This is a genomic window from Streptomyces sp. NPDC051909, assembly GCF_040681095.1.
In the GTDB taxonomy this organism is placed as follows: Bacteria; Actinomycetota; Actinomycetes; order Streptomycetales; family Streptomycetaceae; genus Streptomyces.
Window position 1 is genome coordinate 113,289 of the sequence record NZ_JBFAYA010000006.1, and the last position, 226,787, is coordinate 340,075.

The 226,787-nt window shown below is 72.3% G+C and carries 198 protein-coding genes, 5 tRNA genes and 4 pseudogenes (2 of these 207 cut by a window edge); 114 read left to right on the top strand and 93 right to left on the bottom strand.

Going from position 1 to position 226,787, the window contains the following annotated elements:
* The 4 genes from AB0M18_RS11735 to AB0M18_RS11750 form a co-directional block, all read left to right on the top strand.
* A protein-coding gene (locus tag AB0M18_RS11735) for an SPFH domain-containing protein (RefSeq protein WP_365756678.1) crosses the window boundary here: on the top strand, positions 1-765 show its final stretch. Its footprint begins 1,353 nt before the window's first position; 765 of the gene's 2,118 nt are visible here — the last part of the coding sequence; its start codon lies beyond the left edge, outside the window; its stop codon occupies positions 763-765.
* 195 nt (positions 766-960) lie between these two features.
* On the top strand, positions 961-1,551 hold the full coding sequence (locus AB0M18_RS11740; protein ID WP_365756679.1) for a lytic polysaccharide monooxygenase auxiliary activity family 9 protein: 591 nt from the start codon (positions 961-963) through the stop codon (positions 1,549-1,551).
* A 282-nt stretch (positions 1,552-1,833) separates the two neighbouring features.
* On the top strand, positions 1,834-3,171 hold the full coding sequence (locus tag AB0M18_RS11745; protein WP_365756680.1) for a sensor domain-containing protein: 1,338 nt from the start codon (positions 1,834-1,836) through the stop codon (positions 3,169-3,171).
* Entirely contained in the window at positions 3,093-3,764 is a 672-nt protein-coding gene (locus tag AB0M18_RS11750) for a response regulator transcription factor (RefSeq protein ID WP_365756681.1), read from the top strand. Before AB0M18_RS11745 ends, AB0M18_RS11750 begins: the two co-directional genes overlap by 79 nt.
* Positions 3,765-3,840: 76 nt before the next feature.
* On the opposite strand, the gene AB0M18_RS11755 is transcribed toward AB0M18_RS11750, so the two are convergent.
* Together AB0M18_RS11755 and AB0M18_RS11760 are read right to left on the bottom strand one after the other, a co-directional pair.
* Positions 3,841-3,914: transfer RNA gene (locus AB0M18_RS11755), tRNA-Lys, on the bottom strand.
* A 100-nt stretch (positions 3,915-4,014) separates the two neighbouring features.
* Positions 4,015-4,773, bottom strand: a complete 759-nt coding sequence (locus AB0M18_RS11760; RefSeq protein ID WP_265862690.1) for an IclR family transcriptional regulator C-terminal domain-containing protein — start codon at positions 4,771-4,773, stop codon at positions 4,015-4,017.
* 435 nt (positions 4,774-5,208) lie between these two features.
* Here AB0M18_RS11760 and AB0M18_RS11765 point away from each other — a divergent pair, with 435 nt between their 5' ends.
* Both AB0M18_RS11765 and AB0M18_RS11770 read left to right on the top strand, forming a co-directional pair.
* Positions 5,209-6,288, top strand: a complete 1,080-nt coding sequence (locus tag AB0M18_RS11765) for an LLM class flavin-dependent oxidoreductase (RefSeq protein ID WP_365756982.1) — start codon at positions 5,209-5,211, stop codon at positions 6,286-6,288.
* Positions 6,289-6,566: 278 nt separating this feature from the next.
* On the top strand, positions 6,567-8,264 hold the full coding sequence (locus tag AB0M18_RS11770) for a glycosyl hydrolase family 18 protein (RefSeq protein WP_365756984.1): 1,698 nt from the start codon (positions 6,567-6,569) through the stop codon (positions 8,262-8,264).
* A 142-nt stretch (positions 8,265-8,406) separates the two neighbouring features.
* Here AB0M18_RS11770 and AB0M18_RS11775 read toward each other — a convergent pair whose 3' ends face one another.
* Positions 8,407-10,353 (bottom strand): EAL domain-containing protein, encoded by a 1,947-nt coding sequence (locus tag AB0M18_RS11775; RefSeq protein ID WP_365756682.1) that lies wholly within the window; start codon positions 10,351-10,353, stop codon positions 8,407-8,409.
* A 384-nt stretch (positions 10,354-10,737) separates the two neighbouring features.
* Between AB0M18_RS11775 and AB0M18_RS11780 the strand changes: the two genes are divergently transcribed.
* Positions 10,738-12,012 carry a M6 family metalloprotease domain-containing protein gene (locus tag AB0M18_RS11780; protein WP_365756986.1) on the top strand — a complete coding sequence of 425 codons (1,275 nt, stop codon included), beginning with the start codon at positions 10,738-10,740 and terminating at the stop codon, positions 12,010-12,012.
* Positions 12,013-12,073: 61 nt separating this feature from the next.
* On the opposite strand, the gene AB0M18_RS11785 is transcribed toward AB0M18_RS11780, so the two are convergent.
* The 4 genes from AB0M18_RS11785 to AB0M18_RS11800 form a co-directional block, all read right to left on the bottom strand.
* Positions 12,074-12,147, bottom strand: a tRNA-Lys gene (locus AB0M18_RS11785).
* A complete protein-coding gene (locus AB0M18_RS11790) occupies positions 12,138-12,743 on the bottom strand; it encodes a bifunctional DNA primase/polymerase (RefSeq protein ID WP_365756683.1) in 606 nt (201 codons plus the stop codon). The genes AB0M18_RS11785 and AB0M18_RS11790 overlap by 10 nt, the downstream gene beginning before the upstream one ends.
* 275 nt (positions 12,744-13,018) lie before the next feature.
* Complete coding sequence (locus tag AB0M18_RS11795; protein WP_365756684.1) at positions 13,019-13,375, bottom strand: hypothetical protein; 357 nt, start codon at positions 13,373-13,375, stop codon at positions 13,019-13,021.
* A 292-nt stretch (positions 13,376-13,667) separates the two neighbouring features.
* Positions 13,668-14,936 (bottom strand): helix-turn-helix transcriptional regulator, encoded by a 1,269-nt coding sequence (locus AB0M18_RS11800; RefSeq protein ID WP_365756685.1) that lies wholly within the window; start codon positions 14,934-14,936, stop codon positions 13,668-13,670.
* Between the two features lie 254 nt (positions 14,937-15,190).
* On the opposite strand from AB0M18_RS11800, the gene AB0M18_RS11805 reads away from it, so the two are divergent.
* Genes AB0M18_RS11805 through AB0M18_RS11820 form a run of 4 tightly spaced genes read left to right on the top strand, consistent with a single transcriptional unit; the run spans position 15,191 to position 18,408 of the window.
* On the top strand, positions 15,191-15,430 hold the full coding sequence (locus tag AB0M18_RS11805) for a hypothetical protein (protein WP_365756686.1): 240 nt from the start codon (positions 15,191-15,193) through the stop codon (positions 15,428-15,430).
* A gap of 16 nt (positions 15,431-15,446) precedes the next feature.
* On the top strand, positions 15,447-16,937 hold the full coding sequence (locus tag AB0M18_RS11810) for a pyridoxal-dependent decarboxylase (protein WP_365756687.1): 1,491 nt from the start codon (positions 15,447-15,449) through the stop codon (positions 16,935-16,937).
* Positions 16,934-17,599 (top strand): hypothetical protein, encoded by a 666-nt coding sequence (locus tag AB0M18_RS11815; RefSeq protein WP_365756688.1) that lies wholly within the window; start codon positions 16,934-16,936, stop codon positions 17,597-17,599. Before AB0M18_RS11810 ends, AB0M18_RS11815 begins: the two co-directional genes overlap by 4 nt.
* Positions 17,596-18,408 carry a phosphotransferase gene (locus AB0M18_RS11820; protein ID WP_365756689.1) on the top strand — a complete coding sequence of 271 codons (813 nt, stop codon included), beginning with the start codon at positions 17,596-17,598 and terminating at the stop codon, positions 18,406-18,408. The genes AB0M18_RS11815 and AB0M18_RS11820 overlap by 4 nt, the downstream gene beginning before the upstream one ends.
* A gap of 185 nt (positions 18,409-18,593) precedes the next feature.
* On the opposite strand, the gene AB0M18_RS11825 is transcribed toward AB0M18_RS11820, so the two are convergent.
* Genes AB0M18_RS11825 through AB0M18_RS11840 form a run of 4 tightly spaced genes read right to left on the bottom strand, consistent with a single transcriptional unit; the run spans position 18,594 to position 23,505 of the window.
* Positions 18,594-19,931: an AAA domain-containing protein gene (locus AB0M18_RS11825; protein WP_365756690.1), complete on the bottom strand. Its 1,338-nt coding sequence runs from the start codon at positions 19,929-19,931 to the stop codon at positions 18,594-18,596.
* 2 nt (positions 19,932-19,933) lie between these two features.
* A complete protein-coding gene (locus tag AB0M18_RS11830; protein WP_365756691.1) occupies positions 19,934-21,523 on the bottom strand; it encodes a hypothetical protein in 1,590 nt (529 codons plus the stop codon).
* A 37-nt stretch (positions 21,524-21,560) separates the two neighbouring features.
* A complete protein-coding gene (locus AB0M18_RS11835) occupies positions 21,561-22,712 on the bottom strand; it encodes a hypothetical protein (RefSeq protein ID WP_365756692.1) in 1,152 nt (383 codons plus the stop codon).
* Positions 22,645-23,505 (bottom strand): phosphatase PAP2 family protein, encoded by an 861-nt coding sequence (locus tag AB0M18_RS11840; protein WP_365756693.1) that lies wholly within the window; start codon positions 23,503-23,505, stop codon positions 22,645-22,647. Before AB0M18_RS11840 ends, AB0M18_RS11835 begins: the two co-directional genes overlap by 68 nt.
* Positions 23,506-23,657: 152 nt before the next feature.
* Here AB0M18_RS11840 and AB0M18_RS11845 point away from each other — a divergent pair, with 152 nt between their 5' ends.
* Positions 23,658-24,251, top strand: a complete 594-nt coding sequence (locus AB0M18_RS11845) for a histidine phosphatase family protein (protein WP_365756694.1) — start codon at positions 23,658-23,660, stop codon at positions 24,249-24,251.
* 340 nt (positions 24,252-24,591) lie between these two features.
* On the opposite strand, the gene AB0M18_RS11850 is transcribed toward AB0M18_RS11845, so the two are convergent.
* Positions 24,592-25,884, bottom strand: coding sequence for a tetratricopeptide repeat protein (locus AB0M18_RS11850; RefSeq protein ID WP_365756695.1), 1,293 nt, complete (start codon positions 25,882-25,884; stop codon positions 24,592-24,594).
* A 226-nt stretch (positions 25,885-26,110) separates the two neighbouring features.
* Between AB0M18_RS11850 and AB0M18_RS11855 the strand changes: the two genes are divergently transcribed.
* Both AB0M18_RS11855 and AB0M18_RS11860 read left to right on the top strand, forming a co-directional pair.
* Entirely contained in the window at positions 26,111-26,623 is a 513-nt protein-coding gene (locus AB0M18_RS11855; protein ID WP_365756696.1) for a hypothetical protein, read from the top strand.
* A 66-nt stretch (positions 26,624-26,689) separates the two neighbouring features.
* Positions 26,690-27,556, top strand: a complete 867-nt coding sequence (locus tag AB0M18_RS11860) for a fused MFS/spermidine synthase (protein WP_365756697.1) — start codon at positions 26,690-26,692, stop codon at positions 27,554-27,556.
* Between the two features lie 13 nt (positions 27,557-27,569).
* Here AB0M18_RS11860 and AB0M18_RS11865 read toward each other — a convergent pair whose 3' ends face one another.
* Positions 27,570-28,115: a hypothetical protein gene (locus AB0M18_RS11865; protein ID WP_365756698.1), complete on the bottom strand. Its 546-nt coding sequence runs from the start codon at positions 28,113-28,115 to the stop codon at positions 27,570-27,572.
* Positions 28,116-28,169: 54 nt separating this feature from the next.
* On the opposite strand from AB0M18_RS11865, the gene AB0M18_RS11870 reads away from it, so the two are divergent.
* The 4 genes from AB0M18_RS11870 (at position 28,170) to AB0M18_RS11885 (ending at position 33,019) form a co-directional block, all read left to right on the top strand.
* On the top strand, positions 28,170-28,871 hold the full coding sequence (locus AB0M18_RS11870) for a response regulator transcription factor (protein WP_365756699.1): 702 nt from the start codon (positions 28,170-28,172) through the stop codon (positions 28,869-28,871).
* Positions 28,868-30,253 carry a HAMP domain-containing sensor histidine kinase gene (locus AB0M18_RS11875; RefSeq protein ID WP_365756700.1) on the top strand — a complete coding sequence of 462 codons (1,386 nt, stop codon included), beginning with the start codon at positions 28,868-28,870 and terminating at the stop codon, positions 30,251-30,253. The genes AB0M18_RS11870 and AB0M18_RS11875 overlap by 4 nt, the downstream gene beginning before the upstream one ends.
* Before the next feature lie 186 nt (positions 30,254-30,439).
* Positions 30,440-31,912, top strand: coding sequence for a cellulose binding domain-containing protein (locus AB0M18_RS11880; RefSeq protein ID WP_365756701.1), 1,473 nt, complete (start codon positions 30,440-30,442; stop codon positions 31,910-31,912).
* Between the two features lie 228 nt (positions 31,913-32,140).
* On the top strand, positions 32,141-33,019 hold the full coding sequence (locus AB0M18_RS11885) for a glycosyltransferase family 2 protein (RefSeq protein ID WP_365756702.1): 879 nt from the start codon (positions 32,141-32,143) through the stop codon (positions 33,017-33,019).
* A 117-nt stretch (positions 33,020-33,136) separates the two neighbouring features.
* Here the strand turns inward: AB0M18_RS11885 and AB0M18_RS11890 are convergent.
* The 4 genes and pseudogenes from AB0M18_RS11890 to AB0M18_RS11905 form a co-directional block, all read right to left on the bottom strand.
* Positions 33,137-33,209 (bottom strand) — tRNA-His (locus AB0M18_RS11890).
* 114 nt (positions 33,210-33,323) lie between these two features.
* Positions 33,324-33,929, bottom strand: a complete 606-nt coding sequence (gene orn, locus AB0M18_RS11895) for an oligoribonuclease (protein WP_365756703.1) — start codon at positions 33,927-33,929, stop codon at positions 33,324-33,326.
* A 142-nt stretch (positions 33,930-34,071) separates the two neighbouring features.
* Positions 34,072-35,246, bottom strand: a pseudogene (locus AB0M18_RS11900) (helix-turn-helix domain-containing protein).
* Between the two features lie 307 nt (positions 35,247-35,553).
* Positions 35,554-35,781: a hypothetical protein gene (locus tag AB0M18_RS11905; protein WP_365756988.1), complete on the bottom strand. Its 228-nt coding sequence runs from the start codon at positions 35,779-35,781 to the stop codon at positions 35,554-35,556.
* Between the two features lie 517 nt (positions 35,782-36,298).
* Here AB0M18_RS11905 and AB0M18_RS11910 point away from each other — a divergent pair.
* Both AB0M18_RS11910 and AB0M18_RS11915 read left to right on the top strand, forming a co-directional pair.
* Positions 36,299-36,820 carry a universal stress protein gene (locus tag AB0M18_RS11910; RefSeq protein ID WP_024758120.1) on the top strand — a complete coding sequence of 174 codons (522 nt, stop codon included), beginning with the start codon at positions 36,299-36,301 and terminating at the stop codon, positions 36,818-36,820.
* 203 nt (positions 36,821-37,023) lie between these two features.
* The gene (locus AB0M18_RS11915) at positions 37,024-37,584 is read left to right on the top strand and encodes a GPR1/FUN34/YaaH family transporter (protein WP_365756704.1); all 561 of its coding nucleotides are present in this window, start codon (positions 37,024-37,026) and stop codon (positions 37,582-37,584) included.
* A gap of 146 nt (positions 37,585-37,730) precedes the next feature.
* Here the strand turns inward: AB0M18_RS11915 and glmS are convergent, their stop codons facing one another.
* Positions 37,731-39,548: a glutamine--fructose-6-phosphate transaminase (isomerizing) gene (gene glmS / locus AB0M18_RS11920; protein WP_365756705.1), complete on the bottom strand. Its 1,818-nt coding sequence runs from the start codon at positions 39,546-39,548 to the stop codon at positions 37,731-37,733.
* 57 nt (positions 39,549-39,605) lie between these two features.
* Positions 39,606-39,881 carry a hypothetical protein gene (locus AB0M18_RS11925; protein WP_265862652.1) on the bottom strand — a complete coding sequence of 92 codons (276 nt, stop codon included), beginning with the start codon at positions 39,879-39,881 and terminating at the stop codon, positions 39,606-39,608.
* Positions 39,882-40,058: 177 nt separating this feature from the next.
* On the opposite strand from AB0M18_RS11925, the gene AB0M18_RS11930 reads away from it, so the two are divergent.
* Both AB0M18_RS11930 and AB0M18_RS11935 read left to right on the top strand, forming a co-directional pair.
* Positions 40,059-41,672: a beta-N-acetylhexosaminidase gene (locus tag AB0M18_RS11930; protein ID WP_365756706.1), complete on the top strand. Its 1,614-nt coding sequence runs from the start codon at positions 40,059-40,061 to the stop codon at positions 41,670-41,672.
* Positions 41,673-41,737: 65 nt separating this feature from the next.
* A complete protein-coding gene (locus tag AB0M18_RS11935) occupies positions 41,738-42,661 on the top strand; it encodes a hypothetical protein (protein WP_365756708.1) in 924 nt (307 codons plus the stop codon).
* Here the strand turns inward: AB0M18_RS11935 and AB0M18_RS11940 are convergent.
* The 7 genes from AB0M18_RS11940 to AB0M18_RS11970 form a co-directional block, all read right to left on the bottom strand.
* The gene (locus tag AB0M18_RS11940) at positions 42,658-43,281 is read right to left on the bottom strand and encodes a hypothetical protein (RefSeq protein ID WP_365756710.1); all 624 of its coding nucleotides are present in this window, start codon (positions 43,279-43,281) and stop codon (positions 42,658-42,660) included. The genes AB0M18_RS11935 and AB0M18_RS11940 overlap by 4 nt on opposite strands.
* A gap of 184 nt (positions 43,282-43,465) precedes the next feature.
* Positions 43,466-45,265 (bottom strand): IucA/IucC family siderophore biosynthesis protein, encoded by a 1,800-nt coding sequence (locus AB0M18_RS11945; RefSeq protein WP_365756711.1) that lies wholly within the window; start codon positions 45,263-45,265, stop codon positions 43,466-43,468.
* A complete protein-coding gene (locus tag AB0M18_RS11950) occupies positions 45,262-45,807 on the bottom strand; it encodes a GNAT family N-acetyltransferase (protein ID WP_365756713.1) in 546 nt (181 codons plus the stop codon). Before AB0M18_RS11950 ends, AB0M18_RS11945 begins: the two co-directional genes overlap by 4 nt.
* Positions 45,804-47,087, bottom strand: coding sequence for a SidA/IucD/PvdA family monooxygenase (locus AB0M18_RS11955; RefSeq protein ID WP_365756715.1), 1,284 nt, complete (start codon positions 47,085-47,087; stop codon positions 45,804-45,806). The genes AB0M18_RS11950 and AB0M18_RS11955 overlap by 4 nt, the downstream gene beginning before the upstream one ends.
* Positions 47,074-48,513, bottom strand: a complete 1,440-nt coding sequence (locus AB0M18_RS11960; RefSeq protein WP_365756717.1) for an aspartate aminotransferase family protein — start codon at positions 48,511-48,513, stop codon at positions 47,074-47,076. Before AB0M18_RS11960 ends, AB0M18_RS11955 begins: the two co-directional genes overlap by 14 nt.
* Positions 48,514-48,634: 121 nt before the next feature.
* Complete coding sequence (locus tag AB0M18_RS11965) at positions 48,635-49,531, bottom strand: siderophore-interacting protein (RefSeq protein ID WP_365756718.1); 897 nt, start codon at positions 49,529-49,531, stop codon at positions 48,635-48,637.
* Between the two features lie 4 nt (positions 49,532-49,535).
* Positions 49,536-50,591 (bottom strand): ABC transporter substrate-binding protein, encoded by a 1,056-nt coding sequence (locus AB0M18_RS11970; protein ID WP_365756720.1) that lies wholly within the window; start codon positions 50,589-50,591, stop codon positions 49,536-49,538.
* Between the two features lie 383 nt (positions 50,592-50,974).
* On the opposite strand from AB0M18_RS11970, the gene AB0M18_RS11975 reads away from it, so the two are divergent.
* From AB0M18_RS11975 to AB0M18_RS11985, 3 genes and pseudogenes are all read left to right on the top strand, one after another.
* A complete protein-coding gene (locus AB0M18_RS11975; RefSeq protein WP_128979087.1) occupies positions 50,975-51,166 on the top strand; it encodes a hypothetical protein in 192 nt (63 codons plus the stop codon).
* Positions 51,153-51,668, top strand: a pseudogene (locus AB0M18_RS11980) (DUF6879 family protein); the annotation flags it as partial. The gene AB0M18_RS11975 and the pseudogene AB0M18_RS11980, both read left to right, overlap by 14 nt.
* 14 nt (positions 51,669-51,682) lie before the next feature.
* A complete protein-coding gene (locus AB0M18_RS11985) occupies positions 51,683-51,886 on the top strand; it encodes a hypothetical protein (RefSeq protein ID WP_365757010.1) in 204 nt (67 codons plus the stop codon).
* 7 nt (positions 51,887-51,893) lie between these two features.
* Here AB0M18_RS11985 and AB0M18_RS11990 read toward each other — a convergent pair whose 3' ends face one another.
* Both AB0M18_RS11990 and AB0M18_RS11995 read right to left on the bottom strand, forming a co-directional pair.
* On the bottom strand, positions 51,894-52,790 hold the full coding sequence (locus AB0M18_RS11990) for a hypothetical protein (RefSeq protein ID WP_365756722.1): 897 nt from the start codon (positions 52,788-52,790) through the stop codon (positions 51,894-51,896).
* Between the two features lie 142 nt (positions 52,791-52,932).
* On the bottom strand, positions 52,933-54,120 hold the full coding sequence (locus tag AB0M18_RS11995) for a helix-turn-helix transcriptional regulator (protein ID WP_365756724.1): 1,188 nt from the start codon (positions 54,118-54,120) through the stop codon (positions 52,933-52,935).
* Positions 54,121-54,281: 161 nt separating this feature from the next.
* Between AB0M18_RS11995 and AB0M18_RS12000 the strand changes: the two genes are divergently transcribed.
* Both AB0M18_RS12000 and AB0M18_RS12005 read left to right on the top strand, forming a co-directional pair.
* A complete protein-coding gene (locus AB0M18_RS12000) occupies positions 54,282-54,455 on the top strand; it encodes a hypothetical protein (RefSeq protein ID WP_365756726.1) in 174 nt (57 codons plus the stop codon).
* On the top strand, positions 54,452-54,760 hold the full coding sequence (locus AB0M18_RS12005) for a hypothetical protein (RefSeq protein ID WP_365756728.1): 309 nt from the start codon (positions 54,452-54,454) through the stop codon (positions 54,758-54,760). Before AB0M18_RS12000 ends, AB0M18_RS12005 begins: the two co-directional genes overlap by 4 nt.
* Positions 54,761-54,816: 56 nt before the next feature.
* Here the strand turns inward: AB0M18_RS12005 and AB0M18_RS12010 are convergent, their stop codons facing one another.
* Genes AB0M18_RS12010 through AB0M18_RS12025 form a run of 4 tightly spaced genes read right to left on the bottom strand, consistent with a single transcriptional unit; the run spans position 54,817 to position 60,469 of the window.
* On the bottom strand, positions 54,817-55,977 hold the full coding sequence (locus AB0M18_RS12010; protein WP_365756730.1) for an acyl-CoA dehydrogenase family protein: 1,161 nt from the start codon (positions 55,975-55,977) through the stop codon (positions 54,817-54,819).
* 2 nt (positions 55,978-55,979) lie between these two features.
* Positions 55,980-56,918, bottom strand: coding sequence for a hydroxymethylglutaryl-CoA lyase (locus tag AB0M18_RS12015; RefSeq protein ID WP_365756732.1), 939 nt, complete (start codon positions 56,916-56,918; stop codon positions 55,980-55,982).
* On the bottom strand, positions 56,915-58,846 hold the full coding sequence (locus AB0M18_RS12020; protein ID WP_365756733.1) for a biotin carboxylase N-terminal domain-containing protein: 1,932 nt from the start codon (positions 58,844-58,846) through the stop codon (positions 56,915-56,917). The genes AB0M18_RS12015 and AB0M18_RS12020 overlap by 4 nt, the downstream gene beginning before the upstream one ends.
* Positions 58,847-58,861: 15 nt before the next feature.
* A complete protein-coding gene (locus tag AB0M18_RS12025; protein WP_365756734.1) occupies positions 58,862-60,469 on the bottom strand; it encodes a carboxyl transferase domain-containing protein in 1,608 nt (535 codons plus the stop codon).
* A gap of 100 nt (positions 60,470-60,569) precedes the next feature.
* Here AB0M18_RS12025 and AB0M18_RS12030 point away from each other — a divergent pair, with 100 nt between their 5' ends.
* Together AB0M18_RS12030 and AB0M18_RS12035 are read left to right on the top strand one after the other, a co-directional pair.
* Positions 60,570-61,172 carry a TetR/AcrR family transcriptional regulator gene (locus AB0M18_RS12030; protein WP_365756736.1) on the top strand — a complete coding sequence of 201 codons (603 nt, stop codon included), beginning with the start codon at positions 60,570-60,572 and terminating at the stop codon, positions 61,170-61,172.
* Between the two features lie 123 nt (positions 61,173-61,295).
* Positions 61,296-62,081, top strand: a complete 786-nt coding sequence (locus AB0M18_RS12035; protein ID WP_365756737.1) for a phosphatase — start codon at positions 61,296-61,298, stop codon at positions 62,079-62,081.
* Positions 62,082-62,233: 152 nt separating this feature from the next.
* On the opposite strand, the gene AB0M18_RS12040 is transcribed toward AB0M18_RS12035, so the two are convergent.
* The 4 genes from AB0M18_RS12040 to AB0M18_RS12055 form a co-directional block, all read right to left on the bottom strand.
* Entirely contained in the window at positions 62,234-63,166 is a 933-nt protein-coding gene (locus AB0M18_RS12040; RefSeq protein WP_365756738.1) for a cation diffusion facilitator family transporter, read from the bottom strand.
* Between the two features lie 23 nt (positions 63,167-63,189).
* A complete protein-coding gene (locus AB0M18_RS12045) occupies positions 63,190-64,062 on the bottom strand; it encodes an acyl-CoA thioesterase II (protein WP_365756739.1) in 873 nt (290 codons plus the stop codon).
* The gene (locus tag AB0M18_RS12050; RefSeq protein ID WP_365756740.1) at positions 64,063-65,220 is read right to left on the bottom strand and encodes an acyl-CoA dehydrogenase family protein; all 1,158 of its coding nucleotides are present in this window, start codon (positions 65,218-65,220) and stop codon (positions 64,063-64,065) included.
* Between the two features lie 255 nt (positions 65,221-65,475).
* On the bottom strand, positions 65,476-66,951 hold the full coding sequence (locus AB0M18_RS12055) for a PucR family transcriptional regulator (RefSeq protein ID WP_365756741.1): 1,476 nt from the start codon (positions 66,949-66,951) through the stop codon (positions 65,476-65,478).
* A 113-nt stretch (positions 66,952-67,064) separates the two neighbouring features.
* Between AB0M18_RS12055 and speB the strand changes: the two genes are divergently transcribed.
* The 7 genes from speB (at position 67,065) to AB0M18_RS12090 (ending at position 76,945) form a co-directional block, all read left to right on the top strand.
* The gene (gene speB, locus AB0M18_RS12060) at positions 67,065-68,042 is read left to right on the top strand and encodes an agmatinase (protein WP_365756743.1); all 978 of its coding nucleotides are present in this window, start codon (positions 67,065-67,067) and stop codon (positions 68,040-68,042) included.
* A 283-nt stretch (positions 68,043-68,325) separates the two neighbouring features.
* Positions 68,326-70,008 carry a thiamine pyrophosphate-binding protein gene (locus tag AB0M18_RS12065; RefSeq protein WP_365756744.1) on the top strand — a complete coding sequence of 561 codons (1,683 nt, stop codon included), beginning with the start codon at positions 68,326-68,328 and terminating at the stop codon, positions 70,006-70,008.
* Between the two features lie 102 nt (positions 70,009-70,110).
* Complete coding sequence (locus AB0M18_RS12070; RefSeq protein ID WP_365756745.1) at positions 70,111-70,536, top strand: hypothetical protein; 426 nt, start codon at positions 70,111-70,113, stop codon at positions 70,534-70,536.
* Positions 70,537-70,681: 145 nt separating this feature from the next.
* Positions 70,682-74,452, top strand: a complete 3,771-nt coding sequence (locus AB0M18_RS12075) for an ABC transporter ATP-binding protein (protein WP_365756746.1) — start codon at positions 70,682-70,684, stop codon at positions 74,450-74,452.
* A 65-nt stretch (positions 74,453-74,517) separates the two neighbouring features.
* Positions 74,518-74,877: a hypothetical protein gene (locus tag AB0M18_RS12080; RefSeq protein WP_365756748.1), complete on the top strand. Its 360-nt coding sequence runs from the start codon at positions 74,518-74,520 to the stop codon at positions 74,875-74,877.
* Between the two features lie 130 nt (positions 74,878-75,007).
* Positions 75,008-75,412 (top strand): hypothetical protein, encoded by a 405-nt coding sequence (locus tag AB0M18_RS12085; RefSeq protein WP_365756749.1) that lies wholly within the window; start codon positions 75,008-75,010, stop codon positions 75,410-75,412.
* Positions 75,413-75,499: 87 nt separating this feature from the next.
* Entirely contained in the window at positions 75,500-76,945 is a 1,446-nt protein-coding gene (locus AB0M18_RS12090; protein WP_365756751.1) for an aminopeptidase, read from the top strand.
* A gap of 67 nt (positions 76,946-77,012) precedes the next feature.
* Here AB0M18_RS12090 and AB0M18_RS12095 read toward each other — a convergent pair whose 3' ends face one another.
* Positions 77,013-78,842, bottom strand: coding sequence for a glycoside hydrolase family 3 protein (locus AB0M18_RS12095; protein ID WP_365756752.1), 1,830 nt, complete (start codon positions 78,840-78,842; stop codon positions 77,013-77,015).
* Between the two features lie 92 nt (positions 78,843-78,934).
* Positions 78,935-79,846 (bottom strand): LysR substrate-binding domain-containing protein, encoded by a 912-nt coding sequence (locus AB0M18_RS12100; protein ID WP_365756753.1) that lies wholly within the window; start codon positions 79,844-79,846, stop codon positions 78,935-78,937.
* 149 nt (positions 79,847-79,995) lie between these two features.
* Here AB0M18_RS12100 and AB0M18_RS12105 point away from each other — a divergent pair, with 149 nt between their 5' ends.
* Positions 79,996-80,931, top strand: a complete 936-nt coding sequence (locus AB0M18_RS12105; RefSeq protein WP_365756754.1) for an EamA family transporter — start codon at positions 79,996-79,998, stop codon at positions 80,929-80,931.
* Complete coding sequence (locus tag AB0M18_RS12110; protein WP_365756755.1) at positions 80,928-81,500, top strand: AAA family ATPase; 573 nt, start codon at positions 80,928-80,930, stop codon at positions 81,498-81,500. The genes AB0M18_RS12105 and AB0M18_RS12110 overlap by 4 nt, the downstream gene beginning before the upstream one ends.
* Positions 81,501-81,506: 6 nt before the next feature.
* On the opposite strand, the gene AB0M18_RS12115 is transcribed toward AB0M18_RS12110, so the two are convergent.
* Positions 81,507-82,577: a LacI family DNA-binding transcriptional regulator gene (locus tag AB0M18_RS12115; RefSeq protein ID WP_365756756.1), complete on the bottom strand. Its 1,071-nt coding sequence runs from the start codon at positions 82,575-82,577 to the stop codon at positions 81,507-81,509.
* Positions 82,578-82,695: 118 nt separating this feature from the next.
* On the opposite strand from AB0M18_RS12115, the gene AB0M18_RS12120 reads away from it, so the two are divergent.
* The 5 genes from AB0M18_RS12120 (at position 82,696) to AB0M18_RS12140 (ending at position 89,578) form a co-directional block, all read left to right on the top strand.
* A complete protein-coding gene (locus AB0M18_RS12120) occupies positions 82,696-83,847 on the top strand; it encodes a Gfo/Idh/MocA family oxidoreductase (protein ID WP_365756757.1) in 1,152 nt (383 codons plus the stop codon).
* Entirely contained in the window at positions 83,844-84,995 is a 1,152-nt protein-coding gene (locus AB0M18_RS12125; RefSeq protein WP_365756758.1) for a dihydrodipicolinate synthase family protein, read from the top strand. The genes AB0M18_RS12120 and AB0M18_RS12125 overlap by 4 nt, the downstream gene beginning before the upstream one ends.
* Entirely contained in the window at positions 84,992-85,795 is an 804-nt protein-coding gene (locus tag AB0M18_RS12130; RefSeq protein WP_365756759.1) for a sugar phosphate isomerase/epimerase family protein, read from the top strand. The genes AB0M18_RS12125 and AB0M18_RS12130 overlap by 4 nt, the downstream gene beginning before the upstream one ends.
* A 99-nt stretch (positions 85,796-85,894) precedes the next feature.
* Entirely contained in the window at positions 85,895-88,108 is a 2,214-nt protein-coding gene (locus AB0M18_RS12135; RefSeq protein ID WP_365756990.1) for an ATP-dependent RecD-like DNA helicase, read from the top strand.
* Positions 88,109-88,288: 180 nt separating this feature from the next.
* Positions 88,289-89,578: a citrate synthase gene (locus AB0M18_RS12140; RefSeq protein WP_265862607.1), complete on the top strand. Its 1,290-nt coding sequence runs from the start codon at positions 88,289-88,291 to the stop codon at positions 89,576-89,578.
* Positions 89,579-89,969: 391 nt separating this feature from the next.
* On the opposite strand, the gene AB0M18_RS12145 is transcribed toward AB0M18_RS12140, so the two are convergent.
* The 3 genes from AB0M18_RS12145 to AB0M18_RS12155 form a co-directional block, all read right to left on the bottom strand.
* Positions 89,970-92,231 carry a heavy metal translocating P-type ATPase gene (locus tag AB0M18_RS12145; RefSeq protein ID WP_365756760.1) on the bottom strand — a complete coding sequence of 754 codons (2,262 nt, stop codon included), beginning with the start codon at positions 92,229-92,231 and terminating at the stop codon, positions 89,970-89,972.
* A 143-nt stretch (positions 92,232-92,374) separates the two neighbouring features.
* Positions 92,375-92,689: a heavy-metal-associated domain-containing protein gene (locus tag AB0M18_RS12150; protein ID WP_365756761.1), complete on the bottom strand. Its 315-nt coding sequence runs from the start codon at positions 92,687-92,689 to the stop codon at positions 92,375-92,377.
* Between the two features lie 80 nt (positions 92,690-92,769).
* Positions 92,770-93,438 (bottom strand): TetR/AcrR family transcriptional regulator, encoded by a 669-nt coding sequence (locus AB0M18_RS12155; protein ID WP_365756762.1) that lies wholly within the window; start codon positions 93,436-93,438, stop codon positions 92,770-92,772.
* A gap of 153 nt (positions 93,439-93,591) precedes the next feature.
* On the opposite strand from AB0M18_RS12155, the gene AB0M18_RS12160 reads away from it, so the two are divergent.
* Positions 93,592-95,853, top strand: coding sequence for an MMPL family transporter (locus tag AB0M18_RS12160; protein WP_365756763.1), 2,262 nt, complete (start codon positions 93,592-93,594; stop codon positions 95,851-95,853).
* A gap of 94 nt (positions 95,854-95,947) precedes the next feature.
* Here AB0M18_RS12160 and AB0M18_RS12165 read toward each other — a convergent pair whose 3' ends face one another.
* Both AB0M18_RS12165 and AB0M18_RS12170 read right to left on the bottom strand, forming a co-directional pair.
* A complete protein-coding gene (locus AB0M18_RS12165) occupies positions 95,948-96,145 on the bottom strand; it encodes a MarR family transcriptional regulator (RefSeq protein ID WP_365756765.1) in 198 nt (65 codons plus the stop codon).
* Positions 96,146-96,374: 229 nt separating this feature from the next.
* On the bottom strand, positions 96,375-97,319 hold the full coding sequence (locus AB0M18_RS12170) for a sugar phosphate isomerase/epimerase (RefSeq protein ID WP_365756766.1): 945 nt from the start codon (positions 97,317-97,319) through the stop codon (positions 96,375-96,377).
* Positions 97,320-97,469: 150 nt separating this feature from the next.
* Here AB0M18_RS12170 and iolC point away from each other — a divergent pair, with 150 nt between their 5' ends.
* From iolC to mmsA, 4 genes are all read left to right on the top strand, one after another.
* The gene (gene iolC, locus AB0M18_RS12175; protein WP_365756767.1) at positions 97,470-98,552 is read left to right on the top strand and encodes a 5-dehydro-2-deoxygluconokinase; all 1,083 of its coding nucleotides are present in this window, start codon (positions 97,470-97,472) and stop codon (positions 98,550-98,552) included.
* Positions 98,553-98,729: 177 nt separating this feature from the next.
* The gene (gene iolB / locus AB0M18_RS12180; RefSeq protein ID WP_365756768.1) at positions 98,730-99,578 is read left to right on the top strand and encodes a 5-deoxy-glucuronate isomerase; all 849 of its coding nucleotides are present in this window, start codon (positions 98,730-98,732) and stop codon (positions 99,576-99,578) included.
* Positions 99,533-101,455, top strand: a complete 1,923-nt coding sequence (gene iolD / locus AB0M18_RS12185; protein ID WP_365756769.1) for a 3D-(3,5/4)-trihydroxycyclohexane-1,2-dione acylhydrolase (decyclizing) — start codon at positions 99,533-99,535, stop codon at positions 101,453-101,455. The genes iolB and iolD overlap by 46 nt, the downstream gene beginning before the upstream one ends.
* Positions 101,456-101,477: 22 nt before the next feature.
* A complete protein-coding gene (gene mmsA / locus AB0M18_RS12190; protein WP_365756771.1) occupies positions 101,478-102,980 on the top strand; it encodes a CoA-acylating methylmalonate-semialdehyde dehydrogenase in 1,503 nt (500 codons plus the stop codon).
* A 67-nt stretch (positions 102,981-103,047) separates the two neighbouring features.
* Here the strand turns inward: mmsA and AB0M18_RS12195 are convergent, their stop codons facing one another.
* Positions 103,048-103,224 carry a hypothetical protein gene (locus tag AB0M18_RS12195; RefSeq protein WP_365756772.1) on the bottom strand — a complete coding sequence of 59 codons (177 nt, stop codon included), beginning with the start codon at positions 103,222-103,224 and terminating at the stop codon, positions 103,048-103,050.
* Between the two features lie 160 nt (positions 103,225-103,384).
* Between AB0M18_RS12195 and AB0M18_RS12200 the strand changes: the two genes are divergently transcribed.
* Positions 103,385-104,014, top strand: a complete 630-nt coding sequence (locus AB0M18_RS12200; RefSeq protein WP_365756773.1) for a DUF4291 domain-containing protein — start codon at positions 103,385-103,387, stop codon at positions 104,012-104,014.
* Here AB0M18_RS12200 and AB0M18_RS12205 read toward each other — a convergent pair.
* Positions 103,980-104,426: a GNAT family N-acetyltransferase gene (locus AB0M18_RS12205; RefSeq protein WP_365756774.1), complete on the bottom strand. Its 447-nt coding sequence runs from the start codon at positions 104,424-104,426 to the stop codon at positions 103,980-103,982. The two genes, AB0M18_RS12200 and AB0M18_RS12205, sit on opposite strands and share 35 nt — an antisense overlap.
* Before the next feature lie 121 nt (positions 104,427-104,547).
* Here AB0M18_RS12205 and AB0M18_RS12210 point away from each other — a divergent pair, with 121 nt between their 5' ends.
* Together AB0M18_RS12210 and AB0M18_RS12215 are read left to right on the top strand one after the other, a co-directional pair.
* Positions 104,548-107,238, top strand: a complete 2,691-nt coding sequence (locus AB0M18_RS12210) for an alpha/beta fold hydrolase (RefSeq protein WP_365756775.1) — start codon at positions 104,548-104,550, stop codon at positions 107,236-107,238.
* Positions 107,235-108,131, top strand: coding sequence for an ABC transporter permease (locus AB0M18_RS12215; protein WP_365756776.1), 897 nt, complete (start codon positions 107,235-107,237; stop codon positions 108,129-108,131). Before AB0M18_RS12210 ends, AB0M18_RS12215 begins: the two co-directional genes overlap by 4 nt.
* A 58-nt stretch (positions 108,132-108,189) precedes the next feature.
* Here the strand turns inward: AB0M18_RS12215 and AB0M18_RS12220 are convergent, their stop codons facing one another.
* The gene (locus tag AB0M18_RS12220) at positions 108,190-108,900 is read right to left on the bottom strand and encodes a DNA-binding response regulator (protein WP_365756777.1); all 711 of its coding nucleotides are present in this window, start codon (positions 108,898-108,900) and stop codon (positions 108,190-108,192) included.
* 234 nt (positions 108,901-109,134) lie between these two features.
* Here AB0M18_RS12220 and AB0M18_RS12225 point away from each other — a divergent pair, with 234 nt between their 5' ends.
* The 5 genes from AB0M18_RS12225 to AB0M18_RS12245 all read left to right on the top strand — a co-directional run bounded on the left by AB0M18_RS12225 (position 109,135) and on the right by AB0M18_RS12245 (position 115,756).
* Positions 109,135-110,700: a von Willebrand factor type A domain-containing protein gene (locus AB0M18_RS12225; RefSeq protein WP_365756778.1), complete on the top strand. Its 1,566-nt coding sequence runs from the start codon at positions 109,135-109,137 to the stop codon at positions 110,698-110,700.
* 25 nt (positions 110,701-110,725) lie between these two features.
* Positions 110,726-111,199, top strand: coding sequence for an anthrone oxygenase family protein (locus AB0M18_RS12230; RefSeq protein ID WP_365756780.1), 474 nt, complete (start codon positions 110,726-110,728; stop codon positions 111,197-111,199).
* Between the two features lie 336 nt (positions 111,200-111,535).
* Entirely contained in the window at positions 111,536-112,183 is a 648-nt protein-coding gene (locus AB0M18_RS12235) for a ScbR family autoregulator-binding transcription factor (protein WP_365756781.1), read from the top strand.
* 479 nt (positions 112,184-112,662) lie between these two features.
* Positions 112,663-113,553 carry an AfsR/SARP family transcriptional regulator gene (locus AB0M18_RS12240; RefSeq protein ID WP_365756782.1) on the top strand — a complete coding sequence of 297 codons (891 nt, stop codon included), beginning with the start codon at positions 112,663-112,665 and terminating at the stop codon, positions 113,551-113,553.
* A 196-nt stretch (positions 113,554-113,749) separates the two neighbouring features.
* Positions 113,750-115,756, top strand: coding sequence for a helix-turn-helix domain-containing protein (locus tag AB0M18_RS12245; protein ID WP_365756783.1), 2,007 nt, complete (start codon positions 113,750-113,752; stop codon positions 115,754-115,756).
* Positions 115,757-115,823: 67 nt separating this feature from the next.
* Here AB0M18_RS12245 and AB0M18_RS12250 read toward each other — a convergent pair whose 3' ends face one another.
* Positions 115,824-117,053 carry a transposase gene (locus AB0M18_RS12250; RefSeq protein WP_365756784.1) on the bottom strand — a complete coding sequence of 410 codons (1,230 nt, stop codon included), beginning with the start codon at positions 117,051-117,053 and terminating at the stop codon, positions 115,824-115,826.
* A gap of 398 nt (positions 117,054-117,451) precedes the next feature.
* Between AB0M18_RS12250 and crcB (AB0M18_RS12255) the strand changes: the two genes are divergently transcribed.
* The 3 genes from crcB (AB0M18_RS12255) to crcB (AB0M18_RS12265) are packed head-to-tail and all read left to right on the top strand — an operon-like array spanning position 117,452 to position 118,574.
* A complete protein-coding gene (crcB, locus tag AB0M18_RS12255) occupies positions 117,452-117,865 on the top strand; it encodes a fluoride efflux transporter CrcB (RefSeq protein WP_365756786.1) in 414 nt (137 codons plus the stop codon).
* On the top strand, positions 117,862-118,224 hold the full coding sequence (locus AB0M18_RS12260; protein ID WP_265862573.1) for a DUF190 domain-containing protein: 363 nt from the start codon (positions 117,862-117,864) through the stop codon (positions 118,222-118,224). The genes crcB (AB0M18_RS12255) and AB0M18_RS12260 overlap by 4 nt, the downstream gene beginning before the upstream one ends.
* A complete protein-coding gene (gene crcB / locus AB0M18_RS12265; protein ID WP_365756787.1) occupies positions 118,221-118,574 on the top strand; it encodes a fluoride efflux transporter CrcB in 354 nt (117 codons plus the stop codon). Before AB0M18_RS12260 ends, crcB (AB0M18_RS12265) begins: the two co-directional genes overlap by 4 nt.
* A 33-nt stretch (positions 118,575-118,607) precedes the next feature.
* Here the strand turns inward: crcB (AB0M18_RS12265) and AB0M18_RS12270 are convergent, their stop codons facing one another.
* Together AB0M18_RS12270 and AB0M18_RS12275 are read right to left on the bottom strand one after the other, a co-directional pair.
* Positions 118,608-120,059 carry a DHA2 family efflux MFS transporter permease subunit gene (locus tag AB0M18_RS12270; protein WP_365756788.1) on the bottom strand — a complete coding sequence of 484 codons (1,452 nt, stop codon included), beginning with the start codon at positions 120,057-120,059 and terminating at the stop codon, positions 118,608-118,610.
* A 13-nt stretch (positions 120,060-120,072) separates the two neighbouring features.
* On the bottom strand, positions 120,073-120,708 hold the full coding sequence (locus AB0M18_RS12275) for an NAD(P)H-dependent oxidoreductase (RefSeq protein ID WP_365756789.1): 636 nt from the start codon (positions 120,706-120,708) through the stop codon (positions 120,073-120,075).
* A gap of 128 nt (positions 120,709-120,836) precedes the next feature.
* Between AB0M18_RS12275 and AB0M18_RS12280 the strand changes: the two genes are divergently transcribed.
* Positions 120,837-121,532, top strand: coding sequence for a TetR/AcrR family transcriptional regulator C-terminal domain-containing protein (locus AB0M18_RS12280; RefSeq protein ID WP_365756791.1), 696 nt, complete (start codon positions 120,837-120,839; stop codon positions 121,530-121,532).
* On the opposite strand, the gene AB0M18_RS12285 is transcribed toward AB0M18_RS12280, so the two are convergent.
* Both AB0M18_RS12285 and AB0M18_RS12290 read right to left on the bottom strand, forming a co-directional pair.
* Complete coding sequence (locus tag AB0M18_RS12285; RefSeq protein ID WP_365756792.1) at positions 121,508-122,326, bottom strand: hypothetical protein; 819 nt, start codon at positions 122,324-122,326, stop codon at positions 121,508-121,510. The genes AB0M18_RS12280 and AB0M18_RS12285 overlap by 25 nt on opposite strands.
* An 88-nt stretch (positions 122,327-122,414) precedes the next feature.
* The gene (locus AB0M18_RS12290) at positions 122,415-123,449 is read right to left on the bottom strand and encodes a serine hydrolase domain-containing protein (protein WP_365756793.1); all 1,035 of its coding nucleotides are present in this window, start codon (positions 123,447-123,449) and stop codon (positions 122,415-122,417) included.
* Positions 123,450-123,531: 82 nt separating this feature from the next.
* On the opposite strand from AB0M18_RS12290, the gene AB0M18_RS12295 reads away from it, so the two are divergent.
* Together AB0M18_RS12295 and AB0M18_RS12300 are read left to right on the top strand one after the other, a co-directional pair.
* Positions 123,532-123,945 (top strand): metalloregulator ArsR/SmtB family transcription factor, encoded by a 414-nt coding sequence (locus tag AB0M18_RS12295; RefSeq protein ID WP_365756794.1) that lies wholly within the window; start codon positions 123,532-123,534, stop codon positions 123,943-123,945.
* Positions 123,946-124,050: 105 nt separating this feature from the next.
* Positions 124,051-125,349: an MFS transporter gene (locus AB0M18_RS12300; RefSeq protein ID WP_365756795.1), complete on the top strand. Its 1,299-nt coding sequence runs from the start codon at positions 124,051-124,053 to the stop codon at positions 125,347-125,349.
* A gap of 35 nt (positions 125,350-125,384) precedes the next feature.
* On the opposite strand, the gene AB0M18_RS12305 is transcribed toward AB0M18_RS12300, so the two are convergent.
* Positions 125,385-126,386, bottom strand: a complete 1,002-nt coding sequence (locus tag AB0M18_RS12305; protein ID WP_365756796.1) for an RNA polymerase sigma-70 factor — start codon at positions 126,384-126,386, stop codon at positions 125,385-125,387.
* Entirely contained in the window at positions 126,383-127,645 is a 1,263-nt protein-coding gene (locus tag AB0M18_RS12310; RefSeq protein ID WP_365756797.1) for an FAD-dependent oxidoreductase, read from the bottom strand. Before AB0M18_RS12310 ends, AB0M18_RS12305 begins: the two co-directional genes overlap by 4 nt.
* 120 nt (positions 127,646-127,765) lie before the next feature.
* Here AB0M18_RS12310 and AB0M18_RS12315 point away from each other — a divergent pair.
* Positions 127,766-128,362: pseudogene (locus AB0M18_RS12315) on the top strand (MBL fold metallo-hydrolase); the annotation flags it as partial.
* A gap of 10 nt (positions 128,363-128,372) precedes the next feature.
* On the opposite strand, the gene AB0M18_RS12320 reads toward AB0M18_RS12315, so the two are convergent.
* The 4 genes from AB0M18_RS12320 to AB0M18_RS12335 all read right to left on the bottom strand — a co-directional run bounded on the left by AB0M18_RS12320 (position 128,373) and on the right by AB0M18_RS12335 (position 133,640).
* Complete coding sequence (locus AB0M18_RS12320; protein ID WP_365756798.1) at positions 128,373-129,095, bottom strand: L,D-transpeptidase family protein; 723 nt, start codon at positions 129,093-129,095, stop codon at positions 128,373-128,375.
* A gap of 183 nt (positions 129,096-129,278) precedes the next feature.
* Positions 129,279-131,135 carry a choice-of-anchor A family protein gene (locus AB0M18_RS12325; RefSeq protein ID WP_365756799.1) on the bottom strand — a complete coding sequence of 619 codons (1,857 nt, stop codon included), beginning with the start codon at positions 131,133-131,135 and terminating at the stop codon, positions 129,279-129,281.
* A 155-nt stretch (positions 131,136-131,290) separates the two neighbouring features.
* On the bottom strand, positions 131,291-133,237 hold the full coding sequence (locus AB0M18_RS12330) for a hypothetical protein (protein ID WP_365756800.1): 1,947 nt from the start codon (positions 133,235-133,237) through the stop codon (positions 131,291-131,293).
* Between the two features lie 320 nt (positions 133,238-133,557).
* Positions 133,558-133,640, bottom strand: a tRNA-Arg gene (locus tag AB0M18_RS12335).
* A 330-nt stretch (positions 133,641-133,970) separates the two neighbouring features.
* Here AB0M18_RS12335 and AB0M18_RS12340 point away from each other — a divergent pair.
* Together AB0M18_RS12340 and AB0M18_RS12345 are read left to right on the top strand one after the other, a co-directional pair.
* Positions 133,971-134,183: a KTSC domain-containing protein gene (locus tag AB0M18_RS12340; RefSeq protein ID WP_365756801.1), complete on the top strand. Its 213-nt coding sequence runs from the start codon at positions 133,971-133,973 to the stop codon at positions 134,181-134,183.
* A gap of 238 nt (positions 134,184-134,421) precedes the next feature.
* Positions 134,422-136,302 (top strand): AAA family ATPase, encoded by a 1,881-nt coding sequence (locus AB0M18_RS12345; RefSeq protein WP_365756802.1) that lies wholly within the window; start codon positions 134,422-134,424, stop codon positions 136,300-136,302.
* Between the two features lie 774 nt (positions 136,303-137,076).
* Here AB0M18_RS12345 and AB0M18_RS12350 read toward each other — a convergent pair.
* The 7 genes from AB0M18_RS12350 to AB0M18_RS12380 are packed head-to-tail and all read right to left on the bottom strand — an operon-like array spanning position 137,077 to position 143,320.
* Positions 137,077-138,117, bottom strand: coding sequence for a serine hydrolase domain-containing protein (locus AB0M18_RS12350; protein ID WP_365756803.1), 1,041 nt, complete (start codon positions 138,115-138,117; stop codon positions 137,077-137,079).
* A 54-nt stretch (positions 138,118-138,171) separates the two neighbouring features.
* The gene (locus AB0M18_RS12355) at positions 138,172-139,275 is read right to left on the bottom strand and encodes a glycosyltransferase family 4 protein (protein ID WP_365756804.1); all 1,104 of its coding nucleotides are present in this window, start codon (positions 139,273-139,275) and stop codon (positions 138,172-138,174) included.
* On the bottom strand, positions 139,272-139,808 hold the full coding sequence (locus AB0M18_RS12360) for a deoxycytidine triphosphate deaminase (protein ID WP_365756805.1): 537 nt from the start codon (positions 139,806-139,808) through the stop codon (positions 139,272-139,274). Before AB0M18_RS12360 ends, AB0M18_RS12355 begins: the two co-directional genes overlap by 4 nt.
* Positions 139,805-140,344: a dCTP deaminase gene (dcd, locus tag AB0M18_RS12365; RefSeq protein WP_365756807.1), complete on the bottom strand. Its 540-nt coding sequence runs from the start codon at positions 140,342-140,344 to the stop codon at positions 139,805-139,807. The genes AB0M18_RS12360 and dcd overlap by 4 nt, the downstream gene beginning before the upstream one ends.
* Positions 140,341-141,555: a bifunctional metallophosphatase/5'-nucleotidase gene (locus tag AB0M18_RS12370; protein WP_365756808.1), complete on the bottom strand. Its 1,215-nt coding sequence runs from the start codon at positions 141,553-141,555 to the stop codon at positions 140,341-140,343. The genes dcd and AB0M18_RS12370 overlap by 4 nt, the downstream gene beginning before the upstream one ends.
* Entirely contained in the window at positions 141,552-142,871 is a 1,320-nt protein-coding gene (locus AB0M18_RS12375) for a UDP-N-acetylglucosamine 1-carboxyvinyltransferase (RefSeq protein ID WP_365756809.1), read from the bottom strand. Before AB0M18_RS12375 ends, AB0M18_RS12370 begins: the two co-directional genes overlap by 4 nt.
* Entirely contained in the window at positions 142,868-143,320 is a 453-nt protein-coding gene (locus AB0M18_RS12380) for an ATP-binding protein (protein ID WP_365756810.1), read from the bottom strand. Before AB0M18_RS12380 ends, AB0M18_RS12375 begins: the two co-directional genes overlap by 4 nt.
* A gap of 170 nt (positions 143,321-143,490) precedes the next feature.
* Between AB0M18_RS12380 and AB0M18_RS12385 the strand changes: the two genes are divergently transcribed.
* Positions 143,491-144,774 carry a helix-turn-helix transcriptional regulator gene (locus AB0M18_RS12385; RefSeq protein ID WP_365756811.1) on the top strand — a complete coding sequence of 428 codons (1,284 nt, stop codon included), beginning with the start codon at positions 143,491-143,493 and terminating at the stop codon, positions 144,772-144,774.
* Positions 144,771-145,298 carry a flavoprotein gene (locus AB0M18_RS12390; RefSeq protein ID WP_365756812.1) on the top strand — a complete coding sequence of 176 codons (528 nt, stop codon included), beginning with the start codon at positions 144,771-144,773 and terminating at the stop codon, positions 145,296-145,298. The genes AB0M18_RS12385 and AB0M18_RS12390 overlap by 4 nt, the downstream gene beginning before the upstream one ends.
* Here AB0M18_RS12390 and AB0M18_RS12395 read toward each other — a convergent pair.
* Positions 145,286-145,521 (bottom strand): annotated as a pseudogene (locus AB0M18_RS12395) (transcriptional regulator); the annotation flags it as partial. The gene AB0M18_RS12390 and the pseudogene AB0M18_RS12395 overlap by 13 nt on opposite strands.
* Positions 145,522-145,604: 83 nt before the next feature.
* Here AB0M18_RS12395 and AB0M18_RS12400 point away from each other — a divergent pair.
* Entirely contained in the window at positions 145,605-145,841 is a 237-nt protein-coding gene (locus tag AB0M18_RS12400; protein WP_365756813.1) for a hypothetical protein, read from the top strand.
* Positions 145,842-145,957: 116 nt separating this feature from the next.
* Here the strand turns inward: AB0M18_RS12400 and AB0M18_RS12405 are convergent, their stop codons facing one another.
* The 5 genes from AB0M18_RS12405 to AB0M18_RS12425 form a co-directional block, all read right to left on the bottom strand.
* Positions 145,958-147,625, bottom strand: a complete 1,668-nt coding sequence (locus AB0M18_RS12405) for a mobilization protein (RefSeq protein WP_365756815.1) — start codon at positions 147,623-147,625, stop codon at positions 145,958-145,960.
* Positions 147,625-148,071 (bottom strand): plasmid mobilization relaxosome protein MobC, encoded by a 447-nt coding sequence (gene mobC / locus AB0M18_RS12410; protein WP_365756816.1) that lies wholly within the window; start codon positions 148,069-148,071, stop codon positions 147,625-147,627. Before mobC ends, AB0M18_RS12405 begins: the two co-directional genes overlap by 1 nt.
* Positions 148,072-148,315: 244 nt before the next feature.
* The gene (locus AB0M18_RS12415; protein ID WP_365756992.1) at positions 148,316-149,110 is read right to left on the bottom strand and encodes a DUF2637 domain-containing protein; all 795 of its coding nucleotides are present in this window, start codon (positions 149,108-149,110) and stop codon (positions 148,316-148,318) included.
* 109 nt (positions 149,111-149,219) lie between these two features.
* Positions 149,220-149,852, bottom strand: coding sequence for an ATP-binding protein (locus AB0M18_RS12420; RefSeq protein WP_365756994.1), 633 nt, complete (start codon positions 149,850-149,852; stop codon positions 149,220-149,222).
* Positions 149,853-149,914: 62 nt separating this feature from the next.
* On the bottom strand, positions 149,915-150,832 hold the full coding sequence (locus AB0M18_RS12425; protein ID WP_365756996.1) for a hypothetical protein: 918 nt from the start codon (positions 150,830-150,832) through the stop codon (positions 149,915-149,917).
* 306 nt (positions 150,833-151,138) lie between these two features.
* Here AB0M18_RS12425 and AB0M18_RS12430 point away from each other — a divergent pair, with 306 nt between their 5' ends.
* The 9 genes from AB0M18_RS12430 (at position 151,139) to AB0M18_RS12470 (ending at position 161,849) form a co-directional block, all read left to right on the top strand.
* Positions 151,139-151,423 carry a helix-turn-helix transcriptional regulator gene (locus AB0M18_RS12430; protein WP_365756817.1) on the top strand — a complete coding sequence of 95 codons (285 nt, stop codon included), beginning with the start codon at positions 151,139-151,141 and terminating at the stop codon, positions 151,421-151,423.
* 110 nt (positions 151,424-151,533) lie between these two features.
* Positions 151,534-151,746, top strand: a complete 213-nt coding sequence (locus tag AB0M18_RS12435) for a helix-turn-helix domain-containing protein (RefSeq protein ID WP_365756818.1) — start codon at positions 151,534-151,536, stop codon at positions 151,744-151,746.
* Positions 151,743-153,179: a tyrosine-type recombinase/integrase gene (locus tag AB0M18_RS12440; RefSeq protein ID WP_365756819.1), complete on the top strand. Its 1,437-nt coding sequence runs from the start codon at positions 151,743-151,745 to the stop codon at positions 153,177-153,179. The genes AB0M18_RS12435 and AB0M18_RS12440 overlap by 4 nt, the downstream gene beginning before the upstream one ends.
* A 458-nt stretch (positions 153,180-153,637) precedes the next feature.
* Positions 153,638-154,525 carry a PhzF family phenazine biosynthesis isomerase gene (locus AB0M18_RS12445; RefSeq protein WP_365756821.1) on the top strand — a complete coding sequence of 296 codons (888 nt, stop codon included), beginning with the start codon at positions 153,638-153,640 and terminating at the stop codon, positions 154,523-154,525.
* 333 nt (positions 154,526-154,858) lie between these two features.
* Positions 154,859-155,758 (top strand): hypothetical protein, encoded by a 900-nt coding sequence (locus AB0M18_RS12450; RefSeq protein WP_365756822.1) that lies wholly within the window; start codon positions 154,859-154,861, stop codon positions 155,756-155,758.
* Positions 155,759-156,199: 441 nt separating this feature from the next.
* The gene (locus AB0M18_RS12455) at positions 156,200-156,919 is read left to right on the top strand and encodes a DUF317 domain-containing protein (RefSeq protein WP_365756998.1); all 720 of its coding nucleotides are present in this window, start codon (positions 156,200-156,202) and stop codon (positions 156,917-156,919) included.
* A gap of 669 nt (positions 156,920-157,588) precedes the next feature.
* Complete coding sequence (locus AB0M18_RS12460; RefSeq protein WP_365756823.1) at positions 157,589-158,494, top strand: hypothetical protein; 906 nt, start codon at positions 157,589-157,591, stop codon at positions 158,492-158,494.
* A 228-nt stretch (positions 158,495-158,722) separates the two neighbouring features.
* Positions 158,723-160,084, top strand: coding sequence for an AAA family ATPase (locus AB0M18_RS12465; protein WP_365756825.1), 1,362 nt, complete (start codon positions 158,723-158,725; stop codon positions 160,082-160,084).
* A 988-nt stretch (positions 160,085-161,072) separates the two neighbouring features.
* Complete coding sequence (locus AB0M18_RS12470) at positions 161,073-161,849, top strand: NUDIX domain-containing protein (protein ID WP_365756826.1); 777 nt, start codon at positions 161,073-161,075, stop codon at positions 161,847-161,849.
* Here the strand turns inward: AB0M18_RS12470 and AB0M18_RS12475 are convergent.
* Positions 161,833-162,966: a helix-turn-helix transcriptional regulator gene (locus tag AB0M18_RS12475; protein ID WP_365756828.1), complete on the bottom strand. Its 1,134-nt coding sequence runs from the start codon at positions 162,964-162,966 to the stop codon at positions 161,833-161,835. The two genes, AB0M18_RS12470 and AB0M18_RS12475, sit on opposite strands and share 17 nt — an antisense overlap.
* Before the next feature lie 619 nt (positions 162,967-163,585).
* Here AB0M18_RS12475 and AB0M18_RS12480 point away from each other — a divergent pair.
* From AB0M18_RS12480 to AB0M18_RS12550, 15 genes are all read left to right on the top strand, one after another.
* Complete coding sequence (locus tag AB0M18_RS12480; RefSeq protein WP_365756829.1) at positions 163,586-163,855, top strand: hypothetical protein; 270 nt, start codon at positions 163,586-163,588, stop codon at positions 163,853-163,855.
* Positions 163,855-164,109, top strand: a complete 255-nt coding sequence (locus tag AB0M18_RS12485; RefSeq protein WP_365756830.1) for a hypothetical protein — start codon at positions 163,855-163,857, stop codon at positions 164,107-164,109. The genes AB0M18_RS12480 and AB0M18_RS12485 overlap by 1 nt, the downstream gene beginning before the upstream one ends.
* Complete coding sequence (locus AB0M18_RS12490; RefSeq protein WP_365756831.1) at positions 164,106-164,348, top strand: hypothetical protein; 243 nt, start codon at positions 164,106-164,108, stop codon at positions 164,346-164,348. Before AB0M18_RS12485 ends, AB0M18_RS12490 begins: the two co-directional genes overlap by 4 nt.
* Positions 164,345-165,541, top strand: coding sequence for a hypothetical protein (locus AB0M18_RS12495; protein ID WP_365756832.1), 1,197 nt, complete (start codon positions 164,345-164,347; stop codon positions 165,539-165,541). Before AB0M18_RS12490 ends, AB0M18_RS12495 begins: the two co-directional genes overlap by 4 nt.
* A gap of 81 nt (positions 165,542-165,622) precedes the next feature.
* A complete protein-coding gene (locus AB0M18_RS12500) occupies positions 165,623-167,920 on the top strand; it encodes an FtsK/SpoIIIE domain-containing protein (protein ID WP_365756833.1) in 2,298 nt (765 codons plus the stop codon).
* A 227-nt stretch (positions 167,921-168,147) separates the two neighbouring features.
* The gene (locus AB0M18_RS12505; protein WP_365756834.1) at positions 168,148-168,756 is read left to right on the top strand and encodes a hypothetical protein; all 609 of its coding nucleotides are present in this window, start codon (positions 168,148-168,150) and stop codon (positions 168,754-168,756) included.
* Entirely contained in the window at positions 168,753-169,766 is a 1,014-nt protein-coding gene (locus AB0M18_RS12510) for a DNA cytosine methyltransferase (RefSeq protein ID WP_365756835.1), read from the top strand. Before AB0M18_RS12505 ends, AB0M18_RS12510 begins: the two co-directional genes overlap by 4 nt.
* A complete protein-coding gene (locus tag AB0M18_RS12515) occupies positions 169,757-169,945 on the top strand; it encodes a hypothetical protein (protein ID WP_365756836.1) in 189 nt (62 codons plus the stop codon). Before AB0M18_RS12510 ends, AB0M18_RS12515 begins: the two co-directional genes overlap by 10 nt.
* An 11-nt stretch (positions 169,946-169,956) precedes the next feature.
* Positions 169,957-170,235 carry a hypothetical protein gene (locus AB0M18_RS12520; RefSeq protein WP_365756838.1) on the top strand — a complete coding sequence of 93 codons (279 nt, stop codon included), beginning with the start codon at positions 169,957-169,959 and terminating at the stop codon, positions 170,233-170,235.
* Between the two features lie 16 nt (positions 170,236-170,251).
* Entirely contained in the window at positions 170,252-170,716 is a 465-nt protein-coding gene (locus AB0M18_RS12525) for a hypothetical protein (protein ID WP_365756839.1), read from the top strand.
* A gap of 86 nt (positions 170,717-170,802) precedes the next feature.
* Positions 170,803-171,696: a bifunctional DNA primase/polymerase gene (locus AB0M18_RS12530; protein ID WP_365756840.1), complete on the top strand. Its 894-nt coding sequence runs from the start codon at positions 170,803-170,805 to the stop codon at positions 171,694-171,696.
* On the top strand, positions 171,693-171,902 hold the full coding sequence (locus AB0M18_RS12535; RefSeq protein WP_365756842.1) for a hypothetical protein: 210 nt from the start codon (positions 171,693-171,695) through the stop codon (positions 171,900-171,902). The genes AB0M18_RS12530 and AB0M18_RS12535 overlap by 4 nt, the downstream gene beginning before the upstream one ends.
* Positions 171,899-173,299 (top strand): phage/plasmid primase, P4 family, encoded by a 1,401-nt coding sequence (locus tag AB0M18_RS12540; RefSeq protein ID WP_365756844.1) that lies wholly within the window; start codon positions 171,899-171,901, stop codon positions 173,297-173,299. The genes AB0M18_RS12535 and AB0M18_RS12540 overlap by 4 nt, the downstream gene beginning before the upstream one ends.
* Before the next feature lie 66 nt (positions 173,300-173,365).
* Positions 173,366-173,563: a helix-turn-helix domain-containing protein gene (locus AB0M18_RS12545; protein WP_365756846.1), complete on the top strand. Its 198-nt coding sequence runs from the start codon at positions 173,366-173,368 to the stop codon at positions 173,561-173,563.
* The gene (locus tag AB0M18_RS12550; protein WP_365756848.1) at positions 173,563-174,960 is read left to right on the top strand and encodes a tyrosine-type recombinase/integrase; all 1,398 of its coding nucleotides are present in this window, start codon (positions 173,563-173,565) and stop codon (positions 174,958-174,960) included. The genes AB0M18_RS12545 and AB0M18_RS12550 overlap by 1 nt, the downstream gene beginning before the upstream one ends.
* A 167-nt stretch (positions 174,961-175,127) precedes the next feature.
* Here AB0M18_RS12550 and AB0M18_RS12555 read toward each other — a convergent pair.
* Positions 175,128-175,200: transfer RNA gene (locus AB0M18_RS12555), tRNA-Arg, on the bottom strand.
* Positions 175,201-175,483: 283 nt separating this feature from the next.
* Here AB0M18_RS12555 and AB0M18_RS12560 point away from each other — a divergent pair.
* From AB0M18_RS12560 to AB0M18_RS12595, 8 genes are all read left to right on the top strand, one after another.
* A complete protein-coding gene (locus AB0M18_RS12560) occupies positions 175,484-177,136 on the top strand; it encodes a dynamin family protein (protein WP_365756850.1) in 1,653 nt (550 codons plus the stop codon).
* Positions 177,137-177,140: 4 nt separating this feature from the next.
* The gene (locus AB0M18_RS12565; protein ID WP_365756851.1) at positions 177,141-179,009 is read left to right on the top strand and encodes a GTPase; all 1,869 of its coding nucleotides are present in this window, start codon (positions 177,141-177,143) and stop codon (positions 179,007-179,009) included.
* A gap of 228 nt (positions 179,010-179,237) precedes the next feature.
* Positions 179,238-179,696, top strand: a complete 459-nt coding sequence (locus tag AB0M18_RS12570) for a single-stranded DNA-binding protein (protein WP_365756853.1) — start codon at positions 179,238-179,240, stop codon at positions 179,694-179,696.
* A 247-nt stretch (positions 179,697-179,943) separates the two neighbouring features.
* Positions 179,944-181,344 (top strand): Cys-Gln thioester bond-forming surface protein, encoded by a 1,401-nt coding sequence (locus AB0M18_RS12575; RefSeq protein ID WP_365756855.1) that lies wholly within the window; start codon positions 179,944-179,946, stop codon positions 181,342-181,344.
* A gap of 198 nt (positions 181,345-181,542) precedes the next feature.
* Positions 181,543-183,207: an energy-dependent translational throttle protein EttA gene (gene ettA, locus AB0M18_RS12580; protein ID WP_265862502.1), complete on the top strand. Its 1,665-nt coding sequence runs from the start codon at positions 181,543-181,545 to the stop codon at positions 183,205-183,207.
* 7 nt (positions 183,208-183,214) lie between these two features.
* Entirely contained in the window at positions 183,215-183,640 is a 426-nt protein-coding gene (locus AB0M18_RS12585; RefSeq protein WP_365756856.1) for a thioesterase family protein, read from the top strand.
* Entirely contained in the window at positions 183,637-184,308 is a 672-nt protein-coding gene (locus tag AB0M18_RS12590) for a hypothetical protein (protein WP_365756857.1), read from the top strand. The genes AB0M18_RS12585 and AB0M18_RS12590 overlap by 4 nt, the downstream gene beginning before the upstream one ends.
* Positions 184,305-184,703: a GNAT family N-acetyltransferase gene (locus tag AB0M18_RS12595; RefSeq protein ID WP_365756859.1), complete on the top strand. Its 399-nt coding sequence runs from the start codon at positions 184,305-184,307 to the stop codon at positions 184,701-184,703. The genes AB0M18_RS12590 and AB0M18_RS12595 overlap by 4 nt, the downstream gene beginning before the upstream one ends.
* A gap of 14 nt (positions 184,704-184,717) precedes the next feature.
* Here AB0M18_RS12595 and AB0M18_RS12600 read toward each other — a convergent pair whose 3' ends face one another.
* The 4 genes from AB0M18_RS12600 to AB0M18_RS12615 all read right to left on the bottom strand — a co-directional run bounded on the left by AB0M18_RS12600 (position 184,718) and on the right by AB0M18_RS12615 (position 192,585).
* Entirely contained in the window at positions 184,718-185,704 is a 987-nt protein-coding gene (locus tag AB0M18_RS12600) for an ABC transporter ATP-binding protein (protein WP_365756861.1), read from the bottom strand.
* Positions 185,701-188,496 (bottom strand): FtsX-like permease family protein, encoded by a 2,796-nt coding sequence (locus AB0M18_RS12605; RefSeq protein ID WP_365756863.1) that lies wholly within the window; start codon positions 188,494-188,496, stop codon positions 185,701-185,703. Before AB0M18_RS12605 ends, AB0M18_RS12600 begins: the two co-directional genes overlap by 4 nt.
* A 184-nt stretch (positions 188,497-188,680) precedes the next feature.
* Positions 188,681-192,019, bottom strand: a complete 3,339-nt coding sequence (locus tag AB0M18_RS12610) for an FtsX-like permease family protein (RefSeq protein WP_365756865.1) — start codon at positions 192,017-192,019, stop codon at positions 188,681-188,683.
* 161 nt (positions 192,020-192,180) lie between these two features.
* Entirely contained in the window at positions 192,181-192,585 is a 405-nt protein-coding gene (locus AB0M18_RS12615; RefSeq protein WP_265862492.1) for a globin, read from the bottom strand.
* A gap of 86 nt (positions 192,586-192,671) precedes the next feature.
* Between AB0M18_RS12615 and AB0M18_RS12620 the strand changes: the two genes are divergently transcribed.
* Entirely contained in the window at positions 192,672-193,637 is a 966-nt protein-coding gene (locus AB0M18_RS12620) for a methyltransferase domain-containing protein (RefSeq protein ID WP_365756868.1), read from the top strand.
* 174 nt (positions 193,638-193,811) lie between these two features.
* Here AB0M18_RS12620 and AB0M18_RS12625 read toward each other — a convergent pair whose 3' ends face one another.
* The 13 genes from AB0M18_RS12625 to AB0M18_RS12685 all read right to left on the bottom strand — a co-directional run bounded on the left by AB0M18_RS12625 (position 193,812) and on the right by AB0M18_RS12685 (position 211,399).
* Positions 193,812-195,098: an FHA domain-containing protein gene (locus AB0M18_RS12625; protein ID WP_365756870.1), complete on the bottom strand. Its 1,287-nt coding sequence runs from the start codon at positions 195,096-195,098 to the stop codon at positions 193,812-193,814.
* 57 nt (positions 195,099-195,155) lie between these two features.
* Positions 195,156-196,484, bottom strand: a complete 1,329-nt coding sequence (locus tag AB0M18_RS12630) for a VWA domain-containing protein (protein ID WP_365756872.1) — start codon at positions 196,482-196,484, stop codon at positions 195,156-195,158.
* Positions 196,485-196,548: 64 nt separating this feature from the next.
* The gene (locus AB0M18_RS12635) at positions 196,549-197,937 is read right to left on the bottom strand and encodes a PP2C family serine/threonine-protein phosphatase (protein ID WP_365756874.1); all 1,389 of its coding nucleotides are present in this window, start codon (positions 197,935-197,937) and stop codon (positions 196,549-196,551) included.
* A gap of 2 nt (positions 197,938-197,939) precedes the next feature.
* A complete protein-coding gene (locus tag AB0M18_RS12640; protein WP_365757000.1) occupies positions 197,940-200,354 on the bottom strand; it encodes a tetratricopeptide repeat protein in 2,415 nt (804 codons plus the stop codon).
* Between the two features lie 59 nt (positions 200,355-200,413).
* Positions 200,414-201,688 carry a hypothetical protein gene (locus AB0M18_RS12645; protein ID WP_365756876.1) on the bottom strand — a complete coding sequence of 425 codons (1,275 nt, stop codon included), beginning with the start codon at positions 201,686-201,688 and terminating at the stop codon, positions 200,414-200,416.
* Positions 201,689-201,767: 79 nt separating this feature from the next.
* Positions 201,768-202,772: a glutamate ABC transporter substrate-binding protein gene (locus AB0M18_RS12650; protein ID WP_365757002.1), complete on the bottom strand. Its 1,005-nt coding sequence runs from the start codon at positions 202,770-202,772 to the stop codon at positions 201,768-201,770.
* A 137-nt stretch (positions 202,773-202,909) separates the two neighbouring features.
* Positions 202,910-204,235 (bottom strand): hypothetical protein, encoded by a 1,326-nt coding sequence (locus AB0M18_RS12655; RefSeq protein ID WP_365757004.1) that lies wholly within the window; start codon positions 204,233-204,235, stop codon positions 202,910-202,912.
* 424 nt (positions 204,236-204,659) lie between these two features.
* Positions 204,660-205,646, bottom strand: a complete 987-nt coding sequence (locus AB0M18_RS12660; RefSeq protein ID WP_365756878.1) for a BadF/BadG/BcrA/BcrD ATPase family protein — start codon at positions 205,644-205,646, stop codon at positions 204,660-204,662.
* The gene (locus tag AB0M18_RS12665) at positions 205,637-206,902 is read right to left on the bottom strand and encodes a 6-phospho-beta-glucosidase (RefSeq protein WP_365756880.1); all 1,266 of its coding nucleotides are present in this window, start codon (positions 206,900-206,902) and stop codon (positions 205,637-205,639) included. The genes AB0M18_RS12660 and AB0M18_RS12665 overlap by 10 nt, the downstream gene beginning before the upstream one ends.
* A 10-nt stretch (positions 206,903-206,912) precedes the next feature.
* Positions 206,913-207,836 carry a carbohydrate ABC transporter permease gene (locus AB0M18_RS12670; protein ID WP_365756882.1) on the bottom strand — a complete coding sequence of 308 codons (924 nt, stop codon included), beginning with the start codon at positions 207,834-207,836 and terminating at the stop codon, positions 206,913-206,915.
* A gap of 6 nt (positions 207,837-207,842) precedes the next feature.
* Positions 207,843-208,787: a sugar ABC transporter permease gene (locus AB0M18_RS12675; protein ID WP_365757006.1), complete on the bottom strand. Its 945-nt coding sequence runs from the start codon at positions 208,785-208,787 to the stop codon at positions 207,843-207,845.
* Between the two features lie 5 nt (positions 208,788-208,792).
* On the bottom strand, positions 208,793-210,142 hold the full coding sequence (locus tag AB0M18_RS12680; RefSeq protein ID WP_365756884.1) for an ABC transporter substrate-binding protein: 1,350 nt from the start codon (positions 210,140-210,142) through the stop codon (positions 208,793-208,795).
* 42 nt (positions 210,143-210,184) lie between these two features.
* Positions 210,185-211,399, bottom strand: coding sequence for an ROK family transcriptional regulator (locus AB0M18_RS12685; RefSeq protein ID WP_365756886.1), 1,215 nt, complete (start codon positions 211,397-211,399; stop codon positions 210,185-210,187).
* Between the two features lie 311 nt (positions 211,400-211,710).
* Here AB0M18_RS12685 and AB0M18_RS12690 point away from each other — a divergent pair, with 311 nt between their 5' ends.
* From AB0M18_RS12690 to AB0M18_RS12720, 7 genes are all read left to right on the top strand, one after another.
* Positions 211,711-212,073 carry a hypothetical protein gene (locus AB0M18_RS12690; RefSeq protein WP_365756888.1) on the top strand — a complete coding sequence of 121 codons (363 nt, stop codon included), beginning with the start codon at positions 211,711-211,713 and terminating at the stop codon, positions 212,071-212,073.
* On the top strand, positions 212,061-213,458 hold the full coding sequence (locus tag AB0M18_RS12695) for a hypothetical protein (RefSeq protein WP_365756890.1): 1,398 nt from the start codon (positions 212,061-212,063) through the stop codon (positions 213,456-213,458). Before AB0M18_RS12690 ends, AB0M18_RS12695 begins: the two co-directional genes overlap by 13 nt.
* Positions 213,458-213,802: a hypothetical protein gene (locus AB0M18_RS12700; protein WP_365756892.1), complete on the top strand. Its 345-nt coding sequence runs from the start codon at positions 213,458-213,460 to the stop codon at positions 213,800-213,802. The genes AB0M18_RS12695 and AB0M18_RS12700 overlap by 1 nt, the downstream gene beginning before the upstream one ends.
* 126 nt (positions 213,803-213,928) lie before the next feature.
* Positions 213,929-215,179 (top strand): helix-turn-helix transcriptional regulator, encoded by a 1,251-nt coding sequence (locus AB0M18_RS12705; protein WP_365756894.1) that lies wholly within the window; start codon positions 213,929-213,931, stop codon positions 215,177-215,179.
* A 205-nt stretch (positions 215,180-215,384) separates the two neighbouring features.
* Positions 215,385-215,675, top strand: a complete 291-nt coding sequence (locus AB0M18_RS12710) for a hypothetical protein (RefSeq protein WP_365756896.1) — start codon at positions 215,385-215,387, stop codon at positions 215,673-215,675.
* 232 nt (positions 215,676-215,907) lie between these two features.
* Positions 215,908-216,252, top strand: a complete 345-nt coding sequence (locus AB0M18_RS12715) for a DUF6247 family protein (RefSeq protein ID WP_365756897.1) — start codon at positions 215,908-215,910, stop codon at positions 216,250-216,252.
* Positions 216,249-216,527, top strand: coding sequence for a hypothetical protein (locus tag AB0M18_RS12720; RefSeq protein WP_365756899.1), 279 nt, complete (start codon positions 216,249-216,251; stop codon positions 216,525-216,527). Before AB0M18_RS12715 ends, AB0M18_RS12720 begins: the two co-directional genes overlap by 4 nt.
* 69 nt (positions 216,528-216,596) lie before the next feature.
* Here the strand turns inward: AB0M18_RS12720 and AB0M18_RS12725 are convergent, their stop codons facing one another.
* Positions 216,597-217,703, bottom strand: a complete 1,107-nt coding sequence (locus AB0M18_RS12725) for a mechanosensitive ion channel family protein (RefSeq protein WP_365756901.1) — start codon at positions 217,701-217,703, stop codon at positions 216,597-216,599.
* 236 nt (positions 217,704-217,939) lie between these two features.
* On the opposite strand from AB0M18_RS12725, the gene AB0M18_RS12730 reads away from it, so the two are divergent.
* The gene (locus AB0M18_RS12730) at positions 217,940-218,506 is read left to right on the top strand and encodes an HNH endonuclease (protein WP_365756903.1); all 567 of its coding nucleotides are present in this window, start codon (positions 217,940-217,942) and stop codon (positions 218,504-218,506) included.
* A 64-nt stretch (positions 218,507-218,570) separates the two neighbouring features.
* On the opposite strand, the gene AB0M18_RS12735 is transcribed toward AB0M18_RS12730, so the two are convergent.
* Complete coding sequence (locus tag AB0M18_RS12735) at positions 218,571-221,681, bottom strand: beta-N-acetylglucosaminidase domain-containing protein (protein WP_365756905.1); 3,111 nt, start codon at positions 221,679-221,681, stop codon at positions 218,571-218,573.
* A gap of 232 nt (positions 221,682-221,913) precedes the next feature.
* Here AB0M18_RS12735 and AB0M18_RS12740 point away from each other — a divergent pair, with 232 nt between their 5' ends.
* From AB0M18_RS12740 to AB0M18_RS12750, 3 genes are read left to right on the top strand one after another with little or no spacing between them, the layout of a single operon-like run.
* Positions 221,914-222,108 (top strand): hypothetical protein, encoded by a 195-nt coding sequence (locus AB0M18_RS12740; RefSeq protein WP_365757008.1) that lies wholly within the window; start codon positions 221,914-221,916, stop codon positions 222,106-222,108.
* A gap of 1 nt (position 222,109) precedes the next feature.
* Complete coding sequence (gene malQ / locus AB0M18_RS12745; protein ID WP_365756907.1) at positions 222,110-224,263, top strand: 4-alpha-glucanotransferase; 2,154 nt, start codon at positions 222,110-222,112, stop codon at positions 224,261-224,263.
* A gap of 20 nt (positions 224,264-224,283) precedes the next feature.
* On the top strand, positions 224,284-224,511 hold the full coding sequence (locus AB0M18_RS12750) for a hypothetical protein (protein WP_365756909.1): 228 nt from the start codon (positions 224,284-224,286) through the stop codon (positions 224,509-224,511).
* A gap of 127 nt (positions 224,512-224,638) precedes the next feature.
* On the opposite strand, the gene AB0M18_RS12755 is transcribed toward AB0M18_RS12750, so the two are convergent.
* A complete protein-coding gene (locus AB0M18_RS12755) occupies positions 224,639-225,136 on the bottom strand; it encodes a MarR family transcriptional regulator (RefSeq protein ID WP_365756911.1) in 498 nt (165 codons plus the stop codon).
* A gap of 158 nt (positions 225,137-225,294) precedes the next feature.
* Here AB0M18_RS12755 and AB0M18_RS12760 point away from each other — a divergent pair, with 158 nt between their 5' ends.
* The gene (locus tag AB0M18_RS12760; protein ID WP_365756913.1) at positions 225,295-226,236 is read left to right on the top strand and encodes an EamA family transporter; all 942 of its coding nucleotides are present in this window, start codon (positions 225,295-225,297) and stop codon (positions 226,234-226,236) included.
* 5 nt (positions 226,237-226,241) lie between these two features.
* Positions 226,242-226,787: the 5' portion of an EamA family transporter gene (locus tag AB0M18_RS12765; protein WP_365756915.1), read on the top strand. 384 nt of this gene lie beyond the right edge of the window; 546 of the gene's 930 nt are visible here — the first part of the coding sequence; the start codon lies at positions 226,242-226,244; the stop codon falls past the right edge of the window.

Below are 226,787 nucleotides of genomic sequence, written 5' to 3' on the forward strand. Positions count from 1 at the left end.
CTGCCGGTCCGTCCGTACAACGGGATCCACCTCGGCCAGTGGGCGCTGCTCGCGCTCGGCGTCGTGTTCGCGCTGTTCTTCCTGGGCGGTCTCGGCCGCGGCCGGGTCGGTTACGCCCTCGTGCTCACCCTCTTCGGCGAGTACCGCGGCACCGTCCGCCGCACCGGCCTGCTCTGGGTGAGCCCGCTCCTCCTCCGCCGCCGGGTGGACGTGCGCCTGCGGCACTGGCGCAGTGAGCCGCTGCCCGCGGTCGACGCGAAGGGCACGGCGCTGGACGTCGTGGTCCTGGTGGTGTGGCGGATCAGGGACACCGTACGGGCGGCGCTCGGGGTGGACGGGCACGAGGAGTACCTGCGCGAGCAGGTCGAGGCCGCGATGGCGCGGGTCCTGTCGCAGCTGCCGGCGGACGCGTTCCACGAGGACGCCCCGACCCTGCGCGACGCGGAGGCGGTCGGCGAGGCGCTGACCCGGATGCTGTCGGCGGAGTGCGCGCCGGTCGGGATCGACGTCTTCTCGGCGCAGCCGACCCGGATCGAGTACGCCCCCGAGGTCGCCGCCGCGATGCAGCGCCGCCGGATCGCGGCGATCGACGCGAAGCACCGGGACAGTGTGCTCACCGCGGTCGTGGACGCGGTGGACGACGTGGTCCACCGGCTGACCTCACGTGGTCTGGTGGAGCTGGACGACTACGAGAAGAAGGCGCTGGTGAAGGACCTGACCGTGGCGTTCTACACCGGCCGCACCGCCCCTGGGGAGGGCGCCTGAACCCGTCCCGGCCACCCCGCCGTTGGTATGGACATGTTCAAGTTCCGTCCCTACCTTGGGACTTGGTCTAGACCTGAATCGTCCATCGCGACAGCGCAACCGCACCACCGCGCAACCGCACCACCGCGCAACCGCACCACCGCACGCGTGCAGCACAGCCCACAGAACACCCCCACGTTCTCCTGGAGCGACAGCATGCGCAAAAAGACAGGGGTGGCGGCCGTGGCGCTCGGCGTCGCAGCCGCCTCCCTCTTCGCGACCACCAGCGCGAGCAGCCACGGCTACACCGACTCGCCGATCAGCCGGCAGAAGCTCTGCGCCAACCGCACCGTCTCCAACTGCGGCGACATCCAGTGGGAGCCGCAGTCGGTCGAGGGGCCCAAGGGCTTCCCGTCCGGCGGGCCGGCGGACGGGACGATCTGCGCGGGCGGGAACTCCCGCTTCGCGCAGCTCGACAACCCGCGCAACGGCGCCTGGCCCACCACCAGGGTCACCGCGGGCCAGAGCTACAGCTTCCGCTGGCAGTTCACGGCGCGACACGCGACCACGGACTTCCGCTACTACATCACCAAGAACGGCTGGACCGGGAGCAAGGTCCTGACCCGGTCCGACCTCGACAGCCAGCCCTTCCTGGTCGTCCCCTACAACAACCAGCAGCCGCCGTCGACCCTCTCGCACTCCGGAACCATCCCGGCGGGCAAGACCGGTCGGCATCTGATCCTGGCGGTGTGGACGATCGCGGACACCGGGAACGCCTTCTACGCGTGCTCGGACGTCCAGTTCTAGCGCCCAGCCCTCCCCGTCGGCTCCGCGCGGGCCGCCCTGCTCACGGAGCTGATGCCGCACAGGCCGGGGTGTGAGCCGCACCTCGGCCTGTTGCTCGACAACACACCGGAGTACCCGCTCCGGCCCGGCGTGGCGGCCCCGGGCCTGTCCGGCGGAACAGGGTCGGACAGGCCCAAGGCCACCCCCTCCCCGGAGAGGCCCGAGGGGTAGGGCCAGGCCCACCTTCCGTACGCCCCTCAGACCCATGGCCCCGGGACCGCCCCCGCGCCTAGCGTGCTCGTCATGCAGTCCCGCAGCCCCCGCCCCCGCACCGTCTGGCAGGCCCTCGCCCGGCCGCTCACCCTGCTCCGTACCCCATGGCCCTGGCGGGCCGTCGGGTATCTCGCGAGCGGGGCGGCCGGCGGGGCCGCACTCCTCGGCGTGCTCCTCGTGCTCACCGGGTTCTACCTGCTCCTCGTCGGGCTTCCGCTGCTCCTCCTCGCCGGGGTCGCCGTCGGCGCCGTCGAGCGGTGGCGGCTGCGGCTCGTCGACCTCGACCCGGCGCCCGGCCCGCACCGCGTGCCCGAGGCCCCCGGGCTCGCCGCCTGGCTGCGGCTGCGGGCGCGGGAACAGGCCACCTGGCGGGAGCTCGCGTACGCCCTGCTCCACGCCACCGTCCTGTGGCCGCTCGACCTGGTCGTGCTCGCCGTCGGACTCGGCCTGCCCGCCGCCCTGACGAGCGCCCCGCTCCAGCTCGCCGCCGACGGGCACGAGGCGAAGGTCGTCAAGGCCTACCTGGTCACCTCGTACCCCCAGGCCTTCGCCGCCGCCCTCCTCGGCCTGCTGCTCCTGCCGCTCCTCCTCCACCCGCTGACCGGGTACGCTGGAGCCCGCGCCGCCCTCGCCCGCGCACTGCTCGCCCCGCGCGAGACCGAACTGCGGCAGCGGATCGGCGAGGTCACCGCATCCCGCGCCCGGCTCGCCGCCGCCTTCGAGGCCGAGCGGCGCCGGATCGAGCGCGACCTCCACGACGGCGCCCAGCAGCGGCTCGTCGCCCTCACCATGACCCTCGGCCTCGCCCGTTACGACGCGCCGCCGGGCCCGCTCGCCGACCAGCTCGCCAAGGCCCACGACGAGGCCGGCCAGGTGCTCACCGAACTGCGCGAGCTGATCCACGGCATCCACCCGCAGGTCCTCGCCGACTACGGACTCGGCGCCGCCCTCGCCGACGCCGCCGACCGCACCTCCACCCCCGTGGACTCCACCGGCCTCGACCCCGAGCTGCCCCGGCTGCCCGCGGCCGTCGAGAGCGCCGGCCACTTCGTGGCCCGCGAGGCCCTCGCCAACGTCGACCGGCACAGCGGTGCCGCCCGCGCCCGGATCACCGCCCGGTACGCCGCCGGCACCCTGCTCGTCGCCGTCGAGGACGACGGGCACGGCGGCGCCGACTCCGCCCGGGGCAGCGGGCTCACCGGGCTCGCCGACCGGCTCGCCGTCCTCGATGGCACACTGACGATCACCAGCCCGTCCGGCGGGCCGACCCTCCTCCGAGCGGAGATCCCGTGCAGCCCGCTGCCCCTGAACCCCGAGCGCTCCGGATCGTCCTCGCCGAGGACGGCGTCCTCCTCCGCGAAGGGCTGATCGGCCTCCTGGCGCGGTTCGGCCACGAGGTGGTCGCGGCGGTCGGCGACGCCGACGCCCTGCGCACCGCCGTCGCCGCGCACGACCCGGACATCGTCGTCACCGACGTACGGATGCCGCCCGGCTTCCAGGACGAGGGCCTGCGCGCCGCCGTCGCGCTGCGCGCCGGGCGCCCGGGCCTGCCGGTGCTCGTCCTCAGCCAGTACGTGCAGCGCAGTTATGCCGCCGACCTGCTCGACTCCGGCGACGGGACCGGCGTCGGCTATCTCCTCAAGGACCGGATCGGGCAGGTCGAGGAGTTCGTGGACGCGCTCGCCCGGGTCGCGGCCGGCGGCACGGTCGTCGACCCCGAGGTCGTACGACAGCTCCTTCGCCGCCACCGCGATCCCCTCCAGACGCTGACGCCGAGGGAACGGGAGGTTTTGGCCCTGGTCGCCGAGGGGCACTCCAACGGGGCGGTCGCCCGCCGTCTGGTGATCACCGAGGCGGCCGTCGGCAAGCACATCGGCAACATCCTCGCCAAGCTGGACCTGCCGCCGGCCGAGGACACCCACCGCCGGGTGCTCGCCGTCCTCGCCTATCTGAAGGCCTGAGCGGGACGCGTTCCCACGGCATCAGGCCGATGCAAAGCAGAAGGCCCCTCGCTCTCGCGAGGGGCCTTCCTGTCTGTGCGCCGCCAGGGACTCGAACCCCGGACCCGCTGATTAAGAGTCAGCTGCTCTAACCAACTGAGCTAGCGGCGCCTGCTGACAGAGAAAATACTACCTGGTCCGGAGGGGTGCTCGTGACCACCCTCCGGACGACCCCTCCGGACGACCCCCGGACGACCCTCCGGACCACCCTCTAGATGGCCAGCGAGAGCACCACCGGAGCGGCCCGCCGGTTGAGGGTGTCGGCCGCGGCGCGCAGCCGGTGCGCGTGCTCGATCGGGAGCGACAGGGCCAGGCAGCCCACGGTCGCGCCCGCGGTGAGCGGCACCGCCGCGCAGACCGTGCCCACCGCGTACTCCTGGAGGTCGAGCATGGGGACGGTCGGCGGCTGGCTGTCCAGCTTGGAGAAGAGCACCCGCTCGTTGGTGATCGTCCGGGAGGTCAGCCGGGCGATCTTGTGGCGGCTCAGGTGGTCGCGGCGCCCGTTCTGGTCGAGCTGGGTGAGCAGGCACTTGCCGACGGCGCTGGCGTGGGCGGCCGAGCGGAAGTCCACCCACTCGTTGACCTTCGGGGTGCGCGGGCCGTCGGCGAACTGGGTGATCTTCACCTCGCCGTCGATGTAGCGGCTGATGTAGACCGCGGCGCCGACGGAGTCGCGCAGCTCGGTCAGGGTCTCCTGGAGCTTGCGCTCCAGGGCCTCGCGGCGGGTGACGCCGGAGCCGAGGAGGACCAGGGAGTCCCCGATGACATAGGCGCCGTCGGAGACCTGCTCCACGTAGCCCTCGCGTCGGAGCATCAGGAGCAGGGACGAGAGGTGGGCGACGGGCAGGCCGGTCTCGCGTGCGATCTGCACGTCCGTCACGCCGCCCCCGTGGCGTGAGACCGTCTCAAGCACGCGCAGGGCGTATTGCACCGAGTGGAACGGCGCGGTGGGCTCGGGCTTCAGCGCCACGGTTTCCCCCAACCAGGTTGTGACCGCAAGCTTCCCTACCACGATAGCCGCCAAGCGCCCGTAACGGGGCGGCTGTTGGCGAGAATGATGCGCCCCACAGGCCCTCTGTGCTGGGCATCACCCCAGCGGCATATGCCACCGGCACAGCCCTGCCGGAGAGGCGGAGGTCAGGGCCGTGTGAACGGGCGTCCGCACGCCCGTTCGGTGCCCTTCCGGACGTGAAGATTTTTTCGTCCGGGGGCCGCGGAAGTCCCCGATGGACCCCCTGGACGGGCTGCCGGACGGGATTTCCCCGGTTTCCGGACCGCTTCCGGATCGCCTCAGGACCGCCTCAGGACCGCTTCCGGAACACCGGAATAAGCGGAGACCTCCTCCTGTTAGCGCCCTCGTACCCGACGTCCCCGCGCAGGAAGGCCGCCCACGGTGAGCGACGCGATTCGAGACGCGATTCGAGGAGAGGCGCGCGGCACCGCGCCCGTGCCGCTGTCCGTGCTTGACCTGGTCACGGTCGGCGAGGGGCGCACCGCGAGCCAGGCGCTCGCGACCAGTGTCGAGATCAGCAGGCTCGCCGAGCGCCGTGGCTACCACCGGCACTGGGTGGCCGAGCACCACTCCATGCCGGGCGTCGCCTCCTCCTCGCCCGCCGTGATCCTCGCCCACCTCGCCGCCCACACGAGCCGCATCCGCCTCGGCTCCGGCGGCGTGATGCTGCCGAACCACGCCCCGCTGGTGATCGCCGAGCAGTTCGGCACCCTGGAGGCGCTGGCCCCGGGCCGGGTCGACCTCGGGCTCGGCCGCGCGCCCGGCACGGACGGCGCGACCGCCGCCGCACTGCGCCGGACCCAGACCCTGGGCGAGGGCGCCGACGACTTCCCCGAGCAGCTGTCCGAGCTGACCCGGTTCCTGGACGACACCTTCCCGGACGGGCATCCGTACGCCCGGATCCACGCGGTCCCCGGCCCGGTGCAGGGCCCCAAGGGCCGGCCGCCGATCTGGCTGCTCGGCTCCTCCGGCTTCAGCGCGCGGCTCGCGGGTCTGCTCGGTCTGCCCTTCGCCTTCGCCCACCACTTCTCCGCGCGCAACACCCTCCCCGCGCTCGACCTCTACCGCGACACCTTCCGTCCCTCGGAGGTGCTCGACGCGCCGTACGCGCTGATCGGCGTGGCCGCGCTCGCCGCCGACGAGGCGAAGGAGGCGCACCGCCAGGTGCTGACCGGCGCCCTGTCGATGCTGCGGCTGCGCACCGGCCGGCCCGGTCTCGTGCCGACGCCGGAGCAGGCCGAGGCGTACGCGTTCGCGCCCGCGGAGCGGGAGTTCGTGGACGGCTGGCTGGCGAACATCGTGTACGGCACGGCGGACGAGGTCCGCGACGGCCTGGACGCGCTCCAGAAGCGCACCGGCGCCGACGAGTTGATGATCACGGCCAACGCGCACAGCGGGGAGGCGCGGCTGCGCAGCTACGAGCTGATCGCCGACGCGTACGGTCTGCCGGAGCTCGCGTCCGCGCTCGACTGAGGGGAGTTTCCCGGCTCGCTGGTTCCGCTTCGAACGGGCGGGCCGCGGAAGCCTAAGTGAACCTTAAACCGCTCGTCACACATGGTGGCGGGCGGTTGTTTTTTGTGCTGCACGTCTCTGACAAGGGCTTTCTTCCGCTAATTGGTCTAGTCCTCAATCTGGTTCAGACCATTGACGCACTGTTCATGCGGCGGATATCACTGCTCCAACTTCCGTACCGCCACCCCTTCCGGAGGCCGCACGTGCACCCCCGCAACCCCCGCAGTCCCCGCAAGCCGCTGATCGCCGCACTCCTCTGCTCGACCCTCGCCGCCGGCGCGCTCGCCGCGACCGTCGGGCTCGGCTCGGCCTCGGCCGCCGGCGCCGCCACCACGGCCGCGTCCACCGGCGGCGTCAAGATCGCGTACTACGACCAGTGGAGCGTGTACGGGAACGCCTTCTACCCCAAGCACCTCGACGAGCGGGGGATCGCGGCCAAACTGGACGTCATCAACTACTCGTTCGGGAACATCCACCCGACCGACCTCACCTGCTTCGAGGCCAACAAGGCGGCCGGCGACGACGCCAACCCCAACGCCGGTGACGGCGCGGGCGACTCGTACGCCGACTACCAGAAGTCCTTCTCGGCCGCGGACAGTGTCGACGGCGTGGCCGACAAGTGGGACCAGCCGATCGTGGGCGTCTTCAACCAGTTCAAGGAACTGAAGGCGAAGCACCCCCACCTGAAGATCAACATCTCGATCGGCGGCTGGACCTACTCCAAGTACTTCTCGGACGCGGCCAAGACGGACGCGAGCCGCAAGAAGCTGGTCGCCTCCTGCATCAAGCAGTACATCCAGGGCGACCTGCCCGTCGAGGGCGGCTACGGCGGCCCCGGCACCGCCGCCGGCGTCTTCGACGGCATCGACATCGACTGGGAGTACCCGGGCTCGCCCGACGGGCACCTCGGCAACCACTACGCCCCCGAGGACAAGCAGAACTTCACCCTCCTCCTCGCCGAGTTCCGCAAGCAGCTCGACGAGTACGGCGCCGCCCACGGCGGCAAGAAGTACCTGCTGACCGCCGCCCTGCCGGCCGGCCAGGACAAGATCGCGAACATCGAGACCGACAAGATCGGCGCCTACCTCGACTACGCGAACATCATGACGTACGACATGCACGGCGCCTGGGACGGCGACGGGCCGACGTACCACCAGTCCCCGCTCGACTCCGGCGCGAACGACCCGACCGACGTCATCAAGCCGGGCACCGAGAAGTACTCGATCGACAACGCCATCGACTCCTGGCTCGACGGCAAGCCCGCCTACGGCATCGCCGGCGGCTTCCCCGCGAACAAGCTGACCCTCGGCTACGAGTTCTACTACCGCGGCTGGAAGGGCGTCCCGGCCGGCACCACCAACGGCCTCGCGCAGACCGCCACCGGCGGCTCCAACGCCCGCCCGCTGAGCCAGGCGGCCGGCATCGCGTACTACAAGGAGCTCGGCGGCATCGTCGACAACCCGGCGGCCACCTTCTGGGACGACCAGGCCAAGTCCGCCTACTTCTACAAGGACGGCGAGTTCTTCACCGGTCTCGACCAGCGCACCATCCAGGCCCGCGCCGACTACGCCCACCAGCGCGGTCTCGCCGGCGCGATGATGTACTCGCTGCTCGGCCTGGACGCCAACGCCACGCTCTTCAACCAGATCGTGACCGCGGTCGGCTCGACCCCGACCGACCCGACGCCCACCCCGACCCAGACGACGGCGACCCCGACCCCGACGGCGACCACCACCAGCCCCACCCCGACGCCGACCCAGACCACGACCCCGCCGACCGGCTGCACCGCCCCGGCGTACGTGGCCGGCCAGGTCTACACCGGTGGCCAGACCGTGTCCCACAAGGGCCACAACTGGAAGGCCAAGTGGTGGACGCAGAACGAGGAGCCGGGCACGACCGGCGAGTGGGGCGTCTGGCAGGACCTCGGCGCCTGCTGAGACCTGAACCGCCCTCGTAACACCGCATGAGCCACTGCCCCCGCCCGGAACGTCCCTCCGGCCGGGGGCAGTTCCATGCCCGGTGTACGGATCGGGCGGGGGCATGGGTCAGGCGGGTGTACGGATCGGGCGGGTGTACGGATCAGGCGGGCTGCGGCTGTACGGGCAGGGGCGTGACCCCGATCAGCTCCGCGATGCGCTCCGGCGCGACCGGCCGCGAGTACAGCCAGCCCTGCCCGGTGTCGCAGCCGATCCGGCGCAGCCGGGCGGCCTGGCCCGAGGTCTCCACGCACTCGGCGGTGACCGTGAGCCCGAGCCGGTGCGAGAGCCCGACCAGGGCCTCGACGATCAGCTCGTCGGCCGGGTTGGCGTGCTCCTCGTCCTGGAAGCCGCGCACGAACGATCCGTCGAGCTTGAGGACGGAGACCGGCAGCCGGCTCAGATAGGCGAGGTTCGAATAGCCGGTGCCGAAGTCGTCGATCGCGATCCGCACGCCCATGTCGCTCAGTGCCTGGAGCGCCTGGAGCGGGCGGCCCGCCGAGCCCATGACGGCGGACTCGGTCAGCTCCAGCTGGAGCAGATGCGGCGCGAGCCCGGTCTCGGCGAGGATGCCGGCGACGTCGGCGACCAGGTCGGAGTCCCAGACCTGACGTACCGCCACATTGACGCTGACGAAGAGCGGCCGGTCGCCGGGGTGGTCCTTCTGCCACTGCCGGGCCTGGCGGCAGGCGGTGTGCAGCACCCAGCGGCCGAGCTCGACGATCGAGCCGTCCTCCTCGGCGATCCCGACGAACCGATTCGGCGTGAGCAGCCCGAACTGCGGGTGGTTCCAGCGCACCAGCGCCTCCACCCCGCGCACCGCCCCGTCGGCGAGGTCGACCAGCGGCTGGTACTCGAGCACGAACTCGCCGCGCTCCACGGCCGGCCGCAGGGTGGAGGAGAGCGCCTGCCGTGTCATCCGGTGCGCGTTGCGCTCGGGGTCGAAGAGCGTCCAGCGGGCCTTGCCGTCGGCCTTGGCCCAGTACAGCGTGGTGTCGGCGGCCTGCATCAGGCGCGTGGCCGTCGAGCCGTGGGCGCGCCGCTCGACCACGCCGATGGAGGCGGAGACCGAGAGCCGCTGCCCGGACAGGTCGAAGGGCTCCTGGAGCGCGGTGAGGACGGACTGCGCGAGGTCGGCCAGCTGCTCGGTGCCGGTGGAGTCCTCGACCAGGATCGCGAACTCGTCGCCGCCGAGCCGGGCCACCAGGTGCCCGCTGCTGCGGGTGTAGCCGTAGCCGTCGGCGCACGCGGTCAGCCGGCCCGCGACGGCGGCGAGCAGCCGGTCGCCGACCCGGTGCCCCAGGGTGTCGTTGACCGCCTTGAACCCGTCCAGGTCCAGGTAGCAGATGCCGATCCGCCCTGTTCTGCCATGCCCGTACGACTCGTAGGACTGGTACGTGTGGTCCGCGGGGCCCTCGTCGGGTGCCGGGCCCTCGGCGGCGGCGCTCTCCAGGGCGGCGGTGAGCCGCTCGAAGAAGAGGGTGCGGTTGGGCAGCCGGGTCACCGGGTCGTGCATCTGGAGATGGCGCAGCCGGGCCTGGAGCTCGCGCCGGTCGCTGATGTCCGCCACCGAGAGCAGCACGCGTGGGCTGTCCGGGACGGGGGCGACGGTGACCTCGGCCCACAGGGAGTGCCCGTCGGGGTGCTTGAGGCGGCGGGTGCAGCGGAGGCGGGAGCGCCGGCCGCCGAGCACCTCGCGGTAGGCGTGCCAGGTGCGCCCGTCGGCGGCGAGGTCGACGAGGTCGGCCGCGGGCTGCCGGCGCAGGGCGGCGGCGCCGGTGCCGAGGAGGGAGCCGAGCGAGTCGTTGGCGGCGAGCACGATGCCGTCCCGGTCGACCAGGGCCATCGGGAGCCGGGCGGCGCGGAAGGCGGCCCGGTAGTCGCGGAGCTCGGGATCGGCGGGACCGGCGGGATCGGCAGGATCGTCGCGGTCGCGGTCGCGGTCGCGGTCGCGGTCGCGGTCGTGGTCCGGATCGGGTGCGGGTGAGTGACTCTCTGTGAGCACCGGTTCCGCCGACGGGTGCACGGGTTCTTCGGAGGTTCCGCTCACCGCTCGCTCCCGTAGTGCGTTGCGTTCGGGCCGTACAGATGTGGTCGGAATGGTCCGCCAGGGAAAGTGTGCCGATCATAGAGGCTGGTTGGGGCGCCGTTCCAGCTTCTGGACGGGCCCCGGGCCCCGGGCGGGCTGTGAGGCTGACCACCCGGACACCCGGCAGATCGTTTCTGCGCGGGTGTGACACGGGTCGATGAGGCTCTGACCGAATGTGACTTTCCGTGAGCTGCCGTATGCCCGTGTCGTGTCGACCGGGCGCGTCCCGCTCACCCGCCGGGGCGGCGGAAAGGTGCGAAACACCACAAATCGCCACAAAGTGGTTGAGGTGTCAGCTTTCCGGAGCCGGAGGTCCACGTGAGGGGTCAGCAGCCACCCGGGCGGGTGCCCGGGCGAGGGTCCGGCCAGGCGCCCGGGGGAGCGCGCGGGGGAGCGGAACGCTCGCGCCTGCGGGCCGGCGCGGCGGCCTTCACCTCCCTCGCCGCGCTCGCCGCGACCGGTCTGGTGGCCGGCCCGGCCGTCGCCGCGCCCTCGGCGGGCCCGTGCGCCCTGCCCCGTACCGCCGCACACCACTCCCTCGGCCTCGACACCTGGAACCGGGCCTACCCCCGGCCCGTCCACTCCCTCGACGCGGTCATGATCTTCCTGTCCTTCCCGGACTCCCCGCCGCCGACCACCCCCGCCGAGCTGACCGCCGACCACTTCCCCGGCACCGCCGAGTTCTTCGAGCGCGCCTCCTACGGACGCTTCAGCCTGCGGGTCCACCCGCAGACCGGCTGGGCCCGGATGCCGCGGAAGTCCACCGCGTACGCGATACGGCGCGACTGGAGCGCCGAGCACCGCGCGGCCTATCTGCACGACGCGATCCGGGCGGCCGACGCCCAGGTGGACTTCTCCCGCTACGACATCGTCTACCTGGTCGCCGACCCGGACGCGCCCGGTGTCGACTCCGACGCCACCAAGGTGGTCAACCTGGAACACCCGCTGGAGGCCGACGACACCGAGATCAAGCGGGTCGTCACGGTCTTCGAGCGGCATCCGCCGGACCGCAACGTGCTCGCCCACGAGACCGGACACGTCTTCGACCTGCCCGACCTCTACCACCGGCCGACCGACGGCAAGGGCGACTGGGACACCCATGTGGGCGACTGGGACGTCATGGGCAGCCAGTTCGGTCTCGCGCCCGACCTCTTCGCCTGGCACAAGTGGAAGCTCGGCTGGCTCGACCGCGCCCAGGTGACCTGCGTGCGCGGCCCCGGCACCCACGTGATCGGCCTGGAACCCGTCGCCGCCGCCCCGGTGACCGGTGGCACCCTCGGCACCCGGCTCGCCGTGGTCCGCACCGGCGAGGACAGCGTCCTGGCGATCGAGGCCCGCTCGGCGACCGGCAACGACGCCGAGACCTGCACCGAGGGCGTCCTCGTCTACCGCGTCCGCAACCGCGCGGCCTCCGGCGACGGCCCCGTCGAGGTCGTGGACACCCACCCGCGCACCGACGCCTGCTGGGAGCGCTCGGTCTACCCGCCCCTCGCGGACGCCCCGCTCCGCGAGGGCGAGTCCTTCACGGTGCCGGACACCGGCGTCCGCGTGGACGTGGCCGAGCGCACCCCCTCGGGCGTCTGGACGATCCGCATCACGGGCCCGCAGCCCGTCGGCTGAGGCGCCCTCTGTCAGAGATGCGAAGAAGCCCCCCGCTTCCGCGAGGGGCTTCTTCCGTCTGTGCGCCGCCAGGGACTCGAACCCCGGACCCGCTGATTAAGAGTCAGCTGCTCTAACCAACTGAGCTAGCGGCGCCTGCTGACGTCGTAGACATTAGCATCCTGGTCGGCGGAAGCAAAAATCGATACCCGCACGTCGGCCGCCCTCACCGCCCGGACGGCGCGCACGCAGGCCCACAGCAGGACCTCGGGGCCCGGGAGCCAGGGCCTGCGGGTGTCGGGGGCGACCAGCCAGCGGGGGCCGGAGGAGTCGTGCGGGGCGAGCGGGGGGATGGTCACCGCGTCGCCGGTGCCGTGGCAGAGCGGGCGGGGAACCTCCGGGCCCCACTCTTCCCAGTCGAGCAGGGACGGTAAACGCTGGGCGGTGCCGGGGGCGGCGAAGAGGAGCATCCGGCCCCGGTGGACCGCAACCGGGCCGCTGCCCGGGCCCTCGGCCCACAGCCGGTCCAGCATCCGGCGCCCGAAGGTCGGCTCCACGTTCACGACGTCGAAGACCGTGCCGCAGGGGAGTACGGCGGGGGAGGCGGGGTGCTGTTCCCAGTGGGCGAGCGCGGGGCCCGGGCGCGAGGTGGCGGAGGCGAGCCAGGCGGCGCCGTCCTCGGTGACCCGCGCGGGCTGGTGCCGGCAGATGTCGTACAGGACCGTCGTCTCGTCGCTCAACCACGTCGTCATACGACAAGATCTACCGGGTGTGACGGAGCCGTTTCAGCGGGTTGCGTGAAACCCGGACAGGGTGGGGTGCGGAGGAGTATCTTGCGCCCCGGCATATGCCAGGGCGCTGGGCTCCGGGGGTAGACCGCGGGCGCAGTCCCGGCCGCGGCCGGGACTTGACCCGGGTCCGTGCTTCGGGCCCGGCCACGTGCTGCGGCCCGGGCCTCGGGGCCTTCCCGGCCTGGTCCCGGGACCCCGCCCCGGGCCCCGGCGCCCGCGACCGGCCCTGCCGGGCCTCAGTCCTCGGTCTCGCGCCCGCCCGTGCGGATCAGGCCCTGCCCGAACTCGATCATCTTGCGGGCGTAGTCCTCGGTCCAGGCCGCGCGCTCGGCGATGTCGGCGGGCGTCAGGCGGTCGAACCGGCGCGGGTCGGCGAGCTGGGCCGCCGCGATGGCCTGGTACTCGGTCGCCCGGTCCGTCGCCGCCCGGAAGGCGAGGGTCAGTTCCGTCGCCCGGGCGAGCAGCTCCCGCGGGTCCTCGATGGACTCCAGGTCGAAGAAGTGCTCCGGGTCGGCGGTCGCCTCGGCCGGCTCGAAGATCAGCGGCGCCGGCCGGACCCGCCGCTGCCCGCTCCGCTCCGCGGATTCCGCCATGGTCCTTCTCCTCCTCGCACGCACACGGCCCGGACACCCGGGCCGCCACTTCCCATTCTCCCGCGCCTGGCAAGAGGGCCGAAGCCCGCTGCTCACGGGGCCCAGCCGACCTTGTGCTCCGCCAGGTGGGACAGCACCGCGTGGTTCGCCTCCCACCCGTCCGGGGCTGTATTCATCTGCCGCCTCCGGCGGCGTGCCGGACTCCGTCCGGCGAGACGGCGCGCCGCACCTGGGCGCCGGCATGGCCAGGGGCGCCGGGAACGGGAACGGGGCCGGGTCGGGGCAGGGGCGGTCAGGTGCCGAGCGCGCCGAGCGCTTCCAGTACGGGCGAGTCCGGGGCCGTCCGGGCCAGGCGCCCCCTCAGGTCCTGCGCCGCGTTGAGCACCCGGGCCGACTGAACACCCTGAGCGAAGGCGACGAACTCCTCCGTCGACACGAAGGCACCGTCCAGGTCGCCCTGCCGCATCTGCACGGTGGCGAGATCGGCCAGCACCATGGCCCGGGTCCGCCGCCGGTCGATGCCATGAATGTCCAGGGACAGGTGCAGCAGTTCCTTCGCCGCTGCCTGGTCCCCCAGCCGGGAGCGAATTCTGGCCGACTCGTGTGCCCAGCGGCCGGCGCTGTAGTGGGACGCCCACGACTCGCCCGGCGCGGCGGAAGCCCGCCCGATGGCCGACTCGGAGGCGGTCAGCATCTCCCGTGCCGTCGTGGTGTCCATGTCCGCGGCAGCCGCCCGGGCGAGCGTGTTGCGGTAATAGGCGAGGGCTTTCGGATCGTCGAGCTTCTCGCCCCACCTCACACACCCCTCGGCCAGCCGGACAGCCGACGCGAGGTGGCCCAGGTCGACAGCCTGATCCGCCAGGCCGCGCAGGGCCGTGGCGGCGGCCTCGTTCTCTCCCGCCTCAGCGGCCAGCTTGAACGAGTGGACGAAGTAGCGCTGCGCCAGTCCCTCGTTTCCCTCGTCCTTGGCCATCCATCCCGCGAGATGGGCCAGTTCCGCCGTGGCCGCGAACAGCTCACGACCGACCTCTTCGGTGTATGTGCCGTCGAGCCACCGCTTCACGTCCTCGGTGAGGTAGCGGACGGTCAGGTGGCGGGCATGTCCACCACCCAGCTCGGAGGCGGCGTCTCCGAGTGTCTTGATCATGTGTCGAATGGCGCTGACCTCGCCCATCCCGACCCGTACGCCGCCGGTCGTACCCACGCGGCGAGTCACGGCGGCGGCATCGGGGATGTCCAGCGCGGACAGCCCCACGGCGGCGGAAGCCGCAAGGAATACCCGGCGCTCCACGTCATCCCTCCCGAGGCGCATGACTGACGCCACCGTATCGCTTCCGTCCGGCATCTTCTCTTGGGAAAGATCGATGCCTAACACCTGTTCGATGAACGGCAGCCATTCAGTGGGGTGACGTTTTCCGGCCTCCCAGCGGTACACCTGCTGGCGATCACAGAACCCCACGGAGCCCCAGCGGGCCGTGGACAGGGCATCCGCCAGACCTTGCTGGCTCATGCGCGGCCGCCGCGCTTCACGAGCGGTCCGGATCCGTTCTCCGATGGTCATGGGCATCCGATCCGTCGTCGCCTGGTTCGCCCCTGGCCTACATGTGGCAGACAGAGCGGCAGCTGTCAACGGAGAGTCATCTTCCGTTGACTGGGCGTCGGTTGTTTCCCCCGAAGGAGAGTGCCGTGCCCGAGTCCACCCCTCACCGTCGAGCACCTGCCGAAGACGGTGCCGGACGAGACAGGACCGATTCACCACCCGGTGCGCCGAGCCGCGCTCTGCGCCTGCGAGCGGCCGACGGCTGGGAGAGGTTCATGCGCCGTGTCGCCTCGCGACCGGGCCTGGAGAACGAGGGCCGGGTGGGGCCGGACGGCCATGAGCAGCACCCGCTGGTCGGTAGTCGAGTCCGCGACATCGCCAGCGGAGGCGAGGGCGTACTCGCGGCGGTCACGCACGAGGTGCACTCCGACGGGCGAGTGGTTCGGATCGCCCATGTCCGCCCCGCCTCCGGCGTGGAGTGGTCCACGGCCGCCGAGAACGTACAGATCCCCTGAGGCAAGGAGTCTCACCATGCCCCTGCTCCATGAGGTCGATCGCGCCGATGCGATCACACTCCTCAGCCGGCTCCTTGCAGTCGGCGTCGACTTCAAGCTGGGTGATCAGGTGACCCGCAAGCGGCTCACGCCGAGCGAGATGCGGGACCTCCTCGTCACGGATCTCCCCGAGGAGCCGGCCGGGGTCGACGCGGTCGTACGAGAACTCGTCGACACCGTCCTGCCGATGTGCAACAACGAGGCGTCACCCCGCTTTCTCGGCTTCGGTCACACGGGCGCCGATCTCGCTGCGCTCGCCGGCGGGCTCCTTGCCCTGTTCGCACAGCAGAACCTGATCAATCAGTCATTCGCCGCACCCTCGGCGACACTCACGGAGATCGCCGTCATCCGATGGCTTCGTGAGCTCATCGGCTATGACAATCCAACCGTGGCGGAGGTGACCACGGTGTGGGACGTCGGCGGTGTCACCACCTACGGCGGCACGGGCTCCAACACCACCGCCATGATGCTGGCCCGCGAGAACATCGCCCCAGGCACCCTGCACCGGGGAGTCACCGACGCGACCAAGATGCACATCGTCGTACCGGCCGGGATCGGCCATTACAGCGTCAAAAGTGCGCTGGAGTGGATCGGTTGTGGAGACCGGATCATCGAAGTGCCGACCACGGGATACCGCTTCGACCTCAGCGCCCTCGAACAGGCGCTGCGGGAAAGGCGGGGCGAGGTCATGGCCGTCGTGGCGTACGCGGGGGACAGCCGTACCCACACGGTGGAGAATCTGCGTGCGGTCCACGACGTCACCCGCGCGGTCGACCCCCGCATCTGGCTCCACGCGGATGCGTGCTGGGGACTGATGTGCGCCCTCACTCCGGTGCTCGGCTCCAAACTGGCCGGGATCGAGGACTTCGACTCCGTCACCGTCGATCCGCACAAGGTCATGGACATCCCTTACGCGATGTCCGCCCTTCTCGTCCGCGAGGCCGGGGCGCTGCGCTCGATCTCGTCCTACTCGGACCTGATCATGCAGGAGGACTTCGCGTTCGGGCAGGTCACGCCGTTCATCGGCACCAAGGAATGGTCCTCGGCGAAACTCTGGGCCATGATGCGCGCGCACGGCCGGCCGGGGCTCGCCGACATCATGCGTCGCCGCCTGATCACCACCCGTACCTTCACCGGCCTGGTCGACGACCACCCTCGCCTGCTGCGGTTGAACATTCCTGACATGACCGCCGTCGTGTTCATGTACGTGCCTGCCGATCACGATCCCGGGCGACCGGACATCGACCGGATCAACGACCTGAGCAAGCGCATCCACGCCCGCATCCTGGAGGAGGGCCGCTGGCACTTCCACCAGTTCTCGATCCTCGACGACACAGGACGCATCCGCAGGGGTGCGACTCTCCACCCGCTGCGCTTCATGGCCAACAATCAGCGGATCACCGAGAGCCATATGCGCGACGCGCTGGCCTACGTCACCGGTCTCGGGCGCGAACTGGAGCAGCGATGAGTGCCCTCTTCGCCGCGGCGGCCGCCCTGCACCCCGGCCCTGACGGGTACGCGCTTGCCTACGGCTCGCACGCCACCCGCCCGCGGCCGGAATCGGACCTCGACCTCCTGTATACCGGCAGTCGGCCGCTGCCCCACAGCGCCCTCATGGGACTGATCCACGACGTGAAGCGGCTTCATGCCGAGCACGGACTCACCGTCGACGAGGAAGTCGGATTCGCGTCGAAGCTGTACGCCACTTCAGCGGAGATCGACGCGGCGGCACGGTTGGACGGGTTCGCGGGCCTGACGGACTTCGCCGCACCCCTGGGTGATGCACAGGCCCTGAACTCTCCCTCGTTCAAACTGCGCCTCCTGCTCAACGCCCTGACCACACCCCATGTGTTCCTCGCCGGAGATGTTCGCCGCTACCGGCGGGACATCGCACGTGCAGAGCGAGGCTGTGCGCTCCTTGCGCTACGGATCGCCGGAGCGGGAGAAGACGGGCTTGCCCACGCGGTTCGCGCCCTACTGTCGTCCCCCGAGGGGCGCACCGGGAAGTCGTTCCTCGGCTACCGGCCGGGTCCACACCTCCACGGAGTGCTGCGGAGAGGCCTGGCCCATCTGGAACAAGAACGAGTGGTCGACATCGACCACGACTCGATCATCTGGAGGGCGATGTGAACGGACGCGCCTGGGACGACCTTCCACCCGCCCTGCGCCGTCGGCTTGCCGACCGGTTCGGCGCGGAGGGGAGGCCCGAACCCGTCGTCGGAGGCTTCACCCCCGGCGTACGGGTGCGCATGCCGGTCGCGGACAACCGTGCCGTGTTCGTCAAAGCCATCCCCACCGCGGATCCGCTGGCCGCCATGTACCGAGCCGAGGCGGCGATCAACAGCGGCCTTCCCGCAGGTCTCGGTCCTCGCCTGCTGGGCGTGCTGGACGGCGAGGGATGGGTGGCGCTCGCCTTCGAGTACGCAACGGGCAGGAACCCCGACCTGTCGCCCGAGTCCGCCGATCTGCCGCACGTCATGGCGGCGGTCGCTGGGCTGTCTCCGGCGTTGAGCCCCTGCCCGGCCCCGGAGGTGCCCGAGTTCGCGACCCATCCGGTCGTCGCGCTCGCGTCGGCGCATCACGAGGCCATGCGTGGTGACACGCTTCTGCACTGTGACATCCGAGCGGACAACGTCCTGATGGGCGAGAGACCCCTGCTGGTCGACTGGGCCATGGCCCACCGGGGCGCCGCATGGCTCGATGTGGCGCTGATGGTGCCGCAGCTGGTCATGGCCGGTCACACCCCGGAAGGCGCGGAGGCGTGGGCGGCTCAGGCGCCGGCCTACGCCGTCGCGCCCGAGGCTGCGGTGGCGGCCTTCGCGTCGTCCCTCACCGGCTACTGGGCGAAGCGTCTCGACGAAGGGGTTCCGGAGCTGCGCCGGTATCGACGGCGGGCCGTGGAGGCCGGTCGCGCCTGGAAGGCGTTCCGCGGAGTATGAACCTCCAGGGCGCCCCGCTCACGGCGTCCACGTCACCCGGTGCTCCGCCAGGTGGGACAGCACCGCGTGGTTCGCCTCCCAGCCGTCCGGGGCTGTATTCATCTGCCGCCTCCGGCGGCGTGCCGGACTCCGTCCGGCGAGACGGCGCGCGGCACCCACGCGCCGGCGCGGCCGGGCCGCTCCGCTCACGGCGTCCACGTCACCCGGTGCTCCGACAGGTGGGACAGGACCGCATGGTTCGCCTCCCAGCCGTCCGGGAACTTCACCGTGACGCCGAGCTGGACCGGTTCGGTCGAGGGGTGTTCGTCGAGGAGGTCGGTGACGCCGGCGCGGCAGACGACGATGCAGGCGTGGCGGTGGCGGGAGGCGAGGACGCAGAGGCGGCCGGTCTCCAGGTGGAAGGCGGTGGCGTCGGGGCGGCCGGAGAGGGGGTGGAGGACGACGGTGACGTCGTACTCGCGGCCCTGGAGGCGGTTCGCGGTGTCCACCGTCACACCCGTGACGCCGAGCTCGGCGAGGGCCGCGCGGACGGCCGCCGCCTGGTCGCGGTGGGCGGTGCCGACGGCGACCCGGTCGGCGGTCAGCGGCGCGGGGGCGGGGGAGCGCTCCGAGACCGTCGCGCCGCCGCGGTCGAGGAGGCGGCGCACGACGAGGGCGACCGCGTGGACGGCCTCCGGGTCGGTGCGCGGGGTGTGGCGGGCCGGGAGTTCGAGGAGGCCCCAGCCGGACTCGGCGGCCTCGTCGAGGACCCGGTCGGGACCGGAGCCGTCCGAGGGCACGCCGAAGGACAGGCGCCGGTCGCCGTGGTCCGTGCCGCTGCGGAAGGGCGTGTACGGGTAGAAGGCGTCCGACACCAGGGGCGCGGCCGACGCCGGGAGCCGCCAGGACACCGGGAGGCGGTGCTGCGGCAGCTCCGGGTTGTGCGCCAGGAGCGTGGAGACGGCGGACGCGGACGGGTCGTACGACAGGCCCGCCCACTGCTCCGCGCCCACCACCGAGAACGGGTCGAGCTGGCCCGGGTCGCCCACGAAGAGCGCCCGCTCGAACAGGCCCGCCACGGCGAGCAGCGCGTCCGAGCGCATCTGGTACGCCTCGTCGACGATCGCGTGCGCCCACGGCTCCACGTTCTTCACGTGCGCCCACTTCGCGGCCGTCGACACCACCACCGGCAGGCCCGCCAGGTCCCCGGCCTTGGCCGACTTCCGCACCTGCTCCAGGTCGTTCAGCGCCTTGTCGTACGGGTCGGCGTCGCTGGAGTGCAGCCGGCCGACCGCGAGCTCCGGCTGCTTCTCGGCGATCCGCAGCACCAGGTCGTCCACCTGCGCGTTGGTCTGGGCCACGATCATCAACGGGCGGCCGGCCTCGGCCAGTTCGAGCGCGGCCCGCACCACGAGCGTGGACTTGCCGGCGCCCGGCGGGGAGTCCACGACGACGCCGCGGGCGGTGCCGCGCAGCGTGTCGGCCAGGATCGCCTCCGTCGCCCGGGTCGCCTCCGCCGAGGGGTCGAAAGGCTTACGGTCCACACTCACAGGACGTCCTCCGGCGTCACGGCGTCAGGCAGTTCCAGGGCATCCGTGCGCGGTGGGCCGCCGTGGGTCCACGGGGTCTCCTCCGGGTCCGGCAGCTTCGCGCCCATCCGCTGGTCGTGCTCGAACAGCGTCCACGCGATCCGCTCGCCCTTCTCCGGCACCGTGCCCTCCGCCGGGTCCTTCGAGCGGCCCATCTTGTCCAGGAGCCGCAGCACCAGCGCGCCGTCCGGCTCGCGGCGCACGAACTCCGCCGACTGCGGCTTGCCGTCGAGCGAGCGGTACGCCTTCACGCCCTCGCCCAGATGCGGCCGGTCGTCCGTGCGGACCGTGAGCAGGGGGCGGGGCGCCGGGCGCTTCGACTCCGTCCAGGCCATCGTGACCTCGGTGACCTCCGCGACGAACGCCTCGCCCGCGAGCCGCCGCCCCGCCATCACCAGCGGGTCGTCCAGGGCCTCCTGCGCCTCCAGCTGGCCCTGCGCCTGTTCGCGCGCCGCCAGCTTCGAGGCCGCGGTCACCGCGTCGTCCCGGCGCGGCTGCGGCGGCTCGCCCGCCGCGATCCGGTCCCGCTGGCCGGTGAACGACCAGCGGTCGCGGGTCCAGCGGTCGGGCACCCTGGCGCCCTCCGGGAGCTCCCGCAGCAGGTCGAGCGCCTGCCACACCGCGTACCAGGTCGGCCTCAGCTGCGTGAGGACGAGGCGGCGGATCTCCCGCTCGGCGCGGGTGAGTTCGGCGAGCCCGTCCTCGGCCGCCCCGCCGTCCTCGGCCGCGCCGAGCGCCTGCCGGGCCCGGTCGTAGCGCTCGATCGCGGGCGCGAGCAGCTTGTTGTCGAAGGCCGGGTCGGTCGCCGGACCGGCCGGCGGACACAGCAACTGCCCCTGCGCGTCCCGCCCCAGCTCGGCGCGGAGCGCCGCCTCCGCCCCGGACTCGCCGCCAGAAGGAGTGATCCAGGCGAGCAGCGTGCCCAGGTGCTGGTCCTCCAGGGAGGACTGACCGGTCGCCCAGTGCCGGTTCAGCAGATCGGTCGCCGCGACGAGCAGCGAGGAGCCCGGCACCCGGGCCCGCTCGCCGAAGTGGGTCAGCCAGCGCCCGAGCAGCGGCACGCGTGGCGGCGCCGGGAACGGCGTCTCCGGGTCCTGCTCGGCCGTGCGCCGGAACCGCATGGACCGCCCGAGGAGGCGCACGTACTCGACGCCGGCCCGGCTCGGCACCACCAACTGCGGTGCGTCCGCGCACAGTTCGACCTCGACCTTGACCTTCTTGCCGGTCTCCGGGTCGGTCTCGGACCGCTCGGCCGCCTCGACGACCTCGGCGAAGGAGTCCACGTACGGCAGGACCTCGTCGGCCAGTTCGGCGAGGAACGCGAAGCGCTGGTCCCGGTCGCGCGGCTGCGGCACGACGAGCAGCCGCGGCTCCTCCGGGTCCGTGCCCACCAGCGCGCCGAGCGGCGCACCGGCCTCACCGGACGTCGTCAGCGGTACGAGGACGAGCGGCCGTTCGGACAGATGCCGGTGCCGGACCGTGGCCAGCGGCTGGGCGCGGCCCGCCTCCACGGCCTCCATCCGGGCCAGGGTGCCGATCAGCGACATGCGGGGGCCTCCTCGGCAGGGGCGCGCCGAAGACCGGTCAGCAGGCGCATTCGACGACCTCCGCCGGGATACGGGCCGGAGCCGCCGCCAGCGCCTCCGCGCGCAGCGCCCGCGCCCGGCGCAGCGCCGCCACCGCCGGGTCGTCCGGGTCGCCCGCCTCGCCGCGCGCCGCCGCCAGGACCGCGCCGATCGTGGTCAGGCCGCCCAGCTCGCCCCGTACCGAACGCCCGAGGGCCGCCACCACGTCCGCCGAGCGGGCCCGCTCACGGCAGTGGAAGGCCAGCTCGCAGGCGGCCAGGCACTCCGGGGCGTAGGCGTGCGGCACGCACTCGACCGCCGAGGCCAGCTCCTCCGCCGAGCACTCGGCGACATCGAAGGTGACCCCCTCCGGCAGGGTGTCCGCGATCTCCTCGATCCGGGTCAGCCGGGTCAGCTGGCGGCGGGTGACCGCCAGCTGCTTGCGCACGTCCACGGCGGAGCCGGTCGGCAGGTTGGAGAAGTCCTTGGGGCAGACGAGCAGCACCTGGTGGGCCACCGCCGCGCCCTCCGTGAGCGCCGCGACCTTCTCGAGCGCCAGCACGTACACCGCGGCCTGCCGGGCCGCCGCGCCCGCCTTCGCCGCGTCCGCCGAACCGTCGATCATCGGGAAGGACTTGATCTCCACGACCGTCCACCGCCCGTCCGGCCGGACCACCACCGCGTCCGGCTCCAGATAGACCGGCGAGCCGGCCACCTCGAGGGCCAGCATCGGATGGTCGAGCAGCGCCCAGCGGCCCGCCGCCGTCGCCTCCCGCAGTGCGAGCGCGGTCCGCGCCGCCCGGCCCTCCGGGCCGGCGGCCGTCAGCTCCGGCAGGTCCACCTCCCCCGGCTCGGCGATGCCGAGCAGACCGAGCAGCTCGCGCCCGCCGTCCGCCTTCACCTTCGCCTCGAACGCGTTGCCGCGGGCGATCGCGAACTGCGACTGGCCGAAGCCGGACGGCGCGCCCAGCTTCGCGGCCAGCGCGGTCTTGTCGACCCCCGCCCCGTCGAGGATCGCCCGCCGCCGGCAGCCGGGGTTCGCGGCCAGGGCGGCCAGCGCCCGCGCGTCCAGCGGACGCGGCACGGCGGCCGGTCCGCGCAGCTCAGCGAGCCGATGCCGGAGTGTCGTCTGCGGCGGTCGGTGCGGGCCGCCGCCCAGGGATGCGCTCACCCGCGGAAGTCTCCCATCCGTCACTGACACGCGGGTGGTTTCGCTCCGATTCGCCCCCGAAGATCCGGTCCGCCAGTCGGTCCAGGGCCCGGCGCACGGGGGGCGTGAGCAGCAGTCCGGCCCCCATCACCGCCGCCCCGGCCACCGCGTCCAGGAAGTAGTGGTTGGCGGTGCCCATGACCACGAGCACGGTCAGCAGCGGGTAGGCCGCGCCGAGCACCCTCGGCAGCGGCGTCCGCCCGTACCGCCACAGCATCACCCCGCACCACAGCGCCCAGCCGACGTGCAGGCTCGGCATCGCCGCGTACTGGTTGGTGAACGAGCCGAGACCGCGCGGCGCGCTCGCCTCCCCGCCCCACCAGCCGTACGCGCTGAACCGCGCCATCGTGTCCACGAAGCCGTGCCCGGGGTCGAGCAGCCGCGGCGGGCAGGTGGGGAGCAGCGTGAAGCCGACCAGGCCGATCAGCGTGGCGAGCATCAGCCAGGTGCGGGCGGCCAGGTAGGCGGCGGGGCGGCGGCGGTACAGCCAGATCAGGACGGCGGGCGTGACCAGGTAGTGCAGGGACGCGTACGCGAAGTCGGCGGGGACGCCGAGCGCCGGGACCGTGGTGAACAGGCGGTTCAGCGGGCGCTCCAGGTCCAGCGCCAGGGTCTCCTCGATCCGCAGGATCGCCAGTCCGTGCCCGACGGCCGTGTCCGCGTCGCCGCGGGCGAGCAGCCGCCCGCAGGAGTAGGCCGCGTACACCGCGGCGATCAGTATCGACTCCGCCCACCGGCGTGGCCTGCGTCGCATGCCCGTCCCCCCGCTCCCGTCCGTACCCCGTCCGGTCGTGGGAGGACGCGGGCCGGGGCGGGGAGGTTGCCCGGCGGGCACCGCGAATTCAGCCGGGAGACGCGTGGGCGATGATGGGAGGGCACCCGCACGTGAAGATCTGGAGAGCCTCCATGGCACCGCGCATCCTGCTCGCCCGGCACGGCCAGACCGAATGGTCGCTGCTCGGCCGGCACACCGGCAGGACCGACATCCCCCTGCTCGACGAGGGCCGGCGCGGCGCCAAGCTCCTCGGCGAGCGGCTCGCCCGCGGGCCGTGGGCCGGCCTCGACGGAGTCGAGGTGCGCACCAGCCCGCTGGTGCGGGCCCGGGAGACCTGCGACCTGGCCGGCTTCGGCGAGCGCGCCGAGGACTGGGACGCGCTGATGGAGTGGGACTACGGGGCGTACGAGGGGATGACCCCGGCCGAGATCCAGAACGTGCGGCCGGGCTGGTTCATCTGGCGCGACGGCGTGCCGGACGGCGAGACGATGGCCGAGCTGTCGGCCCGCGCCGACCGGGTCGTGGAGTGGGCCCGCTCCGCCGACCGCGACGTGCTCGTCTTCGCGCACGGGCACATCCTGCGCTCGATCGGCGCGCGCTGGCTGGGCGAGGACGTGTCCTACGCGGCCCGCATCCGCCTCGACCCGACCAGCCTGTCGGTGCTCGGCTGGGCCTACGGAGCCCCGGCGATCGAGCGCTGGAACGACACCGGGCACCTGGAGTAGGCGGGCCGGCGGCGGCCGGGTGCGGGGGCCGGGCGGCGGGCCGGTGTCTTCGGGGCGGGCCCGCCGGGCCCGCCCCGGCCCTGCGGGTCGGTGCGCGGCGTCGCGCCCGGCTGCGCGCCGGGAACCGCCCCCGGCTTTCACCCCAGGTGGCTTGCGCGCCGGGGCGCCCGCCCGGGTACGCGCCGCAGCGCCCGCTTCGTGCTGCGGCTTCGCCCGCGGCTCGGCTTGCGGCTTGGCCTGAGGCTCGGCTTGTGGCTCGGCCCGCGGCTTGGCCTGTGGCTTCGCACGCGGCTCAGCCCACGGCTCCGCCCGCGGCTCAGCCCACGGCTCCGCCCGCGGCTCAGTGCGCGGCGATGACCTTGCGCGTCTCGCCGAGCAGGCTGCGGATACGGGCCGACTCGACGCCCGCCAGGGACTCCTCCACCCGCCGCACCTCCGCCGCCGCCTCGTCGGGGCGGCCCGCGCGGGCCAGGTTCCCGGCCAGCTGGGTGCGGTAGAGGGCGAGGTTACGGGCGAAGTGCGGGTCCTGCAGGACCGTGGCGCGCTGGGCGTGCCGGGCGGCGCGCGACCAGTCGCTGAGCAGCGACCAGCACAGCGCCTCCTGCGCCTCCAGCTCCGGCTCGCCGAAGAACGACATCCACTCGGGGTCGCCCTCGCCGGGGCCCCGCCCGAAGTGGGCGTGCGCCCGGCCGAGCGCCTCCGTGCAGGCGCCGCGGTCGCCGAGTCCGGCCCAGGCCCCGGCCTCCCGGAGGGTGAGCAGCGCGAGCAGCCGGTCGGAGGCGAGCGGCGCGGCGGCCCGCAGCCCGGCCTGGGCCGCCCGTACCGCCTCGCGGTAGCGGCCCGAGTCGCGGGCCAGGAACGAGGCGTTGCAGAAGGCGTGCGCCTCGAGCGCGGCGTCGCCGGCCATCCGGGCGGTGGCCAGGGCCTCGGCGTAGTGCGAGCGGGCGTCGTCGAGGCGGCCCGAGTCGTGGGCGAGCCAGCCGACGGAGATGGCGAGTTCGCCGGCCCCGTTGTGCAGCCGGTCGGCCGTGGCGCGGCGGGTGGTGACGCCCGCGTCGAGCAGGGCGTACGCGGAGCGCAGCGGCTGGGTGGCCCGCCGGTAGAGGCCCTCGGCGCCGTGCCGGTCGTCGAGCAGCCGGATCTGGCGGACCGCCTCCTCGACGGCGCGGACCTCGGCGTCGCCGACGCGGTGGACGCCACGGGGGGCCGGGATGCCCACGGCGGCGACGCCGCCGAGTCCCAGCGAGGCGGTCGCCAGGGTGGCGGTGCCGCCGGTCATGAATGCGCGACGCAGCACGTCGCTCTCCTCATCGTTCCGGGTGGTGAAGGCGAGGGGCGGCGGTGCCCCGGCCGCCACGGCGGCCGGCCGCCGGCCGCGAACGGCCTCCCGCGCCGAGAACCCCAGGTCCGCAAGGCTCAGTCCGGGGAACATGTGCAGGAAGACCCGCTCGTACGCGTAGTTCGGGCAGCGGATCTCGCCCGCCTCGACGCGGCCGATGTAGCGGGCGTCGCATGCGACCTGCTCGCCGATCTCCCGCGCCGCCCGGCGGACGGCCGCGGCGAACTCCGCCGGCGAACGCTGTCCGCGGAGCCTGCGGAAGGCGAGATTGGGAACTGCCCGTGACAACGCCATGGCCGAGCCCTCTCCTGGTGCTGCCGGTGTTCCGGCGGGGCAAGAACGTACCTGCTGTGACCGGTCGCCCACGCTGGGTTTGGCAACAAATCGGATATCTCGCACGCGATCTGCCATGAACTGCCATCCTTTGCGGCGGCGTGCCGCCGTAGCCGTTGACGCGGAGCGGCGTTGAACCATGCGGAGAGACGGAACGTGTCTCCTCTTCGAAAACGAGGAGGGTCCCATGGTGGAAATGGTGGAAGCCGGAGCCATCGGGCCGGTCGCCTCGCAGGCGTCGACCGAGCGGCACACCCCCACGCCGGACGCGAGCGCGTCCCCCGGCGCACCCGGGTTCCCGGGCGCGCCCGTCCCGCCGGCCGAGGGCCTCGCCGCGCCCTGCGACCTGGTGACGGTGCCGGCCCGGCAGGGCCTGGAGGCCGTGGACATCCTGCGCCGCGGCGGCGCCCCGGCGGTCGGCCCGGTGCTGCACGACGGGGCCTGCGACACGCTCGGCTTCCTGGTGCCGCCGGGCACCGCGGCGGGCTGGGACATGCCGGGCAGCGCGTGTACGAGGACGGACGGGCGCGGGCTGCGGATCCCGGAGCCGCCCGAGCTCCCCGGCCCCGACGGCGCCACCCCCCGCCCCGCCGACTGGCTGCTGCCGCCCGGGGAGAGCGAGGTCACCGACCCGGCGATGCTGCGTGCGGCCCTGGGGCAGGCGGCGCGGCTGATCGAGGCGGCGGACGGCTGTCGCTGACGGGCGCGCGGGCCGCCGCGGCCCTCCGGGGCGCCGGAGGCTCCTGCCTGCACCGATAATGGGGCCGTGGCCAGGAACAGACAGCGGGAACGGGCGGCGGAGGCCGTCGCGGTCGTCGAGACCGTCGACGGCGGGCTCGCCGAGCTCATACCCGACCGCGAGCGGCCGCGCGGCTGGACGCTGCTCATCGACGGCGCCCCGCAGTCGCACGTCGACCTCGACGACCCCGCGCACCTCTCCTTCGAGTACCAGCGACGCCTCGGGCACATCGCCGACCTCGTCGCCCCGCCGAACCGGCCGGTCCAGGCCGTGCACCTCGGGGGCGGGGCCTTCACGCTCGCCCGGTACGTCGCCGCCACCCGGCCCCGCTCCACCCAGCAGATCGTGGAGCTGGACGAGCCGCTGGTGCGTCTCGTGCGGCGCGAGCTGCCGCTCGACTCGGGCGCCCGGATCCGGGTCCGCTCCACCGACGCCCGCGCCGGGCTCGGCAAGGTCCAGGACGGCTGGGCGGACCTGATCATCGCCGATGTGTTCAGCGGCGCCCGCACCCCCGCGCATCTGACCAGTACGGAGTTCCTCGCCGAGGTACGCAGGGTGCTGCGGCCCGGCGGCTTCTACGCGGCCAACCTCGCCGACGGCCCGCCGCTGGCCCATCTCCGCGGCCAGATTGCGACGGCCGCCGCCGTCTTCCCCGAGCTGGCGCTCGCCGCCGACCCGACCGTGCTGCGCGGCCGCCGCTTCGGCAACGCCGTGCTGCTCGCCTCCGACCGCGAGCTGCCGGTGGCCGAGCTGACCCGGCGGGTCGCGACCGACCCGCACCCGGGGCGGGTCGAGCACGGGCGGGCGCTCGCCGACTTCACCGGCGGCGCGGCCGCGGTGACCGACGCCAGCGCCAAGCCCTCACCCGTACCGCCGGCGTCCGTCTTCAGATAGCGCGAACAGGGCGTCAGACAGCGCGCTCGTCGATCTCCACGTGCGGCGCCGAGTCGTGCCACAGGCAGAAGACGGAGATCTCCCGCCCGTCCTTGGTGAAGGTGACCCGGATCCAGGTGGTCTGCTTCCACACCTGCATCCGCCAGCCGGACTCGGGCGTCGCGTTCACCAGTTCCGCCGAGGACGGGCCCAGGTCGAAGACGGCGCGGCCGCCGTCCGTGCCGTAACTCCTCACGTTCCCGCCCGTGTCCGCCGACGGCTTCGCGGAGGCCGGCTGCCGGGGCGCGGCCGGGGGAGTGGCCGGCGGCTTCGACGCGGTGCCGGTGCCCGGAGTGGCGGAGGGCGTCGCGGTGGGCGCCGACGGGGACGGGTTCGCGGCCGAGGTGGGCGCGCCGATCGAGGCGGCGTCCGGGCCCGAGGCGCCGGACGGGATCGGCAGCGCGCGCGGCGGGTCGTAGACGGTGCCGGCCAGCACCGTGTGCACCCCCCACCAGGAGAGCGTGACCGCCGCGCCGGTGGCGAGCGACCATGCCAGGGCGTGAACAAGACCTCTTCGCACCGGCTCATCCTGCCATCCGTCCCGCCATCACCCGAATGGCGTACGGTGCGGGCCATGGCAAGTGTGCTCGTGGTCGAGGACGACCAGTTCGTCCGTTCCGCCCTCATCCGGCATCTCACCGAGGCCTCCCACACCGTGCGGAGCGTCGGGACGGCCCTGGAGGCGTTGCGCGAGGTCGCCCATCTCCGCTTCGACGTGGTCATCCTCGACCTCGGACTGCCCGATCTCGACGGGGCCGAGGCGCTGAAGATGCTGCGCGGGATCACCGACGTGCCGGTGATCATCGCGACCGCCCGCGACGACGAGACCGAGATCGTACGGCTGCTCAACGACGGCGCCGACGACTACCTGACCAAGCCGTTCTCCGTGGAGCACCTGTCCGCGCGGATGGCCGCCGTGCTGCGTCGGGCCCGTTCCTCGGCCGGCGAGGCGCCGCCGTCGCGGGAGATCCGGGTCGGCGGGCTCGCCATCGATCCGCTGCGCCGGCAGGCCGCGCTCGACGGGGCCGCCCTTGACCTCACCCGCCGCGAGTTCGACCTCCTCGCCTTCCTCGCCGGGCGGCCCGGGGTGGTCGTCTCGCGCAAGGAGCTGCTCGCCGAGGTGTGGCAGCAGGCGTACGGGGACGACCAGACCATCGACGTACACCTGTCATGGCTGCGACGGAAACTGGGCGAGACGGCCGCCCGGCCCCGCTATCTGCATACGCTGCGCGGGGTGGGCGTGAAGCTGGAGCCGCCGGCGGAGGCCCGCCCGTGAGATGGGCGCTCGTCAAGGTGTCCCTCGCCGTCACCGTGATGGTCGTGGTCGCCTTCGCCGTACCGCTCGGGCTCGTCGTCAAGGAGATGGCCCGCGACCGGGCCTTCTCGAACGCCGAGCGGCGGGCCTCGGGCCTGGCGCCGGTGCTCGCCATCACCACCGACCGCGAGCAGCTGGAGCGGGCCGTCGCCACCACCGACGACGGCGCGGAGGGGCGGCTCGCCGTCCATCTGCCCGGGCCGCCGGGCGGAAAGGGGCAGGGCGACGCGATCGGCACCCGGCGGGCCGGCGACGAGGACCTGGCCACCACCCGGGCGCTCGGGCGGGCGACGATCGCGGAGGTGCCGGGCGGTTCTGTGCTGCTCCAGCCCACCGCGGTCAGCTCGGGGCAGGTCGCGGTCGTCGAACTCTTCGTGCCGGAGGGCGAGGTCAGCAACGGCGTCGCCACCGCGTGGCTGGTGCTCGCCGCCGTCGGCGCAGCCCTGATCGTCGGCTCCGTCGCCGTCGCCGACCGGCTCGGCCTGCGCATGGTGCAGCCCGCGCAGCGGCTCGCCCGGGCCGCGCACGAACTCGGCGAGGGGCGGCTCGGCGCGCGGGTCCGGGAGGAGGGGCCGCCGGAGCTCAAGTCCGCGGCCGTCGCCTTCAACTCGATGGCCGACCAGGTCGTCCAGCTCCTCGCCAACGAGCGCGAGCTCGCCGCCGACCTCTCCCACCGGCTGCGCACCCCGCTCACCGTGCTCCGCCTCAACGCCGCCTCGCTCGGCTCCGGTCCGGCCGCCGAGCAGACCCGGGCGGCGGTCGAGCAGCTGGAGCGCGAGGTCGACACCATCATCCGTACGGCCCGGGAGGCCAAGCCGCAGACCCAGGCCACCGCGCCGGTCGCCGGCTGCGACGCCGCCGAAGTGGTGCGCGAGCGGATGGACTTCTGGTCGGCGCTCGCGGAGGACGAGGGCCGGAAGGTACGGGTCGCGGGCGTCGACCGTCCGGTCCGCATCCCGGTCGCGCGCCCCGAACTCGTCGCCGCGCTCGACGCCCTGCTCGGCAACGTCTTCCGCCACACCCCGGAGGGCACCGCCTTCTCCGTCGACCTCCACAACGGCGACGACGCCGTCATCGTCCTGGTCTCCGACGCCGGACCCGGCATCCCCGACCCCGGCGCCGCGCTCGCCCGCGGCGCGGGCAGCGGCCGCGACGGCTCCACCGGCCTCGGCCTCGACATCGTCCGCCGCATGGCGGAGACCACCGGCGGAGACGTCCGCATCGGCCACTCCGTCCTCGGCGGCACCGAGGTCCGCATCTGGATCGCCCTCGACGCGCGCCGGGCCCAGGTCCCGGCCCGGCGCCGGGGCCGCCGGGCCGGCGCGGGGCGCAGAGGGCGCTGACGCGGGGGTCTTCACCGCGCAACCTTTTCCCCTCCCGATGCCTTCCTTAAGCGGAGCCTAAGAATCCCAACCCCGTCCCGTCATCGGGCATTTGTCCGTTTCCGAGTCGCTAGCGTGCTGCCGCACCCACCACCCCCCACACCCCCCACACCCCACACACCCCCGGCACACAGAGGCAGGCACGCGATGGGCACCAGCGCACACCGGCGCAAGGCGAGCGTCAGGACCAAGGCGATCGGCGCGGTCGTCGCCGCGGCTGTCATCGGGGGCGCGGCGTTCGCGCTCTCCGGGACCGCGCAGGCCGCGTCCGTCGGGGCCGCGTACACCAGGACGAGCTCCTGGACCGGCGGCTACACCGGGCAGTACGTGGTCACCAATGAGACCGACGCGGCGCAGTCCGACTGGACGCTGGAGTTCGACCTGCCGGAGGGGACGACCATCGGGTCGCTGTGGAACGGCGAGCACACCGTGTCCGGGCGGCACGTCACCGTGAAGCCCGCGAGCTGGAACCGGCAGCTCGCGCCCGGGCAGTCCGTCACCGTCGGCTTCGTGACCTCCGCGGCCGGGCAGGCCGGCGACCCCGCCAACTGCCTCATCAACAAGGCCAGCTGCGCCGCCGGCGGCCCCGCGCCCACCCCGACCGGCCGTCCCACGACGACCGCGCCCACCCCGAGCCCGAGCACCACCAAGACCCCGACCCCCACGCCCACGCCGACCAGGACGGCCACGCCCACCCCCACCCCCACCACCCCGCCCCCGACCACCGGCTCCGCCACGTTCGCCCCGTACGTCGACACCTCGCTCTACCCCGCGTACGACCTCCTCTCCACCGTCGACCAGACCGGCGTCAAGGAGTTCAACCTCGCCTTCATCACCTCCGGCGGCAGCTGCACCCCGCTCTGGGGCGGGGTCACCGACCTCGCGTCCGACAAGGTCGCCGCGCAGATCGGCGCGCTGCGCGCCAAGGGCGGGGACGTGCGGGTGTCGTTCGGCGGCGCCGCCGGGCACGAGCTGGCGCTCAACTGCTCGACCGTGGACGCGCTGGCCGCCGCGTACGGCAAGGTCGTCGACCAGTACAGGCTCACCAAGGTCGACTTCGACATCGAGGGCGCCGCGCTCCCCGACACCGCCGCCAACACCCGCCGCTCCCAGGCCATCGCGCGGCTCCAGAAGTCCCACCCGGGCCTGAACGTGTCCTTCACCCTGCCGGTCATGCCCGAGGGCCTGACCCAGCCGGGTGTGGACCTGATCGCCGACGCGAAGCGGAACGGCGTCCGGGTCGACGCCGTGAACATCATGGCGATGGACTACGGGCCGGCCTACAGCGGCGACATGGGCACGTACGCGATCCAGGCCGCGACCGCCACCCAGGCCCAGATCAAGGGCGTCCTCGGGCTCTCCGACGCGGCCGCCTGGAAGGCCGTCGCCGTCACCCCGATGATCGGCGTCAACGACGTCTCCTCCGAGATCTTCAAGGTCGAGGACGCCACCCAGCTCGTGGACTTCGCCAGGTCCAAGGGCATCGGCTGGCTGGCGATGTGGTCGGCCACCCGCGACAAGCAGTGCGCGTCCGGCGCCGTGAACCACGCCGACCCGACCTGCTCCTCGATCCTCCAGCAGCCGCTGGCCTTCACGAAGGCCTTCGGCGCCTACAGGTAAGACCCCCGGCCACCGAGTCCACCCCTGGCCCCCACATCGCGCGCCCCGGACGGTCCCACCCCCACCATCGTCCGGGGCGCGCCCCTGCCCGGCGGGATCCGCGTCGACCTCACGAGGCCGGTGGCGACGCCCGGACGTGCCCCGAGTGCCGTACGCGTGAACGGACGGGAACGCGGGGCCGTTAGCATCGCGGGACGCTTGATGACGGGCAACGAAACGGAGTGGGTTGTGGCGCGACCGCGTATGGGTGTGGCGGTGCTGACGATGGGCACACGCCCGAAGGAGCTGCGGGCGCTGCTCGACTCGGTGGCCCGGCAGGACGAGCCGCCCGCCCGGGTCGTCGTGATCGGCAACGGCACCGGCTCGCTCGCCGAGCTGCCGGACGGCGTGCACGGCGTGGAGCTCCCGGAGAACCGCGGGGTGTCCGGCGGCCGTAACGTCGCCATCGAGACCCTCCGCTCCTTCGGCGACGTCGACGTCGTCGTGGACCTCGACGACGACGGCCTGCTCGTCGACACCGATGTCTTCCGGCGCCTCGCCGACCTGTACGAGGCGGAGCCGGCGCTCGGCATCGTCTCCTTCCGGATCGCCGACGAGCACGGCGAGACGCAGCGCCGGCACGTGCCCCGGCTCGGCGCGAAGGACCCGATGCGCGGCGGCGAGGTGACCACGTTCCTCGGCGGCGGCCACGGACTGTCGATGCGGATGCTCGACCAGGTCGGCGGCTGGCCGGAGGACTTCTTCTTCACCCACGAGGAGACCGACCTCGCCTGGCGCGCGCTCGACGCGGGCTGGACCGTGCGGTACGCGCCGGAGCTGCTGCTCCAGCACCCCAGGACCAGCCCGGCCCGGCACGCGGTCTACTACCGGATGACGGCCCGCAACCGCGTCTGGCTGGCGAAGCGGAACCTGCCGGCCCCGCTGGTCCCGGTCTACCTGGGCGTGTGGACCCTGCTGACGATCGCCCGCACCCGCTCGCTGCCGGGTCTGCGCGCCTGGTTCGGCGGCTTCTTCGAGGGCGTCCGCCGTTCCGGCGGGGACCGCCGGCCGATGAGCTGGGCCACGGTCTGGCGGATGGGCCGTCTGGGCCGCCCGCCGGTGATCTGAGACACACCCCGCCGAACGGCCCGGCCCCGCCCTCCCCGGAGGGCGGGGCCGGACCCGTATCCGCTCCGGAAAACGGTCGAGGCCCCGGTTCTTCCGAACCGGGGCCTCGACCCTCAGGGTGAGTGACGGGACTCGAACCCGCGGCATCCTGGACCACAACCAGGTGCTCTACCAGCTGAGCTACACCCACCATGACCGGTCATTCGCCCGAGGGCTTCCCTGACCGGCCGAGAAGAAGTCTACAGGGTCTTGGGGGGTGCTCGCGCACACGTTTCTTCTCGCGCGCGAGCAGGCCCCCTGGGATCTAGTGGTCGCCGGCGATCACGTGCCGGGCCGCGATCTGCTTCGCGGTCTCCGAGTCCGGGCCGGGCTGCGGCACGAAGATCGCCTCCCGGTAGTAGCGGAGCTCGGCGATCGACTCGCGGATGTCCGCGAGCGCCCGGTGGTTGCCGTTCTTCTCCGGACTGTTGAAGTACGCCCTCGGGTACCAGCGGCGCGCCAGTTCCTTGACCGAGGAGACATCGACGATCCGGTAGTGGAGGTGCGCCTCCAGGGCCGGCATGTCGCGGGCGAGGAAGCCGCGGTCGGTGGAGACCGAGTTCCCGCACAGCGGGGCCTTGCCGGGCTCCTTCACGTGCTCGCGGATGTACGCGAGGACCTGGGCCTCGGCGTCGGCGAGGGTGGTGCCCCCGGCCAGCGCGTCGAGCAGCCCGGACTTCGTGTGCATCTCGCGCACGATGTCCGGCATGGTCTCCAGGGCCGCGTCCGGCGGGCGGATCACGATGTCCACGCCTTCGCCGAGCACGTTCAGTTCCGAGTCGGTGACCAGCGCGGCCACCTCGATGAGTGCGTCGTCCGTCAGCGAGAGCCCGGTCATCTCGCAGTCGATCCACACCATGCGATCGTTCATGCGTCCTACCTTATGGCCGAAGGAGGGCCGGGGCCGAGGAACGGCCGCGGCCACGGAATGGCCGAAGGGCCCCTCGGGTGGTGTCCCGGGAGCCCTTCGGTTTCTCGGTGCGCGTTTTGTGGCGCGCGGTTCGGGGGGCCCGTTACGGGGCGCTCCGCTGGCCCGGGAGGGCCGGGCGGCCCGGCGTGAAGGCGTCCGACGGCGGCTTGCCGGGGTCCAGGAGGTGGCCCGGACGGCGCGCGGCCGCCGGGACCTGGGCCTGGGCCGGGACCACCGCGTCGAGCAGCGCCGTACCGCCCTCGCCCTGCGGCCGCCGGGCCCGGTACGCCGCCCGGTACGCGGCCGGCGAGGAGCCCAGCTGCCGCCGGAAGTGCCCGCGCAGGGCCACCGGCGAGCGGAAGCCGCAGCGCCCGGCGACCTCGTCGACCGAGTAGTCGGAGGTCTCCAGGAGCCGCTGCGCCTGGAGCACCCGCTGGGTGATCAGCCACTGCAGCGGCGCCGAGCCGGTCAGCGAGCGGAACCGGCGGTCGAAGGTCCGCCGTGACATGTACGCGCGCGCGGCGAGGGTCTCCACGTCGAACTGCTCGTGGAGGTGCTCAAGCGCCCAGGCGACGACCTCGGCCAGCGGGTCGGCGCCGATCTCCTCGGGTAAAGACCTGTCGAGGTAGCGCTCCTGACCGCCGCTGCGCCGCGGCGGGACGACCAGCCGGCGCGCCAGGGCGCCCGCGGCCTCCGTGCCGTGGTCGGTCCGCACGATGTGCAGACACAGATCGATTCCGGCCGCCGTGCCGGCGGAGGTCAGCACGTCGCCGTCGTCGACGAAGAGCTCCCGCGGGTCCACGTGGACCGACGGATAGCGCTTGGCGAGCGTCGGCGCGTACATCCAGTGCGTGGTCGCGGGGCGGCCGTCGAGCAGCCCGGCGGCGGCGAGGACGAACGCGCCGGTGCACAGGCCGACGATGCGCGCCCCCTCCTCGTGCGCCCGGCGGAGCGCTTCGAGTGCCTCCGGGGGCGGCGGCGAGGTGATGGAACGCCAGGCCGGCACGACGACGGTGCCCGCCCGGCTGATCGCCTCCAGGCCGTAGGGCGCGGTGAGTTCGAGGCCCCCGTGGTCCGCAGCGGGCCTTCCTCGCCGGCGCACACCAGCAGCCGGTAGCGCGGCACCCCCGCGTCCTGGCGGTCGATGCCGAAAACGGAGAGCGGGATGGAGCTCTCGAAGATGGGGCCACCGCTGAACAGCAGTACCGCGACGACTTCGCGACGGCGGCGCCCGGACAGCTTCCGTGCCGCCTCCGGTGCGGCGGAGTCCTGGCTCATGACGCTAAGCCCCCCTCGGTGTTGGCGTCTCCCTGGTCATGTGGATGTGCCACGTTTCCCCTCGGTTTTGCGCGAGACCCCAGTCTTCGGTATCCATGATCGAATCTACTGCGTCCCGTGGCGCCCGAGTGACAACTTCTCCTTCCGGCACATTGTCGACATGGCAACTTGGCGCGAAGCATTCGATCGGGAAGCCCAGTACAGCGCGGTGATGCCAGCACCTATGCGGGTTGAGCGGTCTTCGGCCAAGGACTCGCCGAGCATCGGAACTTGGCCGAAAACATACGGGATCGGCTGTGCGACCCTGTCAACTCCGCGAGTGGCGCTCCGTCCGCCGCTCGGCCCGCAGCCCGCGTTCCGAGCGCCGCAGCAGCACCCGGCAGGCCGCCGTGACGGCGGCGAGACCCAGCGCGGTGCCGGCCGCGCCGCCCAGGGACGTGCCGTAGACCAGCAGGACGACCGGCACCAGGACGCAGCAGAACACCGCCCAGCGCACCACGTCGCCCCCGGCGTCCGGTCCGCCGCCGTCGGGCACGCCGGTCTTCGGTACGCGGCTCTTCGGCACACCGCCGTCCGGCGCGGCCCGGCGGCGCCCGCGCGGGCCCGGGGTCCGCTCGCGCGCCGGGGCGGCGCCGGGGGGCACGCGGACCGCGGTGACCGTCTCTGCGGAGGCGAGCGCGGCGGGGTCAAGGGGGACGTCGGTGGCCATGGGTGACGGTGCGGGCACGGGCGGGCTCCCTGCGACGGTGACGTTGACCTGTGGAAACGAGGAGCGGAACGTTCCGGTCACTGCACGAGGCGTCCGTTTGGCCCCCGTACGGACACCTGTAAGGCACATCCGGCATTGCGCTACGGCGCGGGGCTCGTGCATGCTCCCTGGGACGCCGTAACGGCGTGCGGCGGTCGCCCCTGGGCAGGGGAGGAGTGTCGCCGTACCCTTGGGGGTATGGGCTTGGGAAGATGATTCCCGGACACAGCTCCGCCGCCAACCGTTGTTCCGCTCCCCTTCCTTTCCCGTCCCCTCCCAGAGGACCTTCTTCGCCGAGACACCGATGGCCGGTCACGAATTCCCCGAACCCGCGGACCGCAAGCGCGTCGCCGACTCCACGGTCGACCCCCTCGCGGTGGAACAGCCACGCCACTCCTGCGACCCGGCCTTCCGGCACGGGGTCGTCGTCGGCTTCGACGGCTCGACCTCCAGTGAGCGCGCCCTCGCCTACGCCATCGGCATGGCCCGCCGCTCCGGCTCCGGCCTGATCATCGTGCACGTCGCCAACCGGCTCCCCACCACCGTGTGGGCCGGCTGCGAGCCGCCGGTCTTCGTCGACGTCCCCGACCACCGCACCGAGGTCCTCGGCCTGGAGCTCGCCTGCGCCGAGCACCTCTCCGAGGTGCCCTGGATCCTCGTCGAGCGCGGCGGCGACATCTGCCACGAACTGGAGGAGGTCGGCCGGGAGTACTCGGCCGACGCGATCGTGGTCGGCTCGACCCACGGCATCGTCGGGCGGATCTTCGGCTCGGTGGCCGGCCGGCTCGCGCGCCGAGCGCAGCGCCCCGTGATCGTCATCCCGTAACGCCGGTCGACACCGCCGACGCCGTCGACTCGGTCAACACCGGTCACTGCGGCAACTTCCCTTTCGGGTCCCCCGTCAACTCCCTTGATTCGGCCATAATTTCGGCCTTCCTCAGGTGAATTGTGCGGTTGTGAAGGGTACATAAGAATCACCGGAACAAAGTGACCCAAGCAGCACAACTGCACACCTGAAGGGAGCCCGCCGTGTCCAATGAAGCCGCCGCGGGAAACAGCACCTCCACCCTCGGACACCTCGCACTCGGCCTGACCCTGCTGGCCTTCGGCATCGGCTCCACCGGCGTGATAGACCACGTCGGCGCGGGCGCTGCCGCGGGCCTGGCGACCTGGGTCGGCGGAGTCGCCCTGTTCCTCGTCGGGCTGCTCGCCCTCCGCGCCGGCAACACCGGTGAGGGCACGGCCTATTCGGCGCTCGGCGCCTTCTGGTTCACCTGGGGCACCGGGGTGGGCGACGCCGGTTCGGCCGAGGCCGCCGGGCTCTTCCTGCTGCTGTGGGCGCTGCTCGCGCTCACCCTCACCGTCGCCTCGGGCGGCAGCGGCCTCTTCGGCCAGGGTGTGTACGGGCTGCTCTTCGTCGGCCTGCTCCTGATGGGCATCGGCGCCCTCGCCGACAACTCGGGTCTCGGCAAGGCGGGTGGCTGGGTCGCCGCGGTGGCCGGTCTCGCGGCCTGGTACGGCGCGACGGCGGCGGTGGCCGGCTGGCCGACCTCGCTGGCCCGCGGGTCCCGCGCGGCCGCGGCGAGCTGATCCCGCGCCCGTACCCGTACCCGTAAGAGCGCAAAATGAGCGGCCTCTGTGCACCTGGGATGCACAGAGGCCGCTCGTATGTCCGGTCGACCACCGGGGGACAGGCCCGGTGGGCGGGGGGCCGGGGGACAGGCCCGGCGGCCCCGCTACTCGACCGTGACGGACTTGGCCAGGTTGCGCGGCTTGTCGATGTCGCGGCCCATGGCGAGCGCCGTGTGGTACGCGAGGAGCTGGAGCGGGATGCCCATCAGGATGGGGTCGAGCTCGTCCTCGTTCTTCGGCACGACGATGGTGTGGTCGGCCTTCTCCTGCGGCTGGTGCGCGACCGCGAGGATGCGGCCGCTGCGGGCCTTGATCTCCTCCAGGGCGCCGCGGTTCTTCTCGAGCAGATCGTCGTCCGGGACGATGGCGACCGTCGGCAGGGCCGGCTCGATGAGGGCGAGCGGGCCGTGCTTCAGCTCGGAGGCCGGGTAGGCCTCGGCGTGGATGTAGGAGATCTCCTTCAGCTTGAGGGAGGCCTCCAGGGCGACCGGGTAGCCCCGGACGCGGCCGATGAACATCATCGACTGGGCGCCCGCGTACTCCTTGGCCAGCTTCTTGATCTCGTCCTCGGACTTGAGGATCTCCTCGATCTGGCCGGGCAGCTTGCGCAGGCCCTCGATGATCCGCTTGCCGTCGGTGACGGACAGGTCGCGGATGCGGCCGAGGTGCAGGGCGAGCAGCGCGAAGGCTACCACCGTGTTGGTGAAGCACTTGGTGGAGACGACGCAGACCTCGGGGCCGGCGTGCACGTACATGCCGCCGTCGGCCTCGCGGGCGATGGCGGAGCCGACCACGTTGACCACGCCGAGGACGCGGGCGCCCTTGCGCTTGAGCTCCTGGACGGCGGCGAGCACGTCGTAGGTCTCGCCGGACTGGGAGACCGCGATGTAGAGGGTGTCGGGGTCGACGACCGGATTGCGGTAGCGGAACTCGGAGGCCGGCTCGGCGTCGGCGGGGATGCGGGCCATGGACTCGATGAGCCCGGCGCCGATCAGGCCGGCGTGGTACGAGGTGCCGCAGCCGAGGATCTTGATCCGGCGGATGGTGCGGGCCTCGCGCGGGTCCAGGTTCAGGCCGCCCAGGTGCACGGTGGAGAAGCGGTCGTCGATCCGGCCGCGCAGCACGCGGTCGACCGCGTCGGGCTGCTCGGAGATCTCCTTGTGCATGAACGTGTCGTGGCCGCCCATGTCGAAGGAGGCGGCCTCCCACTCGACCGTCTCGGGGGTGGCCGTGGTGGAGGCGCCCGAGGTGGTGTAGGTGCGGAAGTCGTCGGCCTTGAGGGTGGCCATCTCGCCGTCGTCGAGGGTGACGACCTGGCGGGTGTGGGCGATCAGGGCGGCGACGTCGGAGGCGACGAGCATCTCCTTCTCGCCGATGCCGAGGATGACCGGGGAGCCGTTGCGGGCCACCACGATGCGGTCGTTGAAGTCGGCGTGCATCACGGCGATGCCGTAGGTGCCCTCGATGTGCTTGAGCGCCTCGCGGACCTTCTCCTCCAGGGTCTCGGCCTCGGAGCGGGCGATCAGGTGGGTGATCACCTCGGTGTCGGTCTCGGACGCGAAGACGACGCCCTCGGACTCCAGCTTGGCGCGGAGCTCGGCCGCGTTGTCGACGATGCCGTTGTGGACGACCGCGACCTTGTTCTCGGGGTCCAGGTGCGGGTGCGAGTTCACGTCGCTGGGGGCGCCGTGGGTGGCCCAGCGGGTGTGGGCGATGCCGGTGGTGCCGGTGAAGCGCTTGGGGACCTTGGCCTCCAGGTCGCGGACGCGGCCCTTGGCCTTCACCATCTTGAGGCCGGAGGCCTTCGGGCTGGTGACGACCATGCCGGCCGAGTCGTAGCCGCGGTACTCGAGGCGCGCGAGGCCTTCGAGCAGCAGCGGGGCAACATCACGCTTACCGATGTAACCGACAATTCCGCACATAAAGGTGAAACCCCTCCAGGTTGATGACAGGTGCTGCTCAGCCGCGCTTCGTCCGCCTCAGCCGTAGACGATGCGGCGCAGTTGCCGCAGAGAGAGCTCCGGCGGCGCCACCGCGCGGTGCGGCAGTTCGGCCGCGATCCGCTCGAAGATCTCGGCGTTCACCGCCCCGCCGGACTGCAGTTCGCGATGGCGGCGGCGGACGAAGTCCTCGGTCGACTCGTCGAAGTACGCGAGGACGTCGAGGATCACCCGGGCGGCCTCACCACGCTGGAGCGAGGTGCTGCGGACCAGGTGGTCGATGAGGTCGTCGTGCGACGGGCGGCGTTCGAGCACCCGTGAATACTGAGGGGTACCCCAGGGTCCTGGCAAGAATCCTGCCCGATTTCGGGCAGGAGAGGGCGAGATCACGCCGCCAGACGGGCTAATTGGTCTACACCTTGACCCTCGGCGGGGCAGACGGTACGCATGGTGACTGTTCGGATACGCAACGCCCGTCGATAGGACTCACCTGTGAGACAGCGCAGAACGTTTCCGCTCCTCCTCTCCTCCCTGCTGCTGGCCGGCGCCGCCTTCTCCGGTTCGGACGCCGCCGCCGGGCCGGCCGCCGGGCCGGCCGCCGGGCCGGCCGCCGAGCCCGACGTGCGCCCGCTCGGCGACATCGTGCCCGCGCCCGCCTCCGTCGCCCCGGGCGGGGAGCCGTACACGCTCACCAGGGCGACCTCCATCCGGGTCGTGGACGAGTCCCGCGAGATCGGCCGCTATCTCGCCGGAGTGCTCCGCCCCTCCACCGGCTATCCGCTGCCCGTCGTCGACGACCACGCGGCCCGCGGCGGCATCCTGCTGCGGATCGACCCGCGCGCCACCGCCCTCGGCGACGAGGGGTACGAGCTGCGCTCCGGCCGCGGCGGCGTCACCCTCACCGCCCGCGCGCCCGCCGGGCTGTTCCGCGGCGTGCAGACCCTGCGCCAGCAACTGCCCGCCGCCGTCGAGCGGCGCACCGTGCAGTCCGGGCCCTGGAAGATCGCCGGCGGCACCGTCACCGACACCCCGCGCTTCGCCTACCGCGGCGCCATGCTCGACGTCTCCCGGCACTTCTTCACCGTCGACCAGATCAAGCGCTACATCGACCAGCTCGCCCTCTACAAGGTCAACGCCCTGCACCTGCACCTCAGCGACGACCAGGGCTGGCGCCTGGCGATCGACTCCTGGCCCCGGCTCGCCGAGTACGGCGGCTCCACCCAGGTCGGCGGCGGCCCCGGCGGCTCCTACAGCAAGGACGACTACCGCGAGATCGTCCGCTACGCCGCCTCCCGCTACCAGGAGGTCGTGCCCGAGATCGACATGCCCGGCCACACCAACGCCGCCCTCGCCTCCTACGCCGAGCTCAACTGCGACGGCGTCGCCCCGCCGCTCTACACCGGCACGAACGTCGGCTTCAGCTCGCTGTGCGTGCCGAAGGAGCGCACGTACGACTTCGTCGAGGACGTGATCCGCGAGCTCGCCGAGCTCACCCCCGGCCGCTACCTCCACATCGGCGGCGACGAGGCGCACTCCACCAGCCACGCCGACTACACGGCCTTCATGGACCGGGTCCAGCCGGTCGTCGCGAAGTACGGCAAGACCGTCATCGGCTGGCACCAGCTGACCGGCGCCCGGCCCGCGCCCGGCGCGCTCGCCCAGTACTGGGGACTCGACCGCAGGCCGGCGGCGGAGAAGGAACAGGTCGCGGCGGCCGGCCGGGCCGGGACCCGGATCATCCTGTCGCCCGCCGACCGGGCGTACCTCGACATGAAGTACACGAAGGACACGCCGCTCGGCCTCTCCTGGGCCGGATACGTCGAGGTGGACCGCGCGTACGACTGGGACCCGGGCACGCTGCTGCCGGGCCTGCCCGAGGAGGCGGTCGCGGGCGTCGAGGCGCCGCTGTGGACGGAGACGATCTCCGAGAGCGCCCACATCGACCGGATGGCCTTCCCGCGCCTGCCCGGCATCGCCGAACTGGGCTGGTCGCCGGCGGCCACGCACGACTGGGAGGCGTACCGGCTGCGGCTCGCGCGGCAGGGGCCGCGCTTCGAGGCGCTGGGCATCGACTACTACCGGTCGCCGCAGGTGCCGTGGGTGTAGGCCGTCACTAGGCCGGGTGGCGGGCTCTGGGTGCGCGGGCGGGTGCCGGTGCGGAGACTTGCGGCATGTCCGTGCCGTCAGGGGAACCGTCCCGGCCGGCGCCCGCCCCGCCGAGGGTGTCGTACGTCGACAAGGTGGCGTACATCGTGGCGCCGGGGACCATCGTCATCGGTCTGCTCTACTACTTCGGCAGCGTCTACACCGACACCTACTACGCGGCCTTCGGCGTGCCGGCGGCCGACCTCCAGCTCTCCGTCCAGACCTATCTGGCCAAGAGTCCGAGGGCGATCTTCGGCCCGGTGTGGTTCCTGCTGATCTGCGGACTGGTCGTGGTGCTCGTGCTCGGCCGGGTCGGCCTCCTGCTCGACCGCCCCGGGAGGGAGCAACGGCGCCGCACGGTGTGCTGGGCGCTGCTCGTCGTCGGCCTCCTCATGACGCTGCTCGGACTGCCGATCTTCTTCGGATGGCGGATCCCGCTGCCCTTCCCCGACGACTGGTGGTTCACCCGGTTCGTCCCGCCCTGCCTCGTGGCCCTCGGCGCGACCCTGGCGTTCTTCGCCGTGCAGCAGCGCCTTCAGCGGATCGGCGAGGATCCGCGTCGGCGGGACGGGACCGCCGACCGGATGTGGACCGCCGGCGGCGCCCTGCTGATCGGGCTGCTCGCGATGAGCCTGTTCTTCGGCATGTCCCAGTACGTCGTCGACTCGGCGAAGAGCGAGGCCTGGGGGGTCATCGAAGGGGGGAGTCGAGCGAGCCTGCACGTGGTGGTCTACTCGCGCATCCCGATCACGCACGACGCGCACGGCATCACGTACAAGGACATGGGCGCCGACAGGGGCCCGTTCCGGCACCGGTACGTCGGATTCCGCCTGCTCGTGAAGTCCCCGTCCCGCTTCTACCTGGTCTCCCACACGGCTCGGGAGGCGGACTACCAGACGGTCGTGCTGCCCGACGACGACACGGTGCGCGTGGCGCTGACCTCGCCCTAGGGCTCCGTCTCGGTGTCGGTCTCCGTCTCGGTCGGCTCGGTCGGCAGCGGCGTGTCTGTCGGGGTCGGCTCGGTGGGGAGCGGGGTCTCCGACGGCGACACCGTCTCCGTGGGGGAGTCCTCGACCGCCTCGCCGGAGAAGGGGACGGTGAGCGTCTCCCCCTGCGAGGTCTGGACCGTCAGCGTTCCGGTGTAGGACCCCGGCTGGTACGCGGTGTGCTGGACGGTCATCTCGCACGACTCGTCGGGGGCCAGTGTGCCGGTGCAGGTACCGAGGTCCGCCGTCGTCTCGCCCGCCTCGGGGTCGTCGTCGCTCGTCTGCGGGGGCGCGAAGTTCATGGGCTCGCGCGAGGAGTTCTTGACCTTCATCTTCCCGCTCCTCGGCTCGCCCACCTTGGCGGTCGGCATACGGGCGGGCGCGGCCTGACCGCCTCCGCCCTTCCCCGGGTAGAGGGTCCCGATCGAGTCTCCGGAGTCCGGCTCGGGGCTCGGCGTCGGCGCATCCGTGGTCTCCGTCGGGACACCGTTGCCGTTCTCTCCGTTTGCCCCACAGGCGGCGGCCGTCGCGGCGAGGGCGACGACGAGGGCCGTTCCGGCGAGACCGCGGGCGATTCGAGTCATCACCCGGCCAAGCTTCCACAGGCACGGTGAGTAGTCGACGGGATCCCGGCTGTGGCACAGGGTGATCGCCTGATCGGAGGGGGCGCGAGGAGGCACGGGCGGCGGCACGGGGAGGCGTGGGCCCCGGCGGAGGACCGTAACTCCGCCGGGGCCCACGCCGGTCCCGAGGCCGGCGGGCGGACCGTCAGGCGAACCGCGCGATCGGGTTCACCAGGTCGCCGACCAGCTGCAGCGCCCCCGACGGGTCCGCCAGGTCCACCATCTGCCGGTTGTCGCGCAGCTGGAGGCGGTTGAGCGCGGACAGTGCGAAGGTCTCCGCGAACAGGTCGTACTGCGCGAAGCGGTCCGCCAGCTCCGGCCTGCCGGCCTGGTAGTCCTTCACGCAGGCGGCGACCGTGCGCCAGAAGTCGTCCTCGCCGAGGACGCCCTCCGCCGCGAGCGTCGCGCCGAGGAAGCGGAAGAAGCAGTCGAAGACGTCCGTGAACACGGACAACAGCTTCATGTCCTCCGGGACCTCGGCCCGGATCCGCTCCACGGCCGGCGGAAGCACCGCGTCCGGGTCCATGACGCAGATCTCCTCGGCGATGTCCTTGAAGACCGCCCGCGCCACCGTGCCCCTCTCGTCGAGGACCAGGATCACGTTCTCGCCGTGCGGCATGTAGACCAGGTCGTACGCGTAGAAGGAGTGGAGGACCGGTACGAGGTAGGCGTCGAGGTACTTCCGCAGCCACTCCGCCGGGGCCAGGCCCGACTCCTCGACCAGCGCGCCCGCGAAGGACGCGCCCGCGTGGTCGACGTGCAGCAGCGAGGCCATCGTCGCGAGCCGCTCGCCCTCGGCGAGCGACGGCACCGGGGACTCGCGCCACAGCGCGGCCAGCATCTTGCGGTAGGGCGAGTAGCGGTCGGTGGCCGCCTCGTACTCCAGGTGCCGGTAGCCGACCGCCGCCCGCTCGCGGATGATCGAGAAGCGGGCCGCGCGCAGGGTGTCGTCCGCCTCGACCAGACCGGCCAGCCAGTCGTTGATGGCCGGCGTGGCCTCCATGTAGGCCGCCGAGAGGCCGCGCATGAAGCCCATGTTGAGGACGGACAGGGCCGTCTTCACATAGTGCTTGGCCGGGTCGGTGGAGTTGAAGAAGGTACGGATGGACTGCTGGGCGAGATACGCGTCCTTTCCCTCGCCCAGGTACACCAGGCGCTGCTGCGCGACCTCTGCGGCGAAGGTGACCGCCATCTTGTTCCACCACTGCCAGGGGTGGACCGGGATGAGGAGGTAGTCGGCGAGGTCCAGGCCCCGCTCGGCGAGGGCCGCGGCGAAACCGTCCACGGTCGCGTCGCCGAGCTCGGCCCGGACGAAGGCCTCGTAGTCGATGCCGGCGCCGGCGGTGAAGGTGGTGCGGTCGCGGTGCGCGGCCAGCCACACCAGGTGCACCGGGCTCGCGGTCTCCGGGGCGTAGGCGCGGTACTCGTCGACGCCGAAGCCGAGCCGTCCGTTGTTGGCGACGAAGCAGGGGTGGCCCTCGGTCATCCCGGTCTCGATCGCCTGGAAGCCGGCCCGGGCCAGCTCGGCGGAGGTCACGCGCGGCTTGGTCGCCTTGTACGCGGTGCCGGCCAGGGTGGAGGAGATCTCCTCCAGGTACACCGGCAGGATCTCGTCGCTCAGGCCCAGCGCGCCGCGCAGCTCGATGACGAACTGCAGGGCGTCGAGCGGCAGTTCCTCGCTGCCGCGGTGGCGGCTGATCGACTCGGGGCAGACCTGCCAGTGGTCGAGCGCGAAGCGGCCGGCGGTGAAGCGGTACTCGGTGCGCCCGTCGTCGCTCAGCACCGCGTAGCGGCTGTCACCGAGCTCGCGCGGGTCGAGCAGCCGCTCGTGGACGAACTCGGCGAGGCCCTTGCGGATCAGGGCGCGGTTGGCGTCGGCCCAGCGCTCGGGGGTGAGGTGGGCGACGGGGCTGTCGGTGACGCGGCTGTCGGTGACGGGGTTCATACGGAGACTCCGACGGCGGTCTCGAACTGGGCGCGGGTGCAGAAGCTCAGCAGGGCGGTCTTCTCGGGCTTTTCGATCTCCCGCTCGGGCACGAAGCCGACGGCCGCGTTGAGGGCGTGCACGGCGGTGTTGCGCACGTCGGGCTCGACGACCACGCGGGCGGTGGCCGGGTCGGCGAACAGCTCGCGCATCACGGCGGTGATCACGGTGCGGGTGAAGCCGTGCACGGGGGTGTCGCCGGGCGCGACGGGCGCGACCAGGAAGTGCATGCCGACGTCGCCGGGCTCCGGCTCGTACAGGCCGACCAGTTCGGCCTTCGCGGGGTCGTAGCGCTCCATGAGGAAGGCGGGCACGCCGTCCACGCTGCCGATGAAGGCGTCGTGGTGCGGGTTCGCGGCGATCGCCATGTACTCGCGCTCGACGTCCTGGAGCCGGTGGTCCCGCATCATCCAGAAGGCGGCCTTGGGGTGGGTGACCCAGGGGTGGATCAGCTCGGCGTCCTGGAGCGGGTCGAGGGGGCGGATGCGGACATGGCGGGTCATACGGCGAACTCCTGGAACGCGATGGTCTTCTCGACGGGGTAGTACTCGGCGCCGAGCATCTCGGCGATGATGTAGGCGTTCCGGTACGGGCCCATGCCCAGGTCGGGCGAGGTGACGGAGTGGGCGTGCACGGCGCCGTTCTGGAGGAAGACCTCGCGGCCCGTGGTGTCGATCGAGTAGTTGCGGGCCACGTCGAAGCGGCCCTGGCCGTCCCACACGAGGCGGTCGCGGACCGGCTCCAGGAAGGCCGGGACGTTGTACTTGTAGCCGGTGGCGAGGACCAGGCCCTCCGTCTCGACCGTGAAGTCCTTCTCCTGCTCCTCCTGGCGGAAGCCGAGCGTGTACGTGCCCGTGGCCTCGTCGTACGCGGCGGAGTGCAGCGCGGAGTTGGTGAGCAGGCGGGTGGGGACCGGGCCGCCGAGGTTCTTCTGGTAGAGCAGGTCGAAGATGTCGTTGACCAGATCGCCGTTGATGCCCTTGAACAGGCCCTTCTGCTCGGTCTCCAGGCGGTATCGGGTCCGCTCGGGCAGAGCACGGAAGTAGTCGATGTAGTCCGGGGAGGTCATCTCCAGGGTGAGCTTGGTGTACTCCAGCGGGAAGAAGCGCGGGGAGCGGGTCACCCAGTCGAGCCGGTAGCCGTGGACGTCGATCTCGGAGAGGAGTTCGTAGTAGATCTCGGCCGCGCTCTGGCCGCTGCCGACCAGGGTGATCGACTTCTTCTTCCGGAGCTCGTCCTTGTTGGGGAGGTAGCGCGAGGTGTGGACGGGGTCGCCGCCGAGGTCCCGGCAGGGCTCGGGGACGTACGGCTGGGTGCCGGTGCCGAGGACGATGCGGCGGGCCCGGAACGTCTCGCCGGACGCGGCGGTCACCACGTACAGCTCCTCGGTCTCCTCGTACGAGACGAGGGAGACGGTGGTGGAGAAGCGGATCGAGTCGAGCTTTCCGGCGGCCCAGCGGCAGTAGTCGTTGTACTCGGCCCGCAGCGGATAGAAGTTCTCGCGGATGTAGAACGAGTACAGCCGGCCCTTCTCCTTCAGGTAGTTGAGGAAGGAGTACGGCGAGGTCGGGTCGGCGAGGGTGACCAGGTCCGACATGAACGGGGTCTGGAGGTGGGCGCCCTCCAGGAACATCCCGGAGTGCCACTCGAAGTCCGGCTTGGACTCCAGGAAGAGGCCGTTCAGCTCGGCGACGGGCTCGGTGAGGCAGGCGAGGCCGAGGTTGAACGGACCGAGACCGATGCCGATGAAGTCGTACGTCTCGGTCGAGTCAGGCGTGGACAAGGTTCTCTCCCAGGTACTGCTCGGCGTGGCCGGCTATCAGATCGAGGACGGCGGCGATGTCGGCCACGGTCGTCTCGGGGTTGAGCAAGGTGAACTTGAGGTACTGGCGGCCGTCGACCTTCGTGCCGGCGACCGCGGCCTCCCCGGAGGCGAACAGGGCCTTGCGGGCGTGCAGGTTGGCCCGGTCGACGTCCTCGGGCGAGGCGGCGTTCTCGGGGACGTAGCGCCAGACGAGGGTGGACAGCTGCGGCTCGACGACCACGTCGAAGCGCGGGTCGGCGGCGAGCAGGTCGAAGCCCTGCCGGGCCAGGTCGCAGACCTCGTCGAAGAGCCCGCCGACGCCGTCGGCACCCATGACCCGCAGGGTCAGCCACAGTTTGAGGGCGTCGAAGCGGCGGGTGGTCTGGAGGGACTTGTCGACCTGGTTGGGGATCCGCTCGGCGAGCGTGCGGCGCGGGTTGAGGTATTCGGCGTGGTAGGTGGCGTGCCGCAGCGTGGCGCCGTCGCGGACCAGCACGGCGGACGAACTCACCGGCTGGAAGAAGGACTTGTGGTAGTCGACGGTGACCGAGTCGGCGTGCTCGATGCCGTCGAGGAGGTGGCGGCGGGTCGGCGAGGCGAGCAGTCCGCAGCCATAGGCGGCGTCGACGTGCATCCAGGCGCCGTACTCGGCGGCCAGGGCGGCGATCTCCGGCAGCGGGTCGATGGAGCCGAAGTCGGTGGTGCCGGCGGTGGCGACGATCGCCATCGGGATCAGGCCCTCGGCGCGGCAGGCCTCCAGCTCGGCGGCGAGGACCACCGACTGCATGCGCTTGGTGCGGTCGACCGGGATCGGGACGACGGCGTCGCGGCCGAGGCCGAGCAGCTGGGCGGACTTCTGGACGCTGAAGTGGCTGCACTCGGAGGAGAAGAGACGCAGCTTGGAGAGGTCGGTGGTGCCGGCCTCCTCGCGGGCGAGCAGCAGCGCCTGGAGGTTGGACTGGGTGCCGCCGCTGGTGAACACGCCGTCGGCGAGCGGGCCGAGACCGATCCGGGCGGCGGTCCAGTCGATCAGCCTCCGCTCGATGAGGGTGCCGCCGGCGCTCTGGTCCCAGGTGTCGAGCGAGGAGTTGACGGCGGAGAGCACGGCCTCGCCGAGGACGGCGGGGATGACCACCGGGCAGTTGAGGTGGGCGAGGTAGCGGGGGTGGTGGAAGTAGACCGCGTCCCGCAGGTACACCTCCTCCAGCTCGTCGAGGGCGGCGGAGGCGTCACCGAGCGGCTTGTCGAGGTCGACGGCGTCGACGACCGGGGCGAGTTCGGCGGGCGTGACGCCCGTGAACGGGCCGCGCGCCGTGGCGAGTTTTCTCGCCACCCGCTCGACTCCTTCGGTGACGGAGCGTCGGTAGACGTCCGCCGTGGTGTCGTTGAGCAGGTGGGAGCGCATGTGGGGCCCTTCCGGGAGCGGACTCGGTCGGCGTCAGTAAGGTTAGCCTAACCTAATTTCGAGTACGGAAAAGCCCCCCGACTCCGATGAGTCGAGGGGCTGTCGGCGAAAGGCCGGTTCGCTACGCGTGGGCGGTGGCGTCCGTCTGGGCGTCCGCCTCCGTCTCGTCCGGGACCTCGCGCAGGGCGTCCTCGGACAGGCCCTTGCGCCAGTAGCCGACGAAGGTCACCTTCCGCCGGTCCAGGCCGCGTTCGCGTACGAAGTGACGGCGCAGCGCCTTCACCGCGCCGGACTCGCCCGCGATCCACACGTACGGGTTCTCGCCCGGCAGTTCGGCGCCCGCGACGGCCTCCACGGCGGACGGCGCGCCCTCCTCCCGTACCAGCCAGGTGATCGTCGCGTCCGCCACGGTCGCGAACTCCGTGCGGTCGCCGGAGAAGGGGACTTCGAGATAGACGTGGGCGCGGGTCTCGGCCGGCAGCCACTCCAGGATCGCGGAGGCGGCCGGCAGGGCCGTCTCGTCGCCCCAGATGATCACCGAGTCGGCGTCCTCGGGGAGTCGGAAGCGCACGCCGGTGTTGTCGGACACCGCCGGGCCGAGCACGACCACCCGGTCACCGGCCTCGGCGCGCTGCGCCCAGCGGCAGGCGGGACCGCCGTCGTCGTGCACGGCGAAGTCGATGTCGACCTCGGTGCGGTCGTCGGGCGCGATGCGCTGCTCGCGCACGGTGTACGAGCGCATCACGGCCCGCACGTCGTGCGGCATCGCCCGGTAGGCGCCCAGGATCGCGTACATGTCCGGGTCGTCGAGCGGCGGCAGCACGGGCGCGTCCTGCCCGGGGTGCGGCAGGAAGAGGGAGAGCGACTGGTCGCGGCCCCCTGCGGCGAAGCCCTTCAGGTCCTCGCCGACGAGGTCGTCGCCGGTGAAGGTGACCCGGACCATGGACGGGCCGAGCCGCCGCGTCCGGTCGACCTGGAGGGAGAAGAACTGGAACGGGGCGGTCTCGGCGTTCGTCATGGGGTCAGGCCACCTTCTTGGCGTTCTCGAGGGCCTTGGCGAGGTCCTCCAGGAGCGGGGCGCACTTGGCGTACGAGTAGATGGGCTCGGTGACGCGCGGGAACACCTGGCCGGCCTTGACGGCGGGCAGCGCGGCCCAGGTGGGCTTGGCCTTCAGGGCCTCGGGCTGCAGGGCGGAGGTGCGGTTGTCGAGCAGGATGACGTCGGCCTTGTACTTGTCGACGATCTCCCAGCTGAGCAGCTCGAACCAGCCGGTCGGGTCCAGAGCGTCCGGGACGATCAGGTCGACGCCCAGCTCCTGGAAGAAGAGGGTGTCGGTCGGGCGGGCCGGGGCGGAGACGTAGAAGGTGTCGGGGGCGCCGGAGCCGATGAGGACCTTGACGCCCTTCTTCGCCTTGGCGGCCTTGCGGACGCGCTCGGCGGCGGCCTCGAAGCGGGCCTTGTCGTCCTGGATCTTCTTCGTCTTCACGTCGGCGCCGAGCGAGGCGGCGAGGTCGACGTGGCGCTGGAGCACGGCGGGCATCGACTTCCCGGCGGCCCACAGGGCGACGCTCGGGGCGATCTTGAGGATCTTGCCCTTCTGCTCCTCCGGGACGTACCAGAGGGCGTCCTTCTCCCACATGTCCGTGATGAGGACCTCGGGCTGGAGCTTGAGGTACTCCTCGATCTTGAACTCGCCCCAGACGTTGCCGAGGACGGTGACCTTGCTGATGTCGAGGTCGCCGGCCTGCACGTCGGCCTTCTTCGTCTTGGTCTTGGGGTCCTCGACGTAGGTCGGGCCGAAGACGCCCTTCACCTCGATGCCGAAGTCCTTCAGGGCGGCGGCCGTGCCGGTGAAGGCGACGATGTTCTTCGGCGTCGCCGCCGTCCTCACCGTCTGGCCGCGGTCGTCCTTGAACTCCCAGGCGCCGGACTTGCCGGAGGCCGAGGACTCGGCGGAGCCCCCGTCCTTCGCGTCTTTCCCGCCGCACGCGGCGAGCGCGGCGCCGATCCCGAGTGCGCCGCCCGCGGCGAGCAGGCCGCGACGGGTGAGGGAGGTGGCTCGGGCGGTGCTGGGCATGGCGAAGTCGCTTTCGGTACGTGCCGGGGGTGCCGGGGGTGGCGTCCGGGCGGTCGGGGGCGGGTCGGGGACGGAACGCGAGCAGGCCGAGGAAGGTTAGCCTTACCTCATGGCGAGCAGGTTAGCCTAACCTCACTTGGATCAACAGCCCCGGGGCCGGACCGAAAGCGACGGAGGCCCGCCACCCCGGTGCGGGACCTCCACGAGACGGGTCCGGCTCTGGCCGTCGAATGCAGGAGCGGCCGAGCGTTCTGACGGAGTGACGGAGGCGGTTTCCCGTTCTCTCAACCGTGATCCCTTGACCCTTGTGCCGTGTCCTCGGGAGCATCGAACGCGACACGAAGCCGCTGGCATCAACCAGGCGGAGAGGGGAAACGAGCACCATGCAGGTGACCAAGCTGGTCAGCACGTGCGACCTCAAGGACTGTCCGACGATCTACGCGACCGACCGAGGGACGTTTCTCGTGCAGGGGGAGACCCCGACCGACCACGGACTCAGAATTCCCGCTCACGAGACCCTGGTCGAGATCCCCGCGGAGCTGCTCAAGAAGGCCATTGCCGATGGGCTCGTCTAGGACGCTCGGTGACCTCTTCGACTCGTTCGAGCGGGAGGCGTTCCGCCTGGAGACCTTGGACGACTACAGCCGGTCCGGGAACACGGACGCCTACGAGTTGTTTCGGGCGGGGGAGTCGCAACCGGACGGCTACAACGCCGACTGGGTGGCGGAGCTCCGGTCTCACACCGGCCGGGGCAAGCGTGTCTTTCGCGTTCATGTCCTGACTCGACCGCTCACGGAGTATCTGCGCTTCGAGCTGGGCTGGGGCTACCGGAAGAACATGACCGGAGGGGAGGAATTCTTCATTCTCGACGTGACAGACGCGCCGAACCCGCTGGCCGGTGTGCCTGATTTCTGGCTCTTCGACTCGGCTGACACGGCAGTGATGGAGTACGACGAGCACGGCGCCTTCAGAGGCGTGAACGTGCTGCCCACGGCTGAGGCGGAGAGATTCGTCGGGTACCGGGAAATGGCCCTCGCTCACGCTGAGCCGTTCACGGACTGGTGGGCGAAGTTCGGCGGGGGAGGTGGATCATGCTGCAGGCTCACCGAGCCTTCGTCTGCGGCGACCTCCTCGCCCGCTGGGACGAGGCCGGCTGGAAGCTGGAGCCTGGAGGGCGCCGCATCGAGTTCGAGGGCTCGTACTGCAACCGGTACGAACTGTGGACCGGGAACCTGACCGTCGAAGGCACCACGCCGGACATGGTCGCGGTCAAGCCCACGACGTACACGGTCTAGGGACAGCCTAGGATCCGCCTTGGCCGATCAGGTCAGGCACGCACAGGTCGCACACTGTCTCGTCCCCGACGGGCCTGAAGAGTCTGGTGTGGTCGTGCCCGCTGCCTTCGCATTCCCGCATCGCGGCGATCCGGGCCGAGAGCCGCGGGCCGGTGGGCGGTGGGGGCTGCGGGGGCGTCATCGGTGCGACGGGTGGGATCGCGCGGAGTAGGTACCGTACGAGCCCGCCGGGCCGGTGTACGGGCGTGCTGTCCTTGGGCAGGCCGCGCAGGAGGTGGGCCTGGACGTCGGCGGGGGTGTGTCCGGCGGCGAGCCAGGCGGCGGCGAGGCGGGCGAGTTCGTCGCGCATGCCGGGCGGGATGTGCCGGAGGTGGGGGGAGAGGAGATGGAGCGTGCCGACGAGGGCGCGGGCCTCTTCGGGGACGTTGTCCGGTTCGAGCTCCGGCTCCGGCTCGGGGGGAAGGATGGAGTTGTTCTCCCCCAGGTCTTCATCTTTTGGATGACCGTCGGTGGGCGGGGGTGTCGGCTCACCGACGGCCGGATTCACGGGACTCGGTGACGCGGCGATGGGGGCGGGCGTCCGCCCGAGCAGCTTGGCGGCCGCGCCTTCGCTCAACGGCCGGTTGGACACGAGCTGTTGTGTCACCCACCGTCCGCCGGGTCCTTGGACCCGCCGTTCGTGGACGAATCCCGCCGCCTTCAGCTGTCGCTTGGCGCGGGTGAACGCGCATGCTCCGATCCGGGCCTTTTCGGCCGTTCGGGAGAGTGACTCGCGGGCCCCGGCGGGAAGGGAAAGCTGCCAGGTCAGAAGCCGTACGGCGTCGGAACCGAGGCTCGGATGCCGGATGAGGTCGTGGGAGAACTGGGTGAAGCCGCGCGAGGGCGCGATAAAGTGCCGGTACATCACGGTGGAGGCTCATTCCACTGGTGGTGAGGCCCTCGCTGATGGTTCCAGCCATCACGGGGGCCGATTCATATGAACCGTACCGCACGTAGAGTGCTCACATGGATGCGTTGTGTGAATATGCCACTTGTGGGTGACGGGCTCAGAACTGGATCTTCGCCCGCCTGGCCAGCGTCGTGAGCCTTGGATTGCTCCGCTTGTGGAGCGATGTCAGGACGCGCAACAACTCCTGAGCCGTGGGGTGGACCCGCGCCATCTGGGGGGCCAGGGCCCATGCTTCTTCCAACTCCTCCAACGCTCCGTCCCGGTCGCCGAGGGCCAGCTTCGAGCGTGCGACGTTCATGTGCAGCGGGCTGGTCCGAGTCGCGGGAAGCGTCAGCCTTCCCGCCCTCTCCAGTGCGTGGAGATCGTCCATCGTGGCGATGGCGTTCTCGTGCCGGCCGAGGTCCGCCGAGGTTGCGACGATGTGAACGGCCGTGTCCTGGGGGCCGAAGTGGACGCCGAGACGGCTGGCGTCCTGGCCCAACTCCTCCGAGAGATCCCACGCCTTCTCGATGTGCAGGTCGGCTGTGCGACGGTCCCCGAGACGTCCGGCCAGCGTGAGCCCGCGAAGGTGCAGGACCCCAAGGGCGTACAGACGGCCAGGCCCCGCGGGGGCGTCGCGCTCCACGCGCACCAGGCCGTTGTCGACCACGGCGAGGCCGTCCTCGAAGTCCCCGTGGTTCAGGTACAGGCCCGCTTCGTCGCGGGCGGCGATGGCGGCCGTGACCGGGTCCGCCTGCTGAGCGGCCAGCTTCTGCTTCGTGGTGGCCAGGTCGGCCAGTGTCATCCAACGGTGGCGGGCCGCAAGCCAGTAGACGGTCGAATACGCCTCGGCGACCCTGGCCCAGGCGGCGGGTGTGTCGGTCGCGTGCGCGTGATTCGTGGCGGCTGACACGAGCAGCGGAAGGTTCGTCATGACGCCGCGAAGGTCGGCCCGTTCGCGCAGGGTCACCATCTCGCGAAGGCGCGTGGCCACCTCGGTCTCTGTCGTCTCGGGCTCGCGCGGGAGATCGAAGCGGCGGATCGCCCTCGTGAGTTCACGCAGCTTGCTCTCGTCGTCCCCGTGCACCGGCGCTCTGCCCAGCACCTCGTCGAGGGTGGTGCCGAGAGCGTGGGCGAGTGAGGCTCCCACACCCTGGGACAAGGCGCGCTCGCCGCGCTCGATCTTGCCGAGCAGGCTCTTCGAGATTCCGGCAGATGCGGCCAGCCGGTCCTGGCCCCATCCCCGCGCCTTCCGCAGGACGGCGACGTTGGCTCCGGGCCCGGGCACTTCGATGATCGCACTCATAGCGGCGCTTCCCGACGATCGACGTTGCGTTGGTCCCATGCTCTCAAGGCTCGAATGCCCGCGCCCTGGCGCTTGTGCGCATCTTGTGCGCTTTCGCGGCCCTCGCGGGGCGTTGACTCAAGGTGGCAGCCAGTCAGCGAAAGCACTCGGAGGGCCGACCGATGACCAACAGCCAGGAGCCGGAACGGCTTCCCGCCCCGACACTATTCGGATCGCACTGCGGGTGCGGCCTCTCCGACGGGCTCCTCGCGCGGGCCCAGCGCGGCTGGGACGCATTCCTCGCCCGTACGGGACCGCTGCCCGGCGAGGGCGAGGGCGAGGAGAGCAGGCGGTGAGCGCCCCTGCCCTCTCTTGGGTCGACATGGGCCGCGATGTCGATCTGGCACTCGCGCTCGCCGAGGTGCGGGCGACAGGGCCGGCCGCCGACGAGGTCCGCAGGCGGCTGCGCTCGTACATCGGGCAACTCGTCGGTCCGGCCGAGGCGTACGCGAAGACGCTCCTGGACGCGCGTGCCCGGGTCATCGTCGAGCAGACGGCTGTGCACGCCCGCGCGTTGCTGCGGGACCAGGACGGCGACCCGGCGGCGACGCTGAGGTTGCTGGGCAAGGCGACGTACTGCCTGATGCGTTACGGGATGTGAACGGCCCGCCGAGTCGTGCTCGGCGGGCCGCATCCGCATCAACCGTCGACCAGGCGTCAGCCGGTCAGGCCCAGTTCGCGGGCGATCAGCATGCGCTGGACCTCGCTCGTGCCCTCGCCGATCTCCAGGATCTTGGAGTCGCGCCACATGCGGGCCACCGGGTACTCGTTCATGAAGCCGTAGCCGCCGTGGATCTGGGTGGCCTCGCGGGCGTTGTCCACGGCCACCGTCGAGGAGTACAGCTTCGCCAGCGCCGCCTCCTTCTTGAAGGGCTCGCCGAGCACGAGGCGGGAGGCCGCGTCGCGCCAGCCGATGCGGGCCATGTGGGCGCGCATCTCCATGTCGGCGATCTTGAACTGGATGGCCTGGTTGTCGCCGATCGGGCGGCCGAAGGCGTGACGTTCCTTCGCGTACTTCACGGACTCGTCGACACAGCCCTGGGCGAGGCCCGTGGCGAGCGCCGAGATCGCGATCCGGCCCTCGTCGAGGATGCGGAGGAACTGCGCGTAGCCGCGGCCCTCCTCGCCGAGCAGGTTCTCCACCGGCACGCGCACGTCGTCGAAGGCGAGTTCACGGGTGTCGGAGGCGTTCCAGCCGACCTTCGAGTACGGCGCGGCGACCGTGAAGCCGGGCGTGCCCGAGGGGACGATGATCGAGGAGATCAGCGGGCGGCCGTCCGGCTTGCGGCCGGTGACCGCGGTGACCGTGACCAGACCGGTGATGTCCGTACCGGAGTTGGTGATGAAGCACTTCGAGCCGTTGATGACCCAGTGGTCGCCGTCCCGGACGGCGGTGGTGCGGGTGCCGCCCGCGTCCGAGCCCGCGCCCGGCTCGGTCAGGCCGAACGCGCCCAGCATCTCGCCGGAGCACAGCTTCGGCAGCCACTGGCGCTTCTGCTCCTCCGTACCGAAGAGGTGGAGCGGCATGGCGCCGAGCGAGACGCCCGCCTCCAGGGTGATGGCGACCGAGGAGTCGACGCGGGCCAGCTCCTCCAGGGCGATGCCGAGGGCGAGGTAGTCGCCGCCCATGCCGCCGTACTCCTCGGGGAACGGCAGGCCGAACAGGCCCATGCGGCCCATCTCGGCGACGATCTCGTACGGGAACTCGTGGCGCTCGTAGTAGTCGCCGATCTTCGGGGCGACGACGTCGTGGGCGAACGCCTCGACGGTGCGGCGGAGTTCCTCGTGCTCTTCGGAGAGCCGGTGGTCGAGGGACATGCTCAGGACTCCTTGTGGGAGAGCGCTCGGACGGTACGGGACGGGCTCGGGCGGCCCAGGTGGTCGGCCATCCACCCGCTCGTGGCGGTGAGGGCGGCCAGGTCGACCCCGGTCTCGATGCCGAGGCCGCGGAGCATCCACACCAGGTCCTCGGTGGCGAGGTTCCCGGTGGCGGACTTGGCGTACGGGCAGCCGCCGAGGCCGCCGGCGGACGCGTCGAAGACGGTGACCCCGTGTTCGAGCGCCGCGTAGGCGTTGGCGAGGGCCTGCCCGTAGGTGTCGTGGAAGTGCACGGCGATACGGGAGGTGGGCACCCCGGCCTCGTTCAGGGCCGTGAGCAGCGCCCTGACGTGGCCCGGGGTGGCGACGCCGATGGTGTCGCCGAGGCTCAGCTCGTCGCAGCCCATGTCGGCGAGCGCCTTGGTGACCCGGACGACCTGCTCGATCGGGACCGGGCCCTCCCACGGGTCGCCGAAGCACATCGAGAGGTAACCGCGGACCTTCAGGCCGGCCTCGGCGGCCCGGGTGACGACCGGCGCGAACATGGCGAGCGCCTCGTCGACCGTGCGGTTGAGGTTGGCCTTGGCGAAGGACTCGGTCGCCGAGGCGAACACGGCGACCTCGCGGGCGCCGAGCGTGAGCGCCCGGTCCAGGCCGCGCTCGTTCGGCACGAGCACCGGGAGCCGTACGGGCAGGTCCTTGACCTGCGGGAACAGCTCCTCGGCGTCGGCGAGCTGGGGCACCCACCTGGGGTGCACGAAGCTCGTCGCCTCGACGGTCGTCAGGCCCGCGGCGGCGAGGCGGCGGATGAACTCCGCCTTCACCTCGGTCGGGACGGCCGTCTTCTCGTTCTGCAGGCCGTCCCGCGGACCCACCTCGTGGATCCGCACCCGGGCCGGCAGACCCGCCGCCGGCACGCTCATGGGCAGTCCGGTGGTCATGCGTCCTCCTCGTCGCGGGGCGTCACCACGGCCAGGACCTGGTCCATGGCGACGGTCGTGCCGGGCGTGACGTCCAGCTCGGTGACGGTGCCGGCGTGCGGCGCGGAGATGACGTGCTCCATCTTCATCGCCTCCACCACCAGCAGGCTCTGCCCCGCCTCGACCTCGTCCCCGACCGCCACCTTCACGACGGTGACGGTGCCGGGCATGGGCGCGGCGAGCGTGTCGGCCCCGCCGTGCCGGGCGCCGGAGAGGGCGGCGGCGACGGGGTCGTGGTCCATGACGTGCCAGGAGTGCCCGTCGCGGCCGAGCCAGTCCCCGGCCCGCCGGAAGTGGTGGGTCACCCCGTCGACCGTCACGCTCACCGAACGGTCCGTCACCCGGGCGCCGCCGGTCGGCGCTTCGACGACGACGGGTTCGAGTCCCGGCACGCGGAACGGGAAGTCCAGGGCCTTCGGGGTACCGCCGAGGCGGAAGCCGTTCGGTACGGAGAAGGGGTCGGTCCAGCCGTCCCGGGGTGCCGGGGCGAGCTCCGCGAGCCGTACCGCCGCGGCCGCCGCGTACACCTCCTCCGGAACCTCGGACGCCACCAGCGACTCCGCGTCCCGCTCCACCAGGCCCGTGTCCAGGTCGCCGCTGACGACGTCCGGGTGGGCGAGGAGGCTCCGCAGGAAGCCCGCGTTCGTCGGGACGCCCAGGGTGACCGTGTCGGCGAGGGCCGCGCGGAGCTTGCGCAGGGCGCTCGGGCGGTCCTTGGCGTGGACGATGACCTTCGACAGCATCGGGTCGTAGAGGGAGGACACCTCGGTGCCCTCGCTCAGGCCCGAGTCCGTGCGGACGCCGGCACCCCGCGGCTCGTTCAGGGCGAGGACGGTGCCGCCGGACGGCAGGAAGCCGCGCGCGGGGTCCTCGGCGCAGATACGGGCCTCGATGGCCCAGCCGTCGAGCCGGACGTCGTCCTGCCCGAAGTCCAGCGGCTCGCCCGCCGCGACCCGGAGCTGCCACTCCACCAGGTCCAGGCCCGTGATGAGCTCGGTCACCGGGTGCTCGACCTGGAGCCGGGTGTTCATCTCCATGAAGTAGTACGCGGAAGGGTCGCCGCCCGGCACGATGAACTCGACCGTGCCCGCGCCGACATAGCCGCAGGACCGGGCCGCCTCCACCGCCGCCGCGCCCATCGACGCCCGGATCTCCGGGGTGAGGAGGACCGAGGGCGCCTCCTCGATGATCTTCTGGTGGCGGCGCTGGAGCGAGCACTCGCGCTCGCCCAGGTGCACCACGTTCCCGTGGGCGTCCGCGAGGACCTGGATCTCGATGTGCCGGGGGCGGTCGATCCACCGCTCCACGAGCAGCGTGTCGTCGCCGAACGAGGACCGGGCCTCGCGCCGCGCCGCCGCGATCTCGTCGGTGAGGACGGCCAGGTCGCGGACGAGCCGCATGCCCTTGCCGCCACCGCCCGCGCTCGGCTTGAGCAGCACCGGCGCGCCCAGTTCGTGCGCCGCGGCCTCGATCTCGGGGTCGGCGGCGCCGGGGACGACCGGGACGCCGGCCGCCTTCACGGTGTCCTTGGCGCGGATCTTGTCACCCATCAGCGAGATCGCCTCGGCCGGGGGACCGATGAAGGCGAGCCCCGCCTCCGCGCAGGCGCGGGCGAAGGCCGCGTTCTCCGCGAGGAAGCCGTAGCCGGGGTGGACGGCCTGCGCGCCGGTGCGGGCGGCCGCGTCGAGCAGGGCGGGGACCGAGAGGTACGACTCCGAGGCCGGCGCGGGCCCGATCCGTACCGCCGTGTCCGCCTCCCGTACGTGCCGGGCGTCGGCGTCCGCGTCGCTGTAGACGGCGACCGACCGCACGCCGAGCTCCCGCAGGGTGCGGATGACGCGCACGGCGATCTCGCCCCGGTTGGCGACGAGCACTGTGTCGAACAGCATGTTGCCGAAGTCCCCTTACATCCGGAAGACGCCGAACTGGGGGTCACCCAGGGGCGCGTTGGCACAGGCGGTCAGGGCGAGACCGAGCACCTGCCGGGTCTCCAGCGGGTCGATGACGCCGTCGTCCCAGAGGCGGGCGGTGGCGTAGTAGGCGTTGCCCTGGGTCTCGTACTGGGCGCGGATCGGCTCCTTGAAGGCCGTCTCCTCCTCGGCGCTCCACGCGTCGCCGAGCTGGTCGCGCTTGACCGTGGCGAGCACGGACGCGGCCTGCTCGCCGCCCATGACCGAGATCTTGGCGTTGGGCCACATCCACAGGAAGCGGGGGGAGTAGGCCCGGCCGCACATCGAGTAGTTGCCCGCGCCGTACGAACCGCCGACGACGACCGTCAGCTTCGGCACCCGCGTGGTGGCCACGGCGGTCACCATCTTGGCGCCGTGCTTGGCGATGCCGCCGTGCTCGTAGGCCTTGCCGACCATGAAGCCGGTGATGTTCTGCAGGAACAGCAGCGGGATGCCGCGCTGGTCGCACAGCTCGATGAAGTGCGCGCCCTTCTGGGCGGACTCGGCGAACAGGATGCCGTTGTTGGCGACGATGCCGACCGGGTGCCCGTGGATCCGGGCGAAGCCGGTGACCAGCGTCTGCCCGTACTCGGACTTGAACTCCTGGAAGCGGGAGGCGTCCACGATCCGCGCGATGACCTCGCGCACGTCGTACGGGGTGCGGGAGTCCACCGGCACCGCCCCGTAGAGCCCCATGGGGTCGACCTTCGGCTCCTCGGCCGGCTCGACCTTCCAGGGGAGCGGGCCGCGCTCGGGGAGGGTGGCGACGATGTTGCGGACGATGCGCAGCGCGTGGGCGTCGTCCTCGGCGAGGTGGTCGGTGACGCCGGAGATCCGCGAGTGGACCTCGCCGCCGCCCAGCTCCTCGGCCGTGACGACCTCGCCGGTCGCGGCCTTCACCAGCGGCGGGCCGCCGAGGAAGATCGTGCCCTGGTCGCGCACGATCACGGCCTCGTCGCTCATCGCCGGGACGTACGCGCCGCCGGCCGTGCAGGAGCCCATGACCGCCGCGATCTGCGGGATGCCGGCGCCGGACATCCGGGCCTGGTTGAAGAAGATCCGGCCGAAGTGCTCACGGTCCGGGAAGACCTCGTCCTGCATCGGCAGGAAGGCGCCGCCGGAGTCCACCAGGTAGAGACAGGGGAGACGATTCTCCAGCGCCACCTCCTGGGCGCGGAGGTGCTTCTTGACCGTCATCGGGTAGTACGTGCCGCCCTTGACGGTCGCGTCGTTGGCGACGATCACGCACTCGCGGCCCGAGACCCGGCCGATGCCGGCGATGACGCCGGCGGCGGGGGCCTGGTCGCCGTACATCCCGTTGGCCGCGAGCGGGGCCAGCTCCAGGAAGGGCGAGCCCGGGTCCAGGAGGGTGTCCACACGGTCGCGCGGCAGCAGCTTGCCGCGCGCGGTGTGCCGGGCGCGGGCCTTCTCGCCGCCGCCGAGCGCCGCCTCGGCGAGCTTGCCGCGCAGGGTCGCGGCCAGCTCGTGATGGGCCGCCTCGTTGGCCTGCCAGGCCGGCGAGGCGGGATCCGCCGCACTCGTCAGCACAGGTGCCTGCTGCATCCGTCGAGCTCCCTTGCTCGGTCGGTCCACTCGGTTAATGAGCGTTAACGTATGTCGCCAAGGTTAACGACCGCTAACCCTGCTGTCTAGAATCGAATCCATGACCACCACCCCGACCCCGACCGGCCGGACCGACGCCCCGACGCGACGCGAGCAGATCCTCAAGGAGGCCGCCCGCCTCTTCGCCGAGCGCGGCTTCCACGGGGTGGGCGTGGACGAGATAGGAGCCGCGGTCGGCATCAGCGGTCCCGGGCTCTACCGTCACTTCCCCGGCAAGGACGCGATGCTCGCCGAGCTGCTCGTCGGCATCAGCGAGCGGCTGCTCGACGGCGGCCGGCTGCGGGTCGCCGAGTCCGACGGCGACCCGCGCGCCGTCCTCCGCTCCCTCATCGACGGCCACATCGACTTCGCCCTCGACGACCGCCCGCTGATCACCCTCCACGACCGCGAGCTCGACCGCCTCAAGGACGAGGACCGCAAGCGGGTCCGCCAGCTCCAGCGCCAGTACGTGGAGCTGTGGGTCGCCGTCGTCCGCGACCTGTACCCGGGGGCGGGCGAGTACGAGGTCCGCGCCGCCGTCCACGCCGTCTTCGGCCTCCTCAACTCCACCCCCCACCTGGGCGCTCCCCTGGGCCGAGAGGCGATGGAACGCCTGCTGCGGGAACTGGCGCACGGGGCGTTCGGGGCGCTTGGCCGCGGCTGAGCGCGGCTGGGCGCGGCTGGGCGCGGCGGAACCCGGGCCTCCGGCCCGTGGGTCCCGCCACGGTCCCCGAACAGGGCGTGGGCGACGCCCCGGCGGGGTGGTGCGACCGGCAGAATGGGGGCCATGCCGATACTCAGCCGCGCCGCCCTCGTCGAGCACCTCGTCCGGACCCGTATCGCCGGGGACGTCGCCACCCCGCGCGACAACAACCTCAGCCACTACCGGAAGCTCGCCAACGGCGACCGCCACTACTGGTTCGGTCTGGAGTTCGGCGACCGGTGGACGGACGAGCAGGACGTGCTCGCCGTGATGGCCGAGCGGTGCGGCGTCGTCGACGACCCGGCGCACCGCGCCGGGCAGGACACCATCGACCCCGAGCTGACCGTGGCGGCGCTCGACCGGATGGCGGCGCGGCTCGCCAAGGCCGCCGCCGCGAAGGAGCGGGTGCTCTTCGCGACCGGTCACCCCGGCTCGCTGATCGACGCGCACAGCCGGATCGCCGCCGCCCTGCGGGCCCGTGGCTGCGACATCGTGCGGATCCCCGGCGGGCTGACCGCCGACGAGGGGTACGTGGTGCAGTTCGCCGACGTCGCCGTCTTCGAGCGGGGCGCCAGCCTGTGGCACACCCACTCCCCGGAGCCCATGAACGCGATCCTGGACGGCCTGGAGGCGCTCGGCGAGCCCGCGCCCGACCTGGTCGTCGCGGACCACGGCTGGGCGGGCCGCGCGGCCCAGCGCGGACTGGAGTCCATGGGCTACGCCGACTGCAACGACCCGGCGCTCTTCCTCGCCGAGGCCGAGGGGACCATGCAGGTCACCATCCCGCTCGACGACCACGTCGCGGACCCGCGCTTCTACGAGCCGATGACGGCGTACGTGCTCGACACGGCGGGCCTGACGACGGCCTGACGGCCGGGACGCCGGGAGGGGCGCCGCGCCGTGGTGAGGTCCGTGGTGCGGCCGGTGGTCCGGCCCGTCATGCGGCCGGTGGTCCGGCCGGCGGTGCGGCCCGTCATGCGGCCGCGGGGCCGGGCCGTGGTGCGGCCCCCTTCCCGCCGCGCTCAACCGCGGCCCGGCGTCGGGTCCAGATACACCCGGCGGATCGACGGGTAGCGGGCCCGCAGCCGCCGCTCGGCGTCCTCGCAGGCCAGCTCGACCTGCTCGGCCGAGGCCACGTCGCGGAAGTCGACCTTCGCGGCGACCAGGACCTCCTCCGGGCCCTGGATCAGCGTCGTCAGGTCCAGGACGGAGACCACGTGGTCCACCGCGAGCAGCTCCTCGCGCACCGCGTCCCGCATCCGCGGCGGCAGCGCCCGGCCCACGAGCAGCTCGGCGTTGGAGCGGCCCAGGACCCAGGCCACGTACACGAGCAGACAGCCGATGAGGATCGACGCGACGCCGTCCCAGACGCCGGAGCCGGTGATCTGTCCGCCGAGCAGGCCGCCGGCCGCGAGCATCAGGCCCGCGAGGGCGGCGGAGTCCTCCATGACCACGGCCTTGACGGTCGTGTCAGGGGTGAGCCGCAGATAGCGGGAGAAGGGCGCCGCCGCGCGCTCGGCCTCCGCGCTGACCTGCCGGATCGCGGTCCGCAGCGAGAAGCCCTCCAGGACGGCGGCGATGCCGAGCACGATGTACGAGACGAGCGGGTCGCCCGGCTCCTCGCCCTGCACGAGCGTGTGGATGCCGTCGTAGAAGGAGAAGACGGCGCCGCCCACGAAGGTCGCGACCGCCGCGAGCAGCGCCCATACATAGCGCTCGCCCGCGTGTCCGAGCGGATGGTCCTCGTCGGCCGGCCGGCTGCCCCGCCGGAGCGCGGTGAGCAGCATGCCCTCGGTCACGGTGTCGGCCACCGAGTGGGCCGCCTCGGAGAGCATCGCGCTCGAACCGCTGATGACCCCCGCGACGGCCTTGGCGGCGGCGATCCCGAGGTTCGCCACCGCCGCCACGATCACTGTCGAGGTGCTTTCCCCGGCATTTTCACCGTTTTCCGACATGAGTCGGACGGTATGTCCGGTCGTCAGCGCGGAACGCGAACGACACCCTCCTGGATGACGGAGATCGCGAGCCGCCCGTCCTGCGTGTAGATCCGGGCCTGGCCCAGACCGCGCCCGCCGGACGCCGTCGGCGACTCCTGGTCGTAGAGCAGCCACTCGTCGGCCCGGAAGGGCCGGTGGAACCACATCGCGTGGTCGAGCGAGGCGCCCACGACGTCGCCGACCGCCCAGCCGCCGCGCCCGTGCGCGAGCAGGATCGAGTCGAGCAGCGTCATGTCGGAGACGTACGTGGCGAGCACGACGTGCAGCAGCGGGTCGTCGGCCAGCTTGCCGTTGGTGCGGAACCACACCTGCGAGCGCGGCTCGCGCGGCTGCCCGACCGAACCCCACGGGGGCACGTCGGCATAGCGCAGGTCGACCGCGGCGCGGGCCTCGATCAGCCGGTCCGCGACCTCGCGGGGGAGGTGGCGGGGCAGCATCTCGGCCGGGGTCGGCAGCGACTCCGGGTCCGGTGCGGCCGGCATGTCGTACTGGTGGTCCAGGCCCTCCTCGTACGTCTGGAAGGACGCCGAGAGGTGGAAGATCGGCTGCCCGTGCTGGACGGCCACCACCCGCCGGGTGGTGAAGGAACGCCCGTCACGGATCCGGTCGACGCTGTAGACGATCGGCGCGCCCGGGTCGCCGGGGCGCAGGAAGTACGCGTGGAGCGAGTGCGCGAGGCGGTCCTCCGGGACCGTCCGGCCCGCCGCCACCAGCGCCTGGGCGGCCACCTGGCCGCCGAAGACGCGGGGGACGAGCGCGGACCGGGACTCGCCGCGGAAGATGTCCCGCTCGATCCGCTCCAGGTCGAGCAGATCGAGCAGGGCATCCAGTGCCGTGGGTGTTGCCTCGGGCACTTACAGACCCATCGACTTGGCGATGATCGACTTCATGATCTCGCTGGTGCCGCCGTAGATGCGGTTGACGCGGTTGTCGGCGTACAGGCGGGCGATCGGGTACTCGTTCATGTAGCCGTAGCCGCCGTGCAGCTGGAGGCAGCGGTCGATCACGCGGTGCGCGACCTCGGTGCAGAAGAGCTTGGCGGAGGCGGCTTCGGCCGGGGTCAGCTCGCCCGCGTCCAGGGCCTCCAGGGCGCGGTCGGCGACGGCCTCGGCCGCGTCCACCTCGGCCTGGCAGGCGGCCAGTTCGAACTTGGTGTTCTGGAAGTGCGCGACCGGCTTGCCGAAGACCGTACGGTCGGTGACGTACTGCTGCGCGAAGCGGACGGCGGCCTTGGCCTGCGCGTACGCACCGAAGGCGATGCCCCAGCGCTCGGAGGCGAGGTTGTGGCCGAGGTAGTAGAAGCCCTTGCCCTCCTCGCCGAGCAGGTCCTCGACCGGCACCTTGACGTCGACGAACGCGAGCTCGGCGGTGTCGGAGGTGCGCAGGCCCAGCTTGTCCAGCTTGCGGCCGATGGAGTAGCCCTCGGACTTGGTGTCCACGGCGAAGAGGGAGATGCCGAAGCGGCGGTCCTCGGCCGACGGGGCGGAGGTGCGGGCGCAGACGATCACGCGGTCGGCGTGGACGCCACCCGTGATGAAGGTCTTGGCGCCGTTGAGGACGTAGTGGGTGCCGTCCTCGGAGAGCTTGGCGGTGGTCTTCATGCCCGCGACGTCGGAGCCGGTGCCCGGCTCGGTCATCGCGAGGGCCCACATCTCCTCGCCGGAGACGAACTTCGGCAGGTAGCGCTTCTTCTGCTCGTCGGAGGCGAGCATCTTGATGTACGGCAGGGCGAGCAGCACGTGCACGCCGGAGCCGCCGAACTGCACGCCGGCGCGGGCGGTCTCCTCGTAGAGGACGGCCTCGAACTTGTGGGTGTCCAGGCCGGCGCCGCCGAACTCCTCGGGCACGTTGATGCCGAAGATGCCCAGCTCGCCGAGCTTGTGGTAGAAGTCGCGCGGCGCCTGGCCGGCGGCGAACCACTCGTCGTAGACGGGGACGACCTCGGCCTCGATGAAGGCCCGGATGGTCTCCCGGAACGCCTCGTGGTCCTCGTTGAATACGGTACGGCGCACGAGCCGCCTCCTTCGGGTCCTGTCCTGGTCTGTCCGGCGTCTGTCCGGCACGCAGCGCTTGTCTAAGCGCTTGCTCAGTCCAAGTTACCCGTGGGTTATTGAAAGTGTCCAGAGTTCTGGACTGTGATCCAGCGCCGACCGGTGGAGTCGTACGCGTGGGTCTCCCGCGCCTCCTTCCCGGTCCCGGCCCGGCTCCATTGGTGCGGAACGGCCGCCCGCCTTCCGTACGACGACGAAGACCGCCGTCGACAAGCTCTACCGACCCTGACCCTGACCTTGACCCTGGGCCTCGGCCTGAGCGCTGCCGAGCGCGAACCACAGCTCCATCCGTACGTCCGGGTCGTCCAGGTCGCGGTCGAGCAGGGCCGCGATCCGGGCGATCCGCTGGCGGACGGTGTTGCGGTGGATGTCCATGGCCACCGCCGTACGGTCCCAACTGCCGTGCAGGGAGAGCCAGGTGCGCAGGGTCTCGGCCTGCGGCCCGGTGAGCGGGGCGAGCAGCACGCGCGCGTACGTGGCGGCCTCGGCCGGGTCCACGAGCCCGGCCAGGCCGTTCGTGCGGTGCCGGACCAGGGGCGTACGGGTCGCCTCGGCGCGGCGCAGGGCGCGGGCCGCCTGGGCGTCGGCGGCGGCGAGGGCGGCCGGTTCGGCGGGGGCGCTGACGCCGAGGGTCCAGCCGGGCTGGACGGTGACGGCGCCGGAGCCGGGGAGCAGCAGGCGTACCGTCGCGCCCGGGTCCACCAGGTCCGTGCCGAGCGCCGTCGCGAGCGCCGCCGCCGCGAACGGCGTGCCGTCGCCGCCGCGCGCGTGCACCACCGTCCACGGGCCGGGGGAGAGGGACGCCGCCGCCTCCGCCACCGGCGCGCCGAGCAGCAGCCGTACCAGCGCCGTGTCCCGGGCGGTCACGTCGGCGGTCCGGTGCGGTGCGGTCAGCAGCGAGAGCAGGACGACGGCGACCCCGGCGACGGTGTGGTCGCCGGGCGCGCGCCCTTCGGTCGCGATCCCGAGGGTCATGCCGTCGCCGCCGCCGAGCGCGTACGCGGCGAGCCGCAGACCGCCGCCGTCCCCGCTCGCCGACGCCGGGCCGCCCGGGCGGGGACCGACCACGCCCGCGAGGTCGGCGAGGGCCCGCGCCGCCTCCGGCGGGATCTCGCGGCCGGCCGCCGCCGACTCCGTACCGCCGTCCGGTCCTGGGCCGAACAGCACGGCGCGCCCGCCGAGCCGGGAGGCGAGCGCGCCGAGGACGGCCGGCACCGGGGCCGGGCGGGCGGCGGCGGTCGCCAGGGACTGCTGGGCCTCGCTCACCCGGCGCAGCTCGTGCAGCCGGGCCTCCGCCATCAGCCGCCACAGCGCCCGGGCCACCGCCGTGAACGGCGTCTCGGGCGGCACCTCGATCAGCGGAAGACCGAGGCGTTCGCAGGCGTCGACGAGCGCGGCCGGCACCGTGTCGTACACCGGCGTGACGCCGAACCCGAGCGCCGCCGCGCCCGCCTCGACCACCCGCTCCACGAACCGCGCCGGGTCGGTGAGCTGCACGCCCGCCGTGAGCAGCAGCTCGCCGCCGAGCAGATACGGGTAGGGGTCGGCCATCTCCGAGGCGTGCACCCAGTGCAGCGGTACGTCCCCGGGTCCGGCGAGCAGCCGGAGCCCGAGGTCCCGCCGGGCGAGCAGCGCGGCGAGCGGGACGGGGGAGGTGGGGGGCGCGGGCTCCGGCGCGGCGGGCGTGGTCATGGATCCTTCGTACACCACGCGGCCGTACTGTGGAGGAAACGCACACTTCTCCGCCGCTGTCCGGACACCTACTGTCGAGTCGCCGGACCGATACATCCCAGGAGGACCCGCCCATGAGCAGCAGCGACCAGAACACCCCGCGCGGCCCGATCGACTCGTCCCGCATCCCGCGGTACGCCGGTCCCGCGACGTTCGCCCGGCTGCCGCGGCTGGACGAGGTCGGCACCGCCGACGTCGCCGTGGTCGGCATCCCCTTCGACAGCGGCGTCTCCTACCGCCCCGGCGCCCGTTTCGGCGGCAACGCCATCCGCGAGGCCTCCCGCCTGCTCCGCCCGTACAACCCGGCGCAGGACGCCTCCCCGTTCGCCCTCGCCCAGGTCGCCGACGCCGGTGACATCGCGGCCAACCCGTTCAACATCAACGAGGCCGTCGAGACCATCGAGGCCGCCGCCGACGACCTGCTCGCCACCGGCGCCCGCATGATGACCCTGGGCGGCGACCACACCGTGGCCCTGCCGCTGCTGCGTTCCGTCGCCAAGAAGCACGGCCCGGTCGCCCTGCTCCACTTCGACGCGCACCTCGACACCTGGGACACGTACTTCGGTGCCGAGTACACCCACGGCACGCCGTTCCGCCGTGCCGTCGAGGAGGGCATCCTCGACACCTCCGCCCTCTCGCACGTCGGCACCCGCGGCCCGCTCTACGGCAAGCAGGACCTCACCGACGACGAGAAGATGGGCTTCGGCATCGTCACCTCCGCGGACATCTACCGCCGCGGCGCCGACGAGGTCGCCGACCAGCTGCGCCAGCGCATCGGCGACCGCCCGCTCTACATCTCCATCGACATCGACTGCCTCGACCCGGCCCACGCCCCCGGCACCGGCACCCCCGAGGCCGGCGGCATGACGTCCCGCGAGCTCCTGGAGATCCTGCGCGGCCTGTCCTCCTGCAACCTGGTCTCGGCCGACGTGGTGGAGGTCGCCCCGGCCTACGACCACGCCGAGATCACGGCGGTGGCCGCCTCGCACACGGCGTACGAGCTGACGACGATCATGTCGCGCCAGATCGCGGCGAGCCGCACGGCGCAGTAGCGGTCCGGCCTTCGGCCGACACCCGCCCTGGGACGGGAGCGGGGGACGTGCAGGGGGTCGTGTCCGGGACGTAGAGCGTGATTTGTGGCGCGGAGACAGGGCGTCCGGCTCTCTTGTCACCCGACCGCGCCGTAAATCATGCAGTCCCGGACGCGGCCACCGGAACGGCCCCCGCGCACCCACCCACGACGCTCGGCCCCCGGTCGCGCGGGCCAACCCGCCGGGGGCAGACTCGCGTACCGGGCCGCGAACGACCCGTACGCCACACCGCCAGGGGGAACCCATGACCCACGACCACGACCTGGTCCTGCGCCCGACGCCCGCGCAGACGGCCGCCGCCCTCAACCCGCCCGCCGGGCGGATCGGCGGGGACCTGGTCGTCGAGAGCCTCAGCGGCCTCGGCGCCACGACGGTCTTCGGGCTTCCCGGCCAGCACGCGCTCGGCATGTTCGACGCGCTGCGCCGCTCCGACCTGCGGTACGTCGGACTCCGGGTCGAGAACAACGCGGGCTTCGCCGCCGACGCGTACGGCCGGATCACCGGCGAGGCGGCGCCGCTGCTGCTCTCCACCGGCCCCGGCGCGCTGATGTCGCTCGCCGCGCTCCAGGAGGCGGCGGCCGCCTCCGCGCCCGTGCTCGCGATCGGCAGCCAGATCCCGGTCGCGGGGCTCGGCGGCGGGCGGCACGGCTACCTCCACGAGCTGCGCGACCAGCAGGCCTCCTTCCGGGACGTCGTGAAGTCCGTGCACACCGTGCGGACCCAGTCGCAGATCCCGTCCGCGATCGCCGCCGCCTGGCAGTCCGCGCTCACCGCCCCGCACGGGCCGGTGTGGGTGGAGATCCCGCAGGACGTGCTGCTCGCGGAGACGACGCTGCCGGTGGTCACGGCCATGGACGCGACGCCCGACGAGCTCGCGCCGCGGCCCGAGCTGACGGCCGTCGCCGCGCACCTGCTCGCGAACGCCGAGCGCCCGGTGATCGTCGCGGGCGGCGGGGTGGTCCGCTCGGACGCCTCCGGCAAGCTGCGGGCGCTCGCCGAGCGGATCGCGGCGCCGGTCGTGACGACCTTCGGCGGCAAGGGCGCGTTCCCGTGGGAGCACCCGCTGTCTCTGCAGTCCTGGCTGGAGGACCGGCACACCACGGACTTCCTGGAGGACGCGGACGTGCTCCTCGTGGTCGGCTCCGGCCTCGGCGAGCTGTCCTCGAACTACCACACCTTCGCTCCGCGCGGCCGGGTGATCCAGATCGAGGCCGACGCGGGCAAACTGGAGTCCAACCACCCGGCGCTCGGCATCCACGCGGACGCGCGCCTCGCGCTGCAGGCGATCCTGGAGACGGTGGCGGTACGGGAGGACTCAGCGGCCCCGGAGCGGGTCGCCGCCGTCCTCGCGAAGGTCCGCGACCGGCTCGCCGCGCAGGACCTGGACCTGGAGCGGCGGGTCGTGGCGGCGGTCCGCGAGGCCCTCCCCTCCCGGGCGCCGAGCTTCTGGGACATGACGATCCTGGCGTACTGGGCGTGGTCCGCCTTCGACGCGCGCCACCCGAACACCATGCACTCCGCCCAGGGCGCCGGCGGCCTCGGCTACGCCTTCCCCGCCGCGCTCGGCGCCGCCGTGGCCGACCCCACCCGCCCGGTGCTCGCCGTCTCCGGCGACGGCGGCGCGATGTACTCGATCGCCGAGCTGGCGACGGCGAAGCAGTACGGCCTGGACGTCACCTGGCTGATCGTCGACGACGGCGGCTACGGCATCCTGCGCGAGTACATGACGGACGCCTTCGGCGCGGCCACCGCGACCGAACTCACCCGCCCCGACTTCGTCGCGCTCGCCGAGTCCTTCGGCGTCCCGGCCGCCCTGACGTCCCCGGACACCCTCGCGGCGGACCTCGCCGCGGCGCTGAAGACCCCGGGTCCGTCGGTGGTGGTCCTTCCGGCGCTGCTGCGGATGTTCGAGCCGACGCATCTCTGACGCCGCCGGGCGCGCCCAGGAGGCATATTCTGAAGGCACTGCGGATAGCGGCGCACTCCGTGGGAGCAATGACGCTCGTTCTCCCCGATGAGGTGAGGCCTCATGCTTCGTCGTTCCTCCTTCCTGCTGCCCGCCGGGGTGGCGATCGCCATCGTGGGCTTCCTCGCCCCGTCCGCCGAGGCCGGTAGCGCGCACTTCGTCGGCACGCCGACGGCCAGCGCGTCCGGTGACACCCTGACCGTGAAGGGCAAAGAGGCCGGCCTCGGCAACCTGACGCAGATCAACGTCCTGGTCACCGCCGACGCCCAGTGCGTCAACAAGGGCGGCAACGAGCCGTCGGCCGACAACAAGGACTCCTTCGGCTCCGACGTGGACGTGCCGGTCCAGAACGGGAAGGCCAACTTCACCGTCGTACTGACCGCCGACCTCCAGCCCGACTGCACCAAGTCCATGAAGCTGGTGTGGAGCAACGTCACGATCACCGACACCACCAACGACCTCACCGTGACGCTGCCCGGCACCTTCTAGTCCCCCATCCCCTCCCCGGTCCGAGGTCCTACGACCCCGGACCGGTCCGCGTCCGCCCTTGGGCCCGGGATTGTTGCCGCGGGATGAAATCCCACCTCAGCCGCGTTGGCCCTTCCGGTAGAGCAGGACGGACGGGAGGCGCCACGTGGCGGCGGTGGGGCAGAAGCAGACGGGGGAGCGGGGCCCGGGCTGGGCCCGCAGGCTCTGGGGATACGCCTGGCGGTACAAGGCGGACGTGGTGCTCGCGCTGGGCTCCTCGCTCGCCGGCATGGCCGTGCTCGCGCTCGTCCCGCTGATCACCAAGGTGATCATCGACGACGTCATCGGGGACAAGACCGGGTCCCTCGGCCTGTGGACCGGGCTGCTGCTCGCCTCCGCCGTCCTCGTCTACGTCCTCACCTACATCCGCCGCTATTACGGCGGCCGGCTCGCCCTCGACGTCCAGCACGACCTGCGCACCGAGATGTACGGGACGATCACCCGGCTCGACGGGAAGCGGCAGGACGAGCTGTCCACCGGACAGGTCGTCGGGCGTGCCACCAGCGACCTCCAGTTGATCCAGGGCCTGCTCTTCATGCTCCCGATGACCATCGGGAACGTGCTCCTGTTCCTCATCTCGCTCGGCGTGATGGCCGCCCTGTCCCTCCCGCTCACCGCCGTCGCCCTCGCCGTCGCCCCCGCCCTGTGGTGGATCGCCCGCCGCAGCCGCACCCGGCTGCACCCCGCCACCTGGTACGCGCAGCAGCAGGCCGCCGCCGTCGCCGGCGTGGTCGACGGCGCCGTGACCGGCGTCCGCGTCGTGAAGGGCTTCGGGCAGGAGGAGCAGGAGACCGGCAAGATCCGCGAGGCCGGCCGGAAGCTGTTCGCGGGCCGGCTGCGCACTATCCGGCTCAACGCGAGGTACACCCCGGCGCTGCAGGCCGTGCCCGCGCTCGGCCAGGTCGCCGTGCTCGCGCTCGGCGGCTGGCTGGCGTACAAGGGGCAGATCACCCTCGGCACCTTCGTCGCCTTCTCCTCCTACCTCGCCTCCCTCGTCGGCCCGGTCCGCATGCTCGCCATGGTCCTCACCGTCGGCCAGCAGGCCCGGGCCGGCGTCGAGCGGGTCCTGGAGCTGATCGACACCGAGCCGACGATGCGGGACGGCACCAAGGAGCTGCCGGCGGACGCGCCCGCGACCGTCGAGTTCGACGACGTCTCGTTCGCGTACGAGAGCGCCGGCGGCAAGGCGAGCCCGGTCCTGGAGGGCTTCTCGCTGGAGATCAGGCCCGGCGAGACGGTCGCCGTCGTCGGCGCCTCCGGCTCCGGCAAGTCCACCGTGTCGCTGCTCCTGCCCCGCTTCTACGACGTGACGCACGGCGCCGTCCTCGTCGGCGGCCACGACGTGCGCGAGCTGACCCTCGACTCGCTGCGCGCCGCCGTCGGCATGGTCCCCGAGGACAGCTTCCTGTTCTCCGACACGGTCCGCGCCAACATCGCGTACGGCGTCCCCGACGCCACCCAGGAGCAGATCGAGGCCGCCGCCCGGGCCGCGCAGGCCGACCGGTTCATCGCCGAGCTCCCGGACGGGTACGACACCAAGGTCGGCGAGCAGGGTCTGACGCTGTCCGGCGGCCAGCGGCAGCGCGTCGCACTGGCCCGCGCCATCCTCACCGATCCCCGGCTGCTCGTCCTCGACGACGCCACCTCGGCCGTCGACGCCAAGGTGGAGCACGAGATCCACGAGGCCCTGAAGTCGGTGATGGCGGGCCGCACCACCCTGCTCATCGCACACCGCCGCTCCACCCTCGGTCTCGCCGACCGGATCGCCGTCCTCGACGGCGGCCGGCTCGCCGCCATCGGCACCCACGAGGAGCTCGAAGAGCACTCCGCGCTCTACCGCAGGCTGCTCACCGACCCCGACGAGCTGGGGGCCGTGTCGCCGGGGCACGTCCTGCCGGCCGAGCCGCCCGAGGACCGCACCCTGCGGGCCGAGCTGGACGCCGAGTTCGACGCCGAGCGCGGCATCACCCCCACCCTGTGGGTACGGGACGAGAGCGCCGAGGAGCGCGAGGTGAGGGGCGCCGGGGCCACCCCGGAGCTGCTCGCCGCCGTCGACGCGCTGCCGCCCGCCACCGACACCCCGGAGGTCGACGAGGGCCGCGCGGTCGCCCCCGAGGCCTCGTACGGCCTGCGCCGCCTGCTGCGCGGATTCGGCCTGCCGCTGCTCGTCAGCCTCGGCCTGGTCGCGGTCGACGCGGGCGCCGGACTGCTGCTCCCGGTCCTCATCCGGCACGGCATCGACGAGGGCGTCAACCGGCTCGCCATCGGCGCCGTCTGGGCCGCGTCCGCGCTCGCGCTGCTCACCGTGCTCGTCCAGTGGGTCGCGCAGACCGCCGAGACCCGGATGACCGGCCGCACCGGCGAGCGGATCCTCTACGCGCTCCGCCTGAAGATCTTCGCCCAGCTCCAGCGCCTCGGCCTGGACTACTACGAGCGCGAGCTCACCGGCCGGATCATGACCCGGATGACCACGGACGTCGACGCCCTGTCGACCTTCCTGCAGACCGGCCTGGTCACCGCCTTCGTCTCCGTCGTCACGTTCTTCGGCATCATGGGCGCCCTGCTGGTGCTCGACCTCCAGCTCGCCCTGGTGGTCTTCTCGACCCTCCCGGTCCTCGCCGTCGCCACCTTCTTCTTCCGCCGCGCCAGCGTGAAGGCCTACGAGCTGGCCCGCGAGCGGATCAGCGTGGTCAACGCCGACCTCCAGGAGTCCGTCGCCGGACTGCGGATCGTGCAGGCCTTCCGGCGCGAGCGGTCCGGCGCCGAGCGGTTCACGGCCCGCAGCCGTGAGTACCGCGCGGCCCGTATCCACGGCCAGTGGCTGATCTCGGTCTACTTCCCCTTCGTCACCCTGCTGTCCTCGGTGGCCGCCGCGGCCGTGCTGATCGTCGGCGCCCACCGCATCGAGGACCAGACCCTCACCACCGGCGCCCTGGTCGCCTACCTCCTCTACATCGACCTGTTCTTCGCCCCCGTCCAGCAGCTCTCCCAGGTCTTCGACGGCTACCAGCAGGCCACCGTCTCCCTCGGGCGGATGCAGGAGCTCCTCCAGGAGCCCACCTCCACCGCCGCCGCGGACGCCCCGCTCGACGTGCTCTCGCTGCGCGGCGAGATCGCCTTCGAGGACGTGTCCTTCGGATACGGCTCCGCGGGGGACGGCGAAGACGCCCTGACCGGCATCGACCTGCGCATCCCGGCCGGGCAGACCGTCGCCTTCGTCGGCGAGACCGGCGCCGGCAAGTCCACCCTGGTCAAGCTGGTCGCCCGGTTCTACGACCCGACGGCCGGCCGGGTCACCGCCGACGGCACCGACCTGCGCGAGCTCGACCTCACCGCGTACCGGCACCGCCTCGGCGTCGTCCCGCAGGAGGCGTACCTCTTCGAGGGCACCGTGCGCGACGCCATCGCGTACGGACGCCCGGACGCCGGCGACGCCGAGGTGGAGGCCGCGGCCCGCGCGGTCGGCGCCCACGACATGATCGCCACCCTCGACGGCGGCTACCTCCACGCGGTCGCCGAGCGCGGCCGGAACCTGTCGGCGGGCCAGCGCCAGCTGATCGCCCTGGCCCGCGCCGAGCTCGTCGACCCGGACGTGCTGCTCCTCGACGAGGCCACCGCCGCCCTCGACCTGGCCACCGAGGCCCAGGTCAACGCGGCCACCGACCGCCTCGCCGGCCGCCGCACGACCCTGGTCGTCGCCCACCGTCTCACCACCGCGGCCCGCGCCGACCGGGTCGTCGTCATGGACCACGGCCGCGTCGCCGAGGACGGCACCCACGACGAACTGCTCGCGCTGGACGGCCGGTACGCGGCCCTGTGGCGCACCTTCATCGGGGAGGACACCGAACAGGAACCGGCCCCGGCCGAGGCGATCTGAGTGCGGGAGATCTGAGTACGGGAGCGCATACCGGGAGCCGGGCGGGCTCGGGTTGAATCGGCGTCATGAGCGACAACCTCCTCCCGCCCCTCCCGGGCCCCCGGCCCGCCCCCACCCCGGCGCGTCGGCTGCGCACCCGCGCCCTGTGGGCCGGGCTGCTCCTGGCGCCCGCGACCGTCCTGGTCGTGGTGCTCGCGCTGGCCTCGGAGAGCGGCACGGGCTGCGTGATGAAGGGCGCCTGCGGGGAGGTCCCCGGCTGGGCGTACCTGGCCACCCTCGCCGTGGTGGTGACCGCCTGGATCCGGGCCCTGGGCACGCCGGACACCCCGCACACCCCCGACTCCGGCCGCACGGCCGCGTTCTGGATCATGCTCGGCGCCGAGGCGGTCTTCCTCGCCCTCGTCGTGGGTTACTTCTCGGGTTAGGGCCTGTCCGGCGGATCAGGGTCGGACAGGCCCGGGCCCACGGCTCGTCGTCGGGTTCGCAACCGAACCGGGTCCGGCCGCGTCGTAAACGTGTACGAGTGAGGTGGGGGAACCCAGGGGAGGGGCAGGCATGCGCGCGGGGGCGGTACGGAAGGCGGGGCGAGGCCTCTCGGCGTATCTGCTCGTCCTGGTCACGGCCGTCGGCCTGCTGGTGCTCGCCGGGCCGCCGGCCGGGAGTGCCGAGGCGGCGTCCGTCTGCGCCGGGCGGCCCACCCGCACCATCGGGTTCGCCACCGGGGAGCTGCGGCTCTACCGCACCCGGCAGTACGCCTGCGCGGTCGCCGTCGCCAAGCGGCCCGGGCCGCTGCGGCCGATGTCGCTCTCGGTGCAGCCGCGCGGCGGGCGGGCGGCCGTGGACTCCGGCCGGTTCGGGCGGCAGGCCGGGCCGGTCACGGTGCACGCCCTGAACCGCTGTGTCCGGGTGTCCGCCACCATCGACGGCCGCGGCACGACCACCGGGTGGATCCTGTGCTGAGGCATAGGTAAGGCTCAACTGGGTCTGGCGGTCCGCATGTTGCCCCCGCTAGGTTCGCGACACCGTTGTGAACCAAGGGGAGGGTGCATGCGCAAGTCGCTCAGATGGCTGTTGTCGCTCTCGGTGCTCATAGGCACCGTGGGCTCCACCGGCGTGGCCACCGCCGCGGAACCGGACACGGACAGCAGGGCCGTCGCCGAGGCGCAGAGCGCGGACATCAAGGACCGCATCCTGGCGATACCCGGGATGAGCCTGATCGAGGAGAAGCCGTACGCCGGCTACCGCTTCTTCGTCCTGAACTACGAGCAGCCGATCGACCACCGGCGCCCGTGGGCCGGCACGTTCCAGCAGCGGATCTCAGTCCTGCACAAGGACACGGACCGCCCGACCGTCTTCCGTACCAGCGGCTACGGACTGAGCACCACGCCCAGCCGCGCCGAGCCGACCCGGATCGTGGACGGCAACCAGGTCTCCATGGAGTACCGCTTCTTCACGCCGTCCCGGCCGCAGCCCGCCGACTGGTCCAAGCTCGACATCTGGCAGGCCGCCAGTGACCAGCACCGCATCTTCACCGCGCTGAAGAGGATCTACGGCAAGAACTGGCTGTCCACCGGCGCCTCCAAGGGCGGCATGACCGCCACCTACTACGAGCGCTTCTACCCGCGCGACATGGACGGCGTCGTGGCGTACGTGGCGCCCAACGACGTGGTGGAGAAGGAGGACTCGGCCTACGACCGCTTCTTCGAGACCGTCGGCACCAAGGACTGCCGCGACCGGCTGAACGCGATGCAGCGCGAGGCGCTGGTGCGCCGCGAGCCGCTGGAGAAGAAGCTCGCCGCCCAGGCCGCGGCCGACGGCTCCACGTTCCACACCCTCGGCACCCTCGACAAGGCCTACGAGGCCGTCGTCCTGGACTTCGTGTGGGGCTTCTGGCAGTACTACGGCCAGGACGTCTGCGACCAGATCCCGGACGCCGCCACCGCGAGCGACGACACCGTCTACGAGACGATCGACGCCTACTCCGGCTGGGCCGCGTACACCGACCAGAGCCTGGAGGGCTACACGCCGTACTACTACCAGGCGGCCACCGAGCTCGGTTCGCCCACCATCACCCAGCCCCACCTGGCCGGGCTGAGCCGCTACGGCTACCAGCCGGCCCGCAACTTCGTGCCGAGCGAGATCCCCATGAAGTTCAAGCCGTGGGTGATGCGGGACGTCGACACGTGGGTCCGGCACAACGCGAACCACATGCTCTTCGTCTACGGCGGCAACGACCCGTGGGGTTCGGAGCAGTTCCGCCTCGGCAAGGGCGCCCGCGACAGCTATGTGTACGTCGCGCCGGGCGCCAACCACGGCGCCAACGTGGCCGGTCTGGTCGAGGCCGAGAAGGCCGCCGCCACCGCCCGGATCCTCGCCTGGGCCGGGGTCGACGCCCCCGCCGTCCAGGCCGCGCGGCCGCTGGCCCGCTTCGACGCCCGGATCGACAGGCCGGTCGACGAGGACGCCACCCGGGAGCACGGCCTGCGCCCGTGAGCCGGTGAGCGCGTAGCCGGACCGAGCCCGCACCCCCTCACGACACGGGGTGCGGGCTCGGTCGCCGTCAGCGGTAGGAGAGTCCGTAGCCCACCGGGTACAGCACCTTCGCCGGGTCGGCCGCGTTCTGCACCGGGACCGGAAGCCGGCCCTGCGGCTCGGCCCGGCCGGCCAGGACCCGTACGGCGGCGCGCAGTTCGACGTCCGTCCAGGAGTAGGCGGCGAGCGTGGCCCGCTGGCCGGTGGTGCGCGCCACGTCGTACGGGTTGCGGATGGCGATCGTGACCACCGGCACCCCGGTCGCCACGAGCCGGGCGACCAGCGTGCGCTGGGTGCTGGTCGCCGTCAGGTTGTACGTGCCGACCACCACCAGGTCCTGTCCGGCCGCGGCGGCCACCGCCTCCTCGATCTTCGCGGAGGTCGGGGCCGTCCCGGTCGACAACGCCTTGGCCGTGAAGCCGAGTTCGGTCAGCGCGCCGGCCAGAATGGTGGTCGGCGGGCCGGTGGTGCCGGACGGCGAGGCCGGGTCGGCGCCCACCACCAGGACCCTGGGGTGGCTGAGCCGGCTGACCGGCAGGAAGCCGCCCTCGTTGACGAGCAGCGTCGTGGTCCGCTCGGCGATCCGGTCGGCGTGCGCCAGGTGGGCCGGGGTGCCGACCGTGCGGTCGACGTCGGCGTCGCTGACGTACGGGTCCTTGAACAGGCCCAGCCCGGCCTTGAGCCGCAGGATCCGCAGGATCGATTCGTCGAGCCGGTCCTCGGTCAGCTCGCCGTTCTTCACGGCGGCGAGCACCGCGTTCCAGGCGACGGACAGGCTCGGCGGGTTGAGCAGCTGGTCCACGCCCGCCTTCAGCGCGAGCACCGGCACGCGCTCGTCGCCGTACTTCGTCCGCACGCCCTCCATGCCGAGCGAGTCGGTGACCACCACGCCGTCGTAGCCGAGCTGTTCGCGCAGGATGCCGGTGAGGATCGGGCGGGACAGCGTCGCCGGGTCCTCGCTCGGGTCGAGCGCGGGCACCACGATGTGCGCGGTCATGATCGAGTCGATGCCGGCGGCGATCGCCGCGCGGAACGGCGGCGCGTCGAGTTCCGCCCACTGCGCGCGGGTGTGGGTGATGGTCGGCAGGCCGTAGTGGCTGTCGGTGGCCGTGTCGCCGTGCCCCGGGAAGTGCTTGGAGGTCGCCGCGACCCCGCCCTGCTGGTAGCCCCTGACCTGCGCGGCGACCATCGCGGCCACCGCCTCCGGGTCGGCGCCGAAGGAGCGCACGCCGATCACCGGGTTGGCCGGGTTGACGTTGACGTCGGCGACCGGCGCGTAGTTCTGCCGGATGCCGACGGCGGCCAGCTCGGCACCCGCGATCTGCGCGGCCTTGCGGGCGTCGGAGTGCGAACCGCCCGCGCCCAGCGCCATCGCGCCGGGCATCAGGGTGGCGGGCTCGCCGACCCGGCAGACGATGCCGTGCTCCTGGTCGGTGGAGATGAGGAGGGGGAGCGGGGTCGGCTGCGCGAGCCCGGCCCGCTGGATGCCGTTGGACAGGCCGGCGATCTGGTGCGGGTCGCGGGTGTTGTGCGCCCAGGCGAAGTAGATGATCCCGCCGACGTGATAGCGCTCGATCAGCTCGGCGGCCGTGCGGACGCCGATCTCCTTGAGATTCGCGTCGATGTCGGCCTGGTCGGGGGCGGTGGCGGAGTGGCCGTAGACCCGCATGACGAACAGCTGGCCGACCTTCTCCTCCAGGGACATCCGGGAGAGCAGGGCGCGCAGCTTGTCGTCGGAGATCCGCTGCTCGTCGGCGTGGGCGACCGGGGCGGTCACGCCGGTGACGGCGGCGGCCGCCGCGGCGGCGGTGACGGTGAGGACGGTGCGTCGGGAGGGGGACGGTGCGCGGTGGTGCACTGGTGCTCCTTCCTTGAAGGAAACTTCCAAGGTGCCACCGATAGCCGGAAAATAACTGTCAGGTCAAGGATCCGCGCAGAAAACGCCGCCCGTCACCCGGTCGCCGCGATCTCCGGCCACACCTCCTGCAGGGTCCGCACCGTCTCCGTGATCGCCGGCCGCCGGGCCGCCCCCGTCCGCCACAGCGCCCACAGCCGCCGCATCGGGATCGGGTCGAGCCGCAGGGCCACCACCTCCGGCGGCAGTACGCCGCGCCCGAGCCGCGGTACGAGCGCGATGCCGAGCCCGGCCGCGACCAGCGCCACCTGGGTGTGGTTCTCCTCGGCCTGATGGGCGATCAGCGGCTCGTAACCGGTCGCCCGCAGCGTCCGGATCAGCCAGTCGTGACAGACCGTGCCCGGCGGCTGGGTGATCCACCGCTCCTGGCTCAGCTCCTCACGCCGCACCCCGTCCCGGCCCGCCAGCGGGTGCTCGCGCGGCACCAGGATGTCGCACGGGTCGTCGCCGACGACCTCCTGCTCCACCCCCGGCGGCACGGGCAGCGATGCGATGTCCCAGTCGTGCGCCACCGCCAGGTCGAGCACGCCCCGGCCCACCAGGTCCACCGAGAGGTGCGGGTCCACCTCCGTCAGACGCGCGTCGAGCGCGGGATGGCGGCGGGCCAGATCGGCCAGGACCCGGGGCATCAGACCGCGAGCCGCGCTCGGGAAGCAGCCGATCCGCAGCCGCCCGGCGGGCAGCCCCCGCCGCTCCTCCAGGCGTACCTCCGCCTCCTCCACGAGCGCGAGCAACCGCTCGGCGGTGTCGGCCAGTTGGCGGGCGTCGTCGGTCAGCCGGACGCCCCGGCCGGCGCGTTCGAGCAGGGTGGTGCGGGTCTCCCGCTCCAGCTTGGCGATCTGTTGCGAGACCGCCGAGGGGGTGTAGCCGAGCGCGGTGGCCGCCGCGCCGACCGTGCCGTGCACGGCGACGGCGTGCAGCGCGCGCAGACGTCCCAGATCCAGCACGTTCCCGACCCCTTCCGTGGCGGTGCGCTCTGGAGCGGCTCGTTATGGAGCAGCTCGTTCTGCAACAGCTCATTCTGTAGCAGTGCTTCATCCAACCATGAAGGAATCCGTGCTGGTGCTACATGGTCATGGCGGGTGATCCTCGGGGCATGCGCCCCGCCCACATCGCCTTCGCCGCCCTGGTCGCCGCCGTCTGGGGAGTCAACTTCGTCGTCATCGAGATCGGCCTCGACCACTTCCCGCCCCTGCTCTTCTCCGCCCTCCGCTTCCTCGTCGCCGCCCTGCCGGCGGTCTTCCTCGTCGGCCGCCCGAAGGTCGCCTGGAAGTGGATCGTGGGTGTCGGACTCGCCCTCGGCGTCGCCAAGTTCGGACTGCTCTTCACCGGCATGAGCCTCGGCGCCCCGGCCGGTCTCTCCTCCCTGATCCTCCAGGTCCAGGCGGTCTTCACGGCCCTCTTCGCCTTCCTCGCGCTCGGCGAGCGCCCCGGCAGGACCAAGCTCGCCGGGATGGGCGTCGCGCTCGCCGGCATCGGCGTCGCCGCCGTCGACGAGGGCACCTCGGGACCCCTCACCGGCTTCGTCCTGGTGATCGCGGCCGCCGTCTGCTGGGGCGTCTCCAACGTCCTCACCCGCAAGGCCGCCCCGCCCGACCCGCTCAACTTCATGGTCTGGGTCAGCACCGTCCCCGTCCTGCCGCTGCTCGCCCTCTCCCTCCTCCTCGAAGGACCCGACCGCGACCTGGCCGCGCTGCGCGGCCTCGACTGGACCGGCGCCGGCGTGATCGTCTACGTCGCCTGGATCACCACGGTCTTCGGCTTCGGCGCCTGGGGCTGGCTGCTCCGCCGCCACCCGGCCTCCTCGGTGGCCCCCTTCTCCCTCCTCGTCCCCGTCTTCGGCATGTCCTCCGCCGCTCTGTTCCTCGGCGAGTCCGTCAGCCCGCTCCGCTGGTGCGCCGCCGCGCTGCTCGTCGGAGGCGTGGCGCTGACCTCCGTACAGCGCCGCAAGGCCGCGCCGGATGGATGTGCCGGGGAAGCCCGGCTACTGTGGCACGCCCCTGTGACCCGTCCGACGAAAGAGCGTGCATGACCTTCGAGAACATCGCCGTCGACAGCCCCGAACCCGCCCCCGGCACCGTCCTGTTGGCCGGCATCCCGGGCAGCGGCAAGAGCACCGTCGCGGCGGCCCTCGCGGCCCGGTTCGCGCGGGCCGCGCACATCGAGGTCGACCACCTCCAGGAGCTGATCGTCAGCGGCGGCCACTGGCCCACCCCGGACGGCGACGCCGAGGCCGACCGCCAGATCCTGCTGCGCGCCCGGCACGCCTGCCTGCTCGCCGACAGCTTCGTCGCGGCCGGCTTCCTGCCCGTCCTCGACGACGTCGTGGTCCGCCGCTCCCACCTCGACTTCTACCGTGCCCAGTCGAGGACGCCCCTGCACGTCGTCGTCCTGGCCCCCGGCCCGGACAAGGCCTGGGAGCGCAACAACGCCCGGCACAAGCGCCTGACGACCAACTGGGCCTTCCTCGACGAGGCCATGCGCGCCGAACTGTCCGGCCAGGGCGTCTGGATCGACAACGCGGAGCAGACGGTCGAGCAGACCGTCGACGCCGTCCTCGCCGCGACCGGACTGGACACCACCGCCCTGCGCACCCCCTGACGCCGGTCACCCCCCGGGCGGCGCCGTCGACCCCCGTACCACCAGCTCCGCCGGGATCGTCGCGGGCTCGCCCGCCGGCAACTGCTCCGCGCCGAGCGCGATCCGCCCGGCCCGCGCGCCCGCCTCGTGGAGCGGGAGCCGTACGGTCGTGAGCGCGGGCACCACGTCGACCGAGAAGGGCAGGTCGTCGAAGCCCGCCACCGAGACGTCGCCCGGGATGCTCAGGCCCCGGTCGCGCAGCGCCGCGCAGACGCCGAGCGCGACCGTGTCGTTGGCGGCGACGACCGCCGTCAGGTCCGGTGCGCGGGTGAGGAGTTCGGCGGTCACCTCGTACCCGGACGGGCGGTCGTAGCGGCCGTGCACGGTCGGGCCCTCCGCGACCCCGGCCGCCGCGAGTGCCGCCCGGTGGCCCTCCAGGCGGTGCCGGGTGGTGGTCCGGTTCTCCGGGCCCGCGACGTAACCGATCCGCCGGTGCCCGAGCGACAGCAGGTACTCGGTGAGCCGCCGCGCCCCGGTGCGGTTGTCGAAGGCGAGGGTGGCGGCGGCCGCCCCTTCGAGCGGCGGCCGCCCGCACAGCACCACCCGTGTGCCGGCCTCGGTGAGCCGGGCCAGTTTGGCGCCCACCGCCGCCAGGTGCTCCGGGTCCTCCAGGGAGCCGCCGGTGAGGATCACGGCGGCGGCGCGCTGCCGCTGGAGCAGGGTGAGATAGGTGAGTTCGCGCTCCGGGTCGCCGCCGGTGTTGCACACGACGGCCAGCTTCTCGCCGCCACCGCCACCGCCACCGCCGGCGGCGCCGGCCCGCCCCGCGCCCGGCGCGCCGATGGCGCCCTGCGCCGCCCCGGCCATGATCCCGAAGAAGGGGTCGGCGATGTCGTTGACGAGGATGCCGACCAGGTCGGAGGTGGCGGCGGCGAGCGAACTGGCCGGGCCGTTCGGGACGTAGTCGAGCTCGTCCACCGCGCGCATCACCCGCTCCCGGGTGGCGGCGGCGACCGGGTAGTTGCCGTTCAGGACGCGGGAGACGGTCGCGGGGGAGACCTGTGCGCGGGCTGCCACGTCCGCCAGGGTGACGGTCATCGCGTGCGTACCTCCAGGGCCCTTGTCGGCAGTGATGTCGGCAGGCTAGCGTCATGCCCGATAGAAAGCGCTTTCTGTCAGCCGTTTCCACCCCTCCGCCCCTCCGGGAGAAAGACTCGTGACACGCCGAACCGTCCGCATCGCCATGAACGGCGTCACCGGCCGCATGGGATACCGCCAGCACCTCGTCCGCTCGATCCTCGCCCTGCGCGAGCAGGGCGGACTCGACCTCGGCGACGGGCAGGTCCTGTGGCCGGAGCCGGTCCTGGTCGGCCGCCGCGAGCCCGCGCTGCGCGCGCTCGCCGAGCGGCACGGGCTGACCGAATGGTCCACCGACCTCGACGCCGTCCTCGCCGACGAGAGCATCGACATCTACTTCGACGCGCAGGTCACCTCCGCCCGCGTCGCGGCGCTGACCCGGGCCATCGCCGCCGGCAAGCACGTCTACACCGAGAAGCCCACCGCCGGTGACCTCGCCGGCGCCCTCGAACTCGCCCGCCTGGCCCAGGAGAAGGGCATCCGGCACGGCGTCGTCCAGGACAAGCTGTTCCTGCCGGGCCTGCGCAAGCTGAAGCGCCTGATCGACGGCGGCTTCTTCGGCGAGATCCTGTCCGTGCGCGGCGAGTTCGGCTACTGGGTCTTCGAAGGGGACTGGCAGGAGGCGCAGCGCCCCAGCTGGAACTACCGCGCGGAGGACGGCGGCGGCATCGTCGTCGACATGTTCCCGCACTGGGAGTACGTGCTCCACGAGCTGTTCGGCCGGGTCACCTCCGTCACCGCCGCCGTCGCCACCCATGTGCCGCGCCGCTGGGACGAGCGGGGCAAGCCGTACGAGGCGACGGCCGACGACGCCGCGTACGGCATCTTCCAGCTGGAGGGCGGCACGATCGCGCAGATCAACTCCTCCTGGGCGGTCCGGGTGCACCGCGACGAGCTGGTCGAGTTCCAGGTCGACGGGACGCACGGCTCCGCCGTCGCCGGGCTGCGCGGCTGCCGGATCCAGCACCGCGCCGCCACCCCCAAGCCGGTCTGGAACCCCGACATCCCGGCGACCGAGCCCTTCCGCGACCAGTGGCAGGAGGTCCCGGACAACGCCGAGTTCGACAACGGCTTCAAGGCGCAGTGGGAGCTGTTCCTGCGGCACGTCGTGCTCGGCGAGCCGTACCACTGGGACCTGCTCGCGGGCGCGCGCGGTGTGCAGCTCGCCGAGCTCGGCCTGCGCTCGGCGGCGGAGGGCCGCCGGATCGAGGTCCCGGAGGTGGCGCTGTGATCCTGCTGCCGCAGGCGGGCGGCGCCACGCGCGCGTACACCCCCCGTACCGAGCCCCTCGCGCTCGCCGGGGCCGGCCCACTGGCCTCCCGTACGGTCTTCTCCGCCGCGCACGTCGTCGCCGACCCGTACGCCGACACCACCCCCGACGGCCCCGCCGCCCTCGACTGGGACGCCACGCTCGCCTTCCGCCGCCATCTGTGGTCGCACGGGCTCGGCGTCGCCGAGGCGATGGACACCGCGCAGCGCGGCATGGGTCTGGACTGGGCGGGCGCGGCCGAGCTGATCCGCCGCAGCGCCGCCGAGGCGAAGGCGACGGGCGGGAGGATCGCGTGCGGGGTCGGCACCGACCAGCTCACCGGCCCGGCCTCCCTCGCGGAGATCCGGGCGGCGTACGAGGAACAGCTCGCCGTCGTCGAGGAGTCGGGCGCCCAGGCGATCGTGATGGCCTCCCGTGCCCTCGCGGCCACCGCGACCGGACCCGAGGACTACCTGGAGATCTACGGGCATCTGCTCCGCCAGGCCGCCGAGCCGGTGATCCTGCACTGGCTGGGGCCGATGTTCGACCCGGCCCTGGAGGGCTACTGGGGGTCGGCGGACCTGGACGCGGCGACGGAGGTGTTCGTGCGGGTCGTCGCCGCGCACCCGGACAAGGTCGACGGCATCAAGGTCTCGCTGCTCGACGCGGGCCGCGAGATCGCGCTCCGCCGCCGGCTGCCGGACGGGGTCCGCTGCTACACGGGCGACGACTTCCACTACCCCGAACTGATCGCGGGGGACAGCCGTGGTTTCAGCCATGCGCTGCTCGGCATCTTCGACCCGCTGGGTCCGCTGGCGGCGGAGGCGGTCCGGGTGCTCGACACGGGCGACACGACCGGGTTCCGCGCCCTGCTCGACCCGACGGTGGAGCTCTCCCGCCATCTCTTCCAGACGCCGACCCGCTTCTACAAGACGGGTGTCGTGTTCCTCGCCTGGCTGGCCGGCCACCAGGAGCACTTCACGATGGCCGGCGGCCTCCAGTCCGCCCGCTCCCTGCCGCACCTCGCCCGGGCGTACGAACTCGCCGACGGCCTCGGCCTGTTCCCCGACCCGGCGCGCGCGGAGTCCCGGATGCGCTCGCTCCTCACCGTGTACGGAGTCGCCCGGTGAACCTCGACCGCCTCGGCGTCAACCAGATGACGGTGAAGCAGCTCGCCCTCCCCGACCTCGTCCGGGAGTGCGTCCGGCTCGGCGTCCCGGGCGTGGGCCTGTGGCGCGAACCCGTCCAGGAGTACGGGGTCGAGGCCGCGGCCGACCTGGTGCGGGACGCGGGGCTCGCCGTCACCACCCTGTGCCGGGGCGGCTTCTTCACTGGCGACGGCTGGGAGGCGGAGAACCGCGCGGCGATCGACGAGGCCGTGGTCCTCGGCACGGACACGCTCGTCCTGGTGTCCGGCGGCCTCACCCCGGCCTGCCCGGACCTGCCCGCCGCCCGGGCCCGGATCGCCGAGGCGATCGGCGTGCTCGCCCCGTACGCGGGCGAGCGGGGCGTCCGCCTCGCCATCGAGCCCCTCCACCCGATGTACGCCTCCGACCGGTGCGCGGTCTCCACCCTGGACCAGGCCCTGGAGATCGCCGAGCGCTTCCCGGCCGACCAGGTGGGCGTCACCGTCGACACCTACCACCTGTGGTGGGACGACCGGGCCCCGGCCGCCGTGGCCCGCGCGGGCGCGGCCGGCCGCATCCACTCCTTCCAGCTCGCCGACTGGACCACCCCCCTCCCCGCCGGCGTCCTCAACGGCCGCGGCCAGCTCGGCACGGGCGCGATCGACCTCCCCGCCTGGGCCGCCCTGGTCGAGCAGGCGGGCTACACGGGCCCGGTGGAGGTCGAACTCTTCAACGACGCCCTGTGGGCGCGGGACGGCGTGGAAGTCCTGGAGGAGACGGTGGAGGCGTTCCTGGCGGTGTGAGTCCCGGGCGGGCGTTGTCCACAGGGCGTGCATCCGCGTTGTCCACAGGCCGCCCCCGTTGTCCGAGGGCTTCGCTACCTTCGGGGCATGTCCAGCGAAGTGCGCAGTCTCGCGGTGCTCGAAGGGGTCCTGGAGCGGATCACCTACGCGAACGAGGAGTCCGGGTACACGGTGGCGCGGGTCGACACCGGGCGGGGGTCCGGGGACCTGCTCACGGTGGTCGGGGCGCTGCTCGGCGCGCAGCCGGGGGAGTCGCTGCGGATGGAGGGGCGCTGGGGCTCGCACCCGCAGTACGGGCGGCAGTTCACCGTCGAGAACTACACGACGGTGCTGCCCGCCACCGTCCAGGGCATCCGGCGCTATCTCGGCTCGGGCCTCATCAAGGGCATCGGGCCGCGCATCGCCGAGCGCATCGTGGACCACTTCGGCACCGACACCCTCGACGTCATCGAGACGGAGCCGAAGCGTCTGATCGAGGTGCCGGGGCTCGGGCCGAAGCGCACCAAGCTGATCGGCGCGGCCTGGGAGGAGCAGAAGGCGATCAAGGAGGTGATGGTCTTCCTGCAGGGCGTCGGGGTGTCCACCTCCATCGCGGTGCGGATCTACAAGAAGTACGGGGACTCCTCGATCGGCGTCGTGAAGAACCAGCCGTACCGGCTGGCCGCCGACGTCTGGGGCATCGGCTTCCTCACCGCCGACCGGATCGCCCAGGCCGTCGGCATACCCCACGACAGCCCGGACCGGGTGCGGGCGGGCCTGCAGTACGCGCTGTCGCAGTCCACCGACCAGGGGCACTGCTTCCTGCCCGAGGAGCGCCTGATCTCCGACGCGGTGAAGCTGCTCCAGGTCGACACCGGCCTGGTCATCGAGTGCCTGGGCGAGCTCGCCGAGGACCCGGAGGGGGTCGTACGGGAGAAGGTGCCCGGCCCCGAGGGTCTGCCGGTCACCGGGGTGTTCCTGGTGCCGTTCCACCGGGCCGAGCTGTCCCTCGCCGGGCAGCTGCGCCGGCTGCTCGCCGCCGAGGAGGACCGGCTGCCCGCCTTCCGGGACGTCGCCTGGGACCGGGCGCTCGCCTGGCTGGCGGACCGCACCGGGGCCTCGCTCGCGCCGGAGCAGGAGGCGGCGGTCCGCCTCGCCCTGACCCGTAAGGTCGCGGTCCTCACCGGCGGACCGGGCTGCGGCAAGTCCTTCACCGTCCGTTCGATCGTGGAGCTGGCCCGTGCCAAGCGGGCCAAGGTGGTGCTCGCCGCGCCCACCGGCCGCGCCGCGAAACGCCTCGCGGAGCTGACCGGCGCCGAGGCCTCGACCGTGCACCGGCTCCTGGAGCTGAAGCCCGGCGGGGACGCCGCGTACGACCGGGACAAGCCGCTCGACGCCGACCTGGTCGTGGTCGACGAGGCCTCCATGCTGGACCTGCTCCTCGCGAACAAGCTGGTCAAGGCGGTGGCCCCGGGTGCCCATCTGCTGCTGGTCGGGGATGTGGACCAGCTTCCCTCGGTCGGCGCGGGGGAGGTGCTCGGCGATCTGCTCGCCCCGGGCAGCCCGGTGCCGGCGGTCCGGCTCACCCGGATCTTCCGGCAGGCCCAGCAGTCCGGAGTGGTCACCAACGCGCACCGGATCAACGCGGGAGAGTCGCCCGTCACCACCGGCCTGCCGGACTTCTTCCTCTTCGCCGAGGAGGAGACCGAGGACGCCGCCCGGGTCGCGGTGGAGGTCGCCGCCCGGCGGATTCCCGCCAGGTTCGGTCTGGACCCCCGGCGGGACGTCCAGGTCCTCGCGCCCATGCACCGGGGCCCGGCCGGGGCCGGCTCGCTCAACGGGCTGCTCCAGCAGGCGATCACCCCGGCCCGCCCCGACCTCCCGGAGAAGCGCTTCGGCGGCCGGGTCTTCCGGGTCGGCGACAAGGTCACCCAGATCCGCAACAACTACGAGAAGGGCGCCAACGGCGTCTTCAACGGCACCGTGGGCGTGGTCACCGCACTCGACCCCGTCGAGCAGCGGCTCGTCGTGCGCACCGACGAGGACGAGGAGGTGCCGTACGACTTCGACGAGCTGGACGAGCTGGCCCATGCCTACGCTGTGACCATCCACCGCTCGCAGGGCAGCGAGTATCCGGCAGTGGTGATTCCGGTCACCACCAGCGCCTGGATGATGCTCCAGCGCAATCTGCTCTACACGGCCGTGACCCGCGCCCGGAAGCTCGTGGTCCTGGTCGGCTCGCGCAGGGCCATCGCCCAGGCGGTGCGCACGGTTTCGGCCGGGCGCCGCTTCACCGCGCTCGCGCATCGGCTCGCAGGGGGCACGCTGGTGTGAAAGATCACGGAGGACTTCCGGAACCGGGGCGAAGGGGGCAGTATGTGCAGGTTGGGCGGCACTGAGTGCCGCCGAATGGCCCAATGAGCGACCCCGAGTGCACTCTCCACAGCCAAATGGGGGATGGTAGAGACAGTCAGGGCACCTCGAAGAAGAGGCACTACGTCGGTGAGGGATGACGTGAGCGACAACTCTGTAGTACTGCGGTACGCGGACGGTGAATACACCTACCCGGTGGTCGAGAGCACCGTCGGCGACAAGGGCTTCGACATCGGGAAGCTTCGAGCCCAGACCGGTCTGGTCACCCTGGACAGCGGATACGGCAACACCGCCGCCTACAAATCCGCCATCACCTACCTCGACGGTGAGCAGGGCATCCTCCGGTACCGCGGCTACCCCATCGAGCAGCTGGCCGAGCAGTCCACCTTCCTGGAGGTGGCGTACCTGCTGATCAACGGCGAGCTGCCGAAGGCGGACGAGCTCTCCGTGTTCCAGAACGAGATCACCCAGCACACGCTGGTCCACGAGGACGTCAAGAACTTCTTCCGGGGCTTCCCGCGCGACGCCCACCCGATGGCGATGCTGTCCTCCGTGGTCTCCGCGCTGTCCACCTTCTACCAGGACAGCCACAACCCGTTCGACGAGAAGCAGCGCCACCTGTCGACGATCCGGCTGCTCGCCAAGCTGCCGACGATCGCGGCCTACGCGTACAAGAAGTCGATCGGTCACCCGTTCGTCTACCCGCGTAACGACCTCGGCTACGTCGAGAACTTCCTGCGCATGACCTTCTCGGTCCCCGCCCAGGAGTACGACCTGGACCCGGTCGTGGTCTCGGCGCTCGACAAGCTGCTGATCCTGCACGCGGACCACGAGCAGAACTGCTCGACGTCCACCGTCCGCCTGGTCGGCTCCTCGCAGGCGAACATGTTCGCCTCGATCTCCGCCGGCATCTCGGCCCTGTGGGGCCCGCTGCACGGCGGCGCCAACCAGTCCGTCCTGGAGATGCTGGAAGGCATCCAGGCCAACGGCGGCGACGTCGACTCCTTCATCCGCAAGGTGAAGAACAAGGAGGACGGCGTCCGCCTGATGGGCTTCGGCCACCGGGTGTACAAGTCCTTCGACCCGCGCGCCAAGATCATCAAGGCGGCGGCGCACGACGTCCTGTCGGCCCTCGGCAAGTCCGACGAGCTGCTCGACATCGCGCTCAAGCTGGAGGAGCACGCGCTCTCCGACGACTACTTCGTTTCGCGCAACCTCTACCCGAACGTGGACTTCTACACGGGTCTCATCTACCGCGCGATGGGCTTCCCGACCGAGATGTTCACGGTCCTCTTCGCCCTCGGCCGCCTCCCGGGCTGGATCGCCCAGTGGCACGAGATGATCAAGGAGCCGGGTTCCCGCATCGGCCGCCCGCGCCAGATCTACACCGGCGAGGTCCTCCGCGACTTCGTCCCGGTCGAGTCCCGCTGACTCCCGGGCCACAAGCTGTAGGAAGCGGAAGCGCCCCGCCGCCGATCCCCCCACGGGTCGGCGGACGGGGCGCTTCCCATATCCCCGGTGCGGATTCCCCCCACGGGATCCGGGCCGGGCGTCTGCTCGCGCGGTCTGCCGGGGTACGTACGTACGGGAGGGCCGCTCAAAGCTCCCCGGTGCACGTGCCCCGGCCGCGCTTGCCTGGAGACGTCCCCCAAGACATCTCCATGAACGTCCCCCAAGACGTTCTCGGCATCGCCCACTTAGACTCGCGAACAGCCCAGATGGTTACCCCCCAATATCTGTGATCTAGATCTCTTTGTGAAGGTCCTGTGCGTCACGTGTAGGTGAATTCACGCGATCACACCCCGTACGGGCGCGGACGGGCTCAGCGGAAGCGGCGCAGCCGCAGGCTGTTGGTCACCACGAAGACCGAGGAGAAGGCCATCGCGAGCCCGGCGATCATGGGGTTGAGCAGCCCGGCCGCCGCCAGCGGCAGCGCCGCCACGTTGTAGCCGAAGGCCCAGCCCAGGTTCCCCTTGATCGTCGCCAGGGTGCGCCGGGAGAGCCGGATGGCGTCGGCCGCGACCCGCAGGTCGCCCCGTACCAGGGTCAGGTCGCTCGCCTCGATGGCGGCGTCCGTGCCGGTGCCCATCGCCAGGCCCAGATCGGCGGTGGCCAGGGCCGCCGCGTCGTTCACGCCGTCGCCCACCATGGCCACCGTCCGCCCCTCGGCCTGAAGCCGCCTGACGACGTCGACCTTGTCCTGCGGCAGCACCTCGGCGATCACCTCGTCGATGCCGACCTCCGCCGCCACCCGCTCCGCGACCGTCCGCGTGTCGCCGGTGAGCAGCACCGGCCGCAGCCCGAGGCCGCGCAGCGAGGCCACCGCCTCGGCGCTGGTCTCCTTCACCGCGTCGGCGACCGTCAGGGTGCCCCGGGCCCGCCCGTCCCAGGCGACGTGGACCACGCCGGGGGCGGCCCGGTCAGGGACCTCGATCTCCTCGGCGGCGAGCAGCGCGGCCCGCCCGACCAGGACCAGGTGCCCGTCCACCGAGCCGCGCACGCCGAGGCCGGGCACGTTCTCGAAGGACTTCGGTACGGGCAGCTCGCCGACCCGCGCGGCGGCGCCGGCCGCGACGGCGCGGGCGACCGGGTGCTCGGAGGAGTGCTCCAGGGCGCCCGCGAGCCGAAGCAGTTCGGCCTCGTCGGTGCGGTCGGCGCCGTAGGCGCCCCCGTACACGTGCACCCCGGTCAGTTCCATCCGGCCGGTGGTGACCGTGCCGGTCTTGTCGAGCACGACGGTGTCGACGCGGCGGGTGGACTCCAGGACCTCCGGGCCCTTGATGAGGATGCCGAGCTGCGCGCCGCGCCCGGTGCCGACCATGAGCGCGGTCGGGGTCGCGAGGCCGAGCGCGCACGGGCAGGCGATGATCAGCACGGCGACGGCGGCCGTGAAGGCGGCGGTCGTGTCGCTCGTGGTGAGCAGCCAGCCCACCAGGGTGCCGAGCGCGATGAGCAGCACCACGGGCACGAAGACGGCGGAGATCCGGTCGGCGAGCCGCTGCACCTCGGCCTTGCCGTTCTGGGCGTCCTCGACGAGCCTGGCCATCCGGGCCAGCTGGGTGTCGGCGCCGACCCGGGTGGCCTCGACGACCAGGCGGCCGGCGACGTTCACGCAGCCGCCGGTGACGCTGTCGCCGGGCAGCACGTCGACCGGGACGGACTCGCCGGTGAGCATCGAGGCGTCCACGGCGGAGGCGCCGTCGGTCACGGTGCCGTCGGTGGCGATCTTCTCCCCGGGGCGTACGACGAAGCGGTCGCCGACCGCGAGCGCGCCGACCGGGACCCGTACCTCGACCCCGCCCCGCAGGACGGCGACGTCCTTGGCGCCGAGCCGCAGCAGGGCGTGCAGCGCCGCGCCCGCCTTCCGCTTGGCGCGGGCCTCCAGCCAGCGGCCGAGCAGGATGAAGGTGATGACGCCGGCGGCGACCTCCAGATAGATCGTGGCGGAGGCGTGGTCGCGGGAGACGGTGAGGTCGAAGTCGTGGCGCATGCCGGGCATGCCGGCGTCGCCGAGGAAGAGCGCCCACAGCGACCAGCCGAAGGCGGCGAGGGTGCCGAGCGAGATCAGGGTGTCCATGGTGGCGGCGCCGTGCCGCAGATTGGTCCAGGCGGCCCGGTGGAAGGGCAGCCCGCCCCAGACGACCACGGGGGCGGCGAGGGTGAGCGAGAGCCACTGCCAGTCGTCGAACTGGAGGGCCGGGACCATGGAGAGCAGGACGACGGGGAGGGAGAGCACGGCGGAGACGGTGAGCCGCTGCCGCAGGGAGGCGAGTTCCGGGTCCTGATCGGGGATTCCGGAAGCCTCGGCCCCGGCTCGACCCTCCGGCTCCGGCTCCGGTTCCGGCTCGGGCTCCGGCGGCGGGGGCTCCTCGGCGGTGTAGCCGGTCTTGACGACCGTGGCGATCAGATCGGCGACCGGGACGTCCGCCGGGTGTTCGACGCGGGCCTTCTCGGTGGCGTAGTTGACGGTCGCCGTCACGCCCTCCATCCGGTTGAGCTTCTTCTCGACCCGGGCGGCACAGGAGGCGCAGGTCATGCCGCCGATCGTGAGCTCGGTGACGGTGGAGGTCGTGAGTGGTTCCATGGGTGGTTCCCAACGCGAGCAGGGCCGTACGAAGTCACCGTACGACCCTGCGGAAGTGCTGCGGAGGGCCGGTCGGCCCGGGCGGATCAGTTGGATCTGGTGGATCTGGTGGATCTGGTGGATCTGGTGGATCGGGTGTGGGCTCAGGCGAGGCCGACGAGCTCGTAGCCGGCCTCGTCGACGGCGGCGCGGACGGCCTCCTCGTCGAGCGGGGCGGTGGAGACGACGGTGACCTTGCCGGTGGCGGCGACGGCGGTGACCGAGGCCACGCCGGCGATCTCGGAGATCTCGCTCGACACCGCGCCCTCGCAGTGGCCGCAGGTCATGCCCTTGACCTCGTAGACGGTGGTGACGCCCTCGGCCTTGGCCGCGTCCGCCGCGCCGTCGTGACAGCCGCCCGTGGAGGAGCAGCAGGAGGCGGTCGCCTGGGGGAGTTCGGTCCGGGTCTCGGCGGTCATGGCGTTCTCCTCTTCGAGGGGCGGTGTACTCACCCCCACTGTACCCCTAGGGGGTATGAATTCAGGCGGGGGCTCGCGGGTCAGGGGGTCGGGGTCGCGGTGAGCCGCTGGTCCGTGAGGAGTGGGGCGAGGTAGCGCAGCAGGACCGTCTTCAGCTCGGTGATCACCGCTTCCCGCTCCTGGCCCTCGGGTGCGGCGAGGACGAGGGCGAGTCCCGCCTTCACGATGGCGAAGATCATGTCGGCCATCCGGGCCCGCTGGGCGGGCTCGCTGCCGGGCAGGTAGTGGGCGATCAGTTCGCCGACCCGGGCGAGGAGTGAGGCGTGCAGGGCGTCGTGCTCCTCGGCGATCCGGCCAGGGACCTCGGAGCCGTGCATGAGTGCGAGGAAGACCGGGTGCTGGCAGTTGAACTCGATCAGCGGGTCGAGGACGGCGTCCACGAGCTGGGGGATCGGTAGTCCCAGGTTCGCGGGAGTGAAGGCCTGGCCATGGGCTGCCCGCATCTCGGCGAGCAGCCGGTCGCCCAGCTCCAGGGCGATGGCCTCCTTGTTCGGGAAGTACTGGTAGAGCGTGCCGGGCGAGACGCTGGCCTCCCGCGCGATCGCGTTGGTGCTCGCGGCCGTGTAGCCCTTGGCGCAGAAGACGTTCGCGGCGGCCTGGAGCAGCTGGGTGATCCGGCGCTCGCCGCGGGCCTGGCGGCGGCGCGGCTTCGGTTCCTCGGGCGCGGCCCCGGGGGTCTCCTCGGACATGGCTGTCCACAGCCTCCCTCAACACGTTTGACAAACACGAGAGGTCGCTCGCATTCTTGAAAAACGCGAGCGATGTCTCGTGTTTGCCAGCCTATGGCAACGGGTCGACCCCTGCACGCGTCGCACGGGTCACGGTGAAGGGGACACCGCGTCATGGCCGAAGTCAAGAAAGCCCTGCCCACAGGGGGTGGGCCCGGTCGCTGGACACGACTGGTGACGGCCCGGCCCCGGCTGTCACTGCTCGTCGCCCTCGTGCTCACCGCGCTCGCGGTGCTGGCCGGCGGCGGGGTCGCGGACCGGATGGGCAGCGGCGGCTGGGAGGACCCGGACGCCGAGTCCACCCGGGCCATCCAGGTCCTTGAGCGGGAGTTCCCCGCCTCCCAGCCCAATGTGCTGCTTCTGGTCGACGCGGGATCCGCCGGGGTCGACGCCCCCGCGGTCGTCGCCGAGGCCAAGCGGCTCGCCGAGCGGCTCGACGCCCAGGAAGGCGTCGACGGCGTCGGCTCCTACTGGCAGACCGGCTCCCCGGCACTGCGCTCGGAGGACGGCCGGCAGGGCGTCATCGCCGCCCGCATCGACGGCGAGGAGAAGGCCGCCGGGAAGATCCTGGAGCGCCTCGCCCCCGAGTTCCGCGGTCAGCACGGACCCGTCGAGGTCTCCGTCGGCGGCCCGCTCGCCGTCCGCCACGAGATGCAGACGATCATCCAGGAGGACCTGCTCAGGGCGGAGATGATCGCCCTGCCCATCACCCTCGTCCTGCTCGTCATGGTCTTCGGCAGCGCCGTCGCCGCCGTGCTCCCGCTCGGCATCGGGATCGTCGCCATCCTCGGCACCAACGCCGTGCTGCGCGGCATCACCGAGTTCACCGACGTCTCCGTCTTCGCCCAGAACCTCACCACCGCCCTCGGCCTCGGACTCGCCATCGACTACGCCCTGTTCGTGGTCCGGCGCTTCCGTGAGGAACTGTCCGGCGGCGCCGACACCCGCACCGCCGTCGCCACCACCCTGCGCACCGCCGGACGGACCGTGCTCTTCTCCGCCCTCACCGTCGCCGTCTCGCTGGCCGCGATGCTGGTCTTCCCGCAGTACTTCCTGCGCTCCTTCGCCTACGCGGGCATCGCCGTCGTCCTGCTCGCCGCCGCAGCCGCCCTGGTCCTGCTGCCGGCCGCGCTGCTACTGCTCGGCGACCGGGTCAACGCCCTGGACCTGCGCCGGGTCTTCCGGCGGCGGGGCGCTGCCGACGCCGGGCGCGCGGAGGGCGCCGGATGGGGGCGGGCGGCCGCCCTCGTCATGCGGCGGGCGCCGTGGTTCGCCGTCGCCACCGCCACCGGCCTCGTGCTGCTCGGACTGCCCTTCCTCGGCGTGAAGTTCGGCACCGCCGACGACCGCCAGCTGCCCGCCGCCGCGGAGTCCCGGGTCGTGCAGGAGCAGCTCCGCGAGAGCTTCCCCGGCAACCCCGGCGGCGCGCTCACCGTGCTCGCCGAGGGCCCGGCCACCGCCGCCCAGTACGAGGGCTACCGCACCCGGATCGAGGCCCTCGACGGTGTCGCCCGGGTCGACGGGCCGGTCACCGCCGTCACCGCGGGCACCGCCGCTGCCGGTGCGCGGACCCACGCCTACTACACCGTCGTCCCCGAGGGCGAGGGAGTCGGCGCCGGAGCCCAGCGGGTGGTCGGCGAACTGCGCGCCGAGAAGGCCCCCTTCGCCACCTCCGTCACCGGCGCCGCGGCCGTCTTGGTCGACTCCAAGGACGCCATCGGCGAGCGCCTGCCCTGGGCCGCCGCCATCATCGCGATCGTCACCCTGGTCCTGGTCTTCCTGCTCACCGGCAGCGTCGTCGTCCCGGTCCAGGCCGTCGTGCTCAACGCCCTCAGCCTCACCGCCATGTTCGGTGCGGTCGTCTGGGTCTTCCAGGAGGGGCACCTCTCCGGGTTCCTCGGCTTCACCTCCACCGGCGACATCGAGACCACCCTGCCCGTCCTGATGTTCTGCGTGGCCTTCGGACTCTCCATGGACTACGGGGTGTTCCTGCTCTCCCGGATCAAGGAGGAGTACGACGCCACCGGCGACCACGAGGGCGCCGTCCGGCACGGACTGCGCCGTACCGGCGGGCTGATCACCGCGGCGGCCGTCATCCTGGCCGTCGTCATGGTCGCCATCGGCACCAGCCGGGTCACCAACACCAAGATGCTCGGCCTCGGTGTGGCCCTGGCCGTCCTCATGGACGCCATGGTGGTGCGCAGCCTGCTCGTGCCGTCCGTGATGAAACTGACCGGCCGCTTCACCTGGTGGGCGCCCGCGCCGCTGCGCCGGCTCCACGCCCGCTTCGGCATCAGCGAGGGCGGCATACCCGGGGCGCCCGCCCCGGCGGCGGGCGCCGCGCGCGAGCCCGAGAAGGAGGCCGTCGCCGGATGACCGAGGCCCCGCACCGCGCGGGTGCGCGGTGCGGGGCCTGGGACATGGGGCCGCCTCGGGGCCCGCGGGGGCGGGTGGGGGATCTGGCGCCGGTTCAGTCCCGGCGGCTCCGGTTCCCGGGCCGGTTCGCGACCCAGGCGCGGATGGTGTCCGGGTGCCAGTAGGGCTTGCCCGAGTCCACGTGGTCGGGCACGGGCAGCAGCCCGTGCTTCCGATAGGAGCGGACCGTGTCCGGCTGCACCTTGATGTGCGCGGCGATGTCCTTGTACGACCAGAGTCTTCTGTCCGTCATGGCGTGGCACCTCTCCTGCGTGTCCGGCAGGGCGGCGGGGGCGCCGTCGGGGGAGCTGCCGGACGTCACTGGTGATCACTCGTGTCCCGTGATCACTGAGCCTGTGCCCGGTCAACGGCCCCTTCCGACGGGAGGAGAGCGCCTGTCGAACGCCTGTGACGGAAAACCCGCGTAATGGAGATATGCGTGACGAAGGAGCGACGGACGTAACGAAAGTGACGCAGGATCATCAGACGCCACAGGAGCGGAGGAAGCGCCGGGTGCGTTCCGCGATGGGGTAGGGGGTGTCGGGTTCGCAGGGGTACATGTCCTGCTCGACGATGGCGAACAGGTCCACGTCCAGGGCCCGCGCCGCGTCGAGCACGGGCTCCAGGGCCGGCACCCCGGCCGGCGGCTCGCACATCACGCCCTGGGCCACCGCCGGGCCGAAAGGCAGCTCCTCGGCCACCACCCGGGCGAGCACCGCCGGGTCGACCTGCTTGAGATGGAGGTAGCCGATGCGTTCGCCGTAGGTCTCGATCAGCTTCACGCTGTCGCCGCCGCAGTAGGCGTAGTGCCCGGTGTCCAGGCACAGCGCCACCAGATCCGGATCGGTGGCGTCGAGGAGGCGGGTGACGTTCTCCTCGCTGTCGAGGTGGGTGTCGGCGTGCGGATGGACCACGATCCGCAGCCCGTACCGCTCCCGCACCTCGTGGCCGAGGCGCTCGGTCAGACCGGTCAGCTGCCGCCACTGCTCGGCCGTCAGAGCGCGGTCCTCCAGGACCTCGCCGGTGCGGTCGTCGCGCCAGAAGGAGGGGATCACCACCAGATGTTCCGCACCCATGGCCTGGGCGAGCGCCGCGTTCTCGGCGACATGGGCCCAGGTCCGCTCCCACACGGCCGGCCCGTGGTGGAGCCCGGTGAACACGGTCGCCGCCGAGACCCGCAGCCCCCGGCTGCCCGTCTCCTCGGCGAGCAGCCCCGGATCGGTCGGCAGATAGCCGTACGGACCGAGCTCGATCCACTCGTAACCGGCGCCCGCCACCTCGTCCAGGAACCGCTGCCACGCCACCTGCCGGGGATCGTCGGGGAACCACACCCCCCACGAGTCCGGGGCGGAGCCGACCCGGATCCGGGACGGCCGAGGGGAGGCTGACGGGGACGGCGAGGACTGCCGAGGTGACGGATTCGTCATGAATGCCACCTTGGGGCGGACTCCGGAGGGCGTCAAGACGGCGTCCGACAGTACGTCCGGATATCAGGACATGTCGTTGACACGCCCCAGGGCCGTGGATAGACCTGAGGGCGTGGGCCCACCAGGGCCGAGGCGAGAGGTGACGTGCCGATGACGGCGGAACCGGAGCACCGGCGGGACGGCCGGCCCGACGGCCCGACCACGTACGGACCGATCGCGCACGGCCCGACCACGCACGAGCCGGATGTGCACGACCCGATCGTCTACGACCTGATCACGATGGGCCGCCTCGGTGTGGACCTCTACCCGCTGCAGAGCGGGGTGGAGCTGGCGCGGGTGGAGACCTTCGGGAAGTTCCTGGGCGGCTCCCCGGCCAATGTGGCCGTCGCCGCCGCGCGGCTCGGCTGCCGCACCGCGCTGATCAGCCGGACCGGGGCCGACCCGTTCGGGGAGTACCTGCGCCGGGAGCTGCGGGCCTTCGGGGTCGACGAGCGGTGGGTCACCGAGGTCGCCGCGTACCCCACCCCCGTCACCTTCTGCGAGATCTTCCCGCCCGACCACTTCCCGATCCACTTCTACCGCCGCCCCAAGGCCCCCGACCTGGAGATCCACCCCCACGAGCTGGACCTTCCGGCGCTCCGGGCGGCCCGCGCCCTGTGGGTCACCGGGACCGGCCTGAGCGCCGAGCCGAGCCGCTCCGCGACCCTCGCCGCGCTGCGCGAGCGGGCGGCCGGACCCGGCGCGCTCACCGTCCTCGACCTCGACTGGCGCCCGGCCCTCTGGGACGCCCCCGACGAGGCCGGACCGCTGTACGCGGAGGCGCTGCGGCACGCGACGGTCGCCGTCGGCAACCTCGACGAGTGCGAGGTCGCCACCGGCGAGCGCGAGCCGTACGCCGCCGCCCGTGCGCTGCTCGCCGCCGGCGTCCGGCTCGCCGTCGTCAAACAGGGCCCCAAGGGCGTCCTCGCGCTCGCCGCCGACGGCACCACCGCCGAGGTTCCGCCGCTGCCCGTGGAGGTGGTCAACGGCCTCGGCGCCGGTGACGCCTTCGGCGGCGCGCTCGCCCACGGGCTGCTCGCCGGCCTCGACCTGGAGCAGGTGCTGCGCCGGGCCAACGCGGCGGGCGCCATCGTGGCCGGCCGGCTCGCCTGCTCGCCCGCCATGCCGTACGCCGAGGAGATCGACCTGGCCCTCGACACCGGCGACGCCTCGATCCCGGAGCGCCCCCGATGACCCGGACCCGGATGACCCGGACCCGGATGACCCGGACCCGGATGACCGGGACTCCGATGACCCGGACCCCGGTGATCCCGCGCCTGATGACCGGGCGCCCGACGCCCGTACCCGAGCCGCCGCCCGTACCCCCGATGACCCGACTTCCGGTGACCGGGCGCCCCGGCGGGTAGGCACATGACCATGGACTCCACGCTCTCCCTCCACGTCCCCGCCGGCTCGGCCGCCCGCGGCCCGTACGACGTCGACATCGACCCCGAGCGCGCCGGCTGGGCGCACAGCTCGTTGCGGGTGCTCGACCTGCCGCCCGGCGGGACCCACGAGTTCGAGACGGGGAACAGCGAATGGGTGGTGCTTCCACTGTCCGGGGGCGGTACGGTGCGCGTCGACGGGGAAATCCTCGAACTCGTGGGCCGGGAGAGCCCGTTCGACGGGGTCTCGGACTTCGCCTACGTACCGAGGGACGCCCATGCCCAGATCGCCTCCGGCGCGGGAGGCCGCTTCGCTTTGGCAGGAGCGAAGTGCGAGCGACGACTCCCCGCACGCTACGGCCCCGCGCCGGAGGTTCCCGTCGAGACCCGCGGCAGCGGCAACCGCACCCGCGAGGTGCGCAACTTCGCCGCGGCCGGCGCCTTCGCCTGCGACCGGCTGATCGCTGTCGAGGTGATCACCCCCGGCGGCAACTGGTCCTCCTACCCGCCGCACAAGCACGACGAGCACCACCCCGGCACGGAGTCCGTCCTGGAGGAGATCTACTACTACGAGGTGTCCGCGCCACCCGGCAGCCCGCACGGCGCCCCGCCCGGCTACGCCTACCAGCGGATCACCCCCTCCCGCCCCGGCGGTGCCGAACTCCTCGCCGAGGTGCGCACCGGCGACGCCGTCCTCGTCCCCGACGGCTGGCACGGCCCGTCGATCGCCCAGCCCGGGCACCCGCTCTACTACCTCAACGTCATGGCCGGACCCGGCCCCGAGCGGGAATGGCGGATCAGCTTCCACCCCGACCACACGGAGGGATACAAGTGACCCGCCTGACCGTCGCCCAGGCCCTGGTGCGCTTCCTCGCCGCCCAGCACACCGAGCGCGACGGCGTGCGGCAGCGGCTCGTCACCGCCACCTGGGGCATCTTCGGCCACGGCAACGTCGCCGGGATCGGCCAGGCGCTCGTCGAGCACGCCGACCTCATGCCGTACCACCAGGGACGCAACGAACAGGCCATGGTGCACGCGGCCGTCGGCTACGCCCGCCAGTCCCGCCGGCTCCGGACGCACGCCGTCACCACCTCCATCGGCCCCGGCGCCACCAACCTCGTCACCGGCGCCGCGCTCGCCACGATCAACCGGATCCCCGTCCTCCTGCTCCCCGGCGACACCTTCGCCACCCGCCCCGCGGACCCCGTGCTCCAGCAGCTCGAAGTGCCGTACGCGGGCGAGGTCTCCGTCAACGACTGTCTGCGCCCGGTGTCGAGGTACTTCGACCGGATCACCCGCCCCGAGGCGCTGATCCCGGCCGCGCTCGCCGCCGTACGGGTGCTCACGGACCCGGCCGAGACCGGCGCCGTCACCCTCGCGCTGCCGCAGGACGTGCAGGCGGAGGCGTACGACTGGCCGGAGGAGTTCCTCGCCGAGCGGACCTGGACGGTGCGCCGGCCCCGCCCGGACGCCGCCGAGCTCGACGCCGCCGTCCAGGCGCTCAGGACCGCCCGACGGCCCATGATCATCGCCGGCGGCGGGGTGAAGTACAGCGCCGCCGAGGACGCCCTGCGCACCCTCGCCCGGCGGGCCGACCTGCCCGTCGCCACCACCCAGGCCGGCAAGGGCGTGCTGCCCTGGGACCACCCCTGCGACGTCGGCGGCATCGGCCACACCGGCACCGGTACCGCCAACGCGCTGGCCCGCACCAGCGACCTGGTCCTCGCCGTCGGCACCCGCCACACCGACTTCACCACCGCATCGGGCACCCTCTTCCGCCCCGACACGCGGATCGTCAACCTCAACATCACCGGCTTCGACGCCCACAAGCAGGCCGCGCTGCCGCTCGTCGCCGACGCCCGCGCCGGACTCGAAGCCCTCACCGAAGCCCTCACCGAGGCACTCGGCGGACCTCGGCAAGGCCATCTGCAGGATGCGGCGCAGTGGACCTTCTCCAAGCAGGACTGGCAGGAGCGCACCGACGCCGCCTACGCCGCGCCCGACCCGCGCGCCCGCCCCACCCAGACCCAGGTCCTCGGCGCACTCGACACCCTGGTCACCGGGGACGACATCCTGATCAACGCGGCCGGCTCGCTCCCCGGCGACCTCCACAAGCTGTGGCGGACCCGTTCCGTCGACCAGTACCACGTCGAATACGGCTACTCCTGCATGGGATACGAGATCCCGGCGGCCGTCGGCGTCTCCCTCGCCGCGCCCGGCCGGCCGGTGTGGGCGCTCGTCGGCGACGGTACGTATCTGATGAACCCCACCGAAATCGTCACCGCCGTGCAGCAACGGCTGCCGATCAAGGTGGTGATCCTCGACAACCACGGCTACGCCTCGATCGGCGGCCTGTCGGAGGCGGTCGGAGCCGAGCGCTTCGGCACCGACTACCGCTTCCGGGCGGAGGACGGGAGCTTCACCGGGGAGGCCCTGCCCGTCGACCTGGCCGCCAACGCCGCCTCCCTCGGCATGCGGGTGCTGCGCGCCCGCACCGTACGTGACCTGCGGGAAGCCCTCGCAGACGCCCGGGAGGCCACGGTTCCCACATGTGTCTACGTGGAGACCGAAACGGACGACAGTGTGTCGGGCCCGCCCCCCGCCCAGGCGTGGTGGGATGTGCCCGTGGCCGCGACCTCGACCCGCCCGTCGGCGGTCAAGGCCCGCGAGGAGTACGACCGGCACGTCACCGCCCGACGCCGCCACCTGTAGCAGCCAGAAGGAGCATTCCGTCATGACGAAGACCGTCAACCACTGGATCGGTGGCAAGAGCGTCGAGGGCACGTCGGGCAACTGGGGCCCGGTCACCGACCCCGCCACCGGCGCCGTCACCACCCAGGTCGCGCTCGCCTCCGCCGACGAGGTCGACACGGCGGTCGCCGCCGCCAAGGCCGCGTACGCCACCTGGGGCACCTCCTCGCTGGCCCAGCGCACCACGATCCTGTTCCGCTTCCGCGCGCTCCTCGACGCCAACCGCGACGCCATCGCCGAGCTGATCGTCGCCGAGCACGGCAAGGTGCACTCGGACGCGCTCGGCGAGGTCGCCCGCGGCCTGGAGATCGTCGACCTGGCCTGCGGCATCACCACCCAGCTCAAGGGCGAGCTGTCCACCCAGGTCTCCAGCCGGGTCGACGTGGCCGCCATCCGCCAGCCGGTCGGCGTCGTCGCCGGCATCACCCCGTTCAACTTCCCGGCGATGGTGCCGATGTGGATGTTCCCGCTGGCCATCGCCTGCGGCAACACCTTCGTCCTCAAGCCCAGCGAGAAGGACCCGTCGGCCTCCCTCAAGATCGCCGAACTGCTCGCCGAGGCCGGCCTGCCGGACGGCGTCTTCAACGTCGTGCACGGCGACAAGGTGGCCGTCGACCGCCTCCTGGAGCACCCGGACGTCGCCGCGGTCTCCTTCGTCGGCTCCACCCCGATCGCCCGCCACATCCACACCACCGCCTCCTCCCACGGCAAGCGCGTCCAGGCGCTCGGCGGCGCCAAGAACCACATGCTGGTGCTGCCCGACGCCGACCTCGACGCCGCCGCCGACGCGGCCGTCTCCGCGGCGTACGGCTCCGCCGGCGAGCGCTGCATGGCGATCTCCGCGGTCGTCGCGGTCGGCTCCATCGGCGACGAGCTGGTCGACAAGATCCGCGAGCGCGCCGAGAAGATCAAGATCGGCCCCGGCAACGACCCGACCTCCGAGATGGGCCCGCTCATCACCGCCGTCCACCGCGACAAGGTCGCCTCCTACGTGCACGGCGCGGCGGCCGAGGGCTGCGAGGTCGTCCTCGACGGCACCGGCTACACGGTCGAGGGCCACGAGAACGGCCACTGGATCGGCCTCTCCCTCCTCGACCACGTCCCCACCACGGCCAAGGCCTACCAGGACGAGATCTTCGGCCCGGTCCTCTGCGTCCTGCGCGCCGACACCTACGAGGAGGGCGTCGCCCTCATCAACGCCTCCCCGTTCGGCAACGGCGTCGCCATCTTCACCCGCGACGGCGGCGCCGCCCGCCGCTTCCAGCTGGAGATCGAGGCCGGCATGGTCGGCGTCAACGTCCCGATCCCGGTCCCGGTGGGCTACCACTCCTTCGGCGGCTGGAAGGACTCCCTCTTCGGCGACCACCACATCTACGGCAACGACGGCGTCCACTTCTACACCCGCGGCAAGGTCGTCACCACCCGGTGGCCGGACCCCTCCGAGGCCCCGACCGGCGTCGACCTGGGCTTCCCCCGCAACCACTGACCACCCCGCACCCACACGCCGCCGGGCGGGCACCCCCGAAGGGGCACCCGCCCGGCCGCACCGCGCGTCAGCCCACGTGCCAGCAGGTGTGCTCGAAGTCCGCCACGTGAACACTGCCCGCCGAGGCGTGGACGCCACTGAACCAGCAGCCGTCCACATCACCGTCGTGGGCCGCGGCCGGGGAGGCGGCGATGAAGCCGACAGCGAGCAGACCGGCCAGAGCGATCGAGATGCGCCGAAGCATGTTTCTCTCCTTGGAGTCGGGGTACTCGCCACGACTCTTCAACACCCCACACCTCACCGCACGTCGAGAGGCGCGACCGGGTGGCGGCTGCCGCGGGAACGCCGGACGCGAGAAGTAAACCGGTGGCCCCCGGGGTACGGTCGCGCGCACCCTGGGGCGCATGTCCGTTCCGCCGAAGCATCAGATCCGCGCCCTGCACACCGACACGACGGTGACCGTGTATCAGGCGTACCGCCCGGAGATCGGGCTGCCGGCCGCCCGGGACGGGCGGTTCCCGGGGGAGTGGAAGCGGGAGCGGATGACGTGGATCAAGCCGTCGTTCCTGTGGATGATGTACCGCTGCGGGTGGGGGCTGAAGGAGGGGCAGGAGGTCGTGCTCGCCGTCGAGATCAGCCGGGAGGGCTTCGAGTGGGCCCTGCGGAACGCCGCGCTCTCCCACTACGTGCGGGGCTTCCACGCCGACCGGGCCGCCTGGCAGCGGGAGCTGCGCGGGGCTCCGGCGCGGGTGCAGTGGGACCCCGAGCGGGATCTGCACCTCAGGCCGCTCGAGTACCGGTCGTTGCAGCTGGGGCTTGCCGGGGAGGCGTCGCGGCGGTACGCCGACGAGTGGACGGTCGGGATACGGGACGTGACGCCGCTCGCCCGGGAGATCCACGCGCTCGTACGGGAGCGGCGGCTCGCCGAGGCCGAGCGGCTGCTGCCGGCGGAACGCCCGTACGCCGTGCCGGACGGGCTCCTCGACCGAGTCATGCCGATCAGGACCGGGGGAAGGACCAGCCCCGCATCGTGAACACGCCCTCGTCCGCCGCGCCCGCCGAGGCGTAGGTGCGCAGGGCGGGCTCGTTGTCCATGTCCACACCCACCCACATTCCGTAGCAGCCGCGCACCCGGGCCTCCGCCGCGAGGGCCTCGGTGAGGGCGCGGCCGATGCCGTGGCGGCGATGGGCCTCGTCGACCGAGAGCTCGTACAGACAGAGCTCCACGCCCTTGTCCGGGTGGTGCATCTCGATGCCGGAGACGAAACCGGCCGGGACGCCGTCGGGCGTGTAGGCGATCAGGAGGACATGGCCGGGGGCGGCGAGGAAGGCCGCCGCCCGCCCCCTGACTTCGTCGGGAGGGACCCCCACCTCGCGGGGCGGCGCGTCGTACAGGTGCGCCGCCGCGAGCAGCTCCGCCACGGTCGTCGCCCGCCGGATCTCCATCCAGGACCCCTTCGTACCGCGTCTGGTGTACGGGGACGGTACCGCGTACGACCGGAGGAGGCCGCCGAGTTCCGACCGGGGCAGCCGGGGCGCGGCCCCCGGCCCGCCTAGGCTCGATGCCATGCAGCTGCGACTTCCCCGCAAGGGCCTGCGGCGGTGGGCCGCGGCCGGTGCCGCGCTCGCCGTGCTCCTCGGCGGCGCCGGCACCTGGACCGCCGTCGCCTCCGACGGGCCCGCGCCCGTGCACCGCGCGGACCGGATGCTCGACCTCGACGGAGTACGGCTCGACACCTCGTACTTCACCGCGGGCGACACCGGCCGCCGCCCCGCCGTGCTCCTCGGCCACGGCTTCGGCGGCTCCAAGGACGACGTCCGCGCCCAGGCCGAACGGCTCGCCCGCGACGGCTACGCCGTCCTCACCTGGTCCGCGCGCGGCTTCGGCGCCTCCACCGGGCAGATCGGCCTCAACGACCCGGAGCGCGAGGTCAAGGACGTGCGCGGCCTCGTCGACTGGCTCGCCGGCCGGCCCGAGGTGCTGCTCGACAGGCCCGGCGACCCGCGCGTCGGCGTCACCGGCGCGTCGTACGGCGGCGCGGTCGCGCTGCTCGCCGCCGGCCACGACCCGCGCGTCGACGCCGTCGCCCCGCAGATCACGTACTGGAACCTCGCCGACGCGCTCTTCCCGAACGGCGTCTTCAAGAAACTGTGGTCGGGGATCTTCTTCTCGTCCGGTGCGTCCGCCGGTACGGGACAGCGACCGGGCGCCCCCGGCACGGCCCCCGCCCCCGCCCCCGGCGCCTGCGGGCGCTTCAGCCCCGAGGTCTGCGCGCTCTACCAGCGCGTCGCCGTCTCCGGGCGCCCCGACCCCGCCGCCCGCGCCCTCCTGGAGGCGCGCAGCCCGTCCGCCGTCGGCGCGCGCATCAAGGTGCCCGCGTTGATCGTCCAGGGGCAGGCCGACTCGCTCTTCACCCTCGACCAGGCCGACGCCATGGCCCGGACCATCGCCGGCAACGGCGCGCCCGTCGCCGTCGACTGGACCGCCGGCGGCCACGACGGCGGCGACCGCGAGACCGACCGGATCGAGGGCCGGATCGGCGCCTGGTTCGACCGCTATCTGAAGCAGGACACCGGCGCCGACACCGGCCCGGCCTTTCGCGTCAGCCGCACCGGCGGCGTCGACTCCACCGACGGCCGGGCCACCCTGCGCGGCGCCACCGCCGACCGCTATCCCGGTCTCGCCGCCGGCCCGGTGAAGGTCGCCCTGTCCGCCGCGGCCGGTGGCCCCGCCGCCCCGCGCCCCTTCGCCAACCCGGCCGGCGCCAACCCGCCCGCGCTGTCCGCCGTGCCCGGCCTCGGCGGCGGACTGAGCCAGCTGTCCTCGCTCGGCGCGGGCCTCTCCCTCGACTTCCCCGGCCAGTTCGCCGCCTTCGACGCCCGGCCGCAGTCCACGCCGCTGCGCGTCACCGGCACCCCCACCGTCCGGGTCCGGGTCACCTCGACCGCTCCCGACGGCTCGGCCGTCGTCTTCGCCAAGGTGTACGACGTGGGGCCGGACGGCCGGCAGCAGGTGCTGCCCGCCCAGCTCGTCGCCCCGGTCCGGATCGACGGCGCCGCCCACGGCCGCACCGCCTTCCTCACCCTCCCGGCCGTCGACCACGAGGTCCCGGCCGGACACCGGCTGCGCCTGGTGCTCGCCGCGACCGACCTCGGCTATGCCTCGCCGGCCGCGCCCGCCACGTACACCGCCGCCGTCGAGGGGCCACTGACCGTGCCCACCGCCCCGGCCGTCACCACCCAGGCCGCCGGACTGCCGTGGTGGGTGTGGGGCCTGCCGCTGCTCGGTCTGGTCACCGCCGCGGGGCTGCTGCTGACCGCCCGGCGCCGCACCACGGCCCCCGCCCCGGATCCCGAACTGGCCGGCGTACCCCTCCAGATCACCGGACTCAGCAAGAAGTACGCGGGCGGCGACCGGTACAGCGTCCGCGAGCTGTCCTTCCGCGTCGAACAGGGCCAGGTCCTCGGTCTGCTCGGCCCCAACGGCGCCGGCAAGACCACCACCCTGCGCATGCTGATGGGCCTGATCACCCCCGACGAGGGCGAGATCCGGGTCTTCGGGCACGCGATCCGGCCCGGCGCCCCGGTGCTCTCCCGGGTCGGCGCCTTCGTCGAGGGCGCGGGCTTCCTGCCGCACCTGTCCGGACGGGAGAACCTGGAGCTGTACTGGGCCTCCACCGGCCGCCCCGCCGAGGACGCCCACCTCGACGAGGCGCTGCGCATCGCCAACCTGGGCGGCGCCCTGGAGCGCGCCGTGCGCACCTACTCGCAGGGCATGCGGCAGCGGCTCGCCATCGCCCAGGCCATGCTGGGCCTGCCCGACCTGCTGATCCTGGACGAGCCGACCAACGGGCTCGACCCGCCGCAGATCCGCGAGATGCGGGAGGTGATGATCCGTTACGCGGCCGGGGGCCGGACCGTCATCGTCTCCAGCCACCTCCTCGCCGAGGTCGAACAGTCCTGCACCCACCTCGTGGTGATGGACCGCGGCGGCCTCGTCCAGGCCGGCCCGGTCGGCGAGATCACCGGCAACGGCGACACCCTGCTCGTCACCCTGGCCGGCCCCGTGCCGGACCCGGTGGTGGAGAAGCTCGCCGCCGTACGGACCGACGCGGGCCTGCTCGTACCGCTCGACGGCCGGACCGCCACCGAACTCATCGGCGAACTCGTCCGGCTCGACCTGCCGGTGACCGGCGTCGGTCCGCACCGGCGGCTCGAGGACGCCTTCCTGACCCTGATCGGAGGAGAGACGGCATGACCACCGCCACCACGCCCACGGGGTCCACGTCCACGTCCGCGAGCGCGACCGCGCCCGGCTATGCGCCGGGCCGGACCCTGCCGCTGCGGGTCGAGGCCCTGCGCCAGCTCAAGCGCCGCCGCACCCTGGTCATGGGCCTGATCCTGGCCGCCCTCCCGTTCGTCCTGATCGTCGCCTTCGCCATCGGCGGTTCGCCGGGCGACAACGGCAACGGGAACGGCCGGATCAACCTGATGGACACGGCGACGGCCTCCGGCGCCAACTTCGTCGCCACCTGCCTCTTCGTCTCCGCGGGCTTCCTCCTGGTGATCCCGGTCGCCCTCTTCTGCGGCGACACCGTGGCCTCCGAGGCCGGCTGGTCCTCGCTGCGCTATCTGCTCGCCGCGCCCGTGCCGCGCGCCCGGCTGCTGTGGTCCAAGCTCGCCGTGGCGCTCGGCTTCAGCGCCGCCGCGATGCTGCTCCTTCCGCTGGTCGCGCTCGTCGCCGGCACCGTCGCCTACGGCTGGGGCCCGCTGAAGCTCCCCACCGGCGGCGCGCTCCCGGCCGGCGACTCGCTGCTGCGGATCGGCATCGCCGTCGCCTTCGTCTTCGTGTCCCAACTCGTCACCGCGGGCCTCGCCTTCTGGCTCTCCACCCGCACCGACGCGCCCCTGGGCGCGGTCGGCGGCGCCGTCGGTCTCACCATCATCGGCAACGTCCTCGACGCGGTCACCGCCCTCGGCGACTGGCGCTCCTTCCTCCCGGCGCACTGGCAGTTCTCCTGGATCGACGCGCTCCAGCCGCAGCTGGAGTGGTCGGGCATGGCCAAGGGCGCGGCGGTCTCCGTGACCTACGCCCTGGTCCTCTTCGCCCTCGCCTTCCGGGGCTTCGCCCGCAAGGACATCGTGTCCTGACCCCGTAGGAATCGGGCCGGTAAGAACCGGCCCCGTGAGAAACGTCCTTGCCGGTCGTCTAGATCCACCCCCTCCGAGCCGCTTCCGCCCCCGCGCGGAAGCGGCTCGTCGTGCCCAGGGCCGCCATCAGCTCGCACACCCTTCGGCTGTACGTCCGCGGCGACACGCCCAGGCGGGCCGCGGCCGTCTCGTCGGTGAGGCCGGCGAGGAGGGCGTCGAGGACGGGGCGCAGCTGCGGGGACAGTTCGCGGGCGGGGGCGGTCAGGCCCGCCAGCTCCTGGCTGGTGTCCCACGAGGCGTGGTGGGCCCGGACCAGGGCCTGGACGACCACCGGGTCGCGGATCAGCAGCAGCCCGTTGTAGTGCAGCTCCAGGTCGAGCGGAACGGCGGCGACCGTGCGGTCGACGACGATCATCTTGAACGGGATGGTCTCGGCGACCCGGGCCCGGCCCGGGATCCGGACCGCCCCCGCCACCTGGGGGAGGGCGTGCCGGGGGACGATCCTGCGGACCTCGCCGGCCCGCTCCGCCGCCGCACGCATGCACGCTCCCGCCAACTCCAGGAACGGCTCGGGGATCGCGCGCGACACGGAGGCCGCCGGGTCGTCGAAGGTCAGCAACTCGTGCCGCGCGGACGCCGCAAGGCCCGCGAGCGCGGCGCTGACCCGACGGGTGCCGCGCACCGGACGCCCCGGCGGACGCTGCGGCTCCGGACCGGCCCGGCCCATCGCCGAACGGGCGAGCATCACGGAGCCCGCTGTCTCTGCCACCGCTGACCACCCCCGCCCGATCGGTGTGCCACTCCATGTACGCACGCGACTGCGTACGGTGACAACCCCTGTTGACAAGGATGGCGAGTCCCTGCCACGGCAGCGCGCCCCCGCCGCCGTTGCCGCATTGAGATCCTTCCGCAACTCCTTCGTCTGCTCCTTCCGGCCCTCTCGGACGTCACATTCACAAGTGCCGACCTCCCAGGGGGAGATGAGGAGATGGGGGATGTGTCCATGAATCGGATCACGAAGCGAAGGGTGGCCGGTGTGCTCGCCGGAACGCTCACCGGAGTCCTGGTGCTCGCGGGCTGCGGGGCCGGCGAGAACGGTTCGCGCACCAGTGCGGACGGCTCCCGCGCCGACCGGGGCGCGCCCGCGCCGAACCGCCCGGCCGTCCCCGACGGCGGCAAGGCGGCGGGAGAGCAGGCGCCGGGCGGCAAGGACGACAGGACCCCCGAGGGGAAGCCCGCGCCCGCCCCGGACCGGCTGTCCACCTTCGCGCTCGACGTCGACACCGCCTCGTACGGCTACGCCCGCCGCACCCTGGCCGAGGGCCGGCTGCCGGACCCGGCGGACATCCGCCCCGAGGAGTTCGTCAACAGCTTCAAACCGGACTACCCGCGCCCCGAGGACAACGGCTTCAGCGTCACCGTCGACGGCGCCCGCTCCGACGCGCCCGGCTGGTCCCTCGTGCGCGTCGGCCTCGCCACGAAGCCCAGCGACGGCGAACGCCCGCCCGCCGCCCTCACCTTCGTCGTCGACATCTCCGGCTCCATGGGCGAACCGGGCCGCCTCGACCTGGTCAAGGAATCCCTCGGGCTGCTCACCGACAAGCTGCGCGACGACGACTCCGTCGCCCTCGTCACCTTCAGCTCCGACGCCGAGACCCGGCTCCCCATGACCCGCGTCGGCTCCAACCGCGGCCGGATCCACGACGTCGTCGACGCCCTGGAGACCACCTCCTCCACCAATGTGGAGGCGGGCGTCCGCACCGGCTACGACGTCGCCGTCGAGGGCCGGCGCAAGGGCGCCACCAACCGGGTCGTGCTGCTCTCCGACGCCCTCGCCAACACCGGCGACACCGAGGCCGCCGGCATCCTGGAGCGCATCGACAAGGAGCGCCGCACGTACGGCATCACGCTGTTCGGCGTCGGCGTCGGCAGCGACTACGGCGACGCCTTCATGGAGCAGCTCGCCGACAAGGGCGACGGCCACACCAGCTACGTCGGCACCTCCGAGCAGGCCCGCAAGGTCTTCGTCGACCAGCTCCCGAGCCACATCGAACTGCGCGCCCGCGACGCCAAGGCGCAGGTCGCCTTCGATCCGAAGACGGTGGAGAGCTTCAAGCTCATCGGCTACGACAACCGCAAGGTCGCCGACGAGGACTTCCGCAACGACCGGGTGGACGGCGGCGAGGTCGGCGCCGGGCACACCGTGACCGCGCTGTACGCCGTCAAGCTGCGGCCCGGACAGCGGGGCCGGGTCGCCACCGCCACCGTCCGCTGGCTCGACCCCGCCACCCGCGCCCCGCACGAGCGATCGGGCACCGTCGAGGCCGGCGCGCTCACCGCGCCGATCTGGGGAGGCGGCCACGACAGCCTCCAGCTGACCGCCATCGCCGCCTACTTCGCCGACCGGCTGCGCGGCGGCCAGGTGCCCGGCGCCCCGCCGCTGTCCTCCCTCGCGGCCCGCGCGGGCGCGCTCTCCGAACGGGCCCGCTCGGCGTCCGTACGGGAGCTGGCCGAGGCCATCCGGCAGGCGGACGGGCTCGGCGGTTCCACCGACCCGTACGCGGACTGAGCGGCGGCTCGGCATCATGGAACGCATGGCCACCCTGCTGCTCGCCCTCGCCGTCGTGTCCACCGGGCTCTACGCCGGAATCATGCTGATCTTCCGCACCGGGGTGATGCCCGCCCTGGCCCGCCTCTCGGACGAGGAGTTCGTCCACGCGATGCGGCGGATCAACGAGTACGTGCCGAGGCCGGTGTTCCTGCTCGTCTTCCTCGGGGTCGTGGTCTTCCCGGCGGCGGCCCTGTTCGTGCCGGTCGACGGGCGCACCGACACCCAGAAGTGGCTGGTGGCGGCGGGTCTGCTGGCCGCGGTGGCGAACCACCTGGTCACCGTGGCCGGGAACATCCCGCTCAACACCGCCCTGGCCGCCTCCGAACCGGCCGGCGAGCCGGCGGGCGCGGTACGGGCGGCCTTCGAGCGGCGCTGGAACCGCTTCCACCTCGTGCGCACCCTCCTCGTCCTGGCGGCCTTCGGGCTGCTCACCGCCTCGGCGGTGGTCACCGGCTGACCGCCGGGCCGTCCCCGAGGGGGCCCGTGCGGGGGCCCGGCCGGTAGACCGGACAGAGGACCGGAGGGTCGGTTTTCCGGTAGCCCTGAGTGACGTACGGGGGCGTCCGGCACTCCGTCAGGTCGGTGCGATCAGCACCGACCTGACGTTCTCTTACTTGAAGCGATCGGCAAGTCCGCTGGTCAGAGGCGTGCGCACGTCGATGGCCGGGCTTTCGGGTTCACTGTGAACATGGCTTCGGGTATCTTCCAGCTGCCGGAAAATTGGTACCCCAAGGTTTGTTTTCTCGGGCCACCGGGATGCCGGTTCGGGCGCGATGAGAGGGACGTGACTCCCATGGCGAAGCAGGATCGGGCGATCCGTACCCGCAGGGCGATCCTGGAGGCGGCGGCGGCCGTCTTCGACGAGCGGGGCTACGAGGCGGCGAAGCTCTCCGACATCCTCGCCCTCGCCCAGGTGACCAAGGGCGCGCTCTACTTCCACTTCGACTCCAAGGAAGACCTCGCGCACGCGGTGATCGACGCGCAGGTGTCCGTGGTGCCCACGCCGCCGCCGCAGACCTGCAAGGTCCAGGAGTTCGTGGACGTCGGCATGGTCTTCGCGCACCGGCTCACCGTCGACCGGGTGCTGAGCGGCAGCGTCCGGCTGACCCTCGACCAGGGCGGCCACGACCTCAACCGCAGCGGCCCCTACCGCGAGTGGACCGACATCAACCTGAGCCTGCTCCGCGAGGCGAAGGGACAGGGCGAGCTGTTGCCGCACGCCGACCCGGAGCAGGTGGCCCCGCTGGTGGTCGGCGCCTACGCCGGGCTGAATCTGATGACGCACGCCCTGGAGGGCGACCGCTCCTCCATGGAGCGCTGGGCCTCCGCGCTCTACCAGCACTTACTGCCGAGCATCGTGGTGCCGGCCGTGCTCACCATGCTGGACCTGGAGCCGGGCCGTGGCGCCCGCGCGCTCGGCCTCGCGGACGAGGCCTCCTAGGAGCCTCCTTCGGAGACCCTCCCGCGTGGGGGCCTCCGCGCGGCCGTTCCCGGCCCGTATCTCTGACGTCTCTTCGGCTTCACTTCCCGATGCGTCACTTCTTGGTACATCACTTCCTGCGGGGTGCTTCCCCCTGCGTCCGTACCGCGCCATCATGATCTCAAAGAAAACCGCCATGCCGGTTTTCTCGGACGCCTGGCCTGAAGGTGCCCGCACGCCTGCCTGAAAACGAGCGGCAAAGCATACCCGTGGGTCCAGTATCTGGATCCACGAGTACGTTTCCTCGCGTCTTTACGAGCCGTTGATGGGGTAAATGCCGGGCAAACCGGGCAAATTTTCCGTCCGTCGGGTCTGGAGATTCCGTACCGCCCGGTTTCTTATTGACATGCCGCGCGGTCTCTTTTCTAATCGTCCAGGGTCATCCCGTGCACAGACACTGAGGGGGCAAGGTGGACGTCCGGATCCTGGGGGGACTTTCGGTGCGCGAGAACGGGGTGTCGGTCACCCCGACCGCCGCCGCGCCGCGACAGGTGCTCGCGCTGCTCGCCGCCTCCGCCGACCAGGTCGTGCCGGCCACCGTGCTCATGGCCGAACTGTGGCCGTCCGGCGCGCCGCGCGGCGCCCGCGCCGAACTCCACGCCCACATCACGGGACTTCGCGCGCTCATCGCCGCCGCCCTCCACGAGGGCCGGCCCCGCGCCGCCGGCGACCGCGCCACCGCCGATCGCGCCGCCGCCGGGCGGGGCGCGGGGGACGACGGACGCACCGCCGAGACCGTGCTCGCCGCCCAGTCCGGCGGCTACCGCCTCGACACCGGCGGCGGCTCCCACGACATCGGCCGGTTCGAGCGTGCCGCCGGCGCCGGCTACCGCGCCATGGAGGCCGGCGACCTGACCCGGGCCGCGCTCCGGCTCGGCGAGGCCCTGGCCCTCTGGCGCGGCGAGCCCTACGAGGGCGTGGCCGCCGGACCCCGGCTGCGCGCCGAGTCCGCGCGCCTCGCCGCCTCCCGGATGAGCGTCCTCGACCAGTGGGTGGAGGCGCAGTTGGGCCTCGGCAAGCACGCCGAGATGGTCCCCGAACTCGCCACCCTCGTCGCCCGGCACCCCGTCGACGAGGCCCTGCACGCCCAGTTCATGGTCGCGCTGCTGCGCTCCGGACGCACCGAGGACGCCCTCGACGTCTACCAGCGCCTGTGCGGCGCGCTCCTCGTCGACGGCGACCGGGAGCCCTCCGCGCGGCTGCGCCGGCTCTACCGCTCGCTGCTCACCGTGCGGGACGGCGCCCGGCCGCCCCGGGTGCCCGCGCAGGCGCCCGGCGTGTGGGCCCGTACGCCCCGGCTCGTACCGGCCTTCGCGGGTGCGCCGGTCTGATCCGCCCGCGCCGCGACCGCTCCTGACGCTCCGTCGACCGGTCACGCCGGAAGGGGGCGGAAGGGGGCGGAAGAGGGGTGAACGGGAATGAAGGGGTGGATCTCACCGTTGACCGGCGTGCACGGGCGATCCAGTTTCGGCCAGCGGTACGGGCGTCCGGCGCGACGCCCGGTTGCATGAGAACGGGAGTCGACACATGTCCCACCACGGCACGGACGGGAGCGGAAGCGTGGACGCGCTCTCCGTGCTGGAGCTGCTCGCCCAGCAGGCGCCGCCGGAGCGGTTCGCCGATCTGCTCGACCGGGCCCGCGAGGCGGGCAGGCCGGCGGCCGAACTCGCCCATCTGGAGCGGGCCGTGCACCTCGCCACCGGTGTCGCCCAGTCGCTCGCCCGCCGCGAGCGGCGCGGCTCCGGGCTCGACGCGCTCGCCGACACCGCCCGCGATCTCACCCATCCGTACGACCTCGACGGACTGCTGCGGCTGATCGTCCGCCGCGCCCGCCGGCTCCTCGACCTCGACCTCGCCTGCATCACCCTGCGCGACGCGCACGGCGTGCGCGTGCTGCACAGCAGCGAGGGCGGGCTGACCGTTCTCGATCCGGCCGACTGCGCGATCGCCCTGGAGCGCGAGGGACTCGGCGGTCTCGTCCACGTCCTCGGCGGGCCGGCCTGGACCGAGGACTATCTGACGGACGACCGCTTCCCGCACGTGCCCGCCGTCGACCGGCTGGTCCACGACGAGGGGCTGCGCGCGGTGCTCGCCGTGCCGCTGCGGATCGGCGACACCGTCCTCGGCCTGCTGTACGGAGGGGACCGCCGGGCCCGCCGGTTCGCCGACGGCGAGCTCGGGCTGCTCGCCCCGCTCGCCGACCTGGCCGCCGTGGCCACCGAGAAGGCCGGGCTCCTCGACCAGACCCGCGCCGAGGTCTCCGAACTGGAGCAGGACAGCTCCCGCGCCCGCACCGCGCTCACCCGCATGCGCTACATCGGCGAGGCCCACAGCCGGATCATGAACCTGGTGCTGTCCGGCGGCGACCTGCTCGGCGTCGCCAAGACCGCCGGGGACGCCCTCGACGCCTGCGTCCTGGTCCGCGACCCGGGCGGCCGCACCCTCGCCGCCACCGGCGGGTTCCCCGCCCTCGACGAGGACGCGGTGGCGAAGGCCTCCCTCGACGCGCACGCCGGCCGCAGGCCGGTCCGCGCCTCCACCGTCCGCACCCCGACCGGTGACGCCGACGGGGCCGCCGAGCAGACCTGGGTCGCCCCCGTCATCGCCGGCTCCGAGGACCTCGGCGTCCTCGTCGTCAGCGCCGCCACCCCGCTCACCGGCGAGGACGAGCGGCTGCTCGAACTCGCCGCCCAGTCCGTCGCCTTCCTGCTCCTCATGCAGCGCTCCACCGCCGTCGCCGAGGGCCCCGTCCGTGACGAGCTCCTCGACGACCTGCTCGCCGAGCCGCAGCACGCCCCGCAGCAGATCGCCCAGCGCGCCCGCCGCCTCGGCATCGACCTGCGCAAGCCGCACGTCCTGGTGGTGGCCCGGCCCGAGGGCGGCGAGCAGGGCCGCGCCGTCGTGTGGGCGTCCTCGTACGCGTACCGGATGGCGGGTCTGAAGACCGTGCAGGGCGGCTGCATCGTGCTGCTGCTGCCCGGAGTGGACGCCTCCGCCGCCGCGAAGGCCGTCTCGGCCGAGCTCGCCCCGCTGCTCGGGCATCCGGTGTCCGTCGGCGCCGCCGGCCCCGGCTGGAGCCCCGACAGCGTCGCCCGGCTCTCCCAGGAGGCCATGCGTTGCCTGGATGCCATGAGCGCGCTCGGCGGCGCCGGTGCCGCCGCGTCCGTCGAGGACCTGGGCTTCCTGGGGCTGCTGCTGTCCGACGACCACGACGTGGACGGCTTCATCGAGTCGGCGATCGGGCCCGTACTGGACTACGACGCCGAGCGGTTCACCGACCTCACCCGCACCCTGGAGGCCTACTTCGCCTCCGGCGCCAGCCCCACCAATGCGGCCGAGGCCCTGCACGTGCACCCCAACACGGTCTCCCGCCGCCTGGAGCGCATCGGCGAACTCCTCGGCACCGAATGGCAGAAGCCCGGCCAGGTCCTCGAAGTGCAGCTCGCCCTGCGCCTCCAGCGCACCCGCGACGTCCTCGCCCACCGCCGCGCCGCCCTCGCCACGGACCCGCGGGCGCCCCGCGGCGAGGAATAGCCGTCCGAGGTGAGGAAGTACGGGGTCCGGAAGCCCCAACTCCCGGACCCCAGCCCTCAGCCCGGCCTCAGCCCGCCGAGCGCGCCGGCACCGCGCCGTACGACGCGTCCCGGTCCGCCGCGAGCACCGTCGCCGCGTGTGCCGCCGAGGCGAGCGTGATGTGCCGGTGCCAGCCGCGGAAGGAACGGCCCACGAAGTCCCGCAGACCCGCGCCCTCGCCGACCGCCCGGAAGTCCCGCTCGACCCGCCGGGACAGCTTGGTCAGCCGCAGCAGCGGACCGACCGCCGAACCGGTCAGATCGGTGATCCACAGCCGGGCCGGGGCCTCCTGCGGCTCGTCCCACTCGCCGAGCAGGAGCAGCGGCCGCTGCCGCTCGCCCGCCGGCACCGGCAGCGTGACCCGTACGGCCGTGGCGAGCGAGGTCCGCGAGGTGCGCACCCCGTGCACCGAGTCCACCCAGCTCACCGGGCGGCGCAGTCCCTTCAGGGACTCCAGGATCTGCTGCGCGGTCAGCGGCCCCGAGCCGAAGCCGGGCAGCGAGCGGTCCGCGACGGTCAGCCGGCAGCCGGCGCCGATCTGCGCCACCACCGGGACGCCCGCCAGGGCCAGCCGGTGCAGGGCCGCCCGGCCCGCGCCGCCGCGCACGTCGAGCAGCAGCGGCTTGCGCGCCACGTCGGGCCAGCGGGCGGTGTCGAGCGCCGCGTTGACCGCGCACTCCTCCAGGGTCTCCTCGCCGGCGCCCTCCGGAACCTCGGCCCGGTCGCGCCGGGTGCGGTCCTTGACCCACGGGTCGGGCAGGAACAGACGCCAGTTGACCGGCGCGCTGGTCTCCTCGGAGGCGAACCACAGACCGAAGGCCTGCTGCCCGCGGAACACCTGCCCGCGCTCGGGGTCGAAACGCCGGTCGACGCCCACCGAGTGCTGCCCGGCCTTCGGTATCGGCATCGGCCGCACCACCCAGGCCTGCGGGGCCGCGGTGCGCTGGAGGTGCCGGGCCAGCTCGGCACGCATCGGCCGCCAGTCCCAGGTGGAACTGGAGATGAAGTGGTGCAGGCTCTGCTCGGCGGCCGGGCCGCCGATCTGCGCGGCGATGTTGCGGATGGACTTGCGGCCCTGCGCGGTCAGCAGACCGCTCAGGTACTGCTCGGCCTTCATCCGCTGGTCGCGGCGCGGGAAACCGGAGAAGAGCGCGGCGCAGAGTTCGCCGTACACGTCCTCGCCGGCGGTCTTGCCGACCGTGTCCCGGTGCCCGGTGACGGTCCTGAACCTCGATGCGGTTGCGACGGATGTACTCACGACACTCCTGCCATGGGGGGTGGTGCAGCTCCCTCCCGCTGCCCCTCCACACTCCCGTCCCGGACCCCGCCCGGACGAGGTGGAGACGGCACCCGTCTGGGCCGCCGGGTGGTGGCCGGACCACACCCCCTCCCTTTCCGGCCACCGGGCGGCGATACCCCACGGGGGGATCTGACAGATTCGGGAGCCCGGCTTTGACCCCCGTGCGGCCCCGCCCGGAACATCGGGGCGAGGCAGCACGGGCCGGGCTCCGGTTAATGCCCCAGGCCGGAGACCGTGCCTGTGCGCCTCGTCCCCCGCCGACCGGCCGGCCGTCCCCGCCGACCGGTGGGGCCCCTGCCGACCGGCCGGCCGTCCCCTGCCGATCGGCGGGAATCCGCTGCGCCTACGCTGGTGCCATGGGATTCCGCGCGCAGCTACCGGTCGTCGCGGTGGTCGCCGCGGGCGGTGCCCTCGGGGCGAGCGCGCGCTATGCCGCGACCCTGCTGTGGCCCACCCCGGCCGGCGCCTTCCCGTGGACGATCCTGACCGTGAACGCGGTCGGCTGCGCCGTCCTCGGCGTGCTCATGGTGGTCGCCACCGAGACCGCCAACCCGCCGCACCCGCTCGTCCGGCCCTTCCTCGGCACCGGGGTCTGCGGCGGCTTCACCACCTTCTCGACCTATTCCCTCGACACCCAGCGGCTGCTCGCCGGCGGCGAGGTCCCGCGCGCCCTGCTCTATCTGGGGGGCACCGCGCTGACCGCGTTCGCCGCCGTCTGGGCCGGCGTCGTCGCCGCCCGGGCCGCCACCGTACGGAGGAGGCCGTCATGACCCGGCTCGCCGGCCGCGCGCTGCGGCTGACCGCCCTCGTCGGCGAGAACGACACCTGGCACCACCGCCCGCTGTCCACCGAGATCGTGCACCGCGCGCACGCCGCCGGGCTGGCCGGCGCCTCCGTCTTCCACGGCGTCGAGGGCTTCGGCTCCTCGGCCCTGGTGCACACCGCCCGGCTGCTCTCGCTCGGCGAGGACCTGCCGATGGCGATCGTGATCGTCGACACCGAGGAGCGGGTGCGGGCCTTCCTGCCCGAGCTCGAGGAGCTGATGGCGGACGGCGGCCTGGTGCTGCTCGACGCCTGCGAGGTCGTACGGTACGGGCCGCCCGCGGCGGCCGGGGAGCCGCCCGCGTGAACTGGCTGCTCGTCGTCGCCGGCGCGGCCGTCGGCGCCCCTCTGCGCTACCTCACCGACCGGGCCGTCCAGGCCCGCCACGACTCGGTCTTCCCCTGGGGCACGTTCGTGGTCAACGTGGCCGGCTCCTTCGTCCTGGGCCTGCTGACCGGCGTCGCCTCGGCCCGCCTCGGACTGCTGCTCGGCACCGGCCTGTGCGGTGCGCTCACCACGTACTCGACCTTCTCCTACGAGACGCTGAAGCTGTACGAGTCGGGCGCGCGGGCCTATGCCGCGGCCAATCTCGCGGGCAGCACCGCCGCCGGCCTCGCCGCGGTCTGGCTGGGCGTCGAGGTCGCGCGGACCTTCTGAGCCGGAATCCCGGCCGGGTCCCCACGGCGCCGGTCAGCGGGGGAGGTCCGCCCTGCGGCCCGGCAGGAGCAGGGCGGGCAGGGCGGCCAGGGCGATGAGGGCCGCCGCGACGGCGTAGGTGAGCCGGAAGCCGGCCGGGTCGGTGCCCGCCGAGGCGAGGAGCACCGAGCACAGCGCGGTGCCGATCGACGCGCCCAGCTGCGAGTTGATGCTCAGCGCGGTGCTCGCGGCGGCCAGGCGGTCCTTCGGAAGGTCGCGGCTCGCGGTGGTCATCGTCGGCATCAGCACGATGCCCGAGCCGACGCCCATGAGCATCGCCGCCGCGATCGGCCGCCAGACCGCCACGTCCGGGATCCCGGCCTGTACGGCGATCAGCCCCATGCCGAGCGCGGCGACGACGACGCCCGCCGGGATCAGCCGCCGGGGCGCGGTCCGGTCGATGCGCCGGGCGGCCAACTGCATGGTGACGCCGACGGTGAGCCCGACCGGTACGGACAGCAGTCCGGCGGCGCTCGCCGTGAACCCGCGCACCGCCTGCCAGTACACCGGCGCGAGCAGCATCGAGCCGAAGTAGCCGCAGGTGAACAGGGCGAGGGTGCCGATGCCCGCGGCGAAGGTGCGGTCGCGGAGCAGCCGCAGGTCGAGCAGCGGCTCACGGGCCGTCAGGGCCCGCCGTACGAAACCCGCCACGAGCAGCAGGCCGGCCAGCGCGGGCAGCAGTGCCCCGGGCGCGGTCAGGTCGCCGTCCTCGCCGCCCCGCGCAAGGCCGTACAGGAGCAGCGCGAGACCGGGGGAGAGCATCAGCAGGCCCGGTACGTCGAGCCGGGGCGCCGGGCCGCCGGCGCGCGGCGCGTCGGGGCGCAGCAGCCAGGCGGCGAGGACGAGGGCGAGTGCGCCGAGCGGCAGGTTGACCAGGAAGATCCAGTGCCAGGACGCGGCGTCGACGAGCCGGCCGCCGAGGGCGGGCCCGATCACCGGGCCGACCAGGATGGGCAGTCCGCCGATGGCCATGGCCCGGCCCATCCGTTCCGGGTCGGCGGCGCGCATGACCATCGTCATGCCGACCGGCATGAGCAGCCCGCCGCCGAGCCCCTGCACGGCGCGGAAGGCGATCAGGCTGCCCGCGTCCCAGGCGAGCGCGGCGAGCAGCGAGCCGAGGGTGAAGAGGACGAGCGCGGTGAGGTAGGTGCGGCGGGCGCCGATCCGGCCCATCGCCCAGGCGGCGGTGGGGATGACGGCGGCGAGCGCCAGGGTGTAGGCGGTGGTGGTCCACTGGATGGTGGTCAGCGGGGCCTGGAAGGCGTCCGAGAGGCTGCGCAGCGCCACATTGACGATGGTCATGTCCAGGACCGCCATGACGGAGCCGAGGACGGTGACGGCGAGGACCCGGTGGAGCGCGGTCCCGGCGGTGCCGGAGACGGCGGACGGGCCGGACCGGCTGTCGGAGCCCCCTGACGTGCCGGTGCGGGACGGGGCGGAGGTCATGGCCGGTGCCTCCTCAGCCCTGGTACGGGAGGTCGGCGCGGGCGGTGCGCAGTGCGCGGCCCCACCAGGTCAGCTGGCTCAGCATGCCCTTGGCGGCGCCCTCGGCGACGGCGCGGTCGAGCGGCTGCCCGTCCTCGCCGAGGCCGGACCAGGGCCCGTGCAGGCTGACCGAGTCGCGCACGGTGGTGGCGTGCAGCTCGGCGAAGACCAGCCGGAGCTGCTCGACGGCGCGCAGGCCGCCGCCGAGGCCGCCGTACGAGACGAAGCCGACCGGCTTGGCGTACCACTCGGCGCGGTGCCAGTCGATGAGGTTCTTCAGGACGGCCGGGAAGCTGTGGTTGTACTCCGGGGTCACGACCACGAAGGCGTCGGCGGCGGCGAGCCGCGGCGAGACGCCGGCGAGCGCGGCGACGGCGCGCGGGTCGACCTCACCGCCCCAGCCGGGCATGACCAGCGGCAGGTCGACGTCGGCGAGGTCGATCACGTCGAGCTCCAGGCCCCCGTGCCCGGCGGCGATGCCGGTGAACCAGTCGGTGACGGCGGGCCCCCGGCGCCCCTCGCGGACGCTGCCGACCAGGACGGCGACGCGCAGCGGAGCCGTACCGGAACCGGTCGCCTCGGTGGTGGTGGCGGTGGCGGTCGTGGACATGGCTGTTCCCCCTCCATGGGCGGCCGGGACGCCCGCTGCGTTCCGGCACACCAAGAACGTACAACGCTCGTTGTAGAAAGTGCAACGCCCGTTGTACTTGTCTGGGGTCGCGCGAGTAAGGTGCCGTCATGAGCAGCAGCAACGACGCCTGGATGGAGCGCGCGCGGCGCGAGGTCCCGCCCCGCAAGCTGGAGAAGCAGCTCGCCATCGTCCGCGCGGCCTGCGGTGTCTTCGGCCGCGAGGGCTACGCACGGGCCTCGGTCGACGCCCTCGCCGCCGCCGCGGACGTGTCGACCCGCACGCTCTACAACCACTTCCCCGGCGGCAAGGCCCTGCTGTTCCGCACCGTCGTCACCTGGACGGCCAACGAGGTGCGGGACGCCCAGCTCGCCCGCCTCCACGCGCTCCTCGACCCGGCGCGCCCGCCCCGCCCCGACGAGCTCGAACGCGACATGGTCGCCCTCGCCCGCGCGTTCACCGGCCTCATCACCGAGTACCCGGACCACTTCGCCCTCGTCCGGCACATCCACGCCGAGGCCGGGCACGTGCCCGAGGAGGTCATGACCGCCTGGCAGGAGGCCGGTCCGGTGCCGGTGAGCCGGGCCCTCACCGCCGCCTTCACCGGCCTGGAGGACGCCGGCCTGCTCGACCTGCACGGCGACGCCGCCCTCGCCGCCGTCCACTTCCCTGCCCTCACCTCGGCGACCGTCCTCCAGCGCTCCCACTACGGCGTGCTGCCGCTCCCGGACGCCGAGTGCGACCGGCTGCTGCGGGGCGGCGTCGGCGCCTTCCTGCGCGCCTACCGCCGCACGGAAGGCGCGTAGACCCGCGGCGCCTGCGCGGGTGCGAGCGAGAAGCCGTGATTCGCGGCCACCGACCGCAGGTGCTCGGCGGACAGCGAACCCGGCCGCTCCAGGGTCAGCGCGGGCAGTCCCGCCCGGCCGTACCCCGCGGCGCGGTGGAAGGACACGACCGTCACCGGCACCGCCGCGTGGTGCGGATGGCGCTCCCGCACCGCCGTCTCGTCGGCGTGCGCCAGGACCGGTACGTCGGGCAGTGCCCGCGAGCGGTCGGCGGTGGTGGGGAAGGGGGCGGTGAAGGAGGTGGTGAACAGCAGGCCGGTGCCGGCGCGGTCGAGCGCGGCGGCGAGGAAGGCGTTCGACGGGCAGTGCCGGCCCGGCGCGACGACCCGGGTGGTGCGCACCCCGTCCCGTACGGCGGTCAGATGGTCCGGCACCGAGTCGGCGGCCGGCCCGCGGAAGCCGAACGGCCCCAGCTCGTACAGCTCCTCCATGAGCAACCGCAGCGGACGGCGGGGGAGTTCGGCGGGCAGCCGGGTCCAGTCGAAGAGTCCGGGGAGCGCGTCGGGTGTGGTGGTGACGCCGCCGGCCCGCCCGTCGGGGCGGCCCTTCAGCCGGTGGGCGAGCGCGACGCTCTCCCGGTCGGGGCGGGCGGTCAGCGCGTGGATGGTGGCGAAGCCGTGCAGCACCACGCGGCCCCGGGCCAGTTCGTCGGCCGCCGCCCGTACGTCCCCGGGGTCACCGAGGAGCGGTCCCGTGTTCGGGCCCGTGCCCGGCTCCGTCATCAACGCCGTCCGCTCGTCTCCCGTCGTTGCCATCGCCGTGCCTCCGCTGCTCGTCGCCTGCCTGATTGTTTACGGCGTGCAACGATCCCGGCCCGATCCGGTCACCCGCGGTCACTGTGGGTCACGGGAAGGCGGTCGCGCGGAAGGCGTCCCGGACGTGGGTGATCGGACCCGTCGCGCGCGTGAAGTACAGCTTGTTGGTGAGCAGGACGGCCCACCGGCCGCGCGCCGGGCTCACCCACATCCCGGTGCCGGTGAAGCCGTAGTGCGCCCAGATGTCCTCGCGGGCCGTCGTGCCCGGCGCGGGATGCCAGAACAGGCCGCGGGGCGGGGTGAGTTCACCGGTCCGTACGCGCAGCGACTCCGCCACCCACCCGTCCCCGAACGGCGGCCGTACGGGATCGAGCACCTGGCGCAGGAAGCGCCCCAGGTCCCCGGCGGTGGCGAAGGTGCCCGCGATCCCGCACGCCCCGCCGAGCAGCCGGGCCGAGAAGTCGTGGACGGTGCCCCGCAGATGGCCGCCCGTCTCCTCGTCGTACTCGGTCGGCGCGGCCCGCGCGACGAGCGACGCCGGCAGCGGCCCGTACCGGGTCTGTGTCATCCCGAGCGGCTGCCACACCCGGGTCCCGGCCAGTTCGCGCAGCCTCGTGCCGCCGGTCAGGAACTCGGCGAGATAGCCGAGCACGAGCGCCGCCCGGTCGGTGTACTCCACGGCCTCGCCGGGCCGCCGCCGCAACCGCTCCTGGACGACCCCGTCTCGTACGTCCTGCGGGTCCGAGCCGTACAGGGCGCGGAGGTTGGCGCGCAGCGGCATCCCGGCGGTGTGGGTGAGCAGCTGCAGCGGCGTGACGTCCCCCAGCGGATGCCCGGCCGCCTCCGGCCAGAAGTCGCCCAGCGGCACGTCGAGAGCGAGCTTCCCGCTCTCCACCAGGGTGCCGACGACCGGCCACACGGCGATGATCTTGGTGAGGCTCGCGAGGTCGAACAACGCGTCCTCGCCCACCGGTTCACCCCCGGGCGCGAGCGCCCCGACGCCCCCGCCCGCGACCGCGCCGCCGGCGTCGCCGACGGCCCAGGCGGCCCCCGGGAACACCTGGGCGCGGACCGCGTCCTGAAGGAGCCGTTCGATGCGGGGAACGGCCAGGGTCGTGTTCACGAGGGAGGTCTACCCGTGGCGGGGGCGGTGCGACCGCTCCCGGCAGGGGTTGAGCGGCGGCGCGCGTGCCTACGATGCCCCCATGGCCCCACACGACGGCACCCCCGATCCGTCCGATCCGACCGGCACCCCCGATCGGACCGTTCCGGCGGGTCCGGCGGACCCGAAGGGCGCCCATCGGCGGACCCCCGGCGTCCGCGAGCTCGACGCCGCCGCCCGCGTCTTCGGGCTGCTCTCCGACCCCACGCGGCTGCACCTGGTGTGGCTGCTCTCGCGCGCCGAGTCCGATGTCAGCGCGCTCGCCGAGAGCGTCGCCGCCGCCCGTCCCGCCGTCAGCCAGCATCTGGCCAAACTGCGCCTCGGTGGTCTGGTGGAGTCCCGCAAGGAGGGCCGGCGGGTGGTCTACTCGCTGCCCGACGGGCACATGAAACGCCTGGTCGTCGAGGCCATCAGCCATGCCGACCACCAGGTGACGGGCGAGCCCTGGCACGACTGAGCGCGGCCTCGGTCCACCGGACCCCTTCGACAGGACGATTCAACGCGTGCGCACATGCGCACATGTCCGTTACGGTGGAGGCACCCGCGCCCCCCGAGGTGGCCCATGCCGTCCGTCCTGCGCAACCGCACCTACCGCCATCTGTTCACCGCCCAGGTTGTTGCCCTCGTCGGCACCGGCCTCGCGACCGTCGCGCTCGGCCTGCTCGCCTACGACCTGGCCGGGGCCGACGCCTCCGCCGTCCTCGGCACCGCCCTGGCGATCAAGATGCTCGCGTACGTGCTGGTAGCACCGCTCGCCGCCGCCCTCGCCGAACGCGTCTCCCGCCGCGCCCTGCTGGTCTCCATGGACCTGATCCGGGCCGGCGTCGCGCTCACCCTGCCCTTCGTCACCCAGGTGTGGCAGGTGTACGTGCTGATCCTGCTGCTCCAGGCCGCCTCCGCCGCCTTCACGCCCACCTTCCAGGCGACCGTCCCCGAGGTGCTCCCGGACGAACACGACTACACCCGGGCGCTCTCCCTCTCCCGGCTCGCCTACGACCTGGAGAGCCTGCTCAGCCCGGTGCTCGCCGCCGCACTGCTCTCGCTCGTCCGCTACGCGTGGCTGTTCACCGGCACCGCCGTCGGCTTCGCCGCCTCCGCCGCCCTGGTCGTGTCCGTCCTGCTGCCCACGCCCCGGCCCGCCGAGCCGTCCGGCGGCGGCCGGCCCCGGCGGCAGATCCTGCGCGGCACCCGGCTGCTCCTCGCCACCCCGTGCCTGCGCGCCCTGCTCGCCCTCGACCTGGCGGTGGCCGCCGCCGGCGCACTGGTCCTGGTCGACACCGTGGTCCTCGTCCGCGGCACCCTGGGCCGCCCCGCCGGGGACGTCCCGCTCGCCCTCGGCGCGTACGGCGCGGGCTCCATGGCGGTCGCCCTCGCACTGCCCCGGGTCCTGGACCGGCGGGTCACCGACCGGGTCCTGATGCTGACCGCCGGCGGCGTCCTGACCGCCGCCCTCGCCGCCTGCGCGGTGGGCCTCGCCCTCGGGCCGGGGGGCTGGGCGTGGCCCGCGCTGCTCGCGGCCTGGACGCTGATCGGCGCGGCGGGCTCGGCGGTGCTCACCCCGGGCGGCCGACTGCTCCGCCGCTCGGCCGCCTCCGGCGACCTGCCCGCCGTCTTCGCCGCCCGCTTCTCCCTCACCCACGCCTGCTGGCTCCTCGCCTATCCGCTGACCGGCTGGCTCACCGCCCGCACCGGCCCGGCCGCCGCGACCGGAGCGCTCACCGCGCTCGCCCTCGGCGGGAGCCTCCTCGCCCGCAGCCTGTGGCCGAGCGGCGAGGCGGCCGAGCCGGCCGAGCCGGAGTCCGTCCCGCACGCTCACCGGGACCTGCCGCAGGGGCCGTTGCCGAGTCGTACCCGGGCCTGAGGTCAGGCGGGTCGGGCAGGAGCGCCCTGGGGGCTTCAGCGCAGGGTCAGCGGGGTCTCGGACGTGACGCGGGTCAGCTTCTCCGGGTTGCGGACGAAGTAGATGCCGGCGATGCGGTCGTCCTCGACGCGGAAGGCCATGACGCCGTCCAGTTCGCCGTCGACCAGCACCGCGAGCGCCGGGCTGCCGTTGACCACCGTCGGGACGCAGCTGACGTCCACCCCGTGCTTGGCGGTGCCGCCCAGGTAGAAGCGCACGAACGTCTCGGCGCCGACCACCGGGTGCAGCGCGGCCCGCTTCACACCGCCGCCGTCGCTCACGAGCACGACGTTCGGGGCGAGCACGTCCAGGAAGCGTTGCGGGTCGCGGGATTCGAGCGCGCGCCGGAAGGACTCCAGGACGCCGCGGACCTTCTCCGGCGGGAGCGGGGTGCGGGGGCGGCGGGCGTCGACGTGCCGGCGCGCCCGGTGCGCGATCTGGCGGACCGCCTCCGGCGTCTTGCCGAGGGCCTCGGCGATCTCGCCGTAACCGACGTCGAACACCTCGCGCAGCACGAACACCGCCCGCTCGGTGGGCCCCAGGGTCTCCAGGACCAGCATCATCGCCATCGACGTGCTCTCGGCGAGCTCGACGTCCTCGGCCACGTCCGGCGTGGTCAGCAGCGGCTCGGGCAGCCACTGCCCGACGTAGGCCTCCCGCCGCCGCTTCACCGCGCGCAGCCGGTTGAGTGCCTGCCGGGTGGTGATCCGGACCAGATACGCCCGGCGGTCCTCCACCTGCGTGAGGTCGACCTCGGCCCAGCGCAGCCAGGTCTCCTGGAGCACGTCCTCGGCGTCGGCGGCCGAGCCGAGCATCTCGTACGCGACGGTGAAGAGCAGGTTGCGGTGGGCGACGAAGGCGTCCGTCGCCGTATCCGTCGCTGCATCCGTTGCCGTATCCGTCGCCGCGTCCGTGCCGCGTCCGCGCCCGTCGCTCGTGGCCTGCTCCTCGCCGCTCATGTCCCCTGCCTCGCCCGTGTCGTTCCGGTGGTCGCTCATGCCTCGGCCCGCTCGCGCGCCGCGTCGTGCGCCGCGTCGTGTGCCGGCGCGTGCGGGTCCGTCTCCCGCAGCGCCCGCAGGGCGTCCCGCCGTACGTTCCCGGCCTTCGGCCAGGAGTGCTTCCCGGGCGTGCGCGCCTCCGCCGTCAGGTGCCTGACGCTGAACTCGCAGGAGAGTTCCTTGAGTCTGGCACCGGCGCGGCCGCCGACGTACAGCCGCCGTGCGGTGTCGTCCTTGTGCGCGAGCTGGAAGACGGCGGCGCGCCGACCCAGGCTGACGCACATCGCCGGGAACGACAGGTCGATCGGTTCCGGCCGTCGCCCCGCGACCCGGGCGAGCACGGTGTCGGCGGCGTGCGCGCCCAGGCAGCCCGCCGCGTAGGCGCTCATCCGGAACGGCAGGTCCGACGGCGCCGCCGCGTCCCCGGCGGCCACCACCCGCTCGTCGGCGACGGAGGTCAGCGTCTCGTCGGTGCGCAGCCGCCCGGCCGCGTCCGTGCTCAGCCCGCTGCGCGCGGCCAGGTCGGGCACGCCGAAGCCGGCCGCCCACACGGTCACCGCGCTCGGCAGCTCCCGCCCGTCGGCAAGCCGCACCGCCTCGCGCGTCACCTCCGTCACCCGCGTCCCGGGGCCGTCGAGGACGGTCACGCCGAGGCCGGTCAGCCGCCTGACCACCGTACGGCGGGCGGCGGGGTGCAGATACGGGCCGAGGACACCGCCGCAGACCAGGGTCACCGGGCGGCCCCGCTCGGCGAGTTCGGCCGCGGTCTCGATGCCGCTCGGCCCGCCGCCGACCACCGTCAGGGCGGCCTGCGCGGGTGCGCCCGCGACGACCTCCCTGAGCCGGCGGGCCGCCTCCAGGGACGCCACCGGGTACGCGAACTCGGCCGCCCCCGGCACCCCGGGCTCGCCGCTGCCGCTGCCCACCGCGTAGACCAGGTAGTCGTAGCCGAGCGTGCCGCCCGAGCCGAGCAGCACCCGGCGCCGCTCCGCGTCGATCCGCGTCACGTCGTCCACGACGAGCGCGATCCGCCCGGCGAGCACGTCCCGGTATGCGACGACCGCCTCGTGCGTCCCGGCGACCAGCTGGTGCAGGCGCAGCCGGGGCACGAAGACGGTGCGGGGGTTGATCACGGTCACGTTCAGGTCGGGGTTCTGCGTGAGCCGGTTGGCCGCCATCACGCCCGCGTAGCCGCCGCCGACCACGACGACGTCGATGCTGCCGGTACCGGTGTTCGTGTCGGCGTGGTGCTCGTTCATGGTGTCTCCTCCGTCTGCCCCGTCCACCGCGTCTTCAGGGGTTCGGCCTCAAGACACCGCGCCCCCGACAGCCGTGACGAAATGTGATGCAGGTCACATTCGAGGCCGGGTGACGGCCAGGAGCTGCGCCTCGGCGACACCGACTGGCAGGTCGTCCGCACGCCCGGCCACACCCCCGGCCATCTCGCCCTCTGGCGGCCGGAGGAGCGGCTGCTCGTGTTCGGCGACGCGCTGTCCGACCACGACGTCGGCTGGGTGAACCTCGCCCTCGACGGGCCCGAGGCCGCCGGCACCGCGCTCGCCTCCCTCAGGCGGATCGCCGACCTCGCGCCCCGCGTCCTGCTGCCCGCCCACGGCCACGTCCCCGCCGACCCGGCCGCCGCCCTCGCCGCCGCGCTGCGCCGGGCCCAGCGCCTGGTCGACGACCCCGACGGGGCCGTCTGGTACGGCGCGCGCCGGATCCTCGCCTTCGCGCTGATGATCCGGGACGGTCTGCCGAGCGCCGAGGTCGAGCCGTACCTCCTCGCCCACGCCTGGCTCACCGACGCCGCCCGGCTCCTCCGCCGGACGCCGGAGGCGCTCGCCGAGGAGCTGGTCACCGGCATGCTGCGCGGCGGCGCGTTCGTCCTGCGGGACGGCCGGCTGCGCGCGGCCGCCGAGCACGGCCCCGTACCGCCGGAGACCCTGCGGGTGCCCCACCCCCGCGACTGGTCCTGACCTGCGGCGCTCAGTCCGCGGTGCCGGGCTTCGTCCCCCACACGTACACCCGGTCCTCGACCTTCAGCAGCTTCCACAGCGCCTCGGCGTCCTTCATCGACAGGTTGACGCAGCCGGCCGAGCCGCCGCCGTCGAAGAGATTCCCGGGGTGTCCGTGCAGCGCCTGGCCGGCGTCGAAGAACTGGGAGTACGGCATGGGGGCGTCGTACAGGCTCGACACATGGTTCCTGTCCCGCCAGTAGATGGTGTGCCAGCCCGGCCGGGTCTCCATCGTGTCGCGGCCGGTCCGGATCGGGACCGGGCCGAGGCCGACCTTCCTGCCGGTCTGCACCCACAGCAGCTGCCGGTCCAGATCGACGCAGGTGACGCGGTGTGCGCGAACCGGGCAGCGGCCCTGCGCGTTGGGATTCGGCCGGGCCTGGGCGGCGACCATCGTGCGGTACGTGGCGAGGTCGGCGTACCCGTCCGTGCGCGGGGTCTTCTCGCGCTGCTGGAAGGCCCGGATGGCGGCGCAGTCGGCTTCGGACTGCACGCCGTCGACGGGGCGGCCGAGGTACTGCTCCAGGGGCCGCTGGTACGGGCCGGTCGGCGCCGTGCACGAAGCGGCGGAGACGGTGGCGGTCGCGGAGACGGCGGTCGCGGAGACGGCGGCCTCTGCGGCGGGGGCCGCGCACAGCAGTGCCGCGAACGCCGTGGCGGCGGTCGCGGCACCGGTCGCCCGAACGATGAGCACCTCGGAACCTCCTGAAGGGGTGGGGACGTTCCCGTTCCCAGTCGATCAGCGCCGACCGGTCCCGGCCCGGCCTGCGCGGCCGAACCGGTGAACGCGCCCCGCCCCTTCAAGGCCCCGCCCCTTCAAGGCCTCACCCCTTCAAGGCCCCACCCCTTCAAGGGTTGTCCGGGGTGGGGCGGGCGATCACCGCTTGGGGCGGCTCTTGCAGTCCTTCCCGTGGCACGGCTCGCCGCGCTCGTTGGGAATGCTCACCTCCACCGGCCTGGTGTGGTCGCCCTTCGTGACCGCGAAGGGCCCGAAGGCGTTGCCGGGCCGCAGGACGTACCCCTCGGGCACGGCCGTCTCCCGCAGGTAGTACTCGCCGAGCGGCAGGTCGCCGAACGAGCAGACGCCCTTGTCGTCGGTGGCGCAGCCCGCGCCGACCCGGGTGTCCGGCTCGCCGCCGCCGGTCTGCAGGCCTGTGGTGCCGTTCGTCTCGCGCCACAGCTCGAACACGGCGCCCGCCAGCGGGCGTCCGGTCGTGGCGTCGGTCTTGAGCAGCTTCAGGGAGCCCTTCGGCTCGGGCGTACGCGTGTTGCGGGCGATGATCCGCACGCCGGAGACCGCGTTGTCCTCGGTGAGGACGAGCGGTCCGAAGACGGCCGGGTCGGGCAGCTCGTAGCCGTCCGGGGCCTTGGTCTCCTGCCAGTAGTAGGTGCCGGCCTCCACGGTGCGGGAGCAGAGGCCGTCGGCGTTCGTGGTGCAGGGGGTGCCGACCGTGGTGTCGGGGTTGATGCCGATGGTCTGGAGGCCTTCCATGCCGTTGGTCTCGCGCCACAACCGGAATTCCGCGCCCGGCAGTTCGTCGCCGTTGTCGGCGTCCCTCTTGACCACCTTCACCTCGCCCGTCACGTTCGGCGCGGAGTCGCAGTCCGGCAGCTCGCCGTCGAAGGGGTAGGCGTGGAACTCCTGCCCGCCGCCGCCCGAGGCGCTGCTGGTGTGGATCAGCGAACCGGTCGTGAAGAAGCGCCCGTTGACACCGGGCAGGGTCACCGTCGTGGTCGACGCCTGCTCGCCGACGAGGACGCTGCCCTGGAACTGGCCGGTGCCCGCGAGGTTCACGGTGGCGGCGTCCGGGATGTTCCAGAGGAGCCGCTCGCGGTAGGTGTTGAGCGGGTCGGTCCGGTCGTCGATGCCCCCGCTGTAGGTGCTGATCGTGCGGTTCGCGCCGAGGACGTTGACGAGGATCGTGGCGTTCGCCGGGATGTTCCGGAAGACGATCCCCTGCTGCCCGCCGGTGGCGGTGGTCAGGTCGAAGTCGACGTTGAAGACCTGGAGCGCCGAGCGGTCGTCGCCGGTGAACACCGTCTGGCCGCCCTGGTTGACCGCCGTGCCGGTGGCCGTCCGCGGCCGGCCGTCGACCCACGCGTAACAGCGGCTCGCGGTGGTCAGCCGGTCGCGCAGCGCGGTGTACGGGTCGGTCGCACCCGGGTCCCGGTCGAGCTCGGCCTTCACCGTGCCGGTGAGCGCGCCCGCGTGCCGTACCACCCCCTTCTCGGCGAGCAGCCGCTGACCGCGGGCCACACTCACCTTGCCGCCGGCGGTCAGCCAGTCCGTGTCCTCGGGCGGCGGTACGCGCGAGCCGACGCCCACCTCGCCGATGTTGTACGTCTCACCGGCCGACGCGCTCTTCGCCATGTCGAAGTCGTCGAGCACGACGACCCGGCCCTCGGCCTCGGCGGCGGCGCCGCGCACGAGGAAGTCCTCCCCGACGAAGATGTTGACCGCCTTGTCGCGCCCGGCGAAGCCGAGGTTGCCGATGCCGGGGAAGGGATCGGGGCAGCTGCCCGGAACGCAGGGGCCGAGACCGCCGGGCAGCCTCGCGGCGGCCGCCGGCGCCGCCGCCGGGCCGAGGAGCAGGGCCGGGACCGCCGTGGTGGTGACCACGGCGGTGGTGACGACGGAGGCGAGCGCGGCGGACTTCCCCCGGGCCGCTCGGCGCAGGGCGGCGCTCCCGCGCCGCTTGCGGCGATAGATCCTATTTTTGGCGCTTTCGATCATTTCGCGAGTTTCGCAGTCGGTTCCGGCCCCGCCCGGGATTGGCGGCGGCGAACCGATCCGCCTGCGGACAGACCACCGAGCCGCGTGAAACGGCTCCGCCGGTCGGCGCAGGCCGAGGTGCGCGGGGGTGCGGGAGGTGCGTCGGGACCGTCGGATCAGGGGCCGGTGCGCGGGGCGGGCACGTGTACGGGGTGGGGGCCGGGTCCGGGCCCGGCCCCGTCGCGCAGGGTGTCGAGCAGCCGGCGCAGGGCGGCGCGCGGCTGCGGGGCGTCGAGGCGGGCGTCGAGGTGGGCGAGGGCCCGCTCGGCGCGGCGGCGGGCCCGGCCGGGGCGCCCGGCCCGGACGTCGGCGAGCGCCCGGGCGTACTGCGCGAGGGCCGTCGCCCAGGTGTCGTGGTGGCCGGTCTGCTGCGCGAGGGCCTGGCGGGCGGTGTGTACGGCACGGGCGGGCGCGGTCGCGGAGTGCACGATCGCCAGCGCGGCGAGGCTGACCGCCGGGGTGGGGCCGCCGGACGCGTGCGGGGGCACGGTGTCGGCGGCGTGGCGGTAGTGCGCGGCGGCGGCCGGCAGGTCGCCGCGCTGCCAGGCGAGGGTGCCGTGGACGTGCGCGATCCGGCCGACCAGGGCGTCGTCGCCGCACAGGACCGCGACCGGCCAGGCCCGGTCGAGCAGCCGCTGCGCGGCGGCCGGGTCGGCTCCGGTGGTGAGCCAGCCGGCGAGCCACTGCCCGCGGGCGGTCAGCCACTCGGCGGCGGGCAGCCGCGGCAGCAGCGCCAGGACGTGCCCGGCGCCCTCCCGGGCCCGCTCGTGGGCCACCCACCAGAACCACAGGTGGAGCACCGTCTCCAGGGCCGTCTCGGCGTGCCCGGGGTCGTGGGTGCCGCGGCGCACCAGCGCGGTGAGGTCGGCGAGTTCGTCCTGCACAAGCCGTACCGCCTGCTGCTGGAGCCCGGTGTTCCACAGGGTCTCGGCGACCGCGGCGGTGCTGCGGCAGTGCCGGGCGTGCCGGCTCGCGGCGGCGGCCGACTCGCCCGCCGCCGCGAGCCGTTCGGCGCCGAAGTCGCGGGCGGCCCGGGCCATCCGGTAGCGCGGCTCAAGCACGGAGCCGAGCTCCGAGGCCCGCTCCAGGGCCCCGATCGCGGTCAGGTGGGCGAGGGCGCCCGGTACCCGGTCGGGGGAGAGGTCGGCGCCCTCGCACACGAACACCGCGGCCCGCTCGGTGAAGTCGCCCGCGAACACGCTGAGCCGCCGCCACGCCTTCCGTACGCCCGGCTCGCACAGCGCGTGGACGGCGCCGAGCGAGGCACGCCAGGAACGGTGCCGCTTGAGCAGCGGGCCGGTCGCCGACAGCCAGCACTGTCCGTCCTGGAGACGGTCGGCGAGGTCGTCGGCGGGCAGCTCGGTCAGCTGCGCGGCGGCCAGTTCGATGGCCAGCGGATTGCCCTCCAGGAGCCGGCAGACCCGGGCGACGGCGGCCGGGTCGGGCTCGCTCGTCACCCCGTGCGCCTCCGCCGAGGCCCGAAGAAGCTCGGCCGCCGGATCGGTGGCCAGCGGGGCGAGCCGTACGACCTGCTCGTCGCCGAGCCCCAGCGGCCGCCGGGCGGTGACCAGGACGCGCAGCGCGGGCAGCGCCATGAGCAGCGACTGCACGATCCCGGCGCACTGGGCGTGCACGGGGTCGACGTCGTCCAGGATCAGCAGCAGCTCGTCGTCCGGCAACGCCCGTACCGCGTCGGCCAGATCGGGCGCCGCGCCCGCCCGGCCGTACCCGCCGGCCGCCGCGTCCAGTGCCTGTGCGATCCGTCCGGCGAGCGCCCGCGGCCCCACCGGCACCCCGTCGTGCCACCGCACCCGCACCATCGCCCGCCACGGCGCCTCCTCCGGGGCCGCCGCGGCCAGCGCGAGCCGGCTCTTCCCGACCCCGGCGGCTCCGGTCACACTCACCAGCCGATGCGCCCCGAGCGCCGCCCGCACCACCGCGAGCTCCACCTCCCGCCCGACCAGCCCCTGCGGTCCCTGCGGCCCCTGCGGCCCCGCGCCCCGCTCCAGCAGCCGCACCCCGCCGCCGCCCTGCCCTGCCCACACGCCCACTACCCCCGTCACGTCGTCCCACATCTCCTCACCCGGCCCCCGAACCCGCAGGTCCCACGCGCAGAACCGTCACTGCAAAGGGCGTCACGGCACGTCAACGCGGAAGGGCGGGGTGAGGTAGCGCGGATGACGCGGCTGTCACCCTCCTCGGTGATGGACACGAGCCGAGGGGACCTGCCGGGACTACAGTGAGGCGGCTCGGCGTCCGCCGGCGAGGACGGCACCGTCACGGATCAAGCCACCCGGGAGCCACTCCCCGACACCCCGCCCCCCGGCCGAAAACCACCCCTGACCAGCGAAAAGGACCCTCCCGAAGGAGGGTCCCGATGTTGCGCCCCCGGCAGGACTCGAACCTGCGGCCAAGTGCTTAGAAGGCACTGGGTGGGTGGGGGAGTGGGGCGGCTCTGACCTGGGCGAACGTACTTGGACGCCCGTCCCTCCCGAAAACTTCGGGCCTTTTCGGGATGGCAGCGAGGGGCGCGCGCTCCGAGGGGCGATGGGCCCCCGGGCCTCAGCTGCGCTGCGTTGGGATGCTCGGGTTGGCGTGCGGGGCCATGCGACTGTTGTTCAACATCCCGTTGTGCCGGTCCCGCAGGTGGCGGAGGAGGAGGGTTGCCGTGAGGTCTCCAACGGACATGTTGGACTCGAATGCGGCCTGGCTGTTCTCGTCAGCCCCATCATGGGCTTGCGCGCAACGCTATGATCGGTTGATCGCGCAATATCCGGCATGTCTGCCAGAGGAGGCATGTTGTTGCATCAGCCCGTTCACTCCTCCAATCTCCGGTCAGTTGCCTATGACGAGGTGGGGTGGGTGCTTGAGGTTGCCTTTCATGGGGGTCGGCTGTACCGCTACGACGGAGTTCCTCCGCAGGTGCACGCGGCTCTGATGGCCGCTCCCAGTAAGGGGACCTTCCTGGCCCGGTTCATCAAGGGCCGCTACCCCTACCGTCGGATTTAGGCGGCCTGCTTGGTGGCCCCGTCCCGGTGTTGTTGCGTCGAGGTACGTCTGCGCGCCCTGGTTCGCGGGGGTGCCTGCTTGCGGGGTGCGGCCGGAGGTTGCAGAGACCGAGGATGGCACTGCGATGGACACTCTAGGATGAGCCGTCTGGGGTTGGGAGAAGCGCCAGGACTCTCTGTCAGTGCGGGCTGCGGTCGCGCGAAGGGAGTGCTGGCACGGAAGTTGGAGCGGTCGCGCAGTGCACCTGAACAACTTTGGCGTGAGCGGCTTCCGTTCGTTGACCGATATCACGGACATCCCGATCGGGAAGCCCACGATCCTCGCCGGCCACAATGACGGGGGTAAGAGCGCGGTACTGGGCGCTCTTGCCTTCCTGCTCGGCAAGCATGAGCTGACACTCGACGATCGCACCTATCTCGATGCCATCCAGGGCGACGAGTCCGCTACGCCGCTGCGGTGTGCGGAGACCAGCGTTGTCGGATGGTTCACCCTGGACGCTTGGGAGCAGAGCGAGTTCGACCTTCCTGAGCGGGTTCAGCTGCGCCGTTGTGCTGGGGAGGACCTCGTGGCGAGGCTGGAGCTTTGGGAGCCGGTTCCGGATGATGAGCGGCTGCGTGATCTGTCGCAGTATCAGGTGGCTGAAGCGAAGGCGTTGGTGAAGGACCTGGGGCTTGCACCTCGCTCAACGCGCAAGCCAGACCTGCTGGGGGCCCTACGCGCGTACGGGCGTCAGCACGCCAGTTCGGATGGCTGGGTTTCCGCACCGGCTGGTCTCGACAAGCGCATGCCACGCTATCTCTCGTTCGACGGCAAGGCTGCCAAGCCTGATGACGCCGTCCGGACTGCGTTGATCGGCCGCTTCACCAGCCACATGGCTGATCCTGAGCTCAAGGGCAAGCTCTCTGCAATCGAGGACGAGGTCCAGGATCGGCTTCGCCTCGACGCGAAGTCGCTGTGTGATCACATTCAGACGCGCTGCCCGGACCTGCAGAAGGTCTCTGTCGACCCTGACGTGTCCTTCCAGCAAGGGTTCAAGGGTGCGCCGCTGCGCATCGCACGACGTGCAGGGGAGGCGGTGGGGCTGGACCGCACCGGGCTGGGCAGCAACCGCCGCATATCGCTGGCGATCTGGGAGTGGACCCAGGAACTGCTGGCAGCGGAGGAGGACACCGCCCCTACCGTCGTCCAAGGTGAGGGTGAGCCGCTCGAGCCTCCGGCCCTACAGACGATCGTGGTGTATGACGAGCCGGACACTCACCTCGATTACACGCATCAGCGCAAGATCATGCAGTTGATTCGGGCGCAAAGCGACGTCCGTGATGTCAATGTAGTGGTGGCAACCCATTCGATGAACCTCATCGATGGGGTCGACATCTCCGACGTGGTGCATCTCAAACTGGAGAATCACCGGACGGTCGTCGAGCGGCTCGGGGCCGGAGCTCTCGGGGAAGAGATTGACGACCACCTGGGCAAGATCGCTGCTGCGGTCGGTCTGAGGAACTCGGTGCTGCTGCACGAGCGCTGCTTCCTGGCGGTGGAAGGTGAAACCGAGCAGCAAGCTTTCCCTCTGTTGTTCCGGCTGTGCGAGGCGCTGTCGCTGCAGGCGGCCGGTATCGCCCTGTGGGCGTGCTTCAACAATGAAGGCGCCCTGCACCTGGCCCGCTACCTCGTCAAGCAGGGCCGCGAGGTCATGCTGGTAGTTGATGCCGACAGTCGCAACGTGAGTAAGAGCATCTTCAAAACCCCCAAGCTCACCCAATTCTTCGGTACTGATGCCTCCCGCTACGTGAAATTCCTCGGAGAACCCGAGGGCAACAGTCCGCAGGCGGAGAAGTTCAACGAGCTTGAGGAGCTCTTCAAGGACGGCGTATGGGCTCGTGTCGCCAACAAGATCTGGCCGAAGGATGACGCCTCCTGGCAGCCTGCCGACTTCGCTGCCCTTCGCGGCCAGGGCAAGTTCAGTGCCAAGGTGCAGCAGATGCTGCAGGCCGGCAGCGCTAGCGGTCCCGGCGGCAAGCCCCAGATGATGTCGGATCTGGCCATGGCCCTGGATGATCCGCAGGATGTGCCGGAGCAGCTGCGGAACGTCTTCAAGGAGCTCAGGAAGGCAGCTTCCTGAGTCGTCCTTTTGTCGCTAGCCCATCACCAGTGTTGGTTCGATCCTGCCGGCGGCGGGCTAGCATGCGCTCCTTACGTTGCTCCAGAGTGGGAGCCACCCACTCATGCCAGCCCACAGGCGGCTTCCACCGCTGCATGTGCTCGCGCTCTTCGATCCCACACCAGCGGCAGCCGCTTGGCGTAGGTATGCGCAGGTCAGACCTCTCGGTGGACATCTCCACTCCTTCCCCCTGACCACATTCTGCCCAACACCACTGACAACACCCCGTCCCCGGGAATGCCCAGGCGAAGTGGTTCTCCATCTCGGTCGAGGCGACGAGCGCGGATACTCCACTCTGCGGCAGGTCTTCCGTAGCCGCGACTCCGCACGTAGAGGTAAGTCGGCTTGAGCAGGGGTTCTGGGTGTACCGGCTGCGCTCGGATCGGAGTTTCTACGGAGTGGCAGTCGACGGATCCAGCCCGTTCGGTCTGGAGAGAGCGGAGCACATGCGGTCCAGGCGCAAGTTGCAGGCGGGCTGTCGTGTCCCGTGCGGGACGTGGGACCGTCACCGGTGCGCTCCCTTACTACACGCCCGAGGGTGCGGATTCTGCAGTTCCTGCTGGATGCCGGCAGGGTGCTTCGGGAGCCATGCAGCGTTATCGGTGGCTTGGTGCATGGTGGCTGGCACACTCATGACTGATCACTACTGCAACGATCCTTGTGGCGATGGTCGTTGCAGTAATGGTCATCAAACAGTGGTTCCCCGGCCCTACGGCCTGGGGTGTTCGAGGATGGCTAGTCCGCGATAGGGAAGGCAAGTTCGCGGAACCTGCCCCGTACGGCGGCGAGCGGTTCGCGGTCGCGAGTGAAGAACAGTTTGTTGGTGAGAAGTGCTGCCCAGCGTTGCTGTTTCGGGCTGATCCACATACCTGTGCCGGTGAAGCCGTAGTGGACCCAGACGTCCTCCCGTAGCTCGGTGTCGGGCACGGGGTGCCAGAAGAGGCCGCGGGCGGGGGTGAGTTCGCCGGTGCGGATGCGTAGGGAGTCGGCGATCCAGGTCGGGCCGAAGGCGGCCTGCGTCGGGGCGAGCATGTGGCGGAGGAAGCGGCTGAGGTCGGCGAGGGTGGAGAAGGCGCCGGCGATGCCGCAGGTGCCGCCGAGGAGGCGGGCGGAGAAGTCGTGGGCGGTGCCCTTGAGGCGGGTGCCGGTTTCCTCGTCGAGTTCGGTGGGGGCGCAGCGGGTTTCGGCGTCGGCAGGCAGGGGCCCGAAGTGGGTTTCGGTCATGCCGAGCGGAGACCAGATCCGGTTCGTGGCCAGGTGGCCGAGGGGCTGGCCGGAGAGGTGCTCGGCCAGGTAGCCGAGGATCAGGGCAGCTCGGTCGGTGTACTCGACGGCCTGGCTGGGTTCGCGGTGGAGGGGCTCGTGGAGGACGCCGTCGCGGATGTCCTGGGGGTCGGTGCCGTAGAGGTTCTTGAGGTTGGCGCGCAGCGGCAGGCCGGCCGTGTGGGTCAGGAGTTCGTGGGTGGTGACCTGGGCGAGCGGGTGGCCGGTGACCTCGGGCCAGAAGGTGCCGAGCGGGGTGTGGAGCTGGAGCTTGCCCTCTTCCACGAGGGTGCCGATGACGGCCCACACGGCGACGATCTTGGTGAGACTGGCGATGTCGAAGACGGTGTCGAGCCGCATCGGCTCGTCCGGACGGGTCGGGTCGAGGAGGCCGACCGCACCGCTCGCCGTCGTACCGGAGGCGTTACCGACGGCCCAGACGGCTCCCGGGTAGACCCGGTCGCGGACGCCGTCCTGGAGGAGCTGCTCAATGCGCGGGATGTCGAGCGTCATGGTGTTCCGATCGTAGTGAGACGGCCGGTCCTGGTGGGGGTGCGCCACGGGTGATCAGGCGAGCCGCCTGCCGAGAGCGGCGAGGGCTTCGGCGGTGGCGCTCAGGGGGAAGCGGGCCGCGTTGGCGGTGCCGGCCGCGCGGAGCGCCGGCAGGAGGCCGGGGCTGGTGCGGAGGCGGTCGAGTTCGCGGGCGACGGCGTGCGGGTCGGCGAAGTCTGTGGCGAGACCGGTGCCGCCCAGTGCCTCGGTGAGACCGGGAACGGGTTGGTAGAGGACAGGGAGGCCGCATGCCTGGGCTTCGAGTGCCACAAGGCCCATGGCCTCCAGCGTCGTGGAGGGCATCACCAGGACGTCGTGGTCGGCGAAGGTCCTCCAGAGCTGCGGCCGGCGTAGCCAGCCGAGGTAGTGGACGTGTACTCCGCTCTGGTGGAGACGCGGGCGAAGGGCGTGAAACTCGGCTCGCGGTGCGGCGATGGACAGCTCGACGGACTGGGTGAGCGGGAGCGCCGAGAGGAGACTGTCGAAGCCCTTCTCGGGGGTGAGGCGGCCGGCGTACAGGATCCGCAGGTGGCTGGAGGGCTGGTTCCGGCGCCGTGGGGGAGGGGTGGCGATGAGGTGGTCGGGGATGCCCCAGGGGATCTTCTCGATCTTGCGGCGTCGGGTGTCGGGGGCGAGGAGGAGCAGTCGGTCCGCCATCGCACCGGTCGGCACCACGATCGCGTCGGCGGCCCAGGCTGCCTCGCGCAGGGTGGCCAACTGTTCGGGGTGTGTTTCGGCGAAGAGGAGGTCGGTCCCGTGAACCAGGGCGATCCGAGGGAGCTTTGGGAAGGCTCTGAGCAGGGCCGGGGCGGCGCCGAAGGCCAAGTGCTGCAGGTGTAGGACTCCGGCGTCGCCCGGATCCACCGCCTCGGCCAGGACTCGCTGGAGGGTGGCGACGTAGCGGCGGAAGGCGTACCCCGTCAGGCACTTTCCCGACGCCTGCACCAGCTCCAGACCCGCCGGCATGGGCGGCCGCAGGCCCCTGTGCTCGGGCGCGAGCATGAAGGCGCGGGCGGGCAGGAGGGGAACGCGGCCGGTGTAGAGGTCCAGGAAGAGCTCGACGCTTCCGCCGGGGCTCGGGAACGGCAGGTCGAGAGCGGTGACGACGGTGGGGTTCACGCGGGGCCTCCCGGGTTCTCCTCGTAGAGGCGGGAGGTTTCGATGCCCTGGCTGGCCCGGTATTTGAGGCCGTGGTTCTGGTAGCTGGCCGTGGCGCCGAGGGCCTGGAGGAAGACCAGCTTGCCGAACGTCATGCGCGGGTAGACCCGGACCGGCCGGCTCGCCCAGATCTCCAGGGTCCAGCGGATGGCGTGGCCCTGGTGCCCGAGGGGAGCGGAGACGTGGACCCAGATGCCGAGCGCGCCGATCGTCCGGTCGCCGTTGAGGAACTGCGCGTACGCCTCCGAGCCGGTCCGCTCGTACGTCGTCCCCAGGTAGAGGACCTCCGGCCGCAGTACGTACCCGGCCTCGGGGATCGGCACCTCCTGGAAGTCGGTCGGCCTCGCCGCGTCCAGGGAGCCGTCGTGGAAGCGCAGGGTGTCGCCGAGACGCCAGTCGTAGGCGTTGGGGGAGATCCTCCGCGGCTCGTACGGCTCGATGGTGATCTCGCCGGCGGCCCGGGCGGCGGCGATGGCGGGGCCGGTGAGGATCACGAGGCCACCGCCCCGAGGGCGCCGAGGTCGCGCCAGTACGCAGAGGGCTGGGGTCCGGCGGACGACTGGTACTTGCCCGCGTAGAGGGCCACCGGGCCGACCGACACGAAGAACATGATCTGCCCGATCCGCATGCCCGGATACACGCGCAGCGGTCGGATCGGGGAGAGCATGAGCGTCCACTGGCCGTGGAAGCCGATGTCACCGATGGGAGCGGTGATCTCGACGAACAGGCCGAGGCGGCCGACCGAGGAGCGGCCGAAGAGCAGGGGCACGAAGGTGTCCGAGCCGACTTCCTCGATGGTGTGGCCGAGGTAGAGCTGGCCGGGCTGGAGCTCGAAGCCGTCCGGCCCGATCTCGATCGGCTCGGTGGCGTTCGGCCTGTGGGCGTCCAGGGCGTGTCCGGTGTAGGTGAGCAGGGTCCCGCCGAGACGGACGTTGTAGCTGTTCGGGTTCACCTGCGTCGGTTCGAACGGGGAGATGCGAATGCGGCCGTCGACCGTGGCCTGGGTGATTTCGGGGCCGGTGAGGATCATCGGGAGTCTCCCTCGGTGAGCGTGTGCTGCACGGCCTGGCTGAGACGGACGCCGGCCTGCCGGGTACGGCCCCCGAGGTAGGTGTCGGCGAGGTAGCCGGTGGTCAGCACGGTCGGCAGGCGGTCGGGCAGGGGACGGGGCGCGGACACGACCGGGCCCGTCTGCGCGGTGAGGTGGGGGAGCAGGGCCGCCGGGTCCGTGAGGAAGGGCTCCGGCACGTGCGCGTGGACGAGCTGGTTGTCGAAGGGCTCGATGGCCAGGAGGTCGCCCTGCGTGAGTACGGTCCCCAACCGGGGAGATCGAAGTGCGGTCTCGTTCAGCAGGACGACTTCGGCGCCCAGACCGCTGTGGAGGCGGCCGGCGACGTCAGCGAGCAGTGCGTGACGGTCGAGCAGGCCGTTCGCGTACGGGGCCCGGAGCGGACCGATCGAGGTCCGCAGTTCCCCGTGGAGGGCGTCAATGGCCTCCTGTACGGGGGAAAGCTGGCGGGGGAAGCCGGCTGCCGGTGGGAACGAGCCCACCTGGGCGGTCCAGCCCGTGCCCACGGGCTCGGCCAGCGCGTACCCGGCACCGAGTTCACCTCCCTTGAGGACGAGCGCGTCTCCCACGGGCACCGGTTCTGGCCGATCGCTGTGACAGTGCCCGGCGAAGACGACGTTCAGGAGCGGGCAGGCAGCAGCCAGCTTGAGATCCTCGTCGAACCCGGAGTGGCTGAGCACCACCCAGGAGTCGGCCCGGTGGTGATGGGTCAGCATCAGCTCGCGCAGGGTCTGGACGGGTTCGGTGACACGGTGTCCGGCGCGCTGGTCGGCAGGGATGGCGTTGAACGCCTGGGGCCCGATGACACCCGTGACGGCGACGCGGCGAGCCCCGACCTTCACGAACCGGGCCGGATGGAAGAGCCGCTTGCCGGTCTCGGAATCCACGGCGTTCGCGCACACGGTGATGTCGTGGAGGCCGGGGTCGAAGTGGTGGATCCAGCCGTGGTTGCCGGGGACGACGGCGTCGTAGAGACCGACCAGGACGTCTCGCTCGATGCGGCCCTGACCGAGCCGGTAGTAGCCGGTGCCCTCGAAGAAGTCCCCGCAGTCGACGACGAAGCTGTCGTGCCTCCTGGCGTGCAGGTACGCGAGCATCGGTACGGCGTCGTCGAAGGCCGAGTGGAAATCTGTGGTGGCGATGATCCGCCGGAGGTGTCTGGCCACGGTCATGGGGTGACCTCGCAGATGTCGGCACCGAGGGCGAGGAGCTTGCCGGGCAGGTCGGCGTGGCCGCGGCGGATCTGGTCGACCCCGCCGAGCGTGGTGACGCCACGGGCGGTGAGCCCGGCGACCATCAGCGCCGAACCCGTGCGGATGTCGGTCGCCTCCACTCCGGCACCCGTCAGCCGCTGGGGTCCGGTGAACCGGCACTCGGTGGAGGACAGTTCGGTGATCTCCCCGCCCATGCGGACGAGCTGAGGGATGAGGTTGCTGTGGCGCCCGGGGTTGATCGGGTCCGAGAACAGGTGCGTGCCGGGGAACCCCAGGGCGAGCCCGAGCAGCGGCGGTTCGAAGTCGGCGTCGAGGCCGTTGGGCGCGAGGGTGGCCGTGGCGCGCAGGGGGCGGCCGGTCGGCTGGGTGTCCCGACCATGGACGACCAGTGCCTCGGGCTCCTCGGACGTGGGGATCCCCATCCGGTTCAGCGCTGCGGTCATCGGTGCGACGTCGGATCCGTGGACGCCTTCGATCCGCGCGGTGCCGCCGGTGGCGGCCACGGCACAGGCCAGGGTCCCGGCCTCGATCTTGTCGCCCGGCACCTTCCAGACGGGCGCGTCCTCCGAAGCAGAAGACGGAGGGGTGAGAGTGAGGACGCGTTCGCCGGCACGGTACTCGTACCCGACAGCCGCCAGCGCGCTCAGCACGCAGAGGACCTCCGGGGAGAGGTTCGGCTGCCCGAGCCGCAGCGGCGCACCTGCGACCACGGCGCGCAGCACAGCGACGATCGTCGCCCCGCGCGAGCGGAACGGCAGGACCAGCGACACCGTCCCACGGACCGCCCTGCCGGCTTCGACCACGTACCCGCGATCGTCCACGCGGACGCGGTCGCCGAAGGCTTCGTACACCTTGAAGTGCTGTTCCATGCCGCGGTCGCCGATCCGGCAACCGCCCGGCCAGGGAAGCCGGGCGCGGCCGCACAGGGCCATCAGAGCGGGGACGAGGTAGTACGAGGCACGGATGCTGGAGGCGGCCTCACCCAGGCCGTCGGGCGCAGGGGCCGCCTCGCCGGGAAGGACGAGGACGGTGTGGCTGTCACCGACCGGATGGGCCGTGTTCCAGCCCGCCTGCCGCAGCAGATCGAGCAGCGTCTGGACGTCGGAGCTGGCGGGCACGCTGTCGAGACGGACGGGGCGAAGGAGCGCCGCCGCGGCCGCGACGAGCGGGAGCGCGGCGTTCTTCGAACCGTCGACTGCCACCGCACCGGTAAGGGGCCGGCCGGGCCGGATCGCGATCACCTGGGACGTGACGGCGGGGACTCGGGTACTCACGTACCACTCCTCTGCGTAGGAAGGGACAAAGCGGCACCGGCCCCGGCCGGAGGCGGGGCGGCCATGTCGATCTCGGCCCAGCAGCACTTGCCGGACCCCGTCGGCGCTGTGCCGAAGCGGTCAGCGAGCACGCCGACGAGGAAGAGACCGCGGCCGCCCTCGCTGTCCTCGTCCGGCAGCGCCGGCTTCGGCAGAGTGCGGCTCCCGTCGCTGACCTCCACCCGCAGAACCGCGTCGGAGAACTGGGCTACGACGCTGATCGGCTGATGACCGGCGTAACGGACCGCGTTGGTGACGAGCTCGCTGACGACCAGCTCGGCCGTGTGGACGGCTTCCGGCGCCGCGGGCATCGCCGGCCAGGTGGCTATGGCCTGCCGCACCTGGCGTCGTGCCGTGGGCACAGCAACCGGTGTCGGCAGGAGAGTGAAGGTGAGCTGGTGCGCTTCCACGAGCGGCCTCCAGGATTCGGATCGACCACCCCAAGGAACCGCGTAGGACTCGTTGTTCGCGACGCTTCGTGCCCGCACCGCATCGTCTATGCAGAAGCCGCATGACGCCCCCGTACCGCTCGCCTACGCTGCGTCTGGAGGGCATGCTCGACGCGGACAGAAGGGCATGGATGGCAGACGTGAGGACCGAGGCCGAGAGGATCGGCGAGACGATCAAACGAGCCCGGCAGCGCACCGGCCGCTCGCAGGCGGACGTCGCCACCGCGCTGGGCTATCACCAGTCCAAACTCAGCCGCCTGGAGAGCGGACGGGGCACGGAGGACACCCGGGTCTTACGCGCCGTCGCCGCCGAACTCGGCATTCCCCTCCACAACCTCGGCCTGAGTGAGTCCGGCCCGTCCGTAGAACCGACCGACGACCCCGAGACAGAAGACATGCGCCGCCGCACCTTCCTCGCCGCGAGCATCGCGTCCCTCGCGGCTCCCACCGCACCTGCCACAGCTGCCCACGACGACCTCGTCCGGGCTCTTCTCCCGGGCGCACGCACGGCGTCCGCCCGAGCGGACGGCATGGATCAGGAGCCCCTGGAATCACGGGTCGCCGAGGCACGGCGCCTCTTCCACACCTGCGACTACGCAGCGCTGGAGGCCACTCTCCCCGGTCTCCTCGCCGACCTGCGCGAAGCCGCCGGCGATCACCACGGCGATGCTGCGATGACCGGGCTCCTGGCCACGGCCTACCAAACCTCCACAAGCCTGCTGCTCAAACAGGGAGACCACGGCAACGCCTGGCTCGCCGTGGGCCGTGCCACGGCCGAAGCAGAACGCTGCGGCGACCCGGTCGTTCTCGCCTCCAGCGTCCGCGTCCACGCCCACGTCCTGACCCGCGAGAAGCACACGGCCCAGGCCATCACCCTGGTCCGGCACACCGCCGGCCAGCTCGCAGGAGCATACGACCTGCGCTCCCCGCGCTACCTCGCGGCCGTAGGACTTCTCCTCCTACGAGGCGTGACTGCCGCCAGCACGGCCGGCGATCGTGCCGCCACGCGCGAGTTCCTCGACGAGGCGCGGGACATCGCCCGTTACGTCGCACTCGACCGCCCCGATGCCTGGGCCAACTTCAGCCCCACGAACGTTGCCCTCCATGCGGTAAGCGCCTCGGTCGCCTTCGGCGACGCCGGCATCGCCCTGAACACCGCCGCGCCCCTCATGCGCCGCCACATCCCCGTCCCCGAACGCCGGGCGGCGCTGTGGGTCGAGGCCGCCCGCGCCTACAACCAGCAGGGCCGCCTCGCCGAGGGCTACCAAGCCCTCCGCATCGCCGAGACCTGCGCCGCCCAGGACGTACGCCGTCCTGCCGTCCGCGACCTGGTCGCCGACATGGCCGCCCGAGATCGGCGACGTACGCTGCCCGAGCTCCACCACTTCAGCCGCCGACTGGGAGTCCCCGCGTGAGCGCACAGCCGTTCCTCTACGTCGTCGTCTGCGCCGCCGGCAACGCGGGCGACGCCCACAAGCTGATCACCGCCGCGCAGGAGCAGGGCTGGGGCGTCGGCGTCATCGCCACCCCCCAGGGCCTCGGCTTCCTCGACACCAAGGCGATCGAGGCCCAGACCGGCTACCCGATCCGCTCGGCCTGGCGCAGCCCCGGAGACCCGCGCCCCCTCCCGCCCGCCGACGCCATCGCCGTCGCGCCCGCCACCTTCAACACGGTCAACAAGTGGGCCGCCGGCATCGCCGACACCCTCGCGCTGGGAATCCTGTGCGAGGCGTACGGAATGGGCATCCCGACGGTCGTCCTGCCGTACGTGAACGCAGCCATGGCCGCGCATCCGGCGTACGGCCAGAGCCTGGCCCAGCTACGGGAGATGGGCGTCCGGTTCGGGTCGTACGAACCGCACCGGCCGAAGGCGGGCGGGGGAGCGGACCGCTTCCGGTGGGAGGAGGCGCTGGAGCTGCTGGAGGATCACGCCTCCTGATTGCTCAGGCGAAAGCGGTCGGTCATGCGCCGCAACTTCTTGCGTGTGGCTGCTCGTTCGGCGTACACGATGCTGCGGAGGGTGGAGCGGGCGATGGGGGGGTACGTACGAGCTGGGGTGCGATCCGCTCGGCGGTCTCCAGCTCGACGAGGGCCTTGTCGCGGTTGCCGTCCTACAGCCAGGCCCGCGCGATGTCCATATGGTGGTGTCCCTGACGGGAGTTGACGGGCGCGGAGCGTGAGGGCCTTGCGGAGGATTCCCGCCGCAGCCCGGTGACCGAGTGCGGCGACGGTCGTTTGGCGGACCATGAAGAAGATCATTGCCACAGCGGCCCTGGCCCTGACGAGCCTCGCGCTCGCGTCCCCGGCGCACGCCGACAACGACAGCAACTTCGGACCGGGCATCAACGCCGCCAACAACTGGAACTTCAGCGCCGCTGCCGTCTGCTTCCAGGAGCTGGCGGTCGTCCCGGTGGGCGGGGCGTGGGAAGGCAACACCGTCAACCACTGCACCAACGGCAACGTCCTCAACCACAACGGCTGATCGCACGGTCCAGCGAGCCATGTCCATGCAGTGGACAGAGCGGCAGTCCACCGAGTGGACGGGCTGGCTGTCCACTGAATGGACATGCCGATGCATCACGTGTGGTTGGCGCCGTGTCACCGACTCCTTGGCCGGGATGCCGTGGGCGGGACATGCGATGGGGTGGCGGAGCTGGGATGAATCGGCGTCGCGGCCATGCGGGGCGAGGGCTTTTCGGCTGTGGGTTCTCGCAGGCGGGTCAGGCGCCAGGTCAGGACTTCGCTGAGGTTGTTGGCGGTGTCGAGTTCTCGATGGCCGGCGGCTTGGGCGAGGAGTTGCGCGGGGGAGTGGCCGGCTGCTGTGGCCTCGTTGAGGGTGGTGGCCAGGGCGGGCCAGTCGGGCTCGGCGAGGATCCGCTCGGCCAGGGCGGGCAGAGCGTGGCGTACTGCGGTGGCCTGCCGGTTCAGCTGCCACTGCGGGAGGCATTCGCCCTGTTGGCGGAGCATGGCCAAGGGCTCGGTGGCTGCGGTTCGGTGGGCCGCACGGAAGTGGACGGCTGCTTGCTGTGCGGCCTCGGCCTGTTGGTGGTGGTCGCGAGTGCGGTGCCAGTGCTGGGCGGCGATGACCGCGAGCAGGAGGGCGTCGAGGGCGAGCACGAGCAGTGCGCCGTCCTTGGGGGCAGGCTGTCGCAGGATTGCCTTCACCGCCTGCAGGGTGGCCTGGGCCTGCTGGTGATGGGCGGGGATACGGGACCTGCCGGCGTGCTCGAAGGCGGTGGCGGCCTGGAAGAGCTGGGGCCGGAGATCGGCGGGAGCTAGCACGGGCAGCGCGTTGAGGGCTTCGAGGAGGACGGCGATGTGGGCCTGTGCGTCCTCGTCCTCGCTGTGGGTGAGGCTGTCGGGCACCTTGTCGACGGCGATGGCGAGCCGTCGCCAGGTCGTGGCTTCGGTCCGCTCCGCCGGGGTTGTGGCTGTGGTCGTGAGGCGTTCGGCGATCTTGGGGTACGAGAGGTCGGGGGCGAGGGTGGAGCCGGAGAACCACACCGGTTCGCCCTGGGCGTTGGTGTCGCCGGCGAGGGCGACCTTGTAGCCACGTATGTCGCCGGAGGGGAAGTGCTGGACGTCGATCATGGCCCCGGTTCCTTCGATGATCCGGAAGAGTTCCTCAGTGGTGGTGGCTGCTGAGACGGCGGTGCGGACGATGGTGCGCAGGCGTTCCCGGGACGTTCGCGTGGTCCCTGTGCGGCGGGCCTTCTCCTGTTCGGCGCGGGTCGGGCGTTTGGCGGCGGTGCGGTCGCCGCGCGGGATGTGGCGGAGGCCGTACTCCTTCTCGATGGCGACGAGTTCCTTGTCGGCGCGTACGAAGTCGTTCCAGTTGCGGGGCGGGCGGAGGTCGCCTCGGACCTTGGTGGCGACGATGTGGATGTGGTCGTCGGCGTGGCGGACGGCGATCCAGCGGCAGGCGTCGGGGTCGCCGTCCGGGGCGATGCCGGTGGCGTCGAGGACGCGGCGGGCGATGGCGGCCCACTTGTCGTCGGTCAGGTGGCGGTCTTCGGGGGCGGTGCGGATCGAGCAGTGCCAGACGTGGCTCTTCGGTGCCTTGTGGCCGGCCTGCTTGACCCGCAGGTCGAGGGCGGTGGCGAGCTGGGCGAGGGTGGCGTCGGGGTCGCGGCCGGGGTCGGGGGCGAAGCCGTCCCAGGAGGCGACGAGGTGGGGGTCGGTGTGCTCGTTGGCTCGGCCGGGCCCGTACAGGTAGTTCAGGACGCCCCGGGTCTTGTGGCCGGGCTTGCCGATCTTCGCGATCATCAGGCCGCCAGGCTGTGTGTGGCGGTCGCATTCGCGGCGGTGTCGACCGCCGCGACCGCCTGCCGCACCGCCGCCACGAGGTGGCGGGCCTCCGAGAGCACGGTGGCGTCTACAGGGTGGGCCTCGCCGCCAGAGTTGAGGCGGTGGGCGATCTGGTTCGCGTTCGTGCCGATCCTGGCGAGCTGGGTACGCAGCGCGGCGTACTCGTCGATCAGGTCGTCGACGGCGGTCCGCTCGGCGGGAAGGGTGAGGTCGCCGTTGATGTGGGCCATGACGACGGCGCCGACGAAGTGCGAGCCGGCCAGACCGCGGTGGCGGGCTTCAGCGAGGATCGCCTGCTTCTCGGCAAGGCTGTAGCGGACGTCGACACGCTCCTTGCGCTGCACGTCCTGGCGGGCGCGACGGCGGGCGACACGGCGCAGCGCGGCCTCGTCCGCCGCGCGCACACCCCCTATCCCCGGTGCGCCCTCGCGCCGGGGACCCGACGCCTCCGCCACCCCCGGGGCGGAGGCTTCCGCGTGGGACCGGCCCTTGGACGGTCCAGCGCCATACCTTGCTCCGCCCGGGGCAGGGCTGGAGGTCACCGACGGCTGGTCGGTGGGGGTCTGGGCGTGGCTGTCGTGCATCGGTGTGTTCCTTCGGAGTGAGTGCTGGAGCAGCGACTGTGTGGGCAGGAGATGACGGGGGATGTCAGGCGGCGGTCGCCAGCTTCGTGGTGGTGGCCGCTTCCTCCAGGGCGGTGTCGGCGGCCTTCTGGGCCCGAGCCCTGTCGACGGTGTAGCCCTCGGCGCGGGCCGTGCGCTCCAGGTCGGTACGGCGGACGGCGCCGGTCTCGTTGCGCATCTGGCGGGCGAGCTCCAGGAGGTACGCGTCAGGGGCGCTGGACTTGCGTCCGCCAGGTTTCGGCGTTGCCTTCCTCGGTGGTGTGGCGGCGGCGGGTGGTGGCGCCGTGGCGGGGGAGGCCGTTGCGGTCGGCGGCTTCGGCTGTGGCGTGGCGGTCGGCTGCGTCTGGCGCTGCTTGGCGGAGATGACGGTGGTGGCGGGCGGTGGCGGTCCTTCACTGGGCGCCTTGTCCGTTGGCGGTTCGGCCGCCACCACCGGCTTGTTGATGGTGAGGTGGCGGTTGATGACGAGGTAGAGGTGGACGGCGCCTGCGAGGGCGAGTGGGGCGATGGCGGACAGGGCGCCGACGGTGGCGTTGTTGAGGTGGAGGCGGGCCTGTTCGTTGAGGCGGATGGCGTGCAGGGCGTTGGCCCAGATGCTGGCGCCGGTCGCCAGAGTGACGAGGGTCCACACGTACAGGCGGGAGCGGAGCGGGGCGGTGCGCAGGATGAGCAGGGCGGTGACGCCGAGGGCGATGAAGCCGTCGATGACGAGGGGGAAGAGGTAGGTCAGCGGTCCACTGATGTGGGCGGCGACGGCCATCTGCCGCAGGGCGTCGTAGGAGAGGACGAAGCCGACGGTGGCGATCAGGGTGATCCCCATGAGGAGGGGGCGTCCTCGCTGCTCGATGGCGGGGCGTATCGGGGCAGGGGTAGACACGGGCAGGACTCTCCGAGGGCGGTGCGGGGGAGCGGACGGGGGCCGTCGGGGGTCAGGCGACGGGCTTTGTGCGGCGGCGGTCGGGGCCGTCGAGGATGACCCGTTCGGTCATCTGGGCGAGGCGGGAGGAGACGCGGTCGCCGAGGGCCGAGCGCAGGGCGTCGGTGGTGAGGTTGGTGGTGATCAGGGTGGGGCGCAGATGCTCGTACCGGTGGTTGATCAGCCGGTAGGTGAGCTCCTCGGTCCACTCGCTGGTCTTCGCCGCGCCGAGGTCGTCCAGGAGCAGCAGCGGGCAGCGCATCAGGCTCTGCAGCTCGCGCTCGCTGTCGAATCCGGGTCGTGGGCGCAGGCGGGCGTACAGGTCGGCGGCGGTGACGGCTTCCCAGCGCAGGCGGACCCCGGCGGCGAGCAGGCTGCGGATGGCTCCGTACGCCTGGTGGGTCTTGCCGGTGCCGGTCGGGCCGAGGATCCGCAGCGAGGGGCCCTCCGCGATGCCCGGGGCGCCGGATGGGCCGGGGCGTCCTGCGCGGGCGATCTCGTCCGTCCAGGCGGTGACCTGGGGGTGGTCGGCGAGGGCGTGGCGGTAGCGGGCGGGGATGCGGGCTTCGGCTAGTTGCAGCGCGGTGACCGGCTCAGGCGCTGGCTCCCGGGCGGCGCCGTCGGGGGCGATGCCGCGCTGCGCCAGGACGTCGCCAAGTCGCCCGGTGATCCGGGCGGGCTGCTGCTGGGCGCGCGTGAGGTTGGCGGTCAGAGGTCCCCTCCGTAGGCGGCGGCGTCGGTGGGGTTGGTCCACGGACGGTGGGGAGCGGAGGTCGAGGCGATGGCGTTCATGGCTTCGTGCACGAGGCTGGGCAGGGTGCTCGGGTGCAGGCCCTTGGCGCGGTGGCGGGCGAGGCCGGCGCGGATGTGGTCCGGGGAGATGCCCTCGGCGAGGAGTTGCTTCACCTCGCGGCCGAGATGGCCGAGCACGGCCTGAGGCGGGCGGTGGGCGCACCCGGAGGCGTACTCGCCGATCAGAACCTTCGTCGAGTCCGGCTCCGACTCCGAGCCCGCATGCGAGTCCGCGGCAGGCGCGGGGGCGCCTGCGCCCCCCAACGGAGTTGATCCTAGATCCCAGTTCCTAGGTCCTAGATCCGGACGGTGAGGGCTCACGGAGGGCTCGGTGAGCTCTCCCCGAGGCTGCGGTGAAGACTCACGGGGAAGGCCCTGACCTGCGAATTCGTCGTTCACGGAGTCCTCCGTGAGTCCTCCCGGACGACTCGCGGAGGACTCCACGAGAGCTTCCTGCGTCAGTGGTGAGGGCTCGCGTGGAATCCCGAGATCGTGGTGCGGGCACGAGGGAGTCCGGGTGCTGCTGGGTCGGTTGATCTTCTGGTGCTTGGCGAAGGTGACGATGTGCAGGTACCGCTTGCCGTCCCCACCCTCGTAGCGGCAGATCAGCCCGGCGCCGTCGAGCTGGATGAGGTCGTTCTCGACCGCTTCCGGCCCGTGCTCGCGGCGCAGGGACCACAGTTGGCCCGCGATGACGGCGGCCTGGTCGCGGAACCGGCCCTGGTCGTCGGCCTGGGTGAGCAGCCCGAAGAAGGTCCGCTCGGCGGACAGGGACACCGCCGCGAGGGATTCGGACGAGAACGCCTCGGGCTTGATGGTGCGGATGCGGGCGATGGTGATCGACCACCTTTCAGGACAGGGCAGGCCAGGGGGATCCGGGAAATCCGGCAGTGCATTCCGGCGGTGTCGGCGTGCATGGCCAACACAGCCACACCTACGGCGAAGAAGTCCAGACTCTTTCGGGAATTCTGGGACACTCGTAGGCGTGCCGAGTTGGCGAGTCCGGTCACTGTAGGGGTGAATTCCGGCTCCACGAAATCGCGCGTCGAATCTGCCTGGAACGGCCGCGCGATCCGCATCGCTCACAGCAGACAGGAATGGACTTCCGGACCTGTCGGCGCGCGAGCTACAACACCACCCATGCCGCCACGACCCCTCGCCATCGGCCCTGCCGGACACGCCGCCGCCCGCGCCATCGAACGTGCCCGTGCCGCCCGCGGCTACTCCCAGCGCCAGCTCGCCGCCCGCGTCACCGCACTGGGTCGGCCCATGACCTTCACCGCGCTCTCCCGGGTCGAACGCACCGTCCGACGCTGCGACATCGACGACCTCGTCGCCATCGCCGCCGCCCTCGGAATCGCCCCGCAGACCCTTCTCGCGGGTGCTCTCCCGGCCTCAGGGGCGGCCGGGGCGGGCGAAATGTAGCCGACGATCCCGGCTTAGCCAAACCGGGGAATCTCCGGATCGTTGTGCGTCCCGGCACGCCCGTAGATCCGGTCCCTGCCGCAGCCATGTCAACTTTCGGAAGAAGAACCATGCGCCGATCCCTGATATCCACCACCCGCCGCTCCGAAGAAAAGCTCACCGTCGATGAGCTCTGTGAAGAGCTGCGTATATCCCGGTCGACTTTCTACGACTGGCGCCAGAAAGGGCGAGCGCCCCGCTGCGTGAAACTCCCCAATGGAAGTCTGCGCGTCCGGCGCAGCGACCTGGAGAACTGGCTCACCGACTGCGAGGCGGCCGCGTGACCAACCGGTCCTACAAGGTCCGCTTCTACAAGACGGAGGTCTACGAGGGGAAGCGCGGCTCCACCTACACCGTCCGCTGGTCGGTCGACGGCCGGCGGCACGGCGAGTCGTTCAAGAAGAGCGCGCTCGCCGAATCCTTCCGCGCCACCCTGCTCGTCGCCGCCAACAACGGCGAGCCCTTCGACCTGAACACCGGCCGGCCCGTCTCCCACTCCGCGCCGTCCACCGAGCTCACCTGGTACGACTTCGCCCTCCAGTACGTGGACATGAAGTGGTCCCGCATCTCGGCGAACAACCGGATCAGCACCGCCAAGGCACTGACCAAGGCCACGCTGGCGCTCATCCGGGCCGAACCCGTCTCGTACGACGGCGTCGACGTCCGCAAGGCGCTGCGGGAGTACGCCTTCAACAAGAAGCGCCGTGACGAGGCGCCGTCCGAGTACCGGGCGATCCTGGCGTGGATCCGGCGCCACTCGCTGCCGATGGGTGCCTGGGAGGACACGAAGCACGTCGACGCCGTCCTCCATGCGCTCGACACCGTCCTCGACGGCACGCCGGCCGCAGCCAGCTCCGCCAAGCGGTACCGCCGGATCCTCAACGTGGCCTTGGGCTACGCCGTTCGCCAGAACCTCCTCCGGTACAACCCCATGCCCAAGGGGAGGGAAGAGGCGGCGGCGCCGAAGACCTCCGGAGCCGTCGACAAGCGTTCCCTCCTCAACCCCCACCAGGTCGCTTCCCTGCTCGCCTGGATCGCCGCCCGCCCCCGCACCGGCCACCGACTCACCGTCTTCTTCGCGACCCTGTACTACGCAGGGCTGCGCCCCGAGGAAGCGGTCGCCCTTCGTGTCGAGGACGCCGTCCTGCCCGCGACCGGCTGGGGTGAGCTCCGCGTCCACACGGCCGAGCCCGAGGTCGGCAGTCACTGGACCGACGACGGCGACGTCCACGAGACCCGCGACCTCAAGGGCCGGGCCGCCGGGGACACTCGTACCGTCCCTGTCCACCCCGCGCTGGCCGCGAGCCTCCGGGAGCTGATCGCCTGGGATCAACTCAAGCCCGGCGACCTGTTCTTTCCCGGAGAGAAGGGCGGCCTCCTGGCCGGCTCGGTCTACCGGCGCGTCTGGGCCAAGGCCCGCAAGGCCGTCCTGCCCGAGCACGAGTACAACTCGCCCGTCGGCAAGCGCGTGTACGACCTCCGGCACACCTGCCTGACGACCTGGCTCAACAACGGCATCCCGCCGGCCCAGGTCGCCGAATGGGCCGGCAACAGCGTCCCCATCCTCCTCTCCACCTACGCCCGCTGCATAACTGGCCAGATCGCCGAACTCCAGCAGCGCATCGAAGGCCCCCAGGCGCTGCCCGGCACGTTCGGGTCTCCTGCTGTCGTGGTGTCTCCTTCCCGGACTCCCCGGACGCCGGGGCGCACCCGCTGAAGCGGGCGTTGCTTTTCAGGGACTGACTCCGTATCCGGCCTCTGGCTCATAGTGCCGCGCGCGATGTCACTTGGCAGGGAGACTTGCTGCAGTTTGAACCGGCGCTGGCGTAGATGGGTGCGCCTTGCATCTGGGCGCTGGCTAGGACCTGTCCGGTCGGTCATGAGCGGGTCAGATGACCGACGCGGCTGCCGTGCCAGACCGGCAGCTCGTACGGCGGTACGCGCGAGCTGACCTTCATCTCCCAATTCATGTGCGCACGGCGGATCCCGGGGAGGGCCATGTGCCTTGTCCGCTCGCGCGCGGTGAGCATCGTCGAGGGCGGGAGCAGATCGACACGAGGGGGCGTATGTCATGAGCGTAGAAGCCGAGATTGCCGAGATCGTGACCGCGGAGCGGAGCTCCGAGGCGGTCCCTACCTGGGGAACCAACCTGGGGATCCCGGCCGTTGCCCCGGCATGAACTCCATACGGGAAACCCCCAACGTCCTGCGTTACACCGCCTTCTCCGACGATCCTGAGGGAGGCAATCCCGCCGGAATCGTTCTCGACGCCACGGGCCTCAGCGACGAGGAGATGCTGGCGATCGCCGCCGAAGTCGGGTACAGCGAGAGCGCGTTCCTGACAGCGCCGTCCGAGGGAGCGGGCTCCGGCGCGTCGGACGCCGGGCGCGCGTACACCATCCGCTACTTCAGCCCCAAGGCGGAAGTACCCTTCTGCGGTCACGCCACCGTCGCGACGGCCGTGGCCCTCGGCGAGCGCATCGGCCCCGGCGACCTGGTATTCACCACGCAGGCCGGGACCGTGCCGGTCACCGTGACGCGCGAGGGCGGGGCGCTGCGGGCCACGCTCACGAGCGTCGAGCCGCACATCGAGGAGGTCGCGGCCGAGGACCTGGCGGAGGCACTTGCCGCGCTCGACTGGCTGGCCGGCGACCTCGATCCCGCCCTGCCTCCCCGCATCGCCTTTGCGGGCGCCCGCCATCTCGTCCTGGCTGCCGCGAGCCGAGAGCGCCTGGCCCACCTGGCGTACGACTTCGCCCGCCTGGAGGCCCTCATGCACCGGCTCGACCTGGTGACGCTGGAGTTGGTCTGGCGCGCCTCTGCGGAGGTCTTCCACGTCCGTGCCCCGTTCCCGGTGGGCGGTGTGGTCGAGGACCCGGCGACCGGGGCGGCGGCCGCCGCCTTCGGCGCGTACGCCCGTGAGCTCGGACTCGTGCCCGAGGCGACGGTCCTCACCCTCCACCAGGGGGAGGACATGGGGCGGCCCGGCGTCCTGACGGTGGAGCTGCGGGCGGGCGACCGGCGGATCAGGGTCGGCGGCGCAGGGGCCCGCATCCTGGCCTGATCCAAACGACAGAACCTAGGAGCATCCTGCGGTTGAGGGCGGGATCAACCGCCTCCAGAAGCATCGCGCTGTCGCCCCGAGACGTATTGATACACGAGGTCGGCGCTGCGGAGGTTGTGTCGGGACAATCGAGACAAGGTGGTTGTCGCCGGACAGTCCCCGCGGCCTGATGCTCAATGACGGACGGGCCAGGCCTGCTGATCGTAGCCACCGAGATATTCGGGACAGATGTGTCGGACCTGCGTGGTACGACTGCAACCCAGCAGTGTTCGAGTAGATGGGCGGTCAGCAGTGGGGCGACAGGAAGAAGCGATCCGCGTTGCGGACGAGCTCTTGGCCGACATCGAGCTCAAGCGGTTGAAGGCATCCGAGGTTGTCCTGAAGGCGAGCAGGCTCGCCCGGCTGGTCGGCCACGGCGAGTTGGCGGAGTTCCTCGGGTTCGAGCGCAACGGGTACCCGACCGACGGTTCGGCGAGGATGTGGATTGGACGGGCGGGCCGCTGGGCCGATCGAGAGAAGGGCACTTTCTACACCCAATCGATCGCGAAGGTGGAGGCCCAGGTTGAGCCTGGCCAGCAGGCGATCGACGCTATGCGTGGCGGGGGCAACTATTCGGGCGACATGGCCTCGGTTGCGTCGCGCGACCATGACACGCGGATTCTCCGTTCCTCAGCCAATCTCAGCACGTGGACCGGGATCTGCGGGCAAGTCGTCGCGACCGTCTACGACATGGTTGCTGAGGTCTACCACGAGCTCGTGTTCAGTGAGCTCCAGGCGAGCCTCTTCGCGAACCTCCAGGAGAAGGTCGACGGGGCGTTGGCGGCGGCGAGTGGGACCGCGCTCGAAAAGATCGAGCGTATCTCTGACCGCCTTCGGGACGGCGACTCCGAATCTGTCAGCCAGGCCCTCACCACCTGCCGTCGGTTGATCGATTCATCGGCGGACTACGTGTTTCCGGCACGGGACGAGCTGTACAAGATCGGGGATGAGGTCGACCTGAAGGTCGGACCGCAGCAGGTGCTGAACCGGCTCCAGGCCCATACTCACGCTTCTGGGGCGTCCAAGAGCCGCAGGGACCGGCTGCGCCGGACCCTGGCCGATCTCTACGCCCGTTGCTCTGCAGGCACTCACGCCGAGGTCACCATCGACGAGGCACGGTTCATCTTCCTGCAGACATACATCGTCCTCGGCGAGATCCTGACTCTAAGCGCGCCTGGGGACGGCGAATCCTGACTCCGATTGCCTGCCACTGCCATGTGCGGGACCGCTGGTGACAGGATCGCTGGAAGGTGAAAAGTAGGGGCCTAGCATCTGTCGCTGGGCGGTCCTGATGGCCCGGTGCGCAACGTCCTACGGGCGACCAACTGTACGGCCGGCGGCGAGTTCGTTGCGTACGACGTCGGCGTCGCGCAGGTCGTCCTCCAGGTCCGGATGAAGGGGAGTCGAACGGCCCGCGGTCTGCCGCGCGCTGTCGGTACGACCTGTGCAAGGGCTGGGTTCGGCCGTGGCCGGTCCCCTCTGCTGTGCCAGTTCGCCGGAGGCAGACGACGAAGCAGCCTCGGGGACTGGATGCGACCCCGGGGCCATGTCAACGTGGACAACTGCCCAGAACCTCAGCCGCCTGGAGGCGCCCTGTACCAGCAGCACCACGATGAATCCCCCCTGCCCGACCCGATCTACTGGGTCACCCCTCGCCACCTGGCGGGCGACGACGAGGCTCTCGCCGACCAGGTGGGCGCGGCCCTCTCGTCCGCAGGCTGGCGGATGTGGCCGACCGCCCGCGACACCCTCCTCTACATGGACCCCGACGGATTGTGCGGCGCCGAGTGGACACGGGCCGCCTGCTCCTTCGAACTGGGAGACCTTCCGGTTGCCTGGCAGATTTCTGCCCGGTCGCATCCCAGCAGCGCACTGCCGGAGTGGAACGCGTACTTCACCGCCGGCGTCCCCCACGAGACGCTGACCGACTTCCTTCTCGCCCTCGACGCTCGCGCGGAACCGGCCTTCTCCTTGGACGGCCCCGAGACTGTCCTGGCAGCGATCTGCGCCCAGGGCTGGGCTCGCGACATCGACCGTCCACACACCGCCGCTCTTGCCCCGGGGCTCACGGCTGGCATCTCCCTGGAGGAGGTGCCCTCGCTCGTCCGTGATGCCGACCCGCGGCCCGGACGGTTCGGTTGGCAGGCGTGGGCCGAGCCAGTCGTCGGGGATTCGTACCTGTGGTGTGCCAGCTTCAGCAGCAGCGTGCCGCAGGATCTGATCGCGATCTTCGCTTCCTCGCTCGCCTCGCCTCATCCGGTGCAGCGCTCACGCCTGCCCGCCGGAGTCGAGGGGCAGCTCACCGTCATCCACCCGGGAACCCGGCGGCAGAGAAGAGCGCGCGGACCGGAGTGAGGCAGGGCAGCGGGCGGCTCCGAAAACTTCGGGAAGTTTTCGGGAAATCCAGCCGCCAGAGGCCGCCTCCGACCGGATTCAGCCGGACGGATCCAGCCACCTGAGGTGCCCGTCCCGAACCCCTCGCCCATGACCCGAAACCAGCCACGACCAGCGGAAAGACCCTCCCGAAGGAGGGTCTCTCGTGGTGCGCCCCCGGCAGGACTCGAACCTGCGGCCAAGTGCTTAGAAGAGACTTGGCCGCAGCAGCGCGCCCAGGCCGCTGATCAGGGAGTTCGATGCCCTCCTGAGCGCTGCTTCGAAGCCTTCCCCGTGTATTCACCGGAGGGCTCGGTTCCGGCTGCTGGTGAAGCATGTTCCATCTAGTTTCTGATTTACCGTGACTCATCGCGACTCAGTGCGTCTCACTGCAGGTCAGAGGGGGTGACCGTCCGACGTGCATCGAGACTCATCGCGACTCAGGTCGTGACTCAGGCACTGGGGGCAAGAGACCACCAGCGGCGGCGGTGGTCTCTTCCGTGTGCCGCAACGGGCTGGCCGGATGGTTCGAGAAGGGCGAAGGTGCGCAACAGGTGCAGCGTCGACGTTAGGCATCTGACCTTGCTCGGTTCCGGTCACCCAGCGAACGCGCTCTGTCGCGGATCGGGTTGGGGTCTCTAGGCTCCCGTCATGTCGAATCAGAAGCGGGGCAAGAAGCACCGGACACCACAGAAGCGGGTCCCACGTCTTCCCTCGGTACCGCGGCCGCGTACAGCCCCGGCTCTGCCGGGAGGCGGGACACCGTTACGCGGCAGCCTGGACCAGACGGCAAAGCTGTTGGAACACGCGAAGCCCGATCAGCTTGTGGAACTGGTGCTGCCGCACCTGTGGGCTGCCATCGCTGACGGTCGGATGCCGGCGAACGTCTGTGTAGACGCGTGCATGACGCTTCGCAACGCCTACGGCCAGCTTGGGATCCGGGCGGAACTGCTGTCGGTCGATCTCGCGGTTCGGCACAAGGACGGGGGAGGTACCCGCTACGGCTCCCTCACGCCGAGCTGGACCGGGACCTCATGGAACGGACACTGCGTGTTGGTGTTGCCGGACTCAGAGCGAATCGTGGACGCCACCGTGGAGCAGTTCGACGAGGTCCGCGAGGTCGGCGCCGGACCGATGATTGGCAAAGTGGCTCTGTCGACCCACGGCGACGGTTCGATGTTGCAACCGGGAGCCCAGGTGCTGCTGCAGCGCGGCGACCTCGTGCTGGCGTACACGGTCGCTGGGCCCGAGGCGATCGCTTCCATCGTGGAGCACCCAGAGGCGGTTGCCCATGCCGACGACCACCATCGCGTCGGCGTGAACGTTGCTTCCCTCACCCTGGCCGCATTGCGCAGTGAGGGAGTGCGCGGCCGGGCTATGCAGGCTCCACATCCGCGGCTGCGAGCCCTGCTGCGGGCTGTTGGGGACGCTCCCTACGAGGCCGACGAGGCTGGAGACGTGAGGTTCAAGGCGACCGACTCAACTGGTCGCGAGCAGTGGCAGCGACTCGATGAGATCCCGCTGCCACCTACTACCCCGGCTGCCTGGCCGCGCTAGTAGGAAGGGGCAGTGGCCCACCAGGGCGGCGTGAACGAAGGAGTAACCAGCAACCGCGAATCGTCGGCAGTCCTGAACGGCTGTACTCCTGAGCTAGCTGCCGCGCTGGTGGTCCTGGGGCCGTTGCTTCGCCAGAGTATTCCGGCTGATGACACCAGGAACGCGCCTACCAGTACCCGTGGTTGCACTAGCGTGTCGCTTCAACAGTCAGCTAGCAAGGAGGCAGCAATGAGCGACATCCATGCAGGGATGGACGGGGAAGGGTCGGAAAACTCTCTCCAACAGGAGCAAGTAGCTGCGTTTGGGAGACTTCAGCGCTACACGATCACTGAGCTTTTCGGTGCGTACAGCCATTCAATTATCCTCGATAGTCGAGAGCCAACGATTCTGACCGGTTCCAACGGGACAGGGAAGTCAACGATCCTTCGCACAATCAACATGATCAGCGGAGGTAATTGGTCGGCACTTTCGAAGATCAGGTTCGATCAGATCCGACTCGACTTCGAGTTGGCCCGACTGGTTGTAGGGCATCGTAAGAACGGGAGCATTAGTCTTCGACTGGACCATCTGCCCCATAAAGTGAAAACGTGGGAATACGCACCGAAATCCGATGGGATTCTCGGAGAAAGGGAGGAAATTATCGCACGATGGCTTGGCGAGGAGGTGCCGATTGACCCGATGTTGCTAGCGGAATATTCCTCTTCAGACGTGGAGGAGTATCGAAGAATCCACAACCTCCTTGCGCATAGGCAGAGCGAAAAGCCGCGGTGGGTCGAAAAGATCCACCAGTCCTTCCCGGCTCTCCTTGTTTCTGATCAGAGGTTGACCCCTGAGAGGCGAATGCGACCCAAGAAGCGAGGATCTGGCGAGGCTATTCAAGTCGTTGCCGCCATCGAAACAGCCGTAGAACACATCAACGCAGAAGTGCGGCGCTATCAACTTCTCTACGGGACCGAGTCGCAGAATCTCGACCGAGATTTCCCTAGGCGAGTCTTCACTGCCATCAGCTCGCCGATAGGATATTCAAGTCGGGAAAGCGTCATGCGGGAGTTTCAAGAGGTGCAGGCACTACGTGTCTCGCTTGCGGCAGCCGGACTGATCGACTCGTCAGAGGCAGGGGAATCGATCTCTGACCTTCCTCTGGAAAGTGCGGACTCGCTAGCGCTCATCTCCACCTACATCTCTGACACGAAAAAGAAGCTGACCACCTTCGAACCTTTGCGGCGTCGACTGGAACCGTTCATGGACTTCCTGCGGCGCCACTATAAGGACAAGCGAGTTGGGATTGATACGGAGCGAGGTTTCCGAATCTTCTCCGAAAGGACGGGTGAAGAAATTAATCCCGTCCAACTTTCGAGTGGCGAGCAGCAAATGTTCGTCCTGTCTCACAAGCTCCTGTTCGAATCTCGCCCCGGAACCCTTGTGATGATCGACGAGCCAGAGCTCTCACTTCATGTCCTCTGGCAGGCGACTTTTGTCGATGACCTAACTGAGATCTCTGCCGTTTCAGGCACCTATTTCATGCTGGCCACTCATTCTCCCACGTTGATCGCCGGGCGGAGTGATCTGCGCCGTTCGCTGGACGCGTGACAAATGCCTGAGTACACCAACGCTTTCGACCTTCTCCTGGATGCGGAAATGCGTGCCGATGGTCTCGGATCATCGAAAGCAGTGCTAGTCGTCGAAGGGCCAGACGACCAGAGAGTCTTTGCTCGGCATGTATCTGATCCTGCACAGATCCTTCCAGCGGGGGGCCGAAGACTTCTAATCAGCGCCCACGAGAAGGCGAACCAATCGCAGCGCACCAAGATTGTCTTTGTCACCGATTGCGACTATGAAGTGCGTCGTAAAGCCCTTCGCGGCGCCCGCGACCTAATTATCACCACTCACACCGACATGGAAAGTGACCTACTCTCGCTAGGCCTCATAGAAGCGCTAGCGATGGAGTACGTGCCTGCTGCGCTTAAGTCGAGAATTTCATGCCAGAGCGTCGCCTTGAATCTCAGCGCCAGAGCCCAGAGTGTCGCATTCCCATTGGGGCGAATCCGTATGGCAGGTCAACCTCTCGGAATCCCTCTACACCTGGAGGATGTGAAGCTCGCTAGGTACTGGGATTCAAAATCTGGAGTAATGAATTCAGATCGCCTCATAGATGCCATGCACTCAAAAGTCTCCGATGTGGTCGGATTCCAGGAATGGCGTGACTTGGTCGATCAGACACCCACTGATCTTGACATGTGTCACGGTAAGGACCTCGTTAGGGCCCTAGCTTTCCTGTTGAAGTCGGAGTACAAGGTCGACGGGGTCACTCCGGCGGCGGTAGCAAGCACCATTCGCACTAGTCTCTCGAGTGCACATTTGAGTTCCTGGGGAGTAATTCGAAGGATTAAAGCATGGCAGGATAGGTATCACCGGTACGTGTTGAGTGCCTAATTTCTATCGGCGTGTGATTGGTCTTCCTGGCATTCGACTCCGCTGACCGCGCGTCGGCCAGGGTTCGTCGCGAGCCGGACTATCGGTACGCGAACACCGATACGCTAGCCATCACTGGCCATAGATTGGGGAGTGTGCACTGAGGATGGGACCCAAGACGCAGAGGGTCTACGAGACGATTCGATCCTGGATTGAGTTGGGCCGCTACGGCCCTGGAGACAAGCTGCCGTCCGAGCGGACGCTGAGCGCTGAGCTTGAGATCGGCCGCACCGCGCTGCGCCAGGTGCTCGCTCGTCTTGCGAATGAGCACTTCATCAGGGCTCACGACCGCAGCTCGTACCGCGTCCTCGGTGGCGAGAGCGTTCCGACGCCGGCGGAGATGGAGCCGTGGAAGATCCATGGCTCCCGCCACGTCTACGAGAACCGCTGGGTGAACGTCGAACTGGTCGACGTTGAGCCCCCCGGCGTCGACCGCTTCGAGCACCACGTCGTCCGGCTCTTCCGCGTGGCCGTGACGGCCGTGATCGACGACCAAGACCGCGTGCTCATGCTGTGGCGGTACCGCTTCGTACCGAAGCAGTGGGGCTGGGAGTTGCCCGGCGGAATCGTGGATGCGGGCGAGGACGCCGTTACTACGGCGGCCCGCGAGGTCGAGGAAGAGACAGGGTGGCGGCCCGGCCCGGTCGAGCATGTCGTCAGCTACCAGCCGATGATCGGCATGGTCGACTCACCGCACGAGATCTTCGTAGCCCGCGGCGCCGAGAAAGTCGGCGAGCCGACCGACGCCGAGGAGGCCGGCGAGATCGCGTGGATCCCCCTCGCCGACGTCCCGCGCCTCATGTCCGAGGGCAAGCTCATGGGCTCGGGAACGCTCGTCGCCCTGCTTCACATCCTCGCTTCCCGCACTAGAGGCGACCGGTAAGCAGCTCCACACGCCGGCGGTACCGCACGGAGCCCGTGCGGTTCGCCAGCAACCTGGCCTTCTGTAGGTGGGACCGCGCTTCATCCAACTCCCCGCGGGCGAGGTGCGCCTGGGTGAGGTCGCAGTGGAGACCGGAGTTCGCGCGCACGAAGGATTCGTCGGCACTGCGGAGCGACGCATACAGCTCCTCCATCGCCGAGGCGTCGCCGAGCTTGGCGAGGACGTTCCCGCGCCACCTCGACAGGTGGCCGGTGTTGAGGAAGATGCTCAGCATGTCGGCGTCGCGTACTTCGCCATCATCGGGAAGAAGTTCGGTCGCCCGTTCAAGTGCCGCCCGGGCTGCCGACTCCATCTCGGGCCCTGCAGCCGCGCACAGCTCGGCTTCGGCGGCCGCGAGCCACGCCCTCAGCCGAGGCGACTGACGCTCGGGCTGGGTGCGCTGCGCGTCTCGCACCAGTTCGACGGCAAGTTGAGGTCGGCCGGCGTCTGCGAGTACGTATGCCTGCTCGCCCATGGCGTGCGCCAGGTAGAGCGGAGACTCGGCGTCCTGGGCGGCCTTCTTGGCGAGCTCGTACCTTCGCCATGCCCTGTCCACTGCGCCGGCGTCCAGTGCCTGCCATGCGGCGAGGGTGGATGCTCCCGCAAGGGCGGTCGCGATCGGCCTGCGTGCCCCTGGCAGCACGGCGAAGGTCAACGCTTCCTCCATCGCCGCCAGATGACCGTTCATCTGGTCCACCAGACCGGCCGCGCCCATCTGCCGGTCCATGGTCCGGAGCAGCTCGGTCTGGGCCAGGAACGACGGGACCATGGACTCACTCAGACTGCCTGCCGCGTCAATGCGGCTCAGTAGGTCCGCGTAGCCGTCCGCGTGCGGCTCGGGCGCTTCGGTCTCGCCTCGCAGCTCGGCGTCCGTGACGCCGAGGAGCGGCCGGAGGATCGCGGCGTATCGATCCGTGACGGTGCGGCGGCCGTTCTCCCACTCCGAGACGTAGGTCTTGAGGCTCGCCGCCGAGGCGATGCCGAGCAGCCGTTGCTCCGCGAACCGCCGCATCTCGTGGATCAGTCGGTCCTGCGACCACCCTCGCGCGGTCCTTACCGCCTTTAACCCCTTAGCCACGCCGCCTCCTGTAAAGCCCCAGGTGAGAGCTGGTTAACACCCCAGAGGTTAACCCCAGTTGGCTACCGCGACACCCAACTCGGGCCGTTCTCTGGAAGAGCACACCGACACGCAACTCGAACCAAGGGGTTGCGTCTGGTGCGCACCAGATGCCAATCTACTGGTGCGCACCAGATGGACGGCAAAGGCCGGACTGGCGTGTGTTCAAGGCGGGGACGCTGCAATCCCGCTGAAGGCCAGAGGACAGGGCTTCGGCCCGACTGGCGAGGTGGCCCGGTGACCGCGAGCAACGGCCGGAGAGTGGGGACGAGGTCCCCCTTGCAGTGCTCCATCCCCGTTGCTCGACGCCAAGGAGGTCCCGATGTTCCGACGAAGACTTCAGGCGCCGCCCCTGCTGGACCGGCGAGGCGGCCGCGCCCGCCGCGTCACCTGACCTCCGCAGCCGCTCGGCTGCGGCCGGTTGCCTCCTCCGTCCGTCCGGGCCCCTTGCGGGGTGCCGCACGGGCGGGGTGGTGGGGAGCCGGAAGTGCCCACGTGCTCCAAACGGCGAGAGGCCCCGGTGCTGGAACACCGGGGCCTCGGTTCGGGCCGTCCCAACCCGCGAAAGGAAGTACGACCCATGAACGTGATCGTTGCTGGTCAGAGGATCGTTACGCGGACCGAGCTGGTCGAGGCCGCGCTCGGCTTCACCGCCGACCCTGCCGAGGCGCCGGAGTTCGACTCGGCGGCTGGCCAGGACGCGCTGCGCGACATCGTCGCCGTCCTGGAGGCCGAGGCCGCGACCGAGGTCGACGCCGAGGACATCGCGTACTACCGCAGCCTGCTCGGCGCCCGGGTTCTGGCCTTCCCCCGCCGCTCCGCCCTCGGCTTCGAGCGGAGTGCGGCCTGATGGGACTCTTCGACCGGGTCCGCGAGTTCGCGGCCGACCACATGGCCGACCCCGACGGGGCCCCGAACCTGGCCCGCCGTGCGACGCAGATCGCGGGCCTTGTGGCCGACGCGGCGGCGGACCGCAACACGGCTGCCGCCGCCGGAATTTCGCTTCTGGGTGCCGCGGCCGTCGTCGGCCAGCGCTACGTCTACCCGGACGACGACTACGCCACCTTCACCGAGGAGCCCAAGAAGCGGGGGTGGCGTCGATGAGGACCGCCGCTCAGATCCTGCTGTTCGTGCTGACCGTTCTGGAGCTCGCACTCGGCCTGGTGGCCGGCGCGGTCGCGCTGCTGAGTCTGGTCACCGAGACGCTCGCCCGGGCCGCGACCGCCGTCGACGAGCGGTTCGCCCGCCGGTTCCGGCTGGCCCGGGTCTCCCCGAAGCTCCGCAAGGAGCTCGCCGACGTCCTGTACGGGATCACGACGACGCCCGCCGGAGGTACCCGATGAGCACCTACCGCGAAGACCGCCGGGCCGACCGGGCCGCCGAGCGCGCCCAGGACCGCGAGGACCGGCGCCTGGAACTCCAGGCCCAGCAGGACCGCGAGGCCGCAAAGGCCGAGGAGAAGCGCAAGGACGCCGACGCCAGGCGCCGCCAGGAGCAGGCCGACCGCAAGGCCAAGCAGGCGGAGAAGCAGGCGAAGAAGGCGGCCGCGGCCGCCAAGCGCGCCAAGCTCGTCCGGTGGCTGAAGGCGAACCCGGCGACGCTGTTCGTGGCGTTCGTGATGGTCGCCTCGATCGTCCCGGCGATCCTGTCCCAGATCGGCGCCCTGACCGGGGCGAGCGTGGCGGCCCCGATGGCCGGCCTGCTCGCCGCGATGCTGGAGGGCGGCGCCTGGGCGATCACGTTCATGGGCAAGCAGGCCGAGGACGCCGGCCGCGAACCGCGCAAGTACCGGATCGGCACCTGGGCCGTGGCCACCGTGGCGGCCGCGGTGAACTTCTGGCACGGCCTGGAGGCGTACCGCGCCCATCCGTGGGTCGCGTTCGTCCTGGGCGCGAGCAGTCTGTTCGCGATCTACATCTGGGATCTGAAGACCCACGGCTCTCACGGCAAGACGAAGGCTGAGAAGAAGGCCGAGAAGGACCGGGCCCGGCACGTGGCCGCCCGGCGCAAGCATCACCCGCAGATTGTCGAGCAGGCGGTGAAGCTTCAGGCCGCGCTGCCGTTCGGGGCGCTCGACGACGAGTCGGCGTTCGCGGCCGCGTGGCGGATCCACACCGGCGCCGAGCCTGGCCTGTCCGCTCAGCTCTACGCCACCGCGACCGAAGCGGTCCTGTCGCTCGGCGCGGCGTTCGAGCTCGGCGACAACGTGCGCGAGGAGCTGCTGGAGACCGGCTTCAAGGCCGCCCGGCTGACCCCCTTCGCCGAGCTGACTCAGACGCCCGCAGCCCAAGCGGGAATTGGGTCGAACACCCCCGAACCCCCCATCGAAAAGCCCCGCGAGAACGCCCCTCGGGGACGGTCCGAGAAGGAGCTCGAAGCGCTTCTGCCGGACGCCCTGAGCGCGGCCGCCGAGCTCGTCGCCGAGGGCAAGCAGATCTCCGCCTCGGGGCTGGCCAAGAAGCTCCAGATCCGCCGCGAGGACGCGCTCAAGCTCCGCGACCTCGTCATCGAACAGCGCCGCCTGCACGTCGCCTGAACCACACCACGTACGCGGGGCCCGGCCCTCGCCTGGCAGCACCGGCCGGGCCCCGCTACCTCACCAGGAGGCACAGCAAGCATGACCGAGCACCTCACCGAACACACCCCCGACCCGGACGGCTCCGAGACGTTCGCGACCGTCACCTTCCTCCGCCCCGCGGCCCCCGCCCCGGCGGACAGTGAATGGTCGGACGGGGACGACAGCGCCACTGCCTTCCCGCCGATGCCGACCGTGGCGCCGGCCGTCACCGGACCGGACGACCGCACCGTCGTCCTCGACACCGCCCGCGTCGTCCTGGAAGAGACCACCGCCCCCGCCCCGGCCACGACCGGGAAGGTGGAGAAGGTCGACCTGGACGACTTCGACGCCGACGCCCCTCTGATCCCCGCGTGGATGAAGACGCCCGAGGGATGGGCCGCGTGGGCTGGGGTCTTCGCCCGTGCCCGCCGGCGGGACTTCCGCCGCTGGGTCCGCCGCCAGCCCACCCAGCGCGGCCACGTCCGCCAGTTCGGCCGCGGCACCCGCCGCACGCACGAGTGGATCGTCGGCTTCGAGGGCGTCCGCGTGCAGTCCGCCGCCCACACCGCCCACGTCCTCACGAGGGAGGCCAAGCTCGCCGCCCGGCACGCCCGCTTCACCCCGCGCATCCTCGGGACGAAGAAGGAACTGGCGATGAAGGCGGCCGAGCGCGCGACGAAGGCCGCCGAGGAAGCCGTCCTCCTGCACAAGAAGGCGAAGAAGGACCGCAACCGCGCCCGCAACCTCCGGGCCGGTGTCGCCTACGGCCCGCCGCTCGCCGCGATCGGCGGCGGCTACGTCATGGGCGGCAGCCTCGGCCTGACCGCGGCCGCGCTCGCGACGTTCGCCGGGGGTGCGTTCGTCGGCCGCAAGCCGTACGACGAGGACGCCGACTGGACGACCGAGTGGCGCTCGCTCGGCGACGGCGACCGGATGACCGCCCCCATGCTCGACCAGGCGTTCCGCGCGGCGAAGGTCATCGGCTCCGAGGAGTCGCTCCGGGTCGTGCAGATGCCGATGCTGGACGCCCGCGGCGCGTGGACGGCCGTGCTCGACCTGCCGCCCGGCATCCCGGCCAAGCGCGCGATCCGCTCCACCGACGAGCTTGCCGCCGCGTTCGGCGTGGAGGAGGCCCAGGTCTCCATCGCCAAGCGCGGCCGGTCCGGCCGCATCGAGCTCTACGTGAGCCGCGATCTGCCGTTCACCGAGAAGGCCGCCCCCGGTCCGCTCCTCGCGCTGGACGCGGCCGCGAACTTCTGGGGCCCGATCTCGATCGGCCCCGACGTGCGCGGACTGCCCATCTCCATCAGCGTGGTCGAGCGTTCCGGCCTGATCGGCGGCGAGCCCGGCGCCGGCAAGTCGGCGTCCGGCAACACGATCCTGCTCGCGGCCGCGCTCGACCCGCGCGTCATCCTCGTCCTCGCCGATGGCAAGGGTGGCGGTGACCTGGAGCCGTTCGAGCACCTCTGCGAGTGCTTCGAGGGCGACGCCGACCCCGAAGCGTTCTACGAGCTGCTCAAGGAGCAGGTCGAGGACATGAAGCGCCGCTACGCGCTGCTGAAGAAGCTCGGCAAGCGGAAGGTCACCGAGGAGCTCGCGGCCAAGTACCCCGAGCTGCGGCAGAAGCTCATCTGGGTCGACGAGCTCATGTTCTACACGACCGACGAGGAGTACGGGAAGAAGATCACCAAGCTGCTGCGCAACCTCGTCTCCCGGGGGCGGGCGGCCGGGATCATCACCTTCTGCGCGACCCAGAAGCCCGGCTCCGACGTCGTCGACACCAGCCTGCGTGACCTGCTCTCCATCCGGTGGGCGCTGCGCTGCACCACCCCCGAAGCCTCGGACACGATCCTCGGCAAGGGCGCCGCCGCGTCCGGCTACAGCGCGAAGACGATCCAGTCCGAGATGCGTGGCGCCGGCCTGCTGTGGGCCGAGGGCACGAACCCGACCATGGTCCGCGCCGACTACTACACCGACGAGCAGGTCGAGGAGCTTCTGGCCCGCGCGACCGAGTGGCGCCGTGCGGCCGGGAGCCTGCCGAGCGCGCCGATGGCGCTCGTCGACCAGCTCCGCGCCCAGGGCGACGAGGACGCGCTGCTCCTGGCCGCCGTCCTCGACACCTTCGCCGCCCACACCACCCAGGACGGCCCGGCCGAGTGGCTGCCCGGCCAGCTCCTCGTCGACGAGCTCAAGGCCAGCGGCCACACGGTCACTGCCGAGAAGCTCGGCGCACTCATCGTCCGCACCGACGAGGAGAAGGCCAAGCGCCCGTGGGGCGAGAAGGGCTCGCGGCTCACCGGCTACCCGCTCGCCCGTGTCGAGGCCGCCGCCACCGGCCGATTCGGGCTCACCGCCTGATTTAGACCCGGACGCAACCCGGACAGATGCCCGTATTGACCCGGTATACCCCTTGGCGGGCCCGGATCCGACCCGGACGTCAGGCCCCCGACCCGGACATCCGCGTCCGGGTCGGGACCGGAGCCGTCCGGGTCACCCGCCTCTCTGACCTGCATGAATGCGGAGCCGTCCGGGCTTCGTCCGAGTCTCCGCCCTAGCCCAAACCGGCACATAAGGAGTCAGGCACCGTGACCGCCCAGACCCTCACCACCCCGACCCCCGCCCTCGCCGCCCTCGCACCGGACCTCGGCGCCGAGGCCGCGCTCCTGGTCCGCGAGATCGAGCAGTACCTCACCGCCCGCGTCCGCACGACCGCCCACCCGCTCGTCACCAAGACCACCGCCGAACTCGTCGCCGAAGCCCTCGGCACCACCCCGGCGCACGCAGCCGCACCCGTCCTCACCGCCCCGGCCCGCGCGCTGCGGATCCTGCCCGACTGGGCGCTGAACTTCCCGCTCCTCCGCCAGCTCCACGGCGGCGGACGGCAGATCAGCGTCGCCGAGCACCTCGAGCTCACCGCCCTGGTCATCGAGCGCTACGGCTGGCACCAAGGAGCCCTCCGCTCCGCCTCCGGCCGCCGCTGCATCCTCGGCGCCCAGGCCGTCCTCTTCCGCCTCGGCTACGGCGACGAGACCACCGCCCTCGCCGCCGGCCACCACATCCAGACCGCCCTCGCCGCCCGCGGGACCACCGAGCCCTACCACCGCTGGAACGACGCCACCGGCCGCACCCGGGACGAGGTCCTCGCCCTCGTCCGCACCGCCGCCACCGACGCCCGCCAGGCCGACCGCCCGTGACCGGCGGCCTGCGGATCGGATCGCTCTGCACCGGCTACGGCGGCCTCGACATGGCCGTCCAGGCCGTTCTCGGCGGCTCGCTCGCCTGGGTCTCCGACCTCGACCCCGGGGCGTCGCGGATCCTGGCCCACCACCACCCCCGGGTGCCGAACCTGGGCGACCTCACCGTCGTCGACTGGGCGGGAGTGGAGCCCGTCGACGTCGTCTGCGGCGGCTACCCCTGCCAGCCCTTCTCCACCGCCGGCAAGAGGAAAGGAACCGCCGATGAGCGGCACATCTGGCCGTCGATCGCGCACGCCCTTCGCGTTCTACGACCCCGACTCGCGGTCTTTGAGAACGTCGCAGGGCACCTTCGACTGGGATTCGACACCGTCCTCGCCGACCTTGCCCGCCTCGGGTTCGATGCGGAGTGGTGCCTTGTACGCGCATCGGAGGTCGACGCTCCCCACCAGCGACAACGCCTCTTCCTCCTCGCCGTTGATGCCGACCCCGACCGCCTCCGAAGCGACCGGCGCCGGACACGCGGCGCAGGGCGGGATGAACCTGCGCCACACCGTCTCGCTCCTGCCCACCACGGCGGCACGGGACTGGAAGTCCGGCGAGTCGAACCTCATCGGGACGAACGCCCGGCCGCTCGACGAGGTCGTGGTGAACCTCCTGCCGACACCGACCCGCGCGGACGGCGAGCGTACGAGCAGCACGTTCGGCCGGGGCAACCCGACCCTTGCTGGGGCTGTTTCGCGCCCGCCGTCGCCCGCTGGGAAGCAGTCCTCGGACGACGTGCCCCCAGGGCAACTGACGATCGACGCCGCCTGAACCCCACGTTCGTCGAATGGCTCATGGGCCTCCCGGCCGGCCACGTCACCGATGTCCCCGACCTAACCCGCACCCAGCAGCTCAAAGCGCTCGGCAACGGCGTCGTGCCCCAGCAGGCCGAAGCCGCGCTGCGCCTCCTGCTCGCCCGTTCCGACCTCACACACGCCGCCGAAGGAGATCAGCCGTGGTCATAACCGTCTCGCTCGTCGCCCTCTTCGGGCTCGTCCTGTTCTTCCTCCTCCGCGCCGGAAACCTCGGCTACGGCTCCGCGTTCATCGCCGTCGGCTTCGGCTTCTTCCTCGCCTCCACCGGCGCCGCCGACCCCATCAACCAGCTCACCAACGACGTCATAGACGCGATCCGCAACCTGTGAGGAGACGCCCCGTGCGACTGCGCATCAACCAGACCACCTGGCCCCACCCGGCACTCATCCTGACCGACACCCCCCGCCCCGACTGCCCCGACTGCCAGGGCGAGGGCGGCCGAGCCTACGACTACGGCGACTACGAGACCGGCGAGTACGCCGGCACCGACTGGGACCCCTGCCCCTGCTGGGGCGAGAACTGCCGCTGGACCCTCCTGCCGCTCTTCAGGCTCCCGCGCCGCCGTCAGCCGCACGTCGACCCGTGGGGCAGCGGCTACAGCGACGAACCGCCCTTCTAGACCGAGAGGCACCCCCGTGTTCGAGATCCGGATCATCTGCGACCCCGACGACACCGACCGCGTCACCGCCGCGCTCGCCGGTGCCTTCACCACCGGCGCCGTACGTGAGCACCCCACCCGCGACGGACAGCGCACCCGCCTGTACGTCACCGCCGACCACCGGCCCGCCGCCGAGGTCTGGCCCACGCCCGAGCAGGCGTACGCGACGGCCCCGAGCATCGTCAGCGAGATCGGCTGGGCCGCCCGCACCGCCGCCGACCGTCCGTTCGGCGGCTACGTGAGCCGGGAGTTCTGGCTGCGTAAGGCCGCGCTCCTGGACCGCATCGCCCTCGGCGACGACGTCGCCCCCGCCATCAGCGACGCCATCGAGGCCGCGGACCGGGCGGCGCGACGGCTCATGGAGGTCGACGGCGTGACCGACGTCTGCGGCGCCCGCGGCTACGTCCGCCAGCAGTACGCCCACTGGCTCACCCACCACTAGCTGCGCCGAGGGCGGCCCCCATTCCGCCAAGAACCCGAGGCCGCCCTCGTCTGCCAGCACCTTCTACAGAACTGGAGACACCCAGCATGACCCATCCGATCCCGATCCGGCGAGACCGTCACCTCACCACCGCCCTGCACCTCGCGGCGGGTGGCATGCCGGTGCTGCCGCTGCGGGCGGGGAAGGGCCCGTTCGGCAACTGCCCCGACTGCGCCGACAACGCGTGCGGCGGCCGGCCGAACATGAAGACCCCCGGCCCGTGCACCTGCCCGCGACCGTGCCACGCCTGGGCCGCCGCCACCACCGACCCCCACGTCCTCACCTCCCCCGAGTGGGCGGCCGCCTGGCGCGCCGCGGGAGTCGTCGGCTACCACCCCGGCGGCGCCGGGGTGACCGTGGTCGACCTCGACGACGCCGACGCCGTCGACTGGGCCCGCACCACCCTGCCGCCGACCCGCACCGTGACCACCACCCGCGGCGAGCACTGGGTCTACCGGGGCGTGATGCGCTCCACCAACCACGTCAGGCCCGGCGTCGACATCAAGTCCCTGATGTCCTACGCCCGTTGGCTCGGACCCGGCATCGGCACGATGACCGCCCTGCCGCCGGTCGTCCTCGCGCTCGTGGAGAGGGAAGAGACCACCCGGCCCGGCCCGGTGGTGGACTCTTCCTCGGTGACCCGCGCCCGGTGGGATCGGAGCGTGGCCACCGGCTGCCGCCACACCGAGACGTACGTCCGCACCGGCGTCACTCGCGGCATCGAGCACGTCAAGGCCCGCTCCGAGAAGGGCGCCGGCACTGCCGCCTACGGCGCCGCGCGCTTCCTCGCCAAGCAGCACACCGCCTGCCCCGGACCCTGCGGGCTCGACGCCCTGGGCGAGGACATCATCGACGCCGCCGTGTCCGTCGGCGTCCCCGAGCCCTACGCCCGCCGGGCCGTCACCAACGGCCTCCAGGCCGCTTTGGGAGCGACCGCGTGACCTCCACGACCGACGGACGCCGGATCGTCGCCCTGCTGCGGATCTCCGCGCCGGGACGCGACACGACGCCCTCGGTCCGCTCGTGGTGCTCCTGCGGACGAGACCTCGTCGCCTTCGGGCAGCGGAAGGCCGCCGCGCTCGTCGCCGACCACACCCGCCACCGCACCGAGTGCCCGCTGCTGACCGAGGGGAAGGAAGCCGCGTGACCGGCACCGAGGAGCTGCCCTCGCCGTCCAACCCGATGGCCGTCGCCCGCAAGCTCGTGCCCGCCTGGCACACCGAGGACGGACACCTCCGGCTGCGGCGCTGGCGCGGGTCCTGGATGCGGTGGACCGGAACCTGTTGGCGCGAGTACGACGAGCAGCAGATGCGCGCCGGGCTCTACAAGCGCTTGGAGCACGCCACGTTCTGCGCCGGCCTCGACAAGAACGGGGAGCCGGAGGTGCGGCAGTGGGCGCCGACGAAGACGAAGATCAGTAACCTGCTCGATGCGCTGAGCGCCATCACCTTCCTGCCCACCGACACCGACGCCCCGGCCTGGATCGACGGCGAGAGCGGCAAGCACGACGCCAGCCCGATCGTCGCCTGCCGCAACGGGCTTTTGCGGATCCGGGACCGGAAGCTGCTGCCGCACAGTCCCAGCTTCTTCAACCTGGTCTCCGTCCCCTACGACTACGACCCTGCCGCGACTGCCCCCGCCTGGGAGGCGTTCCTCAACGGGATCTGGCCGGACGATCCCGAGTCCATCGCCGCCGTTCAGGAGTGGTTCGGCTACGTGCTCTCCGGCCGGACCGACCAGCAGAAGATCCTGCTCATGAAGGGCCCGACCCGCTCTGGGAAGGGCACTATCGCCCGGATCCTGAAGGAGCTGATCGGCAAGGAGAACCTCGCCGGGCCCACCCTCGCCGGGTTGGGCACGAACTTCGGGCTCTCCACCCTCGTCGGCAAGCCGCTCGCCGTCATCTCCGATGCTCGCCTGTCCGGGAAGGACAACGGCCAAGTCGTCGAGCGGCTGCTCACGATCTCTGGCGAGGACACCATCGACATCGACCGGAAGTTCCGCGACCCGTGGACCGGGAAGCTGCCGACCCGGCTCATGGTGCTGACCAACGAGCTGCCGAACTTCGGCGACTCCTCCGGCGTCATCGCCTGCCGGTTCGTCGTCCTCAACATGACCGTCTCCTGGCTCGGCAAGGAGGATCCCGAGCTGACGGAGAAGCTCGCCACCGAGATGCCCGGCATTATCAACTGGGCCCTTGACGGTCTCGCCCGCCTGGAACGGACCGGCCGGATCACCGAGCCTGCGTCTTCTCAGGACGCGGTCATGACCATGCAGGACACCGCCTCGCCGACGAGCGCGTTCGTCCGCGAACGCTGCACCACCGGCCCCACCCGCGAAGTCCCCGTTGACATCCTGTGGACCGCCTGGCGCGAGTGGGCCGAGGACAACGGCGTGAAGTCCATCGGCACCAAGCAACTCTTCGGCCGCAACCTGCTCTCCGTCGTCCCCCAGCTCCACCGCACCCGCCCCCGCGACGCCTACGGCCGGCAGGTGGCCACATACGCCGGGATCACGCTCAACCCGTCTTCCGACCCGCTCTGAGTCGCGATGAGTCACGACTCAGAGCAATGTCACTCCAACTCTTTCGCCCCCGAGGAGGGGACCTCGATGGCCAGCACGCCCAAGCACCGCGCGATGCTCACCGTCCCCGAGCTCTGCGAGGAGCTCGGCATTACCCGCTCCACCTTCTACGACTGGCGCCAGAAGCGGCGGGCGCCCCGCTGCATCAAGCTGCCGAACGGCAACATCCGTGTGCGCCGAGTCGACCTTGAGATCTGGCTGGACGAGCACGAGGACGCCGCTTGATGGACACGACGTACAACGTGAAGTTCTGGAAGACCGGCGTCAATGCGGGGAAGCGGAAGACCACGTACACCGTCCGCTGGGAGCTGGACGGCAGGGAACAGCGCAAGACGTTCGTCACGGCAGCCCTCGCCGAGTCCTTCCGGTCGGGGTTGGTCTCCGCGGCACGGAAGGGGGAGGCGTTCAGCCTCTCCACCGGTCTGCCGGTCTCGTACATCTCCCAGGCGGCCAGCGTGACGTGGTACGACTTCGCGGTTCAGTTCGTGGACCAGCTCTGGGAGCGGACGTCCGCGAACAACCGGCGGAACGTGGCGAAGGCGCTCACGCCCGTCACGATCGCTCTGCTGCGGTCCCAGCCCTCGGCGTTCAAGGGCGTTGACGTGCGCAGAGCCCTTCGTGAGTACGCCTTCAACACCCTTCGGCGAGAGCAGGCCCCGCCCGAGGTCGCCGTCATCCTTCGGTGGGTGCAGCGGAACTCGCTGTCCATGGCGGCCTGGGAAGACGAGAGCGCCGTGGACACGGCGCTGCGGGCAGCCGGGACGAAGCTGGACGGCACTCCCGTGGCCGCCAGCTCCGCGCGGCGGACCAAGCGCGTCCTGAACGTGCTCTTCGAGCACGCCATCAAGAAGAAGGTGCTCAAAGAGAACCCTCTGCCGAAGGGCAAGGGCGCCGGCACCATCGCGTCCAAGACCTCCTCCGCCGTCGACAAACGCTCGCTGCTCAACCAGGAGCAGGCCGCCAAGCTGCTCGGCTGGGTCTACGCACGGCCGAGGGGTGGCAGGCGGCTGCACACCTTCTTCGCTGCGATGTACTACGCCGGCGCCCGGCCCGAGGAGGTCGTGGCCATCGACGTCGGAGACGTACGCCTGCCCGACGCGGATGCCGCGGACCAGTGGGGCGAGCTGCTGCTCCACACCGCTCACCCCGAGGTCGGTAAGCAGTGGACGAACACGGGGGAGGTGCGGGAGCAGCGGGGGCTCAAGGGGCGGGCCGCCGATGACACCCGGACCGTGCCCTGCCGCCCCGCCCTGACCCGGATCCTTCGGGCGCACATCGAGAAGGAGGGGCTCAAGCCCGGCGACCTCCTGATGCAGGGGGAGAAGGGCGGCGACCTCGCCGGGTCCGTGATCCGCCGGGCGTGGCGACGAGCGCGGAAGGAGGTGCTCACCCCGTACGAATTCGGGACCCCTCTCGGCCGCCGCGTGTACGACCTTCGGCACACCTGCCTGACCAACTGGCTCAACGCCGGCGTCCCGGCCGCGACCGTGGCCGAGTGGGCGGGCAACAGCGTCCCCGTCCTGCTGGCCACTTATGCCCGGTGCATCGACGGACAGCTCGACGACCTGAAGCAGCGGATCGAGGGGGCGGGGGAGCTGGCCCATCCCTCAGCGGGGGTCTGAAAACTCCACCGCGTATTCACCGCAGCCACCCGCAGAAACTCGGAATCAGCCGGGTGCAGCCGGACACTCCTCGGGCCCACCGGGGCGTGTCCGGCGGCCCCCGGACGGTCACGGAAACCCCACCTGACCAGCGAAAAGGACCCTCCCGAAGGAGGGTCCCGGTGTTGCGCCCCCGGCAGGACTCGAACCTGCGGCCAAGTGCTTAGAAGGCACCTGCTCTATCCGCTGAGCTACGGGGGCCGGTGGTGGCCGGTGGTGGCCGGGTCAAGGATAGGGGTCCTGTCGGTCCGGCTCGGGTGCTTCACCTGCGTGGCACGATGTGGAGGTTCGGTGAAGCGGTCCGATAATCGCAGGCAGGTGCGATTCGTGCAGCGCTTTTCGCGCCACTCGGGCCGGGTGTTGTGCAGTCGTTATGCCCAGGGCGGCACCAAGGGCGCCCGGCTACATCCGTTCGGTCGGCGCGCGCAGCCGCAATACGCTTCAAAAAGGCTCCAAAATTGGGCATTCTTCGCATGTGGTGACCTTGGACGAACGGCCTCAGCTGATCGACGCACTCTCCGCCCTGCGCGACCGTGTCGCCGCCGTGCGTCTCCCCCTCCCCCTTCCCGGTGCCCCGCGCGCCCGGCAGACCCGGGCCGAGTTGCTCGCGCAGCTCGACGACTATCTGGTGCCCCGGCTGAAGGACCCCGACGCGCCGCTGCTCGCGGTCGTCGGCGGATCCACCGGGGCCGGGAAGTCCACGCTGGTCAACTCGCTCGTGGGGCGGCGGGTGAGCGAGGCGGGGGTGCTCAGACCCACCACCCGGACGCCCGTTCTGGTCTGCCACCCCGAGGACCACCACTGGTTCGCCGGGATGCGCGTACTGCCGCAGCTCACCCGCGTCTGGCTGCCCCAGCAGGACGACGAGCACCCGGGCGAGGAACCGCCGGAGGACAACGCCCTGCGGGTCGAGACCGCCGCCACCCTGCCCCGCGGCCTCGCCCTCCTCGACGCGCCCGACATCGACTCCCTCGTCGTCGAGAACCGGCTGCTCGCCGCCGAGTTGATGTGCGCCGCCGACATCTGGGTCATGGTCACCACCGCCTCCCGCTACGCCGACGCCGTTCCCTGGCATCTGCTCCGTACCGCCAAGGAGTACGACGCCACCCTCGTCACCGTCCTCGACCGCGTCCCCCACCAGGTGATCACCGAGGTCTCCCGGCAGTACGAGGCACTGCTCGACAAGGCCGGATTCGGCGACCTGCCCCGCTTCACCATCCCCGAACTGCCCGAGTCCACCGGCGGCGGCACCGGCCTCCTGCCCGACAACGCCGTCGCCCCGCTGCGCGGCTGGCTCTCCCACTGCGCCCAGGACCCCGCCGCCCGCCAGCAGGCCGTCGGCCGGACCGCCGCCGGAGTGATCGACTCGCTCGACACCCGCATGCCGGAGCTCGCCGGGGCGGTCGCGGCCCAGTACGCCGCGGCCGTACGACTCGGCGGCGCCGTCGAGTCCGCGTACGAGGAGCAGGGGCGCCGGGTCCGCGAACAGGCGCGCCGCGGCGCCGTCCTCGCCGGCGACGCCCGCACCCGCTGGCGCGGCTACCCGCGCGACAGCTCGGCCGACGAACTCCTCGACGCCCTCGTGGAATCCCTCGGCGCGCTCGTGCAGTGCGCCGTCGCCGCCGCCGACGAGCGGGTACGGGACGCCTGGCGCCGCGAGCCCGCAGCGGGCGCGCTGTCGCCCAAGGCCGCCCCGGGCCGGAAGGACGACGCCCAGGACGCCGGGGAGCGGATCGCCCTGACCGTACGGCGCTGGCGGCGGGTCCTGGAGGAGATGGTCGAGGAGGAGGTACGGGACATCGAGCGCCCCACCGCCGGCCGAGGCGGCACCCGGGGCGGCAAGCGCGCGGCCGCCGCCGCGGCCCCCGACACCGAGACCCTCACCGCGCTCCTCGCCGCCGTCCTGCTCGGCGGCCGCCGCACCCGCGCCGCCGGGGACCGGCTCGCCGAACTCCTCGGCGCCCAGGGCGCCCTGCGGCTGCGCGACAAGGGCGGCGAGCTGCTCGCCACGTACCTCGACCGCGCCCTGCACACCGAACGCGACCGGCGTCTCGCCCCCCTCGACGCCCTCGACGTGACCCCCGAGCCGCAGGCCGAACTGATCGCCGCGCTCTCCGTACTGCAGAAGGAGAAGTGACGCCGTGAACGAGACCGTGGGCAGCACGCCAGGTGGCCCCGCAAGCGGCGAGAAGCGCTGGGACGACGGGCTGATCGCCCGCCGCGTCGCCGACCGGGCCCTCCCCAGGAGCCAGGCCCCCGAGGGCGGCGCGGCCGCCGAGGACGACGACGAGAGCGCGCTCCCGCCCCTCGGCGGCGCCTACGGCGGAGCCCTGCGCACCCGCCTCGACGCGCTCCACGAGCTCGTCGGCCTCTCCCGTACCCGCGTCGAGGGCCAGGCGCTCGCCGAGGCCGGCCGGGTGCTCGACGAGGCCGCCGCCCGTCAGCGGCTGTCCGCGCGGCACACCGTCGTCGCCATCGCCGGGGCCACCGGCAGCGGGAAGTCGTCCCTCTTCAACGCCCTCGCCGGCGTCCCCGTCTCCGAGACCGGCCTGCGCCGCCCCACCACCGCCGCGCCCATCGCGCTCAGCTGGTCGGAGGGGGCCGCGGGGCTGCTCGACCGGCTCGGCATCCCCGGGCGGCTGCGCCGCAGGCCGCTCGCGGGCGGCGCGGCCGACGCCGACCTCCAGGGACTCGTCCTGATCGACCTGCCGGACCACGACTCGGCCGTCACCGCCCACCGCGACCAGGTGGACCGGCTGCTCGGCCTGGTCGACGCGGTGATCTGGGTGGTCGACCCGGAGAAGTACGCCGACGCCGCCCTGCACGAGCGCTATCTGCGGCCGCTGGCCGGACACGCCGAGGTCACCTTCGTCGTCCTCAACCAGATCGACCGGCTCGGCACCGAGGCCGCCGACCTCGTCATCGACGATCTGCGCCGGCTGCTCGACGAGGACGGCATGGCGCTCGGCGAGCACGGCGAACCCGGCGCGACCGTCCTGCCGCTGTCCGCGCTGACCGGGGAGGGCGTGCCGGAACTGCGCGAACTCCTCGGCCGCTTCGTCCAGGAGCGCACCGCACCCGAGCGCCGCCTCGCCGCCGACGTGGACGCCGCCACCGCCCGGCTGCGGCCGGAGTTCGTCGCCGACGGGCGGCCGGGGCTCGGCGAACGGTCCCGGGAGGAGTTCGCCCACCGGCTCGCCGTCGCGGTCGGCGCGCAGGCGGCGGGCGAGGCCGCCGAACGGGTCTGGCGCCGCAACGCCATCCGTGCCTGCGGCACGCCCTGGCTGCGGCTCTACCGCTGGTACGAGCGGGTGCGCGAGCACGGCAGCGGCGATCCGGGCCCGGCGGCCCAGGTCGAGGACGAGCTGACCGCGCGTCAGCGGGTCGAGCAGGCCGTGCGGATCGTCTCCGACGAGGCCGCGCGCGGGCTGCCCGGCCCCTGGGCGCAGTCGGTCCGCGAGGCGGCGCTGCGCGGTGCCGACGGGCTGCCGGAGGCGCTCGACGAGTTGACCGTGAGCATGGGCGACCCGGCGGCCCGGCCGCCCCGCCCGGCCTGGTGGCCGGCCGCGGTGCTCGCCCAGGTGGTGATGACCTTCCTGCAGATCTTCGGCGCGCTGTGGCTGGTCGCCCAGATCGTGGGGGTGGTCGAGCCGCTGCTCTGGCCGCCGGTGCTCGTCATGGTCGCGGGGATCGTCGGCGGTCCGCTGGTGGAGTGGGCCTGCGCGGCGGCGGTACGGGGGCCGGCGCGGCGTTACGGGCAGGAGGCCGAGCGCGCGCTGCGCGAGGCCGCGGCGGCCTGCGGCCGGGCCCGGGTGCTCGACCCGATCGCGGCGGAGCTGATGCGCTACCGGGAGGTGCGCGAGCAGTACGTCACGGCCGCCGGTGCCACGCGGATGGCGAGCCGGACCGTGGGCCGCGGGGGAGCGGGCGGGGGAACGGGGATCGGCGGCGGCCGGTTCGGCGGTACGCGGTTCGGCCCGGCGCGGGCGGCGGGCGCGCGGGTGCGGTGAGCACGCGTCCGCGGTGAGCACGCGTCCGCGGTGAGCGCGGGCGTGGTGAGGCGAGCGAGGAGAGGCGGAAGCTCTCGTTCGGGTGGCCGGGTTGTCCCCAACCGCCCACTTGTCCACAGGCTTCGGCTGGTTTCTCCGGTTCGGTCCAGGATGGATCGCGGAAGGGCGGACGGCGCTCTTCCATGGGGCCGGTGGAAACCGGTGGAACCGAACGGGGAGCGTGGGCAGATGAACGAGACGACCGTGACGCTGGTCGGCAACGTGGCGACGAACGTGGAGTACCGGGAGACGGTGTCGGGCGGGGTCGCGCGGTTCCGCTTCGCGGTGACCGCGCGCCGCTGGGACCGTGAACACGGGATGTGGACCGACGGGGCCACCAGCTTCTACACGGTGTCCGCGTGGCGCTCGCTGGGGGCGAACCTGGCGGCCTCGGTCTCGGTGGGTGAACCCCTGGTGGTGCACGGCCGGTTGAAGATCCGGGAGGAGGACCTCGACGGGCGCCGGAAGACCTTCGTGGACGTCGACGCGGTCGCGGTGGGCCACGATCTGACCCGGGGTACGGCGGCGTTCCGGCGGGCGACACGGCAGCCGGGCGCCGAAACCGCCGTACCGGAACAGAGGGTTCCGGATTCACCCCCTCCGACCGGCCCCGAAACCGCCGACTACCCTCTGGTAGCGACACCTTGACCTTCCGTTGCGGGGATTTGTCGATACCGTGACCAGCGGTTTCATGCTCAACTAGCCCCGCTGATAACGATTTCGAGTCGGAATGGTTATCAGACCGTACGACGGGACACAGGGCCCTTCCCCGTCCCTAGGATTTCCGGATACTCATGAGGCACTTGCTTCCAGTGGGGCAGCGAGTCTGCTGGCGGGTGCTCCCCCCACGCGTCTTGACCGACGACGCGGAGCAGCCCGCACGGAGGGGAAATCCATGTTTTCTGTTCGGAGGCGCGGCATTGCCCGCCTTGCCGCCGCGACCGCGGTTTCGGGTCTCGTCGCGGCGGGTTCGATAGCCATCGCTGGACCGGCGATGGCCGATGGGGCCGACCAGGGCACGGGCGGTGCCACGGCGACGCTCGGTGACCTGAAGATCTACGACACCGTCGAGATCAAGGACTCGCACCGAGAGGTCTCGGCCGGTCTTTTCGAGATGGCCGTCAAGCCCGGTGGGTTCATCCAGACCTACTGCATCGACCTCTACACCGGTGCGAAGACGGGGCAGGAGTACAAGGAGGTCGGCTGGGACCAGTCGTCGCTCCACAACAACAAGGACGCCGGCAAGATCCGCTGGATCCTGCAGAACTCCTACCCGCAGGTCAACGACCTCGCGAGCCTGGCCGCCAAGGCCGGTGCCACGGAGCTCACCGAGAAGACCGCCGCCGCTGCCACCCAGGCCGCCATCTGGCACTTCTCCGACAACGTGGACGCCGTTCCGGTCAACGCCGACGCCGCGAAGCTGACGAAGTTCCTGGAGGAGAAGGCCGTCGAGCTCGACGAGCCCACCGCCTCCCTGAGCCTCTCCCCGTCCTCCGTCGCCGGCAAGGCGGGCAGCCGCCTCGGCCCGATCACGGTGGACACCAACTCCGGCACGGCGAAGGTCTCCGTCGCCCCCGGCGCCCCGGCCGGCGTGACCGTCGTCGACAAGGACGGCAAGGCCGTCACCACCGTCGCCGACGGCTCCAAGGTCTACTTCGACGTCCCGGCCGGCACCGCCGACGGCACCGCCGAGCTGAACGTCCAGGCCGACACCACCGTCCCGATCGGCCGCGCCTTCGTCGCCACCAAGGTGAAGAGCCAGACCCTGATCCTGGCCGGCACCAGCACCTCCACCGTCTCCGCCAAGGCTTCCGCGAGCTGGGCGAAGCAGGGTGTGGTGCCCACCGTCACCGCCGAGAAGAACTGCGCCAAGGGCGGTGTCGACATCACCCTCGGCAACAAGGGTGACGAGGCCTGGGAGCTCGACCTCAAGGGCGTGAAGTACACGATCGCCGCCGGCGAGTCGAAGACGGTCACCGTCCCGGTCGCCGAGGACGAGGCGTACAAGTTCACCATCAAGGGCCCGAACAACTTCGAGAAGGTCATCGAGGGCGTCCTCGACTGCAAGACGGCCACCCCCGGCCCGACGCCGTCCGAGACCCCGAGCGGCACCCCGTCGCCGTCCCAGACCCCGGCGACCGGCGGCACCACCTCCGGCACCACCGGCGGCGGCGACCTCGCCGAGACCGGTAGCTCCAGCGCCACCCCGATGATCGCCGGCATCGCCGCCGCGCTCCTCGTGGTCGGTGGCGGCGCGGTCTTCTTCCTCCGCAAGAAGAAGCCGGCCGGTCAGTAACACCCAGCGGCTGATCACGGCCCCGTCGCGCACCGCGCGGCGGGGCCGTCCCGTTTCGGTCGCCCACCCACGGTGACCGCCCGGTCACTCGGAGAAGGGCTGGTCAGGCCGTCCCCGCGGTACTGGTTTCCGCCTGCGGGGCTCGGTCAGGCAAGATGGGACCTATCTGCCCACTCACTCCTTGCCGGACGGTTTCTCTTGGCTGAGTACATCTACACCATGCGCAAGACGCGCAAGGCGCACGGCGACAAGGTCATCCTCGATGACGTGACGCTGAGCTTCCTGCCCGGTGCGAAGATCGGTGTGGTCGGCCCGAACGGTGCCGGTAAGTCCACCGTGCTGAAGATCATGGCCGGTCTGGAGCAGCCCTCCAACGGTGACGCGTTCCTCTCGCCCGGTTACTCCGTCGGCATCCTCATGCAGGAGCCGAAGCTGGACGAGTCCAAGACCGTCCTGCAGAACGTCGAGGACGGCGTCGCCGAGGTCAAGGGCAAGCTCGACCGGTTCAACGCCATCGCCGAGGAGATGGCCACGAACTACACGGACGAGCTCATGGAGGAGATGGGCAAGCTCCAGGACGACCTGGACCACGCCAACGCGTGGGACCTCGACGCCCAGCTGGAGCAGGCCATGGACGCCCTGGGCTGCCCGCCCGGCGACTGGCAGGTCAACAACCTCTCCGGTGGCGAGAAGCGCCGCGTCGCGCTCTGCAAGCTGCTCCTGGAGGCCCCCGACCTGCTGCTCCTCGACGAGCCCACCAACCACCTCGACGCCGAGTCGGTGAACTGGCTGGAGCAGCACCTCGCCCAGTACAAGGGCACCGTCGTGGCCATCACCCACGACCGGTACTTCCTCGACAACGTCGCCGAGTGGATCCTCGAGCTCGACCGCGGCCGCGCCATCCCGTACGAGGGCAACTACTCCACGTACCTGGAGAACAAGGCCTCCCGCCTCAAGGTCGAGGGCCAGAAGGACGCCAAGCGGCAGAAGCGCCTCAAGGAAGAGCTGGAGTGGGTCCGCTCCAACGCCAAGGGCCGTCAGGCCAAGTCCAAGGCGCGCCTCGCCCGCTACGAGGAGATGGCCGCCGAGGCCGACAAGATGCGGAAGCTGGACTTCGAGGAGATCCAGATCCCGCCGGGCCCGCGGCTCGGCAGCATCGTCGTCGAGGTCGAGAAGCTCAACAAGGCCTTCGGCGAGAAGGTCCTGGTCGACGACCTGTCCTTCACCCTGCCCCGTAACGGCATCGTCGGCGTGATCGGCCCGAACGGCGCCGGCAAGACCACGCTCTTCAAGATGCTCCAGGGCCTGGAGACCCCGGACTCCGGCGACATCAAGGTCGGCGAGACCGTCAAGATCTCGTACGTCGACCAGGGCCGCGCCAACATCGACCCGAAGAAGACGCTGTGGGAGGTCGTCTCCGACGGCCTGGACTACATCAACGTCGGCCAGGTCGAGATGCCGTCCCGCGCCTACGTCTCCGCGTTCGGCTTCAAGGGCCCGGACCAGCAGAAGCCGGCCGGCGTGCTCTCCGGCGGTGAGCGCAACCGCCTCAACCTCGCGCTCACCCTCAAGCAGGGCGGCAACCTGCTGCTCCTCGACGAGCCGACCAACGACCTCGACGTCGAGACCCTCTCCTCGCTCGAGAACGCGCTGCTCGACTTCCCGGGCTGCGCCGTGGTCGTCTCCCACGACCGCTGGTTCCTCGACCGGGTGGCCACGCACATCCTGGCGTACGAGGGCGACTCCAAGTGGTTCTGGTTCGAGGGCAACTTCGAGTCCTACGAGAAGAACAAGATCGAGCGCCTCGGCCCGGACGCCGCCCGTCCGCACCGCGCCACCTACAAGAAGCTGACCCGAGGCTGATCACTTCATGGCCCGTCACATCTACTCCTGCCCCCTCCGCTGGTCGGACATGGACGCCTTCGGCCACGTCAACAACGTGGTCTTCCTCCGCTACCTGGAGGAGGCGCGGATCGACTTCATGTTCCGGCTGGCACCGGGGGACGGCAGCCCGTCGTTCTCCGGCGGGTCCGTCGTGGCCCGCCACGAGATCGACTACCTGCGACCCCTGGTGCACCGGCACGAGCCGGTCACCATCGAGTCCTGGGTGACGAAGATGGGCGCGGCCTCGCTGACGATCGCGTACGAGATCAAGGACCCCGACGTCACGTACGTGCGGGCGTCCACGGTCGTCGTGCCGTTCAACCTGGAGACGCAGCGTCCGCGCCGCATCTCCGACGAGGAGAAGTCCTTCCTCAAGGAGTACATGGACGACGGGATGACGTCGGCCCCGTGACTCCCCTCGCTCCGCTGCACTTCGACGACGCCAGAGAGGCGGCGGGCCTCGCCGCCTTCCTGCGCCGGCTGCTGCACTACGACCGGGCCGCCGCCGTCCGCCTCCAGGCAGGGGGCGGCGCGCTCGCCGTGTTCGGGCGCCCGCCGTCGTTCGAGGTCGTCGCCATCCGCACGGCACGCCTGGTCGACGCGGTCGACCTGGACGTGACCGTGTCGGCCGGTGAACTCCTGGAGGGCATCGAGGAGTCGGCGGGCAAGGCGGTCGTCCCCGACGCCGTCACCGGCCCTCCGTGGGCCGGGGTCCTGCCGCCGCGCGGCGGCTGGGAGCCGGTCGCCGGACTGCCGGACGTCGCCGCGATGCGCGGCGCGGTCGGCGCGGCCGTGGCCGAGTTCCGGGCCCGCGACGAGGAACTGCCCGAGGAGCGGCGCACCCGCGCCGAGCGCGACCGCATCGGCCGCGAGATCTGGTCCCGCACCTTCGCCGGCACGGGCCTCCCGCTGCGCGCCGTGCACGCCGCGCAGTCCCTCGGCTTCCTGCCGGACCTGCCCGGCGCCGAGCTCCCGGTCGCGCTGTTCGCCGCCGGGCCCTGGCTGCGGCTGCGCACGCCGTACGGCTCGGTCGCGCTGCGTACCGTACCGACGTCCCTGACCGTCGCTCCCCTTCGGTGACGCCCACGGGCGCGGTGCTCGCCGTCGATGCCGAGCTGACCTCCGGCGCGCTGAACACGCTCTTCCACGCCTCCTGGCCCGGCCACCGGGACACGGACTTCGACGCCGTGTTCGCCCGTCGGCTGCTCCATGTCACCGCCTGGCGGGACGGCCGGCTCGTCGGCTATGTGAACGTCGTCGGCGACGGCGGCGCGCACGCCTTCCTGCTCGACACCACCGTCCACCCCGACGAGCGCCGCCGAGGACTCGGAGTCGCACTCGTCCGGGAGGCCGCCGGGGCCGCGCGCGAGCGCGGGGCGCACTGGCTGCACGTCGACTACGAGCCGTACCTCACCGCCTTCTACGAGCAGTGCGGCTTCAAGCCCACCGCCGCCGGGCTCCTGGCCCTGCGGTAGCGGACGCGGCGGACTCAGCTCGCGTCGTCCGGCCACACCCCGATGTGGTCCTGCTCCAGCTCCAGGGCCACCCGGTGCCGCATGTCCAGGGCCTCGGTGTACTCGGCGGGCAGCTGCAGCCGGCCCGCGCGGTCGAGCATCGCGTACTCCCGGGCCACCAGGGACTCCCGGCCCGTCTCGTCGACCTCGGTGCGGCGCAGCACCTCGGAGGAGGTCCGGCCGTCGCGGATGGCGACCGTGCGGCGCACCTCGGAGGCGACCGCCTGGTCGTGGGTGACGATGACGATCGTGGTGCCCAGCTCCTCGTTGGCCCGCCGGAACGCGGCGAAGACGTCCTCGCCGGTGGCCGAGTCCAGCTCGCCGGTCGGCTCGTCGGCGAGCAGCACCGACGGGTTGTTGGCGAGGGCCACGGCGATGGCCACCCGCTGCTGCTGGCCGCCCGACAGCTGGTGCGGGCGCCGGTCCGCGTGCTCGGCCATGCCGAGCATGCCGAGCAGCTCCTCGGCCCGCCGGGCCTTCTGCCGACTGCCGCCCCTGCGCCCGTCCTTCAACTGCATGGGCAGCGCCACGTTCTGGGCGGCCGTCAGATAGGGCAGCAGATTGCGCGCGGTCTGCTGCCAGACGAAGCCGACGACCTCGCGGCGGTAGCGCAGCCGGGCCTTGCCGTCCATGGCGAGCAGATCGCAGCCCGCGACCTTGGCCGCGCCGGCGGTCGGCACGTCGAGCCCGGCCAGGATGTTCATCAGGGTGGACTTGCCGGAGCCGGAGGCGCCGACCAGCGCCATCAGCTCGCCCTCCGTCACCAGCAGGTCCAGACCCTGGAGGGCCTGCACCTCCACCCCGTCCGTCGTGAAGATCCGGACCAGCCGGTCGCAGGCGATCAGCGCGTCGTGCCCGTACGAGGGCCGGTCCCGGCGCGCCGCCGCCCGCCGCTCCAGCTCCTCCAGGGTCGTACCGGTGGTCCCGGCGGCTCCGGCGGTCCCCGAGGTGGTCGTCGTCATCGTGCGTCTCCTGCCCTGAGTTCCTTGATCGAGCCCCTGCGGGCCACCCACCACGCCTGCGTTCCGGCGACCGCGCCGGTGAGGAGCACCACCGCGACCGCCGGCACGGCCAGCGACCAGACGTCCGCCCGCAGTGCCGTGCCCAGGGCCATCGCCTCGTCCGGCGCGGCGGCCAGCGCCAGCCGGATCAGGTCGATGCCCGGCGAGAGCAGCACGATCGTCGCCCAGCCCACGAGCACGCCGCCCACCGCCGCGAGGACCGCCTGCGGCAGCGCTTCGAGACCGAGCAGCTTCCGGCCCTGGCGGCGGGTGAGGCCCATGGTGCGCAGCCGGGCGAGCAGCGTGGTGCGCTCGGGCGCGGCCTGCAGCAGCGAGAGCAGCACGGCCAGGACCGCGTAGCCCGCGCCCGCGGCGATCGCCGCGCGGTAGATCCGCTCCGCACCGGTCTGCACAGGCGAGTCGACGTAGCCGGCCCGCTTCTCCGCCCGCAGCACCACCTGGACGGTCCCGTTCACCCCGGTGACCGCGCTCCGCAGCGCCTTTCCGTCGAGGGCGCCGTCCGGGCCGCCGGTGACGAGCAGCGCGGTGGCCGCCCGGTTGGTGAGGTCGTCGCCGTTGACGACGAGGAAGTCCTTGTCGGGCAGGGCCGGGGTGGCCTCGCGGACGGCGACCACCTTCACATGGAAGCGGCCGGCCGCCGCGGTGATCTCCATGGGCTTGTCGCCGAGGCGTTCGGCGACCCGCGGCGAGGCGATGGCGGGGATCACCCGCTCGTTGTCGCCGACGTGGCCGGGTCCGCCCGTGCCGGTGGACCCGAGGAGCCCGGCGGGGAAGCCGCCGATGCCGGTACGGGCCGCGAGCCGGGTGTACGAGGCGGGCTCGACGCCGATCAGCGGGGCGCCCATGCCGTGGTCGGAGGTGCCCCGGCGGGAGGGCAGTTCGAGCCCGAACTCGACCTGCACGGGCGACACCTCCCGTACCCCGGCGACGCCCCGCACCTTCTCGGCGACCCCGGCGGGCAGCGGGACCGAGGCCAGCTTGCCGACCACCCGGGCGTCCGCGCCGGTGGCCAGATAGGCGGCCTTGTCCCGGACGTCGGACACCCCGGTGAGCACGGAGCCGCCGAACGCGGCCGTCGTCAGCGCGAGCAGCAGCGCGAGCAGCGGCAGCGCGCCCGAGGCGGACGAGCGGCCCGCCCGGGCCAGGGACAGATACCCGACGGCGCCGCGCAGCCTGCGGGCGGGCCGGGCGGCCCAGCGCAGCGGCAGCGGATAGAGCCGTACGAGCACGAACGCGGCGATCAGGGCGACGAGCACCGGCGCGGCGCTGACCAGGTAGTCGCCGGCGTCGGCGGTGCCGCGGCGGCGCAGCGCGGTGACGGCGCCCACGGCGAGGACGAGGAAGGTCAGTTCGGCGACGGTGCGCCGGGCGGACGGCCGGGAGGCGACCAGGTCCTCGCGGGCGCCGTGCAGCTGGGGCCGGCGGTGCAGGAACACCGCGCGCACCGGCAGCACCAGGGTGGCGACCGCGGCGACCGCGGCGGCGCCCGCGCAGGCGGGCAGCAGCCGGGCCCCGTCGCCGCCCGTGAGCAGCACGGCGAGGAGCAGTCCGAGCGCGGCGGCGGGAACGGTGACCGCGGCGGTCTCGGCGACCAGCCGTCCGCCGATGCCGGTCAGGGAGGCGCCGCGCGAGCGCAGCAGGGCGAGTTCGGGGTGCCGGCGGGCGGTGAACAGGCTGCCGGTCATGGCGAGGACGACGAGGGCGACGGCGCCGATGCCGAAGGCGGCGACGGCGACGACCGAGGCGATGGCGTCCCGGGTGCCGGTGTAGCCGGCCAGGATCCCGTCGAGGCCGGTGCTGAACGCCCCGCCCGCGCCGAGGACGTCGCGCAGTCTCACCAGGGCCGGCCCGTCGCCCGCCGAGTCGAGGGCGGAGGTGAGCCGTTCGGTGTCGAGGGCGGTGAGGTGCCGGACGTCGGGCGCGAACCGCCAGTACTGCTCGGGCTCGCCGAGCGTGCCGACCGCCGCCGGCGCGCTCTCGGGCGAGACGAGCAGGGTGCCCACCCAGTAGGAGCGGGGCTCGTCCCCCTTCGTCATGGCGAGGAACGGGCTGTGCAGGACCGGCTCGGTCGCCCAGTAGGGGCCGTCGGTCCCGCGCGGTTCGACGATGCCGGTGACGGTGACCGGCTTCGGGTTGCCGTCGACGCCGGGGAGGTGGACGACGGAACCCACCGTGATGCCGAGGGTCTTGGCGGTCTTCGTGCTGACCGCCGCCTCCATGCCGCCGCCCGCCGTCCCGCCCTCGGCGGCCCTCGGCGCGCGGCCGGCCGTGAGCGTGGAGTGCCCGGCCAGGTCGGAGGCCGAGTCCAGGACGAACTGCGGATCCACGCCGTCCGGCCGCGTCAGGAACGGGTCGGGCGCCGACAACTGCTTGGTCGTCCGCACCCCGTACGCCGACTCGACGGGGTCCGCGCGCAGCGGCGCGGGCAGCGCCGGAACCAGCCGGTCGCGGATCGCCTTCAGCTTCTTCGGCGCGAACGCCGCCACCCGCGCCTCCGGAGCCAGGCTGCTCGGCACGTCGGTGGTCAGCGTCAGCGCGCTGGTGCGGGGCTCGGCACTGTTGATGGCGTGCCACAGTCCCTCGGTCTCGTACGTGTCGACGGTCCGCGGCAGCGCGGCGGCGAGGAACGCCGTCACCAGCACGAGCAGCCCATAGGCGAGGGCCGTCCCCGGCGCCGTCCGCAGTCGGGTGCGGACCCAGGGCGCCACGGTGCGGACGGGCTTGCTGGACATGGCGTTCGCCTTTCCGCGGGCGGGGGTGGAGGACGGCTGCGGGGAGCGGGGGCCGGGCATCAGCGGCCCCCGGGGGTGGTGGCGGGCGGCCGGCGCCGGGCGGTGGCGGGCGGCGGGGTCGGGGGGCCGCACGGGGCGGCCTGCGGCCTGCGCGGCTCGCACCCGAGACGGATCCGGAACGTCGTCACTGGTCCCCCTGGCTGCGCAGGGTGACCGCCGGGTCCGCGCGGCGCAGCGCGATGGTCGCGACGATCACCAGGGGGAGCGCGGCCACGCCGGCGAGGAGCAGGGCCACGTGGGCGAGCGGGAGCTGGACCAGCGGGGCGGGGACCGGGCGTTCGGCCTGGCCGGTGAGGACGATCAGGGGGACGACCGCCCGGGTCAGGACGGTGCCGAGGGCGACGCCGACGAGGAGGCCGATGCCGACCAGGAGGCCCTGTTCGGCGGCGAGCAGCCGGGCCAGCTGGCGGCGCGGGGCGCCGAGCGCGCGGAGCAGGCCGAACTCCCGTCCCCGTTCCCGCAGCGAGCCGGCCGAGGAGACGGCGAAGCCGACGGCGGCGAGGGCGGCGGCGGCCGCCGCGACCGCCATCAGGGCGGAGTTCGGGCCGGCGCCGAGCGGGTCGCCGAGGAGTTCGGCCGCGGCCTCGTCCCGTACGAGCACCAGCGAGGGGTCGGCGTCGGTACGGGACCGGAGGGTCTTGGCGACCTCGCCGGCCCTGCCGGGGGCGGCGGTGAGCCACCACTCGGTGGGTGCCAGGGTCGCGCCCGGGGTGGCGGACAGGGCCCGGTTGGCCGTGTTCAGGTCGATCAGGACGGCGCCGGCGTCCTCGGGGACGGCGTCGGGCGATGCCGCGGTGACGGCCCGGGCGCCGAGCCCGGTGGTCGGCAGTTCGCGGACCACGCCGGCGATCGTCACCTTCAGGGTGGTGCCGCCGATCGTGACGCCGACGGTGTCGCCCTCCTTCGCGCGGGTGGCGGCGAGGAAGGCGTCGGTGGCGAGCGCCGGGACCGTCGCCGGCCGGGCGCCGCGCGGGGCGGACAGCGTCAGCGTGTAGCCGTCGGTGCCGGGGCCGCCCTCGTCCGCGCCGAGGGTGAAGGGCACGGAGAGGAGGGCGTCGGCGGCGGATCCGACGCCCACCGGCTGCGCCGTGGTCTCGCCCTCGTCGTTCTCGGCCGTGTACTCCGCGGTCCACGCGGCGAGTGAGCCGCGGGTGCCGATCGGCCGCTGGGCCTCCCCGGCGCCCACCGAGACGAGCTCCTCGACGGCGAGCCGGTGCACGCCGCCGCCCGCCGTCTCGCCGCCGACCTCCAGGCCGATCAGGGTGAAGCCGCCGGTGTCCGCCAGCTCGGGCAGGGCGACCTGGAGCCGGTGGGTCCGCCCGTCGGCCGGGAGCGTGCCGAGCAGCCGGCGGTACGGGACGCCGTAGCCGTCCTCCACGACGACGGTGACCCGGGCGGGCGGAGGGCCGCCGGGGGCGGTGGCGCGCAGCGTGAGCGCCAGGGCCCGGGTGTCCTTCGGCAGTTCGACGCCGGTGCGCGGACCGGCCTTCGGCTGCACGGCGGTGAGGCGCTCGGCGGGCGAGCCGTCCGCGAGGTCGGGGCGGAAGAGCATGCCGTCGGCGGCCCGCCAGGTGTCCATGGCGAGCACGGTGGCGTTGCGGCCGGTGACGTCGGTGCTGCCCCGGTGCACGGGCGCGGCGCGTCGTACGCCCGGCACGGCGGCGAGCCGCTCGGTCTGCGAGAGTTCGCCGGGACCGGCGCTCAGCACCCGGAGGTCCGCGCCGGTGCGGAAGTCGGCCTGGTCGCGCTGCGAGCGGTCCCAGGAGTCGCGCTGGCCGATCGCCAGCATGCCCATGGCGACGGCGAGCACGAGCAGCAGCACCGGGCCGGCGCCGCGCAGCGGCCGGCGGCTGAACTGCCAGCCGGCGAGCGCGGTGGGCAGCCCCCGGCCGCCGGCGGCGCGCCGCTCGGCCAGCCGGGCCGCGGGCGGCAGCAGTCGCAGGGTGAGGACGGTGCCCGCGAGCAGGGCGAGCGCGGGCGCGGCGACCAGGAGCGGGTCGACGCCGAGGGCACCGGTCCGGTCCCCGGCGAGCGCGCCGCCGCCGGTCTGCCGGTCGAGCTGCCAGTAGGCGATGCCCGCGACGAGCAGCAGTCCGATGTCGGCGCCGGCCCGGACCGGGCCGGGCAGCGCGGCGGAGCGGCCCTTGCGCAGCGAGATCCGGGCGCCGTCCCCGGTGGCGAGCGCGGGGGCGACGACGGCGGCGGCGCAGCACAGCGCGACCGCGGCGGCCACCAGCCAGACCGTGGGCGGGGGAGCGGCACCGAGCCCGCCGCCGAGCGCGTCGAGCGTGGACCGGTCGGCGACCAGCCGGGTCAGCGGGCCGGAGAGCAGCGGGGCGGCGATCGCGGCGGGCAGCGCGAGGAACAGCGCCTCGACGGCGGCGAGTCCGGCGATCCGGCGGCGTGAGGCGCCCCGCGCGCGCAGCAGGTCGGTCTCGCCGGAGCGTTCGGTGCTGAGCAGCCGGGCGACGAGCAGCAGCGCGTAGGCGGCGAGCAGCACCAGCTGCACGGCCACGATGGAGAGGGTGGAGCGGGAGACGAGCAGGGCCCGGTCGGTGCGCTCCAGGACGGTCGGCAGCGAGGTGGTCGCGTTGACGGTGGTGCCGAAGCGCGCGGTGTCGGCGAGCAGCGCCTTGGGTCCCTCGGTGGCGGCGGTCCGCAGGTCGTCCATCCGGTCGGTGGTGAGGCCGGTGTAGTCGGCGACGCCGAGCCAGGAGGTGTCACCGGCGGTGAGCCGCCCGGAGCCGAGCAGGGCGGGGTCGGTGAGCAGCGGGCCGTACGTGGTGAAGACGAGGGTCTTCACGCCGCGGCCGGCCGCCGGGTCGAGCTGCCAGTAGAGGTCGGTGGTGTCGAGGGGCCGGTAGACGCCGGTGATCCGGGTCGTCACGGTGGTGCCGGTGAGCCGGTCGGTGAGCGTCAGGACGGTGCCAGGGGCCACGCCGAGCCGGCGGGCGGCCTCCTCGGGCACGGCGCTCTCGACCGCGTCGCGCGGCCCGGCGGCCTTCGCGTCGGCTGCCTTCGGGGCGGCGGGATTCGGAGCCGGTGCCTTCGGCCAGGCGCCGCGGACCAGGCTGATCCGGGAGCGGTCGAGCGCCGCGAACTGGGTGAGGTCCGGCTCGCCCGAGCGCGCGTCCGGCGGCTGGAGCGAGCGGGGCAGGGCGTACGGCCCCGAGGTCTCCAGCTTCCGCACGGTGACCGGCAGCCCGGCGAAGGTCCGCTCGGCGCCCGCGCGGGCCGCCGCGTCGGCACTCGCCCGCCTGCCGTCCGGGACCCGGCCGCTGACGACGAGGGCGGCGGCGGGGGCGGAGCGGCCCTTGAGGGTGCTCCGCAGCGCGGCGTCGCCGACGGAACCGGAGAAGGCGGCCAGGGTGGCGAGGACGGAGGTGGTCAGGAGGACCGCGAGCAGGGCCGCGGCCAGGAGCAGCCGGTGCGCCCTGACGCGCAGAAGTACGAACCCCGTCACCCGGTCCCCCCTGAAAGCACCGTGATCGTTCAGTATCGAACGTCCTTCGGATGCTTTCAGAGGGCAACGGATCCGGAAACCGCTTTCGTGGCCACCTTGATGCGATCGTGACCGTTATCCGGTGCCATGTCACCGGAATGTGTTCGTCCGGGAGCGGGCCGTCAGTCCGCGGTGTTGATCATGGAGGCGGCGGCGTACGTCAGATAGCGCCACAGCTGCTCCTCGTGCTCCGGCGCCAGCTCCAGCTCGTCCACCGCGTCCCGCATGTGCCGCAGCCACGCGTCGTGCGCCGCCCGGTCGACCGTGAACGGCGCGTGCCGCATCCGCAGCCGCGGATGGCCGCGGCGGTCGCTGTAGGTGTTCGGGCCGCCCCAGTACTGCATGAGGAACAGCGCCAGCCGCTCCTCGGCCGGGCCCAGGTCCTCCTCCGGGTACATCGGCTTCAGCAGAGGGTCCTCGGCGACGCCCTGGTAGAAGCGGTGGACCAGGCGACGGAAGGTCTCCTCGCCCCCCACCTGCTCGTAGAAGGTCTGCTCCTGAAGCGTGCCGCGCGGAATCTCGTTCACCGTTCCATCGTCTCAGACGCACCGGACGAGGACCGGAGGTCTAGGACCTGTGGCCGGATCCGGGCGGCGCGCAGGACAGTGGAGCCATGAGCGACGTGTTTGCCGAGGAGGGCGCGCGGGCCCGGCGGGCGCTGGTGCGGGAGATCGAGGCGTACGGCGCCCTGCACGAGCCCGTCTGGCGCGCGGCCTTCGCCGACGTCCCGCGCCACCTCTTCGTGCCCTCCTACTACGTCGCCGGTCCGACCGGCTACGAACGCCTCTGGTCCGGCGACCCCGACCCGGTCCGCCGGGTCCGCTGGCTGCGCGGCGCCTACCGCGACACCGCGCTGGCCACCCGGGTCCGGGACGGCGAGCTGCTCTCCTCCGCCAGCCAGCCCTCCCTGATGGCCCGGATGCTCGAAGCCCTCGACGTACGCGACGGGCACGACGTCCTGGAGATCGGCGCCGGCACCGGCTACCACGCGGCGCTGCTCTGCCACCGCCTCGGCGACGCGCACGTCACCACCGTCGACCTCGACGAGGAGATCGCCGAGTCGGCCCGCGGCCACCTCGCCGCCGCCGGGTACCGGCCGGCCGTGATCACCCGCGACGGCGCCCGCGGCTGCCCCGAGCGCGCCCCGTACGACCGGATCGTGGCGACCTGCGCGGTGCCCTCCGTGCCGTACCCCTGGCTCGCCCAGAGCCGGCCCGGCGCACGCATCCTCACCCCGCTCTCCACCGGACTGCTGCTGCTCGGCGTCCGCGCCCCCGACCGCGCCGAGGGGCGCTTCCTGGCCGGCTCCGCGTACTTCGTCGCCCTGCGCGGCGGCAGCGTCCGCACCCCGCGCCCGCGGACCACCGGAGTTCCCCGGCGGGTGTACGAGGACGAGGGCTTCCGCTTCCTGACCGGGCTCACCGGCGACCGCCTCGACATGCGCGAAGCGCTCTCGCTCTGGCAGCGCGAACGGCGGCCGGAGCGGGAGCGCTTCGGGGTGACGGTGAGCGGCGGACGGCAGTGGGCCTGGCTGGACGACCCCGAAGGGCCGTACGCCTGGCCCCTGCCGGACCTCTAGGCCGTGTCTTCCGGATCTTGGCCGGGTCCGCGACGCCTGGCACGGCACCTCGCTGCGTTGCCGAAACGCCCCGATAGCTCCGCTATCGAGACGCTCCGGCGCCTTGCGATGCACCGCACCAGACCCCGCGGCCTGTCCGGCCCTGATCCGAAAGACACGGCCTAGCCCGGGTTCTCAGCCCCTGCGTACGGTGATCGTCGTCCAGGCGCCGACGTGCACCCGGTCGCCCTCCTGGAGCTGCACCGGCACATAGGGCTGGATCGGGTCGGGCGAGCCGTTGATCGTCGTGCCGTTGGTGGAGTTCTGGTCCACCACCGCCCACGAACCGTCCGGCTGTGCCACGAGCACCGCGTGCTGGTGCGAGACGCCCGGGTCCTCCGGCGGCACCGACAGGTCGATGTCGGGCGACTCGCCGGTGGAGTGCCGGCGGCGGCCGATGCTGACCTGGCTGCCCTGGAGCGGGATGTGCTGCTCGGGGGAGTACGCGGGGAGGTTGAGCCCCCCGGCCTCCGGGCCGCTGCGCTGCATCATCGCCATGAAGTACGCGCGGTCCGGTCCGATCACCGCGGTCCAGCCGAGCTGCGGCTGAGGCATCTGCGGCTGGGGCATCTGCGGGGCCTGCGGCGCGTGGGGCTGCGGGACCGGCGGCGGGCCCTGCTGGAACTGCGGCGGCGGACCGCCCTGGGGACCGCCCATCGGCGCGGGGACCGGGGCGGGCGGCGCGGGCGGCGCCGGGGGCTGCGGCATCGAGGGCGGCGACAGCATCCAGTCGTCGTCGGCCCGCGGCTGCGGCGGGGCCGGCTGCGGAGGAGCGGCCTGCGGAGGAGCGGCCGGGAAGCCCTGCGGGGCCTGGGGCGCCTGCGGCATCGGCGGGCGCTGCGGCGGCGCCTGGTGGTGCGTCGGGTCGGCGCCCAGCGGCTCGGCCGGACGGTTCACCTGCGAGGGCCGCGAGCCCTGGTAGTCGAACGCGTCCGGGTGCTGCGGCGGTGCGGGCACCGGGGCAGCGGGCGGGGCGGCCGGCGGGGACTGGAAGCCCGGCGGCAGGTTCAGACCGGGCGGCGGACCACCCTGCGGACCCGGACCCTGCGGCGCGCGGGGCGCGCTCTGCGGGGCGAGCGGGGTGTAGGAGGTCGCCGTGTTCGTGAGGAAGTTCCAGCGGCACTCCTCGCAGAACGGCGCCATGTGCTCGCGCGGCGTCCGGCACTGCGGGCACAGCTCCGCCTGGGCGGTGGCGTTCGGGTCGCCGCCCGGGCCGAAGCCGCCGGGCGCGGCGGGCGGCGGCGGGACCGGCCCGCCGGGGGCACCGGGGCCGCCGGGGCCGGGATATCCGTACGCGGGCGGCGGCGGGGGAGGCGGCGGTACGGCACCCGTCGGCGCACCCGCCCCGGCCGCCATGCGGTGGCCGCAGACCTCGCACCAGTCGTCGGAGACCGACTGGTGTCCGTTCGGGCAGGTCGGCATGTCGGTGCTTCCCCCTCTCCTCGTCCTCGCCCTGACGGGCTCCGTCGCCCTCGCGGGCTACTTCTTCACGCGAACGGTCTTGGTGGAGCGCGTCTCGAGAGTCATCTCGTCCGCTTCCGCGACCTTCGCCTTCAAACGCACAGTACCCGTCGCGGCATCGACCACGTCCACCACCTTCGAAAGCAGTTTCGCCGTATCGGCGTTCCCGGAGGCCGCCGCGAGCTGCACCGCACGCCCGAGTTTGGCCGTGGCACCGTCGCGATCGCCCGATTTGCGGGCGTCCATTCCCTGCTGGATGGCATCGGCCAACTCGGCCTGCCCGGTGTAGTGCGCGACCTGCGCGTTGATCGCGGTGGACATCACCATGTCGTCCGTCCACACCGCCCGCACCAGTCCCTGGGACAGCGTCACCGGCGCGCCGCCCGCCGGGTCCGGGACGATCAGCGAGACCCGGGCCGCCAGCATCTCCTGGCCGACCGCGGCCTGCGGCACCCGCACGGACACGTGGTAGTCGCGGGACTCGTCGCCCCACGAACCGGTCGGGTAGTCCCCGGCGCGCGGGCCCGCCTCGGTGCGCCGCCCGGACAGGTCCTCGACCGTCGGCGCCACCTGCTTCACGAAGCCGATCTCCACCCCCACCGGGGTCCACAGGCGCAGGGCGACATCCGCGACCTCCTTGCCCATGGCGCCTTCCATCATGGCCGTGAAGTCGGCGGCGAGCCCGGCCGGGTCGGCGACGATGTCGGCGGTGCCGAGCAGCGCCGAGGCGATGCCGCGCACCTCCTCGACCTCCCAGTCCGTGCCGACCCCGCGCGCGTCGCAGGTGAAGCGGCCCGCACAGGCGTCGAGCGCGGCCCGCAGGTCCTCCGGCGACTCGTGCTCGTTGCGCCCGTCGGTCAGCAGGATGCCGTGCCGGATGGCGGCGTCGGCGGAGGAGAGCAGCCGGTCGGCGAGGCGCAGCCAGGTGCCGATGGCGGTGCCGCCGCTCGCGCTCAGTGCCCGCAGCGCGTCCTTCGCCTCGGCGCGGGTCCGGGCGTCGGCGACGGCGAGCCGCCCGCCGCCCGGGTACACCTCGCGCGCGATGTGGGTGCCGGCGACGACGGCGAAGGAGGTGCCGTCGCGCAGGGTGTCGATCGCGGCGGCGGTCGCCTCGCGGGCGCCGCGCATCTTGGTCGACGGGTAGTCCATCGAACCGGAGCAGTCGAGCATCAGGACGACGGCCGCGGACCGGCCCCCGCCGGCCGCCGGCGGCGCGCCGTGCGCGCCGCCGCCGGTGGCGGTCACGGTGACGATCGCGTTGACGTCCCGGCCGCCCTCCGGCAGGAACTCGTTCTGGTACACGTCCACCGAGAACTGCGGCCCGGTGGGCTTGGAGAAGTTCGCCATGGGTGATTCGGCTCCTCGGCTCACGAGAAGAGAAGAAGGAAGGTCAGGAGCGGTTGCGGAGCGGTCACGGGGCGGATGGCACCGGGAGCGCGAACGGCAGCAGCGCGACCGTGATGTTGTCGTGGCCGCCGCCGTCCAGGGCGTGGCCGACCAGGACCTGCGCCGCGTGCAGCGGTCGTTCGGCGGCGTCGGCGGGCATGATCCGGGCCATGTCCTCGGCGCCCTCCGCGTAGTTCCACAGTCCGTCCGTGCAGACCACCACCACGCCCGGCCGGTCCGGCTTGAACGCGGCGGTGTGCGGCTCCAGTTCGTAGCTGTCGGCGCCGAGCCAGCCGGTGATCGCGTGGGCGCGCTCGTCCGCGTACGCCTGCGCCTCGGTCATCAGACCCGCGGCCACCATCTGCGCGGCCCACGAGTCGTCCTCGGTGAGCCGGGCGGGCGGGGTGCCGCGGTCGTCGGGCACCCAGTAGGCCCGGCTGTCGCCGACCCAGCCGACGATCAGCAGTCCGTCGGCGACGATCGCGCTCACGATGGTGCACGCCGGGGAGTTCTGGTGCTCCCGCTCGCCGGCCGCCGGGCGCTCGGCGAGCGCGGTGACCGCGTCGGCGGCCGCCACGATCGCCTCCTGCATGGCCTGCTGCGGGTGCGTGCCCTGGGGCAGCGCCGCGAGCAGCGTGGTGCGGGCGGCCGTGGCCGCGGCGGCGGACGCCTCGTCGGGGCGGGTCGCCGAGGACACGCCGTCGCAGACCACGGCGAGCGCGGCCGGCGCACCGCCGGGCAGCGCGGCCGAGGCCACGGCGAACGAGTCCTCGTTGCGGTGGTGGCGCAGGCCCCGGTCGCTGACGGCGGCGACCGCCGGCAGCTCCTCCTCCATGTGGTCGCGGTCGCGCGGCTGCGCGTGCCCGCAGTGCTCGCAGTACCCGTCGCCGTCGACCCGCCCGGTCCGGCAGGCCACGCACACCTTCCGGTCGTCGCCCGCCGACGCGCTCACAGCCGCCGCCGGCTCCGCCACGAGCGCCGCCCGCGGATCGGGCGCGGGCAGCGTGAAGTCCCCGTCCCCGTGCTCGCCGGTGGCGCCGGCGGGGGCCGCGGGCCCGGCCGGGTCCGCCGTGGCCGCGGGTGCACCCGGTCCCGCCGGGTCTGCCGCGCCCGCCGGCGCGGCCTCCGGCACCCCGTCCGTCCGTACCGGGATCGTCGGCAGATCGCGGCCGCCCGAGTCGGTGCCCGGCAGCTCGCCGGGGTGCTGGGTCGCCGTGGTCAGGGAGTTCGGGTCCCGGGGCGGGGCCTCCGGCCAGTCCACGGGCAGGGCGATCGGGACCGTCGGCCGGTCCGGGAGCTCGGCCTCCGACAGGTCGTAGCCGCACGCCCCGCAGAACTTGTCCCCGGACTCCAGCGGTTCGGCGCACTCGGGGCAGGTCCCCAGGGGGTGCGGGGGCTTCGGTTTCAGCGACATACTCACACCCACGTCCTGGGGCGGAAGCGGTTGGCCCGCTCCACCAGTTCGATCCTCTCCTCGCCGCGCTGGGCGAGCCGGGCGAGCACCCGGTAGGAGCGTTCGAGGCCGAAGCGCAGTCCGCGCTCGTCCAGTGCGCTGCCGAGCAGCACCGTGCCGGCCGGACCCGCGCCCGGGCTGCCCGAGAGCACCCAGTCCAGGGCCGTGCCGAGCACCTCCGTCGACAGCCGCTCGCGGCGCACCGCGTCGAGGCCGAAGCCCTGCAGCGCCGCGACCTGCGCCGCCGCGGCCGTCAGGTCGGCGCCCAGCGGCTCGTTCGCGGGCCGCCGGCGCAGCCGGGCCCGCACCGCGGCGACCCGGGCCGCCGTGTAGTGGATCGAGGACTCCGGCACCGACTCCAGGGTGCGCACCGCGCCCGGCCGGTCCCCGGCCGCGAGCTGCACCCGGGCCAGGCCGAAGGCGGCGCTGACATAGCTGGGGTCGGTCGCCCACACGAGCCGGTAGTACTCGGCGGCGTTGTCGAGCTGGCCGAGCAGTTCCGCGCACACGCCGAGCGCCAGCTTGGGCGCCGGTTCGCCGGGGAAGGCGTCGTAGATCGCGTCGAAGGACAGCGCCGCGCTCTCCCGGTCGCCCGCGATCAGCGCCGTGACGCCCCGGTACCAGACCACCCGCCAGTCGTCGGCGTGCCCGTCCTCCAGGGTGTCGAGGCTGCGCCCGGCGGCCACCAGGTCGCCCATCTCCAGGCGCGCCCGCAGTTCGCGCAGCCGCAGTTCGAGCGAGGACACCGGAGCCGCGTGCAGCGCGGTGATCAGCTCGGCGGGTGCGGCGGCGAGCAGACCCGCGAGGAAACCGGCGTTGGGATCGGCCGCGTCGACCCGCGGCACCGGGAGCGCGAGCGCCGTCGCCGGTACGTCGAAGGGGCGCAGGAAGGTGCCCGCCCGGCCGGTCACGGCGGTCGGCAGCGAGCGGCGGGCCCGCCGGGTCTCGCGCGCGCCGAGCACCGACACGTCCTCGGTGAGCTCCTCGAACAGCTCGGTGTCGGTGACCCGCGTCTCGGCGCCGAACAGCGTCGAGAGCGCCGGGCGCGGCCGCCCCGACTGCAGCGCGACGACCTCCCGCAGGACGCCGGTCAGCTGCTCCGCCATCTCCTGCGCGGAGCCGAAGCGGCGCGCCGGGTCGGGGTCGGTGGCCCGTACCAGGAGGCGGTAGAAGGACTCGTAGGTGCGGAAGACCTCGATGCCGTCCGGCTCGGGCAGCGAGTCGGCGAAGACGTTGGTGTAGCCCTGGAAGTCGAAGGTCAGCACGGCCAGGGTGCGGGCCACCGTGTAGAGGTCGCTGGCCACCGACGGGCCGACCTCGGCGACCTCCGGCGCCTGGTAGCCGACCGTGCCGTAGATCGCCGACTCGTCGTCGTCCATCCGCCGGACCGCGCCCATGTCGATGAGCTTCAGCTGGTCCTCGGTCTGGATCGCGTTGTCGACCTTGAAGTCGCAGTACAGCAGGTTGCGGCTGTGCAGATGGCCGAGCGCCTCCAGGGCCTCGATGCCGTACGCGCAGGCCTGCTCGACCGGCAGCGGGTCGCGCCGCCCGTCCGGGGTGCGCCGATCGTTGGCGATCTCCTTGAGCGACTTGCCGCCCACGTACTCCATGACGATGTAGCCGTCCAGGGAGCCGGTGCGCTGGTCCAGGTGCTCGACGAAGTTGTAGATGCGGACGATGTTGGAGTGCTCGATCTCCGCGAGGAAGCGGCGCTCGGAGATCGCCGCGGCCATCGCGTCCTGGTCGCCGGTGTCCAGCAGGCCCTTGAGCACCACCCAGCGGTCCGAGACCGCCTTGTCGACGGCCAGGTAGATCCAGCCGAGACCGCCGTGCGCGAGACAGCCCGCGACCTCGTACTGCCCGTGCACCACGTCGCCCGCGCGCAGCTTCGGCACGAAGGAGTACGGGTGCCCGCACTTGGTGCAGAAGCCCTCGGTGCGGCCCGGCCGGTCACCGCGCGAACGGCCCACCGGCGCACCGCAGTCGGAACGCGAGCAGAATCGCTTCCTCTCGGGAACCTCGGCGCTCTCCATCACCGCGGCCCGCGGGTCCGGACGCGGCACCTCCGGCACCGTGACCAGGCCCGCGCCCAGCCGGCCGCGCGCCGAGGCGCCGCCGGAGGAGCCGGAACTGCGCACCGAGACGGAACGGCCCGTGCTCCGCCCCGAGAGCGAGCGCGAGAGCCGCCCCGACACCGAACGCCGGGACGCCGAGGAGCGCGCCGACCGCGACGACGTACGGGAGGAGGGCGCCGAGCGGCCCGAGTCGCCGCCCCGGCCGCCCGCCGCCATCCCGGTCCTGGTCGCCTGCAGCATCCCGCCGGGCGCGACGACCGGGGCGAGACCGCACGTGTCGCAGTACAGCTCGCCGCCGCCCATGTCCTCGTACGAGCCCTCGCACGTCGGACGCTGACAGCTGCTCACGCCGGTTCCCCCGCTCACCACTCGTTCCCTCTGCGATCCCCGTGATTCCCGAGATCCTGTCGATCCCTCGGCCCGGACAGCACGTCCGCCGCCGCCTGCTGGTAGCGGAGCACCGCCTGCTCGGCGACCCGCAGGTCGCAGGGCGCGCTCCACAGCATCCGGCGGGCCGCGTCGTACCGCTCGACGAGCAGCGGATCCTCCGCCGCCCCGAGCCGGGCCACCTTCGCCTTGTACGCGTCGAGCCGGCCGCGCAGTTCCGCGCGGACCGCGAGGGGCGCGGTCACCGCCGTCAACGACTCGCGGGCCCGCAGGAGTTCCTCCTCCGCCTCCTGCTCCAGGGCGTCGAGCAGCGGCGAGAGCCGGTGCCAGCGGGCATGCCTGCGGTGCTCGGCCGCCGCTGCCAGACGCTCCTGGAGTGCCACCGGCGGACCGCTGACCGCCGGCACCTCGGAGGCGGCGATCTTCGCGAGCACCTCGCCGCGCGCCGCCCGCGCCTCGGCGAGCGTGCGGTCCGCCCGGGACAGCACGTCGCGCAGCCGCAGCAGCCGCTCCTCCGCGTCCTGCCGGACCTGGAGCACCGCCTCGATCTCGCGCCGGATGTCCTCCAGGGCGCGCGCCGCCGTGTCGTACCGCTCCGTGTCCGGCCGGCCGCCGCCGGGCGCCGAACTGCCCTGCGCGGGCCGCCAGAACGCCAGCGGGTCCGACACCACCTGCACCCGCAGCGCGGTCAGCTCGGCGGTGATCGACTCCAGTTCGTCCCCGGCCGGGTGCTCCCCGGGCCGCACGCCCACCGAGTGCGCGAGCGACCGGGTCCGGCCCAGCTCGGCGGCGAGCAGGTCTATCCGCGCGGGCAGCGCCGACCAGACCGCGTCGGCGGTGACCACCACGTCGAGGGAGGCCGCGTACAGCTCGTTCATCCGGGTGACGAGCCCGTCCAGGGTGAACCGCTCGGCCAGCGCGGCCTGTTCGAGCGCCCCGCCCGGCACGTGCACGCTCTCGCCGCGCAGCCGGTCGGTCAGCTCGACGAGCTCCTCGCGCCCGGGCCAGCGGCGCCGGGCCCGTACCTCACGGGTGTCGTGCAGGGCGGCCGTGTACGCGTCGAAGTACGCCCACAGCAGGGTGATCGACCGCTCGGCGGTCTGCCAGCGGTCCCGGGTCGTCCCGGTCAGCTCGGCGCCTTCGAGCAGCCTGCGGCCGGCGTGGTCCTGGAGGGCGAGGAGCGAGTCCTCGACCGCCTTGTGCTCCGCGCCGAGCCGCGCCAGCGCACGGTCCACCTCGTCCCGGTCCATCACCGGAGAACCGGGGGGTCCCGCGACGCCACCCATCGATCACCTCTCGTCTCGTGCTGCCTGCTGCTCGCCAGGGGGCTTACTTGTACATGGGGGCCGGCGGCCCGGCGATCCCCGGCAGGTCCGCCTTCAGCCACTTGTCGTACGCCTGCTGCCAGGGGCCCTGCCGGTACTCGACGAGCACCTGGTTGACCCGGCGCACCAGGTCGTCGTTGTGGAGCTTCGCCGCCACTCCGTAGTACTCGGTGGTGAAGGGCCGGCCCTTGAGCTCGACGGCCGGGTCCTGCGCGGCCTGGCCGGCGGCCAGCGCGTTGTCCGTGACCACCGCGTCGACCTCGCCCATCTGCAGCCGGGCCAGACAGTCCAACTGGTTGGGCACGGTCAGCAGGTCCGGGTCGTCCTTGGTGCCGTCGCCGACGTCCTTGTAGACGGCGCCGAACGACTTCTCCTGGAGCGCCTCGTACGCCGTCGAACCCTCCGCCGTGCACACCCGCTTGCCGCTCAGCGAGCTGTCGTAGCCGGTGATCGGCGAGGACTTGGGCGCGAGCACCTGCTGCCCGGCCTGGAAGTAGGCGGTGGAGAAGGCGACCTGCTGGATGCGCTTGCAGTTGATCGTCATCGTGCGCACCACCAGGTCGACCTTGTCGCCCTCCAGCGCGGCGATCCGCTGGTTGGTCGGGACGGCGCGGAAGATGACCGCGTTCTCGTCGCCGAGGACCGACTTGGCGATGGCCTTCGCCAGGTCGATGTCGAAGCCCTCCAGCTCGCCGGGGATCTCCTTCACCGAGCCGTCGGGCTGCCGGGTGACCGTCGGCGGGGTACGGAAACCCCACTTGTAGCTGTTCTGGTCGACGCCGACGATCAGCTTGCCGCGCTTCTTGATCCGGGTGACCGCCTCCCCGTCGGCGGTCGACGGGGTCAGCGAGGCCTCCGGGTTCTGGCAGGTCTCCGCGCTCTCCGCGCGCACCTGCACGCCCTTGCCGACGCCCGGGCCGGGCCCGGGGGAGGGCACGGCGCCGTCGGCGGTGGTGCGCGGCAGCGCGAACAGGGCCAGGGAGGCGGTCAGCGAGCAGGCCACGCCCATCGCGGCCACCCCGCCCCAGCCGCGCAGCCGGGCCAGGCCGCGCCGCGCGGGCGCGGCGCCGCCCTGGGTGCCCTGCGGGCCGGGGCGGCCCGCCCCGGCCGTACGCTCGACGCCGTCCGGCAGCATCCCGCCCCCTCTCACCGGTACTCCGACAGTCTGCGGTTGACGCCGGTCACGGCGCATCCCGCGGCGAGCACACCGAGGACCGCCGCACCCAGCGGCAGCCCGGTCAGCGCGTCCCGGCCGCCCTCGGCGGCCCGGGTGAACTCGTCCTGCTCGTGGGACAGCGCCCGGCCGAGCGCCGCGTCGACCCGGTCGAAGGACTCGCCGGTCGAGCCGGTGCTGCCGATCACCTTGTTCATGGCGGCGGTGAAGTCGCCCGCGTCGTCGAGCTGCCGGGCCTCGGTGTGCCGGGTGCGCCACTCACCGGTCCGGGACGCGGCCTCCGCCACCGGGTCGCGGCCCTCGCCGTCGTCGGCGAGCCGGCCGGCCTCCTCCAGAGCGGTGGTCAGCGTCGCCACACTGCTCGTGTAGTCGGCCTCGTACCTGTCGTTCTTGCCGTCCTCGGTGAGCACGGCACCCCGGCCGACCACGGCCAGGTTCTCGTTGGCGCGGGCCTTCAGGGAGCCGATCCGGGCCTCGTTGAGGACCTTCAGGGACTCCTGGCCGTGCGTCCGGGCGTCGTCGAGGCCGGCGCGGGCGAGCCCGTGGCCGGTCACCAGCCAGAGCAGCGCGATCAGGCAGGAGGTGGTCGCGGCGAGCAGCCCGCGGTTGAACACCCGGTTGGTGCGCAGATAGCTGCGGCGCTGCGCCCAGGCGAGCACGGCGAGCGCGAGCAGCCCGAGCCCGATGGACAGGAACGGCCAGGTGCGGGCCTCGTCGTCGTCCTGCGCGAGCCGCGCGGTCTCCGCCGCGTACAGCCGCTCGGCGGCCGGCAGCAGCTGCTGCGTCATCGTCAGGTTCGCGTAGCGCAGATAGGCGCCGCCCAGCGGCAGGCCCTGTCGGTTGGCGGCCCTCGCCCGCTCCACCAGGCCGGTGTAGCGCGGCAGATGCTCGCTCAGGGCGGCGATCTCGCGGGCCGAGCCGCCGTCCGCGTCGGTGCTCGCGGCGGCCCGTACGAGCAGCCGCGAGGCGGTGGCGATGTCGTCCGTGTAGCGCTTGCGGAGCTGGTCGGACTCCTGCGGCCCGGCCAGGAAGCCGCTGGCCGCGGTGGCGTCCGCGTCCGCGAGGGAGCGGTAGATGTCGGCGGCGTCCGCGCTCAGCGGCTGGCTGCGGCCCACCACGTCGTCCGCGTACGAGGCACGGTCGAGCACCTCGTACGCCGTGACGGCGCCGAAGGCGACGACGAGCAGTGCGAGCACGGCGCCGAGGATCCGCAGCCGGCCCGGCTCGGTGGTGGCGGCACGGCGCAGCACGGCGCGCGCCTCGGCCCAGGCACCGGGCCCGGCGGGCGGCGGCGCCACGGCCGGAACCTGCCCGGTCCGCCCGGCCGTTCCGCCCTGCGCGGGCACGCCGGAACCCGGCCGCGCGGGCGCGGTGGCGGTGCCCTGCGCCGCCGAGGCGGCGGGCGCGTTCGGCGGGTATGTCACGTGACCTCCCCCTCGGTCTCAGACGTCGACCCCGTCCTGCCGGTGGGTTGGCGGACGACTACTGCCCGGCCAGCAGTATGGCCGCAGCACCCGTCCCGTACACCGGGATTGACTCGATCTTGTTCCTATCGTGCCCCATGTCCCCCTGTGCGTCGCAGGCGAACCCCCTTCCTCAGGAACACGAGTGGTGGCCGGAATCGGTTCCACCCCGAACGTCCTCGAACGAGTGAACATGCGTGCGGGGCGCCCTGGGAAGAGCGCCCCGCACACATGCGTCACGTGTCATGCGTCGTACGGCTCAGGCGTAGTGCGCCCGCAGCCGCGCCGCCGCCTCCGGACCGTTGCCCCACTTGTCCAGCGCGAGCAGCCCGGCGCCCAGCACGGGCGGAGCCGTCACCACGACGGTCCGCGCCTTCGGGGCCTTCGCGGCGAGGAGCCCGGTGATCCGCTCGTCCAGCTGGGGATGCCGGGCGGCCAGGACGCTGCCGCCCAGAACGACCGGCGCGGCCTCGTCCAGCAGTTCGAGCCGGCCGAGGGCGACCGAGGCCATCGCCACGACCTCCTCGGCCAGCCTGTCCACCAGGGACCGGGCGATCGGGTCGCCCCCCGCGCTCGTACGGAAGAGCACCGGCGTCAGCTCGTGTTTGCGCTCCGGCGGGATCCGCCCCAGGTGCAGCGCCTCGATCAGCGCGTACATGCTGGGCAGCCCGAAGTGTTCCGGCAGCGTGCGGGCGAGCTCGGTCGGCCCGCCCCGGCCGTCCTCGGCGCGCGCCGCGAACCACAGGGCCTCGTCGGCCATGCCGCCGCCCCCGCCCCAGTCCCCGGAGATCTTCCCGAGCGCGGGGAACCGGGCGGTGCGCCCGTCCGGGGTCATCCCGACGCAGTTGATGCCCGCCCCGCACACCACGGCCACGCCCTGCGGCTCGTCGACGCCGGCGCGCAGTATGGCGAAGGTGTCGTTGCGGACCCGGATCGCGCGACTCCAGTGCCGCGCGTACAGGGCCTTCTCCAACTCCAGCTCCTCCACCGCCAGATCGGCGTTGGCGAGGCAGGCCGCGACGTACGTGAAACCGATGGGAAGCCCGGTGCCGTCGACCGCCTCCCACGCCCGTTCGACGATCTCCGCGAGCCCGTCGACCGCCGTCTCCACCCCCACCACCGGCGGCTGGAACCCGCCGCCGCGCGCCTCGGCCAGGACGCTGCCGTCCCGGCCGAGGATCGCGACGTCGGTCTTGCTGTTCCCCGCGTCGATCGCGAGGAGGACGCTGTTCAGGTTCACGCCCACGCGAGGTGCTCCCGGTTGTGCGCGAGCAGCCGGTCGGTCAGCCCGTCGGCGTACGCGAACTGACCCACCAGCGGGTGCGCGAGCAGCGCCCGGAACACCCGGTCGCGGCCGCCGCGCAGCGCCGCCTCCAGGGCCAGGTCCTCGTACGCGGTGACGTTCGCGATCAGCCCCGCGTACAGCGGGTCGACCGGCGCCACCGGCAGCGGCACCGGACCCTGCGGCCCGACCGCGGCCGGCACCTCGATGACGGCGTCGTCCGGCAGGAAGGGCAGCGTGCCCTTGTTGTACGTGTTCACCACCTGGTACGGCGATCCCCCGCCGCCCAGCAGGGACGCGGCCAGGTCCACCGCCGCCTCCGAGTAGAAGGCGCCGCCGCGCTTGGCGAGCAGCTCCGGCTTCTCGTCGAGCGCCGGGTCGCCGTACATCTCCAGGAGCCGCTTCTCCATCGCCGCCACCTCGGCGGCCCGCGAGGGCTTGGTGCGCAGCTCCTCGACGACGGCGTCGTGCGCGTAGAAGTAGCGCAGGTAGTACGAGGGGACGACGCCGAGCCGGTCCACGACCGCGCGCGGCAGCCGCAGGTCGTCGGCGACGGCGTCGCCGTGCTCGGCGAGCAGCCGGGGCAGCACGTCCTCGCCCTCGGGGCCCCCGATCCGTACCCCGGTCTCCCAGGTCAGGTGGTTGAGCCCGACGTGGTCGAGGTGCACGTCCGCCGGGGCGACGCCGAGCAGCGCGGCGAACTTGCGCTGGAAGCCGATCGCCACGTTGCACAGGCCGACGGCCTTGTGGCCGGCCTGGAGCAGCGCCCGGGTGACGATGCCGACCGGGTTGGTGAAGTCGATGATCCAGGCGTCGGGGTTGGTGCGGCGGACCCGCTCGGCGATGTCCAGGACGACCGGCACGGTGCGCAGCGCCTTGGCGAGACCGCCGGCGCCGGTGGTCTCCTGGCCCACGCATCCGCACTCCAGCGGCCAGGTCTCGTCGCGCTCGCGGGCGGCCTGTCCGCCGACCCGCAGCTGGAGCAGCACGGCGTCGGCGCCGTCGACTCCGGCGTCGAGGTCGGAGGTGGTGACGATCCGCCCCTCGTGGCCCTGCTTGGCGAAGATCCGCCGGGCCAGGCCGCCGACCAGGTCGAGGCGGTCGGCGGCCGGGTCGACGAGGACGAGTTCGGTGACGGGAAGGGTGTCGCGCAGGCGCGCGAACCCGTCGATGAGTTCGGGGGTGTAGGTGGAGCCGCCCCCCACGACGGCAAGTTTCATATCGGTCGGCCTAGCCCTTCACTCCGGTCAGTGTGACGCCCTCGACGAATGCCTTCTGGGCGAAGAAGAAGACGAGGATCACGGGGGCCATGACCAGGACGGTCGCGGCCATGGTCAGATTCCAGTCGGTGTGGTGCGCGCCCTTGAAGGACTCCAGGCCGTAGCTCAGGGTCCATGCGGCCGGGTTCTCGGAGGCGTAGATCTGCGGCCCGAAGTAGTCGTTCCACGCGGCGAAGAACTGGAAGAGCGCGACGGCCGCGATGCCGGGCTTCGCCATGGGGAGCACGATCCGCAGCAGGGTGCGCAGTTCGCCGCAGCCGTCGACGCGGGCGGCGTCGAGGTATTCGTTCGGGATGGTCAGCAGGAACTGGCGCAGCAGGAAGATGGAGAAGGCGTCGCCGAAGGCCATCGGGATGATCAGCGGCCACAGCGTGCCGGACAGGTCCAGCTGCTTCGCCCAGAACAGGTACATCGGGATGACGACGACCTGCGGCGGCAGCATCATCATCGAGATGACCAGCATCAGCGCGAGCCGGCTGCCGCGGAAGCGGAACTTGGCGAGGGCGTACGCGACCGGGACCGAGGACACCACGGTGAGGACGGTGCCGAGGCCGGCGTACAGCAGGGTGTTGCGCCACCAGGTGAGGAAGCCGGGGGTGTCGAGCACGCGGGTGTAGTTGTCCCACTCCCAGGTGTCGGGGGTGAGGTCGCGGGTGAGCGTCTGCTGGTCGCTCATCAGCGAGGTGAGCAGCACGAAGACGAAGGGGAGGACGAAGAACAGCGCGGCGGCGACGCCGAGCGAGTGCACGGCGATCCAGTGCAGGACCGCCGTGCGGCGGGCGGCGCGGGAGGCCGGGGTGGGGGCGGTCTTCCGCCCCGTACGGAGCTCGGGCGCTTCGAGAGTGGTCTGGCGCTGGGCCTGGGTCTGACTCATGGGTGTTCAGTCACCTGCCTGGACGAGACCGCCGCGGCGGCGCATGAGCAGCAGGGTGAAGACCATGGCCAGGGCGAAGAGGATCAGGGCGGTGGCGCAGGCCGCGCCGTAGTCGAAGCGCTGGAAGCCGAGGTTGTAGACGAGCTGCGGCAGGGTCAGCGTGGACTTGTCCGGGTAGCCGGGTTCGAAGGACTGTCCGGAGCCGCCGATGACGCCGGAGGCGACCTTCCCGGCCACGAGCGGCTGGGTGTAGTACTGCATCGCCTGGATGATCCCGGTGACCACGGCGAACATCACGATGGGCGAGATGTTCGGCAGCGTGACGTAGCGGAAGCGCTGGAGGGCCGAGGCCCCGTCGAGCTCGGCCGCCTCGTACTGCTCCTTCGGCACGTCGAGCAGCGCGGCCATGAAGATGACCATGAGGTCGCCGACGCCCCACACCGCGAGCATGGTGAGCGCGGGCTTGGACCAGGCGGGGTCGTTGTACCAGGCGGGGGCCGGGACGCCGATGCCTTCGAGGATCGCGTTGACCGGTCCGGTGCCGGGGTTGAGCAGGAAGACGAAGGCGAGCGTGGCCGCGACCGGCGGGGCGAGGTAGGGCAGGTAGAACAGGGTCCGGAAGACCCCGGCGCCCGTCTTGATCTTCGTGATGAGCAGGCCGACGCCGAGTCCGAAGACGACCCGGCAGGCGGTCATCACCACGACCAGCCACAGGGTGTTGCGCAGGGCCGGCCAGAACAGCGGGTAGTCCCGGAAGACATACGTCCAGTTGGCCAGGCCGCTGAACGTCGGCGGCCGGAAGCCGTCGTAGTCCATGAAGGAGAAGTAGACGGTCGACACCATCGGGTACGCGAAGAAGACCGCGAACCCGATGAGCCACGGCGACAGGAAGGCCGCCGTCCGAAGCGCCGCGCGGCGGCGCTTCGAGCGGAGGGTGATCGTGCTGGCCATCATGCCTACTTCGCCTTGGCGATGTCGGTGTCGATCTGCTCGGCGGTCTTCTTCAGGCCGCCCTTCAGATCGGTCACCTCGCCCTTCTCGTACTGCAGGGCGAAGTCCTGGAGGGTGTTGAGGTAGGTGGCGCCGTTGACCGCGCCCGCCGCCGTGTTGGACTTCGGGTGCTGCGCGATGTCGAGGAAGGTCCTGAAGCGCGGGTCGAACTTCAGGTTCGGGGACTTCAGGGCCTCGAAGGTGGAGGGCACGTTGCGGATGCCGTTGGCGAAGGCGACGACGGCCTCGGTGTCCGTGGTCATGAACTTGACCAGTTCCCAGGCGGCGTTCTGCTTCTTGCTCTGCGGGGCGATGCCCATGACCGTGCCGGAGAGATAGCCCTTGCCGTAGTCGGCGGCCTGCGCGTCGGGGACGGGCATCGGGGCGACGCCGATGTCGAAGGCGGCCTTGGCGTCGGTGGCCATGCCGAGCCGCCACTCGCCGTCGAGCTGCATGGCGACCTGGCCGGTGTGGAAGGGGTGCTTGGCGCCCCACTCGTCGCCGAAGGCGGTACGGAACTTCTCCAGCGTGGCGTAGCCGCCGAGCTCGTCGACCATCTTCTTCTGCACGGTCATCATCTCGGCGACGCCGGCGTCGCTGCCGACCGTCGACCTGCCGCTGGCGTCGAAGTAGGCCGGGCCCCAACTGCCCAGGTAGTGCTCGGTGGTGGTCTCGTAGCCGTGGTAGTTCGGCATGAAGCCGAGCTGCTCGAAGCCGTCGCCCTTGGGCTTGGTGAGCGCCTTGGCGGCGGTGAGCAGCTCGGAGTAGGTCTTCGGGGGCTTCTCGGGGTCGAGACCGGCCGCCTTGAAGGCGGTCTTGTTGTAGTAGAGGCCGTACGCGTCGGTCAGCAGCGGCATCGCGCAGCGCTTGCCCTCGAACTGGGTGTAGTCCAGGAGCGTCTTGGGGATGATCTTGTCGAGCTCCAGCCTGGACTTGGCTATGAAGGGCTGGAGATCGGCGAAGGCCCCGGACGAGCAGAACTTGCCGATGTTGGACGTGGTGAAGGAGGACACCACGTCGGGCCCCTTCGAACCGCCCGTGCGCAGCGCCTGGTTGAGCTTGTCGTCGTTGATGCCGCCGACGACGTCCACCTTGATGTTGGGGTGGGCCTTCTCGAAGCGCTTGATGTTGTCGTTGATGGCCTGCACCTCGGAGGGGGCGTTCCAGCCGTGCCAGAACGTGATCGTGGTCTGCGCGTTCGGGTCGTCGGTGGCGCCGTCGTTCGCGGAGCCGGTGCAGGCGGAGGCGAAGAGCGCGACGGACGTGGTGGTGGCGAGGGCGGCGGCGAGCCTGCGGTGTCGGCGCGGTGCGGGCATGGCGGAATCTCCCTGGAACGGGGTCGGTTGTCGGGGACGCGACTAGCGGGACGTGTCGAAGACCTCGTCACGGGTGGCGGCGAGGGCGGATTCGAGGGCGCCGCGGAGCACCGGTTCGCGGTCGACGGCGGCGAGGACGAGCCGGGGCCGGGAGGCGGCCAGATCGGCGAGCTGGGCCTGGATCCGGGCCCGCAGCGGTTCGCCGCCGGGGCTGATCGCCAGGCCGGACAGCACGACGAGCTCGGGGTCGAGGACGGCGACGAGGGCGGCGAGCCCGGTGGCGAGGCGCTCGGCGTAGGTGTCCAGGAGGCGGGCGTACCGCTCGTCCTGCTCGTGCCGTTCGGCGGCCTCGGCGAGCAGCCGGGCCGCGGTCTCGACGTACGGCTGCTCGCGGGTGTCGATCCCGCAGGCCTTGGCGATCCGGGGCACGGACTGGACGCCGGCGAGTTCCTGGAAGCCGCCGGAGTTGGCCTTGGCGACCTGCCGTACGAGCGGGGTGCCGGGCACCGGCAGGAAGCCGACCTCGCCGGCGCCGCCGGTGAACCCGCGGTGCAGCCGGCCGCCGAGGACGAGCGCGGCGCCGAGGCCGCCCTCGTTCCACAGCAGCACGAAGTTCCGGTGGTCGCGGGCGGCGCCGAGCCGCTGCTCGGCGAGGGCGACCAGGTTGACGTCGTTCTCGTACTCGAAGGGCATCGGCAGCGCGACGGCCAGCTCTTCGAGCAGCGTGGGGGAGTGCCAGCCGGGCAGGTGGGAGGCGTAGCGCAGCCGCCCGGTGGCCGGGTCGAAGGCGCCGGGGGTGCCGATGACCACGCGGTGGACGTCTCCGAGGGCGAGCCCGGCGTCCTTGGCGGCCCCGGCGAGCGCGTCGACCACCTGCCGCACCACGTCCTCGGCCCCGCGCCCGGGCGTCGCCACCTGGAACTCCCCGACCACGGCGCCGGTGACGTCGGCGACGGCCGCGCGGATCCCCTCGGGCGTGACGTCGAGCCCGGCGGCGTACGCGGCCCGCGGATTCACCCCGTACAACTGCGCGTTCGGCCCCGGCCGCCCCTCGGTCGTCCCGGTCGCCACGACGAGCCCCGCCGCCTCAAGGCGCGCGAGCAGCTGCGACGCCGTCGGCTTCGACAGCCCGGTCAGCTTCCCGATCCGCGTCCGCGACAACGGCCCGTGCGCGAGCAGCAGATCGAGCGCGGCCCGATCGTTCATGGCCCGCAACACCCGCGGGGTCCCGGGCGTCCCCGTACTCGTACCGGCCACGACGCTCCACCTGTCCGTGCGTGCTGGGCATGCACTGTTAGGAAAGTTTCCTATTGTGTTGGGAGGAAGGTAAGGCCGGGGTCACCGGGGCGTCAATACTTCTGAGCGCGACGATTGCGCCGCGAGGAGCCGCCCCTGGCCCGGTGGCCTGAAGTACGCGGCTCCCGCTTTCGTTGTTCGCGCCCCCTGATAGCTTCATGCGCCGCCGATCACGCGGTGGAGACCGACCGGCATCGGGGGGATGCGTGTCGTTCGAAGAAGAATGGGCTCAGCTCAAGTCGGAGGCATCGCAACGGAGCGGTGCTCCGGCCGTGCAGGGCGGCGGATCCGCCAACGGAGAGCTCGCGTACAACACAGACTCCATCAACGGCAACGCGCACCTGCTGATCGAGATCGCCGGACTCCTCTACGAGGGACGACCGGACGGCGAACTGGCCACCATGGCCCGCGCGCCGAGAACGCACACGGATGTGGCAGCCCAGGTCGAACGCTTCGGACAGTTCGCCGACGATCAGTTCCAGGACACGGTCGTACTCCTGGCCGCGCTCGCCACCCGCCTGAAGACCACCGGATCGGCGTTCGTGACCGTCGACGACGCCAATGCCGGGCGCTTCCTCGATGACATCCTGCGGAACGGCCAGTACGTAGCGCCGGAGGCGAGATGGAAGCGCTGAGCTATCGCGAGGACGTCGCCTTCCTGGCCGGGTGTAGTTCGGCCCTCGTCGAGCGGAACGCCGACGAGTTCAAGCGCCTCCACGACATGCTGGTGGAGGTCGATGACCCGGCTGAGCGCGCGGAGAAGCGGACTCACTGGGACGGTGAGGGCAGCCGCCACTACGTGGCCCGCCTGGCCGAGGTGCGGGCCCTGATGAAGAACCTCGCGGCGGGCTACGGCAAGGCGAGCAGTGCGCTGCGCAGCTATGCCTGGGCGTTGGAGACCGCTAAACGGCACTATTCCAACGGGCGGGCGAGCGAGCGTGCACTTGCCGATCTGATCGCCACGAAGGGCACCGCGATCACCCGCGAAGCCCAGGAAGCCGAACCGATGCGCCAGTGGGAGGACCTGCGCGCGACCACCGGCTTCTTCGACTTCCTCATCGAACTCGACGTGGACGTCGACGACATCAGGGAGGTAGCGAACCGTCTGCACGATGCCGCTGGGAGTGACTTCCACCGTGCCAAGACGGTGGAGAGGGAGGCACGTGACGTCTGTGTGCACGAACTGAAGCAGGCGTACGACCTCCTGCCGGAGTTTCGGACGTTCGCAGTGGAGCGGGTGGATATTTTCGCCGCGATCGCGGCATTGCGGGGCGAAGCCGCGGAGGCGAGTTCCAACCCGCTCACGCACCTGTCCGGCAGTGCGCTGAAGCGGAACTACATGGCGTGGGGCGGTGACGGGCCGGTATCCCCGACCCTACAGGCCATACGTACGCAATTGGCCGGACTGCCAGACAGCCGGGACGACACCTACTGGGCTATTCCTCCCACGCCGAGTGAGGATCGGCAGCGATGGGTCGCCGCCAACAAGGAGATCATCCGAGCTGCGGCAGCGCATTCCGGTGTTCCCGCAGATCTGGTCGCCGGCATTGCGTGGCAGGAGATTTACGGACAACCTGGCGTCTTTGACGACTGGGCTGACACTGTCCGTGAACAGGCCGACGCTCCGTGGGGACTCAGTCCCGTCTCCCCGGAAAATCTGCTCTGGCGGTTCGGCGGATCCCCTGACCAGACGTCCTTCGGACCCATCGCCATACAGATGCGGCGAGGTGCCGAGGTGCTCGGCTACGACCCGAACAATCTCACGCAGCAGCAGCGAGATGTGGTGGAGGAGTCTCTTCAGGACCCAAGCCAGAACGTCTTCATCGCGTCCGCGTACCTGGCTCAGCTCAAGGCGGAGAGTGCATTCGCCGACGTCCCCCCAGAACAGTTGACTCAGGACCAATACAGGGAGCTCGCGGCCCGCTACAACGGCGGGCCGTACTGGCAGGGAGCGGATGCCCAGGCATACGGCCGACTTGTGGAAGGCAATCTCGACAAGGCAAGGGAAGCGATGCAGTGATGGAAGGCAGCCGCCGAGCGAGTCCGGAAGACGAGGACGCGGGTTGTCTGCGGTGGGTGATGGCTGTTCCTCTGGGGATTCTTCATCTGATCGCCGCGTGGTTCCTGTACGTGGCGCTTGCCATTCGACCGTCCGGCTCCTGGGACCACGACGCCTATGCCGGCATCGTGCTGGGGTGCTTCACCACCGTCCTTGCGAATGGCCTTGCTCTCGCGATCACGATTCTTCCTCCCACTGTGCGCCGCGCGATGGGCCCGTGGTGGCTCGTTCCGCCGCTGGCGATGGGGATGGTGGCGATGGTGCGGTGGGTGATGGTGTCCCGAGGCGGAGGCGGGTGGTTCTGAGACCCGTTTGTTGGACGGACGATTCCGAGTGCGTCGCGGACGACCCGGTCGGCTGATCCCCCGCGCGGGGAGCGGCGGGCGCCGTACGCTGCCGATGACACGGGTCCCAACGAGAGGGGCATTGCCATGCCGTCCGATGCCGTCCCCGGTCCGCTTCTCGAGCCCATCGCCTTCGGGCAGCGCATGCAGGTCCTCCGGACCCGGCGCGGAATGAGTCGCACCGTCCTGGCCGGGCTGGTGGGCAAGTCCGTGAGCTGGGTGAAGCAGGTCGAGGGCGGGCAGTTGCAGATGCCGAAGCTACCCATGGTGCTGCGCATCGCGGAGGCACTGAGAGTCAGGGACCTCTCCGAACTGACCGGCGATCAATCCCGGAAGGTCGGGCTGTTCACGGGCCCCGGGCATGCTCGGCTGCCGCAAGTGAGAGCGGCGATCGACGCCTATCCCTTCACGAGCGACCAAGAGGCCCCCACGGTTGCCCACCTGGAGGCACGGCTCGTGCGTGCCTGGCAGGCGCGGCACGCTGCCCCCGACCACCGCGAAGTGGTGGGCGCGTTGCTGCCGGGCCTGATCCGTGACGCCCAACTCGCCGTCCGGGAGGCCGAGACGGGGAGCGCACGCCGTGCCGCGCAGGCGGCACTGTCGCAGACGTACAGCCTCTGCCAGTTCTTCATCGCCTATCAGCCCGACGCCTCACTCCTCTGGCGGGTCGTCGAGCGCGGCATGGTCGCGGCGCTCGAATCCGAGGATCCGCACACCCTGGGAGTGGCCGCCTGGCTTGCCGCGCAGGCGCATCGGGACAGCGGCCCCGGGCACTTCGAGGCGGCGGACGCGGTGACGCTGGAGACCCTCCGGTATCTGGAGCCGTTGCTGCCGGAGGCCAGTGACGACGTACGAGCCATCGCCGGCGCCTTGCGCTTCGAGGCAGGCTACACGGCGGCCCGGCGGGGCGACGCCGGAGAGGCATGGAGGTACTGGGACGCCGCGTGCGCTGTGGCCGAGCGGCTTCCCACCGCCTATTTCCACCCCGTGACGTCGTTCTCGCAGGCGATCATGGGCGCGCACGCGGTCACCATCGCGGTGGAACTGCATGCCGGTGCCGAGAGTGTGCGGCAGGTGGTGGCGGCGGATGCCACGGCTATCCCGTCGCGGCCCAGGAAGGCGCGCCACCGCATCGAGGAAGCGCGCGGATACCAGTTGGACGGGCAGCCCGAGGCTGCTTTGGCGACGCTGCAGAAGGCGTACGAGTCGGCTCCCGAAACCATCCGCTACAACGGTTACGCCCGTCGCATCGTCCTGGAGGAGGCCGAGTCGAAGAGTCCGGCCCAGCGGCGCAGGGCAGGCGAGTTGGCCGTCAGGCTCGGCATGCTGGCCGCCTGAGACGAGGGGGCAGAAACTCTGCCCCCTCCGCTGTGGGAGTGCCTCTACGGTCGGTGGTTCGTCCGCCACATTGGACCCCCGCGGCCGCGGACACGGCCCGGGGGCGTGGTCCACCTGAAGAGAGCAGGTCGACATGCCGCAGAGTATCGCCCACGCCTTCGAATCGGCGCCGGGGGCGCCCGACACCTCAGGGGGAGGCCGGCGCGTGAGCCCCGAGCACGTGGTTCGCCTGCTGCCGTGGGCCGGCCCCGAGAACAAGCCCTGCTACGTGATCACTGACGGCCACGGGGGCCGGGTCTCGCGCCTCGCCGATCAGATCGAGTCCATTCAGCTCGGCATGGGTGCCGAGCTGCTCGGCCATGCCGAAGTGCTGCTCGGGGAGCCGGGCGGGGACGCCGGCGAACTGCGCTTCCTCTCGGCCCGGCTGACGGAAGCTCTACGGGACGTCCTCCGCGTGGCCGAGAGCCGGGGCGCTCGGCTGACCGGAGCCGTATGACGAAACGGGGTGCTCCGCCGCCACCGGCGGGGCGCCCCGTTCCGCGGCACGCCACTGCCTTCGCGGAGACGGGGGAAGTTGTCCTTTGCCCCGCCCGGTCGGCCGCGGACTTGTGGCTGGGGTGTCCCCGCACCGCCGTCGGTCAGGCGGGAACGGGTCTAGAGTTCAGACACGGTCGGTGCCGTGGACCCGGCGCCGCTCGTCCGCCGCCCGAGCCTTCACGGAGTCAGCTATGACCGAGCGTGCCGCCGAGCCTGTCGGCCCCCTCCTTCCCATGCCCGAGAAGACTCCGGCCGCGCTTCGCGTGGCCGTCGGCCGCCTCGACCTGGAGGCTCTCGGGAGATTCGATCAACAGTGGGACGAGGCGATGCGCCAGGCCCGCGATGAATACACGCTCACGCCGCCGCGCGCCTTCGTCGAGCACTGGTGGGCGTGGGTCGGGGTCGCTCGCTTTCCACGGCGTCTGGCCCGCTTCCGCGAGTGTGAGCGCATCGTCAGCGAGTCCGAGGACCGTGCCGAGCGGCGTGCCGCCGCAGCCGAGCTGGCATCCCTTCTCGCTGAGGCTGCGGCCGCGTGAGTGACTGGACCTGGGAGTACGAACCGGACGCCGAGAACGTCGTCGGTGGCCTGGACGCAGCGCAGCGGCTGGAGATCGGAGGGCTCGCGCAGCGGATCGCCGACGCCGTCGGAGTCCGCCGCATCGGCAAACCGTTCGACATCACCGAGTCGGCGTCCGGCGTCAGGACGTTCGCCGAGGGTTCTGCGATGGTCTGGTACCAGGAGGACTACCGCGACGACGTCGTCCTGATCCTCCGCGTACAGCACTTCGGGGCCCAGCACCCCGACAGCTGACCCCCGTACGACGAAGGGGCGCCCCGCCGTCACCGGCCGGGCGCCCCTTTCTCGTACCGCAGCGGCGGGCTACTTGCTCAGGTCCGGCTTCGGCAGCGGCGTGGCCGCCGCCGACTGCGGGGAGGCCGGGGACGCGAAGGCCGAGGGGGCGGACATCGCGGCGGTCGGGTCGGCGGGCTTGGCCTCCTCGGCCTGCATCGGGATGCCGCCGACGATGCGGATGCCCGCCGCGTCCAGGGCACGCTTGATGCGCCAGCGCAGCTCGCGCTCGACGCCGAGCTTCTTGCCGGGCATGGTCTTGGCGGAGACGCGGACGGTCATGGAGTCGAGCAGGACCTCGGTCAGGCCCAGGACCTCGACCGGGCCCCAGAGGCGCTCGTTCCAGGGCTCTTCCTTGGACATGGACTCGGTGGCCTCGGTGATGACCTCGCGCACGCGGTCCAGGTCCTCGGTCGGGCGGACGGTGACGTCGACGGCGGCCGTGGCCCAGCCCTGGCTGAGGTTGCCGATGCGCTTGATCTCGCCGTTGCGGACGTACCAGATCTCGCCGTCGACACCGCGCAGCTTGGTGACGCGCAGGCCCACCTCGATGACCTCGCCGGAGGCGACGCCCGCGTCGACGGAGTCGCCCACGCCGTACTGGTCCTCCAGGATCATGAAGACGCCGGAGAGGAAGTCCGTGACGAGATTGCGGGCGCCGAAACCGATCGCCACACCCGCGACACCGGCGGACGCGAGCAGCGGCGCCAGGTCGATCTTGAAGGCGCCGAGGATCATCAGTCCGGCGGTGCCCAGGATCAGGAACGAGGCCACGGACCGCAGCACGGAGCCGATCGCCTCCGAGCGCTGGCGGCGGCGCTCGGCGTTGACCAGGAGGCCGCCGAGGGCCGTGCCCTCCACCGCCTGGGCCGAGCGGTTCATGCGGTCTATCAGCTTGGTCAGGGCCTTGCGGACCAGCATCCGCAGGGTGAAGGCGACGACCAGGATGAGGACGATCTTCAGGCCGGTGTTCAGCCAGGTGGACCAGTTCTGTTCCACCCACCCCGCGGCGTTCGTCGCCTTCTCCGCGGCCTCGTCCAGCGTCACCGGTACGTGCGTCGGATCGTCGGCGGCTCGCAGGGCGGACCAGGACAGGGGCGGCACGAGGGGACCTCCAGGCAGGCGTTCGCGAGTCATCCACACTAGCGGGGGCAGGGGGGTGCCCCCGTCGACGTGTGCGCACGGGTGCGCACAGGTGCACCCGGAAAGACGGCCCACATGCGGGGATGACTCCCGTGGGGCGGCGGATGTGGTCGAGAACACCTCAGGACCATTACGTATACGTGGTGGCGCACCGGCCCGCTGTGAGGAGAGACTGAGAGCAGTTTCGTCCCGGCGCGAGCCACGCGCCGCCGGCGTCATAGGAGGCATCCGTGCCGCACGTCCTGGTCCTCAACGCGTCGTACGAGCCGCTCGGCGTCGTACCGCTCCGCCGCGCGCTCGTCCTCGTCCTGGAGAACAAGGCACTCTGCCTCGAGGAATCCGGCGCCTTCCTGCACAGCGAGAGCCGTGTCGTCGCCGCGCCCAGTGTGGTGCGGCTGAAGCGGTTCGTGCGGGTCCCCTACCGGGGGCCCGTTCCCTTGACCCGCAGAGCCCTGTTCGCCCGCGACGGCGGGCGCTGCGTGTACTGCGGTGGCGTCGCAACCAGCGTCGACCACGTCGTTCCGCGCAGCCGCGGGGGGACGCACGCCTGGGACAACGTCGTGGCGGCCTGCCGCCGCTGCAACCACGTCAAGGCCGACCGGCACCTGCGCGAGCTGGGCTGGCGGCTGCACCACCAACCCGCGCCGCCGACCGGCCTGGCCTGGCGGATCATCGGCACCGGCCATCGTGACCCACGCTGGCTGCCGTACCTCCAGCCGTACGGCGCCGACGACGTCCTGGCCCGGATCGACTCCGTCGCCACCGCCCCTCCGCAGGGGGCCGTGACGACGGGTTGAGCCGGGCCTTTCGCGTACCGGGCCCTTCACATACCGGCCTTTCGCGTACGGGAGGCGGCCAGGATCACGGGGAGTCGGGCGGCGGCGTGCCGTCCGACTCCGGCTCCTCCGTGCCCGGGTCCGCCGGCGCCTCAGCCACCGCGTACGTCTCCACCGACCACAGCGAGTAGCCGTACTCCGTCGCCCGCGCGTCGCCCTGCACCCGCAGGAAGCGGGTGTCCGCGGCGTCCATGCGTACCGACTCCCGCCCGCCCCGGCCGTCGCGGACGGTCGCGGCGGTGCGCCACACCCGCCCGTCGGCGGAGACCTGGACGCGGTAGCGCGAGGCGTGGGCGTCCTGCCAGTGCAGCACCACCTGCCCTATCCGGGCCGGCTCGGCCAGCTCCACCTGCCACCAGGCCCCGTCCTCCAGGGGCGAGGACCAGCGGGTCGCCGGGTCGCCGTCGGTGGCGAGCGCGGCCGGGAAGTCGGGGGTCTCGTCGCCGGAGGACGAGGCCGTGCCCGTACGGGCGAGGTCGGGGCCCCCGGTACGCGGGAAGGCCCGCACCGTGAGGAGCCGCCGCTCGCCCGCGAAGGAGACGGGGACGGTGTACGAGCCGGAGGGCACGCCGGGCGCCACCGACACCTCCAGGGGCATGGTGGCGGTGGTGCCGCGCGGCACCACGGCCTCCTTCGGCAGCCGCACGGTGATGCCCCTGGGGGCCTCGGCGGTCAGCGGCCCGCGCACCTCGGCGGCCCGCCGCCCCTCCAGGGTGACGTCCACCCGCTGCGCCGGGCCGCCGATCTCGGCGTCGGTCTCGGTACGGGAGAGGGCGAGTCCGGCCCGCGGCTCGTCGGCGAACCACGGCACGAGCGAGCGCACCCGCGGCGGCGCGCCCGCGCCGGTCCACACGATCCGCAGCGCCTCGGCCCGCAGCCCCTTCAGGTCCGCCTGGGTCCAGCCGGACGCGGCGAGCGGGCCGATCCGCCGCCAGCCCTCGCCCGGCACGTACGCCTCCAGGAAGCCCGCCTCCCGACCGCCCTCGGCGGGGTCGGTCATCACGGTGAGGGTCTCCACCGGCCGGGAACGGTCGAGCCGGACGGTGTACGTGTCCGGCACCGCGCCCCCGGCCGCCCCCGCGTCCCGGCGGTCCGGGGCGGGCTCCGTCCCGTCGGCCGGCTCGCCGTGCGGCGCCCGGTCGGCGCCGGTCCAGGCTGCGGACTCGGCGGCGGCCCGGTCGAGGAACGGGTCCAGGACGCCCTTGCCGACCGTCACCCGGCCGGCTCCGGCCCCCGCTCCCGCCCCGGCCCCGGTGCGCAGAGCGGCACGTCCGCGCTCCAGGTCGAGCTGGGCCCGCCAGGCCGCGGCGCCGTCGCCGCGTGCCTGGGCGAGCAGCATGTCGACGGCGGTCTCGCCGGCCGCGCCGTACCGGGAGAGCCGCTCGAGCCACGGCCCGGCCTCGGCGCCCAGGGTGCCTTCGGCCGTTTCCTTGAGGCGCGCGGGCGCCTCGCGCATCACGGTGAACGCGGCGCGCAGCTCGCGCCCCGCCTTCTCCCGTACCGCCGGGTCGTGGTTCGCGCGGGCGGCCCAGAAGGCGGCGGTGAGCGGCTTCAGATAGGCGGACTCGGCGTCCGGGGCGAGGATCGAGGAGGCGCCGTTCCCGGCGAGTGCGCGCAGCGCCTCGCGGGCGGCCGGATCGGGCCCGGCCAGCTCGTCGACGCCGGCCTGCCAGGACTCCTGGGGCCGGTAGCCCTTGGGGTTCCAGGTGAAGTCGGCGGCGGTGAACAGCGGCACCCGGGAGGCGGCGGCCTGCTCCATGGCGTTGGCGAGGAAGGCGGCGGATCCGACGGCGACGGCCGGTTCGCGGCCGGTCGCGGGGCCGAGGAAGAGCCGGTCCTGCGCGTAGTCGTTGACCGGGTAGTTGTCCATGGTGACCAGCGGGTGGCGCAGCGCGTCCCGGGCCCCGGCGAGCTCCCGGCCGGTGATGGTGCGCGGTACGGCGCCGACGCCGGTCCAGGCCACCTCGACGCGCCGGTCGAGGGCGCCGGCGAGCGCGTTCCGGTAGTCGGTGGCGCCGTCCTGGTAGTACTCGGTCGGCATGAGCGACAGCGGGGCCGCGCCCGGGTACCGCCGGGCCAGGTGGGCCGAGACGGCGTTCGCCACGCGCGCGTGCGCCCGGGCGGCGGCCTCGGGGCCGCTGCCGAAGGCGTCGGCGTCCGCGTCGCAGCTCCACTCGCTGTAGCTGACGTCCTGGAACTGCAGCTGGAAGGCCCGCACCCCGAGCGCCCACATGGCGTCGAGCTTCCTGTTGAGCGCGGCGACGTCCGCGTCCGAGGACAGGCACATGGCCTGGGCGGGGGCGACGGCCCAGGCGAGGGTCACGTGGTTGGCCGTGGCGCGGGCGGCGAGCTCGCGGAAGGAGGCGCGCTCGGCGGCCGGGTAGGGCTCGCGCCACAGCGCCCGGCGGTAGGGGTCGTCGCCGGGGGCGTACAGATAGCGGTTCTGCTTGGTGCGGCCCATGAAGTCGATCTGGGCGAGCCGTTCGGCGGGCGTCCACGGCTGCCCGTAGAAGCCCTCGGTGAGGCCGCGGACGGCGGTGCCGGGCCAGTCGCGCACCACGACGCCCGGAACCGTGCCCTTGGGCCCGATGAGCTGACGGAGGGTCTGTACGGCGTGGAAGAGGCCGTCCTCGCCGGCGCCGTCGACGACGACGGTGTCCCGGCCGGCCAGGCGGCCGGTGGCGAGCCGGTAGCCGCCGTCCGGCAGATCGCCCCGCTCGGGCGCCTTCAGGGCGCGCAACGCCGTGTCCGTCTCCACGCTGTCGCCGAACCGGATCAGCGGGCCGCGGCCCGGCAGCGTCCCGTGCACGGTGCGCACCCCGGCGGCCCGCAGCACCCCGCGCAGGGCCTCGGTGGCGTACGGGTCGGCCTCGGGCGCGACCAGCAGCGTCACCTCGGTGCCGAGCGGCACGGCCGCACCGGCCGGGGCGACCGACTGGGGCCGGGGCCAGACCGGGGGGACCGGCGCGGACTGCCGGTCGGGAGTGGTCAGGGGGGAGGGGAAGAGGGGGAAGCCGGGGGAGCCCGGGGATCCGGGGGCGGCGTGGGCGACGCCGGGCAGGGCGCCGCCGAGGAGTCCGCCGATGACCGCCGCAGCGACGGCACCGGCCGTCCGCTTCCTGCGTCCGAGGGACACCCGGGGCTCCTCTCCGCCCGAAGAACGCGCTCGATGGTCACGATTGGATGACGAGCCCACCACCCGGGCCGACGGAGTGTCAATGCGACAGGGCGAACTGTCTGCTTTGCCCGGTGCGGTTTCGGCGAGGTGGCACGCTTTCGCCACATCCCGCCGGTAAAACGGGAATCGGTGGGTAGGGCTCCCTCTGCTGTCTTACCTGTCGAGACGAAAGCCGGGAGATCCCGTGACCGTGACCGCGACCGCGACCGACCACGCCTGCAAACGGATACCGATCCCGAGGCAGGGCGAACCGCTCACCAGCGAACCGCCGCTCGCCGACGCCGCGCCGCTCACCAGCGAACCGCCCCTGATCGAGGCCACCCCCCTGACCAGCGAACCCACCGCCCGCGTCACCGCGGGCGGTTCGGAGTCCCCCGGAGTGTGACGTGACCCTGGCCCGTCTCGCCGCCCTGCACGGCGTCGCCACCTCGTACGCCCCCTCCGAGGGCGTCACGGTCCCCGTGTCCGAGGCCACCGTGGTGGCGGTGCTGCGCGCCCTCGGCGTGGACGCCTCGGGACCGGAGGCGCTCGCCACGGCACTGGAGGCGGCCGAACGGGCCGCCCGGGAACGGCTGCTGCCGCCCAGCGTCGTCCTCTGGCGGGACGACGAGGACGACGAGGACGCCGGCCAACAGGGCGGGGCGGCGGAAGAGAGGGCGCGGCGCGGGCTCCGGCCGCCCCGCGGCCTGCCGCACGGCACCCGGCTCACCGTCACCACGGAGGCCGGCCGGACCGTCACGGGCACCGACTGGCGAGCCCTGCCCACCGGTGTGCACCGGCTGGTCGCCGAGGCCCCGGACGGGCGCCGCTCGGCGAGCACACTGATCGTGGCCCCCGCGCGCGTGCCCGCGCCTGTACGGGACGGGGACGGGCGGGCGTTCGGACTGCTCGTCCAGCTCTACTCCCTCCTCTCGTCCCGCTCCTGGGGCATGGGCGACCTCGGTGACCTCAAGGAGCTCGCCGACTGGGCGGGCCGTACCCACGGCGCCGGATTCGTGCAGGTCAATCCGCTGCACGCGGCGGTGCCCGGGGCGCCGAGCGACCCCTCCCCGTACCGCCCGTCCTCCCGTCGCTTCCCCGATCCGGTGCATCTGCGGATCGAGGACGTCCCCGAGTACGCGTACGTGGACCCGGCCCGCCGCGAGGAGCTCGACCGGATCCTCGCCGACGCCGCCGAGCTGCGCGAGAGCGTGCTCGGCAAGGGCGCGCTGATCGACCGGGACGCGGTGTGGGAGGTCAAGCGGCGCGCCCTGGAGCTGGTGCACGCCGTGGAGCTCGGCCCCGGCCGCCGGGCCGAGTACCGCGACTTCCTGGCCGGGCGCGGCCGGGCCCTGGAGGACCACGCCACCTACCAGGCGCTCGCCGAGCGGCACGGCCATCACTGGCGGCTCTGGCCCGAGGAGCTGCGCGACCCGGACGGTGCCGCGGCGGCGGTCCGGGCCGACGCCGACCTCGCCGCCCGGGTCGACTTCCACTGCCGGCTCGCCTGGCTGACGGACCGGCAGCTCGCCGACGCGGCCGACACCGCCCGGCGGGCCGGGATGCCGGTCGGGATCGTCCACGACCTGGCCGTCGGCGTGCACCCGGACGGCTCCGACGCCTGGGCGCAGCAGCGGGTCTTCGCCGCCGGGATGTCGGTCGGCGCGCCGCCCGACGCCTTCAACTCCCGCGGCCAGGACTGGGGTCTGCCGCCCTGGCGCCCGGACGCGCTCGCCGCCGCGGGCTACGCCCCGTACCGCGGTCTGCTCCGCGAACTGCTGCGGCACGCGGGCGCCCTGCGGATCGACCACGTCATGGGCCTGTTCCGGCTGTGGTGGGTGCCGGAGGGCGGCGAGCCGACCGAGGGCACGTACGTCCGTTACGACTCCGAGGCGATGCTCGCGGTCCTGGTCCTGGAGGCCCACCGGGCGGGCGCGTCGGTGGTCGGCGAGGACCTGGGCACGGTCGAGCCGGGGGTGCGCGAGGCGCTGGCCCGGCGCGGGGTGCTCGGCACCTCGGTGCTGTGGTTCGAGCGGGACTGGGCGGGCGGCGGGCGGCCGCTCGCGCCGGAGGAGTGGCGGGCCGACTGCGTGGCCACGGCCACCACCCACGACCTGCCGTCCACCGCCGCGCGCCTGTCCGGCTCCCATGTGACGCTCCGCCACCGGCTCGGGCTGCTGAACGGGGAGCTGGAGCGCGAGCGGTCCAGGGACGCGGCGGAGACCTCGGAGTGGCTGGGGCTGCTCCAGCGGCTCGGCATGCTGCCGGAGGGGCCGGGCGACGAGGCGGCCGAGGTCCGGGCCTTCCACCGCTTCCTCGCGGCCACCCCGGCGCGCCTGGTCGGCGTGTGGCTGCCGGACGCGGTGGGGGACCGGCGGCCGCAGAACCTGCCGGGCACCTGGGACCAGTACCCCAACTGGCGGCTGCCGGTCGCGGGCCCCGACGGACAGCCGCTCTCCCTGGAGGAACTGGCCGCCTCGCCCCGGGCGTACGGCCTGTTCCGGGTGCTCGCGGAGGAGGTCGGGGTCCGTACGGCACCCCCGGGCGCGCGGTCCGTTTAGGTGTTCGCTACTTTTGCACCGTGGACAAGAAGAACGCTCTGCGCGCCGGCGCCGTCGCGGCCGGTACGACGCTGATGATGCTGCTCATGTCGTCCCCCGCGCTCGCGCTGACCCGCGACGACGGTGACGACCCGGCCCCGGGCCTGAGTGTGGCCGAGACCCTCGGCCTGTACGTGGCCCTGCCGATCGCGCTGTTCCTGGTCATCGTCGGCCTGGTGATGGTCCTGGACAAGTCCAAGAAGGCCTGAGCCGAGAAGGCCCGGGCCAGGAGGGCCCCGGCCAGGAGGGCGTGAGCCGACAGTGCTCACGCCGCACCCATACGTCTCCGAGGGCGCCGCGCGGTACACGGGTACCGCGCGGCGCCCTCGCGCGTCCTCACGCCGTCGTGGCGAGCAGCTTCCGCAGCAGCCCGGCCAGTTGCTCCGCCTCCTCGGCGCTGAGCGCGGCCTCCAGGGCGGCCCGCTGCTCGGCGAGGCCCGCGCCGACGGCCTGGTCGACCAGCTCCCGGCCCTCCTCGGTCAGGGTGACCCGCAGTCCGCGCCGGTCGTTCGGGTCGGGGCTGCGGGTGAGCAGCCCGGCCCGCTCCAGCTTGTCGAGCCGGCCGGTCATCCCGCCCGTCGTGATCATGAGCGTGGCGGTCAGCTCGCGCGGTGAGAGCGTGTACGGCTCGCCGGAGCGGCGCAGCGTCGCGAGCACGTCGAACTCGCCGAGCGCCATGCCCCCGTACGGCTTGTAGGCCTTGTCCACCTTCCCGCGCATGGCGCCGGCGAGCCGGTAGATCCGGCCGAAGACGGCCATCGGCAGCGTCTCCAGGTCCGGGCGGACGGCCGCCCACTGGTCGGTGATGGCGTCGACGGCGTCGTGGTTCTCCATGCCCGCAGTTTCCCTCTCGATTGAGCCACTTGCAACTAAGTCACTTGTGGCTAAGCCACTTGCACATAAGTAGCTTAGTGCTAAGTTAATTACCGCCAAGCCAGTCCGGCGCCCCCGATCGGGGTGCCGGGTCCTCGCATCGCAGGGGGGAACCCGTCATGTCCCGCAAGGCCGCCACCGTCGCGCTGACCGCCCTGGCCCCGATCTCCTGGGGCTCGACCTACTTCGTCACCACGGAGTTCCTGCCGCCCGACCGGCCGCTCTTCACCGGGCTCATGCGGGCCCTGCCCGCCGGACTGCTGCTCCTCGCCCTCACCCGCAAGCTCCCGCAGGGCGCCTGGTGGTGGAAGTCCGCGGTCCTCGGCGCCCTCAACATCGGAGCCTTCTTCCCGCTCCTCTTCCTCGCCGCCTACCGGCTGCCCGGCGGAGTCGCCGCCGTCGTCGCCTCCGTCGGTCCGCTCTTCGTGGTCGGCCTCGCCGCCCTGCTGCTCGGCGACAAGCCCACCGTGAAGGCTCTGCTCACCGCCATCGCCGCCGCCTTCGGCGTCAGTCTCGTGGTGCTCAAGGCGGGCGCCGCGCTCGACGCGGTCGGTGTCGTCGCCGGACTGCTCTCCGCCCTCTCGATGTCCGCCGGCACCGTGCTCACCAAGCGCTGGGGCCGTCCCGAGGGCGTCGGCGCCCTCGCCCTCACCGGCTGGCAGCTCACCGCGGGCGGCCTGATCATCCTGCCGCTCGCCTTCGCCGTCGAGGGCGCCCCGCCGGCCCTGACCGCCGCCAACCTCGGCGGCTACGCCTACCTCGCCCTCGGCAACACCGCGATCTCCTACTTCCTCTGGTTCCGCGGCATCGAGCGGCTCAGCGCCTCCTCGGTCACGCTGCTCGGCCCGCTCTCGCCGATCACCGCCACCGTCATCGGCTGGGCAGCCCTCGGTCAGGCGCTCGGCCCGGTCCAGGTGCTCGGCATGCTCATCGCCTTCGGTGCCACGCTGGCCGGCCAGCTCTCGCCCCGGCCCCGCTCCCGCGCCGAATCTTTCAACTCTACTGAAAAGAACGCTCAGGAAGTTTCGATGGACCTGGAGGTTTCGGGGGTGCGACGGTAGCTCCCATGAGTCTGATCGCCGTCGAGAAGAACGAGACCGCCACCGAGAGGCCGGCGCCCGCGGGCAACCACCGGGGCGCCGGCCTCGGCGTGCTCCTGGCCCTGCTCGCCACCGTCGTCTGGTCCGGCAGCTTCGTCGCCACCCGCGACCTGGCCGACTCCGTCCCGCCCGTCCAGGCCGTCTTCTGGCGCTGGATCATCGCGCTCCTCGCCGTCGCGCCCTTCGCCGCCCGCCCGCTGTGGCGGCAGCGCGCGCTGATCCGGCGGCACCTCGGCTTCGTCGCGCTCGCCTCCCTCTTCGGCGTCGCCCTCTACAACACCCTGGTCCACCAGGCCGGACTCACCACCTCCGCCGGCAACATGGGCATGATCATGGCCGCCTCCCCGGTCATCATGGCGGGCTACGCACGGCTCGGCGGCGAACGGCTCGGCGCCCGCCGGGTCCTCGGCACACTGGTCGCCGTCATCGGCGTGCTGCTGCTCGTCGGCAAGGGCTCCCTGACCATGGACCTCGCCGCCGGCGACCTCTGGATGTTCGCCGCCGCCCTGTCC

Excerpts from the sequence above, each read along its gene's own strand:
- AB0M18_RS12465 (WP_365756825.1), top strand. The coding sequence starts at position 158,723 with ATGAGCGACATCCATGCAGGGATGGACGGGGAAGGGTCGGAAAACTCT.
- AB0M18_RS12460 (WP_365756823.1), top strand. The coding sequence starts at position 157,589 with ATGTCGAATCAGAAGCGGGGCAAGAAGCACCGGACACCACAGAAGCGG.
- AB0M18_RS12570 (WP_365756853.1), top strand. The coding sequence starts at position 179,238 with ATGAACGAGACGACCGTGACGCTGGTCGGCAACGTGGCGACGAACGTG.
- AB0M18_RS12035 (WP_365756737.1), top strand. The coding sequence starts at position 61,296 with ATGCCGATACTCAGCCGCGCCGCCCTCGTCGAGCACCTCGTCCGGACC.
- AB0M18_RS12280 (WP_365756791.1), top strand. The coding sequence starts at position 120,837 with ATGAGCAGCAGCAACGACGCCTGGATGGAGCGCGCGCGGCGCGAGGTC.
- iolD (WP_365756769.1), top strand. The coding sequence starts at position 99,533 with ATGGCGGATCAGCTTCCACCCCGACCACACGGAGGGATACAAGTGACC.
- AB0M18_RS12445 (WP_365756821.1), top strand. The coding sequence starts at position 153,638 with ATGAACTCCATACGGGAAACCCCCAACGTCCTGCGTTACACCGCCTTC.
- AB0M18_RS12715 (WP_365756897.1), top strand. The coding sequence starts at position 215,908 with ATGACCGAGCGTGCCGCCGAGCCTGTCGGCCCCCTCCTTCCCATGCCC.
- AB0M18_RS12170 (WP_365756766.1), bottom strand. The coding sequence starts at position 97,319 with ATGACGAATCCGTCACCTCGGCAGTCCTCGCCGTCCCCGTCAGCCTCC.
- AB0M18_RS12065 (WP_365756744.1), top strand. The coding sequence starts at position 68,326 with ATGACCCACGACCACGACCTGGTCCTGCGCCCGACGCCCGCGCAGACG.
- AB0M18_RS12285 (WP_365756792.1), bottom strand. The coding sequence starts at position 122,326 with ATGGCAACGACGGGAGACGAGCGGACGGCGTTGATGACGGAGCCGGGC.
- AB0M18_RS11990 (WP_365756722.1), bottom strand. The coding sequence starts at position 52,790 with ATGTACCGGCACTTTATCGCGCCCTCGCGCGGCTTCACCCAGTTCTCC.
- AB0M18_RS12145 (WP_365756760.1), bottom strand. The coding sequence starts at position 92,231 with ATGGAACCACTCACGACCTCCACCGTCACCGAGCTCACGATCGGCGGC.
- AB0M18_RS12270 (WP_365756788.1), bottom strand. The coding sequence starts at position 120,059 with ATGACCTCCGCCCCGTCCCGCACCGGCACGTCAGGGGGCTCCGACAGC.
- AB0M18_RS12600 (WP_365756861.1), bottom strand. The coding sequence starts at position 185,704 with ATGACGACGACCACCTCGGGGACCGCCGGAGCCGCCGGGACCACCGGT.
- AB0M18_RS12025 (WP_365756734.1), bottom strand. The coding sequence starts at position 60,469 with ATGCAGCAGGCACCTGTGCTGACGAGTGCGGCGGATCCCGCCTCGCCG.
- AB0M18_RS12670 (WP_365756882.1), bottom strand. The coding sequence starts at position 207,836 with ATGAGTCAGACCCAGGCCCAGCGCCAGACCACTCTCGAAGCGCCCGAG.
- AB0M18_RS12245 (WP_365756783.1), top strand. The coding sequence starts at position 113,750 with ATGTCCCACCACGGCACGGACGGGAGCGGAAGCGTGGACGCGCTCTCC.
- AB0M18_RS11940 (WP_365756710.1), bottom strand. The coding sequence starts at position 43,281 with ATGACTCGAATCGCCCGCGGTCTCGCCGGAACGGCCCTCGTCGTCGCC.
- AB0M18_RS11870 (WP_365756699.1), top strand. The coding sequence starts at position 28,170 with ATGGCAAGTGTGCTCGTGGTCGAGGACGACCAGTTCGTCCGTTCCGCC.
- AB0M18_RS12665 (WP_365756880.1), bottom strand. The coding sequence starts at position 206,902 with ATGAAACTTGCCGTCGTGGGGGGCGGCTCCACCTACACCCCCGAACTC.
- AB0M18_RS11950 (WP_365756713.1), bottom strand. The coding sequence starts at position 45,807 with ATGACCCGCCATGTCCGCATCCGCCCCCTCGACCCGCTCCAGGACGCC.
- AB0M18_RS11945 (WP_365756711.1), bottom strand. The coding sequence starts at position 45,265 with ATGAACCCCGTCACCGACAGCCGCGTCACCGACAGCCCCGTCGCCCAC.
- AB0M18_RS12310 (WP_365756797.1), bottom strand. The coding sequence starts at position 127,645 with ATGAACGAGCACCACGCCGACACGAACACCGGTACCGGCAGCATCGAC.
- AB0M18_RS11850 (WP_365756695.1), bottom strand. The coding sequence starts at position 25,884 with ATGGCGTTGTCACGGGCAGTTCCCAATCTCGCCTTCCGCAGGCTCCGC.
- AB0M18_RS11970 (WP_365756720.1), bottom strand. The coding sequence starts at position 50,591 with ATGCCCAGCACCGCCCGAGCCACCTCCCTCACCCGTCGCGGCCTGCTC.
- AB0M18_RS11935 (WP_365756708.1), top strand. The coding sequence starts at position 41,738 with ATGTCCGTGCCGTCAGGGGAACCGTCCCGGCCGGCGCCCGCCCCGCCG.
- AB0M18_RS11810 (WP_365756687.1), top strand. The coding sequence starts at position 15,447 with ATGCCCCTGCTCCATGAGGTCGATCGCGCCGATGCGATCACACTCCTC.
- AB0M18_RS11965 (WP_365756718.1), bottom strand. The coding sequence starts at position 49,531 with ATGACGAACGCCGAGACCGCCCCGTTCCAGTTCTTCTCCCTCCAGGTC.
- AB0M18_RS12725 (WP_365756901.1), bottom strand. The coding sequence starts at position 217,703 with ATGACTCGCGAACGCCTGCCTGGAGGTCCCCTCGTGCCGCCCCTGTCC.
- AB0M18_RS12295 (WP_365756794.1), top strand. The coding sequence starts at position 123,532 with ATGGCCCCACACGACGGCACCCCCGATCCGTCCGATCCGACCGGCACC.
- AB0M18_RS12645 (WP_365756876.1), bottom strand. The coding sequence starts at position 201,688 with ATGGACCGGGACGAGGTGGACCGTGCGCTGGCGCGGCTCGGCGCGGAG.
- AB0M18_RS12000 (WP_365756726.1), top strand. The coding sequence starts at position 54,282 with ATGACCAACAGCCAGGAGCCGGAACGGCTTCCCGCCCCGACACTATTC.
- AB0M18_RS12200 (WP_365756773.1), top strand. The coding sequence starts at position 103,385 with ATGTCCGTTCCGCCGAAGCATCAGATCCGCGCCCTGCACACCGACACG.
- AB0M18_RS12085 (WP_365756749.1), top strand. The coding sequence starts at position 75,008 with ATGCGCGCGGGGGCGGTACGGAAGGCGGGGCGAGGCCTCTCGGCGTAT.
- AB0M18_RS11975 (WP_128979087.1), top strand. The coding sequence starts at position 50,975 with ATGCAGGTGACCAAGCTGGTCAGCACGTGCGACCTCAAGGACTGTCCG.
- AB0M18_RS12055 (WP_365756741.1), bottom strand. The coding sequence starts at position 66,951 with ATGACCACGCCCGCCGCGCCGGAGCCCGCGCCCCCCACCTCCCCCGTC.
- AB0M18_RS12030 (WP_365756736.1), top strand. The coding sequence starts at position 60,570 with ATGACCACCACCCCGACCCCGACCGGCCGGACCGACGCCCCGACGCGA.
- AB0M18_RS11745 (WP_365756680.1), top strand. The coding sequence starts at position 1,834 with ATGCAGTCCCGCAGCCCCCGCCCCCGCACCGTCTGGCAGGCCCTCGCC.
- AB0M18_RS12630 (WP_365756872.1), bottom strand. The coding sequence starts at position 196,484 with ATGGCGAACTTCTCCAAGCCCACCGGGCCGCAGTTCTCGGTGGACGTG.
- AB0M18_RS12620 (WP_365756868.1), top strand. The coding sequence starts at position 192,672 with ATGAGCGACGTGTTTGCCGAGGAGGGCGCGCGGGCCCGGCGGGCGCTG.
- AB0M18_RS12680 (WP_365756884.1), bottom strand. The coding sequence starts at position 210,142 with ATGCCCGCACCGCGCCGACACCGCAGGCTCGCCGCCGCCCTCGCCACC.
- AB0M18_RS12155 (WP_365756762.1), bottom strand. The coding sequence starts at position 93,438 with ATGTCCGAGGAGACCCCCGGGGCCGCGCCCGAGGAACCGAAGCCGCGC.
- AB0M18_RS12760 (WP_365756913.1), top strand. The coding sequence starts at position 225,295 with ATGTCCCGCAAGGCCGCCACCGTCGCGCTGACCGCCCTGGCCCCGATC.
- AB0M18_RS12275 (WP_365756789.1), bottom strand. The coding sequence starts at position 120,708 with ATGTCCACGACCGCCACCGCCACCACCACCGAGGCGACCGGTTCCGGT.
- AB0M18_RS12300 (WP_365756795.1), top strand. The coding sequence starts at position 124,051 with ATGCCGTCCGTCCTGCGCAACCGCACCTACCGCCATCTGTTCACCGCC.
- AB0M18_RS12405 (WP_365756815.1), bottom strand. The coding sequence starts at position 147,625 with ATGATCGCGAAGATCGGCAAGCCCGGCCACAAGACCCGGGGCGTCCTG.
- AB0M18_RS12235 (WP_365756781.1), top strand. The coding sequence starts at position 111,536 with ATGGCGAAGCAGGATCGGGCGATCCGTACCCGCAGGGCGATCCTGGAG.
- AB0M18_RS11790 (WP_365756683.1), bottom strand. The coding sequence starts at position 12,743 with ATGACGACGTGGTTGAGCGACGAGACGACGGTCCTGTACGACATCTGC.
- AB0M18_RS12015 (WP_365756732.1), bottom strand. The coding sequence starts at position 56,918 with ATGACCACCGGACTGCCCATGAGCGTGCCGGCGGCGGGTCTGCCGGCC.
- AB0M18_RS12635 (WP_365756874.1), bottom strand. The coding sequence starts at position 197,937 with ATGTCGCTGAAACCGAAGCCCCCGCACCCCCTGGGGACCTGCCCCGAG.
- AB0M18_RS11800 (WP_365756685.1), bottom strand. The coding sequence starts at position 14,936 with ATGACCATCGGAGAACGGATCCGGACCGCTCGTGAAGCGCGGCGGCCG.
- AB0M18_RS12585 (WP_365756856.1), top strand. The coding sequence starts at position 183,215 with ATGGCCCGTCACATCTACTCCTGCCCCCTCCGCTGGTCGGACATGGAC.
- AB0M18_RS12495 (WP_365756832.1), top strand. The coding sequence starts at position 164,345 with ATGAGCACCTACCGCGAAGACCGCCGGGCCGACCGGGCCGCCGAGCGC.
- AB0M18_RS11805 (WP_365756686.1), top strand. The coding sequence starts at position 15,191 with ATGCGCCGTGTCGCCTCGCGACCGGGCCTGGAGAACGAGGGCCGGGTG.
- AB0M18_RS12545 (WP_365756846.1), top strand. The coding sequence starts at position 173,366 with ATGGCCAGCACGCCCAAGCACCGCGCGATGCTCACCGTCCCCGAGCTC.
- AB0M18_RS12430 (WP_365756817.1), top strand. The coding sequence starts at position 151,139 with ATGCCGCCACGACCCCTCGCCATCGGCCCTGCCGGACACGCCGCCGCC.
- AB0M18_RS12700 (WP_365756892.1), top strand. The coding sequence starts at position 213,458 with ATGGAAGGCAGCCGCCGAGCGAGTCCGGAAGACGAGGACGCGGGTTGT.
- AB0M18_RS12640 (WP_365757000.1), bottom strand. The coding sequence starts at position 200,354 with ATGGGCGGCGGCGAGCTGTACTGCGACACGTGCGGTCTCGCCCCGGTC.
- AB0M18_RS12150 (WP_365756761.1), bottom strand. The coding sequence starts at position 92,689 with ATGACCGCCGAGACCCGGACCGAACTCCCCCAGGCGACCGCCTCCTGC.
- speB (WP_365756743.1), top strand. The coding sequence starts at position 67,065 with ATGAGCAGCAGCGACCAGAACACCCCGCGCGGCCCGATCGACTCGTCC.
- AB0M18_RS12470 (WP_365756826.1), top strand. The coding sequence starts at position 161,073 with ATGGGACCCAAGACGCAGAGGGTCTACGAGACGATTCGATCCTGGATT.
- AB0M18_RS12210 (WP_365756775.1), top strand. The coding sequence starts at position 104,548 with ATGCAGCTGCGACTTCCCCGCAAGGGCCTGCGGCGGTGGGCCGCGGCC.
- glmS (WP_365756705.1), bottom strand. The coding sequence starts at position 39,548 with ATGTGCGGAATTGTCGGTTACATCGGTAAGCGTGATGTTGCCCCGCTG.
- AB0M18_RS12105 (WP_365756754.1), top strand. The coding sequence starts at position 79,996 with ATGCGCCCCGCCCACATCGCCTTCGCCGCCCTGGTCGCCGCCGTCTGG.
- AB0M18_RS12605 (WP_365756863.1), bottom strand. The coding sequence starts at position 188,496 with ATGTCCAGCAAGCCCGTCCGCACCGTGGCGCCCTGGGTCCGCACCCGA.
- AB0M18_RS11795 (WP_365756684.1), bottom strand. The coding sequence starts at position 13,375 with ATGGCGGAATCCGCGGAGCGGAGCGGGCAGCGGCGGGTCCGGCCGGCG.
- AB0M18_RS12225 (WP_365756778.1), top strand. The coding sequence starts at position 109,135 with ATGAATCGGATCACGAAGCGAAGGGTGGCCGGTGTGCTCGCCGGAACG.
- AB0M18_RS12485 (WP_365756830.1), top strand. The coding sequence starts at position 163,855 with ATGGGACTCTTCGACCGGGTCCGCGAGTTCGCGGCCGACCACATGGCC.
- AB0M18_RS11840 (WP_365756693.1), bottom strand. The coding sequence starts at position 23,505 with ATGCGACGCAGGCCACGCCGGTGGGCGGAGTCGATACTGATCGCCGCG.
- AB0M18_RS12385 (WP_365756811.1), top strand. The coding sequence starts at position 143,491 with ATGGCAGACGTGAGGACCGAGGCCGAGAGGATCGGCGAGACGATCAAA.
- AB0M18_RS11910 (WP_024758120.1), top strand. The coding sequence starts at position 36,299 with ATGGCCGGTCACGAATTCCCCGAACCCGCGGACCGCAAGCGCGTCGCC.
- AB0M18_RS11740 (WP_365756679.1), top strand. The coding sequence starts at position 961 with ATGCGCAAAAAGACAGGGGTGGCGGCCGTGGCGCTCGGCGTCGCAGCC.
- iolB (WP_365756768.1), top strand. The coding sequence starts at position 98,730 with ATGACCATGGACTCCACGCTCTCCCTCCACGTCCCCGCCGGCTCGGCC.
- AB0M18_RS12625 (WP_365756870.1), bottom strand. The coding sequence starts at position 195,098 with ATGCCGACCTGCCCGAACGGACACCAGTCGGTCTCCGACGACTGGTGC.
- AB0M18_RS12400 (WP_365756813.1), top strand. The coding sequence starts at position 145,605 with ATGAAGAAGATCATTGCCACAGCGGCCCTGGCCCTGACGAGCCTCGCG.
- AB0M18_RS12695 (WP_365756890.1), top strand. The coding sequence starts at position 212,061 with ATGGAAGCGCTGAGCTATCGCGAGGACGTCGCCTTCCTGGCCGGGTGT.
- AB0M18_RS11880 (WP_365756701.1), top strand. The coding sequence starts at position 30,440 with ATGGGCACCAGCGCACACCGGCGCAAGGCGAGCGTCAGGACCAAGGCG.
- AB0M18_RS12550 (WP_365756848.1), top strand. The coding sequence starts at position 173,563 with ATGGACACGACGTACAACGTGAAGTTCTGGAAGACCGGCGTCAATGCG.
- AB0M18_RS11995 (WP_365756724.1), bottom strand. The coding sequence starts at position 54,120 with ATGAGTGCGATCATCGAAGTGCCCGGGCCCGGAGCCAACGTCGCCGTC.
- AB0M18_RS12205 (WP_365756774.1), bottom strand. The coding sequence starts at position 104,426 with ATGGAGATCCGGCGGGCGACGACCGTGGCGGAGCTGCTCGCGGCGGCG.
- AB0M18_RS12325 (WP_365756799.1), bottom strand. The coding sequence starts at position 131,135 with ATGATCGAAAGCGCCAAAAATAGGATCTATCGCCGCAAGCGGCGCGGG.
- AB0M18_RS12070 (WP_365756745.1), top strand. The coding sequence starts at position 70,111 with ATGCTTCGTCGTTCCTCCTTCCTGCTGCCCGCCGGGGTGGCGATCGCC.
- AB0M18_RS12490 (WP_365756831.1), top strand. The coding sequence starts at position 164,106 with ATGAGGACCGCCGCTCAGATCCTGCTGTTCGTGCTGACCGTTCTGGAG.
- AB0M18_RS12215 (WP_365756776.1), top strand. The coding sequence starts at position 107,235 with ATGACCACCGCCACCACGCCCACGGGGTCCACGTCCACGTCCGCGAGC.
- AB0M18_RS12575 (WP_365756855.1), top strand. The coding sequence starts at position 179,944 with ATGTTTTCTGTTCGGAGGCGCGGCATTGCCCGCCTTGCCGCCGCGACC.
- AB0M18_RS12675 (WP_365757006.1), bottom strand. The coding sequence starts at position 208,787 with ATGGCCAGCACGATCACCCTCCGCTCGAAGCGCCGCCGCGCGGCGCTT.
- AB0M18_RS12370 (WP_365756808.1), bottom strand. The coding sequence starts at position 141,555 with ATGACCGTGGCCAGACACCTCCGGCGGATCATCGCCACCACAGATTTC.
- AB0M18_RS12040 (WP_365756738.1), bottom strand. The coding sequence starts at position 63,166 with ATGTCGGAAAACGGTGAAAATGCCGGGGAAAGCACCTCGACAGTGATC.
- AB0M18_RS12115 (WP_365756756.1), bottom strand. The coding sequence starts at position 82,577 with ATGACCGTCACCCTGGCGGACGTGGCAGCCCGCGCACAGGTCTCCCCC.
- AB0M18_RS11985 (WP_365757010.1), top strand. The coding sequence starts at position 51,683 with ATGCTGCAGGCTCACCGAGCCTTCGTCTGCGGCGACCTCCTCGCCCGC.
- dcd (WP_365756807.1), bottom strand. The coding sequence starts at position 140,344 with ATGATCCTCACCGGCCCCGAAATCACCCAGGCCACGGTCGACGGCCGC.
- AB0M18_RS11960 (WP_365756717.1), bottom strand. The coding sequence starts at position 48,513 with ATGCGCTCCCACCTGCTCAACGACACCACGGCGGACGTCTACCGACGC.
- AB0M18_RS12020 (WP_365756733.1), bottom strand. The coding sequence starts at position 58,846 with ATGCTGTTCGACACAGTGCTCGTCGCCAACCGGGGCGAGATCGCCGTG.
- AB0M18_RS12260 (WP_265862573.1), top strand. The coding sequence starts at position 117,862 with ATGACCCGGCTCGCCGGCCGCGCGCTGCGGCTGACCGCCCTCGTCGGC.
- AB0M18_RS12160 (WP_365756763.1), top strand. The coding sequence starts at position 93,592 with ATGGCCGAAGTCAAGAAAGCCCTGCCCACAGGGGGTGGGCCCGGTCGC.
- AB0M18_RS11830 (WP_365756691.1), bottom strand. The coding sequence starts at position 21,523 with ATGTCGCTGATCGGCACCCTGGCCCGGATGGAGGCCGTGGAGGCGGGC.
- AB0M18_RS11815 (WP_365756688.1), top strand. The coding sequence starts at position 16,934 with ATGAGTGCCCTCTTCGCCGCGGCGGCCGCCCTGCACCCCGGCCCTGAC.
- AB0M18_RS12415 (WP_365756992.1), bottom strand. The coding sequence starts at position 149,110 with ATGGGGATCACCCTGATCGCCACCGTCGGCTTCGTCCTCTCCTACGAC.
- AB0M18_RS12230 (WP_365756780.1), top strand. The coding sequence starts at position 110,726 with ATGGCCACCCTGCTGCTCGCCCTCGCCGTCGTGTCCACCGGGCTCTAC.
- AB0M18_RS12650 (WP_365757002.1), bottom strand. The coding sequence starts at position 202,772 with ATGGGCGTGGCCTGCTCGCTGACCGCCTCCCTGGCCCTGTTCGCGCTG.
- AB0M18_RS12435 (WP_365756818.1), top strand. The coding sequence starts at position 151,534 with ATGCGCCGATCCCTGATATCCACCACCCGCCGCTCCGAAGAAAAGCTC.
- AB0M18_RS12010 (WP_365756730.1), bottom strand. The coding sequence starts at position 55,977 with ATGTCCCTCGACCACCGGCTCTCCGAAGAGCACGAGGAACTCCGCCGC.
- AB0M18_RS12755 (WP_365756911.1), bottom strand. The coding sequence starts at position 225,136 with ATGGAGAACCACGACGCCGTCGACGCCATCACCGACCAGTGGGCGGCC.
- iolC (WP_365756767.1), top strand. The coding sequence starts at position 97,470 with ATGACGGCGGAACCGGAGCACCGGCGGGACGGCCGGCCCGACGGCCCG.
- AB0M18_RS12500 (WP_365756833.1), top strand. The coding sequence starts at position 165,623 with ATGACCGAGCACCTCACCGAACACACCCCCGACCCGGACGGCTCCGAG.
- crcB (WP_365756786.1), top strand. The coding sequence starts at position 117,452 with ATGGGATTCCGCGCGCAGCTACCGGTCGTCGCGGTGGTCGCCGCGGGC.
- AB0M18_RS12480 (WP_365756829.1), top strand. The coding sequence starts at position 163,586 with ATGAACGTGATCGTTGCTGGTCAGAGGATCGTTACGCGGACCGAGCTG.
- AB0M18_RS12305 (WP_365756796.1), bottom strand. The coding sequence starts at position 126,386 with ATGAGCGACCACCGGAACGACACGGGCGAGGCAGGGGACATGAGCGGC.
- AB0M18_RS12530 (WP_365756840.1), top strand. The coding sequence starts at position 170,803 with ATGACCCATCCGATCCCGATCCGGCGAGACCGTCACCTCACCACCGCC.
- AB0M18_RS12340 (WP_365756801.1), top strand. The coding sequence starts at position 133,971 with ATGTTGTTGCATCAGCCCGTTCACTCCTCCAATCTCCGGTCAGTTGCC.
- AB0M18_RS12080 (WP_365756748.1), top strand. The coding sequence starts at position 74,518 with ATGAGCGACAACCTCCTCCCGCCCCTCCCGGGCCCCCGGCCCGCCCCC.
- AB0M18_RS11845 (WP_365756694.1), top strand. The coding sequence starts at position 23,658 with ATGGCACCGCGCATCCTGCTCGCCCGGCACGGCCAGACCGAATGGTCG.
- AB0M18_RS12195 (WP_365756772.1), bottom strand. The coding sequence starts at position 103,224 with ATGCTTCGGCGCATCTCGATCGCTCTGGCCGGTCTGCTCGCTGTCGGC.
- mmsA (WP_365756771.1), top strand. The coding sequence starts at position 101,478 with ATGACGAAGACCGTCAACCACTGGATCGGTGGCAAGAGCGTCGAGGGC.
- AB0M18_RS12090 (WP_365756751.1), top strand. The coding sequence starts at position 75,500 with ATGCGCAAGTCGCTCAGATGGCTGTTGTCGCTCTCGGTGCTCATAGGC.
- AB0M18_RS12110 (WP_365756755.1), top strand. The coding sequence starts at position 80,928 with ATGACCTTCGAGAACATCGCCGTCGACAGCCCCGAACCCGCCCCCGGC.
- AB0M18_RS11855 (WP_365756696.1), top strand. The coding sequence starts at position 26,111 with ATGGTGGAAATGGTGGAAGCCGGAGCCATCGGGCCGGTCGCCTCGCAG.
- orn (WP_365756703.1), bottom strand. The coding sequence starts at position 33,929 with ATGAACGATCGCATGGTGTGGATCGACTGCGAGATGACCGGGCTCTCG.
- AB0M18_RS12350 (WP_365756803.1), bottom strand. The coding sequence starts at position 138,117 with ATGACGCTCGACATCCCGCGCATTGAGCAGCTCCTCCAGGACGGCGTC.
- AB0M18_RS12705 (WP_365756894.1), top strand. The coding sequence starts at position 213,929 with ATGCCGTCCGATGCCGTCCCCGGTCCGCTTCTCGAGCCCATCGCCTTC.
- AB0M18_RS12165 (WP_365756765.1), bottom strand. The coding sequence starts at position 96,145 with ATGACGGACAGAAGACTCTGGTCGTACAAGGACATCGCCGCGCACATC.